Below are 230686 nucleotides of genomic sequence, written 5' to 3'. Positions count from 1 at the left end.
TCGATTGGAATATTTTGATGATCATCAAACCAAATTTGAGCTTTGTAATAATAATCTTTTAGGGGTTGCTTTATTTCATCGTAAGTAACTGCTTTTTCAGGTTGAAAATAAACCTTTCCCTTTTCTATATCCGCTTTTAAAATTCCGGTAATGCCCACTTTTTGGATTGCCAGCCAATTTGAATCAACAATTTTAACATCATCAAAAGGCATTAACGATAATTTGTAAGATAGTAATTCACCTTGAATTCTTTTTAAGTTTGATAAGCTGGTTTTGGTTTTGTAAAATGCGGCATACGCTGCGGTGGCACCAGCTGCCTGTCCGATTTCAAAATTATCAGGTTTGATGTATAAAATGTTTTCTTGGTTTGGAATCAGCAAATTATAAAGTGAAAGATAATTAGATGTTCCGTTTATGCCAGCAATTGTTGTACGATATAAGTTTTCAGCATAATTAATAGTATTTGCTTCTGCTGGTTTTAAAGCTTCTATTTTCAAAGCTGGAAGGATCTTTTCCACCTGGTCAGTTACAACCAATACCTTTGCTTTAATACTTTTTTCTTTGGTTAATTTCGCTTCCCAACCACTTCCAGAACGTTTAATATCATAGTATGGCGTGTTGTTAATGATATCAAGAAGTTTTGAGCTATCAGCCCAATTTTTGATTACTGCGTTTACAATTTGGGTGGTCATTTCGGGTAACGAAACACTATCGGCAAGTTTTAAGGATTTTCTGGCTCTCTTTTCGAAGGCCCTCACAACGCCATTTGGAGATAAATTTTTAAAACCGCTTAAGTTGAAACCATCACGCTGTGTTAAAACAATTGCATTTACACCCGACTCCGTAGCTTGAACGCCTGCGGCAAAAGCAGCATTCGAATTACCTAAAATAAGCACATCTGTTTTAATGGTTTGAGCACGAATAATTAAGGGAATTAAAAATGCAAAGGCAAAAAACAACTTCTTCATTGGTGGTGTCTAAAATTAATTGCAATATGCTTTAAATGAATGAATTTTTAATGAAATGAATTGATTTTAACTAAATTTAGCTAACTACTCAAGCGATGTCAGTCTGAGTTTATCGAAGACTTATGATGTCTTTCGACAAGCTCAAGATGACAATACAGAATATGGAAGAAAAAATAAAATCAGTTTTCGATTTACAACAGCGGCACAAATTCGACCTGCGTAAAGCCAACGCTAAAACAAGAATTGCTAAGTTGAAAATACTTAAGCAAGCTTTAGAAAATGCTGAGGAAGAAATCTATCTGGCATTGGAAAAGGATTTACGTAAAAGTAGATTTGAGACTGCCGTAACCGAACTGTTTTTTACTTATTCCGAAATAGACCACGCCGTTAAGAAACTTGCAAATTGGATGAAACCAAAATCGGTAAGTAAAACGTTGAGTAATCTCTTTGCAAGCAACAAAATTTACTATGAACCCAAAGGTGTTTGTTTAATAATTGCGCCATGGAATTATCCTTTGCAACTAATCATGAGTCCGCTGATTTCGGCAATCGCCGCCGGTAATTGTGTGATTTTAAAACCATCAGAGTTAAGCTCAAATACAGCAGCAGTTATTGGAAGAATAATTTCCTCAACTTTTGATGAAAGGGAAGTAGCCTGTTTTGAGGGAGACGCCGATGTATCTACGATTCTACTCAAACTCCCGTTCGACCATATATTTTTTACCGGAAGCACCGCTATTGGAAAGGCAGTAATGGAAGCCGCAGCTAAAAACTTAACATCGGTTACCTTAGAACTGGGTGGTAAATCTCCTGCTATAATTGATGATACTTGCAATTTAAAAAAGGCTGCAGAAAAAATTGCATGGGGCAAGCTGGTTAATACCGGGCAGACTTGTATTGCGCCTGATTACGTTTTAATTGATGAGAAACTAGAAACAGCGTTTGTTGAGCATTACAAAGCGGCGGCTCAAGCTATGTTTTTTGTAGATGGAGAAATCAATAAAACGGTTTTTGGAAAAATCATTAATGAAAAGCAATTTAATAGATTAGGCGAACTGATCGAAACCGCCCAGAAAGACGGCGCTAAACTGGCTTGGGGAGGGGAGACTGATGAAAGTACTCAAACGATAAACCCGACAGTTTTAACTGCTGTAAATTTGGAAAACACCATTATGAAGGAAGAAATTTTCGGTCCAATTTTACCCATTGTTACCTACAAAAATTTGCAGCAAGCCATTGATGTTGTTAATGCCAAAGATAAACCACTGGCACTTTACATCTTTTCTGATAACGCAGGCAACCAACACAAAATTATCAATGAAACAACATCAGGGGGAACTTGTGTAAATGATGTATTGATTCATATTAGCAACCCGAATTTGCCTTTTGGAGGTGTAAACAGTAGCGGAGTCGGAAGTTGTCATGGCATTTTTGGCTTCAAAAACTTTTCACACGAAAGGGCAGTGGTTTTTCAATCGAAATTTGGAATGACTAACATGATTTATCCGCCGTATAAAATGGGATTGTTGAAATGGTTAAAAAGACTGATGTAGACTAGGACTTTACATGCGGATGCTTTCCATTTCAACATCACAGGGGTTTATCCCACTAAAACAGAGGTCATGGTTAATGAACCACCAACCGCTTTATCGTTAAAGAAAGACACCTCTTCTTTATCATGTTTCAATCCTAAATTATAGATCAATGGTAGATAATGCTCTGGCGTAGGAATAGCCAACATGGCATCGGTGCCTAAGTTTCTGTAATTGATGAGTGGTTGGTGATCGCCATTTGCGATAAGATTTTTGAATTTGTCATTCATCTCATTTGCCCAATCGTATCCGCCGCCATTAATCATTTCCCAACTTATCATGCGGAGATTATGCACCATGTTTCCGCTGCCGATCACCAAAACGCCCTTCTTGCGTAGCGCATAAATTTCTTTAGCGATTTCATAATGTTGCTCTGGAGATTTTGTATAATCGATACTCAACTGAAGAACAGGAATGTTGGCTTCGGGATACATGTGTTTTACAACGGTCCAGGTGCCATGGTCCAAACCCCAATCGTGGTCTAAGCCAATAGGTGTAGAATGAACTAAAGTTGGAATTTCAGTAGCCAGTTTAGCATCGCCAGGTGCAGGATATTGAACATCGAAAAGTGCTTGCGGAAATCCCCCAAAATCATGAATGGTTGAAGGAAAATCCATCGCGGTAACAAAAGTTCCATGGGTATACCAATGTGCAGAAACCACCAATACCGCTTTTGGTACCGGAATATTTTTTGCCAAATCTGCCCAACTTTGGCTAAACTCATTGTTTTCAATGCCGTTCATCGGCGAGCCATGTCCAATAAAAATCGTTGGCATTAAATCGGTTTGTGGCAAACGTTGGGTAAAGCTTCTAAATTGTGATAATGTTGACATGATGTTTAAATTATCTTTAAAGTTACTTTATTCCATCTTCCTACAGCTTGATGTATGTTAGGAAAAAAAGTTAGCTAACGATTTTCATTTGATACAGCAACCGAGGTCGCAGACAATGAAAACAAAGGCGCCTGACAAGCTACTGTGGTTTATGGTGGCCGAACGGTCTAAGCGAGAGATAAAAATTCCTATTTAAAAAGTAAAAGCCGGGCTTTTTGAGCTCGGCTTTTACTGCGTATTGCAAACGGTGCACATCATGTTTACGATATGCAGTTTCACTAGTTTGATTTTATCGTTTCAGAAACATCGCCACACTCAAACATCATGCTTCCATAATACGGGTTTTCGATGCTTTCTTTTTCATTTAACCAGCTTGCTTTCGCCATTGGGCAGTGTTGAACGTAAACCGTAGTATTGTTAAATTTGATGTTACGTACGGTTTTAATCATCGCTGAAGAAATTCCTTCAAAAGATTTTCTTTGTGCTTTGATATCTTTTCCTGCAGCCAATTCAGTTGCTTTTGCTTTAATTATTTTTGCCTGTTCCATCCACATTGTGTGTTGTGCGGCTGGCAAATCTTTGTGGGGTATAGCCTCTACTTTTGCTGATAATGCTTTCACTTTTTCGGCTGCTACATCTTTCTTATCAGTTGCTAAAGCATTCTTCACATCATAATAAGCTGTTAATACCTGGTTAAAAGCAGCATCAGTTTTACTTTGTGCGAAAGTTAATTTCGTTATTGCAATGGCAATAATAGCCATCATGATCATTATTTTTTTCATCTTGAGTATATTGTTTTGTTTTCGCTGAAGCTTGTATAATCAACATATTAATTTTAGTTGCATACTTCACGTTCAACTTTAATTTATTTTAAAGCATTAAAAAAGTTAAATTCTGCTCTCAGCAGATACATGTTTTTGGTATATCTATTGGCCATATTTCCTGTCGCCTGAAACCGGTAGCCCAAATCGATCCTGGTTGTGCTATTCAAAATAACCTGAAAGGCAGGGGCTAAATCCAAATACGATTCGCCTGAGTTTGGATCTGTTTTTCCCAATATTTCAAAATACAAATTAAAATTAGGTTGCTTATAGTCTTTGTATACGAAAGGCAAAACCAGATATCCGGAGGATAAACTGTAAGAAAGCATCTGATCAGGTTGTGGCGTATTCAATCTGAGCACCTTGTCGTTTTTTTCAAAAGCATTTGAATAACCTAATGTTGCTGAAATGGCCAGTTTATGCAACAGCTGAGTAAATATTAATCCCGCTTGCCAACCACTATTATCCCCTTCTAAATTAATATCCCTGCTAAATCCCGGCCTTTTGCTTGTACTTATTCTACCAAACGCAGCAGCCCTGAAATGACTTTGGCTTTCATCAATTGATAAAAAACGATATTTCGCATATAGACTTCCACCCTCCACACGAAAACGACCGTCGAAATCTGACAGAAAACCTTGCGCATGCATCATCAGGTTTTTGTTGAAACCAAACATGACTTCTGGAATAGTTCTGCTCACAAAACCAGGATTATTAAACATGCCCTCATTGGTAATACGAACACCAATAGATTTGGTGGGCATGTTGCTTGCTGGCTCAGTGAAAACGTACAACTCCTGACTAAAAGCCATACCAGCAGCGCCGATCAAGATCAGCGCCGTTAAAAACATCCTTCTCATTTAAGAAAGAACCAGGTGATAGACACGCATTTTTTTACCGTTTACAACAGCAGTTCCGTTTGCATACGCATCAGAATTTACGGTAGCCGATTGTTTTTTAAATGCAGAACCAGAAATGAAATTCTTATCAATAACCGAGGCTTTTACCGTTCCGTTTAAAGTTTTGTTTTTGGCGTTTACAAAACGATAAACGTTGCCATCAACAATTGCCTGACCTTTATCATCTACTTTTACCTGATTAAAAGTGAAATCGGCGGTTAAACCACCAACCGAAAAGCCAGCATCCTGTACTTTTTTGCGCACCATATCTAAGTTGATATCAGCGCCTTTCTTGAAATTTAAAACAAAGATGTTTTTGTTTAAATCTGGTTTAACAGAGTTGATGAAACCCAAAGTTTCTAAAGATTTTTGAGTAGCGTTCGAACACATTGAACAGGTTAAACCAGTTACCTGTAAATCGGCTGTTGATATTTGTTGTGCCGAAACCTGTGCGGCGAAGAATAGCATAATAATGCTGAATAATTTTATTGTTTTCATGATTTTTGGAATTAGAATATTTAATTACTCGTCATTTCGACTGAGTGATTCACGATGGAGAAATCTAATTAATACAGATCTCTCATTCCGTTACACTTCTTTCGAGGTAACAGACATGAAGAATAATCCTAATTCCTGAAAATGCAATTGAAAACATGCAAGGCAACCCCTAAAGAAAGTGGAGGTGCTTTATTGCTGATTTTGCTAAAATATGCGGGGGTAATATTTGAAAGAAATTCTAAAACTGGCGGGTGTAGAAACAGTTGAATAGAAAATAACTTTGGCATTTGTGTTTGTGCCTCAGTTTGGTGACTGTCCTTAACTTTAACGGTTACCTGCGTGTTTTTACAACAGCCATCATCCTTAATTTTTTCAGCAGGAATATCTGCACAAAACTTACAAGAAATTTCGTTGCTAAACAACTTAACATTCTCTAGTTTGCCGCCGCAAAAATGCAAACTTAAAGCCAAACCCATAACACTAACCGCATACAATACGGCCAAAGAAAGTGCTATTTTTTGTTTCAACTTCATTTGTACAAAGATATGGCAAAAAAAATTGAATAATGACACTCATTATTTATTGAAATTCATTTTTTAGTTTAATTTAGCCTCAAACACAAATAAATGAAGAAATTATTATTGTTCGTTTGCGCTTTTTCGATGTTTTCGGCCTTTGCTGCGAAGCCTAAAAATCAATATATCAGAATAAAAACGGAGTTTGGAGAATGCATTGTAAAACTTTATAATGAAACCCCTTTACATCGGGAAAATTTTTTGAAACTTGCAAAAGATGGTTATTACAACGGAACATTATTTCACAGAGTGATAAAGGATTTCATGATTCAGGGTGGTGATCCGGATTCTAAAACTGCTAAACCAGACTCTTTGCTTGGAGAAGGCGGCCCGAAATATACCATTCCAGCCGAATTTAGAGACAGTTTATTTCATAAGAAAGGCGTTCTGGCTGCTGCAAGAGAGGGCGATATGGTTAACCCCAAAAAAGAATCTAGCGGAAGTCAGTTTTATTTAGTGCAAGGCAAGGTTTTTACTGATGAGCAGTTGAATTCTATCGAAGAAAAACGATTGAAGTTTAAATTACCAGAATATCAGAGGCAGGTTTATAAAACCATCGGCGGTACACCGCATTTAGATAGAAACTACACCGTTTACGGCGAAATTGTGGTCGGCTTAGATATGGTGGATAAAATAGCTATGCTACAAACTGATAAAAATAATCGCCCTAAACAAGATGTTAAAATGGATATTAGCATTTTGAAAAAGAGGGAAGCGAAGAAATTGGAAAAACAGCTGTTGCAGGATTCTTTGAAAGATAGAATGATAATAAAACATTCATGAAAATCATCTCTTATAACGTCAACGGAATTCGAGCGGCAAGTACCAAAAACTTCTTCGGCTGGTTGCAAGCTACCAATGCTGATATGGTTTGCCTACAGGAAGTAAAAGCATTGCCTGTACAAATTCCAGAAATTATAGCTTTGATTGAGCAACTTGGTTACCATCACTATTGGTATCCGGCTGAGAAAAAAGGATATAGTGGTGTGGCGATTCTAACCAAAATAAAGCCTAGCCATGTAGAGTATGGATGTGGAGAGGAATGGATTGATAAAGAAGGTCGAATTATAAGAGCTGATTTTGATGATTTTTCCCTAATGAGTTTGTATATGCCATCGGGCTCGAGCGGCGACGAACGGCAAGTAAAAAAATATGATTTCATGCGCTTTTTTGATGGATACATTGGCGAATTGCGGAACCAAATCGCTAATTTAATTGTGAGTGGCGATTATAACATTTGCCATACTTCGATTGATATTCATAATCCAAAATCGAATGCCAATTCATCAGGCTTCTTGCCTGAGGAACGCGAATGGATGCAGTTATTTCTCGAAAATGGTTTCATAGATACTTTCCGTCATTTTAATAAAGATCCGCATCATTACACTTGGTGGAGTTACCGTGCGGGTTCGAGAGGGAAGAATCTGGGTTGGCGCATTGATTATCACCTGGCCACAAAGTCGCTGGAAAATAGGCTGAAAAATGTGAGAATCTTGCCTGATGCCATCCACTCTGATCACTGCCCTGTTTTATTGGAATTAGAATAAATCTGTCGGCCGCAAGTTAGGGCTTATCATCATAAACCTGTAACTTCCAACTTCTAACCAGTCAACCATATGCTCATTACAAACATTAAAGGCCTTGTGGGTTTACATCCGAAAGATAAGTTGGTTCTTCGTGGAAGCGAGATGAGCAATTTGCCTGTTTTGGAGAACGCGTGGCTTTTAATAGAAGATAATTTGATTAAAGATTTTGGTAAGATGAGCGAAATGCCATCTCCCGTCTCTCAATTATCTCCACAACTCTCCGCAAAAGACAAATATGTTTTTCCATCGTGGTGCGATAGTCATACACATATTGTTTTTGCCGCTTCGCGTGAGGAAGAATTCGCATTAAAAATTCAGGGTAGAAGTTATGAAGAAATTGCCGCAGCAGGAGGAGGAATTTTGAACTCTGCCGCTAAACTTCAAAATACTACTGAAGATGAACTATTCAAAAGTGCATCCATAAGGTTGAAACAAATGATTTTACAAGGAACTGGTGCTGTAGAAATTAAAAGTGGTTACGGCTTAACCGTAGAGAGCGAAATTAAAATGCTGCGGGTAATTCAAAGGTTGAAAAGTGTTTTTCCAATTCCTATTAAAGCGACATTTTTGGCTGCTCATGCCTATCCGAATGAATTTAAAGACAATCATCAAGGTTATATTGATTTAATCATCAACGAAATGCTGCCCCAAATTGCCGCAGAAAAACTAGCCGACTATATTGATGTTTTTTGCGAAAGAGGATTTTTCTCTGTCGATGAAACCGAACAAATTTTAGTGGCTGGAGCCAAATACGGATTAAAACCTAAAGTCCATGCTAACCAACTTTCCATTTCGGGTGCTGTCGAAATTGCGGTTAAAAACAATGCCATTTCTTTCGACCATCTCGAAGAAACTAATGAAGAAACAATAGAGAATTTAAAATCATCATCAACCATCGCAACGCTATTGCCATCGTGTTCATTTTACCTGGGGATTCCATTTGCCAATGCTAAAAGTTTAGTTGATGCCGATGTAGCAGTTGCACTGGCCAGTGATTTCAATCCAGGTTCGACACCATCAGGAAATATGAACTTTGTGGTTTCGTTGGGCTGCATAAAATTGAAAATGCAACCGGAGCAGGCTATTAACGCAGCAACTTTAAACGGAGCGGCAGCCATGGAAATAAGTAGCGATTATGGAAGTATTGCTATTGGTAAACGAGCCAATTTTTTCATCACTAAACCGATGCCTTCAATCGCCTACCTGCCTTATAGTTTCGGCGAAACGCAAATAAAAACCATCATTTTAAATGGAGAAATTTATAATGGATAGCCTGAAAATATATTCACAAAGTGATATAGATAAGCTGATTATTTATCGTGACGGTGAAACCAAAATTGGCGAAAAGGTTGAGGTATATCTTGACGGAGAGGAGGATTTTTTTCCGAACGTGGCAATTTCTATTGATGGGTTAGCGAAAAGCAAAGCCAAGTTTGTGCTCTTAGGTATCCCAGAAGATATTGGTGTTAGGGCGAATGCAGGAATTGCAGGTGCCTCCACAACATGGAAGTCAGCGTTGATGGCCTTCTTAAATATCCAAAGCAATCGCTTTTTATCTGGAGAAGATGTTTTGGTGCTCGGGCATTTTGAAATCGAAGAACCCAATGATTTATCAATCATCGGATTGAGGAATAAAGTTGCCGAGATTGATCATTTGGTTTATCCTATCATTGAAAAAATTGTATCTGCCGGAAAAATTCCTATTGTGATTGGTGGTGGACATAACAATGCTTATCCAATTATTAAAGGAACCTCTTTAGCAAAGAATCAAGCGATTGATGTTTTGAATATCGATGCTCATGCCGATCTGCGTAAGCAGGAGGGGAGGCATAGTGGCAACGGATTTACTTATGCTCTGGCAGAAGATTATTTAGCCAATTATTATATGTATGGCCTGCATCAAAACTATAATAATGAGGCGACAGTAAATGAAATTGAAACCAATTTTAAGCTTAACGCGGTTTTTTTTGATGATATTTTGAAAGGCACCGATGATCAAGATTTCATTGCGAAGATTGACTCTGTCGCAGGTTTAGAGATAGATTTAGATTGCATTCAAAACGTGCTTTCCAGTGCGGAAACACCCTCGGGATTTACAGTAAATGAGATTAGGAAATTGATTTTAACCACTAGAACTCATTTTTCCTATATGCATATCAGCGAGGGAGCTACCAGGTTGCTTGATGGCAGAGTTAGTAAATTAACATCGAAACTGATTGCTTATTTGATCAGTGATTTTGTTAAGGCACAAGCCTAACTTGTTCCCGCAGATTTTGAGGTTTCACGCTGATATTATGCAGGTAAAATTCTAAGAAAGGGTTAATCCGACCGTCATTTCGACCGAAGGGGAGAAATCTTTGAAGGGGTTAGGGTCTAAAAAAGTCGATATAATCTTTAGGAGAATATCTTACAAATGCTCTTCCTCGTATTTCTCACCAGCCTTCAACATCAGCTCAATTTGCTTTAAATCATCGGCGGTAAGCTCTTCTTTTTCCTGCAATTCAAATACCGCAATCATGTTCTCTTCATACTGTTTTTCGGTTTTGATAACGATTTCCTGTGCCATGATTAAAAGCTTAAAATTTGATAGTTTCTGTTGGTGTGATGCAAAAATCTAAAGCGATGTCGTGTTCATTCACATCATCAACTTTATCAATTGCAGGCGACAAAGATAGCCCTATTTTTTGAGCATTTATATTTTGAAGAAAACGGTCGTAAAAGCCTTTACCATAGCCTACACGATAACCCTGGCTATCAAAAGCAAGTAATGGGATTAAAACCATATCTACTTCACCATTATGGATCATGCCTTTTTGCGGTTCTAAAATGTTATACAAATTGTTCTTCAAATCATCCACACCCAGGTATTCGTGATTGGTCATTAAAGCGGTTTCAAAATCAGCCTTCGGAACAATGATTTTGATTTCAGGATGATGTTCTGCCAGCCATTCGATGAGCAGAAAAGTATTTGGTTCTCTTTTTTCGATGATGGGTAAAAATATATGCAGCGTTTTCACTGCACTAAAATCCAGCTTAACGAATTGATTTAGCAATCCAATATTTAGCGATTCATATTCCGTATCGCTAATCGCTAATCTATCTTTTAAAGCTTGTTTTCTGATTTCGGATTTTAACATGGCTTCACGTTTAGACAAATATAACAATTAGAAATTTCGGGTGTTTTCGATAAAAAGGAAAGATACACGAGTTGAATTAGCGAACGCTTTAAGATTCCCACCTGCGTGGGAATGACGGATTTGTAAGGAGATAGGATAAAATGTCATGTATGAGATCATATATAAAACACCAACTATGAACCGTCGTCATCCTCAGCTTGACTGGGGATCTTAAAGCAAAAGAAAAACACACATTCAAAATATTTAACTTCTTTTAATCGATGTCTTTTTAAAACAAAAAAGCCCTTGAAAATAAATCCAAGGGCTCGTTTTAAGATTTTATAATTTATTTTACACGCTCTACATACTCACCTGTACGCGTATCAACTTTAATTTTATCGCCTTGGTTTACGAACATAGGTACTTTAACCTCAACGCCATTTTCAAGTGTTGCCGCTTTTAATGCGTTGGTTGAAGTATCGCCTTTAACCGCAGGCTCAGAATAGGTAATTTCGAATTCTGCAAAGTTTGGCAATTGACCCATAATCGCTTCATCGCTTTCCATTGAAACGATAACACTCATGCCTTCTTTTAAAAATTTGATTGCAGAACCAAACAGCGTTTTCTCTACGTTGTATTGCTCGTAAGTGTTATTGTCCATTACTACCAAATAATCGCCATCTTCGTAAAGATATTGATAATCGCTAGTTTCAACACGGCAAATTTCAACAGCCTCGTCTGTACCCATACGAGCCTCAACAATTCTGCCCGATTTAATATTACGGAATTTACCGGTGTAAAAAGCGCCGCCTTTACCTGGTGTACGGTGATTCCATTCGTCAACAGTAACTAACTCGCCATTTACACGTAAGATGTTACCGTTTTTAATTTCTGATGCTTTAGCCATATGATGTGATCCTAATTGGATTTATATTTCAGTTTTTTGTGTCGGCAAAGGTAAAATTATTTTAGTAAAAACCTATAAACGATTAAGTGATAAGGCTTAAGGTTTAAGGAAATTTAGAGCTTAAATTTTCTACTTCACCCGCTCCATGTAGTCGCCTGTTTTGGTGTCTACTTTCACTTTGTCGCCTTGGTTTATAAACAATGGAACCCTTATTTCGGCACCGGTTTCTACTGTAGCATATTTCTGAGCACTCGTAGATGTGTCACCTTTAACGGCTGGCTCTGTGTAGGTGACTTCCAGCTCCACACTGTTCGGCAATTGCGCAACAATCGGCTCGTCACTTTCAAAAGCGATGGTGACATTCATACCTTCTTTCAAAAATTTAATTGAGCTTCCGAAAAGTAATTTTGGGATGTTATACTGCTCAAAAGTATTATTATCCATTACTACAAGATAATCGCCATCTTCATATAAATACTGATAATCATTGGTTTCAACACGGCAAATGGTCACTTCTTCATCGGTACGGAAACGGTATTCAACAATTTTTCCGGTTTTAACGTTGCGCATGCGAGCTTGATAAAACGCCCTTAAATTGCCTGGCGTACGATGAATATATTCTTCTACACTTGTTAACTCACCGTTAAAACGAAGCACGTTTCCGCTTTTTACTTCTGATGCCTTTGCCATTATATGTTATGATTTTTTCGAGCATCAAAGTTAAATAAACGATTATTGATTGGAAAGCAAAACCTGTAATAATCGGTTGCGGTAGTCCCGCTTTTACTTCAATCTTTTTTGTAAGAATAAACCTAGTAGGTTTATCAAAAAAGTATTGTCGTGCAATCGGGTTTAGAGAACTTCAATTTTTACAAGAAACAAAAGCTTACTCCTGTAATGCGCCATTTCCGTCATTGCGAAGTACGAAGCAATATGTTGACGGAGAGATTGCTTCGTGCCTCACAGTGACGATTTTTTCGATAAAAAAACTTCCGTATAAAAGAAATGCCTTTGGGAACCACTCCAAAGGCATAATCAACCTAAACCTCAAACTAAACTATGAAAAAATTTTTCGCTTTTTAAAGCCTTATATTTTGTTTCCGTTAAACGGACAATATGATCGTTTTCCTGAAAGAGATAAATAAAAAATTTCTTTCTCTTTTTGGTGGTGCAAAGGTAAGAACTATTTATCAATTAAAAAATATTTTTATTAAAATTAATTTATAATACAAAATGATGACAAAAGAAGTGTTTTCTTCTAAATGAGTTGCGGGTGTATACTATTTAAAATCAGTTATTTGAATCTGTTTTGTGCAGAAATCGTATTCTTGAATTTGGTTTGAACCAATTATTGTTAACCTGTCTTTTGTGAATTTTTCAATCAATTCTCGATACCAACTTATCCCCTGAACGTCTAAATTACTCGTGGGCTCATCCAAAAATAATATTGGCGAGTTAGAGCAGCAGGCCAAAGCCAGTTTAGTTCGTTGTTTCATTCCCGATGAAAAGTACTTAATTTCTTTGTTAGCTGATTTTTCTAAACCCAAGATGGAAATCAAAGATTTAGCATCAACGCCGGCCGCGAAATTCTTAAACTTGAAATGAAAATTAATTATTTCTTTCAAAGTAAAGGTTTCTACCAGTTCTAAATAAGGTGCAGCTAAACTAATGTGTTTGTAAATATCTTCTATGGCAATTTCTTTATCATCAGAAAATGAGAGTGTTCCCTCCGATGGTGTTAAACTTCCAGTTATAACACTCAATAAAGTAGATTTCCCTGAACCGTTGGGGCCTAAAATAGCATAACTGTTGCCAGTGCTGAATTCGGTGCTGAGATTTCTAAAAATCCATTCCTTATTAAACCTTCTGCCAACATTATTTAAAACGATTTTCATTAAGCGTTTGGCGATTAGTGATTAAACATTTAGCGATTTGGCCATGCAAACACTATTGTCTACACCAATATACTGACCATAGTTCGGTGTAATCTTGTAGCCGCTTTTCTGGTATAAAGCAATGGCTTCTGGTTGCTTTTTGCCAGTTTCTAAAACCGTTCGACTAAAGCCTAATTCTGCAGCCCAATTTTCCAGTTCAGATAAAACTTTGGCTGCAATACCTTGCTTTCTGTAATCAGGATGAACAAACATGCATTTGACTTCGGCTGCTGTTCCAGAGAAAAGTTTTATTGCGCCGCAAGCAACTGTGATTTCGTTTTCAAAAGCAATAACAACTTCCTTAATCGCATCTACTTTATTAAATTGAGCATAAAAAGCATGTTCATCACCATCTCTAACCGCTAAATCTTTATCTAACAAAATAACCAGTTGTCGAAAATCAGGATTGTCTGAATTGGTTCTGATTAGTGTTAAATTGCTCATGAATAATTGCTTTAAGCTTTGGTCTTTCTGCTCGAGGCTTAGCTGCCCATTCCGAAACCTTTCATTACACCACGGTTAGAATTGCGAATGAAATCTACAATTTCATCACGAATTTCTGTTGGTTTGAATTCGGCCTCGATCATATCTAAAGCCTTGGTTACGTTATTATGTTTTACAAAAAGAACACGGTAAATTTCCTGAATTTCATCTATCTGTTCGTTGGTAAAACCTCTTCTGCGCAAACCAACAGAGTTAATACCAGCATAAGAAAGTGGCTCCCGGGCAGCCTTAACATATGGAGGAACATCTTTACGAACCAACGATCCGCCAGTTACAAATGCGTAAGAACCCACTTTAACAAATTGGTGAATAGCCACCAAGCCAGCAAGAACAACATTGTTTCCAATGGTAATGTGCCCGGCCAGAGTCGTGCTGTTTGAGAAAATACAATTATTGCCTACCTCGCAATCATGTGCGATGTGCGAATAAGCCTGGATTAAACAGTTGCTGCCAATGGTTGTTTTCCATTTGTCTTTTGTGCCCCGGTTTATGGTTACGCACTCCCGAATGGTGGTATTATCACCAATTTCGGCGGTAGTAACCTCACCGGCGAATTTCAAATCCTGCGGTTCGCCAGAAATTACTGCTCCTGGAAAAATACGGCAGTTTTTGCCAATACGGGCACCGTCCATAATCGTTACGTTCGAGCCAATCCAGGTTCCTTCTCCAATAACAACGTCTTTATGTATCACTACAAAAGGTTCAATTACCACATTTTCGGCAATTTTGGCTTGAGGATGTATGTATGCTAAAGGTTGTATCATTATTGGGTTGGTTCTGCTTGTTTAACTTTTGAAATTTGAGCCATCATCTCGGCTTCTACAACGATTTTTTCGCCAACCATACCAACACCTTTCATCTGAGCAATACCTCTTCTGATCGGTTCAAGCAAGTCGCAGCGGAAAATTATCGTATCGCCTGGAAGAACCTGAGCTCTGAAGCGAACGTTATCGATTTTTAAAAAATAGGTAAGGTAATTACTCGGGTCTGGAACGGTACTTAAAACTAAAATACCACCCACTTGTGCCATCGCCTCAATTTGAATTACACCAGGAAATACAGGTGCGCCAGGGAAATGCCCTTTAAAAAACTCTTCATTCATGGTTACGTTTTTAACGCCCACAACATGGTTTTTAGAAAGCTCCAGAATTTTATCTACAAATAAAAATGGCTGCCGATGAGGCAAAATTTCCATAATCTGTACAACATCGTACAATGGCTTAGCACTTGGATCGTACACTTTCTGAATTTTTTTATTCTTTTCCTTTTTAATAGCGGCTTTTATTTTTTTGGCAAAAGCAACGTTAGCGGCATGGCCCGGACGAGCTGCCATAATATGGCCTTTTAGGTGCATACCAACTAAAGCTAAATCGCCAATCATATCTAATAATTTGTGACGGGCAGGCTCGTTTTGATAGCGCAACTCCATATTATTCAAAATACCTTGCGGAGCCACATCAATATCAGCACGGTTAAAAAGTTTAGCTAAATGGCTTAATTCGTCTTTAGTAACTTCTTTATCCACAATAACTATAGCGTTATTTAAATCTCCACCTTTAATTAAGTTGTGAGAAAGCTGATACTCTAATTCATGTAAGAAACAGAAGGTACGGCAAGAAGCAATTTCTTTTTTAAACTCGGCAATGGTGTTGATTCCAGCGTGTTGGCTGCCCAAAACCGGCGAGTTATAATCAATCATACAAGTAAAGCGGTAGTCATCTAGAGGCATAGCCACGATTTCTACTTTTCTATCTTCTTCTGTATAGGTGATGTTATGAGGAATGGTAAAATATTCACGATCGGCATTTTGTTCAACCAGCCCAACTTGTTCCAATAAATCAATAAACTGAATGGAGCTGCCATCCATAATCGGGGTTTCCGGACCATCAAGTTTAATTAAAACGTTATCTAAGTCCATTCCTACAAGCGAGGCCATTACATGTTCAACAGTACTCACGCTTGCACCATTTTGTGTAATAGTTGTTCCACGAGAAGTATCGGTTACATTATCTGCATCTGCATCAATAATCGGTTGTCCATCTAAATCAATACGTTGAAATTTGAAGCCATGATTTTCAGGCGCAGGGCAAAAAGTAAGGGTAACATTAGCGCCTGTGTGTAAACCAACACCTGCGGCTGATATTTCTTGTTTAATCGTCTTTTGTCTAACGTTCATTGTGTATTGTATTCTTTTCCAATTCGGCGGTAAGCCTTTCCAATTCTTTTTCTAGAGCGTTTATTCTTTTTTCCACATCGGGTAGATGCTTAAAAATTACCGAGGCACGCATCCAGTTGCGCAAGGGTTGCGCCGGACTACCATGCCATTGTTTATTTTCTTCGGTGATGTTGAAATTAATTCCGGCCTGTGCACCAATTTGGGTGCCCTTAGCTAAAGTTAAATGCCCTGCAATACCAACCTGACCGCCAACAACACTGTTGGGGCCGATTTTCGTGCTTCCGGATATACCAGATTGAGCGGCTAAAACCGTGTTTTCGCCAATTTCAACATTGTGGGCAATCTGAATTAGGTTGTCGATTTTCGCACCTTTTTTTACAATAGTCGAACCCATTGTAGCACGATCTACAGTTGTATTTGCACCGATTTCGACATCATCTTCTATAATAACATTTCCAATTTGAGGAATCTTATTGTACGTTCCGTCTTTCTGCGGAGCGAAGCCAAAACCATCACTTCCAATTACGGTATTGGAATGAATAATTACACGATCGCCAACAATTGAGTTGTGATAAATTTTTACACCGGGGAAAAAAGTGCTGTTTTCGCCAACTTTGGAATTTGCTCCAACAAATGTTTGTGCATTTAATCTGCTTCCATCGCCTATTACCACATTTTCGGCAACATAGGCAAAGGCATCAATAAAAACATTTTTGCCAATTTTAGCTGTTGGATGTACAAAAGCTAACTTATCAATACCAGATTGAGCAGCTTGTGCGTTTACCGCTTCGTTGTATTTATCCAATAAAACCGTAAATGAACTATATGGATTATCAACACGAATTAATGTGCTGGTATAGGGTTGTGTAGGGGCGAAATCCTTTGATACGATCACTACCGAAGCCTGCGTGGAATACAGGAAGTTTTCATACTTCGGGTTAGAAAGGAAAGACAAGGAGCCTTCTTTACCATCTTCTATTTTAGAAAGTTCGGTAACAGCTGCATCGGGGTTACCATCGATGGAACCGTTTAAAAACTCGCTTATCTGCTTTGCAGTAAATTGCATCGTACAAAGGTATATGTTAAATTGATATGAACAAAAAAACCTATCAAGGTTAAACCGTGTATATTTTACACAATAGTAAGACTTAAAACGGCAGTAAAAGTTAAATATTTTGTTAATTAATCTTAAATCCCTCTTGGGTAGCAGAGAATATATTTCTCTACTGTTTTCTGTAAGGATTCCAGGTTCGATAAATCCGAAGCTTTGGCAATATCAACAATATCGTTATTTTTCATTAAAATCTTGATGTTTCCAACCCCGGCATTGTAAGCCCGGTTTTGTATCGCATCGGTAAACACGAAATATCTCGCTTCTTCAGGCTTAATTCCAAGTAAAGCAACGGTAGCGTCTTTCAAGAAATTAACGCGATCTACAGGTGCCCTTTCATTGCTCATTTCTACTTTATATAAATTTCTTGAGGTAAGCATCTGGCAAAGCGTTGATAGTATTTTATCAGGATGTTTTACCCAAACCTTCACTGCCGCATATATATCCTGATCATCCAGATTAGTGAAATGCTCGAGATTTTCATGTTGCGAAAAAAAGTTAGTTTCGCTGATATCGTGATCGAAAAAATATTTTAATGAAGGCGCTGCAAATAAATCTTCGCCTGTGGCGGATAATTCCTTTGCCCGTTCCAGTAATTTCACCAGAATCATCTCCCCGGCGATAACCGTTTTGTGCAAATAAACCTGCCAATACATTAAACGGCGAGCAATCAGAAATTTTTCAATTGAATAAATTCCTTTTTCTTCGATCACCAAATCATCATCAAATACATTAAACATTTTGATAATCCGATCGAAACTGATTACCCCTTCACTCACACCGGTAAAAAAGCTATCGCGGTTCAGGTAATCCATCCTGTCTAAATCCAGCTGTCCGGAAATCAATTGATGAAGAAATCGTTTCGGGTAAGTGCCGTTGAATACCTCTATTGCATGTGTTAGTTTGCCGCCAAAATGATCATTCAAATCATGCATCAGCTTTGCTGAAATATCTTCGTGCTTAATGCCCGTAACCAGCGAGTGTTCCAGGGCATGCGAAAATGGTCCGTGCCCAATATCGTGTAGTAAAATAGCCAGTATAGCCGCTTCTTCTTCGCCCTCGGTTATTGTATGGCCTTTACTTCTTAAAACTTCGATAGCCAAACCCATGAGGTGCATGGCGCCCAAAGCATGATGAAAACGGGTATGTAAAGCACCTGGATATACCAAATGCGTCATTCCTAGTTGTTTTATGTAACGTAAACGCTGGAAATAGGGATGCGAAATGACATCGTAAACCAGTTCTGAGGGAATGTTGATGAAACCGTAAACCGGATCGTTTATTATTTTCTTCTTATTCAATCGTTAAAAATAGTTAAATAGATAGATACGGTACAAAAATTGCTATTTTTATTTATAGATTGATTTACCCGCCAAAATAAAAAGGCAATACGTACCTATTTTTACAAAAACATGCAAGAAACTAAAATATTGTGGGCCGATGACGAAATCGACCTGTTAAAACCTCATATACTTTTATTAAATGATAAAGGTTACGCAGTAACCACTTTTACCAATGGTAACGATGCGCTCGAAGCTTTCGGTAAAACCCATTTCGACCTTGTTTTTTTAGATGAAAATATGCCCGGAATGAGTGGCATTGAAACCCTTTCTGCCATCAAAAATCTAAATCCGGATGTGCCTGTTGTACTCATCACCAAAAGTGAAGAAGAAAACTTGATGGAGGATGCAATTGGAAGTAAAATTGATGATTATTTAATTAAACCGGTGAACCCAAAACAGGTTTTATTAACGATTAAAAAGCTGATTGATAACAAACGTTTAGTAAGCGAAAAAACATCAATGGCTTACCAGCAGGATTTTCGCCGTTTGGGGATGACGCTTGGCGATAGATTGAATTATGAAGAGTGGGTAGATGTTTACAAAAAGATAGTTTTTTGGGAACTGGAGCTGGAGAAGCTTGACGACCCGCAGATGCATGAGATTTTAACCATGCAGAAACAGGAAGCAAATACTCAGTTTACCAAATTTATTGAAGAAAACTATCTCGACTGGATTAAAAACAAAGATCAGGCGCCGTTACTTTCTAATGAATTGCTGAAGAAAAAAGCTTTCCCACATATTAATGATACCACGCCAGTATTTTTTATTCTGATCGATAATTTGCGTTATGATCAATGGAAAATTATTAACCCATTAATTTCTGAATATTTTAGAATTGATGAGGAAGATATGTACACCAGTATTTTGCCAACAGCAACCCAATATGCCCGTAATGCAATTTTTTCTGGTTTGATGCCTTTAGATATGGAAAAACGTTTCCCACAGCTTTGGCAAAATGATGATGATGAAGGTGGCAAAAATATGCATGAAGAGACTTTCCTGGCCGACAACATCAAGCGTAGCTTAAGAAAGGATTGCAAATTTAGTTACAATAAAATTTTAACATTTGAGCAAGGGAAAGATTTGGTTGAGCAAACCAATAACTTGCTTCAGAATGATTTCAATGCAATTGTTTTCAACTTTGTTGATATGTTAAGTCACGCCCGTACCGACATGCAGATGATCCGTGAATTGGCAAACGACGATGCCGCTTATCGTTCGCTAACCTTATCTTGGTTTGAGCATTCTCCACTTTGGGATTTGTTAAAGAAAATTTCACAGAAACAAGTGAAAGTAATCATCACCACCGATCATGGAACCATTCGCGTTAAAAAACCGGTTAAGGTTATTGGCGACAGGGCAACGAACACAAATTTAAGGTACAAACAAGGGAGAAACCTGAATTTTAATGCTAAAGAGGTTTTTCTAATTAAAAACCCTCATGATGCTTTGTTGCCAAAAATCAACATTAGCAGCAGTTATATTTTTGCCCGCGAGGACAGCTATTTTGTTTACCCGAATAACTATAACCAGTTTGTAAATTACTATAATGAAACTTTCCAGCATGGAGGAATTTCATTGGAAGAAATGATTATCCCGGTGGTAACGTATTCGCCGAGATAATATCCAAATCCTAAAGCGGAACAAGAAGGCAAAAGTAATGCATTTATGTATTACTTTTGCCTTTATTAATTTAAAATGGAGATAGCAATTAATGGTTTATCAGATTTGCCTCAGGTAGCGCAACAACTTTTAGAATTTTCTAAGGGGGAAAAAATTTTCATTTTCGATGGAGAAATGGGCGCAGGCAAAACCACTTTTATTAAAACTTTTTGCAAAACGTTAGGCATAGAGGATGTGGTCTCGAGCCCAACTTATTCTATCGTAAATGAATATGAAAGTCCTAACGGTTCGGTATTTCATTTTGATTTTTATCGCATCAAAGATATTCAGGAAGCATACGATTTAGGCTACGAAGAGTACTTTTATGGTGGAGGCATTTGTTTGATTGAATGGCCTGAAAGAGTAGCCGAGTTATTGCCAGATCATCTTGTAAAAGTTGAGATAGCTATTGTCGACGAGAATCGGAGAGTATTCAGTTTCAGTAAGGTATAATTCACTAATGTAATCTTACAACTTATTGCTATATTCATTTAAAAAAGCAATATGAAAAATCTCGCCTTAATCCTCGTGTGTATCAGTTTTGTCTATAACGGGTTTTCACAAAATTTACAGTGTGATTCTTTGAAAAAGAAAAATGATCAGCTCGCTGAAAGCATTAAAGCGCTGTCTAAAGAGAACGAATATTTTCGAAAGTCTTTAAATATTTTAACTCCTGTTAAAAGTGTTGAGCAAGGTGGCCTAACCTTTAACTTCACTAAATGTGAAGGCAACATAAAAGAGCAAACTATGACAGTCACTTGTTTTATAATCAACCACAAGGCTAACAGTGAATTCCAATTTGAAAAAGTTAGTTTAACAGATATTCAGGGTAATAATTTTTCAACCTTCGACGTTAAAATTGGCGATGCGAATTCGAGAAATATGCTATATACTGAAACTCCTTTAGAAACGAAAATTATTATCAAGAACGTATTGCCCTCCACGCAAATGATAAAATTGATTGGGCTAAGTTATTATAGAACGGGGCTATTTGAGAAAGGTACCTTTATCTTTAATGATGTTGCTGTAGTGTGGAAATAACAATTTGGAGTGTTCTTACTTTTAAGAGACTGATATTTATTACATTTTCCGTACCTTGAACAACCTAAAACTAACATATTTTTAAGCAGCATGGCTACAGGATTACGCGAAGGAATGGCCGATATCGCTCGTCAGGGTTTATTGCAAACACAAGAGGCGACACTAGAAACCAGAAACAGGAAAAATAGCCTGAACATCGGAATACCAAAAGAAATTTCTTTTCAGGAAAATCGAATTGCGCTAACACCACTTTCGGTTGCGTTGTTGGTTAACAATGGCCATAGGGTAATATTAGAAAGTGGCGCAGGAACAGCTGCAAATTTTTCTGATTCAGAATATGCTGAGCAAGGTGCAAAAATCGCTTATGATAAAAAAGAGGTTTTCGATTCGGATATCCTGGTGAAAATTGCACCACCCATGCTGGAAGAAATTGAGATGATGCACAAAGGGCAGACCTTGATTTCTTCGTTGCAAACCGGAACTTTAAAGCAAGATTATTTGAAAGCATTAATGCAGAAAAAGATTAATGCTTTGTGTTTTGAAAACTTGCGTGATGAGGGGAATGTGTTGAGTGTAGTGCGGGCAATGAGTGAAATTGTAGGCTCTACTTCAATTTTAATTGCTGCCGAATATTTAAGCAATGTTACCGGTGGAAAAGGGCTGATGTTAGGTGGTTTTACAGGGGTTCCGCCGACAGAGATTGTAATTTTAGGCGCTGGAACGGTAGGAGAATATGCCGCCAGAACAGCATTGGCACTTGGTGCTGAAGTAAAGGTTTTTGATAGCTCGATTTATCGGTTGCGCCGTTTACAAAACAATTTAGGGAGTCGCGTTTTTACATCAGTGATGCAGCCGATTGTTTTAAATAAAGCTATTGTAACTTGCGATGTAGTAATTGGTGCTATCCGTGCCAGTCATGGCAGAAGTCCTTGTGTGGTGATGGAAGAAACGGTGGCTAAAATGAAACCACATTCGGTGGTGATCGACATTAGCATTGATCAGGGCGGTTGTTTTGAAACTTCGGAAGTAACTAACCACACCAATCCAATTTTTAGAAAGTATGATGTGATTCATTATTGTGTTCCGAATATCGCATCTCGGGTTCCCAGAACAGCATCTTACGCATTGACGAATATTTTTGCGCCAATTTTACTGGATATTGGTGAGTTTGGAGGATTGATGAATATGGTTTGGAATAATCCAGGCATTCGCGAAGCTCTTTACATTTACCAGGGAAATTGTACAAATAAAGATCTTGCCGATATGTTTAATTTGCCATTTAAAGATTTGGAGTTGCTCGTGGTTTCGAATCAGTAATCATATTCGTGCCTCAGCAACGACGACCTAAGTGAAATACCCATTAACATGAAAATCAAACTCCTCTTTTTATTTCTGATCTTTTCATTCTCAACTTTCGCTCAAAACAGTTCGCCGGCAAAACTCGTGGTGGTGAGTTCGTACAACCAATATCTGGCATCTATAAAAACCAATCCGAATAATGAATTGGTAGAGATTAAAAAAGCAATTCCTAACATCAAATTAGATATTCGTTATGCTACGAAGAATAATTTTATGAAACAGGTGATGTACAAACAGGCGAGGGCCTTTGCCCGCAAACCAGTTGTAGAATCGCTAAAAAAAATCCAGAGGGAATTAAATAAAAAAGGTTACGGACTAAAGATTTTCGACGGCTACCGCCCTTACGCTATCACTGTTGAGTTTTATAAAAAGGCCAGCGATAAAAACTTTGTGGCTAACCCTGCGAAAGGTTCAAAACACAACAGAGGTTGTGCCGTAGATTTGACGTTAATTGATTTAAAAACGGGAAAAGAAGTGGCAATGGCGACGCCTTACGATAGTTTTTCAGCAGCAGCTGCAGCCAACTACGAGCCGGTGTCAGCAGAAGTTAAAAAGAACCGCGATTTATTAATCGCCACCATGAAGAAATATCAATTGAATGTGTTAGATAACGAATGGTGGCATTATGATTTTTCTGGCTGGCAACAATATGATTTGATGGATATTCCTTTTGAGAAACTATAGCAAATTCGCTAGTTCATTTGCTCATTAGTCATTTGTGCGATTGCCATTCGTTTTAAAAAGTTTGTAAACAAGCTCTCAACTCCAAGCCCTCAACTCCCAACTACAGATGATGAGGTCTTCCGTATTGATCTTTTTTCACCTTGGCTTTATCATCTTTCACGGTCAATCGAAAAATATAATCGTAATCATCGTCCGTTAGCATTTCCATTGGTCGTTTCCCACCAAAAGCTTCAATAATTTCTAAAACGGTATTCGAGTGAGCAGCAATAATTACGGTTTTACCGCTATAATTTTTTTTAACGGAGTCTACCAATGATTTCGGGTCAGTGTAATTAATAACCTTCGGGATAATTAACGAATCTAATGTTTGATGGGTTCTTTTATATGCTGTGCTGTATCCTACATCAAACTTCACATTCTTCAAAAACGTAGCTAAGTCACCCGCTCTAATTTTGCCTTCATCCGAAAGGTTTGGATCTTTATCTTCAGGGTTTGATTTGTCTTTTTCGGCATGGCGAACTACCCAAACTTCGGTATTTTGCGCTAAAACAGCAGTTGACAATAGCAGACATAGCGAGAAGAAAAAAATCAATCGTTTCATTTTATAAAGATTAGAAAATTTATTGGTTTGTGCCATACTTGTCTTACTTAGACTTAAACCAGGGCTCTTATTAAAGTTTCAATATCCTCCGGCTCATGCCAGCTACTTAGCACAATCCTGTTTATGGGGTCACTGTCTGCGTTTGGGTAAGGAAAAGATGAGATCAGGATTTTTTTTCTTAATAAATCATCGCTTAAAGCTGGGTAATTGAGAAAGTAAGCTGGAAAATCTTGCTCAAACTTCCAGGTTGGATTTAAGGAATTTCTAAACCTGGATATATTCTCCTGAAGCTTCTTCCAAGCACGACGATAAATTTCTTCAGCATGGATAAATGCATAAATTCCAGCTGCGGCAGGGGGAGAAGCGCCTACAAATATGTTGCTGCTTTTAAGTTGCCTGATTATTTTTTTATCGCCGAGCACTATTCCTGCGTCTACCCCAAGTGCTTTTGCCATAGATGCAACAACCACGCAAGTTAAGTTTTTAAATTTCGGTAAGTTAGCAAAGGCGCCTAATGCCTTGTTGTTTACCCCAATTCCATGAGAATCATCAACAATCAGTATTATATTTTTATCAGATGAGATTTCTTTCAGAAAGTCGAAATCATAAATTTCAGGGAAAAGGTTGTTCATCGAATTGCTAATCAGCACCCAGTTTTGCTGCTCAGCCTTATTAATTAATGCAACAACCTCAGTTTTCCATTCCAAAAAAGACGACGACAATACTTCAGGAGATTCGTTTAACCACAATGCAGGATGAGTGGAAGGAGCATAAACAACGTTTCCAAACGTGGCTAAAGTTCTAACGGTAAGTTGTGCCGCCAAATAACCGCTGGATGTAATTAAGGCATCCTCAGCAGAAAATCGCCGGGCAGCTTCACATTCGCCTTCATCATAAATGCCCAATTGAATGTTATTACTCCTGCTGGTGCCGTTATTCAAACCGAATTTCTTAATGCCCTCGATATATAAATCGATCAAATCCTGATCTTGTGGAATCCCGAGATAAGCCGTTCCGCCGAAATAAAGATAGGATTCTCCATCAATGGTAATTTTATTAGAGAATGGCCCCCTAACCGATCTGAAATTGGTATTCATTTATTAATTGTAATTTCTGCCCAATTCATCATTGGCTGCCCTAATGATTGATTTGTTGCCGTTATCATCGTGATAGAATTCCCAAAACATGATGCCATTGGCAGTTTCTTTTGCAAGTTTAGCTTTTTTCTTCGTTGTTAGTATGCCGTTATAATAATACTGAACACCATCAATTGTGGCGTAATCCAAATTAACATCAGCATTGGCGGCTACAAAATCGCGATATGCTTTAGAAGCATTCGAAGCATTTTTTCCATAAGCAGGAATTCCTAAAACCGCCTTTTCTTTTGGCATACCACGTGTGCCCATCCAATAATTCAAGCTGGCCACTGCCATATTGTAAGAAGCATGCTGGATGGGTTCATTCTTATCCCAGCCAATGCCGTCATAAACCATGATATTAAAGAAATCAACAGCAGGAAAAACCTCGCTTTTTAATCCATCGCGAATGCTACCGGCATAAACTCCGGGAGTTATGGCAGCACTTAAAAACTTGGGATATTTGTGCAGCGAATCAGAAAGTTCTTTCATCAGGAGCACATAATTATCTGCCGATCCATCTGCGGTACTTGGATATTCCCAATCCATATCTACGCCATCAAGGTTATTGGTCCGGGCAAAAGCTACAACGTTCTTTACAAAAAGCTTTCTTGCTGTTACTGAAGCAGCCATTTCAATGAAAATGCTGCGGGTGCCCGAAACCGAAATTCCTGTTTTAACACCATTTGCTTTCGCTTTCTGCATTACCGACGAAAACCGTGAGGGTTGTTCGAGGTTGGCTAAAGATCCATCCGTATTTGGATTTAGGAAAGCATAAAACAAATGCGTAATCATTTTATATTTTGCATCGGCAACTCCATTTGGATCGCGGTAACTTGGAAAATAAGCTACAACCTTAAAACTATTGTCAGCAATATAAGGTGTTGTGGGTATTGTTGGGTCTATCGGTGTAGGGGGTTCAACGCCACCCTCACTTTTTTTGCAGGAGCTGATTCCAAGCGACAATGCGACGCCCAGCAATAAGTAGATTTTTCTCATAGGGTTAGCGGTTTATTAAGGCTTATCTATTCTGCACCAATTGAATTTTCTGAGGCTTTGCACTAAAAATTTTCATGGATATAAGTCATTATTCTGACCATTTCTGCTCTTACTTCACTTGTAGGATTAATGAAATTATTATTCATAAAGGAATATATATACGTTTTACCTTTTTTAGTAAGTACATAACCGCTTTGATTGTGAACGCCACCTAACGATCCGGTTTTGCCATAAACAAATGGCTGATCAGTTTTAGGATAGGCGTTTCTGAGCGTTCCGCTTTTTCCTCCAGCCGGGAGCATATCAAAAAGTTTTTCTCTATTACTTACCAGGTGATAAATGGAATCGAGTAAATAAATATTATCTCGTGGGGTAAATAAATTCTGACGGGAAAGGCCAGATCCATCAGCCCATTTTACCTTATCAGGCAAAAAAGATAAATAGTTTTTAGTGATATGCTGAATGGCTTTTGTAGTGCTTAAAGTGTCGCTAATTTGATTGGAGCAAACCAATAATAAATGTTCGGCAATAAAATTATCGCTTGGCAACATCATGTGTTTTAAAACGGAATCGCGTTTGGCACCTGGAAGTGTTTTCGCATTGGCAGGGATTTTCATTTTTATAACGCCAACACTTTTATGTAGTGTATCCGAAAGTACCTCCAAAGTTGTTTGAATGCTGGTTTTGTAAGGGTTTTGCTGATTGTAATTGGGCTTCACTTCAACCAAAGGATAGCGAAAATGATTGGTTAAAAAATCTCTGGTTACCTGGAACCCGCCAGTTGTTTTGCTCGAATCTACCTCGAAGCAATGTGCAAAAACCTTTGGTGAAATATTAATTTTACCGGGAGATTGATAGGTGGAAGTAACCATATTATCCATTATCGGCATCTCGGTAATTTCGGGTTGATAATAATAATCGTAATCATCCCAACTCCAGCCATCGCCAAAAAACGCACCTAAATACCTTCCAGGTGCAAAAAATAGTTTTCTGTTTGATGCTTGAAGAAAATTATAGGCCGACTTATCTTTGACCGCAAATTGTAGAAACGATGGGTCGCCGGTGCCCCAGAAAATTAAAGAGTCGTTACGTTCAATGTATTTCAAAGCTGGCATTTGCTCTGGCAACATTTTTAAACTTGCAAAAAAGGTATAAAGCTTGGTATTAGATGCTGGCGAGAAGTACTTATCTGCATCTTTCTCATAAATCATCTTTTTATCGTCCATGTTATAAAGCGCAAAGCCCACTTGGTACTGCTTTATCACCGTCGAATTTTTGAATTCTTTAGCTACCTTTTTGGAAATCATTTTATTGGTAGAGCAACTGGAAATTACCAATACACACGCAAGAGAAAGTGTAAGGAGCTGAGAATGGATTTTATAAATAGGCATGCTGAAAGTTTAGAAATGATAATTACCAACTAATTTATTAAATTTAATTTAATGTTAACCAAATATGCTTCTGTTATCTATTTTGATATCTGCAAATTCGCCATTTGTGTAGCATTTATTTTGTTCGGTTTGCATTCAAAGGCGCAAGAATTTACCTTTCCAGGAAATAAACAAAAGCAATCTATTCAGTTTAAGTGTATCAAAAACTTAATGATCATTCCGGTTTTTGTAAATGAGAAAGGACCCTATAATTTCGTGCTTGATACTGGTGTAGGGCCGATGATTATCACAGATCCATCCATTATTGATACCTTAAATTTTGGCTTAATGCGAAAAATTAAATTATCGGGCTTGGGTTTGGAAACGGTTGACGCTTATGTATCGCAAAATATTACAGCTAAAATAGGAAGCGCCAAGGTTAATCATATCCCCACAGCTATACTTAAGGAAGATTTGTTCAATCTATCTGGCCATTTAGGGATTAAAATTTACGGTTTAATTGGCTATAGTTTCTTCAATAGTTTTATTGTTGATATTCGCTACAGCGAGAATCGAATCATATTTAGCGATGTAAGCAGGAGGATAAAATATCGAGGAACCAAGGTGCCGATAGTTATTGAAAACTTAAAGCCTTATGTGGATGTTCAGGTAGACATTCCTGATAAGGGGAAAGTAAGCACACGGTTACTGATGGATACCGGGGCCAGCCATCCTTTATCAATGGAAATGTTAAACGGAGGTGCTTTTCCACTTCCTGAGAAAACTATTAAGGCGAACTTAGGGATGAGCCTGAGCGGACAAATAAAGGGTTATATGGGCAGGATTAGCACTTTTTATTTGGGGGGACATATTTTTAATGACGTAGTATCGGGTTTCCCGGATTTTGAATCCATTTCAAAAAAGATTGACTTAACTTTTCGCAATGGAAACCTAGGCGCCGAAATGCTACGGAAATTTGATGTCCAGCTAAATTACCAGGATAAGTTTATGTACCTGAAACCAAATAGCCTGGCTAGAGTTCCTTTCCAGCATGATATGGTGGGCATGGTAATTTATCTGGATCAGGCAGAGTATAAACGGGTAATTGTTGGCGAAATTGATGAAGGATCGCCAGCCGAAAAAGCAGGATTATGCCCTTACGATGAAATTATTGGCGTAAATTTCAAATCTATCAGTGCCTATACTTTAAATGATCTGACGGAGATGTTCAAATCTAAAGCTGATAAAACAGTCATATTAGAGGTTTATCGCGACAGCAAAGTTTTCTTTAAAGTGGTCAGGCTTGAAAAAAGGATTTAACCTATTAGTAATTTTATAGTTACACAATGTTAATCAGGTAACAACGCTATAACTTCGGGCTCTTATTATCATAAAGATCTTATAAACATATAAATGAAGAAACAAGTGAAAGTACTGGCATTAGCTGGTATTATGGTGCTTGGTTTAGCTGGCATTGATACAGCACAAGCACAAAAAAAACCAAAAAAGGGCACAACTAGCCCTGCAACTCCAGCAGCAGCAGCTGCGGCGGCACCAAAAAAAGAAGGAATTAAGCCCTACTCAGAGGTGATTACATCAAAAGCCAGAACGACTAACGGATTATTCAAAACACACAAAGTGGATGATAAATGGTATTTCGAAATACCAGATTCCATTATCAACCGTGAAATGCTGGTAGTTACGCGATTGGCAAAAGCGCCTGTGGGTATTAAAGTAGGCAACCAGCAATATGGTGGTGAAGAATTAAACGAGCAGGTTTGGAAATGGGAACGTAGAGGCAAACAGGTTTACATCCGTGTACCAAGTTATGCTACAAAAGCAGATTCTACTAGTGATATGTACGAGTCGGTGCAAAACTCAAACTTGGCGCAAATTCTTGCAAGCTTCGAAATCAAAGCCTATAATAAAGATACTACGGGTATCGTAATCGATGTAACTGACTTTTATAACGGCGATATTATGGCGATCGGTGCTACCGATCAAATCCGTAAAGCCTATAAAGTGATTACTTATGATGCCACTCGTTCTTATATCGATACCATAAAAACTTTTCCGATAAATATCGAAGTTAAAACCGCAAAAACTTATCGTGCTGCAGAATCTCCAACTGATAACAGCAACGGAGCCGTAACTTTCGAATTTAATACTTCGATGTTATTGTTGCCGAAAATGCCTGTGAAAGCTAGAATCATGGATAATCGGGTGGGCTACTTTGGTCAATCTCAAATTGACTATGGTACCGATGCCCAAAAGGCAGAACGTACGGCTTACATACACCGTTGGAATTTGGTTCCGAAGGATACCGCAGCTTATAAAAGAGGCGAATTAGTGGAGCCTGTTAAACCTATTATCATTTATATCGATCCGGCTACGCCGAAAAAATGGGTTCCATTTTTAATCCAGGGAATTAACGATTGGCAAGTGGCTTTTGAAGCAGCAGGTTTCAAAAACGCCATTTTTGGTAAACAAGCACCAACACCTCAAGAAGATCCGCAGTTTAGTGTAGAAGACTCCCGTTATTCGGTAGTTCGTTACTTTGCTTCTGATATTGCAAATGCTTATGGGCCGCATGTAAGCGATCCGCGTACTGGCCAAATTTTAGAAACACACATTGGTTGGTATCACAACGTGATGAATTTATTGCGCAACTGGTACTTCGTTCAAACGGCAGCCATTAACCCTGAAGTGCGTAAAGCAAAATTTACGGATGCTCAAATGGGTGAGCTGATCCGCTTCGTTTCTTCACATGAAATTGGCCATACACTAGGTTTGCCACATAACTTCGGTTCTAGCTATGCCTATCCGGTAGATTCATTACGTTCCAAAGCGTTTACCGATAAACATGGAACAGCACCTTCTATTATGGATTATGCCCGTTTCAATTACATTGCACAACCTGGCGATGGTGTTACCAAAATGCACCCTCAAATTGGTGAATACGATAAATGGTCAATTAAATGGGGTTACTCTTGGATTCCTGGAAACAAAACTGCCGAGCAGGAAAAGGAAATCTTAAACCAATGGACTTTAAAAAATGCTGGTAACCCGCTTTATTTTTATGGTCGACAAGGTACATCGCTGGATCCTCGTTTGCAAAGTGAAGATTTGGGCGATAATGCGATGAAAGCAAGTACTTATGGTATTGCAAACTTAAAGCGCATTCTTCCAAACGTAGAAAAATGGACCTACCAAAAAGGTAAAGACTACAGCGATTTGAAAGAAATCTATACTGAAATTGTTGGTCAATATAACCGCTACATGGGCCACGTACTTACCAATGTAGGTGGGATGAGCGAAAACTTTAAAACCTATGATCAAACTGGTCCGGTTTATAGTTACTTATCAAAAGCAAAACAAAAAGAAGCCGTTTCATTTTTTAATCAGCAGTTGTTTACTACCCCGCTTTGGTTAATTAACAATGATCAATTGAGTAAATTCGATAACGGTACACTTTTAAATAGAATCAAAGCAGTGCAGGCCAACACTTTGGTTAATCTTTTAGCGGCACCACGAATTGCCCGTTTATTAGATAACGAAACTAAAAATGGCACTGTAAAAGCTTATACTTTGCCAGAATTATTTAAGGATATTAAAACTTCTGTTTTCGCCGCAGGCAGACCAGATGCGTTTAAACGTAATTTACAAAGAGCATATGTAGACCGTTTAGGCTATTTAATGACAACTGAATCGGAACTTCCGCCAGGTTTCCCAGTTGAATCTGCTGCAAGTTATGGGTTAACGCCAATCAATGTGAGTTTATCAGATATTCGCCCCTTAGTGAGAGCAGAATTGAAAGCCTTACAGGCTACAACAAAAGCCCGCTCAGTAGCTGGAGATGCTATTGCAAAAGCGCATTACGATGATCTTACGGTTAGAATTAAAGATATTTTAGATCCGAAGAAATAAAATAGAAGGGTTGGAGTTTAAAATGTTAAAAGTTGAAAGGTTTCAAGCCGATCATCTGAGCACTTAATGATTCAAACCATTCGCTAAATTTAAAAACGGAGTAAGCCTATTAAGGTTTACTCCGTTTTTTTTAATTTTATAGCAAATCCAAAACCCATGCTTAAAAAAATATTTTCTCTCATCCTGATCACATCAATTGCATCTTTTAGTTACGCACAAAATCTCGATTCGATAACAGTTGTAAAAACCAAATGGCAAAAAACACGTGTTACCAAACAGGTTCGACTGTTTCGCCATCATTTTGATCAAAAAAATCTGTTTGCAGCAAATGAAAATATTTCATTTCTAGAAATTAAAAATACAGGCAGAAAGGCCGTTTTTGCTTTAGGTGCTGAAGAAAAAGAATTAATTACCACCAGTAATTTTGGCATTCGTGATACCGCGATTGCAGCATTGAACGGAAATTTTTTCGATGTGAAAAACGGAGGTTCAGTAGATTTTGTTAAGGTAAACGGTAACATTATCAACACCAATCGTTTAGATAAAGATGGGAAGAGGGCAAGGCATCAGCAAGCAGCTGTTGTGATTGATAACGGGAAAATTTCAATAAAAAAATGGGATGGAACAGCAGATTGGGAAACAAAATTAATGGAACAAAACATCATGCTCAACGGGCCGTTATTAACTTACAATGATGTTGATGAGCTTTTAGATACGACTTCGTTTACCCGTTTGCGCCACCCACGGACCTGTTTGGGTGTTAAACCGAACGGAAGAATAATTTTGTTAACAGTAGATGGGCGTAACGAAAAATCGGCCGGCATGAGTTTGCACGAGTTAGGTAAATTAATGAAATGGTTGGGTTGCAAAAGTGCCATCAATTTTGATGGTGGAGGTTCTACAACTTTATGGGTAGCTGGAATGCCTGATGGCGGTGTGATCAATTATCCAACTGATAATAAGAAGTGGGACCATGAAGGCCAGCGTAAGGTAGCCAACGTGGTTTTAGTAAAAAAGAAATAGTTATTTTAGCCTTTACATGATTAAGAACACGATACAAGTCTTTTTTTTAATATTGTTACTCTCTGCTTGTAGCAATAAAAATAAAAAAAATGATGCCAGCTTGAGGGATTTTGAATTTGCACCCGTAAAGGGAATTCGTTATGAGGAAGTAAAACGCCGTTTTAGTAACGGGTTATCGTTTAATGAGCAGGGATTTATGCAAAAACCTTCCTGGATTATTGAAGTAGTTTCTGAAGATACGATGTCGGCCTGGAGCCCGCAAAAACAGCGGATGCAAAACTTTTACCTGCAATACGATCATGGCAATGTGTACAACTTCGCAGAAGAATTTTTCAAAGTAAAACACATCAGTAAAGATAGTTTGGTGTTTCAACGCGTACAGGTAGATGGAAAGGTAATCGCTGATGATATTCGATCGGATGTAAACATGACTTTTTATGCGCAGAATTACATCAAAAATAAGCTTAAAACCACCGCAGAAATTCTGCAACGGCCTATAAAGGCAGATACCATTTATATCGAAAAAAGAGCTGCAGAAGTAAATCGCACCGATACAACTGCATTCGCAGCGACAGAGCCAGTTCAGTTTCTGCCCAAAAGTAAAATTGTTACGGTAGAAAAGTTTAGCAGCGTAGATAAATTACAAAAGAGAACTTCTGCTTATGATTATATTTTTCCGAGATATCGGATAGAGATCAATCGGGCTTATAAGGATTTTGCTTATGAGTGTTTGGCACTGGTGGATTATACCGGAACCCTAAAAATTTTGTCGGTAAACGGCGTGCTACCCGAAGCGGCAGAACCTAAGAAAAGAATGATGCAAGGTGTGGCAGATATCTACATCAGAAATCTGTTTGATGTGGCTCCGGGAACAACGCTTGGAATTCCGCATAATAGCGAAATTACGGTGATGATTGTTGGGAAGGCAATTAAAAAGCCTTAGTAATCTGCTGTTTACAAAATTTTAACGTTAAAAAAATGTTAAAATTTATTTTGATTTTAAAAATTAAAACTTACCTTGCAGACTTAATTTTAATATTTAATACAATGCAAGAAGGCACAGTAAAATTCTTCAATGTAACTAAAGGTTTTGGCTTTATCGTACCTGCGAATGGCGATAGCGAAATTTTTGTTCATTCAACAGGTCTTATCGACGAAATCCGTGAAAACGACAAAGTACAGTACGAAGTTGCTAACGGTAAAAAAGGCTTAAATGCCGTTAATGTGAAAGTAATTTAATTAACTATCATATTTACAATGAAGCCCTGATTGCATAAATCGGGGCTTTTTTTATTTTGAAAATTTAGGATTTCTTTCTGACTAATATCCATAATGACGAATTACTTTATTATCCCCGGTTTGGGCAATTCTGGCCCTGATCACTGGCAAACACACTTCGAAAATTCGGGCAGTAACTTTTGTCGGATTAACCAGGAAGAATGGGATGCGCCGGCTTCGAAAGACTGGATTGAAAAAATTGAATCGACTCTATCAGAATACGATGTATCTACAGTGGTTTTAATTGGTCATAGTCTTGGTTGTACCGCCATTGCCAATTGGTCTAAGGAATATAAAAAAGTAATTAAAGGAGCTTTGCTGGTTGGGCCGAGCGATCTTGAGGCACCACGCTACAATTTTCCAACGGTGGGTTTTGATTATGTTCCTTTAGATAAAATAAATTTCAAAACCATTGTGGTGGCCAGTTCAAATGACGAATGGGTAAGCTTGGAAAGGGCTCAGTTTTTTGCGGCGCATTGGGGAAGCGAATTTATCAATATCGGAGAAGCTGGTCATATCAACGCGGTTTCTGGCTTTGGCGAATGGCCCGAAGGATTAAAGATTTTGAAAAGATTAGCGTAACGGAGCTCTCGCAGGTTTCTACAGATCCAGCCAGCATATTGCTGCTTAAAACATTCGATTTCTGCGAAGCAGAAATTATTTATGAGTCATCTTTTTCCTCAACAAATAATCCACAAACACCAACCCGATAACTAAATCAGCAAAGAGAAAACTATATAGTACTGTTTGACTAATGTACTTCTCCCAGTTAAAATCAGCATTTAATTGCAAGTCGAAGTCAGTAGTTTTAAAGTCTAGGTTAAAAAGGGCGTAGCCAAAAAGTGCTACCAATGAAAGGATAAAAAACCCACCGATGCCATAAATAATACGGGCGTTTACTTTCGTTTTTAAAGCAACTGGTGCCGGCGCTATGGATACACTTTCCATCACGTTTCTGGTAAACGACATGGAAGGTTCGTCCAACTCAATTTTACCGAAAGCTATATTCAAACTTAATAATTCCTCATACTGAAGTTTAATTTTGACATTTTTACTAATCTTTTCTTCGAGGGATTTGGCTTCGGTAGCATCCAAATTCCCATCAATGTAATCCCAAAGCTGTTGTTCTATTGTGTTCATAGTAACTCCTTTACTTCATCATGTAACAAATATTGTAATTTTTCTTTAAGCCTTTGCCTCGCCCGATGCAATTTCACTTTGATTGTATTGGCCTCCATATTTAAAGCTTCGCCAATTTCCTCCAAACTTTGTTCTCCCTGGTAAAACATCGTTATAATCGCAGCATCATCCGGCAGCAGCAACTGTATGGCCTGGTTCAAAAATTTATGACTGTCTTGCTTTTCATATCCATTTGCATTGAAGCTTGAGATATGGTTTTCCAATTGCAGAAAGGTTTCTTCATCGTTAATAGATGAAGTATCCAATCGCTTTTTGCGCAAGAAAGTCATGGCTGTGGTATAAGTAATAGTGTACAGCCAGGTGCTAAATTTTGCCGTTTGCTTAAAGGTTCCAAGTGCTTTATAGGCTTTAATAAAACAATCTTGGGCAATTTCTTCTGCATCTTCCCTGTTTTTTGCAAATCGTAAAGCAAGCGTAAACACAAATCGTTGGTGCCGTTTGACCAACAAAGCATATTGAGCGGAATCTCCGTTCAACACATTTTGAATCAGCACCAAATCTGTAAGTGTTTGCTCCATATTTGAATGTAAGACTACATACAAAGTAAGGAGGTTACAGGGTTGCAGAAAAAGTTATCAGTTACCGGTTATCAGTTGCCAGTTATAAGTTGTGGGTTGCAAGTTTGGGCGCAAAGGTTATTGCTTATAAAAGTCTTTGCATCCAGCCGTATAACTTTTAACATGCAACGCTCAACGCATAACCACCCAACTATGTACCCAGCCTTGTAACTTTTAACATTCAACTTTGAACTCATAACCACCCAGCCCGGTAACTCAGGTAACCCGTAACCCATTTAATGCGATGCAAAAAACTTTAAGCCTGCAATAGATCCGATTAGTGTGCAAATGAAAAATATGCGCCAAAAAGTAGCGGGCTCGTTAAAATACGCGATACCGATAATTACCGTTCCAACTGCTCCAATTCCGGTCCAAACCGCATACGCCGTACCCATAGGTAGCGTTTGAGTGGCTTTATTAAGTAAAACAAAACTTAAAGTAATACAAACGAAGAAAGCGATACTCCATTTAATATTCGAAAAATTATTAGAAAGCTTTAAGCAGGTAGTGAAGCCAACTTCGAAAAGGCCGGCAATAATTAAAATGATCCAGTTCATAACGTAATGATTGTTTCGGCAAAAGTACAATACCTTGCTTCGCCCACATTTTACAAATGTTAAAAAATAGATTTATTTGCAGGCTGCTCTAATTCTGCTTAAAGTAACTTGTGTTACGCCTAAATAAGAAGCAATATGTTTCAAGGCTACTCTTTTAATCAGATCGGGAGATTGAACAATAAAATCACGATATCTTTCTGTGGCATCCTTAAACGACCGATCGATTAATCTTTTCTCAGTAGCAATTAATTCCATTTCAGCAATTTTTCTACCCCAATTAGCAAGCGCTAAATGTTGGTTATAAAGCTCAAATAAATCGCGGAGATGAATTTGATATAAAACCGAATCCTCTAAAAGTTCGATATTTTCATAGCCAGGTTTATTGTTGATGTAACTATTGTAAGAAAGCAACACATCGCCAGCTTGCCCAAACCAGAAAGTAATTTGTTGGTTTTCCCCATCAGAATATGCTCTGGCAATTCCAGTTTCTAAAATGTAAAAATAAGGTTCAACTTTTTCTGCATGGATTAAAATAGTGCCTTTTTTATAATTGACTACCCTGAAATGATTAGCCAGCAAGGATAAAGCATCATCACCCAATGCACCAAATAACTCGATATTTTTTAATTTCTCTTGCAAATCGTGAAGTAATTAAATAAAGCTATAATTTTTTTTGAGCAAGCCTGTAACCTGACTAAAATTTATGTAGTCATAATACACAGAACACGGTTCAGAAAGAGATAAATAAATTATTAACATTTAAAATACAACACCATGCTAGGTATATTAGTTCCAATTTCACTTTTTTTAGGCGCATTCGCGATGATATTCGGAATCCGCTATTTATCAAACAAAGAAAAAATGGCCATGATCGAAAGAGGAATCGATCCAGGCGTACAACGAGCCACCCCAAAACCATTTTTGAGTTTAAAATTTGGTTTGCTTTTTATGGGTTTAGGTGTAGGATTATTAGTTGCTTTGTTCACCGTTAGAGGTGTTTTCGGCAGCGATATGACAAACGCTGAAATCAGCCAGTCGGTAGCCGTTTATTTTGGTTGCATCGGAATCTTCGGCGGCTTAGGTTTAATCATTTCATACGTTATTGAGAAGAAATGGTTAGATCAGGAAGCTACGAAGTAATTTATTGCTAAAAGTTTTTCTCCCGCAGATACGCTGACTTTTGCAGATTTTGTTCTGCGTGAATCTGTGAGATCAGCGGGAGCTTTTTTTTTGCAGCAATATCTTAAGCCATATTTTTTTCTCCCGCAGATTACACGGATTTTCGCTGATTTTTCTTGCAATAATTTCCGAGGAATTACTACAAATCTATTTATAGCAAACTGCATAAATCGAAGCTGCTGAAACCTGTTTCCAAGTGTTTATTTACAGAAAACTGATTAACTAAGTTGGTTTATTTATTACCGCAACAGTGAGTCTGCTGATACAGCTCATTTTACCGCGATCGTTAAAAAGTTTAATATCCCAGATGTGGGTTTTGGCACCGATGTGTATGGGTGTACAAATACCTTTAACCAAACCGCTTTTAACAGGGCGCAAGTGATTTGCGTTTACTTCCAACCCCACGGCAACGTACTTTTCAGGATCAATAAGCATGAAAGATGCAATGCTCCCTAATGTTTCGGCCAAAACAACCGATGCTCCACCATGTAAAATTCCTGCAGGCTGATGTGTGCGTTTATCAACAGGCATCGTGCCCTCAATAAAATCATCACCTATTTTGGTAAATTCGATACCCAACAATGCACCAATATGGTTTTTTGGTCGGCCATTCAGTTCCTCAACGGTAAAATCTTTAAACCACTTCATAACGTTCTGCTAAAACTCCAACATGATGAATAATATGACCGGCAGCTATAAATAAGATCGATTTTACACTAATTTCTCTGTTGGAGGCTATTCCCTTTCTGTTCAATTCGGTATCGTTTAAGCTTTTGAAAAAGTAAAGATTCGCTTTTCTTAAAGCAGAAAACTCTTCGATCATGTCTTCATAGTTGCGTTCATCGAAGCGGGCATTTGCTACGTATTCATCTTCGTCAAAACCCGGTAATTGCTGCGGTTCATTTCTGGCGAAAGCGGTCATCCGGTAAGCAAAAATCCTTTCGCAATCTATAATATGACCAAGCATTTCTTTTACCGTCCACTTGCCATCGGCGTAAGCGTAATTTTCCTTGTTTTTATTTCTTTCGAACAAAGCTGGTATGGTGAAAACCTGTTCTTCTAAAACGTCAATAATATCGCCATTCACTTTGCTGATATAGGTTTCGCCCCAGGCAGGGTATTCGTTAGGTTGTGGTCGGTTCATATCTTAAGCTGCTTTTTAAAATAATTCTGAAGGTTGTTCCTTTGCCTAGCTCAGATTCTTTTACGAAAATTTCGCCGCTATGGTAATTCTCAACAATCCTTTTAGTAAGTGATAAACCAAGTCCCCAGCCACGTTTACGAGTAGTATAACCCGGTTGGAAAACGGCATCAAATTTCGAACGTGGGATGCCTTTTCCACTATCTGTAACATCGATAAAAACTTGTTCTTTTGCCAGGTTCTCAATTATATTTACTGAAATCGATCCTTCATTTTCAATGGCATTAGCTGCATTTTTCAAGAGGTTTTCAATCACCCAATCAAACAGTGGCACATTCAATAAGGCTCTTACCTGTTCATCGCCGGTAATGCTAAATTTCACTTTATCTGATGTTCTGACTTTGAAATACCTAATAAAATCGCTGATTACAATGTAAACGGTATGGTCTTCTAGTATCGGTTTCGATCCAATTTTAGAGAAACGATCGGTAATAATTTCCAATCGTTTGATATCGTTTTCCATCTCGGCAATGAGCGGGTCGTCTTCCGCGTCAAATTTAGATTTCATCAGCTCGACCCAGGCCATGAGCGAAGATATGGGGGTACCGAGTTGATGCGCTGTTTCTTTGGCCAAACCCACCCAAACATGATCTTGTTCATCTTTTCGGGCAGAACTAAAGGCGGTGTAAGCGGTTAACAGAAAAAGAAAAATTACACCCATTTGGATGTACGGAAAATATCGAAGTTGGGTAAGGATAAACGAATCTTTGTAGTAGGCAAGTTTTTCCTGCCCCATAATATTCATCACCACAGGGCGATGTTGCTTTTTCATTGTAGAGAGTTCACGTACAAAATAAAGGCTATCGTAAACCAATTTTTCATTGTCGGGGTACCAGGTTTTGGTGCTATCTAACCCACTCGAAGAAAGGATTGTGCCATCATCATTCACTACAATAACAGGCATTTTAGTGTTTTCCCTAACATCTTCTACAACACTAGTGAAGTTGTCATTATCATACAAAAGCATCGATCTTTCTGTAATCTTCACCCAAAGCTGAAACTGTGCCGCTTCCTCACGTTCCATTTTTTTCACAAAAGAATCCGTATAAAACACTGAAGCAATGCCAATTAGAATGGCAAATATGAGGAGGAAAAACTTCCAGCGGCGTTTCTTTTGATAAGGGTTCATGCTTTAGATGGGCAAATTACAATAACAAAACGAAAAAATCATAAAAACTATATCTTTGTACCGTCTTGCGTTTTGCGCATAGCGATAGGCGTTTGAACCGCTAATCGCTTAACGCCAACCGCTCAACAAGCCAATTATGGATAAGAAAGTTAGAGTAAGATTTGCCCCAAGCCCAACCGGAGGACTGCATTTAGGCGGTGTACGTACGGCGTTGTTTAATTATTTGTTCGCAAAAAAGAATAATGGAACCTTCGTACTTCGGGTAGAAGATACCGATCAAAATCGTTTTGTAGAAGGTGCAGAACAGTATATTGTAGATTGTTTGAACTGGTGTGGCATTGCCCCAGATGAAAGTCCACAGAATCCTGGAGTTTACGGGCCTTACCGCCAGAGTGAGCGCAAACCAAGCTATAGGAAGTTTGCCGAACAATTGATTAGCGATGGCTATGCCTATTACGCCTTTGATACTCCTGAAGAACTGGATGCGAAAAGGAAAGAACTTCCAAACTTTCAATACGGCCAGGCTACCCGGATGCAAATGCGCAATTCATTAACCTTAACCATTAGTGAGGTTGAAGATCTATTGGCTTCAAAAACGCCTCACGTGATCAGACTAAAAGTGCCTGAAGATGAAATTGTTCATTTTAATGATTTAATTCGTGGCGATGTAAGTTTTGAAACTTCATTGGTTGATGATAAAGTATTATTAAAAGCAGATGGCATGCCGACGTATCATTTGGCAGTTGTTGTAGATGATAAGGCGATGGAAATTTCTCATGCTTTCCGAGGCGAAGAATGGTTGCCATCGGCACCAATTCATATTTTGCTGTGGAAATATTTAGGTTGGGAAGCTGATATGCCAGCATGGGCCCATTTACCTTTAATCCTTAAGCCAGATGGACATGGAAAATTAAGCAAACGCGACGGCGACCGTTTAGGTTTCCCGGTGTATGCGATGAACTGGACGGATCCTAAAACTGGCGATGTTACCAAAGGTTTTAAAGAGATGGGCTTCCTGCCTGAGGCTTTCGTTAATATGCTGGCTTTATTAGGCTGGAATGATGGCACAGATCAGGAACTTTTCTCGTTAAAAGAATTGGAGGAAAAGTTCTCGATAGAGAGAATAAGTAAAGCAGGAGCGAAGTTCGATTTCGAAAAGGCCAAATGGTACAATCATGAATGGATTAAGCAGTCGCCGGTTACCAGTTTACAGTTGCCCATTAAAGCAGAACTACAAAAAGCGGGTATTGAAGTTGCAGATGATTTTTTTCTAAATACGATTATCGATTTAATTAAAGATCGTTGTACACTTTTGCCTGATTTTGTGGCGCAAAGCGGATACTTTTTTGCCTCCCCTAGCCAATACGATGAGCAAGCAGTTAAACCAAAATGGACTCCAGAAAAGGCCGAATTCTTTAATGCTTTTGCAGAAAAATTGGCTTTAACTGATGCTGCTAGTGAAGAAGCAGCTTTTAAAGCATTGGCTGAAGAAAAAGGTTTTAAGCCTGGCGAACTGATGTTGCCATTCCGTGTGATGTTGGTTGGTGGTAAATTTGGGCCTGGTGTTTTTGATATTGCTGTATTGTTAGGTGTAGAAGAAACTAAGGCCAGAATTGCAAAAGCAATTGCTGTGTTTAGTAACTAGATTAAAAGATACGATGTGTAAGCCAGGAAGAAATTTCTGGCTTTTTTATTCCATCAAAACCTAAAAGAATAAATCAGGAAAATAATTTCTACTTTAGTATAACAATTAACTACGGTTTACGGTTATTCATTAAATCAAAAAATTTAAAAATATGCAGTGGTTCGGAAAAGGTAGCAGCAACATGGAAGATGGTAGAAGCGGAGGTGGTGGTAAAACCATTCTTGGCGGAGGTATCGGTATCGTTGTGGTTATACTCGGTTTAATTTTCGGGAAGGACTTAAGCGGTGTAGTGAGCCAGCTTCCAACTTCACAAGGTACAGAAGAAGTTAAGCAAGGCGTTCCGGCAAATGATCCACAGGCGGTTTTTGTTTCTGGTGTTTTAGAATCTACCGAGCAGGTATGGGATAAAGAATTTCAGGCCATGGGCAAACAATACGAATATCCAAAACTGAGGTTGTTTAGAGAGGGTGTGCAAACTGCATGTGGAAATGCAAGTTCGAACGTAGGTCCGTTTTACTGTCCTGGTGATCAGAAAGTGTATATCGATTTATCATTTTATGATGATTTAAAAAACCGTTTCGGTGCGGCAGGCGATTTCGCTCAAGCATATGTAATTGCACATGAGGTGGGCCATCACGTTCAAAATTTGTTGGGCATTTCTGCAAAGCTTGATGAAGCCCGCGGTCAGGTTAGTGAAAAAGAATATAACCGTTTATCAGTAAAATTAGAACTACAGGCCGATTTCTTTGCTGGATTGTGGGCACATCATGCTCAAAATCTTAAAGATTTTAAGCTGGAAGAAGGTGATATTGAAGAAGCGCTTACAGCAGCAAATGCTATCGGCGACGATAAGTTACAGAAGCAAGCCACTGGAGATGTTCAGCCAGATTCTTTTACTCATGGTACTTCACAACAACGTATGTTCTGGTTTAAAAAAGGTTTCGAAACAGGCGATTTTAAGCAAGGCGATACTTTTAGTCAGCTCTAAGGCTATTGGCAAAGGAAACTTTAATAGTTAAATTATTGGCCACCTAAACCTGATCGTAATAAAAAGCACCCGGTTTTTTCAACCAGGACTTGAAATGGAGAGCAGGACTAAGCGTTAATTATAGTACTTCAAAAAGTTTTCGAAAAAAAAATTTCAAAACCCAAAACCTTTTTAAAACTTTGCTGTTTGTACCTAGTTAAGGAGATGTTGTCTCCGAACCAAACATAATTATCCTAGCTTCCTATTTGTTTTAATAAAGATGATCCTTATAGTTGATGACAGACCAGAAAACCTCATTTCGTTACAGAAAGTACTACAAGCTCATAATTTTGAGGTAGACACGGCGTCATCTGGAGAAGAAGCATTAAAAAAGGTTTTAAAAAACAATTATGTGCTCATCATTCTGGATGTTCAAATGCCAGATATGGATGGTTTTGAAGTCGCCGAAGCCATTTCGGGGTTTAGCAAGGCAAAAGATACCGCAATCATTTTCTTATCGGCAGTAAACACCGAACTTAAATTCATAACTAAGGGATATTTAAGCGGAGGATTAGATTACATCATCAAGCCGGTTGATATCAATATTCTTTTACTTAAGATAAAAACTTTTTACCGCATTTATGAGCAAAGCAGAAAGCTAAACGAGGTTCAGGAAGAATTATTGAAAGAGATAGAATTTAGAAAGCAAGCTGAACAGAAAAAGGACGAATTTATCAGTATTGCCAGCCATGAGTTAAAAACCCCGCTCACCAGCGTTAAAGGTTATATACAACTTTTGCAACGGAGCTTGAATAAAGATAACAAAGAAATGGCTCAAAACCATTTGGAAAAAGCCAGTGTTCAGCTCGAAAAGCTAAACGAATTGATTGTTGATTTATTAGATATTTCGAAGATTGAAAGTGGCAAAATGAAGTTTAACATGCAAAGCTTCTGTGCCGATAATATGGTTAACAATGCCATTGAAATGTTGCAACAATCTAATCCTGATTTTAAAATTACCAAGCTTGGCCAAACCAGCGAGAATATTTTTGGCGATGAAATGCGGTTGGAACAGGTGGTTATCAATTTTATAACCAACGCCATTAAATATGCGCCAGGCACTAACCAGGTAAACGTAACCATTAATATTAGAGATGGGAAGCTTTACCTGGCAGTTAAAGATTTTGGAATAGGAATCTCCAGCGAGCAACAAGAAAAGATTTTTGATAAATTTTATCGAGTTGAAGAAAATAGCCATCGTTTTAACGGCTTAGGTATTGGCTTGTACATTTGTGCAGAAATCATTAAGCGCCATGGTGGTACTATTGGGGTAAATAGTGTGCCAGATGAGGGCTCTGAATTCTATTTCATTATTCCAATAACTGAAGAAGAAATTCTGCAAAATCAAATCTAATCATCTCCAAATTATAGAATGAAAACTACCCTTAAAAATAATTTACGTTTAGGTCTTGGCTTGTCGCTTATTATTCTTTTTATCAGTTCTTTGGCTTCATATGTAAGCATTAGCAACCTGATAAAAAGCACCGAGTTGGTGAAGCATAGTGATCAGGTGATATTGGATGCTGAAAATATTATTTCTTACTTAAAAGATGCTGAAACCGGGCAAAGAGGATATTTACTTACCGGGAACAAGGTTTTTTTAACACCTTATTATGGTGCCAGCGATTCTGCAGCGGCGATACTTAAAAAGGTAGAAAGCGCAACCGAAGATAACCCTGTACAGCAGAAAAATGTTGCCGGACTTCGCAATATTTTAACCAAAAGAATGGGGATTATTAAATCTACCATTGAAATTAAAGGACTTGGTGGAGCGGTAGATCCTACAGTTTTGTTTCAAGGAAAAGTTTACATGGATGAGGCACGGGAAACTGTGAACGCCATGGTTAAAGAAGAACGCAGATTACTAGAGGAACGCACTGTAGAGCTCAATAAACTCACTTCTTACACTCCTATTTTGATTTTGATAGCCGCCGCTTTGGCCATTTTAATCACCTTATTTTTCTATAGAAAAGTATCAGTTGATTTTGATGAGCGGGTGAAGTTGCAAGAGGAAATCGAAAGCAAAAAATACGAGATGGAGAAACGTATTGCAGCTATCAAAGAAATTGCTTCTCAAATATCAAATGGCAATTATGGCGTTAAGCTTGATAGCCAAAGTCAGGATGATATCGGAGAACTCTCCGAATCGCTCAATACGATGTCTTCATCGCTGAAAAAATCGTTCGATACATTGGCAGAAAACGAATGGCTGCAAACTGGCGTTGCTAACCTAAATGTCAAAATGGTTGGTGAAAAGGATGTTTTCCATTTGGCTGATGATATTATTGAGCTATTGGCTTCTTATACCAAAAGCCAAATCGGTGCAATTTATTTATTTAAAGATGATGGTTATCTTCATTTAAAGGGAAAATATGCGTTAGAAGGACAAAACCTCGTTGAAGTTTTAGAGCTTGGACAAGGGTTGATCGGACAAGCTGTAAAATCGGGCAAAAGCATTTTGTTGGAAGATGTACCACAAAGTGAATTAACCATTACACACGCCACAGGAAATATTAAACCCGCCCAATTGTTGGTTTTGCCTATTGTTAGAAACGGAATTTCAATAGGTGGGTTAGAGCTGGGTACCATTACAGCATTTAGCAATTTACAACTGCAATTTCTAAATTCAGTACTTTCTGATATTGGTACAGCATTGTTGGGTGCTCAAAACAGGCAAAAACTACAGCAATTATTAGAAGAAACTCAGGCTCAATCTGAAGAGTTACAAGTTCAGCATGGAGAGTTGGAAGGTATGAATGCTGAATTGGAAGCACAGGCACAGAAGCTTCAGGCATCAGAAGAAGAACTTAGGGTACAGCAAGAAGAATTGCTTCAAAGCAACCAGGAATTAGAAGAACGAAGCAGTTTGCTGGAAGAGAAGAATGAACTGATTGAAGAGAGGAATGCAGAAATCCAGCAAAAGGCCGAGGCTTTAGAACTGAGCACAAGATATAAATCGGAGTTTTTGGCAAATATGTCTCATGAGCTGCGGACGCCATTAAATTCCATTTTATTATTGTCAAGATTAATGGCAGAAAATGATGCGATGGACAAAGAACATCAGGAATATGCTTCTGTAATCCAAAGCTCAGGGCAAGGTTTATTGAGTTTGATAGATGAAATTTTAGATCTTTCAAAAATCGAGGCCGGAAAAATGGAGCTCGACCGTTCAAATGTGAAGATTGAGGAGATTGCACAGAACATGCAATCACTCTTTAATCCACTAGCGAAAGATAAAGCTTTAGAACTTGTTATTGAAAAGGCTAGCAATCTACCCGAATTTTTCAATACCGATAAAATGCGTTTGGAGCAGATTTTAAAGAATTTATTGTCAAACGCCATAAAGTTTACCTCAATAGGTTCGGTTAAATTTAATATCGAAAAAGACGAACATTTAAACGCACTTATTTTCAAAGTTAAAGATACCGGTGTGGGCATAGCGCCTGAAAAGCAGGGCATGGTGTTCGAAGCCTTTCAGCAAGCCGATGGTTCTACCCGACGTAAGTTTGGCGGCACGGGTTTGGGTTTATCGATTAGTCGCGAACTGGCTAAGCTTTTGGGTGGTTACATTGAATTGAAAAGTAAAGAAAATGAAGGAAGTGAGTTCATTTTGGTTTTACCTATTGATAAGAACAAGGGTTTTGAAGATTTAAAAGATCCGTGGAAAAAACCTGTTACTGTTTTGCCGGAAGCACCGAAAATTCAGCACTTAACGGTAAGTAATATTCCTCAGGAAATTGAGGATGATCGGGATAATATTACGCCTGACGATAAGGTGATTTTAATTGTAGAAGATGATACGCCATTTGCTAAAACCTTGCTTGATTTTACCCGCAAGCGAAACTATAAAGGATTGGTGGCCGTACGCGGCGATGTTGGAATTGAAATGGCAAAAGCGTATAAGCCACAAGCTATTTTATTGGATATTCAATTGCCAGTTAAAGATGGTTGGCAAGTGATGGAAGAGTTAAAATCCGACCCAACGACGAGACCTATTCCAGTGCATATTATGTCATCGCTGCAGGTTAAAAAGGAAAGCTTATTAAAAGGCGCTGTCGATTTTATTAACAAGCCTTTCGCTTTCGAGCATATGCAGGAGATATTTTCTAAATTGGAACATGCGTTAAGCAGACATCCAAAGAAAGTGTTAATCGTTGAGGAGAATGAACAACATGCCAAAGCATTGAGCTACTTTTTAAGCAATTTTAGTATTCAAACGGAAATTGTTAACCAGGTGAGCGAAGGTGTTTCTGCCTTGCACAAATCAGATGTAAATTGCGTAATTTTAGATATGGGTATCCCTGATAAACATGCCTATGATACACTGGAAGTGGTCAAGAAAACACCTGGATTAGAAAATTTACCTATTATCATTTTTACGGGCAAAAACTTGTCTAAAGGTGAAGAAAACAGGATCAAGCAATATGCCGATTCGATCGTGGTGAAAACGGCACATTCTTACCAAAGAATTTTAGATGAAGCGGGATTATTTTTGCATTTGGTGGAAGAAAAAAGCCGCGAAAAAACTAAAACACCAAAAGCATTTACCGAACTTCAGGATGTACTGAAAGACAAAACGGTGTTGGTTGCCGATGATGATGTAAGGAACATTTTCTCTTTAACAAAAGTATTGGAACAACATCAAATGAAAGTTTTAGCGGCGATAGATGGTAAGGAAGCCTTAAAGTTGCTTCAGGAAAACCCCAAAGTAGATGTTGTTTTAATGGATATGATGATGCCCGAGTTAGACGGTTACGAAACTACAACGGCCATTCGGCAAGATATAAAATACCGTAATCTGCCAATTTTAGCGGTTACAGCAAAAGCCATGATGGGCGATAGAGAAAAATGTATAGCTGCAGGCGCTTCAGATTATATAAGCAAACCTGTAGATATGGATCAGTTGGTATCTCTTTTACGAGTTTGGTTATACGAAAATCATCACAAAGCTTAAACCTTTTTAATAAATATGCCTCAGAAATTAATTCTCATTATTGATGATGATAATAGAAACATTTTCGCTTTAAAAGCTGTTTTAAAGGCCAAAGGTTTCGATTGTTTGTCTGCCACAAGTGCCCAGGAAGGTTTTTCCATTATGGAAGAAAATGAAAACGTAGCTGTGGTATTAATGGACATGATGATGCCAGAAATGGATGGTTATCAGGCCATATCTGTGATCAAAAAATCAGAGAAAATGCAAAACATACCCGTGTTAGCGGTTACTGCACAGGCAATGGTAGGCGACAAAGAACGGTGCCTCGCTGCCGGTGCAGCTGGCTATGTATCTAAACCTATAAACGTAGACGAATTATTAACTCAAATAGAAAAAGTAACACAATAAGTGATCACCGAGGCGATAGATAATGAACAAATTGATGCATTGTTAAGCGATGTATTGGAAGTTCATGGCTACGATTTTTTGGAGTATTCCCATGCATCAATCAAGCGGAGAATAACCAGGTTGTATACCCTTGATAATTTTGTAAGCTTCGCCGAGTTTAGGTATGCCGTTAAAAGTGATAAGCAATATTTCAAACGATTTTTAGAGGAAATTACGGTAAATGTTACTGAAATGTTCCGTGATCCCGGCTTTTACAGATCGCTGAGACATGATGTGTTACCTGTTTTAGGCACGTATCCGTTTATTAGAATCTGGGTAGCGGGCTGTTCTACAGGCGAAGAAGCCTATTCACTGGCAATTCTGCTGAAAGAATTAAATTTGTTGCAAAAATCGCTGATCTATGCTACCGATATCAATCCCTCAGTTTTGGAAAAGGCCAAAAAAGGAATGTTTCCTTTGAATTATTTGAAGGGTTATTCAGAGAATTATGTGGCCTCTGATGGCACCAAGGATTTTTCTTCGTACTATACCGCTAATTATTCTTTGGCAAAGTTTGATGAATCTTTAAGCAGTAAAATGATTTTTAGTACACATAATCTGGTTTCTGATCATTCGTTTAATGAGTTTCAGCTTATTTTATGTAGAAACGTACTCATTTATTTTGATAAAGAATTGCAGCATAAAGTGTTTCAACTTTTTGATAACAGTTTAGAAAAGCTGGGATATTTGGCTTTGGGCAGTAAAGAAAGTTTAGATTTTTGGCCCAAGGCAAAAGAGTATAAACGCGTTAAATTGGAAAAAATATGGCGCAAATTATAGCAGAGAGAAAGTGTGGTGCTTTGGTTATTGGTGGTTCTGCAGGCAGTTTGGATGTATTATTGGAAATTTTTCCTGATTTAAAAAGTAATTTGAGTTTTCCTATTATTTTGGTCACACACCGAAAATCGGGGAACGATTCACTGCTAACGGATTTATTGAAAAGCAGAACACATTTGATTGTAAATGAGGCGGAAGAAAAACAGCCAATTCTGAGAGGAAACGTATACATTACGCCTGGCGATTATCATCTGCTAATTGAAGAAGACATTACGATTTCTTTAGATTATTCAGAAAAAGTGAACTATTCACGACCATCGATTGACGTTACTTTTCAATCGGCAGCTGAAGTTTTCAAAGATGAATTGGTGTGCATTTTACTGTCAGGATCGAATGCAGATGGGGTAGAAGGATTAAAGATAGTAGAAAAATGGGGTGGAAGAGTGATTATCCAAAATCCGGATACCGCTATAATGCCGTATATGCCACAGCAAGCTTTAAACGAGATAAAAACAGCTCTTGTTTTGAATAGTTTTGAGATGGCTGCGTTTATAAACAAACTAAATAATTAAAATTAACTGCCTTTAGGAGATAACTTATGGCTGATGCAAAAAAAGTGTTCGTGTTTGATGATAACAGAGATATTTTAGATCTCTGTACCTTCATTTTGGAAGATGCGGGCTATGAAATTAAAACTTCCGAAACGGCAAATGATATTGAAAGCCAAGTGGCCTCTTACATGCCAGATATTATTTTTATGGATAATTGGCTGCCCGATTTAGGGGGCATACAGGCAACAAAGGCCATCAAGAATAATCCTGATTTGAAACACATTCCTGTAATTTATTTTTCGGCAAACAACGATATTTCAGCCTTGGCTGATGAAGCTGGTGCAGATAGCTATCTCTCCAAACCTTTTGATATCGAAGCTTTAGAAGGGATTGTAAAAAAACATTTGAGCTAATTTTTCCCCCAAATTCTCGTATTCAAATCCAGCTCTTTTACAATATCATACATGAATTTGATCGTAGAGATATCATCATTTAATAAATCCGGATTAAGCAGAGATTTAAAGATGGGCGCCTCAAAATAGTTTCGATCCAAAGGAAAACCGATGTACATTCTAGATTGAATAAACGACAGCGAAATGGAGTATTTGGAGTTACTATTTAGTTTTAAAATGCGTTCCATCATCGCTGGTGTTAACAAATAACGAGATTCAACCTGATCTGTGCCATACGTAATAAATGCCTTATCAAAGTCTACGTTTTCGAGTTTGATCACATCCTGATCACTAAAAGAAAATAAATTTGTAGAAAACCAGGCACCGATTGCACTACCAAAATCTTTAGGCCGAACGATGGTTGAGCCATTAAAATTTTTATTAAAATCGGCTACAAAGATGATTCCTTTAAAGATATCATGCCATTCTGTTTTTGTTCCGTTTTTGGTTTGGGTAACGGTTTTATATTCAGCATGAACTTCTGCAAAATAAAAGGCAGTTTTTTCCGCTCTTCCACTTACTAAATCTTCAGTTTTGTATCGATCGGGTTCAGTTGTAAAAAGCTGAGAATGGATAAACTCATGTGCTACAATTCCATTTTGTGGAGCAATAGTCAGGCTCGAATCTAGAAACCGAAGTGCTTCACCAATTACATCACGTTTATAGGCATGTTTATAAGCCTGTAATTCATCATTAATTTTAAAAAGCACAATTCCACCGTAAATAATGGGAGCCAAACCCGCTATTATTGAAGGCATAGGAAAGCCTAAAACCGAACCGATTATGCCTAATAAAATGCCGCCTCCAATAAAGTAATAGCCTTTTTTTTGGGTGGAAGCAATTTTCTTGCGCTCCACTTCCATGGTAGCCAAAATGTTTTGAAGGGCTACATTTCCTGCTAAACTAGAAAATTGCATTAATTGTTGAATAGATCTTTTGCGCTGATATTTTTTCGTTCTTCCACGGCAGTTTCAAGCACAGGAACGGGATGAAAGTTTAGCATCCCGGCAAATAAACTTCCTGGAAACATCATTATAGAATTGTTGTAATCGGTAACAGCAGAATTATAAGATCTTCTGGCAGCCGCAATTTGTTCTTCACTTTCCGTCCAGGTACTTTGAAGATTTATGAAGTTGGTATTGGCCTTCAGATCAGGATAATTTTCTACATTAACCATCAATCCCTTAACGCTTGTGCTCAGCTGACTGTCAATTTGTGCCTTTTCAGCATCGCTTATATTACCGGCAGCAGCCCGAGTTCTAAGTTCTACAATTTTCGAAAGGGTTTCTGACTCGTAATTGGTGTATTGCTTTACTACCTCTACTAAGTTGGGAATCAGGTCGAACCGTTTTTTGAGCATTACATCGATTGCAGAAAAAGCATTAGTAACCTGATTCTTTTTACCGATTAGTGAGTTGTAAAAGAAAATGCCTATAATGATTAAGATAACGAGAATAATTGCGATAATCATGATTTAGTTTTTTGGGTTTAGATATTTAAAGATATAAAAACGTTCGACATTTTTCTATTTAGCGCTTTTCCTTTTTAGCGGCTTCCTTTTCCCTTTGTTGCCTTCGTTGTAACCTTTTTTGTTTTCTAATGCGATGATTTTCTCGCATCTCGTTAAAATTCTTGATGTGTTTCTTAATTTCCTGTTGCTTTTCTTCGGTAATTCCAACGCTGTTTTTAATGCCTAAAAAAAGGCTTTTCCAAATCATGTTAAAAAATGAAGTGTTTTCTACCCTCTCATAATCTACTTTTGCCGCGGTAAATTTTCCATTCCTATCCGGGTTTTCTGAGTTGATAACCAACGCATTGGCTAAAATAGAAAGTAACCCACGGGTAACCAAATGATCTTTAGAAGGATCATTTTTCATTAGCGCTACTGACAAATCATAGTAGTAGAAATTAACATTGCCCTTTGCGCCATCATTATTCGCTTTAAAATTAAAGTTAAGCTTATCTACAATTCCTCTGTTGATGCGCACAAGTCCTAAAGGTTTTGTAATCTGGTTTAAAACTCTGGCATTAAAGGTCTGTAGTTCCCCTTTATATGTAAAAGCCCCATTTTTGGCAATCAGATCGAAGTTGAAATCCAAATCGAGTTCTCCCTGGCCGAGCAGATAAGTTTTGATCTTCACTTCCATGTTCGGGTTTATCGCTTTTATTCTATCGAGATTAGTTACATTTTTGAAAGTTCCCGCTGTTTTCTCGAAAGAAATTTTACCCCGCTGTTGGCTCTCTGCATTATAAATGGCATAACTTACATCAACATCTTTTAAGTTGATTTTTTGAACAAGTACAGGGACGCCCATTGATTGCAACAGTTGATGAGGAAACCTTCCTACTCGTTTTTGAACACTATCTGCCGGGTTTCGGTTGCTGCCCATGCTATTATCGTTAAAAACGGAAACAAAACCATTTGCTATATTCATTTCCTTGGCTCTGAATTCTTGTTTACTAATGTATACCGGTAAGTCGATTCCTTTGATTGAAATATTGCTCATTTCTACATGAAACCGATCTTTAGAATAACCTGCAACTTTCGCAAATTTCATTTCATCATGAAGCGGTTTAACCTCAAATTTATTTATCCTTAAACTTCCAGTAGATGCTTTGAAATCAAGTTGGTTCAGTTTGATATCATACATCCGATCAGGAGTGGGATAAGTATAATCTTTTAGGTTGATGATTACATCCTTTAGCAGGTAAAAGCGATCGGGATCTTCCGTGGAGGTTGAATCGACCAACAAATCCTTAAGCGTGATATTCAAATCATCAATAATAAAAGGTACTGAATTTGGTATATTCTTATTAACGTATTTAAAGCTTGCATCTCTGAAAAGAATGTTATCGATACGGAACTCCTTTAAGTTTTGCGAAATCATCGCATAAGGAGATTTTATAGGTCTGGGCGGCCGGTTCTCATTAAATTCAAATTGACGGTTCATCATACTAACCTCGGGTTTGTCGAAAATCACCTCTTCGAGTTGGAGTTTCTGATGCCTGTAAAGCGTAATAGGATGAAAATGTTTAACCTGAAGTTTTTTGAGCGTAACGGTGTAAAGATTGTTTGGCGCTCTTTTTAAAGTGATCAGTTGGTTGAAACGGTTGGTATCGGGCGTAATTTTTACATTGTAAAGGGTAGCACTACCAGTTAAAATATTGGTGGTAACTTTAGAAAAACTAATGGTATAAAGGCTATCCGTCGATTTATATAAAAGGGTTTTGATGCGGCTGGAAAGCATCGGTTGCGATTTGACATTTAAAAACCAGGCTAATCCTGCAAGTAGGATAAGGATAATCAGAAGTATTGCGGCAATCCATTTTAAAAGCTTATATCTGTTTGATTTTGTATCAGGCATTGAACGAAGGGACTTGTTTTCATAGCAATATACATTTATAATCGTATTGTAAAAAATGTTGCCTAATTTTTCTCCCTTCTGGCTTTCCGTGCTTCTTTTCTATCTGCTCTTTTCTGTTCTCTTATTTTCTTTGCGATTACTTTTTGCTGTTGAACAGGATTTTTTTCAGGCACAATACCTACACCAACAATATCTTTTATACCCACAAATAGGGTTTTCCACATCAAATTGAAAAACGATCCCGAATTGATTCTCGTTGTACTCATGTTAGCGGTTCGTGCAGGGTCGCCCTTACTTGGGTTCGCATCTTTAACTAAAATTGTGTTGGCGAGAAACGACAACAATCCTTTTTCTTTTGTGCCTTCGCCGTCAATATTATCAGAAAGTAACTTAACTTTTAAATTATTATACAACATGGTCATCGAGCCAGAGGCGGCTCGTAGGTTTCCATTTGCTTTAAATGTTATATTTTGGATATTTCCGCTTTCCACCTCAATTAAACCTAAGTTTTTTGATAATGAATTGAGATTTTTCAAATCGAATTTCCCCAGGCTACCGCTATAGCTGAATGCACCATTATCAGCGGTGAGATTGAAATCAATTTTTACATTCAATTTTCCTGTGCCCATTAACATGGTATTCAAATCGGCAATTGCATGATTTTTTTTAATCAAACGTAAACTATCATTGGTAATGTTGTATATATTTCCTTTCAACGATTTAAATTCAACTGAGCCGGTTTTTTTACTTGCAGGGTTATACTCTGAATACTTAACATTTACATCTCTTAGCTTTACAGTGTCGATAATAATTGGAATGTTTAGCCGCTTCAACGCCAGGTGCGGATAGTTTTTTCCTTTATCCAGGCCTGGTGGAGGTGGCGATTCTCTGCTCATAAATACAGCAACATTGGCGGGTCCGACTTTAATGGAATTTGCTTCGATTTTTTGATCGGTATTCAGTTTTATAAAGTCTATTCCGTTAAATTCTATGTTGCTAAAACTTAAATCATACCGATCCTTTTGGACCTTGTATTTTCTTGAAAACTCCAGTTCAGGATAAAGCGGCTTCAAAGTAAATCCTTTAATACTGAGTTTTTTTGATGAATAGGAGCCATTAATCGTATCAATTTTCATGGTGTACATCCTATCCTTTGTATTGGATTTATAGCCGGCAACCTGAAACGAAATATCTTTTGTATAATAAAATCTGGAAGTATCGTTTCCGGATAATGAATCTAAAAGAAAATCTTTTACCGTAACGTCGAGGTGTTTAACGCTGTTTTTCGTTTTGATAGAGGTGCTCTTGTTGATATAATCGAAATCGGCATCTATGATTTTAATAGATTTTATAGCTGCAGATTTAAAGAGTTTTGAAATTTGATCGTAAAGTGACTTTTGAACCTTACTGGTGTCTATTTTTTTCGGAACCTTATTAAAAGTTACATTGATGGATGGCCGATCGAGCAGGATTTCGTTAATGTTCAATCGTTTTTTGAAATATGCAGTCAAAATGCTTACCCTTGTGATTTGAAGTTTTTTAAGCTTTATTTCGAAAGTATGGGCTGGGGCTAATCTTTGTTGCTTTAAGGAATCGAAAACCGAAGAGTCTGCCTTAAGGGTTACATCGCGGAGTGCTAAACTCCCCGTAAACACGTTTAAATTAATACTTTTGAAATCTATTTTATAAAGATGGCTAGATCCATTATAAACCCCTTCTTTAATTTTTTCGGTTAAAATTGGCTTCCAGCGGGCACTAATAAACATTGCCCCAAAGGCTAAAATGAGGATTAATCCACCAGCAATACTACCTATCCAAATCCAAAGTTTGTTTCTGTTTTGAGCTGTCATTTTTTTGGTTTATCGCTATAGAACAGTTGATTCGTAGAAAGGTTTGTTTTGCTGCGTTTTGCGATTGCACCGACCCTAGGTAATAAACCCGTATTCTATGGTTTTTGCAAATAAATTTTAAAATATTTAGGCAGCATTATAAAGATCTTTCTTATAGGGTCTGTCTTTCAATACTGCTGCAAAAGCTCTGCTGACCAGTTTGTTTCTCAATACGTTTAGAACAGCTGAATGATGCTTTCCTTCTTGTATCTTTCTGTCATAATACCTTTTGAACTCATTATCCTTTTTGATTGTGTTGAGCGCACACATGGTAAGTAGTGTTTTTATTCTTTTATTTGCCAGGTGGCTAACCTTTGGTTTCCCCTTTAGTGTTGTTCCAGAGGTATTTCCGAAAGGGGCAATACCACAATAACAGGCAAACTTCCTGGGATCCTCGAACAGACTGAATCCTTGCGTAAGGACCACGATAAACATCGCTGTCTGAGGCCCTATACAGTATACGGAGTTGACCAGACGATATTGCTTTTCAAGTAGTTTGTCCGCTTTTACACATCTTATAAGTTCCGCTTCAATCATGTCAATTTTCTTGTCATATTCTTTGATCAGTGACTTCCTGATCTCCAATGTAAAATCCGCTGAATCTCCATCGAAAGCTTCCAGCTCTCCACTTGCGTTTTTTAATGCCGTCTGTTGCTTCACAAGCTGCTTTCTACAGCTCAATAAATGCTTTAGCTTGCTTATGGTTTTGCTCGGAAGTTTAAAAAGAACAGCTTTGCGCCTATGTAAAAAACCATAGTTGGCTATTTCGGCAGCATCTGCCTTATCAGATTTGCCACGTTTTAGACCAAGGGAGCGCTTAAGCCTCAGGGCGTTCTCAACCCAGAGATTTCCGCCCTGTCCGTCAAAATAGGTGCAGATAGGAAGTGTGTAGAGTCCGGTATCCTCTGCGCAAAAAAGCATCTCAGCAATCGAAAGGCCGGTAAGCTCCTGCATCCAGGCCACCATTTCCTTACAGCCTTCCTCATTGTTGCTAAAGGTGCCATGAAACTGCTCATCAGGATTTTCAGTAAGAAAAAACACTACATCTGTTTTCATTTTTGAAACATCGATGCCCGCAAATAATCTGTAATTCATAACTTTGGGTTGTTAAGTGGAAAAAACAAACCTTAATGTTGAATAAAACTAAATCCCTTAACGGTCCAGCGAAGACTAAAATTCTATATGGTTCTTGTTCAACAAACGGCAGTGCTCTGATACGGGTTTTAGGTCTTTAACCTAGATCGAGCCAAAGTGCAGCACTGCCGTTAAGGTTTTATTCAAATCTCAAATATTTCTAAGAATATTCAAACCTAAGGGATTGACGCGTAAATACTTTTTAATTGCAGTTATTTTGATGTTCCCATTGGTTTTGAACATTAAAAAGATTGTAGCACAAAGCGGGGCAGGTGTTACCGAAGATTCACACCCATTGCTTTACTAAATGATAACGAGCAACGTTTCGGCTAACATCATCACTTCTAATTGTTTAGAATAGGGCTTCAATAAGAAACAATTCCTTAATATAATTAGTGAATTAACATTAACTTAACATTGGGCTTGTAGCTTTGCAACATATTAGAAATTAACATGAACAATATTTTTAAGTTCTTTACGCCTCAAGACAGAAAATTTCATCCTCTTTTTGAGCAAGCTGGTAGCAACGCATTAAAAATTGCTGAAGCATTATTAGAGATGGTTAGCACTGCTGATGCTGAAAGCAGAAAAACAATTTTTAAGGAAATTGAACGCTTAGAGCATGTAGGAGACGATATTACGCATTCGATTTTTCTTGAATTGAGCAGGAACTTCATTACACCGTTTGATAGGGAAGATATTCACCAATTGGCCACAGCTGTTGATGACGTTGCCGATTATATTTACGGTACAGCCAACCGCATGCAAATGTATAACATGAATACGATTAGCGAGCCAATTGTTAAAATTGCAGAACTTTTAGTAGAAATGTGTACTGATATTGATAAAGCCATTAAAGAGTTACGCAGTTTCAAAAACATCCGTGTAATTGCTGATGCTTGTATCCGTATTAATAGCGGCGAAAACCAGGCAGATTATGTATTTACATTGGCGGTTGCCCGTTTATTTGAATACGAAACCAATGCAATTGAATTAATTAAACAAAAAGAGGTTTTACAAACGATAGAAAAAGCGACAGATAAGTGTGAGGATGTAGCAAATGTGCTTGAAACTATCTTAGTTAAAAACGCTTAATAATAAACAAACATGGTAACTACCTTATTGGTTGTTGTTGTAATTCTGGCTATTGCTTTCGATTACATTAACGGTTTTCACGATGCCGCTAATTCGATTGCAACAGTTGTTTCTACAAAAGTTCTTACGCCTTTTCAGGCGGTTTTATGGGCTGCACTTTTTAATTTCGCAGCTTACTTTTATTTTACCGATCATAAGGTTGCCAATACGGTTGCTAAAACGGTAATTGAAAATTATATTACATTAGAGGTAATTTTGGCCGGTTTAGTAGCTGCCATTATTTGGAATTTGCTAACCTGGTGGTACGGTATCCCTTCGAGTTCATCGCATACTTTAATCGGTGGTTTTGCTGGTGCTGGTATGACGCATGCTTTGCTTATCGGCGCTAGTCCGATGGATGCAGTGAACATGGGTTATGTAATTAAAATTGTATCCTTCATTGTACTTGCTCCAATAATTGGTTTGGTCATTTCAGTAGTATTAACCTTAATTATCATTAATATTTGTCGCTACGCTAAGCCTTCAACAGCAGAAAAGTGGTTTAAACGTTTGCAGTTATTATCATCCGCTGCTTTAAGTTTCTTTCATGGTGGTAACGATGCGCAAAAGGTAATGGGTATTATTGCTACTGCATTAATCGCTGCTAAAGTGATTCCTGATTTTGATTCTATGCCAGCTTGGGTTCCAATTGCTTGTTATTCGGCAATTTCATTGGGAACTATGAGTGGTGGTTGGAAAATTGTTAAAACAATGGGATCGAAAATCACCAAAGTTACAGCATTGGAAGGTGTTGCCGCTGAGGGTGCAGGTGCCATTACCTTGGGTATTACTGAGCACTTTGGTATCCCGGTTTCTACAACGCATACTATTACAGGTTCAATTGTAGGTGTAGGTGTTGTAAAAAGCGTTTCTGCAGTGCGTTGGGGTGTAACCATTAACCTGATTTGGGCTTGGGTGTTAACTATTCCGGTTTCAGCAACCTTAGCCGCTCTTATTTACGGAGCGATTTATTATTTCAAATAGTATTAAAAAGATATTTTGAAGAGACTAAAGCATTTGCTTTGGTCTTTTTTGTTTGATAGGCTTTTGTAGAGAGTTTGTGATCTAAGACGATAGGGGAGGCTTTTATATAAGTATCTACTTGTGAATTAGCTGTGAACCATATAGGGATATAGAACATATAGTATTTATGTCTTTCTATTTTTTTTCTATGTCTATCTGATTGAATACTCGGGAGTTGCTATGAACCATATAGGGATATAGAACATATAGTATTTATGGATTTCTATATTTTCTCTATGTCTATGTGGTTGAATAATCGGGAATCGCTATGAACCATATAGAGATATAGAGCATATAGTATTTATAGCTTTCTATATTTTCACTATTTCTATATTGTTAAAATAATTGCGATTCGTTATGAACCATATAGGTATATAAAACATATAGTATTTACAGCTTTCTATATTTTTTCTAAGTCTATATGATTGATAATTGGGAGTTGCTGAACCATATAGGGATATAGAACATATAGTATTTACGGTTTTCTATATTTTCTCTATGTCTATATGGTTGAATATTGCAATTTGCTATGAACCATATAGATTATAGGGCTTGTAAGATGATTTGTGATTTTCTATATTTTATTGGAATGAATAGACTCAATACCCGCATTAAAACCTTACACTCATTTCTACCATGTCGTTACCGTTCTTAGGTAAAACCCAGTCTGGTCCGGTTTGAATGAGGCGCTTTGCCTCGGTATCGGCTTTAGGGTTTAACGACTTAATAACTTTAACATTTGTCGGGCGACCGTTTTTCTTAACCTTAAAACTTACAATAACAAATTGTTCAGGACCTTTTGCGTTGTATAGTTTGTTATTGGTTTCTAAATATTGGCTATAATTAATTATCGATACAGGAACAGGTTTCGTGATTTCTGTTAATGTCTTGCCGTCGAGATTTTGCTCTGCTTTCAACATAATTTTTGGCGCAGGAATATTCTCCTTTCTACGACCATTTGAGCCCATTATGATAGCAATTTCATTAATTGATTTATCGCCCGTCATCGCATTTCTAATTGCATTAGGGTCGTTTACATTGGTAATTGGACGTTCTCTGAAACCAACAGCATTAATGATCAAATCTTTGTCTTTTGGAACACTGTCTGCCGGTAGTGCAAAATAACCTTTAGCATCTGTAGCTGTTACGTTCTTCGATCCTGCAAGCTTAACCACAGCACCTTCAACGGGTTTGCCATTACTTTGGTTGATTACGTTGCCACTAAAAACAACATGATTGGCACCCACATTTGGTGCCGCTGCAATGGCCACTTCGCTAGCAGCATAAGCCTGTTTGGCTTTGCTCAGTGCAGGTGCAACCTCTGTTTTTTCTCTAGCTGAAGCCATTACCGCTTTTTTCTGCTCGGCTATTAAAGCTGGCTCATCCTTAGCAAGATCTGGCGTTCTTTTAGTGTTTTTTGCTAAATCGCCTGTCTTAGCATCTACGGTTGCTTTATCAATTAAGGCTGATGTTGTATTGGTATTAATGGTATCGCTTTTGGCTGGTTTTGTAGTGGCAAGTGATGTTGTAGTATCTAAATTAACAATAATGCCGTTTTCTTTCCTGGCAGCAATTTCAGCATTTTTACGGCTGGTTTCACGCATAAAAAATAAAATGCTCACAGCAATAAAAGCTACAGTTGCTGTTGCTGCTATACTTAAACGATGTGTGGTTATGCCCCACATTTTACGTTTAGCCGGCTTCTCCGAAATCCGGTCGTAAAGTTGTTTCTGTAAAATAGATAGCGTTTGCTTGCGTTTTGGCGATTGTTTCAAGCCTTCCAAAGCTTCAGCTACGAATGGATCTTCCAATGCCTGGCGCTCTACAAAGTGCATCGCTTTAGCATCAAGTTTACCATCAAGGTAATTTTCCAAAACATCAATATCTAACCAATCGTTATTCACTACTATTTTTTTCTATACAAATCTTTAAATTCCGCTTACCATTTTGGATGTAGCTTTTCACCTTCAACATGTCGTAGCCTGTTAGATCAGAAACCTCCTTATAACATTTTTCCTGTAAGTAAAATAAATCTACGCTTTTCCGCTGTTCTTCGGGCAAGGTTTCCATGCACTTTTCCATTATGGTAAGCTGCGTTTCTTTTGTGTCGTCAATATCCAGATGCACAAATTCGCTGTTTTCCACAAAAGTATCATCAATAGATACATTATTTTGCTTCGAAGATTTCCTCAATGCCATTAAACAATGGTTTCGGGTGAGTACGTGAAGCCAGCTTTTAAAATTCTGTACTTCATGAATTTTAAGCTTCTTAACCAGCTCTTCGAAAATCTGCATCACGGCATCTTTGCTTAGCTCTTCATCTTTAAAATAGTTGAGGCAAACCCCGAAAACCAGGTGCATATATTTATTGTATAGCGTACCCAACGCATCTAAATCGCCAGTACTTTTATACTCAGCAATTAAATCTGCATCATCTTTCTGGTTAATACCAGCTATGTTTTTTATAAACTTCAAAAAATGGGTAGCTATTTAAATATCTTTCAAGTATAAAAAATATTTTTCAGTAAGGGCGCCAATAAGGTAAAATGCTTTTCAGTTTATAGTTCATCATCTTTTTTTGAAGCGCAAAGACAGAACTAATATTAAAGTTTGTTCCCGTTTTCCGCTTTTACGCCTGCTTGCAGTAGGCAGGCTTCCTTCGCTGCAGGGTAACCGCTTCAACCGGGGCTATTAATGAGAATTTGGTGCTTTTTTTAAAGTTTTCTGACCATGGTGTAACATTAGCGTTTCACCCTTAATGTAGTAACTAGTGTAATTAAACCAGACCGAAGCGACAGCCCCGAGCTTTTTGGCGAGGGCTACAGCAAAGGGCGGGACTGCTGTAGCCAAGAGCTTCAGAAACGTTCATTTTCAAATTAATTAAAGTATAAAAAAACAGACGACTTATTTTTTAAAAGTTCAAGCGGCATTGGCGTTTGCTATTCGTTTTAATTTGAGGTACTTTTGCTAAAATACATAAACACAACAGATTGAATTTTAACGACTTTAACTTTAACCCCGATTTACACGAAGGCCTAATGGCTATGGGGTATAAAAGCGCTACTCCAATACAACAACAAGCAATTCCGGTAATTTTAGCCGATCATGATCTGATTGCATGTGCGCAAACGGGTACCGGAAAAACGGCTAGTTATCTTTTACCGGTAATGGATAAAATTGCCCGTGCTAAAGACAGGCACAATAATACCCTCATTTTAGCGCCAACAAGAGAGCTTGCTCAACAAATAGATTTGCAGGTAGAAGCTTTGGCTTACTTTACCAACATCAGTTCGCTGGCGGTTTACGGTGGTGGCGATGGCATTGCCTATGAACAGCAAAAACGCTCCATGCGTGAAGGAGTAGATATTATTATTGCCACACCGGGCAGGTTAATGGCACACTTGTCATCAGGTTTGTTGAAATTGGAACATTTGCAGCATTTAATTTTAGATGAGGCAGATAGAATGCTTGATATGGGCTTTTATGATGATATTATGCGCATTGTAAGTTACTTGCCGAAGAAAAGACAAACACTTCTTTTTTCAGCCACCATGGCGCCGAAAATTAGAAAAATGGCAGGCAGCATCTTAAATGATCCTCAACAAATTACCATTTCTATTGCTAAACCAGCAGAAGGCATCGATCAGCAAGCTTATAACATTCACGATCAACAGAAGCAGGCTTTGTTAACCGATCTTTTTAAAGACGGCACTTACAAAAGCAGCATTATTTTCGCTTCAACCAAAGAGAAGGTTAAGGCTTTATACAAAGCATTTAAAGGTTTGGGCATTAAGGCAGCCGCTTTTCACTCTGATTTAACTCAAACGGAGCGGGAGGATATTTTGCTTGCTTTCAAAAACAGAAGGCTTCCAATTTTAATTGGTACCGATGTTTTATCTCGTGGTATCGATGTAGAAGGAATTGATTTGGTAATCAATTACGATGTTCCGGGCGATCCGGCCGATTACGTTCACCGAATTGGAAGAACTGCTCGTGCAGCTACAAAAGGTACTGCAATAACTTTAGTGAACGGTAGAGATAAGCGCAAATTTGATAATATCGAAAAACTAATTGAAAAAGAAGTTCCACGTATGCCTTTACCGGAACACATTTCAACAATGGATATTACGCATGTGGAAGAAAAGCGCCCACAACACCCAAGAAATAATGGGAAGAAAAAGGTTTGGCATAAGAAAAAGCCGAAGCCCAGTAATCCTGCAACATAAATATCAAGAACGCCATTTAGACAAAACTTTTTGGCGTTTTCTTTTATCTTATATTTGCGCTAATCATGGCAAATTTCATTCTAATCGGCTTGTGTATTATTGCAGGTATTCTTTTTAGAAAAAGTAAATCACTCCCTAAAGATGCACATAAAGGCATTAATGCATGGATTATCTATATTGCATTGCCGGCAGTTTCTTTCAAGTACCTTCCGCACATCGTGTGGACAAAAGATTTGCTATTTCCTGCACTGGCACCAATTTGTGTCTGGCTTATTGGATGGGTGTTTATCACCTTTTACGCAAAAATTACCCATGCAAGCCGGGCAACTTCTGGTGGCTTAAAACTGGTGAGTTCGTTAAGTAATACTTCATTTATTGGCTTTCCGTTAATTATTGCCTACTTCAGCGAAAAGGAATTGGCAATTGCTATTATTTGCGATCAGATTACTTTTACTTTATTATCCACCATTGGGATTATTGTTGCCATTCGTTCTTCTCAGCAACAAAAACTAAGTGCAAAACTTGTGCTCAAGAATGTGCTCACGTTTCCGCCATTGATCGGTTGTATTCTGGCATTAATTTTACCCCATTATTTAGATTTATCATCATTGGATATTCTATTCAATAAACTAGCCGGAACTGTTGGTCCGCTAGCGTTATTTTCCATTGGCCTTCAGCTGAAATTTGGTGGTTGGTTTAGCGAAATAAAACACATCAGCTTCGCGTTGCTATATAAGTTAATATTGGCGCCGCTTGTTGTTTTAGTTATTGCTTTGCTATTGGGAATGAGCGGGATGATAGCAAAAATAACGATCTTCGAAATGGCCATGCCAACCTTACTAACCGCCGGCGTGGTGGCAGATCAATATAATCTGAATCCCAAAGTTTCTAATTTGGTGGTGGGTATAGGGATATTGCTGTCGTTTATTACCACGGGTATTTGGTGGCTGGCGCTTCACTATTCAGGCTTGGTTTAGGTAATTGCAAACAAGTAAGGTTTTTTTTGCCATATAAGGTATGTAAGAAAATATAAGTGGATGCAGAGGTTTTAACCCCAAGACTTAAATCACAAGTTTATTTTGCGGTACTTTATATCCCTTTCTTAAAGGAGAGAGAAAGCACAAAAATAACCCAAACCTCTAACTTTGACAAGGTGAGGTTTTAACACTCGGGCAAACTAATTGGAATATTGGTAGCCAGGCCACCATCTGATGTTTCTTTGTATTTGGCGTTCATATCAAGAGCAGTTTCCCACATGGTATTTACAACGGCATCTAAACTTACTTTTGCCTTATCAGGATTACTTTGTAGGGCCAGCTGACTTGCTGTAATGGCCTTAATTGCACCCATTGTGTTTCTTTCAATGCAAGGAATTTGAACCAATCCACCGATTGGGTCGCAGGTTAAGCCCAAATGATGTTCCATCGCAATTTCTGCGGCCATCAAAACCTGCCTTTGCGAACCACCTAAACATTCTGTAAGTGCTGCTGCTGCCATTGCCGATGAAACCCCAATTTCTGCCTGACAACCACCCATCGCTGCGGAAATGGTAGCGCCTTTCTTGAAAATGCTTCCTATTTCAGATGCGCAGGCAATGAATTGCATAATTTTCTCTTCCGAGTAACCGTCGCAAAAGGTGATGAAATATTGTAAAACTGCCGGAATAACGCCAGCTGCACCATTTGTTGGTGCAGTTACTACTCGTCCGAATGATGCGTTCTCCTCGTTTACCGCCAAAGCAAAGCAACTTACCCAATCTAATATATAATTGAAACCGTTACCTCCCTTTTTAATGGCTTCTAGCCAGGAGTTATAGTCGGTATATTCGGCTTTGCCAATTAATCGTTTGTTCAATGGGAATGCTCTTCGGGCAACATCCAATCCGCCAGGTAAAAAACCCGTAGTGTGGCAGCCACGATAAATACAATCTCTCATTACCGCAAAATGCTGAAGAATGCCCGCTTTGGTAGCCGCTTCTGGTCGCCAGGCCAGTTCATTTTCCATTACAATTTCACTTACTTTTAGTCCGGTTGATAAACACCAGTGTAAAAGTTCTTTCGCTTTTTCTACAGGAAAGGGTAAATCGACTTGTGGTTTTTTACTATTGTCTTCACCCTCTTTTACTACAAACCCCCCACCAATGGAATAGTAGGTCTCGGAAAAAGCTTTGCCATTTTTTAAAAAAGCCTGGAAGGTAACCGCGTTGGGGTGAAAGGGGAGGCTTTCTGCAATGAGAAACAATAGATCATTGTTGTAATCAAAATCAATTATGGCTTGGCCAGCAAGATTAAGTTTTTTTTCTTTCTGGATAGTTTCAAAGGTTGGCGTAACGGCATCGACATCAAAAGTTACTGGATCTGCACCTGTTAAGCCTAGCAAAATGGCAACATCAGTTCCATGACCTTTGCCAGTTTTGGCAAGAGAGCCATAAAGCAATATTTTTACCATTTCTACATCAGCAAGTAAACCGTGTTGTGTTAGCGATGCCGTAAACTGTTGGGCAGCTCTCCACGGGCCAAGTGTATGCGAACTCGATGGGCCAATGCCTATTTTAAAAATATCGAAAACTGAAATCTGTTCCTTAATCATGAAGATAGTTAGTTATACAAAGCTATGATTTGTTTTTAGAACTTTTGATGCTAATTTTTTGATGCAGAGTCAAAATTACTTATCTTGTAATATAAAATTAATGCCCTCCAATGAACTTTACTCCTCAAAATCCGTATGACCAGGTAGATTACCGCTATTGTCGAGCTTCATCTGGCTTAAGGTTGGCCAATTATCTTATTGATACCATTGTGATTTATTTACTATTGATTATTCTCGGGATAATTATCGCATTCATCGATCCTAAAATTATCGACCATTTGGATAACGGAATTATTAGCCGCATAGTTGGTATGGTATTTTATGGTGTAATGATGGCATTTACTGAAGCCATGTTAAATGGTAAATCAATTGGTAAGTACATCACAAAGACAAGGGCAGTAAATTTGGATGGAACAGATATTACTTTTGAAAAAGCATTTACCAGAAACCTGATAAGGGTAATTCCATTTGATGCGTTAAGTGCACTAGGAACTCCATCAACGCCTTGGCATGATGCATGGTCTGATACGATGGTTGTCGAGGAAAGAAAAGTAGCGTTACAACAGGAAAGCGTAAGCCTATTCAACTCAGTTAAAGCGTTGGAATAAACCCTAAAAATCGAACTCAATAATATCTTTATCCTTTAACATTTGCTCTACAAATTTCCGGTGGTTTTTTGGCGTGCCAGTGGCTGTCCAGTTCCCGGTGATGATATTATTTGCTAACTGATGTTTTCCACGTTGTGGCTTGAGTTTGTTTTCTCTAAAAACTTCCTCATAACTCTCCAAATCACCTTGGGTATGTTGCTTTTTAACGATGCGATAAATTCTTTTCGTAAACCTGCGGTCGCCAATTTCTTCTAAAAAGGGAAAAATAATTAAAGCCAACAGTACAACACCTGTTACGCCGATGGCCTGTTCATAATACCCGCCACCAATAGCCATCCCAATGGCGGCTACGATCCAGATAATACAAGCGGTAGTTAATCCTTTAACTCTGTTTTCTTCCTTAAAAATTACGCCAGCACCTAGAAAACCAATACCGGTAACAATATTAGAGGCAATTCTGTCCTGACTTGTTGGTCCGATTTTAACGGATAATATGGTGAATAGCGTGGCACCTAAGCCGATCATCATCATGGTTTTTAAACCTGCAGATTTACTTCTGTATTCGCGTTCTGCACCAATTAAGCCACATAACAAAGTGGCCAATAAAAATTTATTAACCTCACTTTGCGTAATGAAATGGCTATTATCTAAAATCTCGTTCATCGCTTTGAATTAACAAAGCCAAATTAATAAAAATCGTAACATCTTAAGCCATTCGCCCGCCCACCATTTGAACTATTTTGAAAATACTTTTCGTAACCTAAACCAATTTCTGATGTTCCACTGGTGTTGGAATAATTAATTTTCGAAGAAGTAGCATCGTGACTAATACCAACCCTAAATTTTTCACCATTGGTTCTTCGATTAAAAATGTCAAAGATTACTGATAATACAATCGCATCGTTTCCTCCGGCATTGCTTCCACCACGGTACCAAATTCCAGCATTTATGCCAGCATATTTGTATTGCATCCCTGCGCTATACGAAGTGATATTTTGCTGCTTGTAAACCACGATGGAAGGAATAAGATAACTTCCATCACGATCGTATTGATCGGGAATTAGCGTGAGTTTATAACTCATATTTCCTGAAATGCGCATGGGCAATTTAGCCTGAAAGCCAGATAGAGATTCATCGGGGCGATTGATGTGGTGAGCTGCTACACCAAGCATAAATTTACCGTAAACCAGATTAGTTCCTGCGTTGGCATCAAGATAAAAGCGGCTATCAATACTTGGCCTTTCAGCACCAGAAATACTACCCGGTATGTAGCCCGTTCCAATACCAATCTGATCGCCAAAAACCAATTTGTCCCAATTTAATTTTTGGTTGGTTATTCCGGCTTGCAAGCCAAAAGAAAGTGCAAAATCATCGCCATTTATGATATATGAATAACTGGCTGCGATATTGTTTTTAACCAAATAGGCAGTTCCTTCTGTACTTCTGTTAAAAATTATGCCCACACCACTATTTATCCTTTCCAGGTTTAAATCGCCCGAAGCGCTCATGTAAGAATAATCGCTGGCCAATCCCGACCATTGATTTCTGTACAACGCATTAAACCGAATATCGCCTTCAAACTGCCCAGTGAGTGCAGGGTTGAGGTAAATTGGCGAATTATAAAACTGTGAATAAATATGATCTTGAGCCATCATCAAGATCGGCAACAACAAAGCAAGCATCAATAATAGTATCTTTCTCTCCATCATCTTATTAAATATATTACGCCTGTTTTCCGTGGCGGTGCTGAATCATAAGTCATCCCTTTCCAGTCACTTCCATTTATAAATTTCACCTCTATTTTCCAATAATAAACGCCCTGTGGTTGGTCTTGCCCTTTAAAGGTACCGTCCCATCCTTCTGCTGGCGCACCATCATCCAATTTTGTGGTTTCCCAGATCAGTTGCCCCCATTTATTAAACACGCTCATTTTCCAGTCTTGAATCCCCTGGCCCTTTGCCCTGAAAGTTTTAATTTCGTTTTTGGCGCTTGCAGGCATAAATGAATTGGGTAAATTTAAGTTTCCTGGTACGCCGATAATTCTAACCGATTGAGTGATCGTAGCCGGACAACCTTCTTTATTTAAAACTTTTAGCGTAACGGGATACACCCCTTCATTTGCATAAGTGTGAGTTGGATTTTGTAGTGTTGATCTTGATCCATCTCCAAAAAGCCATTCCCAACTAACCGCGTCGTTGCTAACATCTTTAAAGCCGAAAGTGTAGTTTGGAATGGATAATTCATTGCCAGGGCTAACAGTAAATGCGGCCACAGGTGGATTTGCTGTTGTGATATATCCCGGAATGCTGACTGTATTGTTACATCCCAAAATATTTGTTGCGGTAAGGGTTATGGTAAAGCTTTTGCCCGAACCGGTAAAAGTATGTGTTGGTTCAACATTGGTTGAAGTAGTGCCATCGCCAAAATCCCAAACATAACCAATGGCATCCTGACTATTGTTTTTAAACTTTACCACTACACCATCGCATCCAGTAGTTTTGTCTGCCGTGAAACTTACTGTAGGTTGTTCTAAAACTTCAATCTCCTCTGTGGTTGAGGCATCGGAACATCCATTGGAAGCGTAAAGTGTTATCTTGTATTTGCCTGGTTTGGTAAAAGTATGCGAAACTACCTCTGGAGCAGAATGGGTAATGGCTGTGCTTCCATCGGCAAAGTCGTAAACAAATGTACTTGCCCCTTTTGTATTGTTGTAAAAATCTACCTTAAATGGTGCACAACCCCTAAGTTGGTTGCTGTTGACAACCAATTCCGGAACAATAGAATTTGGCGAAACCCGGATAGTGTATTGAGATTCAGTTGAACCACATTCATTTGTAGCAAGCATTTTTACTACGTAATCTTTAACTACAAGAGTGTTGTAAGTGTGAGAAACACTGGCTTTGTCGGTAGTAGTAACCGTTTCTCCATCACCAAAATCATAAGTATAACTGGTAGAATTGCCGGGTGATGTATTGCTAAAAGTTACTTTGAATGGCGAGCAGCCGGCTGTTTTATCTGGTGAAAATATAGAAACTGGTTTGGCTTTTACTAAAACTTCAGCAGTTTTGGTGGTTGTGCCGCAAGGTGTAGTAGCAGTGAGTGTAATAATGTAAGTAAGGTCTTTTCCTGTTGGGTCAGCCTGATAGGTTACCGCTGCGGGTTGTGGCAAATCTGAAGTTGTTCCATTCCCGAAATCCCATTTGAAAGTAGCTGCAGTTAGTGACGTAGAGGTATTGGTAAACGTGACGTTCAACGGCCCACAGCCGCTTGTTGTATTCTGTGTAAACGCTGCAGTAACATCTTGCCGGGTGGTAAACGTATGTGTAATCTCATCGTTATTACAACCATTACTACTGGTTACCGCAAGTTTAATAATTACGCTTTCATTTTGATTGAGGATGGTATAATCAGGAAAAGTTGCGCCTGTGCCAATTTCTACTCCGTTTGCAAACCAGGTGTAAGTAGCATTTCGATCGGGATACAAAACAGCTGACACATTTGTACTTGTAAGTTTAAACGGAGCGCAACCTTTGTCTTCATTAAAAGTAATTTCTGCTTTCGCAGGAAGATTTACAGTGAGTTTTATTGAGTTACTCATGTTAATCGAGCACGAACCGCTGGTCACTTTACGGCGGTAGTAAATGGTTACCGTTGGCGATGGTGGTGTAAAATTTGACGTATTTGCCCCAATTACATCGCTCCAAACTGTTCCATTTAAACTTGACTGCCACTGATAACTAAAATTACCATCTCCGCCCGTTGGCGTAGATCCAGTTAATGGAGCTGCTGCTGAACCTATACACAGTTGTTGATCTGCAGAAATGGTGTTGTTTGCCAGATCTGGCAATACATTTATTTCTACTACATTACTTACCGAAGTGCAGATGGTACTGTTAACCAATCTTCTGTAAAATAATGAAGCGGCCGGACTAACCGTCAAATCCTTATCAATTGACGAAGGAATATTTACCCAGGTGCTTCCATCAGTACTGCTTTGCCATTGATAATTGAAACTTCCTGAACCACCTGTTGGAACATTGCCTAGAATAGTAACCTGCTGACCAGAACAAATTGATGTCGCGGCGCTATTAATGTTATTCGAAATAGGGGAGAAGTAAGTTATTGTTACCTCCGATGAGGATGGCGGACAGCCAGTAAATCCGGTAATTGTCCATTTAAACTTGTAAACTTCTCCGGGAATTAAGCCAGTTACATTTGTGTTAAATAAAGTAGGATCAGCTATTGTTACTCCTGTTTGATTGGAACTGAGTGTCCACAAGCCATTATTCGGGGCTGGATTATTTCCATTTAAAGTTACTCCATTTCCACTACATAAATTTTGATCGATACCTGCATTGGCGGTAACTGTTAAAGGATTAACGGTAATGGTAGAAACCGATGAAATGGCTTCGGCACAACTTCCACTTTTAACAATCGCCCGGTATCGTGTTGTTATGCCCAAATTAGAATAAACCAACGGATTTGCAGTGGAATTTATCACCGACCAGTTTTGGCCATTATCAATAGAGCGTTCCCATCTGATGATGCTGCCAACCTGCCCAGATAGCGTAATATCTCCTCCATTAGTACCCGCACACAAAGTATTGCTGCCAGAAGTGGTCCCGCCAATACTTTCCGGGCTTACAGTAATTTGCACCTCATCACTTGTTGTCGAACAAGCACTATCACTTATTGTCCACTTTAAAGCATAAGTATTGCCAGCCTGCAAGCCAGAGAGTTCGGTGTTGTGTTTGGTGTCATCAGCAAAAGAAACTGTAGTAGGGGCAGATACAATTGTCCATTTACCTGAACCAACCAAAGCTTCATTAGCTTGAAGCGTATAGGTGTTTACATTACAAAGGGCTGCATCTGCACCGGCATTTGGCAATGTTGCACTCGGGTTAACGGTAATGGTAATTGTGGTTGGTGCACCGGCACAATTACCTGCCGAAACTGGGGTTATGGTATAAGTTACTGTTGCAGGCGTTGAGCCTGAATTAGTTAAAATATCATTAATTGCGGTGCTCGATGATGCAACACTTTGATTGGTATTCCCTGTAATTTCTCCACTAATCACGCTGTTGTAAATGTATTTTACGTTGGTCATTACCGATGATAAACTTATAGCTGCACTGGTTTTATTGCAGATATTAAGGTTTGAAGCGGTTGCGGTTACCAAAGGACTTGGATTTACCGTTACTTTAAATGTAAAGGGAGTACCAAAACAGCCGTCCAAAGTTGGAGTAATTACATAGGTAACAATCGCATCAGTGGTCAAATCGGTATTGGTTAAAACATCATCTATCTTTCCACTTCCGCTTGCTGCAAAGCCTGTTGCATTTGCGCTACCAGTTGCCGTCCAGTTAAAAACGGTTCCAGCAGCAGCCGAAGTCGGGGTATAATCCACATTTTTGCCTGTACAAATTACTTTGGTTGCTGCACTTGTGATATCAATATTCGGTTTAATCGTGAGCACTACATCATCATCAATTTGATTACATGGAGCGGCCAAAGCGGTTGTTACTCTCAGGCGCAAGGTCACGCTGCCGCTATTTTTTTCGGCAGCCGTTGGCGTATATACTGCGTTCAAAGCATTTCTGTTTGGCGTGAAAAAACCATTTCCACCAATCCAGGATTGAGAAGTTGTGGATCCGGTGATCGTTCCTGCCAAGGGAAAAGAAGGTTCGTTGTAACAAATACTTTGATCGGTACCTGCATTGATTACCGGAGCAGTAGAAAAAGTAATTTTTTGAGTTTTGGTGATGGTACCACAATTATTTTTCTGAGTTACGCTAATGGTATATTCATCGTAATTATCAAATTTAATAGATGGATACTTGGTATTTGCCGTAGTTCCGTTTGCAAAACTATATGTTCCGGCACCGGTAGCGGTTACCGTCCAGGTATACGTATCAGCTTCATCGATCAGTGTTCCATCAATCAAGGTTTTTGTGGGCCCAACGGTTGTCGGGTTAAAATCGTAAGTGGCGAGGTTACAAAGGGTAATGTTTGGAGATAAAGTAACAATTGGCGATTTATTAACCACAACGGTTTGCGGTGTAGATGAAACCAAACCACAAGATGGTGTTGTAATGTTTAGGGTAATGGTATAAACGCCGGCAGTATTGAACAAAAATTCTGGCTCTTTACTTTGTGCATTTGTGCCACTAATAAAGTTTGCCGCTGGCGATATTACCCAGGAGTAAGAATTGGCTGCATTACAGATCTGATCGATGACCGATTTATCAGTAACTTTTATCGATCCACCTGCACATATTGTTTTATTAGCTAGAATAAAATCTGGTTTCGGAGGATCCTGAATACAGATAATTTTTTCTACAACCTCAGCCTGGCAAGCACCCGAACTGTTCGACTCCAGTCTGATCTTGTGTTCACCATGTGTTAAGAATTTATATACAAGATCATACGAACGAGGTTTGTTTGCCTCCACCGGAACTCCATCAACATACCAGTTATAAGTGACTACATTTTCTGTACAGCCGGAGGAGTTGGTATTCGGATTTTCTCCCGCGGTTGAGGTATTGATAAAAGTGATATTGGTGTTGGTACAGCCAGGATTGGTGAAAGTGAAATTATTTACAGGCTGAGCTACAACCTTTGCCGATGAAGAAACTGGTGTTCCCAAATCGCCACAAAATACGTTCGAGACTTTTATGGTTACATCAAAAGCATTGAAAATAGTACCAGCGCTTGATACAGAAGTGCTTCCACAAGATGAGCGGAGATAATTATGTTTTACCTTACCCTGCAATGCGGCAATATCGCAGAAAGTGTAAACAGATGTCGAGTTATCACCCCAGGTGATGGTGTATTTGTCGCCCGGAAAATTGTTTTGAATTCCACCAGGCGAGGTGTAATCTACGCTAAACTCTAAAGCGCCCAAAGGCAAACAAACGATGTTATTGCCAGAATTACCAAAGGCCGTAACCGTTTTGTTATTGATTAGGAAATATGCTTTGGTGGCCACGGTTCCATCTGGATTTACCGCCTTAGTTAATATGGTGTAGTGCGCCTGGTCGGCAGTAAACTGTTGCAGCTTTGTGGTGAAATTTAATGGCGATACATTGCCGGTTAGCTCATTGGTAATAGTTGCTGTAACTACAGAAGCGGCAGTAGATTCATTTGAAATAATAAATGGATTATTAGGTCGGCTGGTGCAGGTGCCAAACGTTTCGGTATTGTTTGGGTTGAGATAGTTTGAGATTAACTTCGCTTCAGTGGCTGCTCCGGCTTTTATTTCGAAAACTGTTGATTCGGCACTAGTAATAGCAGGATTGGTAGACTTAACCCTCAATTTATAATTTGTTCCCGGAAGGATTCCTGTTGTGGGGATTATACCATTTACATAGGTGCTGTAAAAAGCAGTATAGCTGCCAATTAATTTTTCGGTTCCGAAATTTCCATTTTCATCAGATAGGTAAAGCTGAAAAACATTGTTTTGCCCAAAGCAATCTGCGGGCAATTTAAATGTTGCAGCAATAGTACTTCCAGGCGTATATGGTCCTGGATTTACTGGCCCAATAGTGATTTGAGCAAATGTTATTTTAGTAATAAATAATAACCCTAAAATAAGGGCATACAAAAGCCATTTCCTTTTCAAACAGGTCTACATTAAGAAATCTCTAACACGGGGGAATGATTTAGTTGCGGTAATCAGTGTCTGGCCTGATTGTCTTACTTACATTTGTGTAATAAGTAATGCTACGCTTTCATAAATATTCAAGTACAAATAAGGTAAATTCTAAGTTACACTCACAAATATTTACACCAAACAGCTTCGGAAGAGTGATTTATGGAAGTAAAAATGCCTTTTTTGATATCATGAGGGCATAAAAAAACCCTCAAGGTATGAAAACCTTGAGGGCATATTTTTACACGAAAACTTTTCGTGATATGGGTTTATGATTACATCATGCCACCCATGCCACCACCACCCATAGGAGGCATTGGAGCACCACCTTCTTCAGGTTCGTCTGCCAATACAACTTCGGTTGTTAATAGCATTGCTGCGATTGATGCTGCATTTTCTAATGCTACACGAGAAACTTTAGTTGGATCGATAACACCAGCACCAATTAAGTTTTCATAAACATCAGTACGGGCATTGTAACCAAAATCGCCTGTACCTTCTTTAACTTTTTGTACAACAATAGAACCTTCTATACCTGCATTTTCGCAAATCTGACGTAATGGCTCCTCGATAGCACGACGGATGATCTGGATTCCAGTGTTTTCATCTTCGTTAGCACCTTTTAAATCTGCCAAAGAAGCAACTGCACGAATGAAAGCAACACCACCACCTGCAACAATACCTTCTTCTACAGCCGCACGGGTTGCATGTAAAGCATCATCAACACGGTCTTTTTTCTCCTTCATTTCTACTTCACTTGCAGCACCAACGTAAAGAACAGCAACACCGCCAGCTAGTTTAGCTAAACGCTCTTGTAATTTTTCTTTATCGTAATCTGATGTAGTGGTCTCAATTTGAGCTTTAATCTGGCTTACGCGAGATTTAATATCTTCAGAGTTACCAGCACCGTTAATCACAGTAGTGTTGTCTTTATCCACTACCACTTTTTCAGCAGAACCTAAGTAAGTTAAATCAGCATTTTCTAATTTGTAACCTCTTTCTTCTGAAACAACAATACCGCCAGTTAAAATTGCGATGTCTTCTAACATTGCTTTTCTTCTATCGCCAAAACCTGGAGCTTTAACTGCTACAACTTTTAACGAACCACGGATTTTGTTTACTACCAAAGTAGCTAAAGCTTCACCATCTAAATCCTCAGAAATGATCACCAACGGTTTACCAGTTTGAACAGTTTTTTCTAAAACAGGCAACAATTCTTTCATGTTGCTGATTTTTTTGTCGTAGATTAAAATGTAAGGATTATCTAATTCAGCTTCCATTTTATCTGCATTGGTAACAAAGTATGGAGATAAATAACCTCTATCAAACTGCATACCTTCCACTGTTTTAACTTCAGTTTCAGTACCTTTTGCTTCTTCAACAGTAATTACACCATCTTTACCAACTTTGCCCATTGCCTCAGCAATTAGAGCGCCGATCACCTCATCATTATTAGCTGAGATAGATGCAACTTGTTTAATTTTGTTATTGTCTTCACCAACAGTTTGAGATTGCTCTCTTAAGTTAGCTACAACAGCAGCAACAGCTTTATCAATACCACGTTTCAAATCCATTGGATTTGCACCAGCAGCAACGTTTTTAATACCAGTAGTAATAATTGCCTGAGCTAAAACAGTAGCAGTAGTTGTTCCATCACCAGCAATATCAGCTGTTTTAGAGGCTACTTCTTTAACCATTTGAGCGCCCATGTTTTCAACCGCATCTTTCAATTCGATTTCTTTAGCAACTGTAACACCATCTTTAGTGATCGCTGGAGAACCGAATTTTTTATCGATAATTACGTTACGTCCTTTCGGGCCTAACGTCACTTTTACTGCATTCGCTAGAATATCAACGCCTCTTTTCAGGGCATCACGAGCTTCTACGTTATATTTTACTTGTTTTGACATTTTGATTTAAGATTTTAGAATTACGATTTACGATCTATTAAATCGCATTTACTTATGACTTTTAACTTTCTACTTTTAACTTAAATTACCCTACTACAGCGTAGATATCAGTTTCACGCATAATCAGATAGTCTTTACCTTCGTAAGGAAGTTCAGTACCGCCGTATTTACCATAAATAACAACATCTCCAACTTTTACGGTTGCTTTTTTACCTTCAGCATCTTCTTCAGAAACAGATACTACAGTTCCTTTAGATGGTTTTTCTTTAGCGGTATCAGGGATATACAAACCCGATGCAGTTTTCTCTTCTGCGGCAGCTGGTTCTACAATTACTCTGTTCGAACTGCCAGCAATTGGTTTAAGGTTTAACGCCATAACTTTTTATTATTTTTTATTTTGATTTGAGTTTTTTAACTAAGCATACAATTAACACTTTTTATGCCAAGTGGCTTTGAGGGACAAATTTTCACTCGTCCTGTCAAAATATAAACAAATTGAGAATATTTGGTGTCAGCTTGGCAGGGAGGAAGAATACCAGTCACGTTCAAAATGTTTTATAAGCTGCATCTAGCCGCGGTCTGCTATACGCTTAAATTAAGAAAATCTATTTCAAAGCTCCTGTCGGATTCGAACCCTTATCTACTATAGTTTTGATGTTTCCTTTCAAATCCGAAACGTAAATTTTGCTTTGGGTATAGGGCTTTTCGCTACCGCTATAAAAAATCCGGTCATCTGCAGTTACGAAAATATAGGGAACATTAAGTCCTTTTGGCGAAAGTCGCTCAATTTTTTTGCTGGCAATATCCAGGATGTAAGCCGCTTCGCTTGGTCCCGTTAGGCCATCGAGAGCGTCTGAGTTTCCTGCGTTGAAAATGAGTTTTGTGCCATCTTCAGAATAAAAGAAGTGATTGCTGCTGGCGATCATAAAATCCTTTCCAATCAAATCCGCAATCACTCTGGATTCGACTAATTTTCCAGCAATATTAAACGTATAAAGGTTTTTTAAATCATGTGCCACCATCTCCTTTTCATTTTTCCATGTTGGCGAATAAACGTTTATTGCTGAAGCGCTATCCAACATCACATAACCCGTATTATCTGCTTTAATTACGCCAACCTTCCAAAGGTTTTTACCATCAAAAATGTTAAAGGCAATTGCATTTCCATTCGGAGACCACATGGCTTGGTAATAATTGTTACTATTTACATGTAACTGCAGCTGACTTTTGTTTTCTAAATCGGCAACCCAAATCGTCCGGTTGCCTGTTGTGTCATTCACCGTGTAGGCTAGCTTGTTCCCATCTGGCGAAATAGCTGGGTCCATAGCGCCTCCGAAGGAGATTTGTTTCATCGTATCAATACTTGTGGCCACAATTTTTTCTCCATCCTGGTAAGCCAAAGCGAAATTTTTACTGCTTAAAGAAATGCTATCCAACATTGCTGTTGATTTTGACGCTTCATTTTTATTTGAGTTGCATGACGCAAAAATAGCTAGACAAAAGATAGTAACGGCTGCAAAACGCGATTTGAATGTTATCATGTACAATTTTACGAATTGTTTTAAATAAAGCAGGCCCGAGTTTTTTCAAAACCCGGGCCTGCTGCCTTTTATGATTTTATTTAGACTTAAATCTTCTTTTTATCAGCGTATCCAAATACCTTTTGTAGTAAAGTTGTGCTACGTGAGCTTAAATTACCTCTTATTTTAAGTTCTTCTTTTGCAACTTCAATGAATAAACCGTCAATCGCTTTTTGTGTAACGTATTCTGTGAGGTTTGTATTTACCGGTTTTACTAAAGGAAGTCGGTTATATTGCGAAGTTAAATCAGAATAGTATTTAGTCGCATTAACCTTGTTTAAGCTCGTGGTAACTATCGGACTAAATTTTTGCATCAATTGTGCCGTGGTTACCCGTTTGAAATAAGTGGTCGCCGCGTCGTTGTTTCCTAATAAAATATTAGTGGCATCTGCCAATGTCATTTGTTTTATAGCCGATATAAAAATTGGTTTTGCTTCAGTAGCCGCATCTTCAGCAGCACGATTTAAACTGGTGATTACGTTATCACAAAGTTTGTTCAGGCCAATCCCACGCAAGGTTTTCTCTACCTTTTGTGCTTCGGGAGGCATTAGAATTTTTACCGCTAAATTTCCTAAGAAACCATCTTTCACCGATAATCTATCGGCACCCGCAGAAACCCCAATTTGCAAAGCTTCTTTAATCCCCTGGCCAATCTCGAACGTACTCGGAGTACCCGTTGCGCTTGTTGTGTTTGCTTGTTTTTCGGTAATTTTTTTAAAAATGTCGCTTAACTTAACCTGTGCTTTGGCGTTAAAATTGGAAAATAATATTAATGCGAGGGATGCAGTTAAAATATTGATTCTGTTCATCGTGTGTGTTTGGCTTTTTAAAGCAAAATGGCTGCCACAAATTTTAGCAACTTAATTGTTGCGAAGATAAAGGTTTGATACAAGCAAAGTTGTTAAAATTATGGAGGCGAAAAATCCTTAAAAAAATAAACCCCAATTGTAAAAACAATCAGGGTTTTCGAAATTATAATAGACGAAACTTAGTTTACTGCGATATCTTTTGCAGGCACATTCGTTTCGGGATTTTTAGGCAGAATAATTGTCAAAATGCCATCGGCATATTTCGCTGTGATCTGATCGACAATGGCTTTGCCATTTAAAGCAAATGCTCTTTCAAAAGCACCATTTCTAAATTCTCTTCTGCTGAATTTTTTTTCGCTTTCTGCCGGTTCTTCTTTCGGGGTGTAAGAAATGGTTAAAACATCGTCTTTGGTTACTACTTTCAGGTATTCTTTTTCCAAGGCAGGAGCAAAAACGTGGATAGTGAACTTATCATCAGTTTCTTCAATGTTCGCCGGTACACGTCGGATACCGTTCCCAAACATTTCGTGTGCATGGTGGGCAAACCTTCCATGGTGGTGTCTGCCAAATCTTGCGTGTCTTGTTCCGCAGTTGTTATTCATTTTGCCGGTGTGGCATCTATTTTCGTTGTACATGTTATTAAAATTAATTGTGATTAGTTCGAGATCATTTGCTGGGTTCTCGAAATACCCAGTAATTGTGTAATGATGTTGGCATAAGGATAGGATGAAGAAAAAACGGCGTAATCGAATTTTAGTCCGCGTATCTGCACCACGATGTCATCAATAAATTTCATTGGCTCAAGCAATGCACTTATCAAACCCGATTTAGGTTTTTCATCTTCCGAATTTGGTCTGAATGTATTTAACTCCTCATTATAGGCTTTAAAATCTGCTCCAATATTTTCAATTGGCGACTTAAATTCCTGATTACCGAAAAAAGTAACTTTTTCTCCCTTGGTAATCAACTCGCTTGCAAAACCAAGAATAGGATTGACATCATTTTGCGAAGGACTGCTTAAAACTAAAACCTGCGACATCTGCTTACTTATTTAAACTATCAATTGGAGTGACCACGCTATCAACTGCTTTCCAGTTGTGGTGGCTAAAATCGTGGTTTTTGCGGTGTGATTCGCAATCGTTTTCCCGATAATTCTTGTTCTTGAAATCTAACCGATCCGGATATCCGTTTTGAATGGCCAACACATTCAAGCTGTAAAAGGTTGCGCCTGCTACAGCTATGGCTAATAATATTCTAAATGCTTTCATGGCTTAGTAATTAATGTTGATGTGATTTGTTGGGCCGTTTCCCTGAATGTTTGGTTTGTACCATTGATTATCGATGGGCACAATTGGCGAATAATTTGAATTAAACTCTTCGAATCGATTTGCAAAGTGACGACGACGGCGACCGAAAATCATTTTGAAGAACAGACCGATAACCATCAATCCTAATATAAACTTGAATATGAAGGGCACGAAAAATACGGCTGCGCCAAGTAAAATTCCGAATGCTATAGCTTTAAATATTTGTTTCATTTTTTGATTATTTAATAGGGTAGACGGCGGTAATTTGTTTTTACTTTAAATAATTTGAAAAATTTATTTCATGCCAGGATTAGTGCTGGCTTTTCTGAACGATGTCTAAGACGGTCGTTAATGAACAATTGGAAATCTCTTCGCTGCATAGCAATCCCTTTGAGAAAAAGACGGGCAAGATTTTAAAACAAAAAAAGCCAGCTTTTCAGCTGGCTTAAAATTATTCTTTGTTTCGATGTCCCCATCCTCCACAACGGCGGCGGTATTCTTCTTTAAACTTGGCCCTTTCTTCCTCATTCATACCATCCCATTTCGAGCGCATTTCCCTGGCTTTTTCGCGAAAGCGGTTGTTGCCCCCACCTTTGTTGAAATTGCCAAACAACAAGCGGCAAAGTACCAGCAACCCCAATGCTTGCCAGAAATTTAATTTACCGGCGTGGACTACTTCCGGTAAAATCCAGTTCCATAAAAACATGACAACGAAGCCTAGAGCAGCTGCAATTAGCGCTACAACAGGGATAAAGAAAATGAATTTCTTGCCTTTACTAAACTTTCTATTTCTCATTTCCTATTCAATTAATAGTTAATAAATTCTTGATATAAATTTTGCAAACGGCTACGCAAATGTTTTACTGCATAACCCTTTCTTGATATTAAAGTCTTAATGTTTTCGCCACTTTCATCAGCCAATTCTTGAAAAGTACGTTCTTCCAATTCATTCTGAACAAAAACATAACGCTGGTTTTCCGGTAATTCTTCGAGTGCCAAAAATAGCTGATCCCAGAAAAGCTTTTTCAAGCCTTCCTGCTCAGGAGAATAGGCGTCAGCCAATAAAATCTCCTTAAAGTTGATTTCCCCATCGTCCCCTTCGAAAGTAAAATCCTCCAAATGATCTTCCTTCTGCTTTCGGTATTTATCAGTGATCTTGTTTCGGGCAACGCGATAAAGCCAGCCACTAATTTGCTCTATGGCACCAGCTTCAGGCTGATTGCTTAACTGGTACCAAACATCCTGCAAAATATCTTCCGCGTCCTCATCGGTATTCACCCGCCCGCGGATGAAACTGAATAAGCGTTTCCCATAGTTGGAAACCGTAGAAATAATATTTTGAGATTCGTTTGTGGGCAAAATTATGGGGGTTATAAACCTGTAAACGGATGAGATTCCATATTACTTTAAATTACGCTCATTTTTTTTAAAAAAAATCAGGCAAAAAAACCTTCCGAAAAGGAAGGTTTAAAAGAGCTTATACTTTTGAATTTGGTTTATTCAAAATCTGTTACAGTCAATTGTTGCTTACATAATTAACCTATTATTATGCTGCATTAATAAAGTTTTAGTCTAAAAATTGCCATTCCTTGATGCCACTAGTCCAAAGTTTGTATGGTTTAGTCCCAGTCTGAATATAAAAAGCGTAACCATTATTTTTTTTATCGTTGAAATAAATATAATTCTTATAAATTATTCCGAACCAGACTTTTGGTAGAGATTTGAGATGCTTTGGGATCAAAGTATGTAAGGAATCTGGATAATGCCCATTATCTTTATTGAAATTTTCAAGGGCATGTATCACTACAGTAGCATTGTTTTCATTTAGTTTAGTTTGAAAATTTCGCACAGTTATGGTTAAAATCATGCCTAACACATAGAATATCAATCCTAGAATTAAATCTTTTTTTTTCTGCAGGACGCCGATAACAAAAATGATTAAATAAGCAAAAAAAGATACAATAAATAGCATTATTAATAAAGGAAACTTATCGTCATCACTAGTCCAGCATTGTACTAAAATAAAAGGGAAAATGAGACTTAGAAAACAAATATTTATTTTTTTCATAGTTTCAATGACTTGAATGATTAACTTTTTAATGAGCCTCTTTTATCAACTTCGTAAATAATTATCTTATTAATATCTTCTTTAATAATAACTATTTTCCATATTGGCTGGAGATCATTAAAAGGAATGCTTTTAATAGGAATATTTTGTTTATACCATCCCTCAAGTGCTTTCTGGTTTGTCAATATTGGTTCGCTGCCCTTTTTGCACGGAATAATAATAAAAAAGGGCAAAATAAAAGCAAAGAGATCCATTGGGTTGTTTTTCCTCATTTGTTTAATTTATATTTAAGATTTTTTTGAGAAATGAGAAGATTAACGTAGTAATAAATTCAAGCTACCAATTAAATTATTATATATCGTATAAAGGAATTATCGATAAACATTTATTCCAATATCCAAGGGTGTTACGATCCATCTATTATTTGAAAATGTTATTTTAAATTCGCCATAAATCTTGCTGCTTGGCGGCTCAAAATTGCCACATATTAATTTAAGAATTCTTTCTCTGGATACAACAGAATCTAAATGGGCCAAAATAACTTTTTCACTGCTCAAGCGGTTTTTGTTGAAATTTATAAAAACAACAATCTTTTTAATATGTATCAATCCTTAATTGTGCTATTAACTCTTAGATTGAAACTATCGATAGTCGTTGACTGTAGTAGAGAATAAAATTTTTTATTTGATAAAGCTGACCTGATAATCAATTTTACCTCACTATCCTTCAAAACTTTATTTTCCTTGTTACATGAACAAAAAAGGAAAATATATGCTATAAACCAATAAAATGATTTCATATTGTTTACCTAGTATTTACTTAAACTTAGTCTTTTTGTTAGCTTTCAGTTCACAATATGTTTGAACTAATAGCCGTCCATTAGCTTGCCTTTTATAAAGTTTGACTTTCATTTCCACATCTATCGCCGCAATAATAAGCTGAATAAATAAATACGTAATTGTTATCGGCACTAAAAATTGGTCTTGACAGTATGAAAAAGTCTTTTCCGATTTGTTATTTAAAGTTAGGCCATTTTACTTTCTTATTGATTGGGCTCACATCTTCTGAAATGATAATAGAATTTGGAATTATCGTTTTCGACCATATTATTGTAGTATCATTCAATAGATTTTCCATCGAAAATTTAGCTTTTGTTTCGTTTTTTACATGTTCAATCAGGCAACTTGATTAAGCGCTGATTTTAATCTCCTTGTCCATCAAAATAATTGTATCCTTTTTTAATACATCCTTTATGAAAAAGTTGATAAACTCCTTAGTTTGTGAATTTTTAGTGGTGTCAGTTTCTTTGTTCCTCAGGCAAGATACTATTTTGATAAGCAAAACACAGTAGATTAATCTATTCATATAAATAGCTTTTAAAAAATATTTATTAATCAGGATCACTTAATCTTTTAAACCATATGAAATTGGAATTGATTATCGAATTGAACCTTTCCGCCATAATACTTAACTCAAATTGAAACCCAGCATCATTTCCATTATGAATCATTAGGGTATTTACTTGTTAAACCATTACCAAAATGGACGAATTCGTGAAGTATTATTGCGGTTAGATAGAATTTAAACGCAGAAGCTTGCCCTAGTCTAAGTAAATTTGGGTCATTTGCAAGGTCTGAATCTAGTGTAATAACATTTAAATTTTTGTCGTACTGCCCACTTGCCGCTAAAAGGTCTTTAACAACAATACCTGGTCCATTTCCAGCTTTCAAATTATTCAAAATTTCTTGTTCGGATAAGTTTGAGTATTTTTTAAAGTCGCCATTAGTTTAGGGTGATTCTTTACCTTTTCATATAATCCGTCAATTATCTTCGCAATAGTAGGGTATTTGGCGCATACGTTGCGCTAGCAGCAAGGGTGGCAAATCCAATGTCGTGCCTAATAGCAGCATCAGCCAATCTTTCTTCTCTCACACCGTGAAAATTTACCATCGGGATAGTTTTAGGGCAGGAATTATAACTGGGAGGTGGGCATGGGGGTAGTTCCTCCATCACCACCATTACAAACTGTTGTGGTACTGGTAAATAAATACATTTAATTACCACTCATTTGAGAAATAGGTTTTAAATAATTTTTCAATCTCAATTATAGTCTTACGCCCTTTTCTACCTGGACAAACCTCTTCTTCATAAAATCGAGGTGCGTAAAAACACAAGCATTTTATAGTACTTTTTGTTATTAAATATAAACTAATACCTCCTCCATCGTAAACATTTCTATCATGTCCATCTTTAGCGTTCGGACAACCTTCACCATCAATTGAATCATCATTAATCTGCCAAGGTTGTTGCTTTAACAAAGACTGCCAAAAAGTTTTACTACTATCCCTATTTAAATAAAGGGGATTAAAATAAATATTAACATCTGCTGGTGCGTTCAAGTAATCTAATCTATTTCTTTTATAAAGTCTATATCCAATTGCCTTAGGTAACAAAATTCTTTTATCTATTTCTTTAAGCTGCTGATATTGATAAATAGATATTGTATCTCCTACCTTACTTATTATAAAATATTCGGGTCTATTAATGCGGTAGTTCATCCTTTCAAAAAGAATGGTGCTATCTGCATTTTTTTGTAAATATTTATGCATTGGCGTAATGTCCACCTGAGGCACAGCATTAATTTTTTGAGCAAAAACAGCTATTGCAACATGATTAAAAATCAACAATAAAAAATATTTAAAATCTATTTTCATATTAATTACAGATTGGTATACCCTTTTTGAACTCTGGTTTATCTCCACTATCCTTATATGGCAATGCCAAATTATCAATTTCATCTTTCGTTATGAAATTTCCATTATTCATTTTTTATAATGTAGTGCCAATAGCAGATTTATATGCTATAGAATCAGGAACGCCACTCCATGCTAAGGCATATGCCTCCTTTAGTTCCAATCCAAATATAAATACAAGACAAAAAAAAGCTTTCCCTTTTGAGGAAAGCTTTTTGAAATTTTTATAGTCTAAACTATTTTTTAGTCGTATCAGTAGTAGCTGGTTTTGCCGGAGCAGTGTTGTTTAATGATCCACCAAGTGGAGATGGAGCAGGAGTTTTATCCAAACGCTCTTGAATAGCAGAGTTTCCTACAGCTGTAGCGCCACCGCCATTTTTAGTAATCGTAGTAATTCCTAAGGTTAAAATCACAATGGCAGCTAACAAAACCCACGATCCTTTTTCTAGAACATCGCCCGTACGTTGAACGCCAAACATGTTGCTTGTGCCACCGCCTGTTGCTAAACCACCACCTTTAGGGTTTTGTATCAATACAAATAAGCCTAAAGCTATACACACAACAATTAATAAAATGATTAAAAAGGTTACCATGGTAATATTATATTTTAAAATTTCTTTTCTATAGATTGGATAAGGTCGGCAAAGTAACGGCTTTTTTCTGGATATTTCAAACTTAATTTTTTATAAGTATCTATGGCTTTGTGATAAAGCATTTGCTCGATGTAAATTTTCGCCAAAGTTTCCGAAACGAGGTCGTAGTGATCTTCTGCGCTCTTTTTTGCCTTGTTTTCGTTATCGATTTGTTCTGGCTTCGGTGGTTTAATTGTAGGATCTTCCTTCAAGAATTTCTCGATAATTTCAGCGCCCTTTGCATCTTTAACTTCTGGAGTAGGGTATTCAGCTAAATGATCTGCTACTTCGAAAGGAGTTTGAATGTGAAAGATGTGCTCCACATATTGCTGCTGAAATTCTGCTCTTTCTTGCTGCTGGCTAGTTTGTTGCTGTTTTTGAGCTAAACCTGGCCGAGGTTGCGCATAAGGCTGAAATATCTGTTCGTGCTCTTTTCTTGTTTTGGCCAACCACCACAGAAACGTATAAGGAAGTTGGTCGTCATCGTACTTAGAAACACGGTGAATTTCCGGTTCATCAGGAGTAACGGTTTCGATTTGTGGCGGCTCAGGAACAACATCAGTACTTAGTTTTTGTTCAAAAGCAAAGAAATCAGTTGCAGCTACGCTTTCAATAAAGTTGTTTTCATCTGCAGGCAAGTCTAATAAATGGCTATCTATTCCTGGCAAATTTTTCGGCGTTTCTATTTCCGAAGGTGGAACAATCTCAGTTGCTGCTGTATTTTCATCTTTAATCTCTTCAGAAACTAATTCTTCTTCAACAATTTCTTTCCCAATGATCTCTTCTTCCGCCTCGATACTTGGTACTATGTTTAATATATGAAATAAGGTGTGCCCTTTAGTATACAGAGCCGCTTTAGGAACAAACGATGCCTCTGCCTTCGCCAGTAACAAGTGGATGGGCTGTGCATAGGGAAACTGTGCTGCCATTTCTTTCAACATTGGCACATGCGCTAACCCAACCTTTCCGGGTTGAGCAAGTAAATCTGCCAGTAGTTGTTTGTTATCCATTGTTGAGGTTTGTCGCTAAGTTAAAAAATGTAAGCGGTTTTTAAGAAAAGATTGTATTGTGTAATTGGATATTTACCACTGCGCAAAAGCCCTGTTAAAAATATCTTCGGTTAATTGTTTGTTAATCTGATCAAGCGCATTTGGCAATGCCGCCTGAATGGAAGCCCCATTTAAAGGAAAATCGAAAAATTTGGTAAAGCTTTCTTCAAAACTTTCTTTTTCTTTTCCAGCTACGTTATTTACATATTTGACAGATACCGTTACGGTTAATCGGTTAGCGCCTGCAGTAGGTGTAGAACTCGATTGCAATGCAACCGGCTTAATATCGTAACCGGTAATTCGTCCTTCAAAAACAGCATCAGCTTCAGTAGTGGAAACACTCAGGTTTGTTTGGTTCCGAATTCTGGTTTTTAGCGCTTCAGTTAGCTGATTATTTAGATTTGGAACAACAAGTGGCGCATTATTTTCGAAAGTACGCACAATAACCGTTTTTAAACCTTCGGTTGATGCTCCACTGAACTTGTAGGTGCATGAGCTTAAAGCAGCAATGAGAAGGATGGCAAATATTTTGATTTTCATTAAAATGAAGATTTAAGTTGGTTTAAGCTTTTATAAGTTCAACTCTTTAATTTTTCTGTATAAAGTTCTTTCTGATATGCCTAACTCTTGGGCGGCGAACTTGCGCTTTCCTTTGTGTTTTTTCAACGCTTTCTTGATCAAATCAGATTCTTTATCTACTAGTGATAACGATTCTTCAACTTCTTCCGCTTCGTGGGCAAAATAATCGCCATTATTATTATTGCTTCCGTTGTTATTATTACTTTGTGTAGGTTGTTGGATGGTAAAGCCATGTTCCTGCCCCGATGGGAGCTCCACATCCCGGTAAAGTTGGTTGATGTACTGAGGATTATCAGCTAAAACGGTTGCCGTATTGCCACCATGCTGAATAATTTCAGCCACTAACTTTTTGAGTTCAACCATATCTTTTTTCATATCGAAAAGCACTTTGTACAGAATATCTCTTTCTGTAAAATCTTCTTTCGATTGAGAATTGATCGCCATTGGTAAATTGCTTCCGGCCTCATTTGGAATATAGTTTAAAATGGCTTGTCCGGTTACATTTCTATCCTTCTCTAAAACGCAAATTTGCTCGGCAATATTTTTCAGCTGGCGAACATTTCCTGGCCAACTGTAATTGGTCAAAATCTGTACAGCATCAGGCTCTAAGTGTAAAGCCGGACTGCGGTATTTATCACTAAAATCGGCAGCGAACTTTCTAAATAAAAGATAAATATCTTCTTTACGCTCTTGAAGCGCAGGAATACGCAAAGGCACTGTGTTTAAACGGTAGTACAAATCCTCACGGAATTTGCCGTTTTTTACACGATTGTAAACATCAACGTTGGTGGCGGCAATAATCCGAACATCTGTTTTTTGAACTTTCGATGAACCTACACGCAGGTATTCGCCACTTTCTAAAATTCTTAATAAGCGGGCTTGAGTACCCAGTGGCAATTCAGCAACTTCATCCAGAAAAATGGTTCCGCCATTGGCTACTTCGAAATAACCTTTTCGGGCCTCGTGTGCTCCTGTAAACGATCCCTTCTCATGGCCAAAAAGTTCTGAATCAATAGTGCCTTCGGGAATGGCACCGCAGTTTACCGCAATGAATGCACCATGTTTGCGGGCGCTCATTTGATGGATAATCTGTGAAAAAACCTCTTTACCGCTTCCACTTTCGCCAGTAATTAATACCGACATATCTGTTGGCGCCACCTGGCTTGCAATATCTATAGCACGATTAAGCAAAGGTGAATTACCTATAATGCCAAATCGTTGTTTAATATTTTGTGTATCCATTTAGTACTTAGTAGTTAGTATAAAGTAGTTAGACATCGTCTTTGTTCCTTTATCCTTATTCTATTAAACAATTCTTCCAATCAGCGTAGCTGAAGTACATCTTTCGATATAAACGTTTGCATATTGCCCAGGTTTTACACCTTCAATAGCTGGAAAAATAGCCATTGCACCGCTATCTCCGCGTCCGCAGTAATCCAGGTCAGATTTTTTAGAAGTTCCTTCGATCAAAACCCGGATCGTTTTTCCCACCCATGCCTGTAAACGCATTAATGAATGCGCCTGCTGTTTGGCTAAAATTTCTGCTAACCTGCGTTTTTTTACTTCTTCCGGAATATCGTCTGCTAGCTTACGGGCAGCTAAAGTTCCTGGGCGTTCCGAGTACGTAAAGTTGTATGCAAAGTCATACTCTACATAATCCATCATGCTTAATGTTTCCTGATGCTCTTCCTCTGTTTCTGTACAGAAACCCGCAATGATATCAGTAGAAATTGCACAACCTGGAATAATTTTTTTAATCGCATCAATACGATTAATGTACCATTCGCGGGTGTAGGTTCTATTCATCAATTCTAACACACGTGTATTGCCCGATTGAACAGGCAAGTGGATGTAATTGCAAATGTTGTCGTATTTAGCAATAGTGTATAGTACTTCGTCGGTAATATCTTTTGGGTGAGAAGTAGAAAACCGAACCCTTAAGTCAGGATTTACCAGAGCGGTTTGTTCTAAAAGTTGAGCAAAGTTTACCGTTTCAGTCCCATCCTCTGAAGTCCAGGTATAAGAATCTACGTTTTGACCTAAAAGTGTTACCTCGCGATAGCCAGCCTCAAATAATGATTTTGCTTCTTCGATAATGGAGTGTGCATCGCGGCTACGTTCTCGGCCACGGGTAAAAGGCACAACGCAAAACGAACACATATTGTTACAGCCCCGGGTAATGGAAATAAAGGCAGTTATTCCGTTGCTATTCAAGCGCACCGGACTAATGTCTGCATAGGTTTCCTCACGAGATAAAAGTACATTAACAGCTTTGTGGCCACTTTCTACCTGCTCAATTAAATTTGGCAAATCACGGTAAGCATCTGGCCCAACCACTACATCTACCAAACGCTCTTCTTCTAAAAATTTAGATTTTAAACGCTCGGCCATGCAGCCCAAAACACCAACAATTAATTTTGGATTGCGGCGTTTTTCTACCCCAAACTGCGAAAGACGATTTCTAACTCTGGTTTCTGCGTTTTCACGAATGGAACATGTATTTATAAAAATAACGTCAGCTTGATGATAATCGCCAGTGGTTTCAAATCCGGTTTCTGAAAGAATGGAAGCAACAATTTCGCTATCGGCGAAGTTCATGGCACAACCATAGCTTTCAATGTATAATTTGCGTGCGTCGGCTTTTACAGGAACATCTAAAATTAGTGCTTCTCCTTGTCGTGCTTCGTCATGCGTTTTATTTGGTATTTGTAAATCGATCATTCTTTAAAAAGATTTTGGGGATTGCAAAAATACACAAATATATTTAAAAGTGACAAATTGGCACGTTTAGTTTAAATGATTACAAAAGAATTGGAAATGGTGATTCGAGCTTAGCGTATAATAATTTGGACCTCAATTCTTACCCAATTTTTTGGAGGGTGAAAGCGAAAGTAGTTCCTATTCCTGGCGTGCTTCTTACCGAAATGGTTTGCTGATGGGCTTCAAGAATGTGTTTTACAATGGCCAGGCCTAAACCTGTTCCACCAACTTCTCTAGCCCTGTGGGTGTCGATTCTATAAAAACGCTCAAATAAACGGAGTAAGTGTTTTTCCTCTATTCCGATGCCATTATCGGTTACTTCGATCAAGAACTGATCATGCAGTTCAAATATTTTAATGACTGTTTCCCCGTTTTCTACGCCATATTTAATGCTGTTTACAATGAGATTAATCAGCACTTGCCTGATTTTCTCTCTATCAGCATTTACAAGGGTAACGGCTGTATATTTATCTTTGAAAAAAAGTTTGATGTGTTTTGCCTTTGCCCGATCATCCAGATTCTCCATCACCTCCTTCGCCAGGGTAACAAAATCAAATTTTTGATAATTTATTGGTGACTCACCAGTTTCGAGCTTGGAAATGGCATCTAAATCGTTAATGAGGTAACTCAAACGTTCCACATTATTTTCAGCTTTTTTCAGGAATTTAACGGCCATGTCAGGATCGTCTACGATGCAATCTTGCAGCGTTTCGATATATCCCTGGATGGCAAAAAGTGGCGTCTTAAATTCGTGAGAAACGTTTGATAAAAATTCCCGGCGAAATTGTTCCTGCTTTTTGAGTAAATCAATTTCCCTTTTTTTAGCCCCTGCCCATTCCTTAACTTCCTGTTCTACATCGTTAATCGGATCGGAGCTTACATATTCGCCAAGCGCATCTTTTAAATCTTTACCCAGTTTTAAGTTATGAATGAGTTTATAGATGAGTTTGATTTTGTTGTAAATGTATTTCTCCAGTAAGTAGTAAAAAACCAGAAAGCTGGATAGAAATGAAACGCCGAAAGATATTCCGAAATAATACCAGCTGCGCTCAAAATAGAAGTTAACCATTCCGATGGAAAGCGCAACGGCAAGCGCAGTAATTAAAACCAGCACACTTAATTTCATGGTGCAATTTAAAGCTTTTTATGTTAAAGGAATGTTAACAAGCCATTTTTGAACCATCTATTTTGTGCTTTCAAATAATAGTGTGGTTCCGTTTGAGTCGGATAGGACTAGTGTGTTTGAGTCTAACTTTAAAACCTTGTATACATCTGTTTTTTTCGGCGTTATCAGTGTTTTTTGCGGCTTGAAATCAACAAATATTTCGTTCGCTTTATTTTTAAGCCGATCAAATGGAATGGTAACGGAATTAAATCCAATGAAATCAAACGTAATGTAGTGTATGTCTAACAGTTTTCGGATCGTTAGCGATGCAGTTCCATTTACTAATGTCGTAACAGAAAATAATATTTCGAAGTTTTCATCTCTCATGGCCATCAAAGCACCATTAACAGGTGTTTTGTTATCAAACATTTGAACGTAGAGCCGTGTTAAATTAGAGGGGTCATTTTGGGCAGAAATTTTATAAGCTGATGAATCCTTATCATTCAAGGCATGATAATTTAGGTATAATTCGTTGTTTTTTAACGAGAAGCTTCCTTGACCATATTTGTCGCTCACATGCCCTGTAGATTGGTCGGAAAAATTTGAACCCTTGAATGTAAGTGTTCTGCTTCCGGCATCTACTCCAGCCGAATAAAGATATTTGCCTGTGATTTGAGCAATAGAACTACTTACGGGAAGTGAGAGTAAAAGAATTAGGACGTACCTTAAAGACATTTCAGCTTTTCTTACCAAATTAATGAAATATTTTTAACCCAATTGCTTTTCAGTTAAATATTTCCAATATCTTTTCGGTACATGTTTAACATGAAGTTTTGTGTTTTTGCGGGCTACAATATTGGCGCTTTTAAAGTAATCTTTCCAAAGAAGGGAGTAAAGCTCCTCCTTTTCATCCATCAATATGGCCGGTGGGTTTTTCTTATTTGCTTCTGTTGTAAAATCGATGGTAATTTCTTCAACAGTGTTTAGATCATAATGAAGGCCATATTTTCTTTTTAAATCGTAAATAATCCATTGCTGATTGGCATATCTATTTTTAAAATGATTATTAATTAGTGGAAGCACATTAAAGTCTGGATCAATGGAGGCATAAAACATGCCATCGCCAGTTTTTTGAAAGCGAATAAAAGCTTCCATTCTGTGCTTCTCCCGTTCTACACTTTTGGCATATTTAGAGAGTGCGATTACATGCTCGTTACCATAGTTCGTTTCGGCGCCAGCCGGATTTTGAAATATATAAATAGTGAATTGGAACAGGTGTTGAAAGGCCTCAGGAATTTCTGATAAATAGCTGCAATAGAAATTACGCAACCAGGTTTTTTTAATTTTTTTCTGAAGTCCAGCCCAAACGCGATCTGCTTTCTCGGCATTGGTATCTATAACCATTACTTCTGTAAACGCCTCCGGCTGGAAAATTTCCATAGATTTTAACGAAACGAAGCCTGGTTTTCGTTCAAACCATTCAAAAACAGCAGTTAAAAGTCCGGGCAAGGATCCATCGAAAACGTAAATCATTAAAATAAAATCAATTGATTGCTATCGGTTTTTAAATATTTGCTCTGACTTTCGGCTAAGATAAAGGCTTTAATTTGAGTACCCTGATAATCTTTTATCTGATAAGGCGTATCCACACAGGTGATAAAATGCTTCGCTCGGTTATAGGCAACGCCCATCTTTTTAAGCTGGTCAATCCTCAATTTTCCAAACTTCCTTGCTTGTACTATTTTCTGAGCCGACATAACACCGATGCCTGGAATGCGCAAAATCATTTTATAGTCAGCCTTGTTGATATCAACGGGAAAATGCTGCATATTTCTGATCGCCCAGCTGAGTTTAGGGTCAATATCAATATCCAGATTTGGATTGGCATCATTTAAAATTTCCTGTACTTTGAAACCATAAAATCGCATCAGCCAATCAGTCTGATACAACCTGTTTTCTCTTAAAAGTGGAGGTTGAGTGCCAAGTACAGGCATTCGGGTATCATCACTAATGGGTACATAGCCAGAATAATAAACCCTTTTTAGCGAAAAATTTTTATAAAATGTATTGGCAGTATACATAATATCTTTGTCGCTTTCTGGCGTTGCTCCAATTACCATTTGAGTACTTTGTCCTGCCGGAACAAATTTTGGAACATGCTTGATTAACTTTTTATCGGCGGAAAATTGAGCAATGTTTTTCTGTACAAAATCCAAAGGCTTAATCACATCGGCATGGCTTTTCTCTGGCGCTAAAAGTTTTAAACCTGCTTCAGTCGGCATTTCAAGGTTTATACTCATCCGATCTGCATATAAACCTGCTTCTTTAATGAGTTCATCGCTCGCACCGGGAATAGTTTTCAAATGAATATAACCATTGTAATTTTGTTCTAGCCGGAGTTTCTTGCAAACCAAAAGCAATCGTTCCATGGTAAAATCTGCATTTTTGAAAATCCCTGAACTTAAAAACAGGCCTTCTATATAATTGCGGCGGTAAAAATTCATGGTTAGTTCGACTACTTCATCTACAGTAAATGCAGCACGTTTTACATCGTTACTTTTCCGCGATACACAAAAAAGACAATCGTAAATGCAATGATTGGTTAACAAAATTTTAAGTAACGAAACGCACCGGCCGTCTTCCGTATAGGTATGGCATATGCCTGACGAATGACTATCACCTAGTCCTTTATTATTGTTTTTTCTGGTGCCACCACTAGATGAACAAGACACATCATATTTAGCAGCATCAGCAAGAATATTTAATTTTTCACGAATACGATCGAATGACATAGGAAATGTTTTACTAACAAATATAGCTTTAAAAACTAAAAATATTAGTAAAAACTTACTCTTCTAGAGAATATTAATTGCTAGCCAAGCGATCGTGAAAATTTTTGGTAATTTGCTTTTGCTGATGAATGTTGGAGATTTTTTTATTCTCCTGATAAGAACGCAATAGGCTGAAAAAGTTCTCCGCCTCATCTTCATAATTCTCTTTCATACTAAAATTTGCTTTAAAGTAGGGGGCAGTAAAAATTACAGTATAAGAGTAATTTCCATGCTGAATACTAAACTTTTCTTCGATGGATAAAATGTTTTCCCATGGCGCTGAAAAATTTCTTTTGTTATAGAATAAGTTGTTTTCAGTAATCTCCAGCTTCATCTGCTCTTGCTCTATACTTACGGTACATGGAACAAAAATCTGTGTTTTTATTACCCATCGTAGAACAAAAATCATGATTAATAAGAAAGTGGTGATCAGCATAGAAATAAGCCAAAAAGAGGTGTTAATTGGCAAATGGTAGAGCATGATAAACATTAATAGGGCACCGATTGTGGGTACGCCAGCAAGTGTAGTGACGAGCACGCTGCTCTTATGATATTGAAGCTGAAAGACATTCATTACATATACTTTTACTAAGTTATCGCAGAATGTCTTTCTATCCAATACCGAAATATGAGTAATTTGACGGTATTTAAATCAAAAGGCTAGTTGCCTTCCCACTCGCTGTAAAAATGCTTTAAGTAAAGTAGCATAAACTGGTGGCGTTCCTCTGCAATAGTTTTTCCTGCTGCGGTATTCATCAAATCTTTTAACATCAGTAGTTTCTCGTAAAAATGATTAATGGTAGGAGCAGTTGTATTTTTATAGGTTTCTTTTGATAAATGTTGTTCAGGTTTGATAGAAGGATCATAAAGCACGCGATTTTTAAAACCTCCATAAGTAAATGCTCTTGCAATTCCAATGGCTCCAATTGCATCTAATCTATCAGCATCTTGAACTATTTGCATTTCTTTAGATGTAAATGCATTTTGGTCAAAGCTATTTTTGAAAGACATATTTTCAATAATCAATTTTACATGATCAATAATAGCCTGTTCGACATGAATGGATTGCAGAAATGCTGCAGCCATTTTTGGTCCCAGCGTTTCATCACCATTGTTAAATTTTGGATCTGCAATATCGTGAAGGAGTGCTGCAAAAGCTACAACTAACTCATCGCCATTTTCTTTTTTGTTGATGTTTTGAGCAGTTTTATAAACCCGCTCTATATGAAACCAATCGTGCCCAGCTTCGGCATTAGCTAATGTTTTCTTTACAAAATCGATTGTTTTTTGAATGGATGAATGCATAAAAAGAATTTTTCTCAAAGATATTGGAAATTTATGCAGGCGGGCAGAAATGATTTCAACAGCGGAAGTTTTTAACTTACCGCTGCTGTTCTGCTTTCATCTTCAGCAATAATTTTTATTAAATCATTGTGATTTAAAGTAAGTAAGTGAGTTACCTCAACTTCTAGAATTGTAGAGATCTGAAATAAACGATCAACAGTCAATTTACTATAACCTAACTCAATTTTACTGTAGGCGTTTTGAGAAATTTTTAATTTTGCTGCCAAATAATCCTGAGTATAATCTCTGTATTCTCTAATTTTTCTGATATTCCCGGCAACATTCTTTGTCTTTAAAGCTAATACATCTTCCATAAAAAAGGGATAATTTTTTAATGTTTGAATTATTTACGAAATTCTGAACGGCTTAGATTTTATAGGAATTATTCTTCTTCAAATCATGCAAGCACCGAGAAACATAACTATGTACTAACAAGCCAGTAACCTAAAAGTTTAAGGAATTCCGGTTTGCCGTTGATGGTTGGCTTGATGAGGAAGAATGTTATTATTAGGCTGTGATTGTCTATTGATATCGCCCAAGGCTAATAAAACCGTCGGCGAAAATCTCAAGTAACGGAAGGCATGAGGGAATTATACCATTGCAAAATCAAACGTTAAATTTAAGGGAGGAGATGTAGGATTAATGAAACGCTGCAGAATTTACACCAGTCTTTGGGATAAATCTTTTGTTTATTAATGTAAATAGAAGGGATGGCAGAGGAACCTGGCAATTAACCAACAGCTTACCAGGCTCCAATAAATATTGAATTAATTTGCTTCTTCAGTCTGAATTAAGGGTGCTCTGCGAGATCCATCATACAACTCATATTCAAGCATTCTACAGTCTAATTTTCCATTATAGAATTCGATTTTCCGAGAAGCTTTTAATCCGATTTTTTTAGCTAAATCTGGATTTCCAGTGAAAATATATCCTGAATAACCTTTGCATTTGGTTTTCATAAAATCGCCCATGCGTTTATAGGTTAATTCCAATTTGCTGTGAACGCCCAAACGTTCGCCATATTCAGGGTTGAAAACCACCACGCCTTGTCCGCCTTCTGGCACTGGAGTAAGCTCGAAATCGCAAACTTCAAATTCGATTAAAGTATCAACACCGGCTGTCTGGGCGTTTCTACGGGTAACCTCAACGGCATCTTCCGAAATATCAGAAGCAACAATTTTTAAATCTATATTTTTAATGACCTGATCTTTCAAAATTCTTCTTTCGGCGAAAAATTCCTGTTCATCATAGCCTAAAATGTGCATAAAGCCATAATTCATCCGGTATAAGCCGGGAGCACGGTTTGTTGCAATTAATGCAGCTTCGATAGCCAGTGTTCCTGAACCACACATCGGGTTAATGAAAGGTGATTTTCGATCCCATTTAGTGGCGTAAATTGCTCCAGCAGCCAGGGCTTCAAGCATTGGCGCTTTCCCCGGAATTTTACGGTAACCATGTTTGGCTAAAGTTTCTCCGGAGGTATCCATAAAAACGTCGGCATCAGCATCTTTCCAGTACAAATGCACAACTGCTTTATTGGCATCAGAGCCAGAGTTAGGACGGATGCCTTTTTTCTCTTTCATGCGATCGACAATCGCATCTTTAACTTTTAAATTCGCAAATAATGGTGTAGTGATATTTGGATTATCTACATTGGAGGTTACGGAAAAATATCCTGCAAAATCGATTAATTCTTCCCATTCAATATTCTTAATTTCGTTGTAAAGGTCATCAGGAGTAATGGCCTTAAAACTTTTAATTGCATATAAAATCTGACTGGCGCAACGCAAGTTTAAATTTAGCTTGATACACTCTGTAAGGGTGATATTTAGCTCAACACCAGTTGGAAAGGCTCTTTCTATTTTATAACCAAGCGCCGTAACTTCATCTTGTAAATACGGAGAAAGGCGCTTATTGCAGGTAATAATTACCTTGCTTTTATTGTGGAAAACTTGCATCATAATATATGCGAAGTTATCAATAAAATTATAGAGATTTGATTCTTTAAGGTACAATATTAGTATTAGTTATGGAAATTAAAGGAAAAGTACACGAAGTAGGTGCAACGCAGCAGGTAAGTGAAACGTTTAAAAAACGTGATTTAATAGTAGAATACGCAGAAAATCCAACATACCCAGAATATATCCGTTTTGAGGCTTTACAAGATAAAACTGCATTATTAGATACATTTAAAGCGGGTGATGAGGTTGAGGTTTTCTTTAATTTACGTGGCCGCCCTTGGACAGATAAAACAGGAAAAACATCATATTTTAATAGTTTGGTGATTTGGAGAATCAATGCGATTGCAGCAGGCGCTCCGGCAGCAGCTACTCCAGCTTATGCAGCTCCGGTTGATGTGAGCAATACACCAGGTGAAGATGATGATTTGCCTTTCTAAATAAAGAATCTTTTTAAGCAAACAATTTTGAACCATGCCGAGGCTTTTGTCTCGGCATTTTTTTTGTCCCCACCTCTGCTTAAATCTTCATTTACAATCAGATAAGCCATGTTAAATTATGTTAAAAACATGCTGTTAACTTAGCTATTCAGTATTTTTGCTTCTGGTTTAGGTTATATTGGGGTGCCTGAAAATAACTCGGCACAAAATCACATCAATGAAAAAAAGGAGTTTTTGGTTTATTACGGTGCTGATGACGTTGGCTTTGCTCGGCGTTTTTGTGATGCAGTTGTATTACATCAAAGAAGCCTATAACTTAAAATCTCAACTGTTTGACGAACAGGTTAACCAAACTTTAGCTACTGTAGTTAAAAAGGTAGAACGACTAAATGTTGCCAACCACATTACTCGGAAAGATGCTGAAAACAAATTAAAGCGTATTCAGGACGCTCGCCAAAGAGCGCTGGATATTAAAGATTTAAGACAGCAATATGTTCAGGAATCGGAATTAAGATTTGCCGAACGTGAAAATTTAATCGAAAATTATCTAAATCAACAGGATAGCATTATTAGGGCATCTTTTCGGGCGCCAAATGTAATATCTGAACGCGACTTCGTTTCCTTATCATCTCTGAATGGAAAGAGCCTTGATTTACAGATGGACGCTTTTGTGGATATGCGAAGCTTAATTTTAAAGGGCTATAGCATGCGAACTAAGCCCTATGCTCCAGCACCCAAGACCTTCGAATTTAAAAGTTTGCAAAGTTTGCCAGATACTTTACGTTATTTGGTTTATGATCCTATAAATGCCAAGCCACTTACCGTAAGTGTACCAAAGGTTTCTGATGAACTGGAGAAAAAATTTAAACGTGAGGATGAAATTGCCAGGAAAAAACTGGAAGTAAAAATTGCTGCTTTGGGCAAAGATACTTTGCCTTATTCTAGAATGAGTTTGGTAGAAGATGTTTCCAAAGAGCTGGAAGAATCGAATATTCCGATTTATAAACGGATAAACTTCGAGGCGCTGGGCGATGTTTTAAAAGCTGAATTGTTAACACATAATATTACTCAAAAACCTTATTATAAAGTTTCGCTGGCAAAAAAAGATTCGGTTTTGTTTATAGAAGCCTCGAATACCAAAGGAGAGTTCTTGCCCGAAAACACCTATAAAACACCCCTTTTTGGAAACGATTTATTTCGCGATCCTGGTACTTTAATCGTCACTTTCCCCAATAAAAATTCGGCAATTTTAGCCAATTTGAGTTTTACCCTGGCTACATCTGTGGGTTTGTTACTGGTGTTGGTTTTTATTTTTTCTTACACGCTTTATGCCATTTTAAAGCAGAAGAAAATTTCTGAAATGAAAACGGACTTCATTAATAACATGACGCATGAATTTAAAACTCCGGTTGCAACCATTATGATCGCAAGCGAGGCATTAAAAGATCCAGAGGTTACTGAAGATAAAACCCGATTGAAACGCCTGGCTAATATTATTTATGATGAAAACGTTCGTTTGGGCAGCCATATTGAACGTGTTTTGAGTATCGCCCGGTTAGAAAAAGGGGAGCTGAAAATGGAGAATACCGAAGTGGATATGAACGACTTGATTGTAATTGTTCTGGACAGCATGAGTCTTCAATTGCAAAAAAGAAATGCGATTTTGAATATCCACACGGATGCCGAAAAATCTACCGTTTTTGGCGATGAACTGCATTTATCCAATGTGCTTTATAACCTAATCGATAACGCCAATAAGTATAGCTCCGAAACACCGGAAATTACAATCACAACCAGAAATGCCAATAATAAATTGATCATAGAAATTGCTGATAGAGGCATCGGGATGACCAAAGAACAATCTAAACGAATCTTTGATCAGTTTTACCGGGTGCCAACTGGTAACTTGCATGATGTTAAGGGATTTGGTCTTGGTTTAAATTATGTTCAGGATATTATAAAACAGGTGAATGGCAGCATCAAAGTGAATAGCGAAAAAGATAAAGGAACAAAGTTTGAAATATCGTTACCTTTATATCAAAGCTAAACATCGGCAGAAAAATATCAGGGCTCGACACTTTGTATAAATGCGTTAAACTAGAGTTATTATAGCGGATAACTTAACAATTAAACCGTTGTCCAAGTACAGAATCAAACATTTACGGTAGTGTGCTACCTATGTCAATAAAATAACGAAAATGAAAAAAATACTTCTGGTAGAGGACGATCCAAATTTAGGTTTATTACTACAAGATTATTTGCAGCTAAAAGGCAAATTTGATGTGGTGCTTTGTACAGACGGAGAAGAAGGTTTGCGGGCTTTTAATAAACAAAACTTCGACCTGTGTATTTTGGATGTGATGATGCCTAAAAAAGATGGATTTACTTTGGGTAAAGACATTCGCAAAGTGAATGCACAAGTGCCTATCATTTTTGCAACGGCAAAAACAATGCTTGAAGATAAATCTGCCGCTTACGATTTAGGCGGCGATGATTATATTACCAAACCTTTCCGTATAGAAGAACTATTACTGCGTATTAATGCGATGTTTAAACGCATATCGAGCAAGAGCGATGGGGCAGAAGAGGCACCTGAAACACAGTTTAATATTGGAAGTTATATTTTCGATTATACTACTCAAATCATTACAAACGGCGATCAGCAGCAAAAACTTTCTACCAAAGAAGCAGAGTTACTCCGGTTGCTTTGCTTGAAAAAAAATACAGTTTTAACCAGAGAAGAGGCATTATTGAGCATTTGGCACGACGATAACTACTTCAATGGAAGAAGTATGGATGTATTTTTGAGCAAATTACGTAAATACCTTCGGGGAGATTCGAGCGTTGAAATTATTAACGTTCATGGCAAGGGCTATAAATTGTTGGTGAGCTAGGTAGCGCGTTCAAACGCTGGATTGTTGGAATATTCTTATGTGATCGGTGTGGACACCAGCCACTAGAATAAATGTTTGTTGCTGAAGTAGCTTTGACCTATCGGTTGGTGTCTCACCAACCGAAATCTATGTAGAAGATTATTTAGTTTTATTGCCCAATTTTCAATGGTCGGTGTGGACACCAAATACTAGCATAAAAAGTGATTGGAGTATTGCTTTGATCAGTTTACAAATACAAATTTTCTTGAATTGGCGGAATGATATTTCTTTCTTGCGCTAACTTAAACAAAGTATCAACCGCTTTTCTGCCTTCTTCACCCAAATTTATGCTGTATTTGTTTACGTAAAGCTCAATGTGTTTGTACATCACGGCTTCATCCATAGCTTGCGCATGTTCTCGGATAAAATCGATACCCGATTTAGGGTGCGCAAATGCAAATTCTACCGATTGACGAATCAAGCGGTTGACCTTAAGCTGAACCTCTCTATCCAGATTTCTGTTGATTACGATGCCGCCTAAAGGAATAGCGCAGCCTGTCAGTTTTTCCCAATAATCACCCAAATCAACAATTTTATTCAAGCCTTTATCTTGATAGGTAAATCTGTTTTCATGGATAATCAAACCCAAATCTATTTGGTCTTCCAGCAGAGCTGATTCAATTTCAGAGAATACCATTTCCTGCTTATTTTGCAATTGCGGATAGGCAATTCCAAGCAGGAAGTTCGCAGTGGTGTACTTTCCAGGAATGCCAATTCTTAACTCCGAATTTGGAATTTGAAGACGGGAATCTTTTTCATCGAAAGGATTTTTACTAATTAAAAGCGGTCCGACACCAAAGCCCAAAGCGCTTCCGGCATCCAATAAAGCATATTGGTTAGCTACATAAGCAAAAGCATGAAAACTTAATTTAGTGATGTCGAGCTGTCCTTTCAACGCCTTCTGGTTAAGCGTTTCCACATCATCATAGGTCACTTCAAATTCTAAACCTTCGGTATCAATTTTATGGTGAATTAGCGCATCAAAAATAAATGTATCGTTCGGGCAGGGCGAAAAACCAAGTGTAAGCTTCATGTTTTCAAAATTAACTACTGCAAAAAACTAATCCGTCATAATCAGTTCATTTCTGATATAAAAGAGATAAGCCAATCATTTAAGTTTTTAACGGCTAAACCCATTTTCCAGTTGTCTTTGTTTCGGGGCTCTACATAATTTGATACACTTCTCACTTGCAAACAATCAATACTTTCTTGTTTACAGGCATAGAAAACTGCTGCACCCTCCATGCTTTCGGTGGTTGGATTAAGCCTCTTTTTAAGGTTTTTAATGCTTTTTTCATTTCCAGTAACACAGTTTACAGTAATTCCGGTTACGGGTGGTAAGTCAATATTTTTTTTATACCTCGATTTAAAATGATTTTCGCCGAAACCGAGATCAGTAATCGTTAAAAATTCATCACCGTTTTCAGCTCCAAGTTCAGCGAAAATGTCTTCGGTTACATTTAAAATACTCCCCAGCTCCACACTCCGATCAAAACAGCCAGCAATGCCCACATTTAAAACTAAACGGTATTTGTTGGCATTTAGAAACTGTCCTAAAGAAAAAGCGGTAGCAACCATTCCAACTCCCGTTATCAATAAATCGAAGTTTTTACTTTCGATAAAATCCCCTTCGGGCAAATTGAAATGCTGATAAAAAAATGTAACCTCGGCTTTGGTAGCGGCCACTACAAGAGTTTTCATGAGGTAAATTTAAGGCATTCTTTTCATTAAAATGTCTTTCTTTAAGCTTTGGCCCTTTGGCTTAAAGCTTTATCAGTATATTTGACCTTTTATTTTATTGTAATGATTTATATAACGAGAAAAGCATCATTTAATGCGGCACACAAACTTGCCAGACCTGATTGGGATGATGATAAAAATGCCGAAGTTTATGGCAAATGTGCCAACCCAAATTGGCATGGTCATAACTATTGGTTATATGTAACGGTTAAGGGCGAAGTAAATCCAGAAACGGGTTTTCTTGTTGATTTGAAGTGGCTTAAGGATGTAATGAATATTTACGTAGTAGATAAAGTTGACCATAAAAACTTAAATCTTGATGTAGATTTTATGAAAGGAAAACTAGCTTCTACAGAAAATTTAGCTATCGAAATTTGGAAGCAATTGGAAGCGCCTATTGCAGAAAGCGGAGCCATTTTACATTGTGTAAAAATTTACGAAACCGAAAATAATTTTGTTGAATACTTTGGTTAAAACCACCTAAATTAATGAGCACTAAAAACGTATTAAAAGACGAATCGATTGATGGCTATGTAAAAATAGACCGTTATAACGACGAGAAAATCGAAGCTGTCGCTACACATTACAAAGATATTCTTGGTCAACTAGGTGAAAACCCGGAGCGTGAAGGTTTGATAAAAACGCCTGAGCGAGTGGCTAAAGCACTTCAGTATTTAACTCATGGTTATGATTTAAAGCCCGACGAAATTCTGAAATCGGCAATGTTTGAAGAAGATTATAGCCAAATGGTAGTGGTTAAAGACATTGAAGTATATTCAATGTGCGAACACCACATGTTGCCTTTCTTTGGAAAAGCTCACATTGCTTACATTCCAAACGGGCATATTGTTGGGTTAAGCAAAATCCCGAGAGTGGTTGATGCTTTTGCCCGCCGTTTACAAGTGCAGGAGCGTTTAACAAACGAAATTAGAGATTGCATTCAAAATACTTTAAACCCGAAAGGTGTTGCTGTTGTAATTGAATGTAAACATCTTTGCATGGCCATGCGTGGCGTACAGAAACAAAATTCTGTAACCACCACATCAGCTTTTACCGGTAGTTTTTTAAGCAATGATAAAACCAGGGCTGAATTTTTAAGATTAATTACGGCAAGTTTAGATTAGAAAGTATCAAGTAGAAAGTACCTGGTATCAAGATAAGCGGGCTATAAATGCGCTAATCGCCAGGCGCTTAATACCAAATGAATTATTATGAAAGCATATATTTTTCCTGGACAAGGAGCACAATTTGTAGGCATGGGTAAAGATCTTTATGAAAACCCACAGGCTGCAGCATTATTTGAAAAAGCAAACGAAATTATTGGTTTCCGCATCAGCGATATCATGTTCGGTGGAACAGATGAGGAATTGAAACAAACCAATGTAACTCAGCCAGCAATTTTCTTACACTCGGTTATTCTGGCAAAGGTTTTAGGTCATGATTTCAAACCTGATATGGTTGCTGGTCACTCTTTAGGCGAATTTTCATCATTGGTAGCTGCCAATGCTTTGAGCTTTGAAGACGGCCTGAAATTGGTTATTGCCCGTGCAAACGCGATGCAGAAAGCTTGTGAGGCGCAACCTTCTACTATGGCGGCTATTTTAGGCCTAGCTGATGATGTAGTAGAAAGAATTTGTGCTGAAGTTGATGCAGTAGTGGTTCCGGCAAATTATAACTGCCCGGGACAATTGGTTATTTCTGGCAGCATTGAAGGAATTGATTTAGCTTGTGCTAAATTAACAGAAGCGGGTGCAAAAAGAGCATTAAAGTTAAATGTAGGCGGTGCGTTTCACTCTCCTTTAATGGAGCCAGCAAAAATTGAATTGCAGGCAGCAATTGAGGCTACAGCTATCTCGGCGCCAATATGTCCCGTTTATCAAAACGTAGATGCCAAACCTTATACTGATCCAGCCCAAATAAAAGAAAATTTAATTAAACAATTAACGGGTGCGGTACGTTGGACTCAAACTGTTGAGAATATGCTGGCCGATGGTGCAACTGAATTTGTAGAAGTTGGACCAGGTAATGTTTTGCAAGGTTTAGTTAAAAAGGTTAGTCGTGAGGTACAAACCAGTAGTGCTGCTATTGCTTAAAACCTTTATACTATAAATTATTTTCAGCGCCATAAACAAACCGTTTATGGCGTTGTTTTTTGTCAATATTTAATATCTTTATCAAAATCGATGAAATTGAGCTTTGGTGTAAAAATTAGATTTCTACTGCTGGTTTTAGGTTGTTGCCTCATTGCAACATCTCTTTCGTTGAGCAGATTTACTACCAAAAGTGATTTGTTGGAACGCGATGCTCACGAGGTTCAACAGAACTTATTGGTAAAAGAAAGGGAAGTTGCTGCATTTTTAGCCAATAAAGCAGAGGTAGCAAAAGCTAAACAGCTCCATGTAAATCCAAATGATGCTATAGATTTTTTAAATACTTATCGAAAGATAAAAGGGATTAACCTCCTTACTTTTCAAAACAATCAATTAAAATTCTGGAGTACCTACCGCGTTACCGATATCAATCCACGGACGATAAGAGAAGGAAGCTCGGTGCTTTTTTTTTCCAATGGATGGTACGAGGTAATTAAGAGTACCAAAGGCAAATTCAGTTTGGTTTTCCTCATTGCGATACAATCTCAATATCCATTTAAAGAAACGCAGTATTTTAAAAATGATTTAGATCCGCTGTTATCTAATTCGAAATTACTTACACTAGCATCGTTTACTGATAAAGAAGTTTACAGTATCAAAAGTGTCGACAATAAGTTTTTGTTCGGCCTAAAAGTAAAACCAGGCTATATAGAAGATTATTATTCTGTTACTCAGTTATGGCTTTTCGTTGCAGGATTGATAAGCATTTGTATGTTTTTCAATTCATTAAGCTCATTAATTGCAAGAAGAGGCCATATTGTTTGGGGTACCTTGTTACTGATGGTATTCTTTTTAACGTTTAGGCTCTCGGATTTGTATTATGGATGGTTTAACCATCGGTTTCCACTCGATCTCTTCGATCCAAGGATTTATTCCGAAAGTTTCCTCATGCCATCATTGGGCGATTTTTTATTGAACGTAATTACGCTTACCTGGTTACTGCTCTTTATGTACAACCACAAAGAGCAATATAAATTTGCCGAATGGATCAGGAAAAGCAAAATTTTAGGCATTGTTATTCACATTCTGTTTTTGGCTTTTATTGCCACCATAGCTTATTTTAGCGATGAGGTTTTTTTCGGGCTGATTTACAACTCAAAAATCAATTTTGAAATTATAAATATTCTAAAACTGAGTGGCTCTAGCTGGGTAAGTATTGTAATTCTCTGCCTGGTTTGGTTTCAGATTTACTTAATCACCACCATTTCTGCAACCGTTAGCAAGCAATTAAACGTGAGTAATAAGGAAAGATTAATAATCTTTTTAACAGGTTTTGCAATTGTTTTCATTTATAAATTATCTACAGATTTTACTGCTTTTTTTATTGTTTTTGCACTTATCCTTTTAATTGTTTGTAGAAGTATTTATGTCGAAAAGGCAAAGTTTTCTATCGGCTTATTCGCCATAGTATTTTTTTGCCTTGCCTTTAATAGTTCTATTAAATACATTAAGTACAAAGATATTACGGAGCGCAGCCTTCGCGAGCCGCTTGCCCGGAAGGTACAATCATCAGAAGATCCAAATGCGATTGTAGCTTTGGGCAGTTTGGAAGGACAATTATTAAATGATCAATTCTTGGTTAGATATTTTGCTGAAAGCGGAAAGTCTAACTATGCTGTATTGAAAAACTACCTAAAAAATTATCTGGATGGTTATTTAAGCCGCTACGATTATCAGATTTATCCTTACGATAAAAGCGGAATAGATATCAGCAATCCGAATGGGCAGCCTTTTAGGAAGTATAAAGGACTGGTAGAATCTGGCTCAGTTAAAATTGATGGTTCGAATTATTTCTATCAGGTGAATAACACTTTCGGCTATCAAGATTACTTCGGCATCATATCGGTGGTAAACAAGGGGAGTTTATTGGGTACTTTGGTTATCGAACTCCGCTCAAAACCATACAATTATAACAATAGGTTACCCGATTTACTCGGCGATCAAAAACTGATCAGAGATGAAGATTTTAAAGGATATTCCATCGCGTTGTACAGTAATAACCGGTTATTAAATCAATCAGGAAATTATACTTACCCATTGGATGGCAAAATTTTCAGTGGCAAAAAGGATGATTTTATCACCAGCAATGATAATGATTTAAATTACAGCCATTTAATTTATAAGCCCACTGACAGCAAAATGGTGGTAATAAGTAAGCAAAAAGTGGGCTATGTAGAGCGATTAGCGGCGTTATCCTTTTTCTTTTTGGTGTTTATCATTTTCTCGTTGGTGTTATATGGCTTAATCTGGTTAATTAAAAATCTGGATGATGAACGTGTAGGTTGGTTCAGCATCAATAGATCGTTGATGATTAACGCCAATAAAATTCTTTACAAAACACGCATTCAGGTTTCTATTGTGCTATCGGTTGTGGCTACTCTATTAATTGTGGGCTGGGTAACCTATTATTACATGAATAATGAGTACCGTGGGCAACAAACCATTTCAATAAAAGATAAAATTAGAAAGGTACAGCAGAATTATGAGAAACAGGTTTTTAGCAAAGGGATTGTGGAAGATGAAGATGCAGTTGCTGATTTTGTAAATTTCGCTGATGTGAACAATGTGGATCTTAATTTATATAGTACGCAAGGAAACCTGCTGATGACAACCTACCCTAAACTTTATAACTCGAAAGTGATAGGCCGAAAAATGGGTCCCTTAGCTTACACTTACCTCGATAAATTAAAACGATCTGAATATATTAATCCCGATGAAAAAATTGGCGATTTAACTTATGCTGCAGCCTACGCACCGATTAGAAATGCACAGAACAAAACAATTGCCTACATCGGTTTGCCAAATTATTCAAATGAAGAGGAGTACTCAGACAAAATAGCGCTGTTTGTAAGTAATCTGATCAACATCTATGCTTTGGTTTTTGTGGCGGTTGGAGTTTTAGCAGTGTTTTTAGCTAACCAGATTACCAGTCCGCTAACTTTTATACAAGAGAGTATTAGTCGAACGCGGATTGGGCAGCGCAATGAACCCATTGTTTGGCGTAGGCACGATGAGATCGGCTCTCTAATTAAGGAATATAATGGAATGATTGCCGCACTTGAGGCCAGTGCAGCAAAACTGGCCCGATCGGAACGGGAAAGTGCCTGGCGGGAAATGGCCAAACAGGTAGCCCATGAAATTAAAAACCCACTTACGCCTTTAAAACTGGGAGTTCAATTGCTCGAAAAATCATGGAAGGAGAATGATCCGAATTTTGAGCATAAGTTTAATAAATTCAGCAAATCTTTCATTGAGCAAATAGATAGCCTATCTAAAATTGCATCAGAGTTTTCGAATTTTGCAAAAATGCCCGATACCAATTTAGAGAAATTGGATGTGATGCCGGTAATAGAGCAGGCTCGTCAGGTGTATAAAAACAGCGATAACGTAGAGATAAACGTACTTAACAAATCGGAAAATAGTATCCGGATTCTTGCAGATCATGATCAATTATTAAGAACGTTTAATAATCTTTTCAAAAATGCAATTGAGGCTATTGATGATGAATCTCACTGTTGCATTACTGCTGTGCTTTACCATGATGATGAATACGCCTATATTGAAATTAAGGATAACGGAAAAGGAATTCCGGCGGTGTTACATGACAAGATCTTTGTCCCTAACTTTACTACCAAAACCTCTGGAACCGGCTTGGGTTTGGCGTTTGTAAAGCAAGCGGTAGAAAACGCAGGTGGAACCATTAGTTTTACCTCTGTGATTAATGTAGGAACCACATTTTATTTAGCGTTTCCTCTAGCTTAGAACTGTAGGGTTATTAACGAAGATCTACCTGAGCTTTACCCATCGTATTGCCATCAGCATATAAAATAACGGTGTAAATTCCTTTGATAAAAGGTTTTGGATTTGCCCAATCTATCACATACGTGCTATCATCATTATTATAATTGATGTAGATAGAGTGGCTGAACTGCATTTCTTGTCCATCGGCTTCAAACCTATTGCCTTCGTCGGCAAGTAAATTTCCTGCTGGGTCGAAAACCCTTAAATAGATATTATGGTGACCTTTTTCTGCCAATTCGTTGGCAATAATATTAAAGCGAACGCTTAGTTTTTCGGCAGTTGATGATTTGGTAACCTCAACTTTTTTGCCGCTTGATTTTGTTCTGAAAGCTACAATATCAGCACTTTGGAGTTTTAATGCCGCTGCGGTTTTAACTTTTGCATTTAGGTTAGCATTTTCACTTTCTAAACCCGAAGCTTTGTTGCTCATGTTTTTGAGCGTATTCTCTAAACTATCACGGCTGTTTTTGAGAAAAATATTGTCTTTTTGAAGCTGGATAACCTGGTCGTTATAGTTTTTTACAAAAGTTTTTAGCTCGTTAATTTGGCTATTTGCTTTATCTAATTCGCCTTGAGTAATTTCTCCTTTCTCTAAGGCCACCTTTAGCTCTGCAATTTTTTCTCTAGCTAACTTTTGTTCTTCAACCAGTTTTTCATTTAAATCCAGATTTAGCGCCTCAACCTTATCAAGCTCAACCTCGATTTTTTCTACTTCTAATCTCAATTTATCCTTCTCGGTACTCACCGTAACAAATCGTTCGCTCTGCTGTCGATCTTTAAAAAACAGGTAAGCATTTGTTCCAATAAGTGCAGCTATAACTATAACGAGGAAGTAAATTTTGTTTCTATCGCCTTTATTAATCTTTTGTGGTTCCATTTTTAATAATGCTGTATCTTCTTAAATTAATATACTTTTGTTGTTCCATAGGTAAATGGAGTACACAATTAATTTTAGCAGGGCGCAAATTATAATTTTTAATAAAAATTATAAGAGATTTTAAAAAAAATCGTTTAATTGCTAATGTTCGTTTGTATTCAAATTAACACAAGTACGCATCCCGAATCAAAAACAAGACAAGAATAATGCTTAAAAACTTTCTATACGCACTTTTATCTTTAACCGTATTACCTTATATATTAAATGCTCAACCTTTAACAAAAATTGCACCAAAAAGAGAGTTTAGAGGTGTTTGGGTAGCTACTGTAACCAATATCGATTGGCCTTCCCGTCCCGGATTAACCATTGATCAGCAAAAGCAAGAGCTGATTGGTATTCTGGAAAGACATAAAACTCAAGGCATGAATGCCATCATTTTGCAGGTGAGGCCCGCTGGAGATGCATTTTATGCTAAATCTCGTGAGCCTTGGAGCCAATGGTTAATGGGTAAGCAAGGTTTAGCGCCTGCACCTGGTTACGATCCGTTGGCCTTCGCTATCAAAGAAGCGCATTTTCGGGGTATGGAATTACATGCGTGGTTTAATCCTTATCGTGCAAGCATGAGCAGCAGTACGGTTTTTCATGAAGATCACGCATTTAGGAAACATCCAGATTGGTTTTTTACCTATGGAGGCAAAAAACAATTTGACCCGGGCATTCCGGAGGTTAGAGAATATATTGTGCAGGTAATATTAGATGTTGTGAAAGGATACGATGTTGATGGAATCCATTTTGATGACTATTTCTATCCTTACAAAATTGAGGGGCAAACGATTAATGACGCTGCAACTTTTAGCAAGTATCCAAACAATTTTACTGATGTTAGAGATTGGCGTAGAAATAACGTAGATCAACTCATTAAACAATTAGATGATAGCATTCACCATTACAAAAAGTGGGTAAAATTTGGCGTCAGTCCTTTCGGTATTTGGCGTAATAAATATGAAGATCCTGAAGGCTCGGCAACCAGTGGTTTATCAAATTATGCAGAGCTTTTTGCTGATAGTAGAAAATGGGTTAAAGAAGGATGGGTAGATTATATCAATCCTCAAATCTATTTTACTTTTACCAGGCGAGTTGCTCCGTTCGGTACCTTGCTCGATTGGTGGAGCAATAATAGTTATGGCAGGCATGTTTACATTGGTCAGGGGGCGTATTTGGTAAATTCCAGAGCCGAAGCTGCGTGGAAAAATTTAACGGAAATACCCCGGCAGATACGATATATCAGGGAGCATAACCGCATCCAGGGAAGCGTGTTTTTCAGTTCAAAATCATTGAGTACAGTGGCACGATCGGTAGGTGATTCTTTAAAAAATGATTTTTATAAGTATCCGGCCTTGCCGCCGCAAATGCCTTGGTTAGATGAAACCCCACCAAATGAGCCACAATCATTAACGGCCGATGCCATGAAGGATGGCGTACATTTAAAATGGCAAAACCCATTAAAGGCAAAGGATGGGGAAACGGCCTCTGGATTTGTGATTTATCGCTTCGCTGAGGGAGAGAAAATAGGAGTGCTCGACCCAAAAAATATTCTCAAAGTTAGCTTTGAAGATTATCTTACATTTATTGATACTTCGGCCGAAGCTGGTAAAAGGTATAGTTATTTGGTTACGGCACTTGATCGATTGAAAAACGAGAGCGAGCCAAGTGGACCAATTGGTGTAGAAATTCCAATAGCTAAGGAATAAAATCGTTAGCAAGCTTCTGGAATTATTGCCTTCTGCATGAGTATAAATATTCTTCATAGCGTAAAGAACAGGCGTATATTTCCAGCCTTATTCAGCACTTTCTAGAAAAATGATATTCAGGAAACGATAAGCTTAGGAAATTAACGCATAAGTATTCGGCACGAGCCAGCTATGGAAAAGTTGGTCGTAGTAACTAAAAATTTGCAAAGTACACACGCTAAAAGAATTATCCAGGTTTCAAAGTTAAAGCTGTGCTCTTAATCGTTATCGAAACTCGGTCAGTTTTACTAGTTATCAGCGGCCGGCTAAACTTCATCAGTCAATTATTTCTCTATCCAAAAACAAAGCCTTAATTTAGTTTGCCTAAACCAAAGCTTAAATCATGACTGAACCGAAACAACGCTTGCTATCTCTTGATTTTTTTAGAGGATTAACCGTAGCAGCCATGATCTTGGTTAACAATCCAGGTAGCTGGGGGCATATTTATGCGCCTTTAGAGCATGCAGAATGGAATGGCTGTACACCTACAGATTTAATTTTTCCATTTTTCCTCTGGATTGTAGGTGTTTCAATAGCCTTTGCAATGAGCAGCAGTAAGGCCAATCCATCAACTCATGGGAAAACTATTGTCAAAGCCATAAAGCGTGGAGTGATTTTGTACTTTCTGGGTTTTTTTCTGGCTATTTTCGGAAAACTGATGGCGGTAGTTATCGATGGTAAAAGTTTAATCGAAGCCTTTCAAACCGTTAGATTATTAGGTGTTCTGCAGCGCATCGGAATTGTATTCATTATTAGTAGTATCATTTTCCTTAAATTCTCAAATAAAAGGATCTTCAAAATTTTTATAGTGATTTTGGCCGTTTATTGGGGCTTGATGACATTTGTTCCTGTGCCAGGTATTGGCTACCCAAATATGGAAAAGGAAACGAATTTGGCCGCCTGGATTGATAGAGGCATCCTCACTGAAGCACATACCTGGGCGTCTTCTAAAACATGGGATCCCGAAGGTGTGTTGAGTACCTTACCAGCTGTGGGAACTTGTTTATTTGGGGTGTTGGTTGGTATTTGGATGAGGAGAAAAGACATTGATAGCCCAACAAAAGTGGCTTGGCTGTTTACTGCAGGAGTTGGGGCGGTGATATTGGGCCTGTTATGGGATCTTCAGTTTCCGATAAACAAAGCATTGTGGACAAGTTCTTATGTTTTGTATGCAGGAGGCTTAGCTTCCATCGGACTTGCGCTATGTTATTGGCTCATCGATGTGCAAGGCTACAAGAGAATTACCACACCTTTTGTAATATACGGCGTAAACGCCATCACCGTTTTCTTCCTGGCGGGATTAATGCCGAGGGTGCTAAATTTGATTAAAATAACAAATGCTGATGGCTCAAAAACTGCCCTGCTTGAAAAATTTTATACTACTTTTTATACACCATACTTTTCACCCATTAACGCATCTTTAGTATGGGCGATAAGTTATGTACTTGGGTTTTACGTACTGCTTTACATCATGTATAAAAAGAATATAATCATTAAAGTTTAATGACTAAATTGGCAGAACAATCGATTGAACTGATTCCATCCAATTTGCGGTTGTTAAAGTTAGCTAACCAGAATTGAAGAAAAAGACGACCATATACGATATTGCGAAAGCGCTCAATATTACTGTTTCTACCGTTTCGAGAGCATTGAGTGGTTTCCCCGCAATAAGTGATGCCACTAAAAAAGCTGTTGTAGAAACCGCTAAAAAACTAAATTACAGTCCAAATAAATTAGCCTCTGCACTTAAGTCGGGAAAGACCTACATTATCGGCGTAATCGTTCCAAGTGTTCAGGCCCATTTTTTCGCTTCTATTATTCATTGTATCGAAGATGGGTTGAAAGATAGCGGCTATCGGGTCATCATTTATCAATCAAATGAATCGGTTGAGAATGAAATTAATGGTGTGAGGACTTTGTTGGAAGCACAGGTAGACGGCATTATGGCTTCCATGTCGCTTGAAACACAGGATGTTTCTCATTTTGCAGAAATTGTTAAACAAAACAAGCCGCTGATTCTGTTCGACAGGGTTCACGAAGATTTAGTAGTGCCAACCATTACCCTTGATGATTTTCGAGCGGGGTATATGGCCACGCAACATTTGATTGATCATGGCTATAAAAAGATAGCTTTTGTAACTACGGTGCATCAAATTAAAATTTTTGATGATAGGTTGAAAGGTTATAAAGCTGCTTTAAGAGATAATGGTTTGCCTGTTCTGGATGAACATATAATTTTTGGTGGTTTATCAATCAAAGATGGAAGGTTTGGCGCTGGCAAGTTGATGCGTAGCAAGAATAAGCCTGATGCGATTGTTGCCGGAGACGACTTTACGGCTCTTGGGGTTATTAAAAAACTTAAGGAAATTGATAAAACACCGCCTGAAATTGGAGTGATTGGATTTGCCAATGAAGCTTTTTCAGCTTACATCACCCCGAATTTATCCACCATCGATCAGCATCCAGCGAAAATAGGAAAAGAATGTGCCAAGATGTTCTTGAAAATGGTGAGTCAGCCCAATCCTTACAATAATATTGAACACATTGTACTTGATCCAACCGTTGTTGAACGGCAATCAACAGGTAAAGCCGTAGATTAGCCAGGAAACCTCTTCGAGAGTGGCTATGCTTCGGATCTTGATAATCAAGACGTTCGTAAACAAAAAATCCCCACTTTTTAAAGTGAGGATTTGTATTTAAAAAATTCTGCTAGTCAACAAACTTCCACCTTACAAAAGCTTCCATCGCTTCGTATTCTGCCAAACCTAATTCATCATAAGCTTTTGCAGTTTCACGGTTTCTGTCTTCAGCACGTTGCCAAAATTCTCTCGCATCATCGCCAGGAAAAACAGCTTTGTCTTTCTGACTTTGGTGTTTAAATATTGCGTTTCTTTTGCGCTCCAATTCTTGGGGAGAAATAGGCACAGCCATTTCAATTTCGTGGGTTTCAAATTCATGCCATGCACCCCGATACATCCATAACCAGCAATCTTGAGCCCAGGCTTCTGTTTTGCGAAGACGTGTTAATGCAGCTAAAATGATATTAAAACATACAATATGTGTTCCATGTGGATCTTCAAAATCGCCAGCTGCAAAAACCTGTTGTGGTTTTACTTGCTGCAAGAGATCAATTGTTAAGTCGATATCAGCATCGGTAACCGGATTTTTTTGGTTTTTCCCACTTTCGTAAAACGGTAGCGCCTGAAAATGGATATGGTCATCTTCCAAACCACAATAACGGGCACCGGCAATCGCTTCACCCTTTCTGATCAAACCTTTAACCGTTTGTATTTCTGGGGTATCAACCTGGTTGGGTTTCTTCTGATCAATAAAGGTTCTCATTTTATTGTACAATTCCTTCAAGTGCGAATTGTCCATCCCCATCTTTTCTGTAAAATCTACATTAAATTCTACAAAACGAAGGGCATCATCGTCCCAAACTGCAGTATTGCCAGAGGTTTGGTAAGCCACATGAACATCGTGCTTCTGATCCACCAAACGAATAAAGGTTCCACCCATTGAAATCACGTCATCATCCGGATGCGGTGAAAAGATAATTACCCGTTTTTTAGCTGGTTCTGCCCGTTCTGGCCGTTGAGAATCATCAGCATTTGGTTTTCCACCTGGCCAGCCAGTAATGGTATGTTGTAATTTGTTAAAAATATGGATGTTGATATTGTAAACCGGTCCTTTTTCAGTCGCCAGTTGTGCCATACCATTGTTGTTATAATCGTCTTCAGTTAATTTTAAAACTGGTTTCTTCAATGTATTGGCTAGCCAAATTACTGCTTTACGAATCAAGTCTTCTGTCCAAACGCAATCTTTAACTAACCATGGGGTGTCAAAACGGGTCAGTTCTGCTGCCGCCGGAGTGTCTAAAATAAATTCAACATGCTCTGAAAGTTGAAGATAAGTAGCCGGAACATCGCCAGAAATTTCACCTTCAACCGCTTTTTTAATAATCGAAGCTTTTTTGCGGCTCCAGGCCATCAAAATAATTTCTCTGGCTTTAAAAATAGTACCAATCCCCATGGTGATGGCTTTGGTTGGTACAAAGGTTTTTCCACCGAAATCCCTGGCTGCATCACGGCGGGTTAAATCATCAAGAGTAACCAAGCGTGTTCCGGAATTTGGTGCCGAACCAGGTTCATTAAAACCGATGTGACCCGTACGACCAATACCCAAGATCTGGATATCGAGGCCACCAAGATCTCCGATTTTTTTCTCGTAATCTAAACAGAATGCAGGAATATCTTCCAAGGGAAGCGTTCCATCAGGGATGTGAACATTGTTTTTATCAATGTCGATATGATCGAAAAGATTTTCGTTCATAAAAGTAACGTAACTCTGTGCGGCGTTAGGCTGCATTGGATAGTATTCATCCAAATTGAAAGTAATTACGTTTTTAAAACTTAAGCCCTCTTCCTTGTGCAGTCTAACCAGTTCGGCATAAACTGCAATTGGGGTAACACCTGTTGCTAAGCCCAGTACTGCAGGTGCGTTATTTGCTTGTTTTGATTTAATGAGGTTGGCAATTCTGTGCGCCACATTAACGGAAGCAATTTTTGGATTTTCGAACACGCTCACAGGGAGTTTCTCGAAACGTGTCTCCTCCAGTAGATTTAATCTAGCCATTTTATTTATGGTTTTTAATGTACGGAGCAGTAAATATAGAGAGTTATGCCCAATTTCTAACAAAGGTTATTTACTTTTATTGCAAGTATTTCCTTAAAATTCGATTGAGGCTATAAACAAACGTTTGATCAAAATTATCATGAACATCCAAATTCAAAATCTTTATCACAAGGCGCAAAAAGACGAACGCTTAATTATCGGGTTAATGAGCGGGACATCAATGGATGGTTTGGATATTGCTTTATGTGCGGTAAAGGGAAGTGGCGCCGAAACGGATATTAACATACTTGAATTTAAAACCGGGGAATATTCAGATGATTTCAGAGCAAAGATCAAAGCTATTTTTTCTAAAAAGCAAGTGGATTTAGAATTGGTTTGTTTGATGAATGAACACATTGCCAATACACATGCTGAGTTGATTAATCAGGCTTTGAAAGAATGGGGTTATACAAATGATCAGATTGATTTTATTGCCAGCCATGGGCAAACCATTTTTCATGCGCCAAAATCTCTTCATCAACTTGTAGATTATCCAAACGGAACGCTACAAATTGGAGATGGCGATCACATTGCTGTAAAAACAGGCATTATCACTTTATCCGATTTTCGGCAAAAACATTTAGCCGCTGGCGGCGAAGGTGCACCATTAGCTGTTTATGGCGACTATTTAATTTTCTCGAAGAGGGGAGAAGATCGGGTGATGCTTAATATTGGAGGCATCGCTAACTTTACTTATTTGCCTGGAAATCTAAATGCATCAGAAATTTTTTCGACTGATGTTGGTCCGGGAAATACCCTAATGGATCAATTTATGCAACACCACTACCATCAATTTTACGATCAAAATGGTGCTGTTGCAAAATCTGGTAAATTAAATGAAGCGCTGTTAAGCGAATTATTGAAATGCGATTTTTTTGAGTTGGATTTTCCTAAAACTACAGGGCCTGAATTGTTTAATCTGGATTACTTACAGGCTGCGCAGAATCGATCTTCAACATTGGATATCGCAACTGAAGATGTGATGGCCACATTATGCCATTTCTCGGCAGAAAACATTTCGAATGCGGTGAAACGATGCTTTGGCAAGGAACCCAATGCACAAATTTTTATGAGCGGCGGAGGGATGCATAATCCACTTTTAGTAGAATTATTAAAAGGAAAGCTTCTTCATTGTAATTTCTTCACGACCGATGACTTAAACATTAATCCTGATGCAAAGGAAGCTGTTTTATTTGCTGTCTTAGCCAATGAAACGGTATGTGGTTCGCCCCTAAATTTCGGCGATAGAAAAGGTGTTCCTTCTGTTTGCATGGGGAAAATAAGTTTGCCGGAATAAACTTTTTTGCCTCCAAGAAAAATTTGCATTTTCAACAATTTCGTTACATTTGCTCAAACCCTAATCTTCACTACAAAACCAATATTTATGGAAAAAAGTTACCTAAAATGGTCAACAAGATTTTTTGCAATTTTGATGATCCCATTGCTGCTGCTTTTATTTACAGAAATGGCACAGGCACAAACGAAACGCTATACCATCAGTGGTAAAGTTACCGATGCCGCCAACAATGACCCGATTCCGGGTGTTGTTGTTAAAATCTTAAACACAAATTTAGCAACAAGTACCAACGCCAACGGAGGCTATTCATTTTCTGTTGATTTAGCTGCAGGAACTGCCCAAATTCAATTTTCGTTCGTGGGCTACAAAAGTAAAATCCAACCGGTAAGCTTAGCCACGGGCGATCAGGTTCAGGTAAATGCCACCTTAAGTGCTGATGCAGTTGGGTTGGATGAGGTAATTGTAACAGGAACATCAGCTGGTACTACTCGGAAGGAACTTGGAAGTTATGTAAGTACGGTTAAGGGCGATGATTTAAATAAAGCACCAAGCGGAAATGTACTTTCTTCTCTTCAGGGAAAAACTGCAGGTGCCCAAATTAGCCAGAATTCTGGTGACCCAGCAGGTGGCATGTCAGTGCGCCTAAGAGGAATAAGTTCAGTAAATTCATCCTCTGAACCCTTATATATTATTGATGGAGTAATTGTAAATAATTCTACCACTCGGGTTACCAATACGTCAGCAAATTATGATGGTGGTAATTTTGTAGGAAGTATTGGCCAGAATAGAATGGTTGATATTAATCCGGCCGACATTGATCGCATTGAGGTTTTAAATGGTGCTGCAGCTGCGGCTATTTATGGATCTCGTGCAAACTCTGGTGTAATTCAAATTTTTACCAAAAAAGGGGCAAGCGGGAAAACTCAGGTAAGCTTTAATACCAGTTTGACCATTAGCGAGTTGAGAAAACAAGTAGAAGTAAATCAATCGCCAACTAAATTTGGTGGTTCGGTAAACTCGTTTACGCAAGATGTTATTCAAACGGTGATTACTCCTCCTGCTACCACAGCCGCATTGCTTACCAATACTACTGCAGTTAACAGGTATAATTATCAGGATTATATTTTCCAAACCGGTTACGGAACTGATAATACGGTTTCGATAAGTGGTGGTAATGACAACACAAAATTTTATACCTCTGCCAGCTATTTTACTAACCAGGGAATTATTAAAAATACCGATTTTACCCGTTACAATTTAAGGGCAAATGTAGATCAGAGAATAACAGATTGGGCTTCGTTGAGCGTGGGTATGAACTACATCCGCAGTGCAGCAAACGAAAAACCAGATGGAAACTCCTTCTTTTCTCCAATGAATTCGGTTACTATTATTGGTAATTTCCACGATATATTTGCCAGAGATGCAAACGGAAACTTATTGGCTGTTGGAGAACGGGGAAGGGTTAATCCCGTATCAGTGATAGAGGATATTAAACAACGGCAGCAAACGAATAGAATTATTGCTAGTGCAAATCTAAAATTGAATCCGGTTAAAAATTTAACATTAAACTTCTTAATTGGAGCTGATAATTCTGGTGCAAATGGGTCAACTTATATTCCCCCATTTGCTTATAATGTTAATCCAGATTTCTTTGGTGGTGGCGCCGGACTGGATGGTACTTTAAACGGATACGCCAGTTCTGCAAGTAACGCTGCTTTTCAGTTTAATAATGAAATCAATGCAAATTATCAGGCCAAAATATCTGATCTGATAACTTCTACAACACAATTAGGCTACTCATTTCAGTATGAACAAACCCGTTATCAATTACTTAATGGTCGCGGCTTAGCCCCTTTAATCGAAACCGTAAATGCCGCTGCTACCCAGTTGCCAAGTGTTGATGGCCGGACGCAACTTTCTGTAACTGGTGGTTACCTGCAACAAACATTTAAATATAAAGATCATTTCTTCTTAACGGGCGCAGTAAGGGTAGATCAATCTACTGTATTTGGAGCCGAAAATAGAACACAGACTTATTTTAAAGGAAATGCCAGTTATGTTTTGTCATCAGCTGACTATTGGAAAGATCTAGGCGTTTCATCGTGGTGGGATACTTTTAAAATCAGAGCTGCTTATGGCGAATCTGGAAACTTAACTGGAATTGGCGCTTACGATCGAATCAATGCTTATTCTACACAATCATTTTTAGGGCGAGCGTCGCTATTCTCAAGTGCGCAATTGGCAAATGAAAATGTGAAACCAGAACGTCAACGCGAACTCGAATTAGGTACCGACATGTCGTTTTTCAAAAACAGGTTAGGACTTCAGTTTAACTGGTATAATAAAAAAGTTAGCGATTTGCTAATAGCAAGTGTTACTGCTCCAACCATCGGTTTCTCGAGCTTTTTAGATAATATTGGCTCATTAAGAAATAAAGGTATTGAATTGGTTTTGAATGGAACTCCTCTAAAAGCGAAAGACTTTAGCTGGAACACATCAATCGTGTTCAACAGAAATAGAAATAAAGCCTTGGATGTTGGCGGTTTAAGATTGTTTAGCACTAACCCAGGCGCTCCCGTGGCCATCATTAATGGAGAGGCAATTGGTGTTTTTTACGGAACATTTTTTGCCCGCAAAGCGGATGGTAGTTTGCTAACAAATGCTGCTGGAATTCCATTATTGGAGCGGGGCATCCAAACATCGGCAACCACATTTACACCGCAACGTGATGCAAATGGTTTACCAACCGGAACAACGCTAAGGAAGGTTTTAGGAGATCCAAACCCAGATTATACTGCTTCTTTCGTGAACGATTTCTCTTACAAAAAATTTAATCTTCATGTTCAGTTAGATGCTGTTCAAGGAGGTGATGTTTGGAATGCAGATTGGAGAACCCGCCAAGGAGTTGGTAATGGAAAGGTAGCCGAAGCGGAACAATTAGGTCAACTGCCTAGGGGTTATGTTGCAGGGGTTTATGCTACAGAAGAATGGAGAATTGATGACGGATCTTTTGTTAAGCTTCGAGAAATTTCACTGAGCTACAACATTGGAAAAGTGAAGTATTTAAGAGATTTAACCGTTACGTTAAGCGGAAGAAATCTGATTTCATGGGACAATTATAAAGGATATGATCCAGAATTAAACTCAGGCGGCCAGTCGACAATATTAAGAAATATCGATTTTGGAGCTGTTCCAATTCCAAGAACCTTTAGTTTAGGTTTACAAGTTAAATTTTAATCGTTAAAGGAAGTTTTATGAAAAATTTAAGAAATAATACCTCAAAATATATTACCTGTTTCGCTTTCTCGTGCATGTTGTTTTCGGCATCATGTACAAAAGAATATTTAGACCCATCAAGAGCTAAAACCGATGTTGCATTAACAAGTCAACAAGGATTAACAGCCGTTTCTATAGGCTTACAGCGTGTTTATACTTTGGGCAGAACTGGCGTAATGTTCAATTCTATTGCAGCAAACGGCTTTGTAACCAATGAGTTTTCACTGCTCAATTCAGGAAATATTCCAGAGTTGCAGCTAAGCACTGGTGGTAATGCTGTAGATGGAACCAACACCATTTTATTTAATCTTTGGACAAGCGCCAACAAGATTATCTATGATGCAGACTTAGTTATTGCTAACGCCGGTAATCTTGGAGATAAAGGTTACGCTTCGGGATTAATTGCTTATTCAAGTATTTTTAAGGCACTTGCTATTGGAAATATGGCGCAGTATTGGGAAAAAATCCCGGATGGAACAGGTAAGAATGTTCAGTTTATCGCTAGAGCTGCAGGATTTACAAAGGCAATTGGCGTTTTAGATAATGCGCTAACTGTTATTGCAGCAAACCCAATTTCTGCAGGTTTTAATAGCAATGTACCTCCTGCTGTTAATATTGTGAATACTTTACATGCACTAAAAGCAAGATATGCGCTGTTCTCGGGTAATTATCCATTGGCGTTAACCGAAGCTAACGCAGTAGATTTGACAAAATCATCTGCTTTTGCTTTCGATCCAGCCTCACCAAACATTTTATTTTCTATTATTTCTTCAAACAATGTTTTTCAGCCGTTAAATGTTAACTTAGGTTTAACTGGCGCTAACGTACCAGATGCCGGAGATAAGAGAATTCCATTCTATACATTCTTTACAGGAACACCAACGGCAACAATTCGTATGGGTGGGTTTGCCACGGCAACTTCAACAGCGTTTCCAATTTATTTACCCGGGGAAATTACTTTGATCAAAGCTGAAGCTTTTGCAAGACAGCCAGATTTGCCGAACGCGTTAATTGAGTTAAACAAAGTGGTTACCAAAACATCAGATTTATTTGGTGTTACGGCTGCTCTGCCTCCTTTAACTGGTACTTATACCCAACAGCAGTTGCTTGATTTGATTTACAAACATCGGTCAATTGAGTTATTTGCGTCTGGCCTAAAGCTTGAAGACATGAGAAGATTTAATCAGCCACTGACAGATCGGAAAAGGAATTTTTTCCCTTATCCTTTCCAAGAGCGGGATAATAATCCAAATACTCCAGGAGATCCTACTTTCTAAAAACAAAAAATGGGTTCCAAATTTTGGAACCCATTTTTTGTTACAATATATTTAAGTCTTTTGTTCGATAGTCTGCCAAAGCTTCGTTTTCTTGATCTAATTCTGTTATTAAATAACTGATGCTTTCAATCGGGCAAACCCGTAGCCTCAAAGAGATATCCAGTTTTTCAGATATACACAAAACCGCAGTTTTTTTGGAGCAGGCAATCATCGCCTTTTTTAATTGATTAATTTCCCAGTAAGTATCTGTTAAACCATCTACCGGGTGGATAGCACTGGTACCCATCACACATAAATCCGCTTTGATTTCAGAAAGCTGTGTAATTACTTGTCCGCCGTAGGTGATCTGCGAATTTTTAGAAAACAACCCACCAATCAAAATCACTTCCAGGTTATCGTATTTTGCCAGCTCAACGGCTACCAAGGGACTGATGGTAAAAAATGTTCCGGCAATATTTTGCGGAAGTTGTTTGACCAGTTCTAGAATAGTAGTTCCGCCACCGGTTAAAACCACCATTCCATCTTTAAAAAGTGAGGTCGCTTTTTTCGCAATGACTATTTTGATGTCTCTGGCATAAACCGTACTGTCATCAAAAGAACTGTGGTATGATTTAGACAATGCACCCCCATGAACTTTGAAAAGAAGGTCTTCATCTACCAATTCCTGTAAATCTCTTCTTATGGTATCTTCAGATACATTAAGTAATTGAACCAAATCGGAAGTGAGTACACGGTTGTGTAAATTGATTTGGCGCATAATAAAATCATGGCGTTCTTTTTTGAGCATGTTGATGTTTGGTTTGCACTAAAGTAAAAATACTTTTTAATAATTTGCGTGTTTGTGCGTTTTTGTGCAATTATATATTGTAATAGTTGTAGGAAAATCTTTGTTATTTTGTTTCTTTATTAGAAAACAATCAGCATATTTACATAACTATTACTAAACATGCGTTAATCTGCATGTTTAGTTAAGCCAGAAAACAAACAACTACAACCTTTTAAAACTTCTTACTAACTAATTATGATGAAAAAACTACTTTTTAGTTTTATCGGTATGGTTATGCTGCTTGCTCAAGTATTTGCGCAGCAGGCCACCATTACTGGTAAAGTCACATCAAGTGACGGACCCATTCCTGGAGCATCAATTCGTGTAAAAGGAACCTCAATAGTATCGCAAAGCAATAGTGATGGAAACTTTACTATAAAAGCACTGAAAACAGATGTACTTACTTTTTCTTACATTGGTTATAAAACCGTTGAAAGAACGGTAGGTAATACAACAATCAATGTTTCCATGCAAGCTGATGCCAGTAACCTCAATGAAGTGGTAGTTACAGCCTATGGGATTGATAGGAACAAAGCGAGTTTAGGTTACTCTACCCCAACTGTAAAAGGCGATGAAGTAACGCAAACAGGTAGAGAAAACTTTATCAATGGCCTTGCAGGTAGGGTGCCTGGTCTTTTTGTCAATCAAACTTCGGGAGATCCGGGTGCATCTTCACAGATTATTTTGAGAGGAATAGTGTCCATGACTGGAGACAATTCGCCATTGATAGTGCTCGATGGTGTGCCTATTGATAATTCGGTGTTAAACCAAGGCAATACTGCAATGAATGGGAATAATCGAAGCCAAGATTATACCAACCGTGCGTCAGACATTAACCCTGCAGATATCGAAAGTTATACCATTTTAAAAGGACCAGAAGCCACAGCACTTTATGGAAATTTAGGTGCAAGTGGTGCAATTGTAATTACTACAAAAAAGGCAAAGGCAGGGAAATCAAGCGTTTCATATAATGGATCTTACAGAATAGAAACCGTTAATAATGCACCAGAGGTACAGCAGGTATATGGCCAAGGTGATGCCAATGGCATTTTTAACGGAGGATCATTTAATTTCTTCGGGCCTAAATATGCTGAAGGCCTACCCGTTTATGATAATGTAGGCTCTTTTTTCAGAACAGGATCAGCGCAAAAACATAATGTTGTTGTAGAAGGCGGAAAAGAAAGTTTAACATACAGGTGGTCTAACGAGTATACAGACAATAAAGGGACTATTCCAACAACTAGATATCAACGATTTGTTTCTTCTGTAGTTGGTGTGATACCGGTTTCTGATAAAATAAAAGTGACTACCAGATTTAGTTATACTAATGCTTACAATAAGAAAGCAAATAAAGGCGCTCAGGGTTACTTAATGGGCTTATTGCGGTTTCCCTCAAGATTTGATGTTAACAACTGGATTGATCCGGTAGGTAACAGAATAACTACTACAGGAACCATATTTTTGGAGAGTGACAATCCATTTTGGGACGTGAACAAAAACTTATCTGAAGATAAAACAAATGCAATTGTTGGAAATGCTAACCTATCTTATAAGCCTACAAAATGGTTATCCATTACGGGTATTTTAGGTACTAATTTGTCGAACACTAATGGCATCACCGTTTACCATACTCAGTCTTATTCTGGCTCGGGTAGTGCAGCAACCCCAACGGGTGGTACCGTCAATACTTACCAGCAGCAAAATAAACGATTAGACGGATCGATCACGGCTAGTGCTACTCATAAATTTGGTAAATTCAATAATACTTACATTGTTGGCGCCAACTTTTCTGATGTAAATAATACTACAAACTCGGCTAGAGGGCAGAACATGTTCGATCCTAACTTTTACAGTATCAATAATACCCTTCCATCAACTCAATCTGCAAGGCTTTTTATAGGCAGATATAGGAATGCAGGTGTTTTCGGGCAAGCCGTTTTAGGCTACCAGTCGTTACTTTTCCTTACAGTTTCTGGGCGGGTAGACGCCGCTTCGAGATTAATGCCTAACAATCCATACTTTGCATATCCGTCAGCCAGTTTGGCCTTTAATTTTACGGAACTTGAAGATGTAAAAAAATTAACTTGGTTGAGCAGTGGAAAATTAAGAGGTTCTTACGGTATAACAGGTAAAGAACCTTACAAACAATATGCCTTAGCTACTCGGCTGCTTACTGTTAACTCTACTGGTGGAGGTTTTAATTACGATGCTGCAAATGGAGGAAATCCGGATTTGGTTCCTGAGCAAACCAGAAATTTTGAAACTGGCATCGAATTAGGATTTTTAAAAGATAGAATTAGCGTAGATTTTACCTATTACAAACTAAATAGCCATAGACAAATTATTGCACCGCGAATTAGTTATGGTACTGGTTCAGTAATAAGATTAATGAATGGCGGTGATGTAGTGAACAAAGGTATTGAGGTTCAGCTAAAAGGTTCGCCATTCAGGTCTGCGGGATTTAGTTGGGATATGACATTAAATTACACCAAAAATAAGGGAACGGTGTTGTCTATTGCCGATGAGCTTCCGGAGCTTTATGATTCTGATACTTGGGTAGCGAATGGTTTACGTGGAGCTGTTTTTCCAGGCGCAAGCACCTTGGCAATTGCAGGTTGGGTTAACCAAAGAAATAATAGAGGAGATTTGTTAATCAACCCAGCTACAGGATTACCAATATTAGGAAGCGATCAGGATTTTCCAGTAATTGGAGATAGAACGCCTAAGTACAATCTAGGATTCGTTAACAACCTTACTTTTAAAAATTTCAATGTTTCCTTCTTACTTGACTTGAGAGTTGGGGGTGACGTTTACAACCAAACTCAATACGAATTGTACAGAAGAGGGTTGAGTGTTAAAACACTAGATAGAGATGTTCCACGAGTAGTAACTGGAGTTTTAAAGGATGGTTTAGAAAATACAAACAACCCAACGGTAAATACAATCTTAGTAACGCCATCTGCAAATACCAATTATTATAGTTCGACAACAAGTGGTATTGCACCAGAAATGTTTGTGGAAAAAAACATCAAATCTCTAAGGTTAAGAGATGTTACTGTTGCTTATGATTTCCCAACAAAAATGTTATCAAGAACCAATTTTATCCAGAATTTAAGTGCATTTGTAACACTAACAGATGTATTCCTAATCACAAATTATTCTGGAACGGACCCTGATGCAAACTCCAATAATCCATCGTTAGGTGGTGCAGGCGGTTATGGGATAGATTATGGAAACATGGGTAGGCCTCTGGGCGTGAACATTGGTCTTCGTTTAAAATTATAATGATAAGAAAATGAAATCTTTAAAAATAATAATATTCACAGTCATTGTAATCGGTTTTACAAGCTGTAAAAAATGGCTCGACATCAACGTTGACCCGGCAACACCTCAAACTACTAAAGCAGAATATCTGTTAGCGCCAATCATGTTTCAAATGGCGAACAATACCGCTACAGATAATCGATTAATATTTAAATACACCCAAGATATGTTTGGTCAAGATGTTACGAGTTTTACTATTGCTTGGGAGAAACATGGCTATCAATCAGCGAGTGATTTGGGCGGATCGATGTGGAGAATGGTTTACATCAATCTCGGGCTTAATTTAGAAGCGATGATTAAAGATGCCGAAGCAACTGATAAATGGACTTACGCTGGTATAGGGTACGCCATTAAAGCGTGGAGTTATCAACTTTTGACAGATGCGCACGGGCCTGTTATTTTAGATGAGGCTTTTGCCAATCAATTGAAGTTTAAATACCAGGATCAACCAGAGGTTTACGCCAAGGTAAGGCTGTGGAGCCAAAAGGCATTAGAGTGTTTTAATAAAACAGATGCTGCTGGTACAGCAGGTTTACTTGCAGGGGTTTCAGGAGATCAGATGTATAAAGGAGATCGCGTAAAATGGAAAAAATTTGTTTACGGTCTGCTTGCACAGCAATATAGCCATCTAATTAATAAACCTGAATTTAATACGCAGTATGCAGATAGTGTAACCAAATATGTCGATTTATCGTTCTCTTCAGCAGCCGATGATGCGACTATAAGTTTTGGAGGCACAAATGCTGCAGATTCGAATCCATTTAGTCAGAACTTTGGGATTTATACCGCAACATCAACTGCAGCGCCAACTTATGGTAGAATTGGCCAACCAATTGTCAGCTTATTAACTGGTGGCGTTAGAGGTACTGCTGCAGTAGATCCTGTTGTTCCTGGTGTTGATCCAAGACTAACCAGAATGATGAATCCAATTCCTGTGACGGGGGTTTATAGAGGTGCATTACCTTTTAATGGTACCGCAACTACTCCTCATATTTTGGGTGCTTTAACCGGAACATCAGTTTTGCCATTTCCAGGAAAATACATTTATTCTAATACCGCAAGATATCCGATCATGAGCTATGCTCAACTTCAATTCGCAAAAGCAGAAGCGCAATTTAGGAAGGGAACTCCAGCGTTAGCGTTTACTGCATATATCAATGGTATAAGGGGGCATATGGAATTTGTAAATCTTTACGGGCGAAACGGATCACCAGCTGCCGCAACCATATCCGCTACAGAAGTTAATGCCTATTTGGCAAGTACCGAAGTTGCGCAAAATGCCGCTGCGCTAACAATTGCTGATATTATGCAACAAAAGTATATTTCGCAATGGGGTTGGGCAGGTATGGAGCAGTGGAGCGATTTGCGTAAATACCATTATGATCCTTTAGTGTACAAAACCTACAGACAACTTGAAGTGGGCGATTTCTTTGAGAGAAACAATGGTAAATATGCTTATAGATTAAGACCAAGATATGCATCTGAATACATTTGGAATCAAGAGGAGTTAGCAAAATGGGGTGGCTTAGCTACCGATTATCACACGATAGAAACATGGTCTAACCTTCCATAATTAAAACTTAAAAAAATGAAGTCAATTATAAAATATTTAGCAGTTGTTAGTATTGCAGCCTTTGCAATTTCTTGCGGCAAAAATGAAATCAATTACGGTGAGTTTGAAATTTTAAGGGATGATCAGGCTATGTTAAAAGTTAACTACAACATTGCTTATGGTTCTGATCCTAATGTGCAAATCAATGTGAATGGTAAACGGGTTAGCACACTTATCAAAACGAGATATCCATACCCTGGAGGTGGCTACGGTACATTGGGCGATTCGAGGCCAGATTATTTGGTGATCGAGCCTGGCGCATCCGAAGTTTCGATCTCTATTCCTAAAAAAGGGACGAGTATTGATTCTGTCGTACTATATAAAACACCAATTTCTACTGAAGCAGGTAAATCATACACTCTCCATTTAACAGATACTGCTGCAAATACGAAAAGCTTATTGGCTGTAGATAATTTTGTATTGCAAGATTCTGGTTTTGTGAAATACAAATTTGTGAACCTGATGCCAAATGTCCCTTCAGTGGATTTGTATTATGGAACAACTTTGGTAGTTGCGAATATCGCTTATTTAAAAGAAAGCGATTTTTTTATTAGACCAGTTTTAACTGGTACTGCACTTGCGTGGACGATTAGAGCAAGTGGCGGTACTACGGCATTGGCAACTTATACAAGTGCTAGTACCTTTCTAAATAGAAGAATTTATACGGTATTTGCAACAGGTTATTCTGGCCGAGCTGATGCGGTTCGAAAGCCTTATGTTGGGTTTTTTCTTACCCGTTAGCTTTTGATTATTTAGTATACAGGCCAACCCATCCGGGTTGGCCTTTTTGTGTTCGTAAAATTACCATTCTACAACGAGTTGACATGGGTGCTTTTGCGCTTTTTTGCGTTTTTGTGCAGGGTACAGAAATATTGACAACTAATATTTGTGTATTTCAAAAAATATTTCATCATATTTACTTAAATATTGCCGTTTTGTGCAGTATTAAAAAAAGCTAATCATTCAAACAACATTCTAAACTTACGTTTATGAGAAAAAAGTTACTATTAATTTTTCTTGGTACGTTTTTGTTGCTGGCTCATGCCATAGCGCAGCAGATAACTGTTACCGGTAAGGTCACATCAGAAGATGGACCGATACCTGGAGTTTCTATTCGAGTTAAAGGAGGCTCTTCAGTTGCACAAACTAATGCCGATGGAAGCTATTCTATCAAAGCTGCAAGTGGTGATATTCTGGTTTTTTCTTACATTGGATATGTAACGGCCGAAAAACCAGTTGGTACAAGCGCCATAGTAAATGTAAGCTTAAAAACAGATGCGCAAGGCTTAGATGATGTGGTGGTAGTGGGTTACGGAACCCAACGTAAGGGTAACTTAACCGGCGCTATATCTACCATTGATGTTAAAAAGACATTAGAAGGAAGACCAATTGCTGATGTTGGAAGAGCATTACAAGGAGCGGCTTCTGGCCTAAGTGTGGTGGTTCCAAGCGGTGAGATTGGATCTGATCCGGTAATTAAAATTCGCGGTCAACTGGCGTCTTTTGCGGGTGGTAGTTCGCCATTAATCTTGGTCGACAACGTTGAAATTCCAAGTATTCAATTGGTTAATCCCAACGATATTGCATCGATTACGATTTTGAAAGATGCTGCGGCTGCATCCATTTATGGTGCTAAGGCGGCCTTTGGTGTGGTGTTAATTACCACTAAACAAGGTTCAGGTAGTGATAAACCTTCTATCAATTATTCAAACAACTTCTCTTTCCAAAATGTGTGGAAGGATTTAAAAATGGCTGATGTTAATGGTTTGAAATATACAGTCGATGCTTCTGAACGTGTTGGGGTTACTACACCAACCGGGGCATTCTATTATGTTGATAGAGCAAGTTATGAAAAAGCTGTAGCCTGGAAAGAAAAATATGGCAGCACTATAGGGCCTGACGATCCTACTGTGTTTGGCAGAGATTGGTATGTTCAGGGTGCAAATCAAAAAATGGGTGTAAGAACTTATGATCCATACGATTATATGATTAAGGAATGGGCGCCTACTCAGCAACATAATTTATCTGTTGGTGGAACCACCGGAAAAACCTCGTATAACTTAGGTTTAGCTTTACTGGATCAAAGCGGAATGTTGAAACCTGCAAAGGAAGATCGCTTTACTAGATATAATGCTTCATTGAAAATTTCAAGTGAAATTAATAAGTATTTAACCATTCGTGGAGGTGCATTATATTCACGGAGAAATAAACAATATGCCTACGCAACTAACTCTACAACTGCCGATCCATGGTTATATCTTTACCGTTGGAGCTCATTGTATCCATTAGGAAAAGATGAAAATGGCGATATGATTCGTAGTCCGGAAAGTGAAGTGGCGGCTGCGAACACGGCAAACATTTTACTCAATTATGCTAACGTAAATTTGGGAACAACAGTAAACATCATGAAAAACTGGAAGGTTGATTTTGATTACACCTTCACCAATCAAAATGAAGATTGGAAGCGTCCAGGAACCAGATTTACGGCAAGGAATTCATGGGTAGCACCTAAAGCTCGTTTAGATGCAAGTGGTGCACCAATTTATGTGAATGATATGGGGCAAGTAGTACCTAGCACCACAGCTGGCGCTATTGCAGCTTATGATTTATCGCTTGATATGTACACCACACCAGGTTCAAGTCCGGATCATTTTGCCAGAACAGCAACAAACTTTTTTATGCATACCATTAATGCATTTACTACTTATAACTGGAATATTAAACAAGATCACGACTTCAAATTTATTTTAGGTTTGAATCGCGTGGCTTCAACTACCGAATCGCAATTTGGTATGATCACTAATCTTGCTGATATCATCAATCCGCAGTTCAGATTCGGTACGGGTGTACAAACAGTTATTCCTTCCTCAACAATAATGGGTACTATTCCGGGTGGAGTAAGCATTCCAGGTTCTGACAAAAGATGGGAAGCACAGTTGGGGTATTTCGGTCGGGTAAATTATGCTTTCAAAAATAAGTATCTAATTGAAGGTAACCTACGTTACGATGGTTCTTCAAAGTTCCCGACAGATTTACAGTGGAGATGGTTTCCATCATTCTCTGCAGGTTGGGTAGCCAGCGAAGAAAGTTTCATGGAGTGGACTAAGCCAGTTTTGGACCAATTGAAATTCAGAGGTTCATGGGGATCGATTGGTGATCAAACTGTGCCTAATGGCTTGTATATTGCAACAATGCCTAGCGGCCAATCGACATGGATTGGAGCCAATGGTGCAAAAGTAAATTTTGTAGGTACACCTGCTGCGGTAGCAGCCGATATTCAATGGCAAGATATCGTGACTACAAACATCGGTGTCGACGCTACTTTATTGAAGAATAAAATGAATGTTTCATTTGATGTTTTCCAAAGAAATACAAATAATATGATTGTGCCTGCAGAGGGGATTCCATTAACATTTGGAGCAGGCGCACCACAAGGAAACTATGGTTCATTGCAAACTAGAGGTTGGGAGTTAACGGTTGACTTTAACCATAGATTCAAAAATGGTTTGGGCATTAATTTCAGAGGAAATATTTCTGATGCCAAAACAAGATTAACGGCTTATGGCTCGGGTACACAGGTAACCGGTAACTATAATGGTAAGGACATTGGTGAAATTTGGGGTTATCTCACAGATAGATTATATCAGTTAAATGATTTTGAACTAGATGGTGCTGGAAAACCAATTCTAATTACTTTAACCGCTGCCGAAAGCAAACTGAATGCAGGGAAACAAACTTATAAATTGAAAGCTGGGCCTAATGGCGAAAAACCTGTTTATCAACCTTTCTTGCAAAATTCTGCCAACTTCCGTTTTGGTCCCGGTGACGTAAAATTTCAGGATGTTAACGGCGATGGTGAAATCAGCAACGGCGATGGAACTTTAGCTAACCACGGCGATTTGGAAGTGATTGGAAACTCAAACCCTAGATACGAATACGGGTTTAGATTAGGTGCCGATTTTAAAGGTGTTGATATCAGTGCTTTTTTCCAGGGTGTGGGTAGCCGTAAAATTTGGGGAGCTGGCTTTTTGGCTATTCCAGGTTTCAACTCTGCCGATGGCGCCATGCCAGAAGCAATTGCAAGTAATTATTGGACACCACAAACGCCTGATGCTTTTTATCCGGCTGCGTATAACAATGCAGCAAGCGGTACCACAAATAACATGCAGGTTCAAGATCGATACTTGTTAAATATGGCTTACATCAGGCTTAAAAATTTAACGTTAGGTTATACGTTCCCACAATTGTTAACTAAAAAAGTGGGTATAAGTTCACTTAGAGTATACACTGCGTTAGAAAATTTCTTTACCTGGGATCATTTAGGCGATTTGCCGATCGATCCGGAAAGTATAAGCGGATATTCAGTTTGGGATCAGTCTAACTACAATGGCGGTCGTACCGGAACAGGAATCCCAGCTTTCAAGAGTGTTTCTTTTGGTTTACAGTTAACATTTTAAAAATGATGATGATGAAATATTTCAAATATATATACGGCCTGCCTCTTTTGGCAAGTCTATTAATTACTTCTTGTAGAAAAGATGTTTTGGATCGTCCACCATTAACAGATTATGTCGATGGCCAATTTTGGCGGGGTGAGGATGATATTCGGATGTATGCAAATGCTTACTATCCAAATTATTTTAATGGTTACAACTCTGGGTTTGGAGTAGATTATACTCCTGTTAGAGGTTATACTTTTTCTGATGATGTAACAGGGAAAAATGTTCAAACCAATTTTGAAAGCAGTGTACCAACCAGCCGAGGATCAACTCTTGAATCGGCAGATTGGTTAGGTACTTATGCTGGTCCCACCTGGGATTTTGCCTGGGTCCGTAAGTCAAATGTTATGATCAATAGATTAGACAATGTGGCTAAACCTAAAATTTCTACCGAGGCTTACAACCATTGGTCGGCTGTGGCAAGGTTTTTTAGAGGTTTTGAATACAGTAGATTAGTAAGTGTATTTGGCGATGTTCCTTATTTTGATAAAGAAGTTTCGGATACTGATTTAGCTACTTTATATAAAGATAGAGATGCTAGAGGAGTTGTGATGGATAAGGTTTATGATGATTTTAAATTTGTAATGGCCAACATGCGTGAGAACGATGGTGCACAATATTTGAACAAGTATATCGCTGCGGCATTTATCTCTAGATTTATGCTCTTTGAAGGAACTTATGAACACTATCACGGTTTAGATGCTGCAAGAGCAAAAAAATATCTTGAATTCGCAGTAGAAGCTGGAGACTATGTAATCAACAGCAATAAATACAATTTTACCCGCGATTTTAAATCTATTTTCTCAAGTGATAACCTGGCTGGTCATCCAGAGGTGCTATTATACAGAACTTATGATGCTGCGCTAGCGGTAACCCATAGTATTGGCTCGTACCAAAATGGAACAGAAGTAGTTGGTGTAGATGCGAACCTGGTTTTAGTTAAATCTTTCTTGTTAAACGATGGCAAGGTTTGGCAAAATTCTGCAGTAGCTGGAGCAAACTCATTTACGATAGCTGATTTGGTAAAAACCAGAGATCCAAGGTTTGAGGCGTCATTTTATGATAAAGCATTAATTCCATCGGCCACTTTGTTGTATGGCTTTAAATTCGCTTCAAGAGATGCGCTTACTTATATTGGTAAAACGTATCCGGCAGCTTGGGGAAGTAATACCAATACCAGTGATGCACCAGTAATCCGTTTGGCAGAAGTGGTGTTAAATTGGGTGGAAGCAAAAGCCGTTTTGGCTCAGTATTATGGTGCGGCGGCAGTTACACAGGCAGATTTAAATAAATCGGTAAATGCGATTAGAAGCCGTCCGTTAGATGCTGCTGCAATTGCTAAAGGCGTTTTGAAAACTGCTCCTTTAACTATCGGTGCATTGCCAGTAGATCCTGCCCGCGATACGGATGTTCCGGATTTAATATGGGAAATTCGTAGAGAAAGACGTATGGAATTCGTTTTTGAACACACCAGGCTGTTGGATTTAAAACGCTGGAAGAAATTGAACAACATGAATTTTAGTACCAACCCAGATTACTTCTTAGGACCATGGGTAAATGTACAAACAGAAGCGCCAGCCTATTTAACTTCAGCCAATGCAACAGCAGGCAACGTTAAAGTAAAGAAAGCTGATGGTTCAATTGTAACTTACAATGGAACCAACGCTGCGGCAATGGTGGGTTATTGGATGGTTACAAATGCAACAAATAGAAATGCATTTACCGACAGAGCTTATTTGGCGCCAGTTGGTCAGGCACAGATTATTCAATACCAAGAGAAGGGTTATAAACTTACCCAAACCACAGGTTGGTAATTAGGTAATAATACAATCAGCAACAAAAAAGGGAGCCTTTGCAAATTGGCTCCCTTTTTTGTTGATTAAAAATTTAAGTATTATTTCTTCGCATTTATCCAAACCACTTTTCCGTCCATAGTACTCACCACAAGATTTTTTCCGTCAACTACATTTACGGTATTAATCATCGAGTTATCTATTTTATGTGCCCATGTTGTCGATTGCTTTTTTGGATCAATAGCATAAACAACGCCGTTTTTGGTTCCAAAAAACACATTGCCATCTTTCTCAATTAGCATAGAAGGTACATGCTCATAACCGAAGCCTGCATTATATCGCCAAAGCACACCAGGGTCTTGAGGCTGAGCCTTATATGCCACAATTTCATCCTGCATCGTTTTGCCGTAAATGGTGGTGCTATCAGTTGATAAACCAATCGATTCACGAACGGTGGCTTCTTTATTTCTCCAAAGCGTAGTGCCATTACTCGCATCAATTGCTGTCAAATATCTATCTGGTGCAGAAATGTACACAATACCCTTTGCCGCTACAGGGGTAACCATTGCCGGAGAAAACATTCTGTTGCCCTGGCCATTGTTCCATTTCCAAACCAGACTTCCCGAATTGATGTTAAGCGCATATAAATGCCTGCCCCATGAACCGAAAATAATTTTACCTTGATAGATAAGTGGCTTACCTACTATTGTACCTTCAACTTCTGTAAATGCCCAAATTTCTTTACCAGTTTTAGCTTCTAATGCCCTGAAAGTATTATCACTACCTCCAATATAAATGTTTTTTCCACTAACAACAGGCGATCCTAAAACTGAGTTTGGAGTTTCTTTTTTCCAAACCTCTTTCCCTGTTTTTTCATTTAAGGCATAAATGTTTCCGTCGCCAGATCCGAAAATCACTAAATTTTCAATAATCACAGGCGAAGAATAAATGGCCCCCTTGCTATGAAAGGTCCATTCTTTTTTTCCTGTCTTTTTATTTAGTGCCTCAACCAAACCCAAACTATTCCCAAAAATAACCCGATTGGCAGAATAGGCTGGTGTGTTTACTACATTGGCATTCGAATGATAAGACCACAATTCTTTTGTATTCGCATACTTTGTGTTGATGGCGAAATCTGGTCTATCATATTTCTTTTGATCATCCTGAAACGTTTTCAATGCTATTTTCCTCCAGGCCGGAGTGATGAGCTGAGTCGGTTTTTTAGTTTGAAAGAAAACACTATCCTTGGTCATACTCACAATGTTATAACCACCAATGCTATCTTTCGCCCTTAAGTTCGAGCGACCCATGGTTGCCTCTATACCTTCAAAATTATACGGTTTATTGCTATGCCCATGGCCGCAAATGGCATACTGAATGTTGTATTTTTTCAAACGATCAGTTGCTTCGTACCAATTATCCAAGCTGTTATCTAGCGGATAATGATTGGCAAAAACAAGGGGCATGTTTTTAGGAGTTGCTTTTAACACACTATCCAGCCAAACAGTCGCATCTCTTGGAATATGTCCGTCACTCATTCTTACATAAGGACCAGAAGCACAAGCGATAAAACGATATCCATTATGATCAAAAGTAAATTTATCATTTCCAAATTCTTTGATAAATCTTACTCCACCAGATTCTGACCATCCTGTATCATGATTGCCAGGAATAATATGGTAGGGCTTTTTTAAGCCTGAAAGGATTTGTTTGGCTAAACTCAATTCATTATTGGTGCCCATTTCGGTAATGTCACCAGTAACAATAATAAAGTCGATGTCAGATAATTCATTGATATCGGCCACTGTTCGGCGAAGATCTTCTTCTCCTGTTGATGATCCGACATGTGTGTCAGTCACAAATGCGTATTTGAAGTCTTGGGCCTGAAGTCCGAAAGACACCAGCAAGGCAAATAATAAAAAAATGGGGGTTTTCATTGTTGTTAGTTTAAAATGCAGATATAAAAATCGTGTTTTTTTAATCTAACTACTTGCTGTAATGCCAATTTTACAGAGGTCCAGATAAAGGGAGGCTTACCGGAAGCTTAACCATTAAAATAGTTAAAGCGCCAGAAAAATATTCTGGCGCTTATGTCAATTACAATATCTTAAAGCCTAAACTCAACTGAAATAAGTTAGGTTTTTGAGTATACTTTTCGCTTTTACTAATGTTTGATAGTCCTGCTTCATAACGTAGATCTACAGAAATAGAGCCTACATCTACCCCCGCACCAGCTTGGATTCCAATAGCTTGATTTTTGTAATTGTCGAAATCTGTAGCTTGATCGTAGGCACTGCTAAAGCTAGAATTTTCATCCAGCACAAATGATACCACTGGTCCGGCCATTAATCTGAAATTTAGGTTCTTGGCACCAAATTTCGTTCCCAATAAAACAGGAATATCTAACGTGGTAAATTTTACTTTACCTTCTGCAGCAACTTCGGTATTGTTATTATTGGTAAAGCTGATGAACTTATTGCCTTTGCTGCCAATGTAGGCCTCTGGCTGTACATAAAAACTGGCACCACCAATACGTGCCCATGCACCAACTTGATAACCTAATCGGTTTTCTTCGCTGGCGAAATCTGCATTAAGTTTGGCCAGGTTTACGCCTGCTTTAACACCTAAATTGAAGGTTTGTGCCTGAGATGTTATCCAACCGGCGGTTAGGAAAACAATAGAAAGGATGATTTTTTTCATTTTTTTGAATGTTTAATGTTTGTGTGTTTAATCAATTGGATTTTATAATCCGCATTTCAGCACAATTATCGTGCAAAACATTCCTGTTAACTCTATTTTTTTTAAAGCCCTCACAAAAACATGGCGATGTGAGCAAATATTTTTTACTTTTGCATCAAATAAAATCTGCTATGGCTAATTTTCAACTTACTTCTGAAACTGCTTTTAAAGTAAAAACTAAATTTTTAAGGAAATACCGCGATCTAGCGAACGAGCCTTTGGAGTTTACGCCTGGCAAAGAAGATCAATTGGTTGAAGATTTAATGCGGTTGGTAAAACGCGACCGAACTTACATCGAATTCACTATTCAAAAAGCACTAGCCGATACTAAAGGCAACAGACTTTAAGTTAAAATCCATCTCTTTCTTTTCTGCATAAAGCACTTTCAAATATCTTATTTTTAATATTTGGGCCTTTTCGTACATTTACCTTTATAAAAAACAAATCATCCATCAGCTTGCTGTTTTGGATTCCAGAATTTAAGGTATGAAGAAACTAAAATATTATGTTTTAGCAGCAGGTTTGACTTTAGCTGTTTTCTCTTTTTCATTTAGGGAAGATCTATTTCTGGTATCGAAAAACTTAGACATTTTCGCATCGCTGTATAAAGAAATCAATATCAATTATGTTGATGAAACCAATGCGCCTCAGTTAATGAAAACAGGGATTGATGCCATGTTGGAAACACTCGATCCTTATACAGAATATGTTCCCGAATCGGAAATCGAAGATTACAAACTAAAATATATTAGCACCCAATACGGTGGAATTGGCGCAGCAACGGTACTTATTGACGGAAAACTTTTTGTAAATGATGTAAGTGAGGGCTATCCGGCTAACAAAGGTGATGTGAAAGCCGGCGACCAGATCTTAAAAATAAATGGAATCGAAATCAAAGGTAAAGATCGCACTCAAATTAGTCAGTTGTTGCGTGGCCCAAAAGGTACACCAGTCGATTTGACCTTGATGAGAGACGGTAAAGAGATTTCCAAAAAATTAAACCGTGATGAAATTAAGCAACCTAACGTATCTTACTCGGGTATGATTGGCGATGGCATTGGTTACATTAGGTTGGATAAATTCTTAGAAAATTCTGGTCAGGAAGTGAGGGATGCTTTAGTTAACCTTAACAAAGAAAACCCTAAAGGCATTGTTTTGGATTTAAGAAATAATGGTGGGGGTATTTTGCAGGAGGCTGTTAAAATTGTAAATCTATTTGTAGATAAAGATCAGTTAGTGGTAATTCAAAAAGGTAAAAATGCCGAAAAAACCATCACCTATAAAACGCAGATGATGCCAGTATCTCCCTCAGTTCCATTGGTGGTTTTAGTAAACGGCAATTCTGCATCGGCTTCCGAAATTGTGGCCGGTTCGTTACAGGATTTAGATCGGGCTATTGTAGTTGGCCAACGCAGTTATGGAAAGGGATTGGTGCAGCAAACATTTAATCTTCCGTATAACAGTTTGGTTAAAGTTACTGTAGCCAAGTATTACACACCATCAGGCCGATGCATTCAAAAACTCGATTATACCCATAAGGATGTCAATGGAATGGCTGAGCGATTTGCCGATTCTACTATTGCGATGTATCAAACGAAAGCGGGCAGAAATGTTTACAGTGGAAATGGCGTTTACCCCGATTTGGTAGTCAACGCAGATAAACTTAGTCCGGTTACCATTACCATGATTAACAAAAGTTTATTCTTTAACTATGCCAATATCTTTTCGAAAAAAACTACAAAATTAGAATCAGCGAAAACATTCCAGGTTTCAGATGCAGATTATGCTGCATTTGTAAGCACCTTGGCTGATAAAGACCTCACCTATCAAAGCAGAACAGAAAGATTATTATCTGATTTACGTGTTGAGGCAGAAAAAGAAAATAAATCAGCGGAGGTGAAAGCTGATTTAGAAAATTTGAAATACAAGCTTACTTCATCAAAAAAGAATGATTTGGCTACACATAAGGCAGAAATAAAAAGGGTTTTAGAAGCACAAATTATAAGCAGATATTTTTACGAGAAAGGTAGAATAGAGCAGAGTTTCCAATACGATAAAGAACTGGCGGCAGCAAAAACCCTGTTTGCCAATCAAACTCAAATGTTGGCTATTTTAAAAGGAGATGGCAATTATAAAGTAATTGGCAAGCCCGTTAAGGAACCGACAAGTATAGATTAGACCATCCTTTCTTCAACCAAATTTAAACATCAGTTATGAAAAAATTATGCCTGATCATTGCTTTTATTGTAAATGGTTTGTTTGCTGGTGCACAAAATTATGTGCCTGCCCCATCTAATATCGAAGCACGCAATTGGTTTGCCGATGCTCGCTTCGGGCTGTTTATTCACTGGGGTCCATTTAGCATTCCTGGAAGTGGCGAGTGGGTAATGAACGAGCGGAAAGTTACCGTGGAGAACTACACCCGTTTGGAAAAGTTCTTTAACCCCATCGATTTTGATGCGCAAAAATGGGTCGCAACGGCTAAAAATGCCGGGATGAAATACATTACCCTAATCACAAGGCATCATGATGGTTTTAGCATGTGGGATACCAAATATTCGGGTTTCAATATCATGAACACCCCTTACAAGAAGGATATTGTGAAGATGATGGCAGACGAGTGTAAAAAACAAGGCATTAAACTCTTTCTTTATTACTCCATACTCGATTGGCGCCGCGAAGATTATCCACATGAAACGGGCAGAACTGGCCAGTTTAGCGGGAGAAAAGGACATGGAAACTACGCAAGTTATCTTCAGTTTATGAAAAACCAACTCACCGAGTTGCTCACCAACTATGGTGAAATTGGTGGTATTTGGTTCGATGGTCATTGGGATCAAACCGCTCCCGAAGGAGAGAAAGACCGAACTTCTAGACTCGATTGGAAGTATGACGAAATTTATGGTTTAATACACAAGCTTCAGCCTCAATGCATGATCGGTAATAACCACCATCTTTCCCCATTGCCAGGAGAAGATTTCCAAATGTTTGAACAAGATTTACCTGGAGAGAATAAATCTGGTTTAAGCTTTCAGGAAGCAAGTGCCCAAATTCCTTTAGAAGCTTGTCAGACTATAAACGGTTCCTGGGGATTTAGCCTCACTGATACTTCCTATAAAAGTGAAACCAAACTTATTCAAACCCTGGTGAAGGCAGCAGCTTTAGGGGCTAACTTATTGTTAAATATAGGCCCTATGCCAAACGGAGAAATCCAGCCTGAGTTTACTGAGCGACTAAATAGTATGGGCGATTGGTTAAAAATATATGGAGAAAGTATTTATGGTTCCAACTCAGGTTACTTAAAACCGCAAGATTGGGGATGCATTACGCAAAAAAGCGACAAACTATTTATTCATATTTTTAAAGCACAGCCTGAAATTTTGTTGAAAGGCTTCCCATTTAAGAAAATACAAAAAGCTTATTATTTAAAAGATAAGAAAGCGGTAAGCGCAACTTTAAAAAACGGTTCGCTCCATATTCCTATTACTGGAAATATCAATAAAAATGATGAGGTAATTGTGCTTGAAATCAAGAAGTAAACATTGTTGAATTACTGCAAAATTTTTAGTGATGACAGGCTTCTTCAGTAAAAGAAGCACAATCAATTGAGTAGTCGTGATCAACTTTTCCCGAATAATTCTCTAAGTCCATTTATAATTTATTAATTTGTAAATCGATTTAGCTTATCCTATTTAGACTATGAAAATTTTTAGTGCAAAATTAATCGTTTTTGCTTCGGCCATATTATTCACCAATGGAATCAACGCTCAGCAAAATTCGAAACTAACTCAGTTTGTAGATCCCATTATTGGTTCTGCAAAACACGGGCATGTTTTTGTTGGCGCAAATGTTCCTTTCGGAGCGGTACAACTTGGTCCAAACAATATTATGGAAGGCTGGGATTGGTGCAGCGGTTACAACTACGTAAGCAAGACCATCACTGGTTTTTCGCATACCCACCTAAGTGGAACCGGCATTGGCGATTTGGGCGACATTTCAATTATGCCCGTAACAGGCGCAACTGTTTTAGAGAAAGGTAAAAAGGGAGAAGAGGATAAAGGCTACCTGTCGACATTTTCGCACCAAAATGAAAATGCCAAAGCTGGTTATTACAGTGTTTTACTCGATAAATACAAAATTAAGGCAGAACTAACGGCTACCGAACGTGTAGGTTTTCATCAATACACCTTTCCGAAAAATGCCCCAACGCCACATGTTATGATCGATTTGGTGGAAGGCATCGGTTGGGATGCACCAACAAATGCATCTTTTAAACAAATCGACGCCAATACTATTGTCGGGAATAGAAATTCTAAAGGCTGGGCAAATGATCAGCGCTTGTATTTCGTCATCAAGTTTTCTCAACCCCTAAGAAGCTTCGATATTTATGAAGATAATCAGCTGAAAGAAAGCAAAGATGTTAATGGCAAAAAGCTGAAAGCAGTAGCCAGTTTTGCAGCAATTAACAATAATAAACTTCAGATAAAAGTGGCCTTATCTCCGGTAAGCATTGAAAATGCCATCTTAAACCTTTCAACTGAACTGCCTGGGTGGGATTTTGCATCCACGACGAAGAAAGCTGATGCGAAATGGGAAAAAGAATTGTCGAAGGTTAAAATCAATGCTTCAGCCAATACAAAAAAAATATTCTATACCGCTTTGTTTCATACCATGACGGCACCATCACTTTTTAATGATGTGAACAACGATTATCTAGGCACCGACAAAAAAGTATATAAACAGGCTAATTTCACCAACTACACTACTTTTTCACTTTGGGATACTTACAGGGCGGCGCATCCTTTATACACTATCTTACATCAGGATCGGGTGAGTGATGTAGTGAACACCATGTTGGCCATTTACAAGGAGCAGGGCAAACTTCCGGTTTGGCATTTAATGGGCAACGAAACCAATACCATGGTGGGCTATCATGCTGTTCCGGTTATAGTAGATGCTTATTTGAAAGGCTACCGCGGTTTTGATGAAAATCTTGCTTATGAAGCAGTAAAACAATCTGCCATGCAAAAAACGGAAGGCATCGATTACATTCAGCAACTTAAGTACATTCCAGCCGATAAAGTTAACGAATCTGTTGCCAAAGCCCTGGAATATGCGATCGACGATTACTGTATAGCCATGTTTGCAAAGGCGCTTAATAAAACTGAAGATTATCGATATTTTAGCAAAAGGGCACAGCTTTACCGCCAATATTTTGATCAGGATGTTCAGTTTATGCGTGGTAAAATGGCCGATGGGAAATGGCGTACGCCGTTTAGTCCGGTTAAGGCCAAGCACCGTGAAGATGATTATACAGAGGGTAATGCCTGGCAATATACCTGGTTGGTTCCTCAGGATGTGGAGGGTTTGATCAATCTTTTCGGTGGCGATAAACCTTTTGTAAACAAACTCGATTCTTTATTTATCGTTCCTGCCGATTTAGGTGAAAACAGCTCACCTGATATCTCTGGTTTGATCGGCAATTACGCTCAGGGAAATGAGCCCGGTCACCACATTCCTTATTTATATGCTTATGCCGGTCAGCCCTGGAAAACAGCCGAATTGATTCGCAAAATTGACAACGATTTCTTTACTGCGAAGCCTGATGGTTTGTGTGGAAACGAAGATGTAGGCCAAATGAGCGCCTGGTACGTTTTTTCTGCGCTTGGTTTTTATCCTGTAAATCCCGCCAATGGTACCTATGTTTTTGGTACGCCTTTAATTAATTCGGCAACCATTAAATTGGAAGGAAACAAGAACTTCGACATTAAAGTGCTAGGAAATTCTGTGGCAAATAAGTACATACAACGCATTTTAATTAATGGCAAACCTTATAATAAGTCGTTTATTGAGCATAAAACCATAGTAAATGGCGGTTCCATGGAAATTTACATGGGCAATACGCCATCAAAATTATGGGGCATTAATGCTGCAGATCGACCAGTTTCAGGGAAATAGTGAGTTGGAAATTTACGGGAGATCGTTTTGGCTAGGGTAGCCCTGCTATCACTAAAATCTTTTTAATTTGTAGAGTTGACAACTTTCTTTCTCGGTTGCCATAAAGTTGTCAACTCTTGAAAACAAATAAAAAGTATTTCCGTTCTATCAGGTTTATTATTAACGGTTGGTAATTCTTCGGAAAGACCAAGCCAATAGTTTAAAAAATATTTAATTAAAAAACTCATTTATGAGGAAATTGCTCTTTTCGCTTTTGTTTTTAGCTGCTTTAAACACGCAAGCCCAACGCTACGAACTTAATTCTGGCTGGCTTTGTGCCAACATTAAAGACGCTAATGCTACCGGAAGCCAGATTTCCAGCTCGAACTTCGGGCTAAATAATTGGTTGCCTGCTACAGTTCCAGGGACGGTTTTAACCACTTTGCTTGATAACAAAAAAGTTCCTGATCCATTTTATGGAATGAACAACGAGAAAATTGCCGATATCTATAAAACGGGGAACGAGCATTATACTTATTGGTTTGTGAAGGACTTTGATGAAAAAGCTATCGGCAACGAACAGGTATGGATACAATTTCGTGGGATAAATTATAAAGCTGATTTTTTTCTCAACGGAAAGAAGATCAATGCGAAAACGCATGAAGGCATGCATATTCGTGCCAACTACAACATCACAAAATTTCTTTCTGCCACAGGCAAAAACCGCTTGGCCGTAATCGTTTATCCACCAGATTTTCCCGGCAATCCAAACGGCGGGCAAGGTGGCGACGGAACAATTGCCAAAGGATTAACCACGCAATATACGGCTGGCTGGGATTGGATTCAGCCCACTCGTGATCGAAACACAGGGATTTGGGATAAAGTGATTATCGAAAAAACAAGGTCTATCAATGTAAAAAACCCGCATGTAGTTACGCTGGTTCCTGGCAAAAGAGTACCGAATGCCAAACAACAACCAGCTACCATCAAAGTTTCGGTTGAGGTAGAAAATCCAACAGCTAAAGCCGTTGCAGGTATTTTGCAATACCAAATTGCTGGCAAAACAGTTAGCAAAACAGTTTCTATCGCTGCGAATAAAACTACAGAAATAATATTTGCGGATTTAGCTTTGGAAAACCCTAAACTTTGGTGGCCTAGTGGTTATGGAAAGCAGGATTTATATCCGGTTAACATCAAATTTTTAAATGGAAGCCAGGTTTTGGATCAGGAAAATTTGAAAGTTGGCATCCGCCAGATTGATAATATTTGGAATGACCGTACCCAAAGTATGGGCGCTTATGTAAATGGCCAAAAGATTTTCATCAAAGGCGGTAACTGGATCATTTCTGATGCGATGCTGCGTTTCTCCGATGCCCGTTACGATGCCGAAGTTCGTTACCACAAGGATATGAACCTAAACCTGATCAGGATTTGGGGCGGTGCCATTTTAGAAAGGCCTGAGTTTTATAATGCCTGCGATAAGTATGGCTTGCTCGTTTTTCAGGATTTTTGGTTCAGTGGCGATTGCAATGGCCGTTGGGTAGATCCCTTAAAAAAAGAAGATCAGTGGACGAGAAGGAATTATCCCGACAATCATCCACTGGTTTTAACAGCGATTGAAGATCAGGTAAAAATGATTCGTAACCATGCTTCACTTGCTTTCTGGTGCGGCGGAAATGAAATTACGCCGCCAGAGGATATTCTAAATCCGATTAAAAATGATATTCTGCCACGATTGGATGGCACGCGGAAGTTTTTCGATTTTTCTAATAGTGATGAGATGTCGTACAATTCAATCGGTGGTAATGGCGATGGGCCTTATGGTATTCAAGATCCAAAAAGCTTTTGGGCGGTAAAAACATTTCCTTACAACTCCGAAGTGGGTTCAGTTGGCGTAGGAGATTACGAATCATTGGAGCGTTTTATCCCAAAAGAAAATATGGTTGCACCACAATTTAAAAGCAAGCCAGATTCGGTTTGGGATTATCATAAATACATTGGTTACGATCAGTATATTAATCCTTATGGCAAAACTAAAGATGCAAAGGATTTTGCAATGAAGGCACAGCTCGTCAACTATGATCAATATCGTGCTTTGATGGAAGGCTTCTCTAATAAAATGTGGGATTGGTACACGGGTTCTATTATTTGGAAAACACAAAACCCATGGACGGCGCTTCGTGGTCAAATGTACGATTACTACCTCGACCCAAATGCTTGCCTTTATGGTTTGCGCAAAGGAAGTGAGCCCCTTCATATCATGATGAATCCACTGGATAGCATGGTAACGGTAGTGAATAACGGTTTTACAGATCGTAATAATTTAATGGTGCAAGCCAAGCTTCACGATATGGATGGAAAAGATTATTTCTATTCGCAGGTTTTCAATTCCATTGGTGCATCTTCCGTTCGTCGCTTTTTTCCATTGAATGATTTTCTGAAAAAACTTGACCAGAAAGATGGTGTGTTTGTCTCACTCAAACTGTTGAATGAAAAACAGGAGGTTTTAAGTGAAAATATTTACTGGCTGGCTGATAAGGATGGCAATTATAAAGGTTTGCAAAATTTAAAACCAGCGGCTTTAAAGGTGAATGCCGTTAAAAAATCTGACGACAAGGTGGAAGTAACATTAACTAATCCGGGTGGCAATCCTGTAGCTTTTTTCAACCGCGTGGCGTTGATCGATAGCCAAACAGGCAAGCGGATTTTACCAGCCTTTTATGATGATAACTACGTGAGCATACTGCCTGGAGAAAGCAGGTTGATAACAGTTGAATATAATGGAGTTCAAAAAACTGCTATTGAAGTTTACGGCTGGAATGTAGAGAGACAAAAAGTAACTGTTCAGTAATACTTGGTTCTATCCTTAGTTTATTAACTTCAATGGTCTGAATATGCAAAGATTTAATCTTTTGTCTTTGTATTCTATTATCAAACGTTCTTTTTACAAGGAATTTAATTCGAATTGTTAGACTATATATAAACTTTGCTCATTGTATATCGGTTTTAGCTAATTTTTCTATAACTAAATAATATTTTAGATGTTCTTTATAATATTGCTTCAATGAAATTATAACTAAAAAGTTAGTATTAATATTATTTTAACCTTAAGGTAATATTAATGTCATAACAACTTTAATTTGTCGAATTTCATGCAAATTTTGGGTTAAAGTTTGAATTACTTTTTCGTATCCCTTAAATTAGGCGGCTTAACTAATAAATCAAACAACTAATTTAAATTCATGAAAAAACTTCTACAAAGTTTGTTCGTGCTTTTGTTTTTTGCATTTAATGCAATGGCTCAAGAGCGAACAATTACTGGAACAGTAACGTCGACAGAGGATGGTTTCCCGCTTCCCGGCGTTAGTATTAAAGCGCTTGGTTCACCAGCGACTACAACGACAGGAAATGATGGTAAATTCAGCATTAGAGTTACCTCAGCAACTAAAAGTCTACAGTTTTCTTTCGTAGGTTTTGCATCTAAAACAATTACGCTTACTTCATCAAACTCAATCAATGTAGGTTTAGAAACTGATGCGAAGTCTTTACAGGAAGTAGTGATTACCACTGCGTATGGTACCACGACAAAGGGTAAAAACACAGGTTCAATATCAACAGTTGGTGCTGACGATATTGCGCAAAGACCTGTAACAAACTTAAATAGTGCGCTCGCCGGCGCTGCCCCAGGTGTGCAGGTAAATGCTGGTAATGGTCAACCAGGTTCTGGTCCAACAATTCGTGTTCGTGGGTTTGGCTCAATTTCTGCATCGAATGATCCTTTGTATATCGTTGATGGAATCCAGTATTCTGGAAATATCAGTAACATTAGTGTTGATGATATTGAAACCATTTCATTATTAAAAGATGCGGCATCTTCTGCACTTTATGGCTCAAGCGCTGGTAATGGTGTAGTTTTAATCACCACAAAAAAGGGTAGAAAAGGAAAAGAACAACTTGATTTCAGAATTATTCAAGGTTTAACTTCAAGAGGTATTCCTGAATACGAAACAGTAGATGCTTATCAGTACTATCCATTAGCATGGCAGGCCTACAGAAATAGTTTAGTTTATCCAGCTACAGGTACTGGTAGTACGTTGGCAGCAGCAAATACTGCTGCAACTAATGGAATTAGAGGATTATTATTAAATAACCCGTTCAATGTACCGAACAATGAAATTGTAGGGACTGATGGAAAGTTAAATCCTAATGCAACGTTATTATATCCAGATGATCTTAACTGGAGAGAACCTTTAGAAAGAACTGGTCAGAGAAGTGACTATTCAATGTCATATAGCGGTGCAACGGAGAAATCTGATTATTATGCATCATTAGGTTACTTGAATGAAAAAGGTTACATTATCAGATCTGATTTCAATAGAATTAACGGTCGTGTAAATATAAACACCAAACCTCTTTCGTGGTTTAGAACTGGCTTAAATGTTAATGCAAACATCACAAAATCAAATCAAGCCGACGCTGATGGCAGCGGAAGTATTGTGAATCCATTTAACTTTTCCCGTTACATTGGCCCAATTTACCCATTGTATGCTCATAACCAAACCACTGGCGAATATTTGTTAGATGCTAGTGGAGGTAAAATTTATGATACTGGTAATTTACAAGGTAGTCTTGGCATTGCAAATCGTCCGTCTGGAGCTTACGCCGGAAGACATATATTGCAGGAGACATTATTAAACTCGACATTAATAAAAAGGAATGCATTAAGTGCCAGAACTTACGGTGAAATAACTTTTCTTAAAGATTTTAAATTCACTCAGAATTTAGGAGTTGATATAAACAACTATATGCTTGGCGACTATCAAAATAAAATCGTAGGTGATGGTGCACCAGGCGGTAGAGCAAGAAATACATCTACGACAACCACTACTTACACTATTGAGCAGTTATTGAATTATAATAAGGTACTTGGTGATCATACTATTGGTGTGTTGGTTGGGCATAACAACTATGATTATGCCTATAAATATTTAACGGGTGCTCGCAATACCCAAATCTTGGATGGAAATAGCGAATTAATCAATTTTTCAACAACTTCAGATTTACAATCATACTTGCAAGATTATAGAAAGGAAGCTGTATTCACAAGGTTGAATTATGATTACAAAGCGAAATATTTTCTTACAGGATCTTACCGTCGTGACGGATCATCTAAATGGGGTCCTGGTAAGCAATGGGGTAACTTTTATTCAGCTAGTTTAGGCTGGTTGATAAGTGAGGAAAATTTCTTGAAAGATAAAACCTGGATTAATTATTTGAAATTTAGATCTTCTTACGGTTCACTAGGTAATGACGACTTATTAACCCCGGGTGGCGCTAGAATTTACAATCTGGATAGATCTCTATATAGCTTGGACAATAACAATGCTGCAGAGCCAGGGATATTATTTCAAAGTTTAGCAAACCCTAACATTACCTGGGAAACGCAAACTCAAATTGATGCAGCTGTAGAATTCGGTTTTTTCAAAAATAGATTACATGGTAGTGCTGAGGTTTTCAGCAAACAATCATCTGATTTGTTATTCAATGTTCCACTTCCATTATCCACAGGTTTAGGTATTGGTAGCGGAACTGGAACCTTTGCAAAAAACATTGGTAAAATGTGGAATAGAGGTGTCGAAATTAATTTAGCTGGTGATATTATTAAATCCCGTGATTTTAAATGGGATATGAATATCAACTGGTCATTAATTAGAAACAGAATTACGAAAATGCCAGATGAAACGCCAACAATTATTGATGGAACAAAACAATTAGCGGTAGGTCAATCCAGATATCAATATTGGTTACGCCAATGGGCTGGCGTTAACCCTGCTGACGGAGCGGGTTTATATGAAATTAATCCTCTTAATCCGGGTAGTGCCGCAGATACCAGAACAGTTAATGGGCAAAACTTTACTATTAACCCAAATAACGCATTATATGCCTATTCAGGATCTTCTATTCCTGACTTTTTTGGAAGTTTCACCAACACCTTTACTTATAAAGCATTCTCTTTATCAGTAATTATGAATTATCAAGTTGGTGGTAAAGCTTATGATGCAACATATCAATCATTAATGTCATATGCAGGTTACGGAGGCTCGTTGCATATTGATGCCCTAAATTCGTGGCAACAAATTGGCGATGCCGCTTCAATTCCAAGACTTGACGTTGGTAGATCAACTTTCAACAATGCTACATCGTCGAGATTCTTGATTGATGCATCGTATTTAAACATGAGATCAGCGATTTTAGCTTATAACCTTCCAACTACTTTTATCAAGAAGGTGGGTTTAAGTAGGGTTAATGTGTATGCTTCTGGCGAAAATCTTTTCATGCTTTCGAAGCGTAAAGGATTAGATCCATCAGAAAGTTTTACCGGTGTAAATACTAATAACTATACACCAACCCGTATAGTAAGTTTAGGACTTAATGCATCATTTTAAAAGGAAATTATGAAAACCATAAATAAATTTATTTTTCCATTAATGGCCGTTGTGCTATTGATGGGTGCTTGTAAAAAAGATTATTTATTAACTAATCCAACAGATTCAGTTGATAAAAATGCAGTATTTACTACAACAACAAATGCTTTAGCAGCATTAAACGGTATCAATAGATCATTGTATATTCAGTATTCTAGACAAGAAGAAGGTGGCCAAGGTGCTGTAAACCTTAATATTGATTATATGGGTGATGATATTGTAAATACAGTTAGTACAACAGCTTTTGGTGTGCATAAATGGGTAACACATAGAAGTGCATCAACGCTAAATAACTCTTTTATATATACGTTCTATTACAGGATCATCGCAAATGCAAATTTGATCATTGATAACATTGATAATGCTGAAGGAAGTGTAGCTGATAAGAAAATGATTAAAGCAGAGGCCTTAACATATAGAGCTTGGGCACATTTTGTATTGGTTCAGGTGTTTGGAAAACGATATGATGCGGCTGGAAATAATACCCAGGCTGGTGTTCCAATTATGAATACTTCCATTGTAGACGGAAATCCAGGAAAACCAAGAGCAAGCGTTGAAGCCGTGTATGGTCAGATTAACACCGATCTTGATTTAGCGATTACCACGTTTGCTGGGGCAACTGCTCGACCAAATAAATCGCATTTCAATATCAATGTTGCTAAAGGGATTAAAGCAAGAGTTGCATTAACCCAAGGTAAATGGGCTATTGCTGCTCAAAACGCACTTGAGGCAAGAACAGGGTTGAATTTGATGACTAACGCTGAATACCTAGCTGGGTTCAATAGTTATGAGAATCAGGAATGGATGTGGGGAAGCAAACAACAGGAAGATCAAACGACCTATTTTTATTCGTTTTTTGCTTATTTAGGTACATTTAATTCCACGGCAAACAGAACCATTCCTAAAAGAATGAATTCAATTCTTTACAACCAAATTCCTGCAACTGATGTACGTAAAGCACTTTGGGATCCAGCTGGTAACACACCTACATTTATAGCTTTCAATCAACCAGCAGGAGTAGTGTCTGGCTCAACAGCAAGTTATAAACAAGGAAAATTTAGAAATGCTGGATCTACCAGCGTTGGTGATGTGGTTAACATGAGAGTCGGCGAAATGTTCTTGATTGAAGCTGAAGCAAGAGCTCGTTTAGGAATAGCTGGTTCTGCTGCTGAAACAACTGCTGCGCAGAATGTATTATTTACATTTGCTAAAAACCGTAATCCAAGTTATGTGCTAACCACAAATACAGGTACGGCTTTATTAAATGAGATTCTTATTCAACGTAGAATTGATTTATGGGGTGAAGGATTTAGATTCTTCGACTTAAAACGCCAAGATCTTCCATTGGATAGAACAGGTAGCAACCATACTATCGCATTATCTGGTGTTTTATCGGTACCTGCGGGTGGGCCAGAATGGCAATGGGCAATTCCTCAGTCTGAAATTGATGCGAATCCAGCAATTGGGCCAGGTGGACAAAACCCTTAAAATAGCATTTTAAAAAGTTCTAAAGAGCTTCTTCATTTAAGGAAGAAGCTCTTTTTTATTGTTCTCAATCTGTATAAATGGATATTTTAAATGAATCCACTCATAACAACAAAGGGCGATGTTGAAAAACATCGCCCTTTACTTTTATCTATTTTATAAAATTAACTTACTCCGTGTAATTTCACTTTTAGGCCATCCATATTATTGTTTAACTGTAGCTGGCAAGCTAAACGAGAGTTGGGTAACAAATCAGGCAAGGTATCCAACATTGCATATTCATCATCACTCATTTCGTTTAATTTCTCTTCGCCTTCTAACACATCAACGCAACAAGTGGCACACAAAGCCATCCCGCCACAGGTAGCTAAAATATCGTATTCTGATGCTTTTAAAAATTCCATCAAACTCAAGCCCATATCGGTTGGTGCCTCGTGAGGGGTAACAGAACCATCCGGTTCTTGCATGTATATCGTAATGTTGTTTTCCATTTTTCTGCTCGCTTATTAGCGCAAACTTACTTAAAATAGTTTTTTATTGAAACAATATTAACGCAAAGCCTAAAATTCTGAAACGCCGTTTACGGTGGTATATTTCATCGTGTATTTTACCCCGGGGTTCATGTACGAATAAGCACTATGACTCATCAAAGCGGCCTCGTGGAAACCACAAAGTATCAACTTTAACTTATTAGCGTAAGTATTGATATCGCCAATGGCATAAATACCGGGAATGTTTGTAGAATAATCGTCGGTATTAACCTCAATAGCACTTTTGCTGATGTTTAAATTCCAGGCTTCAATTGGGCCTAATTTTGGACTTAAACCAAACAAAGGAATCAAATGATCTGCTTCTACAACCGTTTTTTCCATGGTACGATTCTGTACAATTTCTACTTGCTCCAACTTATCTGATCCATGAACAGCTTGTAAATTACTGTTTAAAATCAAGTTAATTTTCCCGCTTTCTGCCAATGCCATTACTTTAGCAACAGAATCCGGAGCACCACGGAAGCTCTCACTTCTATGCACCAACGTTAATTCAGAACAAACTTCAGCAAGGTAAATCGTCCAGTCCAAAGCAGAGTCGCCACCGCCAGCAATAACCATTTTCTGATCACGGTATTTTTCCGGATCAAGAATCATATAGTTAACACCTTTACCGTTTTCGAAATTTACAAGGTTTTCAACAGCAGGTTTACGTGGCTCAAAACAACCTAATCCGCCAGCAATAACCACCACTTTAGCTTCGATAACGGTTCCCATGTTCGTGGTTAAAACGAAATCAGCTTCGCCACGTTTTTCCAATCCTTCAATACGTTCACCCAAGGTGAAAGTTGGATGAAAAGGCTTTGCCTGCTCCATTAAATTATCAATAAGCTCTTGCGCCAATACCGAAGGATAACCTGGAATATCGTAAATTGGTTTCTTTGGGTAAATTTCAGAAAGCTGACCACCAACCTGAGGCAGGTAATCAATTAAATGGCAACGCATTTTTAATAAACCGGCTTCAAAAATGGCAAATAAACCAACCGGACCAGCGCCAATTACGGCTATATCAGTAGAGATCATTCAAAAAAAATTTGATGCAAAGTTACAAAATAAACTTTTATCAATTTCCCTATTTAGAAATATTCTAGATAATTCTGTAATCTTATCTTATTCAGTATTTTATATGCTTTGAAGTGATTAAATTAAAAAGATAAAAGTTTTAGCCCCTTCAAAGCGAATTATAATTGGTCTATAGATTTAATAGATTTTACTAATTTTTATATTTTGAGATTAATTTATATGTTAGCCAAAAATGGTATCTTCAATAGCGATGGACTTGGGAATTCTTCTGCCAATTTTAGGACTGCTGTTTGTGGTTTGGGCGATAACCTTTATCGTTTATAGTGAAACATGGCAACTTCCTACTGCGTTTATGCCTGTAGGTTTAGGTGCCTATATTTACCTGGAGCATCATCCGTGGAATTGGCTAATGCTTTTGCCTTTGCTTTCCGCTCTCGTTTTTAATGTTAGTGCTGTATTGAGTAAGCCGAAATTTAGAGGTTGGGTAAGTTATTTAAATTACATCCTGCTTTTGCCCGTAGTAATTTTATACCTTGTTAACTTCCGGTATCTCTTTAAAGATGATAGCCTTTTGAGAACTATTTTCGCCGGTATGGGGATCCTTGCCTTATTAATTTACGTCTCGAAATTTTGGCTATCGGATGTTATTCTACTTTTGATTAATCAACTCTACACAAAAGAAAGTAGGAATTTCGAAACAACTATTGTAAATCGGTTCATCAAGGGTGTGGGTAAAACGAGAACTTTCCATATAACAATAGGTGGTTTGGGCACTGTTGAAACCTCAGGATTTTTCTATTTATATGTCGGCCTTAAAAATATAAGCCCTTATGATAAGGTGAGGATAAAATTAAAAACAGGGTGTTTAGGCACTGAGTTTATTTCTGGTTTTCCCATGCTTATATCAAGAACTTAAATAACCTAAACAGCTTTAAGATGTGCTGATCAGCTTAAGAGATCCTCACCACTCCATTCCAAGGTTCTGAAATACAAAACTCCAAACATCAGCTGCCTCCTCAATAATTTTTGTAGTCGGTTTCCCTGCTCCGTGGCCAGCATTGGTATCTACCCTGATCAATATTGGATTCTCTCCTTGATATTTTTCCTGAAGCGTAGCTGCAAACTTAAATGAATGTGCAGGTACCACACGGTCATCATGATCGGCAGTTGTAATCAATGTTGCCGGATACTTTACGCCAGCCTTAATATTATGTAATGGCGAATATTTGATCAGATAATCAAAATCTTCTTTTTTATCGCTGCTGCCGTATTCAACTACCCAACCCCAACCGACAGTAAATTTATGATAGCGTAACATATCCAACACGCCAACTGCAGGTAATGCAACTTTAAAAAGTTCTGGTCTTTGGGTCATGCAAGCACCTACTAAGAGTCCGCCGTTCGATCCGCCCGAAATAGCGATTTTAGATGCATTGGTATAGTTTTGTTTGATCAAAAATTCGGCTGCCGCAATAAAATCGTCAAAAACATTTTGTTTCTTCTCCAGCATCCCGCCTTTGTGCCAGGCTTCGCCATATTCGCTTCCACCTCGTAAACTCGGCTGAACGTAAATACCGCCCTTTTCCAGGAATAGCATTCTTGATAAACTAAACCCTGGTGTTAAGCTTACCTGAAATCCGCCATAAGCATAAAGGAAAACTGGATTGTTGCCATCTAGTTCAATTCCTTTTTTATGAACGATGAACATCGGCACTTTAGTTCCATCTTTTGAAGAATAAAATACTTGTTTAGTTTCATAGTTGTCAGTGTTAAACTTTAGGTCAGGTTTTTTGTATAGTGAGGAAGTTGCTTTTGCGATATCATAGCGATAGATAGTGCCAGGCGTAGTGAAATTTGAGAAGGTATAAAAGAATTCTTTATCCTCCTTGTAAGCGCCGAAACCGGTGGCGGTACCAATGTCCGGCAAGTCTACTTCCCTGATTTTTTTTCCGGCTAAATTATATTGAACGAAATTTGTACTGGCATCTTTGAGGTACGAAGCCCACAAAAAGCCACCTCCCGTATCTACGCCTTCCAGCGCCAGGTTTGATTCCGGAATGATGGTTTCCCAATGGGCTGGAGCACTGTTTTCCGGATCTACGAGCACTACGCGTTTATTTTCTGCATCCAGATCAGTATTCAATAAAAGCTTGTCGCCAACATTGGCTACAATACTGTGGTTGTTTTCATAACCTTCAACCAAAAGAGAAATTCTGCCGTTAGGTATCGTCAAATCTTGATAATATAAAGCATTACCAGATGTTCCGGCACTTGCATAAATAATTAAGAAGCGCTCATCTTCTGTAACAACAGCTCCAAAATATAGGTTGGGATTGGTTGCATCTTCGAAAACAAGTTGATCATCCTCTTGTGAATCGCCTAATTTGTGATAGTAGATTTTTTGAAATTTATTGGCGGCAGATAAATCCGTACCCTTTTCAGGCTTATCGAATTTACTGTAATAGAAACCATCACCTTTCCAGGCCGCACCAGAAAATTTTGTCCATTTCAGCTCGTCTGCTAATTCCTTTTTTGAAGCAACTTCTCTGACGTAAATATTGCTCCAATCAGATCCAGCCTGAGCAACGGAATAAGCAACATATTGTTTGTTATGAGAAAAACCGATTAGAGAAACAGCTGCGGTACCATCAGCAGTTAACTTATTTGGGTCTAAAAAGACTTCCTCTTCTCCGTCGAAACCTTTTTTAATATACCAGATACTTTGGTTTTGAAGCCCGTTGTTTTTGGTGGAAAAGTAATACTCGCCAACTTTAAACAGAGCTCCTTCTTTAGGGTAATTCCATATTTCGGTTAGCTTCTTTTTAATCTCATCGCGGTAAAGAATTTGAGATAAATATTGTTGCGTCACTTTATTTTCAGCGCTTACCCATGCTGCAGTTTCAGCTGATGTATCATCCTCCAGCCAACGGTAGGGGTCGGCAACTTCGGTTCCGAAATAATGATCAACTATGCTGTCTTTTTTTGTTGCGGGATATTTCATTGAAATCATTTTTTTTTTTAGCCTTGCAAGCTAACAGGACCACTGCAAAGTAGCCAAATACAAATTGCTTTTTCATCTCGAAACGGATTTATTTACTGTTAAATGTTTTTCCCTCGGGATGATTGCACAGATGCTTGGATGACAAAGATTTTTTTCTCTTATGTGGTTTTTTGCATTCGGACTTTGGACTCCCGACTAAGGACTCCAAACTTTTTCCTTCGGACTTTTTCCACTACCTTTGAAGCCTTACATGAGCAAGAACATTTATTTCGCTTCTGACTTTCATTTAGGTACGCCGAGTTACAGCGAAAGCCGTGCCCGTGAGAATCGTATTGTAAATTGGCTAAATTTTATTGAGCCAACCTGCAGCGAATTGTTTTTAATGGGCGACATTTTCGATTTCTGGTTCGAATATGCAAAAGTTATCCCAAAGGGATTTATTCGTTTGCAAGGTAAGTTGGCCACAATGGCCGATGCTGGAATTAAAATCTACTTTTTTAAAGGCAACCATGATATGTGGGTTCGCGATTATTTTAGCCAGGAAATTGGCATGGAAATTATTGGCGATGAGAAAATTATTGAACGCAATGGTAAAAAGTTTTACCTCCATCATGGCGATGGGTTAGGGCCAGGCGATCATAAATATAAATTCTTGCGTAAAATATTTAGAAGTAAACTTTGCCAGTGGTTATTCGCTCGTTTACATCCTAACTTTGGAATTGGCATTGCAAACGCCTGGAGCCAGGGAAGTAGGGCGGCTCAGACCGAAAAGGAGGTTTTTTTAGGTGAAGATGAGGAATGGCTGGCCATTTACGCCAAAGAGCAATTACAAAAAGAGCACTTCGATTATTTTATTTTCGGGCATAGGCATTTGCCTTTAAATATTAGTTTGGGTAATGGAAGCCGCTATATAAATCTTGGTGAGTGGCTCACTTACAATTCTTACGCAGTTTTCGACGGGGCAGAATTAAAACTAGAATACTACAGATAAAATTTACAGTCTCGTTTATATTGCTGATCAGAAAGATTTTTTAAGTTTTGGAAAGCAAAATCTGTAGAATCTACAGCGTCCGTCGGGCTTTTCATTATAGTCCCGATTAGAAGGAAATCGGGAGCTGCCATTTCAATCCCGTTTAATTAATCAGGTCCCTGCTGCTATTTTAGAAACGTAAAGTTTAAAAAGGTGATTACCTTCGTTTCTAAACCTGATATAAGTGTAAAGCCACCGATTTTCTCGGTGCTTGAAACGTTAGCGGGACTGCTGACCGCCATATTTTCAGAACCATTCATTTCCAAATCCTTTAAAAACTGTATCAGCCTGTTCCAAACAAATTCAGCTTTTTTGCTTATTTTTGCATTTCCTAAATTTTTGGCTAACACCAAATCAGGAGCATTTCAATTCGAATAATACTATGTTAGATAAGTTAGAGGCCATAAAACTACGTTGGGAAGATGTAGAAGAATCGTTGAGTAATCCAGATGTGATTCAGGATATGAAACGTTTTGCGGCTTTAAATAAAGAATATAAAGACTTGGGCAAAATTGTAGATGAGTATAAAATCTACAAAAACGTGATGAGTAATATTGATGCCAATAAGGAAATTTTAGCGGTTGAAAAAGACCCTGAAATGCGGGAAATGGCCAAAGAGGAGCTCGATTTGTTGTTGAAACAACAGGAAGAAATGGAAAGTAATATCCGTTTGATGTTGATTCCTAAAGATCCGGAAGATGCTAAAAATGCAGTTTTTGAAATTCGTGGCGGAACTGGTGGCGATGAGGCAGCTTTATTTGCTGGTGATTTATACCGCATGTATACCCGCTTTTTTGAAACTAAAGGATGGAAAGTAGAAACGGTTGATGTAACTGAAGGAACCGCTGGCGGTTATAAAGAGGTGATTTTGAAAGTGAGCGGTGATGATGTGTATGGTCAGCTAAAGTATGAGAGTGGTGTACACCGCGTTCAACGTGTGCCAGATACTGAAACGCAGGGACGTGTGCATACTTCAGCCGCTTCGGTAGCTGTTTTGCCAGAGGCTGAAGAAATTGATCTTTACATTAATCCAGCTGATATTGAGTTGCAGACTTCTCGTTCGGGTGGTGCTGGTGGACAAAATGTAAACAAAGTAGAAACCAAAGTGCAGTTAACGCACAAGCCTTCGGGCATTGTGGTGGTTTGCCAGCAAGAGCGTTCTCAGTTGGGTAACCGGGTGATTGCGATGGAGATGTTGCGTAGTAAGTTGTACGACATTGAATTGCAGAAAAAGAACGGTGATATTGCTGCTAAACGTAAAACGATGGTGTCTACAGGAGACCGTTCTGCCAAGATCAGAACTTATAACTACCCTCAGGGACGTGTAACCGAACACCGTATTGGCTTAACCATGTATAATCTACCGACCATTATGGATGGAGATATTCAAGAAATTATCGATGCGTTACAGTTTGCTGAAAATGCTGAGAAAATGCAGGAAGGTGCTGGAAACTAGGCGATTAAAATTATTTTGAAATAAAATTTGCAAATAAAGATATAGTCTCTATATTTGCAACCTCGAAAGAGGAAAGAGGTTCTAGCTTTAAAGAAGAACAAAAGGAGTGGTAGTTCAGCTGGTTAGAATGCCTGCCTGTCACGCAGGAGGTCGCGGGTTCGAGTCCCGTCCATTCCGCAGCAAAAGCCTTAACTTGAAAAAGTTGAGGCTTTTTTGTTTTACACCACTATGCTCTATGGCTTTCTATATTCACACTATCCAAAGCTTGAAAGATAATTCTTTTTATAAAGGATTTACTGAAAACCCTAATTCCAGAATCATAGCGCACAATAATAGAGAATCAAAATACACCAGCTTAAAAACTCCTTGGCGTTTTGTCTATCTGGAGGAAATGCCCTCAAAACGAGCGGCATTGATTCGAGAAACAAGTCTGAAAAAATATAGTCACATTCAAATCAATCAACTTATTAACTCTCCGAAAAATGAATTGTTGGAGATTTTGGGTAGTTCAGCTGGTTAGAATGCCTGCCTGTCATCCCCATAAGATTGGGGACGGGTTCGAGTCCCGTCCATTCCGCAAAAAAGCCTTAACTTAAAAAGTTAAGGCTTTTTTGTTTCCACACCAATATGCTCCTATGGCTTTCTATATTTACATTATCCAAAGCTTGAAAGATAAATCTTTTTATAGAGGATTCACTGAAAATCCCAAGTCTAGAATCATAGCGCACAATAATAGAGAATCAAAATACACCAGCTCAAAAACTCCTTGGCATTTTGTCTATCTGGAGGAAATGCCCTCAAAACGAGAGGCATTGATTCGAGAAAGAGGTCTGAAAAAATATAGTCACCTTCAAATCAATCAACTTATTAACTCTCCGAAAAATGAACTGTTGAAGATTTTGGGTAGTTCAGCTGGTTAGAATGCCTGCCTGTCATCCCCAAAAAGATTGGGGACGGGTTCGAGTCCCGTCCATTCCGCGACAAAAGCCTTAACTTGAAAAAGTTGAGGCTTTTTTGTTTCTGGAAACACCAAATTATTATTTCGCAAGACAATGCGAGTAATTGTATTAATTTGCCAATGGCTGATTTCATAAGAAATTCGTAAGTTGTATAACTTATTAATATGAAAAAGTTGAAAGAAGTATTGTTTTTAGCAATTATCCTGACCAATATTCGCTTTGTTTATGCACAAGAGAAAAATACGGGTGATAGATTACTCAATAAAGCTCATGACAGAAATTCTGTAACAGTAGATTCCGTTGTTACTCGGGTTAGGGAGCTGTCATACAGTAAAGAATATATTAATTCGTATAAGGCCATCGCGTTTGATGAAGCTAATTTGAAGCCTCATTTTATTCCTGACATTAATAGCCCCTTAGATAGAAATAGCGATAAGTTAAAATCCTTGTTCGAAAATAAAGATGAAACAATAAAAGAGATTAAAAAGAGTCTTCTTCAGGCAAATAAAAATCCTTTGGCACAAAAACGAATGTCCGTTGTTTTTCGTAATAGCTTAGAGTTACAAAAATTAAGATTCGAGCAAATACCAGTATATTATTTAACAGCCAACATTTACAATTTTAAGCAAGGAGAAAACATTGCTAAGTATTTTAATTTACAAACAAACAGAAAGACATTTTTGGCATTTAATTATAAAAATTTGATCGGTATCGTAGATTACTATAATAAAGTTGCTAGGTTGATTATACCAAATAGACATTTGAAAGAGAATTTTATAGAAATTTCATCTATTTCAGATCAACCTATTGGTATTGATCTTTTTATATACGATAATCCGGAAAGAACTGCAGCGAACATATTTATGTGGGGCGCTGTGGTTAATGATAAGCTTGTATTCGCATTTTTAAATGAAATGAATAAGACTATTCCAGTTTCAGCTGGAAAGACTGAAAATAAATACGAAAAAGAATTTACGCTAACGATAGCGGATGCTTTTTTTGCCAGAGAAAATGGCTACAATATTATTCAGCAGTTTTTAGACAGGCAAATAGAATATTATAAAAGGATTAAGTCACTGAATTAGCATTAAACTAATTATTAAGAATTCCTCTTGCAGAGGAATAATGTGGTTCTGAATGAAGAAAATGAAAATATATCAAATGAAATTCAGTAGGTTACAGATTTGACTTGCAAAATTTCGTTTAAAATAACGATTAAGTAAATATAGTGCCTATATTTGCATTCCCGCAAGGGAAAGAGGTTCTAACTTTAAAGAGGGACAAAAGGAGTGGTAGTTCAGCTGGTTAGAATGCCTGCCTGTCACGCAGGAGGTCGCGGGTTCGAGTCCCGTCCATTCCGCAGCAAAAGCCTTAACTTGAAAAAGTTGAGGCTTTTTTGTTTTACACCACTATGCTCTATGGCTTTCTATATTCACACTATCCAAAGCTTGAAAGATAATTCTTTTTATAAAGGATTTACTGAAAACCCTAATTCCAGAATCATAGCGCATAATAATGGAGAATCAAAATACACCAGCTTAAAAACTCCTTGGCGTTTTGTCTATCTGGAGGAAATGCCCTCAAAACGAGCGGCATTGATTCGAGAAACAAGTCTGAAAAAATATAGTCACATTCAAATCAGTCAACTTATTAACTCTCCGAAAAATGAACTGTTGGAGATTTTGGGTAGTTCAGCTGGTTAGAATGCCTGCCTGTCATCCCCATAAGATTGGGGACGGGTTCGAGTCCCGTCCATTCCGCAAAAAAAGCCTTAACTTAAAAAGTTAAGGCTTTTTTGTTTCCACACCAATATGCTCCTATGGCTTTCTATATTTACATTATCCAAAGCTTGAAAGATAAATCTTTTTATAGAGGATTCACTGAAAATCCCAAGTCTAGAATCATAGCGCACAATAATAGAGAATCAAAATACACCAGCTCAAAAACTCCTTGGCATTTTGTCTATCTGGAGGAAATGCCGTCAAAACGAGAGGCATTGATTCGAGAAAGAGGTCTGAAAAAATATAGTCACCTTCAAATCAATCAGCTTATTAACTCTCCGAAAAATGAACTGTTGAAGATTTTGGGTAGTTAAGCTGGTTAGAATGCCTGCCTGTCATCCCCAATAAGATTGGGGACGGGTTCGAGTCCCGTCCATTCCGCAAAAAAAGCCTTAACTTAAAAAGTTAAGGCTTTTTTGTTTCCACACCAATATGCTCCTATGGCTTTCTATATTTACATTATCCAAAGCTTGAAAGATAAATCTTTTTATAGAGGATTCACTGAAAATCCCAAGTCTAGAATCATAGCGCACAATAATAGAGAATCAAAATACACCAGCTCAAAAACTCCTTGGCATTTTGTCTATCTGGAGGAAATGCCGTCAAAACGAGAGGCATTGATTCGAGAAAGAGGTCTGAAAAAATATAGTCACCTTCAAATCAATCAACTTATTAACTCTCCAAAAAATGAACTGTTGAAGATTTTGGGTAGTTCAGCTGGTTAGAATGCCTGCCTGTCATCCCCATAAGATTGGGGACGGGTTCGAGTCCCGTCCATTCCGCAAAAAAAGCCTTAACTTAAAAAGTTAAGGCTTTTTTGTTTCCACACCAATATGCTCCTATGGCTTTCTATATTTACATTATCCAAAGCTTGAAAGATAAATCTTTTTATAGAGGATTCACTGAAAATCCCAAGTCTAGAATCATAGCGCACAATAATAGAGAATCAAAATACACCAGCTCAAAAACTCCTTGGCATTTTGTCTATCTGGAGGAAATGCCCTCAAAACGAGAGGCATTGATTCGAGAAAGAGGTCTGAAAAAATATAGTCACCTTCAAATCAATCAGCTTATTAACTCTCCGAAAAATGAACTGTTGAAGATTTTGGGTAGTTCAGCTGGTTAGAATGCCTGCCTGTCATCCCCAATAAGATTGGGGACGGGTTCGAGTCCCGTCCATTCCGCAAAAAAAGCCTTAACTTAAAAAGTTAAGGCTTTTTTGTTTCCACACCAATATGCTCCTATGGCTTTCTATATTTACATTATCCAAAGCTTGAAAGATAAATCTTTTTATAGAGGATTCACTGAAAATCCCAAGTCTAGAATCATAGCGCACAATAATAGAGAATCAAAATACACCAGCTCAAAAACTCCTTGGCATTTTGTCTATCTGGAGGAAATGCCGTCAAAACGAGAGGCATTGATTCGAGAAAGAGGTCTGAAAAAATATAGTCACCTTCAAATCAATCAACTTATTAACTCTCCAAAAAATGAACTGTTGAAGATTTTGGGTAGTTCAGCTGGTTAGAATGCCTGCCTGTCATCCCCAAAAAGATTGGGGACGGGTTCGAGTCCCGTCCATTCCGCAAAAAAAGCCTTAATTTGAAAAAGTTAAGGCTTTTTTGTTTCCACACCCATATGCTCCTATGGCTTTCTATATTTACATTATCCGAAGCTTGAAAGATAATTCTTTTTATAAAGGATCTACTGAAAATCCCAATTCCAGAATCATAGCGCATAATAATGGAGAATCAAAATACACCAGCTCAAAAACTCCTTGGCATTTTGTCTATCTGGAGGAAATGCCCTCAAAACGAGAGGCATTGATTCGAGAAAGAGGTCTGAAAAAATATAGTCACCTTCAAATCAATCAGCTTATTAACTCTCCGAAAAATGAACTGTTGAAGATTTTGGGTAGTTCAGCTGGTTAGAATGCCTGCCTGTCATCCCCAAAAAGATTGGGGACGGGTTCGAGTCCCGTCCATTCCGCAACAGAAGCCTTAACTTGAAAACGTTGAGGCTTTTTTGTTTCACACCAATATGCTCTATGGCTTTCTATATTTACATTATCCAAAGCTTGAAAGATAATTCTTTTTATAAAGGATTTACTGAAAATCCCAATTCCAGAATCATAGCGCATAATAATGGAGAATCAAAATACACTAGCTTAAAAACTCCTTGGCGTTTTGTCTATCTGGAGGAAATGCCCTCAAAACGAGAGGCATTGATTCGAGAAAGAGGTCTGAAAAAATATAGTCACCTTCAAATCAATCAGCTTATTAACTCTCCGAAAAATGAACTGTTGAAGATTTTGGGTAGTTCAGCTGGTTAGAATGCCTGCCTGTCATCCCCAAAAAGATTGGGGACGGGTTCGAGTCCCGTCCATTCCGCAAAAAAAGCCTTAACTTGAAAAAGTTAAGGCTTTCTCGTTTCCAAGCTATTGTAAAGAAGAGCGAACGCTCTATTTCTTGCCGGCTTTTGGAGCCAGTGTTAAAAACATTCTTTTGCCCTCCAGTTTCGGTAGCAATTCTACCTTTCCAACATCTTCAAGACCCTGTGCAAATTTTAGTAATAATATTTCACCTTGATCTTTATAAACAATAGATCGACCTTTAAAATGAACAAAGGCCCTAACCTTTTCGCCGCTTTCTAGAAATGAAATGGCATGCTTCAGTTTAAACTGAAAATCATGGTCATCTGTATTAGGACCGAATCTGATATCTTTTATAATGGTTTGTTTTGCTTTGGCCTTGATTTCTTTTTGCTTTTTCTTTTGTTCGTAAAGAAACTTGCTGTAATCAATAATGCGGCAAACTGGCGGACTGGCGTTAGGTGATATTTCAACCAGATCTAGATCCTGCTCTTTAGCTAATGCTAAAGCTGTTTCCAATGGATAAATGTTTGTTTCAACATTATCTCCTGTTAACCTTACTTCAGGCGAAGTAATGTATTGGTTAATTTTATGTTCTGCTTCTTTTTTTCTGAAGGGCAAGCGTGGCCCCCTGTAAAATCCTGCTTTTTTTAATGCCAAATTTGAAAATTTTTAGTTTAAAATTAGTTATTTGAGTTCCCATTTTTAGGATCTTCTTTAAGATACGATAATTTGAGAGCAAAAACGACTTCAAGCTTAATGATGACGTTGATGCGACTTTAATTATGAGAGATTTATAGCCGTGTCGGTTTGATTCGAAGGCGAGCTTTCCATTCTTAAAGCTTCGTAAGTAATAATAATAAAGCCAGATAGTAGTAAAACCAAAGCGATATATCGAATCGCTTTTTCCATTTTTTTAGTATTAACCATTCTATCCGAACAGGTAAATTCTGCCAGGCCTGCAACTTGTTTTCTTTGATACTTACGTTTAATCGCAATGATAAATAATGCGGTTCCGAAAATGAATAATACGATACCCATAATCAGAGGCATCGTAATAAAATGATATGCTTCTTGTGTATTAACCATACATAATAGACACACCCTGATAGAAAAAGTTTAAATTTTATAGCAAATCTTATATTTACAAGAGTAAACTTAGGCTACTTAGCATACGCAAATCACTCCACATTTATCGACTTTGTTAAGTGTATGAATGTTAATTTGCATTACGCTCGTAGGGTAATTTATATTTCCGCCGTTTTTTTTGCGGTAAGTGAAGACCCTGCTGAAGCGATAACAACGCAGGCAACTGCTGCACATTCTACCACCGTTAGGTATTCTTGTAGAAAGACAAAAGCTGCAAGCGAAGCCATTGCTGGCTCCAAACTCATAAGAATACTAAAAGTTCTTGGAGGTAAGTGCTTTAGTGCAGTAATTTCGAGTGTAAAAGGTATAGCGCTTGAAAGTAAAGCAAGCGCAGCGCCCAGCGCCAATAATTTAGGGTTGACGTGATTTAGGCCTCCTCCCGCAAACCCAAATGGCAGGATAAGAATAGTTGCGAATAACATGCCTACGGCTACGGCTTCACCACCTTTCATTATCTTTGAAATTCTACCGCCTAATAAAATATAGGCCGCCCAGAAAGCGCCTGCAAGTAGCGCAAGTAATACACCGATTAAATCTAATCCTTTATCAGTCCAAGGTGCAATCAGGGCAATCCCCACTGCCGCTAAAATGACCCAGATAAAATCGACAGCTTTTTTGGAGCTAAATATTGCTAAAACTAGTGGGCCAACAAACTCTAGTGTTACGCCAAGGCCAATTGGAATGCGCTCTATAGCAAAGTAAAATACCATATTCATTGCACCAAGAGAAAGGCCATATAAAATTACATATTTCCATTGCTTAGCATTCAGCTCACTCAGTTTTGGACGAAAAGCAACAAGTAAAATAATGGCAGATAGACCTATTCTCAGTGAAGCAGTTGCAGCAGCTCCGATTTCCGGAAAAAGTCCTTTTGCTATCGCCGCACCACATTGTACACTAATTATGGCCAATAAAACTGCAGGAATCGGCGGAATGATAAATTTGCTTTTCATCAGAAATGATAAATAAGCGGCAAAAATACATATTATAGAAAGAGAAATTACATCATGCTTAAAGCATATTAATAAAAAGGCACGAATGATATCATTCGTGCCTAGTCAAGTAATTTAAAATAGCTTTTTAGCTTAACAACTCTTGCTCATCCCTGTTTTCAGTGGGAATTTTCTTAAGAAAATCATCAAAACCTGGGCCTGAATTATCGGAATAGGTACCATAAGCATCTAAAATGTATCCTATATTTTTATCCTTATCTTCTAATAAATAAAGTACTGAATTGTCTCCTGGATCGGAGTCTCCCTCAAATCTATAAGTTTTTACTATTGTCAGATCTTCTGGTTTATAAATCCTGCCAAGCGATTTGCTTTGCATTTTACCATGATCAGACATCTTTAACTCGTTATCTTTTCCTTTCAGCCTCAACTTTTCTAAAATTTGACTCAAAGTATTCATTGCAATTGGCCGTTCCATAATTATATGATTTTATACTTCTTAAACATGTGGCTTCTTAAATGGTTTTAATGTGTTCAGTTTTTTAATCAAACCAAATGATTGCCAATCTGTTTCATATAAAACTAAATTTAAAAGGATGAAAAAATATTTCTTAGGATTAGCGATTGCTAGTATCGCATTATTGAGTGCTTGTGGTCAGAAAGAAAGCAAACTTGCTACAGCAAACCTAGCCGAAACTGCAGATCCGTCAAAAAGCATTGGCACCGCTACCTTTTACGGGTTAAGTGATGGGAAAATTAAAATGGATTTAGAGTTGAAATTTGCTTCAAGAGCAGATAGTAACGTTGCGGTGCATTTTCATGAGCATGGAGATTGTGGAGATATGGGAGAGAATACTCACGGGCACTGGAATCCAACCAAGGAAAACCACGGCAAGTGGGATTCAGGTGCATTCCATAGTGGTGATATAGGCAATATAAAATTGGATTCGAAAGGAGAAGCAAAGATTTCGATCACTACAGATCGTTGGAGTGTGCAAGATGGCGATGTTAAAAATATTATAGGAAGAGGTATTATTGTTCACGGAGGAACAGACGATTATAAAACACAGCCTACAGGTAATTCCGGACCGAGAGTGGGTTGTGGTGTAATTGAAGCAGTTAAGTAATACGCTTCACCAGTTCTTTAAAGCGATTAATTTTTAATCGCTTTTTTTATGTAATCTTTATCCGGTTGTCATCATCATTAAAAACCTAAACTTATGGCAACTTTAAACGAAACAACAAATGGCAAGCCTGCTAAAGGAAGAGCCAAAAAAGCAGCACCGAGAGTCGATTTAACTGCAATGGTCGATCTCATGTTTTTGCTAACCACATTTTTTATGTTAACCACGTCGTTGGGTACATTGAATGCTGCAGATGTAGCCAAACCGGATGAGTGTGCTGGCTGTACAATGGATTATCCTGCTTCACGAACGATGACGGTTTTACTTGGGAAAAACAATCAGGCAGTAAGTTATCTGGGCACAGCTGAAGCATCAATCATGACAATTTCTTCTATTGATGATCTTCAGAAAGAAATAGTGGCGAATAAATTTAAAGTGGCCAAAGTGCATGGAGATGATGCATCAAAATACATGATTGTGATTATCAAGCCAACTAAAACTGCTAAATTTCAAGATTTTGTTGATGCAATTGACGAAATGAAGATTGCTGATATTAAGTCTTACAGTATCGACGATAAAAATATATTAAAACAAGAAGCAGATTTTTTAAAATCGAAAGGTTTATAGTAAGCCTCAAAGCAAAAAAGCTTCCCGTTGATGATTACGGGAAGCTTTTTTTATATTTCTGTCGAATTAGATTCCAAATGCAGTTTTAACCTGATCTACATAATCCAATTTCTCCCAGGTAAACAGTTCAACACTAACGGTTTTTTCTTCACCGTAAGGGTTTTTAAAAGTTTTACTTACAGTTTCTGGAGTTCTGCCCATGTGCCCATAAGCAGCTGTTTCGCTATAAATCGGGTTTCTTAATTTCAAACGTTGCTCAATGAAATAAGGACGCATATCAAAAATTTCTTCTACTTTCTTGCTTATTTCGCCATCAGTTAGGCCAACTTTTGCAGTTCCGTAAGTTACTACGTTAATTGAAGTCGGTTTTGCAACACCGATAGCGTAAGAAACCTGAACCAACACTTCATCGCATAAACCAGCAGCAACAAGATTTTTTGCAATATGACGTGTAGCATAAGCAGCACTTCTATCTACCTTACTTGGGTCTTTGCCAGAAAAAGCGCCACCACCGTGAGCACCTTTACCACCATAAGTATCTACAATAATTTTTCGGCCAGTTAACCCTGTATCACCGTGTGGACCGCCAATTACAAACACTCCAGTCGGATTGATGTGGTAAGTGATATCATCATTAAATAAATGAGCGTATTGAGGATATTTAGCTTTGATTCGCGGAATTAAAATGGAAACCAAATCACTTTTAATTTTGGTCAACATTTCTTCGTTGGCAGCGTCTTTATCAGCTTTGGATTCAGAGTTAGGCTTAACAAAATCGTCATGCTGTGTAGAAATCACAATGGCGTCGATGCGCTGAGGTTGGTTATCGTCAGAATATTCTAAAGTTACCTGCGATTTTGCATCTGGGCGTAAGTAGCTGATTTCTGAATTCTCTCTTCTTAAATTGGCTAATTCTCTCAATAAAGCGTGAGACAAATCAAGCGCCAATGGCATATAATTTTCAGTTTCGTTTGTAGCATAACCAAACATCATTCCCTGGTCGCCAGCGCCCTGCTCTTCTTTACTACTTCTGTCTACCCCTTGGTTAATATCTTGCGATTGTTCGTGAATGGCAGATAGAATACCGCATGAATTCGCTTCGAACATGTATTCGCTTTTTGTATAACCAATTTTTTTGATCACATCACGGGCAATCTGTTGAACATCTAAATAGGTTTTTGATTTTACCTCTCCAGCTAAAATTACTTGCCCGGTAGTTACTAAAGTTTCACAAGCTACTTTAGATTCTGCGTCGAATGCTAAGAAATTATCAATTAGTGCATCCGAAATTTGATCGGCAATTTTATCTGGATGACCTTCAGATACAGATTCTGATGTAAATAAATACGACATTTATTAAATATTATTAGTGAAAAATAAACAAAATTAATAATTGCCAAAACCCCTTGAAAACAGGTTTGTTATGATTGGAAGGAGGCATTAGCAATTTTTTTAAGTGGTTGCAATCCGGTCCCGACGATCGGGATAGCAAATCAATCCACTTTTAATGCCTGCAAAATTAGCATATTTTCTTTATTTCAAAAATTATAGATTATTTTGTACGCTCATTCTTACACTTTGCACACAAAGAACAATATACTTTTCATCATTAACCCTATTTCTGGTGGAAAGGGAAAGCTGCGTATTCCTGATTTTATCGATAAGTATCTTGATAAAGAAAAGTTTAATGCAAATTTCGTATTCACAGAATATGTAGGTCATGCTTCGGAACTGGCAGATGAGGCCGCATCCAAAAATTTCGACGTGATTGTTGCTGCTGGGGGCGATGGTACCATTAATGAAGTGGCCACCAAAGTTCTAAAACATAACATCACATTGGGCGTTCTGCCGCTTGGTTCTGGAAATGGATTGGCTCGCTTTTTAAATATTCCTAAAAACCTGCGCCACGCAATACTGGCAATTAATGCATTTAAAGTAGATAAAATCGATACTGCTGAATTCAATAACAAATGTTTCTTTAATTTAGCAGGGATGGGTTTTGATGCACATTTGAGCTCGGCTTTCTCACGAGATAAAAAACGTGGCCTTGCCGGATATGTTAAACTGGGGTTTCAAGAGGTTTTCAACTACAAGCCAGAACAATATTTAATTGATATTGATGGCAAGAAATATAGCAGAAAAGCATTTGCAGTTAGTATCGCAAATTCTTCGCAATATGGTAACGATGTTTACATATCGCCCAATGCATCAGTAAAAGATGGTTTGCTCGATGTTTGCATTATTAAGCCTTTTTCTATATTAAAACTACCCATGTTAAGCTACATCATGCTAAAAGGTACGGCAGAAACTTCTGATATGATCGAGATTATACGCGGAAAGAACATCAAAATTACAAGAGAACACGCCGGGCCAGTTCATGTTGATGGCGAACCCCTACAAATGAACGCCGATATTGAAGTGAGTATAAACCCACTTTCTTTAAAAGTTATAGTTCCTTAGTTTTACAAAATTTCCATTACTTTCTACCTTTGTATAATGAAACCAAAAAAAAATAGCCTGAGTGATCTTGGTGGAATCATGTATTCTACAAATCCGGAATTCGAATATGAAGAGGAAGTAGATGATACAGTAACCTCACCAAATAACCAGCAAGATTTACGCGTAATGCTCGATAAGAAAAATAGGGGAGGAAAGGCAGTAACGCTTGTCACCGGTTTTAAAGGCAAAACAGAAGATCTGGAGGTTTTAGGTAAAATGCTAAAAACTAAATGCGGTGTCGGTGGATCTGTAAAAGATGGTGAAATTATGATCCAGGGCGACGTGCGAGATAAGATAATGGCTATTCTTCAAAAGGACGGTTACAAGGTAAAAAAAGCTGGTGGTTAATTTAGTAGAAAACCCTAACTACTAAAACTGGAACATAAATATCATTTAAATGGTTCGGTTAATCCGTCGTCTTGAATTTCTCCCAGCGAAGCAATCTGAATCATCCATTCCTGTGTGCAAACTTACATCTTAGTGTATTTTTTCATTTTTTTTGATGCTTAAAAATTGAATTTAAAACATTGTAGATAAGACAGTTAACTAATAGTGTAATTGCTACAATATGTAAATAATTACTTAAAAATACTAGTTTATTTCATCAATTAGTCTTTACCTTTGCCTCACTAACTAACTTATTGTTATGAGCAAAAAGAAACTGCATGCGCCAGATTTAAGCTATTTAAATCTAGGCGAAAACAATGCTGTAAAGTACCAATTATCTCCAATGGAATTAATTGATGAAGCCTTATTAAATAAAGAGGGCGAATTGGCATCATCTGGCGCATTAGCTGTTGATACTGGCAAGTTTACCGGGCGTTCTCCTAAAGACAGATTTATCGTGAACGACGATATCACTGAAAGCACGGTTTGGTGGGGTGACGTAAATATCAAAATTAGTCCCGCGAATTTTGATCAATTGTTTGCCAAAATCACAAGCTATCTGAAAGATAAAAAAATCTACGTTCGTGATGCTTCCGCATGTGCCGACCCTGATTACTCCATTTCTATTAGGGTAGTGACAGAAACAGCTTATCAAAATCTTTTTGCGAACAACCTTTTTTTAAGACCAGAAATTGATGATTTAGGATCTACCCCTGAATGGACAATTATTGCAGCGCCTGGCTTCTTAGCAGATCCAATGGTAGATGGCACGCGGCAAGAAAATTTCTCCATTATCAATTTCACTAAAAAGATGATTTTAGTTGGCGGAAGTGGATATACTGGAGAGATTAAAAAAGGAATTTTCTCTGTTTTAAACTTCATCCTCCCAATCTATAGAAATACACTTCCAATGCACTGCTCGGCAAATGTGGGTAAGGATGGCGATACCGCAATATTTTTTGGCCTTTCGGGAACGGGTAAAACTACGTTATCGGCTGATCCTGAGAGAGGACTGATAGGCGATGATGAGCATGGCTGGGGAAATGATTCTGTCTTCAACTTTGAAGGAGGTTGTTATGCTAAATGTGTAGATTTAACAGAAGAGAAAGAACCACAAATATATAAAGCGATAAAATTCGGAGCACTTTTAGAAAATATAAACTTCTTTAGTAATACCAAAGAGGTAGATTTTTCAAATATTCAGAAAACAGAAAATACGAGAGTGGCTTATCCGATTGATTTTATTGACAATGCAATTTTGCCATCAATCGCATCTGTTCCAAAAAACATATTTTTCTTAACAGCTGATGCTTTTGGTGTGCTGCCACCAATCTCGAAGTTAAATGTTGAGCAGGCCATGTTTCATTTTATGAGCGGCTACACGGCTAAGGTGGCAGGAACGGAGGCGGGTATTACCGAGCCCCAACTCACATTTTCAGCTTGTTTTGGTAAGGCTTTTCTTCCATTGCACCCTTCAAAATATGCGGCGTTATTGGGCGAAAAAATGAAAGCCCATAAAGTGAACGTTTGGCTAGTGAACACGGGTTGGAGCGGCGGACCGTATGGCGTTGGAAAGCGAATGAAATTAAGTTATACCAGAGCAATGATTTCTGCTGCTTTGAACGGAGGTTTAGATCATAACCACTACAAAACGCACCATGTTTTTAAATTAATGATTCCTTTACATTGCCCTAACGTTCCCGATGAAATATTAGATCCATCAAAAACATGGAGCAACCAGGAAGAATACTTTTTAAAAGCTTATGAACTCGCAAATGCTTTTGCAGATAATTTCAAGCAGTTTGAACAACCCAAAGTGTCAAAACTACACCAAGAAGAGTTAAAAGTGTGCTAATTTGTGTTTAAAATACATTTTTTGGGCAAAAAATTTGCAATTAGGTTTTTTTTTAGTTTTTATTGTGAAAGAATTGCCTCTAGCTGGGGCAATTCTTTTGTTATACGCCTATGGTGGTTACCGTAAACTAAATCTTAAGTAACGATTTAATTGTTTATTGATTTATTAATTTGTAATTTAAAATCAATTTATAAATTTGTTTTTCGCAACAAAATCAGATAACAATCGTTGTGTGTAGTACAAAAGTAAAAACAGCAAAAAATTAAAAACAAGAACTAAAACTAAAAATTAAAAAAAAATGGCAAACGCACCAAAACCAACAACTGTTAAAAAAGAGAGCTCTTCAAGTGCTTCAAATGTTTTTGCAACATTAGTAATTCCAATTTGTATTGTAATCGGCTTTATCATTTGGAGATTTGTATTAGGAGATCCATCAAACTTTATCGACAATAACAACGAAAATTTACCATTACCAAACAACTATCCAGGTACAGCTTATAAAGGTGGTCCAATCGTAGCGATCTTAATCGGTTTATTATTAACTACGATCGTTTTCTCTATCGAGCGTTTAATCGTTATTGGTAAAGCAAGCGGTAAATCAAGCTTAGATACTTTTATCATTAAAGTTAAAGGTTTATTAAACGCTGGTAACATCGAAGCTGCAAAAGCAGAATGTGATAAACAACAAGGATCTGTTGCTAACGTAATCAAATCTGGTTTGAAAAAATATAGCGAAGTTGAAGCTGACACTAACTTAGATGTTGAGCAATCAATTGTTGCCATCCAAAAAGAAGTTGAAGAAGCTACAGCTTTAGAAATGCCAATGTTAGAGCAAAACTTAACCATCATTGCTACTTTGGTATCAATCGGTACTTTGATCGGTTTATTAGGTACAGTAACAGGTATGATCCGTGCATTCGCCGGTTTAGCAAACTCTGGTGCTCCAGATCAATCAGCATTAGCGGTAGGTATCTCTGAGGCACTAATCAACACAATGACTGGTATCGGTGTATCTACATTAGCGATTATCATGTACAACGTGTTAACTTCAAAAATTGATAAGTTAACGTATGCTATTGATGAGGCTGGTTTCAGCATCGTTCAAACTTACGCTAGCTCGCATAAATAATATTTTGAAAATATTTTTACCGGCTTTATGGAAAACCGGAAAAAAGATCATCATTATTAAAAAGTAAAAATATTATGCCTAGAATTAAAGTTAAAAGAACCAGTACAGTAACAGATATGACCGCCATGTGCGACGTAGCTGCACTGTTACTTACGTTCTTCATATTAACTGCTACGGCGAAACAACCTGAACCATTAGCGGTATCCACTCCTTCATCAACGTATGAATTTAAGGTACCCGCTGAGAACAATGCAATTTTAACCATTGGTCAGGGTAAGGTTTTTTTCGAGGTTGCAGGTCAGAAAGTTAAGGCTAGAACCTTAGAGTTGATTGGTCAACAGTATAACATTACATTTTCTCCTGAAGAAATTAAAAAGTTTTCTTTAGTTGCATCATTCGGTGTTCCTGTATCAAGTCTAAAATCGTTTCTTGCACTTGATGGAGGTGAGCGTATGAAGCCGGGAGTACAAAATGGAATTCCGACAGATTCAACTGATAATCAGTTAAACTCATGGGTACTACAAGCCCGTACTGCAACTGCAGAGGTTAATTCTCAACCAATGCGTGTAAGTATCAAAGGAGATTCAAAAGAAGAATATCCGGTAGTTAAAAAAATTGTGGATGTATTGCAGAAGCAAAAGGTAAACAAATTCTTATTGGTTACAAACGCTGAAGCTAGAAGAAAATAAGAAATGGCAGAATTAAACACAGGCGGGAAGAAAGCCACGCCAAGAGTCGATATGACGCCGATGGTAGATTTGATGTTCCTTTTGGTGACATTCTTTATCTTGACAACTTCAATTTCTACGCCACAGGCAATGGATATTGTGAAGCCAGATAAAGATGATAACAATAAGGACAATAGATTGGAACTGAAAGCTTCTAAAACCATGACTATTTTATTAGGTAAAAACGATAAGGTAGCTTGGTATATGGGAGAAGCTGGTGCAACAGCTCCAACTTTTGAAAATTTATCACAAGTTGAAAAATCGATTATCGACAACAGAAAAACAGCAGATGCATCTGGTGTAAAAGGAGAATTTGTGGTATTGGTTAAACCAACCAGCGGTTCTAACTTCAAAAACTTTGTTGATATCATGGATGAATTAGAAATATTGAAGGTAAAAGTTCGTCAGATTGATGATGACAATATCTTAGATAACGAAAAAGAAGCTATGAAAGCTCAAGGTATTTTATAATTGTTAAATCAGTAACCATGTCAAAGTTAGATATTTTAAGAAGTCAGTGGATTGAAGTGGTTTTTGAAGGTAAAAACAAAAACTACGGCGCTTACCAGTTGCGTAAAACCAACGGGTCCAATACCACTCGGGCATTGATTATTGGTTCAATAGTATTTCTTGCATTATTCTTCGCTCCTAAAATCTACGGCCTTATCAAAGGTTCAATGGATACGGAAGAGAAAGTTGAAAAAGCAAAAGAGGTAATTATTGCTCCACCGCCCCCAGTAAATCCAGAAACACCACCGCCGCCACCGGTAGAGCCACCGCCACCAAAAGTGGATCAGGTAAAAATGCCACCTCCAATCGTAAAGCCAGATGAGCAAGTACGTGATGAGGAACCACCAACGGTTGAGAAATTAAAAGAAGCTGATCCAGGTCAGCGTGATATCAAAGGTGATCCAACTGCTGATATCGTAATTGCTGAGCCAGTAGGTGAGGGCCCGAAAAGAGAAGCTGCTGTTGCGGTTGATGATAACAAAGTTTATGACTTCGTTAGTATAGAGAAACAACCAGAATTCCCGGGAGGTATTTCTAAGTTTTACGGTTATTTAAGTAAAGCAATTAAATACCCGCCAATGGCACAAGAAAACAACGTTCAGGGTAAAGTATTTTTATCTTTCGTTGTAGAGAAGGACGGTAAGTTAACTGATATTACAGTTACCCGCGGTTTGGGTAGTGGTACTGATGAAGAAGCTATCCGTGTACTAAAGGCAAGTCCGCGTTGGAACCCAGGTATTCAAAATGGTAAGCCTGTAAGGGTAAAATACAACATCAACGTTAACTTTACATTGAACTAATTAGTAAATGTTAAATTTTGATATTTTTAAGCAAAAATCGCCTAAACAGCGGTTTTTGCTCATTTTAGGCCTAGTCACCTTCGTGCTTTATGTAGTGATGGGTCTAGCATTTATCTTCTGGGAGCCACTGGCAATCAGGTTTAATTTTATTCCAGCCTGGGGAAGAATAGCCATTGGTATCTTTTTAATCTTTTATGCTTTCATCAGGCTTTTAAGTTTGGGGAGACGAGACTAAGACACATGAAAAACATTCTTTATCTATTTATTGTACTGGGTTTACTTTCTTGCAAGAGAAAAGATAAACCAGCCGACGTGAAGGAAACACGTACAAGCGGTACATTAAGAATTCTTGTAGACGAAAGTGTTAGCCCAATTATAAAGGAGCAGATTAATATTTTTAGTTTGGATTATCCAGATGCAAAATTTGAGCTAACCGTAAAACCCGAGGAGAAAATCATCCCTGCATTTCTAAACGATAGTGTTCGGGTAATTGTGATGCCTAGGTTACTCACTAAAGCGGAAGAAAAATACTATACACAAAGAGGAATAAGAATTAATTCTACAAGATTTGCAGTTGATGGAATAGCATTAATTACAAATAAAGACAATATTGATAGCACAATTACCGTTAAAGAAGTTGTTGATATTTTACAAGGTAAGGGTTCTGGAAAAAAATTGGTCTTTGATAACGCTTATTCAAGTACCTTTCAATACCTTAAGCAGTTGGCTAATATAAGTCAGTTCCCAGCTCAAGGTGTTTACTCAAAAAGTTCTAGCGCAGACGTGATTAAACTTATTGCAGAAGATAAAACTTTTATTGGTATTTTAGGCGTTGATTGGGTTTCTGATAAGAATACGCAATTAGTACAATATCTATCTAAGGTAAAAATGCTAGGTGTTAAAAACCTTAAAGGTAAGCCAGGTGATGATAAGTTTTATCAACCCACTCAGGATAATCTTATTAATGGTGTTTATCCATTCTTGAGAAATGTGAACATAATAGATTGTGAGGGAAGAGATGGTTTAGGCACAGGATTTGCAACGTGGTTAAGAAGTCAGAGAGGTCAATTGATTGTACTTAAATCAGGACTCGGTCCGCACAAGTTAATGCCAAGACAAATTAATCTGACAAACGGAAAATAAACTAATAAATTGAACCACGAAGTTGTAAAAACACTTCATTTAACTAAAATGGAATATCCGATATATAAGACATTTAACAAGCTTATATATCACTATTAAAAAACAATAAAGAACTATGAAAATTTCAAAGAAAGCAATAACCTTAAATCTAGGTTTGGTGTTGATGGGTTCTGCAGTTTTTGCTCAAAATTTAAATGACGCGAAAAAAGCCATTGACGCTGAACAGTACCAGAAAGCATCATCAATGTTAAAATCATTGGTGAGCTCACAAGCATCAAACGGTGAAAATTATTATAATCTCGGTTTGGTTTATTTAAAAACTGGTTACATAGATTCGGCTCGTGCGGTATTTACCAAGGGTGTTACAGCAGATCCAAAAAATAATTTAAACTTAATTGGTTTAGGCGAGGCAGATATGTTATCAAACAATCCGTCTTCTGCAAAAAGTAATTTTGATAAAGCGGTTGTTTTAGCCCCAAAAGATTACAAAACTTATTTGTATATCGGTAAAGCTTATTTAGCTCAAGATAAACCGAGTGATGATATATCTAAACCAGATTATACTAATGCATTGGCCAATATCAACAAAGCTGATGAATTGGATTCGAAAGATAAAGATGCTGAAATCTTTTTAGCGCAAGGTGATGCTTATGCATTGCAGAAAAAGAATTCTGAAGCATTAGGTCCATACTTCCGTGTAAATGACATCGATCCGACCAATCGTAGAGCAAAAACTCAGATTGGTAAAATGTATAAAGAATCGAGAGCATTTCCAGAAGGTGAAAAAGAATTACAGGATGTAATTGCTGCTGATCCAAATTATGGTCCTGCTTACCGTGAATTAGGCGAGCTTTACCTACAATGGAGTAGCTTTGGTACCGATCAGGAAAAAGCAAAAAAAGGAATTGAGAACTATAAAAAATACATGGATTTAACTGATAAATCTTTAGAATCTCAGTTGCGTTATGCTCAGTTCTTATTTTATGCTAAAGATTATCCTACTTTAGAGCAAGTTGCCTCATCTATTCAGGCGCCTGCAGGAAGTGCAAAAGCAGCTGTTGTTGATAGAATGAAAGGTTGGGCGGCTTATGAGAATAAGAACTACCCTGCAGCTTTAACTAGCATGACATCTTTCTTTGCCAAGGAAAAAGACACAACCAAAATTTTAGGTAACGATTATCTTTATTTAGGTAAAGCACAGTTACAAGCTGGCCAAGATAGTTTAGCTTTAAACAATATCATCAAAGCGACAAGAGTAGATTCAGCTAACGCTGATGCGCTATCAGAAGCTGCTGCTGCATTATATAAAGCAAAGAAATATGCTAAATCGGCAGATGTTTACGAATTAGCCGCTAAATATAATCCAAATGGTAAAGGGTCTCTTTATAACTATTTATATATCGGTATAAACAGATTCTTAGAATCTTATTATTTGAAAAAAGATAAAAAGCCATTGAATATCGAAGGTTTAGTTAGAGCTGATACGGCGTTGGGTCAATTATCAAAAGCTTCACCTGATTTTGCTTTAGCATATTTTTACCGAGCTAGAATCAACGACTATATCGATCAGACTAAAAATGGCGAATCAACAAAAGGCTTGATGATTCCTTATTATGAAAAATATGTTACGTTAGTTAAGCCAGAAGAACAAGCTTCTGCGAAAACTAACTTAATTGAATCATACAGATTATTAGGTGCATGGTATGCTGATAAAGACAAGCCAAAAGCAATTGATTATCTTAACAAGTGTTTAGCATTGGATCCTGCAGATACATATGCAAGTGCGAAACTAAAGGAATTAAGTGGAGTAGCAGCACCAAAAGGAAAAGGTAAGTAATTAACAAGTTAAATAATTTAGAAAAGGCAGAGTTTGGTTACTCTGCCTTTTTCTTTTACTTTTGCATCAGAAAATAAAGATTATGCAAGCGCAAAGTACCTCGATAGATTTTTTACCGATAATATTTCAAGTAATCGTAGCCCTGGGTTTTGTGGTTACCACCTTGGTGGCAACACACTTTTTAGGTCCAAAACGTAAAACGCTTGATAAATTGGAAACATTCGAAGCAGGTGTTAAATCTGTGGGTAATGCTCGTCAACCGTTTTCGATTAAATATTTTGTTGTGGCAATCTTATTTGTGCTTTTTGATATTGAAGTTATCTTTATGTATCCTTGGGCAGTGAATTTTAGAGCGCTAAGAATGGACGGAATGATTGAGATGTTCATCTTTATGGGCACCTTGTTATTGGGTTTCATCTACGTGATCAAAAAGAAAGTATTAGACTGGAACTAGTCGGTTCGCAGTTACCAGCAGAAAATTGCAGTTAATAGTCCTCGATTTAAAAACTATAAATTGAAAGTTGCTAATTGCAAAACTGAATGTGTATCACTCACACTAACCAATAGGAATTTTAATTATTTAGAAAGGTTCTAAATCAAGTTAAGCTAGTTTGATTGCCTTTAAAATATTGTAAATTTGTTGCTCATTCTGCAAAGGGATGAGCATTTTTTGTTTATAAACATGAGTGAAATTAATATAGTTGATGCGCCTCCAGGAACCGAAGGACCTGGGTACTTTGCCACTTCGTTAGATAAAGTGATAGGTTTGGCTCGTTCAAATTCATTATGGCCTTTACCGTTCGCCACTTCGTGTTGCGGAATTGAGTTTATGGCAACCATGGGTTCTCACTACGATTTAGGTCGTTTCGGTGCAGAACGTTTGAGTTTTTCTCCTCGTCAAGCCGATGTTTTAATGGTTATGGGTACCATCGCTAAAAAGATGGCGCCGGTGTTAAAGCAAGTTTATATCCAAATGGCTGAGCCACGTTGGGTAATGGCAGTTGGAGCTTGTGCAAGTAGTGGGGGTATTTTCGATACTTATTCTGTTTTGCAAGGTATTGATGAAGTAATCCCTGTGGATGTTTACGTTCCGGGTTGCCCACCAAGACCAGAAGCTATTTTAGACGGTTTCCAACGCATCCAGGATTTAGTAAAAAATGAATCTGGAAGAAGAAGAAATTCTGATTATTACAAAGAACTTTTAGGTCAATACGGCATTAAATAATGGAAGAAACGACGCTGAATAACGACATCCACGTTAAGCTAACCGAAAAGTTTGGTGAGAAAATTACCGCCGTTTCTGAGCCTTATGGTTTATTAACCTTCGTAACCTACAAAGATGTTATCGTAAATGTACTTTCACATCTTAAAGAAGAGTTAAAATTCAATTTCCTTACTGATATTACAGCTGTTCATTATCCTGGTAAAGACCATGGTATTGCTGTTGTCTATCATCTGCATAACATGGTAGAAAAAGTGCGGATTAGAATTAAAGTTTTCATTTCTGAGCAAAATCCTACCATACCAACGGCGACAAAAATTTGGAAAGGTGCGAACTGGATGGAACGAGAAACCTACGATTTATTCGGGGTTAAGTTTGAAGGTCATCCCGATTTACGCCGTATTTTGAATATGGATGATTTGGGCGTGCACCCAATGTTGAAGCAATATCCATTGGAAGACCCGAACCGAGTTGATAAAAAAGATGAATTTTTTGGAAGGTAATTTATATGAATCATAACCATCCGGTATATACAGATAACGACCCGCAAAGTGAGCTGGTGACCTTAAACTTAGGTCCAACACACCCTGCAACACATGGTGTTTTTCAAAACGTTTTGCAGTTAGATGGCGAGCGTATTGTAAGCGGAGTTTCTACAATTGGGTATATCCACCGTGCTTTCGAAAAGATTGCCGAGCATCGCCCTTTCTATCAAATTACACCATTAACCGACCGTTTAAATTATTGCTCATCGCCAATTAACAATATGGGATGGCACATGACGGTTGAAAAGTTGTTAAATATCCAGATGCCTAAACGCGTAGATTATCTTCGCGTGATTGTGATGGAGCTTTCGCGTATTGCCGATCACATTATCTGTAATACGATTATCGGTCAGGATACCGGAGCAACAACTACTTTCCTTTACCTTTTCCAATTCCGTGAGCATATTTACGAAATTTTCGAAGAGGTATGCGGTGCCCGCTTAACAACTAACATTGGCCGTATTGGTGGTTTCGAAAGAGATTTCAATGAAGTGGCCTTTGCGAAGATTAATAAATTTTTAAAAGAGTTTCCAGTTGCTTTGAAAGAGTTCGAAAATCTTTTAACCCGTAACCGGATTTTCATTGATAGAACAGCTGGTGTTGCGGAAGTAACTCAAGAGGCTGCTTTGGAGTATAGCTGGACTGGCCCACTTTTACGTGCGACGGGTATAGATTATGATGTTCGTGTAAGCGACCCGTATTCTTCGTATCAAGACTTCGATTTTGAGGTTCCGGTTGGAACAAGTGGTGATATTTATGACAGATATTTGGTTCGTAACGAAGAAATGTGGCAAAGTTTGCGCATCATCGAACAAGCCATTGTGAAGCTGAAAACAGAGCCAAAAGGTATTTTTCATGCCGACGTTCCTGAATTTTATCTTCCTCCGAAACAAGAAGTTTATAACAATATGGAGGCATTAATTTACCATTTCAAAATTGTGATGGGAGAAATTGATGCACCAAAAGCAGAAGTTTATCATGCTGTAGAAGGTGGAAATGGTGAATTAGGTTTCTATTTAATTAATGATGGAGGCCGTACACCATATCGTTTACACTTCCGCAGGCCAAGTTTTATAAATTACCAAATGTTTGCACCAATGAGCGAAGGCATGTTATTGTCTGATGCCATTATCAACATGAGTAGTATGAATATTATTGCAGGAGAATTAGATGCTTAAAGTAGAAGAACAAACACCTGTAGTGTTCTCATCAGAATTGCTTGCCAAATTTGATGATGTTAAAAGTCGTTATCCTGTGGGTAAGGAAAAATCAGCTTTGCTGCCATTATTGCATTTAGTACAAGCAGAATTTCTTTGGGTTCCTACATCTGCGATGGATCAAGTTGCTGAATATTTAAACATTCAACCGATTGAAGTTTACGAGGTAGCAACTTTTTACACCATGTATTTCTTAAAACCTCAAGGCAAATATGCTTTGGATGTTTGCCGTACTGGTCCTTGTTGTTTAGTTGGCGCCGAAAAAATATTAGACCACTTAGAAAATAAGTTGGGCGTTAAAGAAGGTGAAGTTACCGCAGATGGTTTATTCAGCTTTAGAGGAGTTGAGTGTTTAGCTGCCTGTGGTTTTGGTCCGGTACTGCAAATTAGCCCGGAATATACTTTCTACGAAAACTTAACTATTGAAAGTGTAGATAAACTGATTGAAGATTTGAAAAATAAATAAGATTTGAGAAACTAGATATGAGATATGAGAATTGGCAATTAGTCTAAAATCTCAAGTCTCACATCTCACATCTAAAAAACAATGAGTCGCAAATTATTACTTGAGCATATAAACGTACCAGGCATCAATACACTTGAGGTCTATCGCCAAAAAGGCGGGTACCGTGCTGTGGAAAAAGCCCTTAAAACTTTAACACCTGAAGAGATTGTTGAAGAAGTAAAGAAATCAGGCTTACGTGGTCGTGGTGGTGCGGGTTTCCCAACGGGAATGAAATGGAGCTTTTTGGCTAAACCAGAAGGTGTTGCCCGTTATTTGGTTTGCAACGCCGATGAGTCTGAGCCAGGAACTTTCAAAGACCGTTATCTAATGACTTATATTCCTCATGCTTTAATTGAGGGAATGATTGTATCTAGTTTTGCCTTGGGGGCAAAAGTTTCATACATCTACGTTCGTGGAGAAATGATGCCTCAGATCCGTATTTTGGAAAAGGCAATTGCGGAGGCAAAAGCTGCTGGATTGTTAGGTAAAAACATTTTAGGAACAGGTTACGATTTAGAATTATATGTTCAGCCGGGTGGTGGCGCTTACATTTGTGGTGAAGAAACTGCATTGTTAGAATCACTTGAAGGAAAAAGAGGTAATCCAAGAATTAAACCACCATTCCCTGCAATTGCAGGTTTATATGGTTGTCCAACGGTAGTAAATAACGTAGAGTCGATTGCTGCAGTGGTACCAATTATCAATGATGGTGGTGATGAGTATGCAAAAATAGGTATCGGTAGAAGTACAGGTACAAAATTAATATCAGCGTCTGGTAACTTAGTTAAACCAGGTGTTTATGAAATCGAATTAGGCTTACCAGTTGAAGAATTTATTTATTCTGATGAATACTGCGGTGGTATTGCAAATGGCAAGAAGTTAAAAGCAACGGTTGCAGGTGGTTCATCTGTTCCGGTTTTGCCTGCTAATTTAACTTTGAAGTTAGCCAATGGCGAACCTCGTTTAATGAGTTACGAATCTTTATCAGAGGGCGGATTTGCTACCGGAACCATGATGGGTTCGGGCGGTTTTATCGCTTTTGATGAAGATCAATGTATCGTTCGCAATACCTGGAATTTCACTCGTTTCTATCATCACGAAAGTTGCGGACAATGTTCGCCTTGCCGTGAAGGTACTGGATGGATGGAGAAGGTATTGCACAAAATCGAGCATGGCCATGGTTCAATGGATGATGTAGATTTACTTTGGGATATTCAACGTAAAATTGAAGGAAATACGATTTGTCCATTAGGAGATGCGGCAGCCTGGCCAGTGGCGAGTGCCATCCGTCATTTCAGAGATGAGTTTGAATGGCACATTAAAGAGCCGGTTAAGAGTCAGCAGCAAAATTATGGTTTAGCAAACTACGCTACCCCGATAGAAAAAGCTCCGGTAACGGAAGAAAAGTAGACAGACAAGTGAGGAGATTGATTCTTGGAGACGAGAATTAATGCGATATTTTAAGCACCGCGTTGTTGCGAGAAACGAAGCAATCCTAATGCAATGCGTACAAAATAGGAAAGATTGCTTCGTGCCTCGCAATGACGGCATAAAGCAAAAAAAATAAAGATTATCATTAACCATGAGTGAAAAAGTTAAGGTTACGATAGACGGGATAACAGTAGAGGTTGATAACGGAACCACTATCCTAAATGCTGCAAGGCAAATTGGAGGTGATATTGTTCCGCCAGCAATGTGCTATTATTCTAAGTTAGAAGGCAGTGGTGGTAAATGCCGTACCTGTATTGTTAAGGTAACAAAAGGTTCGGAAAAAGACCCACGCCCAATGCCTAAATTGGTTGCATCTTGCCGTACAACAGTAATGGATGGTATGGAAGTGCTTAATATTACTTCACCAGAAGTTCTAGAAGCACGTGCAGGTGTGGTGGAAATTTTATTGATAAACCACCCTTTAGATTGCCCGGTTTGCGATCAGGCTGGAGAATGTGATTTACAAAATTTAGGTTACGAGCACGGATTGCAGAAAACACGTTACGAGTTTGAGCGTCGCACTTTCGAACGTATCGATATTGGTGATAAAATCCAGTTGCATATGAATCGTTGTATTCTGTGTTATCGTTGTGTTTTTACTGCTGATCAAATTACAAATAAACGCGTTCATGGAATTTTAAACCGTGGCGACCATTCAGAAATTTCTACCTATATTCAGCATGCGGTTGATAACGATTTCTCGGGGAATGTCATCGATGTTTGCCCTGTGGGCGCTTTAACTGATAAAACCTTCCGTTTCAAAAACCGTGTTTGGTTTACTAAACCAGTTGATGCGCATCGCGATTGCGACCATGAAAAGTGCAATGGTAAAGTAACGCTTTGGTACAAAGGAGAAGATGTTTTACGTGTTACTGCCCGTAAAGACAAATTTGGCGAAGTGGAAGAGTTTATCTGCAACACATGTCGTTTCGATAAAAAAGCAACATCAGATTGGGTTATCGAACAACCTACTCACATTGATGATACTTCGGTAATTGCATCAAACCATTACGAAACATTGAAACCTTTGCATGTTATTCAGCCAAATCAGGCGTTACAAGCTGCAAATGAAATTGAATTACATAAAACAGTTAAATACTAATGGATACAGGTTTTATCATTGAAAAATTTATTCTGGTTGCCGTAATTTTCGGTATCAGTTTGGTAATTGCCATGTATTCTACCTATGCAGAGCGTAAGGTGGCTGCATATCTTCAAGATCGTTTAGGTCCGGATAGAGCTGGTCCTTTTGGTATTCTGCAACCTTTAGCCGATGGTGTGAAGATGTTTATGAAGGAAGAAATTATTCCAACAACATCAAACAAATGGCTATTTATTGTTGGGCCAGGTTTGGCCTTACTTTGTGCTTGTATTGGTACAGCGGTTATTCCATGGGGTAGCCCAATGGAAATTGGCGGTAAAGTTGTGCCGCTTCAAGTTGCCGATATCAACGTTGGTGTTTTATACATTTTCGGCGTGGTTTCTTTGGGCGTTTATGGCGTAATGATTGGCGGCTGGGCATCAAACAACAAATATTCCTTGTTAAGTGCTATTCGTGCCGCATCGCAAAATATCAGTTATGAAATTGCAATGGGGTTATCTATCATCGCTTTGCTTTTGATGACAAACACTTTAAGTCTTAAAGAAATTGTTGATCAGCAGCATGGCTGGCGTTGGAATGTTTTATATCAGCCACTTGGATTTTTGATCTTTATGGTATGTTCTTTTGCTGAAACCAATCGTGCGCCTTTCGATTTGCCAGAGTGTGAAACTGAGCTAATTGGTGGTTATCATACCGAATACTCGTCAATGAAGTTAGGTTTTTACCTTTTTGCCGAATACATTAATATGTTTGTTTCGTCGGCAGTAATGGCAACTTTATATTTCGGTGGCTACAACTATCCTGGAATGGATTACATGGCAACTTTGCTTGGTCCGACTTGGGCGCCATTATTTGGTGTTGGAGTATTCTTTGTGAAAATCGTTTTCTTCATCTTTTTCTTTATGTGGGTACGGTGGACAATCCCTCGCTTCCGTTACGATCAATTGATGAATTTAGGTTGGAAAGGTTTAATACCTTTGGCCATTGCCAACATTATAATAACTGGGGTTGTGATTGCGATTATAGAGAAGTTTTAATTATGGAATCATTAAGTAACAAGAAAAAAGTACTGGAACAGAAGCCTTTAAGCTTCATGGAACGTATGTACCTACCTGCAATTGCAAAGGGTATGGGCATCACCATCAGCCACTTATTCAAAAAAGAGGCTACAGTAAGATATCCGGAAGTAGAACGCGAATTTTCTGCAAACTTCCGAGGAATGCATTCCCTGAAGCGTGATGAGAATGGAAAAGAACGTTGTACAGCTTGTGGTTTATGTGCACTGTCTTGCCCTGCGGAAGCAATTACCATGATTGCGGCCGAACGCAAGCCAGAAGAAAAACATTTGTACCGTGAGGAAAAATATGCAGCGACTTATGAAATCAACATGTTGCGTTGCATTTTTTGTGGATTATGTGAAGAGGCTTGTCCGAAAGAGGCAATTTATTTAGACGGACCAATTGTACCAGCTGATTATTTACGTAAGGATTTTATTTACGGAAAAGACAAATTGGTTGAGGCTCCGTTAGAGATGAAAAAATAATAGTTGTCATCCTGAGCTCGTCGAAGGACCAAACAAATAACCTAATCCGTCATTGCGAGGAACGAAGCAATCCTAAAGCAATGGCAATAAAAATGAGATTGCTTCGTGCCTCGCAATGACGAGGAGTACAAACAAATAACAAATTAATGAGTACACAAGTATTCTATTTCGTAGCCACATTAAGTATCATCTTTTCGCTGATGGTGATTTTTGCAAAAAATCCAATTCATAGCGTTTTATACTTAATCCTTACCTTTTTTACCTTCACGGTACATTATGTACTATTGAACGCACAATTTTTGGCCGTTGTAAACTTCATCGTTTACATGGGGGCCATCATGGTATTATTCTTATTTGTACTGATGCTCCTCAACCTGAATAACGAAACCGAGCCCGTGAAATCACCATTGATTAAAATTGTAGGTGTAATTGCAGGGTGTTGCCTTGTGGTAACCTTAGTTGGGTCTTTTAAAGCGGCAACGATCAATAGCCCTTTAATTTTGAAAAATCAAGGATTAGGTTTGGTAGAGAATTTAGGAAAAGAGCTTTTTGGACCATTCTTATTGCCATTCGAATTATCATCTCTATTACTATTGGCAGCAATGGTTGGAGCAGTTTTATTATCTAAAAGAGATGAGGTAGAGGCATAATGGAAAATTTAACTACACAAATGGCAGGCGTTCCGCTAAATCATTACATCTATTTATGTGCAATTATTTTCACAATTGGTGTAATTGGCGTATTAACCCGTAGAAACGCAATCGTAATTTTTATGTCTGTTGAGTTGATGTTAAACGCAGTTAACCTGCTTTTAACAGCTTTCTCTGTACATAGCAATGACCCATCAGGGCAGGTTTTCGTATTTTTTATTATGGCGCTTGCCGCTGCAGAAGTTGCAGTTGGTTTGGCGATTATCGTAATGGTTTACAGAAATACAAAATCGATAGATATTAATGTTTTAAATCGCCTTAAGTGGTAAATATATATTAAGAATGACAATAGAACAATTGATTTGGTTAGTTCCGTTACTTCCTTTTTTAGGATTTGTAATCAACGGACTGGGCAGAAAATCTTTATCTAAAGGACTTGTTGGTATTATTGGAAGTGGAGTAATTTTGGCCTCTTTCATTATCAGCGTAGTTATTTTCTTTAGTTTACAAGGCGATACACAAAAATCTCACGAAGTATTTTTATTCGATTGGATTACCGCAGGAACATTACATATTCCATTATCATTTCTGGTTGACCCATTAAGTTCAATCATGCTTTTGATTATCACTGGAATTGGTTTCTTGATCCATTTATATTCTACCAGCTACATGCATGATGATGAAGGATTCGGAAAATTTTTCTCTTATCTGAACCTGTTTGTGTTCTTCATGCTTTTATTGGTATTGGGTTCAAACTATATCGTGATGTTTATCGGTTGGGAGGGTGTAGGTTTATGCTCTTACCTATTAATCGGTTTCTGGTATACAAACAGCGCTTATGCATCAGCAGCTAAAAAAGCTTTCGTAATGAACCGTATTGGTGATTTGGGCTTTTTGTTAGGGGTATTCTTAATTTTTACCACTTTCGGAAGTGTAGAATTTGCAAAAGTTTTTCCTCAGGCGGCGAACATGTTACCTGGACAAAATACTTTGTTCTTAATCACAATTCTATTGTTTATTGGAGCTTGCGGTAAATCAGCTCAGTTGCCATTATTTACCTGGTTGCCAGATGCAATGGCAGGCCCAACGCCAGTTTCAGCCTTAATCCACGCAGCAACGATGGTAACTGCAGGTATTTACATGATTGCCCGTTCTAGCGTATTGTTCGATTTAGCACCGCTTACACAAAACATCATTGCCATCGTAGGTATTACAACTGCTTTAGTTGCCGCAATTATTGCGTTAACACAAACAGATATTAAAAAAGTATTGGCTTATTCAACGGTATCTCAATTGGGCTACATGTTTTTAGGCTTAGGCGTTGGCGCTTATACGGGTTCATTTTTCCATGTATTAACACACGCATTCTTCAAAGCATTACTATTCTTAGGCGCTGGGTCAGTAATTCATGCCATGCACCACGAGCAAGATATGCGCCACATGGGTGGATTAAGGAAAAAACTTCCTGTTACTTTCTTAACGATGATGATTGGTACGATTGCGATTGCAGGTTTACCACCATTTTCAGGATTTTTCTCTAAAGATGAAATCTTGGCAAATGCGTACCAGGCAAGCCCAATCCTTTGGGGAGTTGGTGTGTTAACCGCATTCTTAACTTCTTTTTACATGTTCAGAATGATGTTCCTTACTTTCTCTGGAAAATACAGAGGTACACATCACGAAGAAAGTCATGTACATGAGTCGCCAAAAGCGATGACTATTCCATTAATCATCCTGGCAATATTAGCTGCAATTGGTGGAGCGATCAACATTCCTCACGTTTTCGGCGGAAACGAATGGTTGGCACATTGGTTAAGCGGTGCCGGCGTTGCACAACATGAATTAGAATTAAGTCATTCAACGGAATTTACCTTAATGGGTGTTTCAGTGGTAGCCGCGATCATCGCTTTGCTTTACGCTTACACCAGATATGTTAAAGGTGCTCGTGTTCCTGTGGCTGATGCAGCACCGCGTTCTGCTTTGGCAAAATTATCTTACAATAAATTTTATTTAGATGAGATTTACGATTTCATCATCACCAAACCTTTAGATGCTTTCTCGAGATTTTTCTACAGAATTATCGACACGAAATTTATTGATGGGATTGTGAATGGACTAGGCTGGAGTACAAACGAGGCAAGTAAAGGAGTTCGTTTATTACAAAGTGGAAACGTTGGTTTCTATATATTTATGATGGTAGCTGGTATCATCGCATTGCTTGCTTATACATTTTATTACATATAAAAAGGGTTCAAAAATAAATAATGGAACAACTTTTACTACTTATATTTCTTCCGCTTGCGGGTGCTATCATTACGGCATTTGCGGGTCAATCTGCCAAAATAGTATCGACGGTAATTTCGGTCGCTTCTTTAGGCTTGGCCTTGTTCATCGCCTGTAACTTTATTCCAAATGCCAGTACGCAGTTTGAAGCGAACCTGCCGTGGATTTCAGATTTAGGCATTCGTTTTCATGCCGGTATCGATGGGATCAGCATATTGGTGGTATTGCTTACCAATTTGTTAATTCCAATTATCATTTTATCTAGCTACAGACATGATTATAAAAACCCAGCCGCTTTTTATGCATTGATTTTATTCATGCAGTCAGGATTGTTATTGGTTTTTACTGCTATGGATGCTTTCTTATTTTACATTGGATGGGAAGCTGCATTAATTCCAATTTACTTCATCTGTGCATTCTGGGGAGGTAAAGATAGGGTACGCATCAACATGAAATTCTTCGTTTATACGATTGCAGGATCATTGTTTATGTTAATGGGGATTATTTATTTGTATTTGCAGAATCCTGCACAGAACTTCGATATTCAGGCATTTTATGCTTTAAACTTAGATAGCGCACAACAAGGCTGGATCTTCTGGGCGTTCTTTATTGCTTTCGCGATTAAGATGCCGATTTTCCCTTTTCACACCTGGCAACCGGATACTTACACAGTAGCTCCAACTCAGGGAACCATGTTATTATCTGGTATCATGTTAAAAATGGGTATTTATGGTGTAATCAGATGGTTATTACCAATTGTACCTGCAGGCGTTCAGGATTGGTCTGGCCTGGTGATGGTTTTATCTATCATTGGTATTGTTTATGCTTCACTAATTGCTTTTACGCAGAAAGATGCTAAACGTCTAGTTGCTTACTCATCTATTGCTCACGTTGGACTTATTTCTGCCGGTATTTTCGCCTTAAACCAGCAGGGTCTGCAAGGAGCGATGGTGCAAATGTTAAGTCACGGAATTAACGTGGTAGGTTTATTTTTCGTTTTGGATATTATCTTTTCTCGAACCAAAACCAATAAACTTGAAGAATTGGGTGGTATTGCCAAATCAGCACCACAACTGGCAATTGTTTTCTTAATCATCGTTTTAGGTACAGTCGCTTTGCCAGGAACAAATGGTTTTATTGGAGAATTCTTATTGTTGATGGGCGTTTATAACTACGGCATTTGGGCAGCTGCAGTTGCAGGCTTAACCATCATTTTCGGAGCAGTTTATATGTTGCGCATGTACCAAAATGTAATGCTTGGAAAAACAAACGAATTAACCATCACGTTTACCGACATTCAAGGGACTGAGAAATTGGTTCTTTATATTATCTGTGCTTTAATTATCTTTTTCGGTGTATACCCAAAACCACTATTGCACTTAACAGAGGCATCTGTACAACATTTATTAGAACAGGTAAATCAAAAATTAACATCAGTAAAATAAGCAATGAATATTATTATAACCATTAGTATAACCGCTTTTATTGTACTTTACGCAGGTTTGTTTAAAGCAAAGAAAGCATTATTGCCGCTTACCGTTGTTGGCTTACTTACTGCATTAGGCTTCACTGCTGCTGCATGGGATGGCAATGCTGTTCATTTCGGAATGATGCAAACTGATAATTTCGCTTTGGCATTTTCGGCTGTTTGTATCGTTGGCACACTTTTAATTTTCTTGTTGACTCAAAATTATTTTCATTCAAAAAGCGATAACATAGCAGAATATTATACCTTAATTCTTTTCGCCCTTGCGGGGATGATTATGATGGTGTCGTACAAGAATATGGCGATGTTATTTGTCGGGCTGGAAATCATGTCGGTAAGTTTGTATATCCTTGCAGGTATTCGTAAGAGGGATTTTGCATCAAACGAAGCCTCATTGAAATATTTCCTGATGGGTGCTTTTTCAACAGGTTTCTTGTTATTTGGGATTACATTAATTTACGGTGCCACCGGTTCGTTCGATTTAGATAAAATTCAAGCTTACTTAGTTGACAATAGCAAAGCAGTTTCTCCAATCTTCTATCCAGGGGTAATTTTGATGATGATTGGCTTGTGCTTTAAAGTAGGAGCGGCACCTTTCCACTTCTGGACTCCAGACGTTTACGAAGGTTCGCCAACTTTGATCACTACGTTTATGAGTACAGTGGTTAAAACGGCAGGCTTTGCTGCTTTTTTAAGATTATTTGCCGATGCTTTTGCACCGCTTCACGATTTCTGGGTTGCACCACTCATCGTAATTGTTTGTATAACCTTATTTATTGGTAATGTTACTGCGTTATTCCAAAAGAATTTTAAACGGATGTTGGCCTATTCAAGTATTTCTCATGCAGGATACCTGTTATTCTCTTTGGTTGTAATTGGTCCACACTCTCAAAACAATGTTTTGGTTTATGCAGCTGCTTATACCTTTGCATCAATTATCGCTTTTGCGGTATTAATATTAGTGAAACAAAAAACCGGTAGCGATAGCTTTGAAAGTTTCAATGGCTTAGGTAAGAAAAATCCTTTGGTTGCCTTATCGCTAACGGTTGCCATGTTATCATTAGCAGGTATTCCTTTAACCGCAGGTTTTATCGGCAAATATTTAATGTTTCTTAATGTAATGGGTGAATATAAAATGCTTTTGGTTGGCTTCGCAATCCTAAATGCACTAGTTGGTTTCTACTATTATTTCAAGGTAATTGTTGCCGTTTGGTTTAAAGATGGCGCTGAAACAGAGCTTTCTACACCTGCACAGTACAAGATTGTTTTAGCTGTATCAGTGGCGATTACGCTAATTTTGGGTATTTATCCTGCAATTGTTTTAAACCTGATATAGGTATGCACTTGTTAGATAATTATTTGTAGTTTTACGAATAATTGAAATATGCAGGATTTCTGGAACCACCTACAACATTTAATTGACCCCGAAAAATTATTGAGGGAGGGCGGTTTCTATCTTGTAGTATTTGTCATCTTTGCAGAAACTGGCCTATTCTTTGGTTTCTTCCTTCCTGGCGATTATTTACTGTTTCTTGCAGGAATGTTCGTAGCTACCGGAAAACTTGATGTTAACATTGCAGTGCTTTTAGCAGGATTATGTGTCGCCGCAATTTCTGGAAATTTTACGGGTTATTGGTTTGGGCGCAGAACTGGCCCACTACTGTATACCAGAAAAGACAGTTTCTTTTTCAAAAAGAAATATTTAAAAGCAGCAGAGGAATATTATAACAAGCAAGGTGCCTTCGCATTGATCATGGGTAGATTTGTTCCAATTGTAAGAACTTTTGCACCGATTTTTGCTGGAGTAGTAAAATTAGACTTTAAAAAGTTTGCCTTCTATAATGTTGTTGGTGGAATTTTATGGATCTGTTCGCTCACGTTGTTAGGCTACTTTTTAGGAAAAAGATTTGAAAAAGAGATTAACGATTACTTATTATATATTATTATTGGCTTTATCGTTATCACAACTATACCTTTATTGATTACCTTTGTAAAAAGTAAAGTTAAAATCCCCGATGGGGAAAAGAAAGATTAAATTAAAAAATGGCAAAAGACGATCATCACGCATGGCATAGCGTATCTCCTGGTAAAAACGTTCCAGAAATTGTAAACGCAATCATTGAAATTCCTAAAGGCTCAAAAGCCAAGTATGAAATAGATAAAGAATCCGGACTAATCAAGTTAGACAGGGTTCTTTTTTCATCAGTAATGTATCCGGCTAACTACGGCTTTATCCCACAAACTTATTGTGATGATAAGGATCCATTAGATATTCTTGTACTTTGTTCTGTTGATGTTTACCCTATGACATTAATTGAAGCTAAAGTTGTTGGCGTAATGCACATGGTTGATAATGGAGAGCAAGACGATAAAATTATTGCGGTTGCAGCACATGATATGTCTGTAAACTACATTAACGATTTGGATGAATTGCCACCACATCAAATGAAGGAAATTGTTCGTTTCTTTCAAGATTATAAAGCACTGGAAGAGAAAAATGTTACTATCGAACATTTGTTAGGTGTTCGCTATGCTCATAAAGTTATTAAAGAAAGTATAGAACTTTACAACACAACATTTAGAGAATTAGCATAATGGATTTACCCACGGCCTGCTTGTTTTTAAATTTAGAGTTAAGTGCAATATTGCCCACCAATACCATTTTGGTTGCTTTAGAAGAGCCTGATACTACATCTGTAGGTTGGAGGTTATTTCTAGCATTATTTTTAGTTTTACTAAACGGATTCTTTGTTGCAGCAGAATTTGCAATTGTAAAGGTCCGGGCCTCTCAAATTGAAATAAAAGCAAAAACAGGTAGCCGGGTTGGTAAAATGGCTAAAACCATCATCCATAATTTAGATGGTTATTTAGCAGCCACACAGCTAGGTATAACGCTTGCATCACTTGGCTTAGGTTGGGTTGGTGAAGGCGTTATGCATACTATTTTCAAAAATCTTTTTGATAGCCTCGAATGGGGTTTTAGTGATGCCACCATACATACCGCATCAACAATAGTAGCTTTTTCTTTAATCACCGTAATGCACATCGTATTTGGTGAGTTGGCACCTAAATCTTTTGCAATACAAAGACCAGTGGCCACTACTCTATTTGTGTCTGTTCCACTGCAAATTTTTTATGTAGTTTTCAAACCATTCATCTGGACTTTGAATAGCTTAGCTGCAGTAATTCTGAAGCCATTTGGTATCGATACTTCTGCAGGTCACGAATCGTTGCACAGTACAGAAGAACTTCAATACTTGTTAGATCAGGGTAAGGAAAGTGGTGCATTGGATAACAATGAGCATGAACTTATTAAAAACGTATTTGATTTTAATGAGCGTGTAGTAAAGAACATTATGGTTCCGCGTACCAAGATTTCAGGTATTGAATTGTCCTCCTCGAAAGAAGAAGTAATTGATAAAATCATTGCTGAAGGCTATTCACGCCTACCGGTTTATGATGAGATAATGGATAAAATTGTCGGAATTATTCACGCCAAGGATATTCTGCCATTAGTCGCTTCCGGGAATCAGCATTGGACACTGAATGATATCATTCGAAAACCTTACTTCGTTACAGAAACAAAGAAAATTAACGATTTAATGAGTGAACTGCAAAGCAACCGCATCCAAATCTCGATCGTTTTAGATGAGTTTGGCGGTACAGCCGGGATGGTTACCTTAGAGGATATTGTGGAGGAACTGGTAGGTGAAATTCAGGATGAATATGATGAAGAAAAACCTTTAGTAGAAAAAGTATCGGATAACGAATTTATTGTAAATGCCTTTGCAACGGTTTATGATGTGAATGAGCATTTGCCACATGATTTGCCAGAGGATGAAGATTTTGATACCGTCGGTGGTTTGGTTTCGCATGTTTTTGAACGGATTCCAGAGGTTGGCGAAAGCAATGAATCTTATGGTTATCTGTTTACCATCTTAAAGAAAACAGAACAAAACATTGAAACTATTAAACTGGAATTGGTAATAAATGAAGAAGATCAGGTTGATAATCATTAAATTCAACAATGCATATTTTTTATACGCCAGATATTACTCACGATACCTATACGCTTAATGAAGAGGAAAGCAAACATTGCGTTAGGGTATTGCGACTATCAGTTGGAACTGTAGTAAACTTAGTAGATGGAAGAGGTGGTTTTTACACTGCCGAAATCATTTCTGATAATCCCAAAAAAGTAAGTTTATCCATTCTTAAAGTAGAAACCGAATTTCATAAAAGAAATCACTATTTACATATCGCGGTCGCACCTACAAAAAATATCGATCGTATGGAATGGTTTTTAGAGAAGGCCACTGAACTTGGCATAGATGAAGTAACCCCAATTATTACCGATCGATCTGAAAGACGTATTGTTAAAGAAGATCGATTAAACAAGGTTATTACTTCTGCTGTCAAACAATCCATCAAAGCCTATCATCCAAAACTAAATGAAGCGATTTCCTATAATGCTTTTCTTAACCTTCCTTTTGAAGGAAATAAGCTAATAGCGCATTGCATTGATGAAAACGACAAGAAATACATTTCAGAGCTCGTTACACCGCACCAAAAATATTTAATTCTTATTGGCCCGGAAGGAGATTTCAGCCCCGAAGAAGTTAATTTAGCTTTGAATAAAGGCTTTAAAGCATTAACTTTAGGAGATAACAGGTTGCGCACCGAAACGGCTGCACTTTCTGTTTGTTTTGAAATCAATTACCTTAACCGATGAAAAGAGTTGAAAGTTATCAGTTGAAAGTTAAAGGTTTATTATCGTTGAAGCGTTTGCTCTTTTGCTCGTTTATCCTTATTCCTTGCTTTTTACTCTTTATTCTTACTTCTTTCATGGTTCCTTCCTACCGAATGGGGAAACTGAAGTACAGTGGTGGTGGCGATTGGTATGCCGACCGTACCGCACTTCCAAATTTAATTTCATTCTGTAATATCAATCTAAAAACTAATTTTTACCCTGAAGAAAGTATTGTAGAAGTAGGCTCGAAAGAACTTTTCAATTACCCATTCGTGTATATGACGGGCCATGGAAACGTGGTGTTCAGTGATCAGGATGTTAAAAATCTAAGACAGTATTTAACAGGAGGAGGGTTTCTGCATATTGATGATAATTATGGATTGGATAAATTCATTAGACCTCAAATGAAAAAAGTTTTCCCAGAACTGAATTTCGTTGAGTTACCGTCCAACCATGCCATTTACAACCAAAAGTTCAAGTTCCCGGGTGGTTTGCCCAAAATTCATGAGCATGATAACAAGCGGCCGCAAGGTTTTGCTTTGATCTATAAAGGGAGAGTGGTTTGTTATTATACGTTTGAATGCGATTTGGGGAATGGCTGGGAAGATTTTGGCACATACCCTGAGGATAGTCAGGAAACCCGCAATAAGGCGCTTAAAATGGGCGCTAATTTAGTTCAGTATGCTTTAACACAATAATGCTATGTATAAAGTAAAAGTTAACGATCAGTTTCAGTATGATATTGAAATTAATCATAACGTGTTTAAATTAAACGGAGAAGAAGTTTCTTTGGATTCCATTGAATTGAGCAATAATTCTTCGCATCTGCTTTATCAAAATAAATCGTACAATGCGGAAGTCATATCCGTTGACAGCGCTAATAAGACCTGTGCCATTAAAGTAAATGGTGCAACCTATCAAATTAAGGTGGAAGATCAGTTTGATCAATTGCTGAAACAAATGGGTATGGATAATTTAGCTGGAACTAAAATATCGGAGATAAAGGCACCAATGCCAGGGTTGGTATTAAATGTAATGGTGGAGGAAAATGTAGAAGTTAAAAAGGGCGACAACCTATTGGTTTTAGAGGCTATGAAGATGGAAAATATCTTAAAATCTTCAGCTGATGGAGTGGTTAAAAAAGTGCTGATTAATAAGGGTGATAAGGTGGAAAAAAATCAGGTACTCATCCAATTTAATTAAACCAAGAATTATAAGCGATAAAAAAGTCCCAACTCATTACGAATTGGGACTTTTCTATTATTTACCTCTACTCACCCGGTATGGTCGTGGAGGAGGGGTTTTAAAGCTTCTTTTTCCTGAGGTGCTAATTTCTGGAGCACCTAACATAGTCATGGCGCAACGGAAACCTATCTCTGCTGATGATTCATCTTGTGATAAGAAACGTCTGGTTGCTGGATTTAACCAGTAAGCCATATCGTTCCATGAACCGCCTTTGTATACTCTGGATTTATCATTGATCAAGGTTACACCTTCTTCATTTAAAAGCAGATTCTGTTTATCTCTATAACCCCTTTGATCGGCCTGGTAACTTGTAGCTGCAGTTGCGCTTTGCGGATCAGTCGATTTCGAAATTGAATCTACACGTTTTGCCTGTGCTTGTTTTTCTGCCCAGGTTTGTTTTCTACCTGAATAAGCGTTTTCTTTTATCGGATTGCCATATTTATCCAGGGCAATTTTGCCTGTTTGCGCATTATCCAGCTTCTTGTTTTCGAAGTAGTTACCGCGATAAGGATTAAAGGCGTCTGCATCAGTGAAGGTACCTGTTCTGTAAACATCATTTACCCACTCATTCACATTTCCAGCCATGTTATATAAACCGAAATCGTTAGGTGTATATTGGATTACCGGCACTGTTAAATCTCCCTTATCATTCAATGATCCGCCAACACCCATATAATCGCCAGGTGCTCTTTTAAAGTTGGCTTGGATTAAACCCCTTGTTTTTTTACTTGCCGAACTTACGCCTAAGCCATTCCAAGGATAAATTTTATTTTGATTGATATTTTCGTACTCAGTATTACCAATTAAGCCCAACGCAGCATATTCCCACTCCGCCTCTGTAGGCAAGCGATAAGGCTGCATAATTACGCCGTCTTCTAGCGTTGCCGTTCTTCTTGGTTGATTATTTCCTTTGCCACCTGCTGTAGCCCCAGCTGTACCCGTAGCGGCACCGGCTTTTGTGTTGTAATCTATTGGTGCATTTTTACCTTTATCATCGTACTGGCCATTAATATAAGCATCGGTGTTAAAAGGTTTATCTGGTCTTGGCGTTGCGGCTGCTGTTGCTGCACCATTTTTTCCTGTGTTTCCGCCAGCTAAAGTTTTATAATCTGTTAAAATACCTTTTTCGCGTAAAATAAACTCATTGGCTCGTGAGGTTCTCCACTGGCAGTAACGAGAAGCTTGCTCCCATGAAACTCCAACAACTGGATAATCACGGTAAGCCGGGTGACGCAAATAATTGTCTACATAAGGCTCGTTATAGGATAATGCACTACGCCAAACCAAAGTATCAGGCAGCTCATTGTAATAAAATTCTTGATCTTCTGGAAAGTTATATCTAATCCAGTGCAGATATTCCAACCAGTCGGTATTTGATACTTCAGTTTCATCCATGTAAAACGAAGGCACAGTTACCTGTCTTTTGTAGTTGTAAATGTTTGGTTCGACACCAGGAACTTCGATAGCACTTCCGCCTACCACTAGAACACCGCCTTCAATAGGAATTAATCCAGGTCCTGGTGCTCTTTTGTATTGAGTAGCCACAGCAAAAGCACCCGATTGGTTCGTTTTGCTTTTCCGATCTGCGTAAGGAACACCTGTTTTGCTAGAACTGTTTCCTCCCTTGGAGCTACAAGCACTTAGCAATGCCGCTAATGACAAACAAGTAAAAGAATAAAGTATAAGTTTTTTCATATAGTACAGGGGACGATCGCCAAATGACGATTCAACTGATAAAATTAAGCAATTTTAGTGAATATATAAATATTGTGACAATAAAATACCGATTATATTTTTATCCCATAACGTATTATTTTATGACGTATTGTGTCTTTTAAATTTTTGGTCGATTTATTTGAGATTTGGTCGCAGATAAGCGTTATTAATTTGGTTCGTTTATTGACAAGCTATATGCCCAAACATTATATTTTTAAAGGATTAACCCATGTTTAAGAAAATTTCCATAGTAATTGTTGCCCTCATTGTAATTCTACTTGCCGCTGCTGCTGCCATTCCAACATTTTTTAGAAAAGAGATTGATGCTAAACTGAAATCAACCATTAATAAAAGTATAAATGCCAAGGTAGATTTTAAAGACCTGGATTTAAGTTTGATTACTTCTTTCCCCAACTTGGGGATAAAAATCAACGATTTGACTATCATCGGTGTCGACAGCTTTGCTAAAGATACACTTGCAAATGTTAAACAATTGCAATTAAATGTTAACTTATTGAGCGTAATTAAAGGCGAAACCTATCAAATCAAATCCGTAGATTTTAATGAACCTACTATTTATGCCAGGGTTTTAAAAAGTGGAAAGACGAATTGGGATATCATGAAAAAAGATTCGGCTGAAAATAACAACGATACCGCTAAAACAGCATTTAAGGTTGCTTTGCAAAAATATGCTATCGAGAATGGCAATATTACTTACGATGATGCTTCTCTTGGTTTTTTGATGGAACTAAAAAACCTTAATCATAACGGTAAAGGAGATTTCACACAAGATTTGTTTACCCTAAAAACACAATCTGATATTGAAAAACTGACAGTAAAATATGGTGGAATTCCTTATTTAAATAAAGTGAAGCTGGATGCAGAGTTGCCGATTGACATTGATATGAAAAATATGAAGTTCACTTTTGCTGAAAATAAAATCAAATTAAATGAGCTTGTTTTATCTGCTGTTGGTTATCTGGCTATGCCAAATGAGAATGATATTACCATGGATTTGAAATTTGATGCCAAACAATCGGAACTTAAAAATTTCCTTTCATTAATTCCGGCTATTTATGCTTCGAACTTTAAGGATATGGAAGCGACTGGAAAATTTGCTATGAATGGAACTGCAAAAGGGACTTACAACGAGAAGTCGCTGCCCGCATTTGATGTTAATCTATCCATTGAAAATGGAAAAATAAAATACCCAACGCTACCTTCAGCAATCAATAATATTCAAGTTAAATCCAACATTAGTAACCCAGATGGCGTAATGGATCATACTGTAGTAAATGTGCCGGCCTTCCATTTGGAATTTGGCAATGTGCCTGTTGATGGAAGATTGCTTTTGAAAAATCCAACAACAGACCCATTTGTAGATATGGCCTTGAAGGGTAAATTGGATCTGAAACAATTGACTGCAATATTCCCGATGAAGGATATGACTTTAACTGGGATTTTGGATGCTGATGTTCAGGCAGCAGGCCGCAAATCTTCCATCGATAAAGGGCAATATGAAGCTTTCAAGGCATCCGGACAAATGTTGGCAAGCAACTTTACTTATTCAGGTAAAAATGTACCGATGCCCTTTAGTGTGCCGACAGCAAAAATGACTTTTAGCCCTAAAAACATAACGTTGAGTAATTTAACTGCGAAAGTGGGCAAAAGTGATTTCGCCGCTAACGGATCTGTAAATAATTACCTGAGTTATTTTTTCAAAAAGAACCAAGCGCTACAGGGTAACTTCAATTTGTCATCAAACTTAATTGATGTAAATGAGTTGATGGGACCGAAATCGGCAACAACAGAAAGTGATGCTAAAAAAAGCTCTTCTAAGTTATCAGTATTTGAAGTTCCAGGAAATATAGATTTTAAAGTTGCCGCGAAGGCTGGAAGAGTGCTGTACGATACCTACGATATTACAAATGCTCAGGGAGCACTCTTAGTAAAAAATAAAACAATTACCTTTCAAAACATGGGCATGAATATGCTTGATGGTACTGTGAAAATGAACGGATATTATGCTACTTTGGATCCGAAAAAACCAAAAGTTGATGTTGATTTTGGGATTGAGAAAATGAGTATTCAAAAGGCATTTGGTGCTTTCAATACAATAAAGTTGCTAGCGCCGGTAGCCAAATTTGCACAAGGAGTATTTTCTACCAATCTAAAGTTCAATTCAGATTTGGATCAAAATATGATGCCTGTATATTCCAGTATCAATGCCGATGGTTTGGCAGATATTATTCAAGCTACAGTTGCGGGTTTCGAACCGTTAAATAAATTGGCTTCGGCATTGAGTTCTGATAAATTAAAGAAGCTGGAGCTGAACAATGTGATAACCAAATTTAAAATTAAAGATGGCCGGTTAAATGTTGCTCCTTTCGATATTAAAAAGGATGGCATTGTTATGAATGTTCAAGGTTCAAACGGATTGGACCAAACGATGGCTTACGATTTAGCCTTAAACGTACCTCGGGCAATGCTTGGCGCTAAGGCAAATGAAACTGCAAATGCGATGATTGCAAAATTAAACAGTAAAGTGGGCTCAAATGTATCTATGAGTGAAACAATAAAAGTAAACGCAGTTTTAGGCGGAACAATTTTGAAACCAACTATTGGCTTAAAATATGGTGCTGGAGATGCAAAGTTAGCTGCAAAAGATGCTGTAAACTCTGTTATCGCAGGGAAAAAGGCCGAATTACAAACAAAGGCACAGGCTAAAATTGATACCGTTAAAGCTAAAGCTACAGAAAAGGTTAAAGATGCTATTGCTGATAAATTGAATAATTTATTTAAAAAGAAGAACAAATAATTAAATACGTAAGCGCTTAGTTAGTTAATAGTTACGATTTTTATGGTTTCACGAAACTGTAAAAATCGCAGCTTAAGTGATTAAATAATCACATATTTCGTAATTTGGTAAAATATAATTTTTGGTTTTGCGTTATCAAACTAATCTGCAGAATAACAATGTCCCGAAGATCTAAAATTACGTACCTTTAAAGGATGAATTTCAAGTACATCATTAAACTTGCTTTTTCTGCACTCTCTTTGGCCTTGGTATTTGGTAAAACAAATGCACAAGTGGTTATAGGTACAACTCAAACCAACGGTAGCGAATCGAACAACATTGTAACAGCGGTTCCTTTTTTATTGATTACCCCGGATGCTCGTTCCGGTGCAATGGGTGATGCAGGTGTTGCCGTTTCAGGCGATGTAAATTCGGCGAGTATAAATGCTTCTAAATTGGCATTTATCGATAGACCCTACGGTTTTTCAGTTTCTTATAGTCCGTGGTTGAAAAGTTTGGTGCCTGATATTAATCTTGCATATTTAAGTGGCTTTTACAAACTTGATGATCGAAATACTATTGGTGCTTCACTACGCTATTTTTCGTTAGGTACTATTCAATTAACAGATCTTAATCAGCAAGATTTAGGTATTGCAAACCCTAACGAACTGGCATTTGATGTTTCATTCGCCAGAAGCTTTGGCGAGGAATTTTCATTAGGTTCGTCCGTTAGATATATTTATTCAAATTTAGCCTCTGGTCAGTTATCTTCTTCAGGCCAGGTACGCGGAGGTAAATCAGTAGCAGTAGATGTTTCTGGATTATATAAAACAGCAACAACCATGTTCGGAAAGCAGGCTGTGTTATCTGCAGGTGCCAATATCTCAAACATTGGTACAAAAATGAGCTATTCTGACGGCGGTGAGAATTTTTTCTTACCTACCAATTTTAAACTTGGCGGGGCCTCGACTATTGTTGTTGATGATTATAGCACCTTTACCTTAGCGCTCGATTTTAATAAATTGTTGGTTCCAACCCAGCCTATTTACGATTCGAACAACAATATTATTAGTGGTAGAGATCCAAATCGTTCTGTTCCTGCTGGTATTTTTGGCTCGTTCTCTGATGCGCCAGGTGGTTTTAGCGAAGAACTCAGAGAGGTTGGAATTTCGACGGGTTTAGAATATTGGTACAACCAGCAGTTTGCTTTGCGGGCAGGATATAATTATCAAAGTCCATTAAAAGGTGATAGTAGATATTTTACCCTGGGTTTAGGTTTGAAATACAACGTTTTCAATATTGATTTCTCGTATTTGTTAGCAAACGCACAAACAAGTCCACTGGCCAACACGCTCCGTTTCGGTCTTTTGTTTAACTTTGGCGATAAGAAAATCATTAGATAAGATTTTCATAAAGTTTTCCAATATTCAGTTAAACATTTAATCTTTTTCCAATGAAAATTAGAGTAGGCTTTGGTTTCGATGTGCATCAACTAAAAGATCAACATCCGTTTGTAGTTGGTGGTGTAACGTTAGATCATCATAAGGGCGCTTTTGGCCATTCGGATGCTGATGTTTTGCTTCACGCCATTTGCGATGCTTTACTAGGCGCTGCTAACCTTCGCGATATTGGTTTTCATTTTAAAAATACCGATGATCGCTGGAAAGGAATAAGCAGCATTATCCTGCTAAAAGAAACAGTTAAATTATTGGCTGATAAAGGCTGGCAAGTGGGAAACATCGATGCTATGCTTTGTTTGGAAGCTCCAAAAATCAATCCTCACATTCCGGCCATGCAAGAAAATATCGCTGAAGCAATCGGAATTAGCACAGAAGATATTTCGATTAAAGCTACCACAAATGAAACGATGGGTTTTGTAGGTAGGGAAGAGGGCGTTGTCGCCTACGCCGTTTGTTTAATCGAAAAAGTATAAATTCCAATAAATATTTTGAAGCGCAAAACCAGTTTAAAACATTAAATTTATGCTCGTTTTGCGCTTTTATACCTGCCTACGGTTGGCAGGCTTCGCTCGTCATGCTTCTTCACTGCAGGGTAACGATTCAACCGGGACTACAAAGCAGCAACAGTATTCATTTTCATAGTTTGCAAGGTGCTGACTCTTATTGCAAAGGTTCTGTCTAACAGAATTGCTGAGCGATGGTTTCCATAATTGATCTCACAAAGATGACGAATTGCAGGCTTCTATTAATTCAACTGAAGGTCATGAAACGTTCCTACGGAACGAAATTGAAATTTTATCTTTCGTCTACCCAGGATTCGTCCCTACGGGACGGGAAACCGTTCTTCTAGCATTAATAGCATGAAAGGTGCTGAAATAAGTTTGTAATGAACGAAATTGTTAGCTTATATGTAGCATAAATATGGAAAGTACTAAGCGTTCATTTTATAACCGATCGTCGCTATGATTTTATTTGAGGACCTGATTACATGCGTAACATTCTTTTCAAATACCAAACCGCCAATTGCTACCCGTATAAATTTCGTTCCGTAGGAACGATTCATCGGTAGCACATTATAACGTTATGCCCTCGTTCCGTAGGAACGTTTTATGATAACAATAAAGTCAATTGGAAATCTATCAAATTGATTGTTCATTGCATCAAACAACAGCTTCCTTCACATTTCCTGTTCTTTTTAGCGTTCCCCAAGATTCCAGTTCTCCTTTGATGGCTTTTCTCATCGATCTAAAAAGAACCAGGTACATCAGCTGCCGCCAAAAAAACCGCTGAGGAAAAAGGTAAATCAGGTTTTTTAGCTTCTCTTTCTCCATTTTAAATGCAATGGCTGCAAAAATGATATCAACAAAAATGAAGATCAAATAATAAAACAGCACTTGACCGAAGCCATTGTGTAAGCTTAAAATTCCGGAGATACCAGTTAACGTTAAATTGTTAATGGTACTCAAAGAAAACAGACCACTTACCAATGAAATCAGCATAAACAAATCTGCCAAAGGGGAAAACAGGGGCAAAATAATTTGATAGATTAGAATATTAGGCATGCCTATCATTCCAAAATAGCCGTATTTTTTATTTAGTAGTGTTTTGCGGTTTTTCCAAAAACTCTGCATCACACCAAAGCTCCAGCGAAAACGTTGCTTTAAAAGCATATTTACAGTTTCTGGCGCTTCGGTATAGGCTATAGCTGAATCACAGTTTTTTACTTTATAGCCTGCTTTTAAAATCCGCATGGTTAAATCGCAATCTTCAGCTAGCGTATCGATGGTGAAACCCCCAACTTCTAACACTACCGCTTTTCTAAATGCTCCAATAGCACCAGGTACAACTGTTATCGTGTTTAATAAATCGAACGCTCTGCGATCCATGTTTTGCGAGGTGATATACTCTATCGATTGCCATCTGGTGATGAGGTTTCGCGTATTTCCAACCTTAACCGTACCGGCAACAGCAGCAATGTCTTCCTTATAGAAATAACGCATCATTTCTGTTACTGCATTTGCTTTCAGTTGCGTGTCAGCATCAATACAAATGATAAAGTCAGCATTGGCTCTGGCAATTCCATAATTCAGCGCAGAAGCCTTACCGCCATTTTCTTTTTTATAAACTTTAACCTGTGCATGATTGCCGAAGTGGGTATCGATAACCTGGAAGGTGTTGTCTTTCGACCCATCATCAACAAAAATCAATTCGAAATTCGGATAATCAATTTTCAGCAGACTTTGGATAGTTTGTACAGCGGTGATTTCTTCATTGTAAGCCGGAATGATAATACTTACCATTTGGTTAGGATTTTGAACAAGTTCAGCCGCATTCAGTTTTGCCAGTTTACGCTGTTTAATTGCCAGGTAGGCAATAAAAATCGTCCTTAGAATAGCTAAAACAATAGCCACGGAAAATACCGCGTTCAAGATGATATTACCGTAATAAAAGAAGTTTATGAAAAAATAATCTCCCGATCCGGTAAATCCGCTATTCGCTTCGGAATTTACAGCGGGCATCAGCTCTGCTCTTTTTTTGCCCATTAAATCGCCAACGGTGGTGAAAGTATAACCCTGAGATTTGAAAAATTTAATAATTCGCGGCAAGGCTGCAACGGTTGCTTCGCGATTCCCGCCAGCATCGTGTAAAAGCAGAATGTTTCCGTTATCTTTTTGTTTTACCACCTCGTTGAAAATCTGATCTGCTGTTTTGCCAGGCTCCCAATCTTCAGGATCGATATACTCACCAATGTTAATGTAGTTTTCTTTACGACTTTGTGCCACAGGCAAAATTTCTGATATATTTTGCGGCTCGGCATCTGCATTGAAAGGCGCACGAAATAAAATAGTACTATGGCCAGTAACCGCCTCAATCAATCTTCTGGTGGCATTAAGCTCAAATTTTACCCTTCGAGGGCCAATGGCTGACATATCAGGATGAAAAAAGGTGTGATTTCCAATTTCATAACCTTCATCATATTCTCTTCTCAACAATTCCATGTTTTTTTCGGCCATGATGCCTACAACAAAGAAACAACCCGGCACTTTTTCCTGTTTTAAAATTTGAAGAACCTGTGGCGTGTAAACAGGATCAGGACCATCATCAAATGTAAGCGCAATTTTTTTGTCGGCTTCCCCAAACCGTTTAATCACATATTTTTCTGGCAAAAGAATGTACTTTTGGTTTGCGATGCTGAAATCAGTTTTATTAAGCGTAAACTGAACGGCACCAGGTTTGGGCGTAGAAACCAAATCCAATATCTCTCCGTCGCCAATGTAAGAGATGCCAGTCATGTTCAAAGTAGAAATCTTGCGTAGATCGAATGGCTTTTTCTCTAAAGCATTCAAGCTCAAATCTTCAGAAATGAAAGACCATAACCTTTTATCTTCTGATCCTAAACGCCACAGGGCAATACCTGCGATTCCCCAATCATCAGCTTTGCGTATGATGTTGAAATAGGTTGCCGCATCTGTAAAATATACATCATGTTGAATGCCGCTTCCATCTTTATAACTATAATTCAAATTTGCGGAGGAAGGATTGTAGGTTACTGCACTTTTGTAATTGACAGCAGAAGTGATCGCTTCTTCATAGGTTACAGATTTGCCAACACTATTTTTTGGCCAATCATAACCATAACAAGCCAATGCTAATATTACTTTATCCGCATCAACTTTAGTGCAAATATGATCAAGCTTCTCTTCTACCCATTCTTGGTTTGATACATCGCCAGAATTGCTTAAATCTGTATGCTGATCATAAGCCATAATCACAATGTAATCATTGTATTTCTGCAAAATATCGGGTTGATAATCATCATTTTCAGGAGAAATATCTTGAGATACAATTAGATTTTTTGCATGAAACTGATTGTACAGATTTTTCATAAAGGAATTGAAACTATTGCTGTTTTCAAGATTCAACTCTTCAAAATCAACATTTATTCCTTTGTATCCATATTTTTGAACGATTGATATCAAGTTAGAAATTAACTTTTGTTGAGCGGGTAGATCATTCAGTAATCGTTTCACAGCATTGCCATCCCAATGGTCTTTATTAAAATTAGAAACTACTGCAATGGCTGATTTTTTACTGTCGTGAATAACTTTCAATGCGGCAGTGTCGGCCTTATCAACAATAGAATCGCCATTTAGGAAAAAGGATTCTGTAGCAACCATATCAAGGTGGCCAATATTTCGCTTAAGGTCTGATAAGGATTCGTTTTTTGTACCTGCCCAACTTACATAAAAAGCCATATTAATGCGTTTGTGATTGCCACGTCTATGAAGCACTCTATTCTCACGGTCCTTTTTTATTTTTTGCAGCTTCGATTTCGCTATAGAGAAAGCTTTGTATTGTTGCGATTTTTTTAATTTATCTAGCTGCTTAGCCGTAAGCGGCGTATTGGTATTAATAAAAGGCAATTTTGGCGCCTGAACCGACGATAAAGTAAACGCAACGCAAACAATCGCGATGATGAAAACTAAAAAAAACGATCGGCTAACCCAGGTAAAAGTATTCCAGCGTCTTTTGTTCTCAGTTTGAAATATTTGTTTTCCGGACATTTTTCTTCTGATTTAATAATCAAATGTCACTAACGAATATGAAGATTGTATGAAAATGATTTGGAGCGCAATGCCTGCAATATTTCTTAACGTTCCTCCTGCTTTACGCTATATTCCCGATGAAAAAAGAATCGGGAGATACCGCTGCAATCAGGGCTAAGTACTTACATAGGCACAAAAAAGCCGGCAATCTTTAATAAAAAAGCCGGCTCAAAATATAAATTATAAACCTGTATTATTCTTCTAAATAACCAAATCTGCCTTGATTGTAGTCTGAAATTGCCTGAGTAATCTCAGCCTCCGTGTTCATCAAGAATGGACCGTATTGAACAATTGGCTCATCAATTGGTTCACCGCTTAAGATTAATACAACGGAATTTTCAAGCGCTTCAATTTTAATTTCTTCTCCTTCATTTTTGAAGTAGATGAAATTATCGGCAGAAACGATTTCATTGTTATTTACCTGAATTGAACCTTCAATCACCATAAATCCGGTGTTAAAGTTTGCGGGAAAACTAAATTCGGTTTTTCCGCCTTTGTTTAACCTTGCATTGTACAATTCTATAGGTGTGAAAGTACTGGCGTTGCCCTTAATTCCATGATAGCTTCCTGCAATGATTTCAATTTTTCCGCCATCATCGCTTAAATTATAATGGGCCATTTCACTTTGCTGAATAGCCTGATATTTTGGCTTATTCATTTTGAATTTTGCCGGAAGATTAACCCAAAGTTGGACCATTTGAAAAGGGCCACCCGCCAAGCTGTAGTTCTCTTCGTGATATTCTTTATGTAAAATACCGCTTGCTGCTGTCATCCATTGCACATCGCCTGGATAAATAACGCCGCTATTGCCCGAACTATCATGATGCGCCACTGCTCCATGGTAAGCAATAGTAACGGTTTCGAAACCGCGATGGGGGTGTACGCCAACGCCCCGAGGCTCTTTCCTGGCAGAAAATTCAATCTTTGAGCCATAATCCATTAAGAAAAAAGGGCTCATATTAATTTCATAACCGCTCGGAAAGAACTTATGCACTCTAAAGCCATCTCCAACCATGTGTGGTGCAGGTGCTTTTAGAATATTGGCTATTTGTTTAGTTTCCATACTTGGAGATTTGGTTCAGCGTTTGGATGTAGGCGATTTGAACAACGCTTAACGCCTATACACTTAAGCTTGTTTTACAAACTGCAATTCTCCAAGAAGGCGTACTTCTTCACTCACCATAACACCACCTGTTTCCAATGCAGCATTCCAGGTTAAACCAAAATCAGAACGGTTAATTTTTCCACTTAAGGTAAAACCAGCCTTAGTATTTCCCCATGGGTCAGTTGCAATACCACCGAATTCAGCAGTTAATTTTACAGGTTTAGTTTCTCCTTTAATGGTTAAGTCACCTTTAACAATGTAATCGTCGCCATCTTTCTCTACTGAAGTAGATTTAAATTCGATGTGTGCAAATTTTTCAGCGTCAAAGAAATCTCCGCTTTTTAAGTGGTTATCACGATCTGTATTTCCTGTATCTAACGAATTAATATCGCCTTTGAAAGAGATCTCACTGTTTTCAAACTCGTCGCCTTCTGAAGTTAGTTCGGCTGAAAAAGATTTTAAGCTACCTGTAACGGTAGTAATCATTAAGTGTTTTACTTTAAATTGTAATTCGCTGTGTGTTGGATCTAATGTCCATTTAGTAGTTGCCATATCTTTTTGTTTTTGAGGTGTTTAATATTTACACTACAAAATTACAGCATGGGCCTGAAATAGAAATTGATGTATGTTAATTAAATGAGTGAATTAGAGAATGATAGATTGATTCGAACGAATTACGAAAAGGATTGATTAGAAAATGTTTACAATTTGGAAATTCAACACTCAAAATTTCTACGATGGTCTAAAGTGTTTATTGGCCAGTTCTTTTCTCACACGACTTAAAGATTCTGGCGTTATTCCCAGGTAAGATGCAATCATCCACTGCGGAACGCGGAGCGTGAGGTTTGGGTAAAGTTTTATAAAATCGAGGTAACGTTCTTCAGCTGTTGCACTTAAAAGCATATTAATCCTTTTTTGCATAAACCGGATAGAATTATTAAGTAATCTTGTGTGCATGGGCTGCAAACATGGAACTTGTATAGCGGCTTGTTCCATGAAGTCGTTTGGCATAATCACTACTTCTGTCGCTTCAATAGCATCTATAAAAAAAACAGATGCTTCATTGTTCATGCTATTGCGATCAGATATTAACCAGTTCTCGGGAGCAAACTGAAGGATATGTTCTTTGCCTTTTGCATCAATAGAGTAAGCACGAAGCAGACCTTTACAAACAAAAAAGCCGTGTTTCGTGATGTCGCCAGTGTATTGAACGATTTCGGTTTTATCGAATTTCTTTATTTTTAAACCAGTGGAAATACTGTCGAATTGCTCATCAGTTATTTGAATTTTTTCTTTAAGGTAATTTTTAAACTGATCAATCATAAGTGCTGAAATTACTTTTTCGCAGGCTTAATATCAGAAAAATCTACGCCACACTTGCAATTACCACCACATCCATCTTTTTTAACCTGTAAAGATTTATAAACCAAACGGCCAACGTATACCAATGCAACCGCAAAAAGTAGAAAGACTAAAATCGTTTGAGTATTCATAAAACAAATATAAGCTGATTTAGCGGTTTTGAGTTCAGAAGAGTGTAAAAAAGGTTATTCTTCCATAAAACCGACTGTTCCGCCAACCCAATCGAAATCTGCATTGTAACGAACACCGATCATTTTACCTTTACTTAGCCGACCTAAATTTGTGCAAAGTTGCGGCTCACCTCCATCAGGCCATAAATACATCATTCTAATTTCTGCCTTTACGCCACCATCGGGAGATTGAACAGCAGGTTCGTAAGTAACTTTCCGTTGTAAAATCCAATTTTCCGGATCAGCGATTTTAGTAATATCAGCTTCGGTAACATCTATAATCACCCCCATTCCCGCAAAAGAGAAAAGTGGTTTTAGAACATAATTTTCCAGGTCAGTCGGTGTTGTAGACAACTCATTTAAAAAACGGGTTTCAGGAACAAATTCACTTTTTAAAAATGGCATGGTATACTTACTTATTCTGTAAAACCAGTTTGGGTGCGTCACCCATTCAATGTCCAGTTCTTCCCGTGGGTCGAAACTGTTTTTAAATATTTCGGTATTGTTGGCTACTTCATCGAATATTAACCGATTATAAATTCGTTTCAATTGGATTTGCTGACCATTTTCTTCGTAAAATAACTGTTTACCATTTTTCTTGATATCCTCTAAAGCCAGGATTTTAATGCCGAGCATCTTTTGGGTTACGAAAAAATCAATAGCAGTTTTTTGGTTTGGGGCATCTACATCCATCAAAGCAACTTCATGCGGTTGATGTTTGCCTATAATTACTTCTTTAAAAAGTTTGATGTATTTTTCTTCGTCAAAACCGTTTAAGAAATGATTCACGGAGTTATCGATGTCAAAACACTTCCTAAAGGTGTTTGCCAAATGAATTTGAAAGCCATACAGTGAGGGGAAACCTTGCATTTCGATCAGCATTGGGGTTAATTCGCCAGCTTCGTTTTTGCAAATTCCGAAATCAAAAGTTAAAAAATGGGGCTGTTCATTCTCATTCGGAACATTCCAATCTGCAGGAATCGATTTTTGCGTTAATTCCTTAAAGTTCGGCTGCTTTATTAGATTAACAATTTCTTCACCTGCTGCAATCAGCTTTTCTTTTAACGCTTTGGGTACAAAAATTGGCGTTTCAGCAACTCGAAAGGGAATTTCGAAATAGTCGCTTTCCAAATCAGTAATGAAGTTTTTGTATTTTTCTTCCGTAAACTGTTCGTTATATTTTTGGCGTTGAGCTGGTATCATAATGTTATTCTTTTAATAATATCGTCATTGCGAGGCACGAAGCAATCTATTTAGAAGAGATTGCTTCGTGCGCCTCAATGACGACAGATTACCTGTTTTTAGCCCCTTTAGGGGTTCGGAGCTACGCCTCCTGAAGATTCCCGATCGCTTTTTTTAAGAAATTAGGAAGAATGACGCTTTGTGTTAACACGATTCTGGTAGGATCATCCAAGCTGTTAAGCATGTCCAAATATTTTTGCTCCCCATGCATATCAACAATAGCTTTTTTCTTTTCATCTTGTAGCAAGTACATTTTCATCCCAATGGGATCCGCCTCAGGGTGAAATTGAGTGCCAATAATTTCATCAGAAAAGCGGATGGACATCATACATCTTTCCAAATCTACGTGTTTACGTTCTTTTTCTATGGCCAGCAGTTTAGCTCCTTTGGCCTCAAAAGCAGCGAAATCTGGCTCGATTACCTGCCAGTCTCTACTGTCAACTGAGAAAAAAGGATTTGTGATGCCACTGAAAATTTCATCCTGCTCGCCATCCTCAGTTAAAGTGATGGGAAAAATTCCGAATGCATTCGATCGTCTTTCCGTTACATTTCCCAAGCAGAACTTTCTACAAGCCAGTTGGAAAGAATGACAAATCAAAAAAGCATATTTTTTTTGTTCGTCATTCGCTGCATTAAAAGCTTCAATCTGATCTAATAGGTTAAAAAAATCGTTTTCCCATTTTTCACCCTTACTTTCAATCGGGCTACCTGGGCCACCGCTCGAGATGTAGGCATCGTATTCAATACCTGGTATTTCACCTTTCTGTCTTAAATCGAAAATATCAAAAGAAAGGTTGATGTTGTTGTCGTTTTTGAATCGAGATAAAATTTCCTGAATACCCCGCATACCTTGATTAGGTGCACCGTTATTCATGTCAATAACGGCGACCTTTAACTCTCTTTTATCCATTTTAAATTACTTTGCGCCTATAAGTGTTTGAGTAGTAATATAGTCTACCACCGATTCAAAGTTACCGGTTTGTTGGTAAACTGCCAACTGTCTGTCTGCACCTGTGCCATGCTCAAGTATTTTATGAACGTATTCTAAATCGTTTCTGCAACCTAACTCGTCCACCACATCATCAACAAAATCGAGTAACTCAAGCACCAAGTTGCGACAATTTACTTCCATTTCTTTACCAAAATCGATTAAATTTCCGTCGATTCCGTAACGGGCCGCACGCCATTTGTTTTCGTTAATTAAGGCTCTGGAATAACTGATAAATTCCATATTCTGCAAACGAAGTTTATACAATTTAGCGCACAAAGCCTGAAATAAAGCCGTAAAAGCCATCGTTTCATCAATCAACATCGGGCAATCGCAGATGCGAAACTCAACGGTATCGAAGAAAGGATGTACACGGATATCCCACCAAATCTTCTTGGCGTTATCCATGCAATTGGTTTTAATCAGGAGCTTTACATAGTTATCGTAATCTTCAATGCTATTGAAAATATCCGGAATGCCTGTTCGTGGAAACTTATCAAAAATCTTAGTTCTGAATGACTTATAGCCCGTATTTCTCGATTCCCAAAAAGGAGAGTTAGTTGACAAAGCAAATACGTGGGGGAGAAAATACCTCACCTGATTTGCAATATGAATAGCCAACTCACGAGATTGAAAACCGACGTGAACGTGTAAGCCAAAAATTAAATTTGAACGAGCTGCTTCCTGCAGCTCGTTTACAATTTCATTGTAACGGGGATGTTCTGTAATTAGTTGTTTTTCCCAGTGGGAGAATGGGTGAGTTCCGGCTGCGCCGATTCTTAAACCCTGCTCACCGGCAAGCTGAGAAACCGTGTATCTCAATTGAGAAATTTCTTTACGGGCTTCTTCAGTTGTTTTGCAAATGCCCGTTCCAACCTCTACTACAGCCTGGTGCATCTCTGCCTTAACCTGGTCTTTATGTATTTTTTGGGCGGCTTCAACAATTTTTTGGTCATGCGAGGTAAGTTCCCTGGTAACGGGATCAACTACCATGTATTCTTCCTCTATGCCCAGCGTAAATTCGTTCATCCTAGTAATATTTGGTTATCTAATCCCGTTATTTTATTGGCTTTTTCTTAGCCACAGGTTTTGCTTCTGTTTTAGGCTCAGCTTTTGGTTTGGCAGGCGCTTTTTCAGCTTTTACTTTCTCTACTTTTGCTGCCGGTGCCTCTGCTTTTGGCATTGCAGGTTTAGCAGTAGCTTTTGCCATTAATGGTTTGCCTGCAACAGAAGTTTTAATGTATTCGCCCCAGGTTAAATTATCCTGACCAGGTTTTTGTGCTTTTGCTCTTTCGATCGCATAATTAGCAGTGGTTTCTACTACCCAATCAAAGTTTTCCTGTCCAACACTTTTAATATCAGCATCGGGTGCTGGATTACAAAAATCGATAGCGATAGGCACCCCATCACGAACGGCAAATTCTACTGTATTAAAGTCGTACCCTAAATATTGACACAATTTCAGCGTATATTCTTCTACGGTTTTTAACAATTTTGGATCTGGTTTTTTTCCATCAACAGCATAACGCAAATGATGCGGGTTGCGAGGTTCGTACTGCATAATGCGAACATGTTTTCCGCCGATGCAATAACATCTGAAATACTCATCGAAAATGATTTCTTCTTGTAAAAGCATCACCAATTGCTCAGTTCCGCTATGTTTATCAAAAAAATCTTCTTTATCATGTAATTTATAAACGTCTCGCCAGCCGCCACCATCATAGGGTTTCATGTAAGCGGGGAAACCCACATAATCGAAAATCGCATCCCAGTTTAAAGGCATAGTTAAGTTTGAGAAAGATTCGCCTGTTGTCCCAGTAGGGTGTTGACGTGATGGAATCAAAGCTGTTTTCGGAACCGGAACTCCAATTTGTTCGGCCAATGCATTATTGAAAAATTTCTCGTCGGCACTCCACCAGAATGGATTATTAATTACTGCGGTACCAGTAATGGCTGCATTTTTTAACGAAGCCCTGTAAAAAGGAACATCCTGCGAAATGCGGTCGATAATTACTGCATAATCCAAAGGAGTGTTTTGCAGTATTTTCTCTATTTTAACAGGCTCGGCACTGATGCCTTTTTCTGCTTTTTGGTTAATTCTCTCTACAACGGCTTCAGGAAATGAGCGTTCCTGGCCAAATAAAATCCCTATTTTTTTCATTGGTACTATTATATTTAATTGTGTAATTGCTTAACTGGCTATTTAATAAAAGCCAAAGCGGTTAAATTTGTTTAAAGTTGTGCAATGTAATTTGGAAACATTTCTCTCCATATCGGCCAATCGTGATCGGCATTCTGGCGGATATCAAGCCAATGATTGATGCCTTTCTGTGCAAGTATGCCCGACAACCGTTCGTTGTCTGGTCGACACATATCTCTATCGGTAGTACCCAAAACAATTTTCATGTAATGAAGTTCAGGATTGCTGTTGTTCATCAAATTATCAACCGGATTGTTGAAATAAACATCATCATTATAAAATCCATCTAACTGACCACTAATATCAAATGCGCCACTCATGCTAAACATATGGCTCACCAGCCAGGGATGCCTGAAAGCAAAATTGGCCGCATGGTACCCACCAAAACTACAGCCAGCAGTAATAATTTTGCTGTGCCCGGTTTCATGTCTGGCTAAAGGTGCAACTTCCTCCAGTAGATACTTGTCGTACCAAATGTGATTTTTTACTCTATCTGCGGGATGTATGCTTTTGTTGTACCAGCTTAATTTATCAATGCCATCAGGGCAATAAATCTTAATCTTTCCTTCATTGATAAAACCCTCAACAGAATCTATCAATTTGAAGTCTTTGTTTTCGAAATATCGCCCCATGCTCGTTGGGAACAGTAGAATAGGGATACCACTGTGACCAAAGATGAGCATGTCGATTTCAGCACTTAAATTTGGGCTGTACCACTTTTTATGTTCTTCTTTAACCATATATAAAATTGAATGTTTTAAGATAGAAATTTAATTCAACAAAAAGAATCTAATCCTTTTAAAATAAAGGATTTTGTAAAAAATGGCTGCCTTTAATTGATAGTTTATCAAGAATTGTACCTTTGTACTTTTTACCAAACTGTGCCGAGCGATTGGGGGTTAGAATATTATGTACACAACAATTTTATCAGTAAAAGTTAATACCAGTAATTTTAAGATACCATCTGCTTATTTGAAGCGGGAGGTTGAAATAGATATATATGCACCTGAAGGCATTTTAGGCAATGAGAAAATAGAACTCCTTTTGCTAAACGATGGCCAGGATGTAGCCAAGATGGATTTCAGTAGGATTTTGCAAGAAGCGCATCACAATAAAAGAAACCATAGGTTAATTGTTGTTGCCATTAGGGCATCTATTGAACGATTAATGGAATATGGAATTGCAGGCGTTCCTGATTTTAAAGGCCGCGGAGCTAAAGCAAATTTGTATACCGACTTTGTGATTAAGGAGCTTTTGCCTTTTGTAAAGAAGAAAATTGCCATGCCGATTACTGGAAGAGTTGGTTTTGCCGGTTTTTCTTTAGGTGGTTTATCAGCTTTTGATATTGCCTGGAATAACCCATCGGTTTTCGATGTGATAGGTGTGTTTTCGGGGGCTTTTTGGTGGAGAAAGAAAGATTTAACCGAAGGCTATACAGATGCAGATCGGATCATGCATTCACTTATTGATTCCACTTCTACAAAATCTGATATGAAGTTCTGGTTAATGACTGGAACTGAAGATGAAAAAGCAGATCGCAACAAAAACTTAATAATCGATTCTATTGATGATACCATCGATGTAGTGAAATCTCTTTTAAGGAAGGGCTATAAGCGCCCTGAAAATATATTTTACTATGAAAAAGTTGGCGGTAAACATGATGTGCCTACCTGGGAAAGCGTGATGCCTGCCTTTTTAGATTGGGCATTTGAAGTTTAGTAGTCTACTGATATTTATTAAGAATTGGCGTATCGAAAATTGTCCAAAGGCAGGCCTTTTGGTCGCAGCTTTTTAATGCGCTATTTGCCCAGGTGTTGCAGGTTTTAAAAATGCTGTAACTTCCTTTCGCTTTATAAAAGGCGTCGGTATCATCGTAATGGATTTCCGAACCAATGTTTATCAAGTTTCCATTTTCATCAGCAAGGAAGCTAGCCGTAATGTAGTTGATTAACTGCTGATACTGTTTGTTGCTAATGATAATCTTTTTACAATGCTGATCCTCAACGGGAGTATGATAGTAGCTGGTATGCATTGCTGAAGTACTTAAGCCAGTAATTGCCCGAAGGCCGGTGCTCAGTTTAAGGTCTGAAAATTCAGGGGTTTCAAGGTAAAACTTCTCATCGCCCCAGCCAAAAGCCAGGTAAATGTAGGTGCTGTCTGCATGTACAGTATGGCTGTATTTAATTTCTTTCGTCCAATCTTTTAGCATATGTATTGCTGGTACCGCAATATCTGTGTGAATGCCATTGCTTATGATATAGATGGAAACGTCATTGCTCGGTACTGGTTTCCCGTTCACCGTAATCCGCGATAATATAAAAGCAGCAAGAAAATAAAAGGCTATAAACGATAGAAATACCACCGTTACCCTTGCTGCATATCTTAAAAATCTTTTATTCATTACTGTTAATGCCAGAAATCACTATTCGGTAACCCATAAATTTTATATCGATATTTCTTATAGGCACATCAACAAAGGTGATTTTCAATGGCTTTAATAAAGCCATACCTTCACCACATGATTAAAGGACTATTTGAAACGCATATTTATGTAGAAAATTTAGAAACATCTATCGATTTCTATAGTAATGTTTTAGGACTCACTCAATGCCATTACGAGGCGGAGCGCAAAATTGCTTTTTTCTGGGTAGGTAAACCGAATGAAGCGATGTTGGGCATTTGGGAAAAGCCAAAAGAAGAAATTGATATCCGTCATTTTGCATTCACATGTGATATTGAAGATATATTGGAAAAATCAGTAGATTTTTTAAAAACGAGAGGATTGCAGCCTTATAATTTCCTTAAGTCTAATGATAGCCAACCCATGGTTTTTGCATGGATGCCCGCTATCGCGGTTTATTTTAACGATCCTGATGGCCATGCTTTGGAATTTATTGCGATTTTAGAAGGAGAAGCTAAACCGGAATTAGGGGTGATTTCTTATTCCGAATGGTTGAACGCTAGATAAGCTGTTGGCACTTGATTTTAAAACATTAATAGTTGGAACAGCGTAGCGATTTAAACCCGATGGCAACGGCAGCTCCGAATTTTTATGAGGACTATAGTGTACAGCGGGACCGGAGCAAACCTAAGTGCTACTTCAATTTGCTTTTCTGATTAAAGATGAGATAATTACAACATTATCATAGGATTAAATAGTGGCTCTTATAGTAGAATTCCCATTTTTAAACACTATCTTTGCGCCAAATTTATAGGCGCATTTTATGCAAAAGATTAGAAATATAGCTATTATAGCACACGTTGACCACGGTAAAACCACTTTGGTTGATAAAATTTTACACTCTTGTTCTGTTTTTCGTGATAACGAACAAAAGGGAGAATTGATATTAGATAACAACGATTTAGAGCGTGAACGTGGGATCACTATCGTATCTAAAAACGTATCAGTACAATATAAAGATGTAAAAATCAACATTATCGATACACCTGGTCACGCGGATTTCGGCGGTGAGGTAGAGCGTGTATTAAAAATGGCTGATGGTGTACTTTTACTTTGCGACGCTTTTGAAGGTGCAATGCCTCAAACACGTTTCGTAACGCAAAAAGCTTTGGCATTGGGTTTAAAACCAATTGTGGTGGTAAACAAAGTGGATAAAGAAAACTGTCGCCCTGAAGAGGTTTATGAGCAAATTTTCGAATTGTTCTTTAACCTTGAGGCAACTGAAGATCAATTGGATTTCCCGGTAATTTATGGTTCATCTAAACAAGGATGGATGAGTACTGACTGGCAAAAACCAACTACAGATATTTTCGCATTGTTAGATGCTGTTGTGGCGAACATTCCACCTGCACCAATTAACGATGGAACTTTGCAAATGCAAATTACTTCGTTAGATTATTCATCTTTCGTAGGTCGTATTGCAATCGGTCGTGTTCACCGTGGTACGATTAAAGAAAACCAACCGGTTACTTTAATTAAACGTGATGGCAAAATTGTTAAAACAAGAGTTAAAGAACTTTATACTTTCGAAGGTTTAGGAAAAATACGTACTCAGGAAGTTAGTTCTGGTGATATTTGCGCAGTTGTAGGTATTGATGGTTTTGATATTGGTGATACAATCGCTGATTTCGAAGCGCCAGAGCAATTACCCGTAATTAGCATTGATGAACCAACAATGAACATGTTGTTCACCATCAATAACTCTCCTTTCTTCGGTAAAGAAGGTAAATTGGTTACTTCTCAACGTATCAAAGATCGTTTGATGAAAGAAATGGAGAAAAACCTGGCATTAAAAGTTGTTGAAACTGAAGGTGCTGATTCATGGTTAGTGTATGGTCGTGGTATTCTTCACTTATCTGTATTAATCGAAACGATGCGTCGTGAAGGTTATGAGTTACAGGTTGGTCAGCCACAGGTTATTGTTAAAGAAATTGATGGTAAAAAACATGAGCCGGTTGAGACTTTAATTGTTGATGTTCCGGGTGATGTTGCTGGTAAAGTAATTGAATTGGTAACTCAGCGTAAAGGTGAGTTGTTAATTATGGAGCCAAAAGGCGATTTACAACACTTAGAATTCGAAATTCCTTCTCGTGGTATTATCGGTTTACGTAATAACGTATTAACAGCTACTGCTGGTGAAGCGATTATGGCACACCGTTTCAAAGCTTATGAGCCTTGGAAAGGTGCAATTCCAGGTCGTTTAAATGGTGTATTAATTTCTATGGATAAAGGTACAACTACTGCTTATTCTATTGATAAATTACAAGATAGAGGTCGTTTCTTTGTAGATCCAGGAACTGATATTTACGAAGGACAGATTTTGGGTGAGCACATCCGCGATAACGATTTAGTAATCAACATTGTTAAAGGAAAAGCGTTAACCAACATGCGTGCTTCTGGTACAGATGATAATGCTCGTATTGCACCTGCTATTAAATTCTCTTTAGAAGAATCTATGGAGTATATCCAGGCTGATGAGTATATCGAAGTTACGCCACAAAGCATGCGTTTACGTAAAATCCTCTTAACAGAGCAACAACGTAAAAACAACGGTAGATAGTTCGCTAAAACCATTATAATATCAAAAAAGCCTCGATGTCAATCGGGGCTTTTTTGTATTGATGGGTTTTTCTTCTTCAAGATGGAAATCAGGGTTTAAACCATTACTCTTGGTTTCCCTCTCCTCAAGGAGAGGGATGGCTACGATTTTGCCATAGCACAAACTTAGTTAGGGTGAGGTTTTAGGAAAAGCTGAGTTTGTCACTCTTTTGAATGTACGTCTTTCAACCAATTTAAATGGATGCCGCTTTAATAGAATTTCTGAAATTAATAGTGCGGCTCTGTTTTCGTTTGAAATCATTGAAGCGAAAAGTTTATTGGAAGAATAACTATACTGGATATTTTTCGTTTTGAACCTAATTCGTACGCTGGAATCCATTTAGGCATTAGCCTAATGACTCTTAAAGCCTCTTCATTGGTTCCGGTCATTCCCTTCAGAATTTTTTGTCCTGATATTTTTCCTGTTTTTTCTATAATAAATTGAACATATACCTTTCCTTGCCCGCACAAATTAGGACCAGGCCATTTCAAATTATGTTTTATAAAGTTTTTCAGTGCCGGATAACCACCGGGGAATTGTGCAGGAACTTCTAAAAAACGGTCATCATTATAAGGATAAATGATGTTTTCACTTTTTTTTATCTGTTGGGAAAATAAACTGAAAGTTATCAAGCAAAAAATATTCAACGCTAGAACCTTAATCATATCATCTTATAATTTATATAAAGATTCTTTTGATAATTAAATTCCATAATTTTCAATCGCTCGATTGATTTTCTGTCATCCCATTTTCAAACAACTTCACGGAATAAAAAACTAACATTTCCATGGCAGATGGGTTTAATTGTCCTTTTAATTTTGCTGGCATTACCAAACTAATCAATCCCATTTATGATTAATAAGAGCCTATCCTTTCTGGGAATATTTTTATTAAACGCACTTTCTCTTTTACCACTATTTCTACTTTATAGATTAGCTGATGCTTTTTATTTATTGATTTTCTACGTTGTTAAGTATCGTAGAAAAGTGGTGAGGGAGAATTTATACAATGCTTTCCCAGATAAAAGCGCATTGGAACTTAAAGCCGTAGAAAAAGCATATTACAAGTTTTTATCCTCGCTGTTTATCGAGATCATCAAAATGAAAAGCATCTCGAAAAAGGAGCTTAGTAAACGTGTAAAATTTAAAAATGCCGATTTAGTTGAAGCTTACCTTCAGAATAATGAAAGCGTACTTTTTTGCTCGTCGCACTATGGTAATTACGAATGGGTGTGTATGGCAATTGGTTTAAATTTTTCGGGGCAACACTATCCCATTTACAAGCCTTTAAGCAGCGAAAGTTTCGATCATTGGTTTTTAAACATGAGAAGTAAATTTGGCAATCACATGGTTGCCATGCGTCAAACTTTGAGGGCCATTCAGGCGAGTAAAAATTCAGCCAGTATGTTCACTTTCGGAAGCGACCAAGCACCATCAAAAGACGAGTCTATTTATTGGACTAACTTTTTACATCAGGAAACTTCTGTTCAGTTGGGCATAGAAAAGATTGCTAAAAAAACAAATAGACCAGTGTTTTATTTAAAAATCAACTATTTGAAAAGAGGCTACTATGAAGTGGATTGTGTTCCAATCTGCTTGCATCCCAATCAAACTCAAGAATTTGAAATCACAGAAATGCATACTCGTTTCCTTGAAGAAATGATTGAGGAAAAGCCGTCTTATTGGTTGTGGAGCCACCGTAGATGGAAATATAAACCACAGCCTAAACCAATTAGTTTATTAGAGAATGAGGGAGGCATTTCTGCTAGTTTGGCTTAAGTTTTTGATAAGAATGGCAAACACATAAATCTTTTTGAGTTTTTATCGTGTTTTCAGTTTTTGAATTAATTAATCTGATATGATTAAAAAGGGGATTTCCCATCTGGGGATATTTTTTTTAGGCGTATTATCGTTGCTGCCATTACCCATCTTGTATGCATTAGCTGATATGAGCTATGTGCTCATTTACCGGGTTTTCGGTTACCGTAAAAAAGTAGTTAGAACTAACTTAACCCGTGCCCTTCCAGATAAAACGTTAATCGAAATCCAACATATTGAGAAACGTTTTTTCAAATACCTTTCTACACTTATTTTCGAAATTGTTAAGATGAGCAATATTTCGAAAAAGGAGATCGAAAAACGTTTCGTTTTCAGGAATAAAGAGATCGTAAAAGCCTATCTCGATCGGGGCGAAAGCATTTTGGTATGTTCAGCACATTATGGTAATTGGGAGTGGGGCACTTTGGGAATAGGCTTAAATTTCAATGCAGATCATTATCCTATTTACAAGCCTTTAAGCAATAAAACTTTTGATAAGTGGTTTAAGAAAGTGCGTAGCCGATTTGGAAATAGGTTAGTGCCAATGCGCCAAACCATGCGGGCGCTTGCAGCCAGCAAAGGTGCCGCCAGTATCTTCAGTTTTGGCAACGACCAAGCGCCATCAAAAGATGAATCACATTATTGGACAAGCTTTTTGCATCAGCAGGCTTCTATTCAGCTTGGCATCGAAAAAATTTCGAGGAAAACCAATCAACCCATTTTTTATTTCAAGGTTAAGGTTTTAAAGCGGGGATATTATGAGGTGGATTGTGTGCCGCTTTGCTTAAATCCAGCAGCTACAGAAGAATTCGAAATTACAGAATTACATACTCGTTTTTTGGAAGAAATTATCATGGAGGAGCCTGCTTATTGGCTATGGAGCCACCGCCGGTGGAAATATAAACCGAAAGAGAAAGCGGCGAGTTTTTCGCATAAAGAAGTTCAGCAACAGGCATAATCTTTTATATTTGTCGCTGGAATCTATATTGATGAAAATCTTCAAAAAGGCATTATTTTACTTTTTCCTTGCTGTACTTCTTATTTTCGCAGGTCTATTTATCTGGCATCCGTATTTGATGCGGGTTTTATGGTATCGTACGCCTGATGCCAATACTTATAAGGCTTTTCCACAAGAAATTGTACATAAAAGCGATTCTGTGTTTCGTTTCTTTTCTGCTTCGAAAATGAGAATTGATCTTGATACTTTGAAAGTTCGGGATGGCAATAAACAGTTTGTTTCTTTTTCTGATTATTTCCAAAAGGGGAAATTAAAAGCCTTTATCGTCATTCGGAATGATAGCATTCTCTATCAGAAATATGCTGCGGGTTATAGCGACAGCACTTTAACTTCTATATTTTCTGGCGCCAAAAGTATGGTTTCTATTTTGCTTGGTGTGGCTTTGGCCAATGGCGATATCAAAAGTTTAAACGATAAGGTTAGCGATTATCTTCCGGAGTTGAAATCCAATCAGGCATTTGATCATATCACCATTAAAAACCTATTGGATATGAAATCGGGATTAGAGTTTAAGGATGCATTTGGTGGTGTTCTGAAAGCATTTTTTTCTGATGAAGCCAAATATTATTATACCCACGATATGAAAGCTGAACTGATGAAAGTGAGGCTGGTAAATAAACCTGGTACCGTTTGGAAATATAAAAGTATTGACCCAATACTATTAGGCTGGATTTTAGAAAGGGCAACGGGTAAATCTGTGGCTCAATCTTTTGAAGAAAATATCTGGCGAAAAATAGGAGCTGAATACAATGCCTCTTTCGGATTAGACCACATTAAGGGATTAGCCAACACTGCAAGCAGATTTCAGGTTACCGCTATCGATTTAGCTAAAATTGGTCGACTGTATCTCAATGATGGAAAGTATAATAATCATCAGATCATTCCAGAAGAATGGGTGAAACAATCCATTAGTATAGGCGCTGAGCAACCGGCATCGGCAAAAGGCTGGCAAAAATCTGCTCATAATTATTTGTGGTGGGTTCCGCAAACGGGCGGAAATGGAGATTATGCTGCTGAAGGGATGTTGGGGCAGCGACTTTATATCGATCCTAAAACGAATACCATTATTGTTCAGTTTGCTGCGGGTGGTGCTGGCGATTATCCATATCGGAAAATAAGCAGGTATTTGGCGGAAATGCCTTTTAGTTATCCTTAAAATTATTTAGCCGCAAAGTCGCAAAGTTTTTCGCAAAGAAACAAGGTTTGGATTTAACATTCATTCTATTAATATTGCAATGCTTTAGCAATTGCAATACCAAGCTAATATCTTTCTATCGCAGCTAAGAACCCCAAAAAATTTTACTATTTTTTGCATTAAGATCCCCAGTCAAGCTGAGGATGACGACCGTTCATGTTATCGGCCTATATAATCAGAAATTGAGAAATTTGTTAATCAAGCTTGATTATAAGCTTTACTTTCTCTGCGCTTGCTTTAAATTCTTTGCGTTTAATTTTTAAAACCCTACATTGCTTTCAATGGAAAATGACGACGTAAAAATCCTGAAAAAGAAACCGATTTTTCCGGTTACACAAGCATTGCAAAAGTACCTTCGTACTTATCAGCGTGAAGCTAAATTGCCTATCGGTTATAACGATTTGATGCAGTTTAATGAGGCATTTCCATTGATGGATAAATTTGGAAAAGATTCACTTTGGGAGGGACCGATTTATGCACAAGACCTCATCGAAACCCTGCATAACGGTTTAAAAGAAATATACGCCAACCTCAAAGCTTCTGGAAATCTTCGTATCGTTGAACATAAATACATTGATAAGATTGAGTATTGCACTTTCGGAAACACACATCCTTTCCGCATCAGGATCGTTAATCGCTTAAATGACGTTTACGATTATTTTTATATTAAAAAAGCTGATGCTTCGCGTATTTATGGTCTCGAAATGGAGGAAATTCTTTCCCCAAACCAGGTGAATTATTTAGTTGATGGCGATACTTTGGTAGAAGAACACATTGCAGGCATTCCAGGTGATGTTTTTACCAAAGGACAATTGTATACTCCAGAATTCAATCCGACGCGAATTGCAAAAGAATTCGTAAAATTTAATGAGCGCTGTTTAATTATGCTGTTGGGCGATATGAGGGCGTATAATTTTGTAGTTCAAATTACACCCGACTTTGATGATATTCAATTTCGCATTCGGGCAATCGACTTTGACCAGCAATTTTACGAAGGAAATTTGAAGGTTTACCTGCCTCAGTTTTTTAAGGAAAATTTGCCCTATGTTAAAATGAGTATGGAACAGCTAACCGAAAAAACCGTACTTCAATATCAGCAGGAAGAACGTTCTTCTATTGTGCATCGCGTACGCAGTGAGCGCCACCGTTTAACCGATTTGCGTGATGTTTCGAACAAGGAAGAATTAACTACGCCAGAAAATATTGCCGTTTTGAAACAAAGCATGAGCGATTATTTTAAGGACAAGAACTATTTAAGGTGCAAAAACATGACTGATATTATTGAATTGAATATTAAAAATATCATCCGCCAGGTTAAGTTATAAATAAAACGGTTGACAAATTGCCAACCGTTTTTTGAGTGAATCTAGAAAGAGCGTCGAAAACATTTAGGCGTGCTGTCCTTCATGTACGCCTTCGGCAAATTCCTCTACAATTTTATCGTTAAATGCTGGCAAATCTTTTGGAGTTCGGCTGGTTACCAAGCCCTGGTCAACTACCACTTCTTCGTCGCTCCAAATTGCTCCAGCGTTTATTAAATCCTGCGAAATATTTTTAACTGATGTTAATTTTCTGCCTTCCACAACATCAGCATTAATTAATGTTTGCGGGCCGTGGCAAATGGCTGCAACAGGTTTTCCAGCTGCAAAAAATGATTTCACGAAGGCAATTGCATCTTCATTTACACGCAATTCATCTGGGTTGATTACACCACCTGGTAAAAGCAAACCGTTATAATCATCAGCATTTGCTTCCGAGATGGTTTTATCTACATCAACTTCTATCGACCAGTGATCCTGATCCCATGCTTTAATTTTTCCATTTTTAGAGGAGATGATGTGAACGGTTGCCCCCTCTTCTTTTAACCTTTTTACTGGCTCGGTTAATTCAACTTCTTCAAATCCGCTTTCTGAAAGTACAGCTATTGTGCGGTTACTTAATTGTCCCATAATCTTTCTGTTTTTAATAGGTGATGTATTAAATACAGCTTTATAGGAATTTTTGTTTTTTGAAATTGCGATTGGGTTTGGAGTTTTTTCATTCTGAGGCACGAAGAATCTCTAGGCGATGAAAGCTAAACTTCAATTTAGTACAGTATAAATATTTGGGACATCGGTTAGTAGGTTGGGGATTCTTCACTGCGTTCAGAATGACAATCAAGCCGATAAAACGGATCTGCTGAGCCATAGAGAAAGAGCGATCTGACTTTTGATCTTTTAGGAGAATGATAAACAATTACTACTGAACTAGCTAATCATTCGTTCTTCTATGCTTAACAAAATAAAAAGCCAGATTACCTGCAATAACCAAGTGATTAAAAATATTCGGAATCAAACCATAATATTTAGTAAAGATATTAAACCGCTCTTTCAAGCTTTCGCGGTGTTTCTTCTTACTCATTCCGCCAACCAAATATTTGGCCACATAGCGATGTACATTCACAATGCTTGAAGCTTTTTTGGCAGCCTTAATAATCCAATCGATATCTGAGCTGTATTTGTATGCTAAATCATAGGGGGCTATAATGTTCCGGCGGATATAAATAGCCTGATGGCTGATGTTCATTCCATATTTAAAGCTCGTCCAGTCAAATTTTTCCGGCGCCTCATGTCTTCTTCGCCCCAGGCTTTCCCAATTATCATTGTACATTTCCGTTTCGCCATAATAAATATCAGCACCAGGGGCCGAAGCAAAAACATCCTCTACGGTTTGCTCATCATATATTTCATCGCCCGAATTCATAAACAAAACATAATCGCCGGTAGCCAAAGCGAGGCCTTTATTCATCGCATCATAAATCCCTTTATCAGGTTCTGAAACGATTTTGGAAATATTGCTTTTGTATTTTTCGATAATTGCTAATGTGCCGTCTGTAGATTTACCATCGATAATAATGTATTCTATTTGTGTATAGGTTTGATTGAGTACAGAGTGGATTGTTCGCTCAATATCCCGAACATTATTGTATACGATGGTGATGACAGTTAGTTTTGGCATTGTTAGTCCATTAATTTTTTAAGGGTTTCAACATCTGGCAAAACGCCTTTATATGCTGCCGGTAAAACATGACTGGTTTTATAAGTAGAAACACCCATTGCCTTATTAAAATCTCTAAAAGAAAACTCTACGATCTTATTTTTCTTTTCTTTACATAGAATAATTCCAATTGATGGTTGTTCGTGAGGTTGCTTTACATATTCATCTAAAGCTGATAAATAAAAATTCATTTTGCCCATATATTCAGGCTTAAATTTGCCGGTTTTCAGCTCAAAAACCACCAAACATTGTAAACGCCGATTAAAAAATAGAAGGTCTAAAAAGTATTCCTCATCTTCTACAATTAATCGATATTGATTGCCAATAAAAGCAAAATCTGATCCCAATGACATTAAGAATTTCTTGATATTTTGAACGATTTCACTTTCTAAAACCCGTTCATCTTTCTCATCACTATCTTCGATATTAATGAAATCTAATAGGTACTCATCTTTAAATGATTGCAGTGCTTTTTGCCTAGCTTCATCATTTGTAATTGTTTTGGAAAAATTATTGGGTAAGCTGCCAGTTTTTTGAAAAGTTTGATTTTTTAAATGGTTTTTCAGAGTGCTTAGACTCCAAAATTCTGTAGCAGTTTTTTGAATATAAAAGATTCTTTCTTCTAACGATTTTGTACTTTGTAATAGCTCAACGTGATGTGTGAAACTTACATTTGAAAAACTGTTTTCTAATTTGGCCGTCACTGACGGACTAAATGTAATCTCTTGTAAATCAATAGTTTTTAATTTGGCCGTCACTGACGGACTAATTAATAAATGTTCTTCCCACGACTCAAAAAAGAGTCTCATCCGTTTCATATTGGTTGCCGAAAATCCTCTTAAACCTGGTAGCTCAAGTTGTAAATCGGCTGATAGATTTTCGATAACTTTTGCACCCCATTTTTCTTCTTCAATTTTTTGGGAAATAAATTTACCTACTGCAAAATAAAGGGATAAAAGTTCTTTATTAACAAGAGCGGCAGCCCTGTAACGGCTCTGCAGAATTGCCGATTTTAAGGCCTTAATATTATCAAGATGGCTTTTAGCGAGTTCCATATTATTTCGGCTGTAAATTGATCAGGGTTTCATACAAGTGAATGTGTTCAGCTGCAATTACCTCTTCAGAGAAATCGGATAATATGCTTAACCTTGCAGCCTTTTGTATCTCTTCTTTATTTGGGCGATGATACAACCACTCGATCCCATTGGCTAAATCTTCCGCATTTTCATATTCGGCCAGGTAACCGTTTTGCATATGCTTTACCATATCTGGAATGCCGCCTGTAGTAAAAGCGATTACTGGTGTGGCACAAGCCAAACTTTCCATCACCGTATTGGGTAAATTATCTTCCAAAGATGGTGTGATGAAAGCATCAGCGGCTGAATAACATTTGGCCAAATGATCATCTTTATTAATGGTACCGAGGAAGGTCGTTTTGAAGGGGAACTCAGGCATTTCTACGTTCTCCTTATTTCCAAAAATAACCAGTTCGATATTTGATTTTTGAATGCCTGTGCGACGGGATAAAATTTCGAGCGCCTCGATTAAATAAGGCGTTCCTTTGTGTTTGTCGTTCTTTGAGGGCATAAAACCACTCATTAACACAAATTTATCAGGGTTAATTTTTAATATTTTTTTTGCTTCCGATTTTACATAAGGCTTGAACACATTCGTTTCGATGGTGTTCGGTATCACCGAAGTTTTCCGGGTGCCCAACAAACTGCTAAACTTTACAGATTTTGCCATCCAATTGCTGGGCGCTATAATATGGAAGTTTAATTCGCCGTAAGCTTTTTGTTTGCGCAACCAGGTTTTATGAGAGATATCATTATCACCGCTTATTTTCAAGATAGGGCAGTTTCCGCATTGATGATGAAAATTTTCACAGCCATACCTTACATGGCAACCGCCTGTAAAAGCGTTGCTGTCGTGAAAAGTCCAAACGATTGGTTTTTCCAATTCATCAAGCTCTGATAAAAATTTAGGCGTAAGAAAACCGTGGTTTATCCAATGCAAATGAATAATATCCGCATTTTTAACATCGGGATGATTTTTAATCGACCGGCCAAACCACTGCAAACTAAACGGCGTTTTAACCGATTTACTTAACCATTTCGCATAATATCTTTCTGACAAGATATTATAAACGGCCATCGCTTTCTGAATCGGTGTTTTGCTGAAGGTATCAATTTTTGGATTCTGCCCAAACTTATAGTAAACCAAAACCTTTGAATCAATTCCGCTGGCTTTTAGCGCATCGCTTAAGCGTAAACAGGCTCTGCCAGCTCCGCCATTCCCATCATAAGTATTTAGGTGTACAACTTTCAAATCAATCAAAAATACATTTTATTGTTTACGAATATAAAATCTGTTGTGTAATTTCATCCAACCAAAGCCAAACTAACAAAATCATGATCAAATCCCTATTAAAATCGCTCACAGCAATGGCGTTTTTGTTGCCTTGTCATTCATTTGCCCAAAATCAAACGTATTTTGCATCTTATCCAGCTTTAACGCCCGATGCGCAAACCATAGTATTCAGTTATGATGGCGACATTTGGAAAGTGCCAGTAAAAGGTGGGGTTGCCGATCGGGTTACGGCCATGCAAGGGGAAGAGATTAATCCAAAAGTATCTCCTGATGGGAAATGGCTGGCATTTTCTTCCAACCAATTTGGAAATAATGATGTTTATGTTATGCCAATAAATGGGGGTGAGATTAAACAAATTACCTTTAATGATGCATCTGATGAAGTGGATAACTGGAGTTGGGATTCGAAAACAATCTACTTCACTTCAGGTAGATACAATTCTTTTTCCAGCTATAAGGTGGGTATTAATGGCGGTACGGCAACACGTTTATTCAACAACTATTTCAATACTACGCACCATATTGCAGAGTCGCCTACAGGAGAATTGTTTTTTAACGATACCTGGGAAAGTATGCGGTTTCCTAACCGCAAGCATTATAAAGGCGCTTACAATCCTGATATTCAATCTTACAATCCTAAAACCAAAACTTATAAGCGCTATACCGATTACATCGGAAAAGATTTTTGGACCAGCGTTGATCGCAAAGGCAATGTGTTTTTTGTATCTGATGAAGGTAATGAAGAATATAATCTTTACACTTTTATTGGCGGACAGAAAACTGGCTTAACCAAATTCGAAACTTCTATCAAGCGTCCATTTGTTGCTGCAAACGGAACGATTGTAGTCTTTGAGAAAGATTATCAGCTCTACACCTATGATGTTGCTGCTAAGAAAACAGAAAAAGTAAGCATCAGTACATCAAGAAATCAGGTATTGAGTAAAGAGCAAGAGTATGATGTGAGGGCAAATATCTCAGCTTTTGATGCCTCAACAGATGGAAAAAAAATCGCTTTTATTTCTCGTGGTGAAGTTTTTGTAAGTGATGCTGATGGCAAGTTCGTTAGGAAAATTACGAATAGTGGTGAGCGAGCCTTAGAATGTAAGTGGCTTGCTGATAATAAAACTATTCTTTTTAGTCAAACAGCAAATGGTTTTCAAAACTGGTTTACCATTACCGGCGATGGAAAAGGGACGATTAAACAACTTACAAAAGATAAAGCGAACAATAGAGATATCACCCTAAATAAAGCCAAAACGATGGCGGTTTACTTAAGTGGGAGAAACGAGTTGAGGTTAATGGACTTGAAAACTTTTGATAGCAAGACCCTTGTAACCGATGAGTTTTGGGCTTTTCAAAATTCAGCGCCAAGTTTTTCTCCAAATGATGAATATGTTTTATTTACCGTCTATCGAAATTTTGAGCAAGATATCCTCGTTCATCATTTAAAAAACAATAAGACAATCAACCTCACCAATACGGGCGTAACAGAAACCGGCCCTTCATGGTCGCCAGATGGCAAATACATTTTCTTCACCAGTGCCCGCACGAAACCATCTTATCCAACAGGAATGTCGAATGCGCACATTTACCGCATGGCTTTGAACAATTACGATGAGCCTTACCGCTCGGATAAATTTGATGATCTATTTAAGGAAACCAAACCTGCCGAGGTTAAGCCAGCAATTGTTGAAACGAAAACCAAAAAAGGAAAGGCAGATACCACTAAAAAGAAAACCGAAGTAAAGCCAACGCCTAAACCCGCCGCCGTAATTACCATCAATACGCAAGATATTCTCGACAGAATTGAACTGGTTGGTCCTGCTTTTGGTGGGCAATTTGGTACAGATGCTTTCGCCAAGGGTGATAAAACCTACGTTTTCTATTCATCGAATCATGAGGGTGGCGCACCTGGTATTTACAGAACAACTATTGAACCTTTTGAAGCCAATAAAACGGAAAAAGTTGCAGATGGGGGTGATTATTCAATGGTTCAAGCTGGAGATAAGTTTTTTGTGCTTTCCAGAGGTGTGATCAACAAATATACTTTAGAAGGGAATAAGCTTGATAAGATCGATCATGGCTATAAATTTACAAGGAATCTAAATGCTGAATTTAACCAAATGTTTTATGAAACCTGGGTGGGTTTGGATGAAAATTTCTACGATGAAAAATTTCATGGTGTAGATTGGGAGAAGATGAAAACCCGTTATGCGGCCTATCTTCCCTATGTAAATAACCGCAGCGATTTAAGAATTTTACTGAACGATATGCTCGGCGAATTGAATTCATCGCACATGGGTTTTAATAGTGCAGGTGCTGAGGAAAGGAAGAACTTAACTTATACCACTAACGAAACCGGGATTATTTTCGACAATGAAAACCCTTTGAAAGTAGAGCGAGTTGCAGCAAAAAGCAATGCTGCACGTACCGGAACCAATATTTTACCAGGAGATATTTTAACCGAGGTAAATGGCGTTAAGGTGGATGAAAATATTGATCGCGATTATTACTTCAGCAAGCCATCATTAGATAAAGAGATGACGCTGACCTTTGATAGAAAAGGCAAACAGATTTATGTAAACATCCATCCTGAAAGTGCAGGAACTTTACGTGGGAATCTTTACGATGAGTGGATCTCGAACAACCGTAAGAATGTAGATAAATGGGGGAATAATCGCATTGCCTATTCTTATATGAAAAATATGGGTGGTGGTGAATTGGAAACTTTCCTTTTGGATATGGTCGCTCAGGAAGAAAATAAAGATGCCATCATTTTAGATTTACGCTATAATACAGGGGGCAATGTACATGATGAAGTGTTGAAGTTTCTTTCTCAACGTCCGTATTTGCAGTGGAAGTACCGTGGTGGTAAATTGGCACCGCAAAGTAACTTCGGTCCGGCAGCAAAACCTATTGTATTGCTTATCAATGAACAATCGCTCAGTGATGCAGAAATGACTGCTGCTGGCTTCAAGCAATTGAAATTGGGTAAAATTATAGGAACTGAAACTTATCGTTGGATTATTTTTACTTCAGCTAAAAGTTTGGTGGATGGATCATCTTATCGTTTGCCTTCATGGGGATGTTATACGATGGATGGTAAGAACCTCGAAAGCGAAGGTGTTAAGCCAGATATTTTTGTAAAAAATACCTTCGAAGATCGATTGGCCGATAAAGATCCGCAGTTGGAAAAAGCTGTTGCGGAAATTTTAAAAGATTTGAAATAAGGTTAATGAGCAGTAATGCTGCTACCAAATCCGACAAGAAATCTTAATTTTAATCTTTATATTTGTACCATAATGGTACACTAAAAGTTGGTTATGTTAGTAGTAAGTAGTAGAGAATTTCGAGAAAGACAAGCGGAGTATATGGATAAGCTTGATAATGGGGAGCAAATTATCATTCAGAGAGGAAAGAACAAGGCCTATGCGATTTCTCCAATAACTAATGAAGATATTTATTTCTCCCCGCAGGTGGTTCAGAAAATCAAGAACGCTATTCTTCAAGTAGAAGAAGGAAAAATATTGAAGGGCGGGAGTGGTGAAGAACTGGAAAATTTTTTTAAAAATTTGTAATGTATACCGTAGTGTTTACTTTGCAGGCTATTGAAGATTTAAAAGGACTTAAAAAATCAGAGCCCTTAGCGTTTAAAAAAGCACAAAAACTTATAACTGAATTATCTAATCATCCTAAAGATGGAACAGGCAAGCCAGAGCTGAAGAAATATGGTTTAGCTGGTTGCTACTCAAGGAGAATCTCCCAAAAGCATCGTTTAGTATATCGTATAGATGATGATAAGTTGATTGTATTAGTGCTTACATCTGCAGGTCACTACAACGATAAGTAATCAATGAGAAGGAAATTTTAGTTGAAGAGATATTTTCAAATTTTTCCGTTTCTTTGGCCTTTGGAATTATTTTAAGATATGGCGAATTTATTAACTGACAGGGATTTTTGGGTAAATTATTGGGAAAGTAAAAAAGGACTTGCAGTCCAAATTCCAGCAACTTATGTATTCCATCGCCAGCTCGGAGAAATTGTGGCTCAAAATAATGTTAAAACAGCTATAGAACTTGGCGGATTTCCAGGTTATTATGCCGTTTTTTTGAAGAAATATCTCAAGCTAGAGGTAACGCTGTTGGATTATTTTATTCATCCTCCTGTAGTGGTGGATTTGTTGGAAAAGAATGGCTTGAAAGAAAAAGATATTCATATTATCGAAACCGACTTATTCAATTATCACCCAGATCAGCAATATGATTTAGTGTTGAGTTGCGGTTTAATTGAGCATTTTAATGATACTGCCGATATTATAAACCGCCATATTGCCTTTGTAAAGCCTGGCGGAACACTTTTCATCACCCTTCCAAACTTTAAAGCGGTAAATGGCTGGTTCCAAAAAAACTTCGATAAAGAAAATTACGATAAACATAACATCGATAGCATGAACCCCGAATTGCTTAAATCCATTTGCGAAACAGCAGGAATGGACGAAGTTAAATCAGGCTACTTTGGCAGGTTTAGTGTTTGGCTCGAAAACGAAAGCCAAAAATCTGCCGGTGTTAAGCTTTTTAAAAAAGCCGTATGGTTAACGGGTAAAGTTTTTACTAAAATTATTCCCTTTGAAAGCCAGGCCTTATCCCCTTACATTATTTTGCAGGCAAAAAAGCCTTTATAAGCTTTTTTTATACAATCCGATTTCGCTCAAAGTGATACAAACCGGCGATTGAGTAATGT

The 230686-nt window shown here is 37.9% G+C and carries 213 protein-coding genes and 2 tRNA genes (2 of these 215 cut by a window edge); 115 read left to right on the top strand and 100 right to left on the bottom strand.

The annotated features are described in order from the left end of the window. Positions 1–968: the 5' portion of a hypothetical protein gene (locus ACZZZK_RS13200; protein ID WP_463484541.1), read on the bottom strand. It extends 220 nt beyond the left edge of the window; the window shows 968 of its 1188 coding nt (coding positions 1–968); its start codon is at positions 966–968; its stop codon lies beyond the left edge, outside the window. 146 nt (positions 969–1114) lie between these two features. Here ACZZZK_RS13200 and ACZZZK_RS13195 point away from each other — a divergent pair, with 146 nt between their 5' ends. Beyond that, positions 1115–2521 (top strand): aldehyde dehydrogenase family protein, encoded by a 1407-nt coding sequence (locus tag ACZZZK_RS13195; RefSeq protein ID WP_463484540.1) that lies wholly within the window; start codon positions 1115–1117, stop codon positions 2519–2521. Between the two features lie 47 nt (positions 2522–2568). Here the strand turns inward: ACZZZK_RS13195 and ygiD are convergent, their stop codons facing one another. The 5 genes from ygiD to ACZZZK_RS13170 all read right to left on the bottom strand — a co-directional run bounded on the left by ygiD (position 2569) and on the right by ACZZZK_RS13170 (position 6144). Beyond that, positions 2569–3393, bottom strand: a complete 825-nt coding sequence (gene ygiD / locus ACZZZK_RS13190) for a 4,5-DOPA-extradiol-dioxygenase (protein WP_463484539.1) — start codon at positions 3391–3393, stop codon at positions 2569–2571. Positions 3394–3671: 278 nt separating this feature from the next. After that, a complete protein-coding gene (locus ACZZZK_RS13185) occupies positions 3672–4175 on the bottom strand; it encodes a DUF3347 domain-containing protein (protein WP_463484538.1) in 504 nt (167 codons plus the stop codon). An 83-nt stretch (positions 4176–4258) separates the two neighbouring features. Beyond that, entirely contained in the window at positions 4259–5074 is an 816-nt protein-coding gene (locus ACZZZK_RS13180) for a hypothetical protein (RefSeq protein ID WP_463484537.1), read from the bottom strand. Beyond that, a complete protein-coding gene (locus ACZZZK_RS13175; protein ID WP_463484536.1) occupies positions 5075–5611 on the bottom strand; it encodes a heavy-metal-associated domain-containing protein in 537 nt (178 codons plus the stop codon). 128 nt (positions 5612–5739) lie between these two features. After that, complete coding sequence (locus ACZZZK_RS13170) at positions 5740–6144, bottom strand: HYC_CC_PP family protein (RefSeq protein WP_463484535.1); 405 nt, start codon at positions 6142–6144, stop codon at positions 5740–5742. A 93-nt stretch (positions 6145–6237) separates the two neighbouring features. On the opposite strand from ACZZZK_RS13170, the gene ACZZZK_RS13165 reads away from it, so the two are divergent. From ACZZZK_RS13165 to ACZZZK_RS13150, 4 genes are all read left to right on the top strand, one after another. Continuing rightward, positions 6238–6969 carry a peptidylprolyl isomerase gene (locus ACZZZK_RS13165; RefSeq protein WP_463484534.1) on the top strand — a complete coding sequence of 244 codons (732 nt, stop codon included), beginning with the start codon at positions 6238–6240 and terminating at the stop codon, positions 6967–6969. Further along, a complete protein-coding gene (locus ACZZZK_RS13160; RefSeq protein ID WP_463484533.1) occupies positions 6966–7733 on the top strand; it encodes an exodeoxyribonuclease III in 768 nt (255 codons plus the stop codon). Before ACZZZK_RS13165 ends, ACZZZK_RS13160 begins: the two co-directional genes overlap by 4 nt. Positions 7734–7802: 69 nt before the next feature. After that, the gene (gene hutI, locus ACZZZK_RS13155) at positions 7803–9044 is read left to right on the top strand and encodes an imidazolonepropionase (RefSeq protein WP_463484532.1); all 1242 of its coding nucleotides are present in this window, start codon (positions 7803–7805) and stop codon (positions 9042–9044) included. Then, positions 9022–10029 (top strand): formimidoylglutamase, encoded by a 1008-nt coding sequence (locus ACZZZK_RS13150; RefSeq protein WP_463484531.1) that lies wholly within the window; start codon positions 9022–9024, stop codon positions 10027–10029. The genes hutI and ACZZZK_RS13150 overlap by 23 nt, the downstream gene beginning before the upstream one ends. A gap of 150 nt (positions 10030–10179) precedes the next feature. Here ACZZZK_RS13150 and ACZZZK_RS13145 read toward each other — a convergent pair whose 3' ends face one another. The 10 genes from ACZZZK_RS13145 to ACZZZK_RS13100 form a co-directional block, all read right to left on the bottom strand. Then, complete coding sequence (locus ACZZZK_RS13145; protein WP_463484530.1) at positions 10180–10338, bottom strand: hypothetical protein; 159 nt, start codon at positions 10336–10338, stop codon at positions 10180–10182. A gap of 10 nt (positions 10339–10348) precedes the next feature. After that, positions 10349–10909 (bottom strand): 5-formyltetrahydrofolate cyclo-ligase, encoded by a 561-nt coding sequence (locus ACZZZK_RS13140; RefSeq protein WP_463484529.1) that lies wholly within the window; start codon positions 10907–10909, stop codon positions 10349–10351. A 325-nt stretch (positions 10910–11234) separates the two neighbouring features. Then, entirely contained in the window at positions 11235–11795 is a 561-nt protein-coding gene (gene efp, locus ACZZZK_RS13135; protein WP_056850640.1) for an elongation factor P, read from the bottom strand. A 129-nt stretch (positions 11796–11924) separates the two neighbouring features. Next, positions 11925–12485 carry an elongation factor P gene (gene efp, locus ACZZZK_RS13130; protein WP_463484528.1) on the bottom strand — a complete coding sequence of 187 codons (561 nt, stop codon included), beginning with the start codon at positions 12483–12485 and terminating at the stop codon, positions 11925–11927. A gap of 590 nt (positions 12486–13075) precedes the next feature. Next, positions 13076–13690: an ABC transporter ATP-binding protein gene (locus tag ACZZZK_RS13125; RefSeq protein WP_463484527.1), complete on the bottom strand. Its 615-nt coding sequence runs from the start codon at positions 13688–13690 to the stop codon at positions 13076–13078. 21 nt (positions 13691–13711) lie between these two features. After that, the gene (locus tag ACZZZK_RS13120; protein WP_463484526.1) at positions 13712–14173 is read right to left on the bottom strand and encodes a GNAT family N-acetyltransferase; all 462 of its coding nucleotides are present in this window, start codon (positions 14171–14173) and stop codon (positions 13712–13714) included. Positions 14174–14211: 38 nt separating this feature from the next. Further along, positions 14212–14997, bottom strand: a complete 786-nt coding sequence (lpxA, locus tag ACZZZK_RS13115; RefSeq protein WP_029274294.1) for an acyl-ACP--UDP-N-acetylglucosamine O-acyltransferase — start codon at positions 14995–14997, stop codon at positions 14212–14214. After that, complete coding sequence (locus tag ACZZZK_RS13110; RefSeq protein WP_463484525.1) at positions 14997–16409, bottom strand: bifunctional UDP-3-O-[3-hydroxymyristoyl] N-acetylglucosamine deacetylase/3-hydroxyacyl-ACP dehydratase; 1413 nt, start codon at positions 16407–16409, stop codon at positions 14997–14999. Before ACZZZK_RS13110 ends, lpxA begins: the two co-directional genes overlap by 1 nt. Then, positions 16399–17475: a UDP-3-O-(3-hydroxymyristoyl)glucosamine N-acyltransferase gene (gene lpxD, locus ACZZZK_RS13105; RefSeq protein ID WP_463484524.1), complete on the bottom strand. Its 1077-nt coding sequence runs from the start codon at positions 17473–17475 to the stop codon at positions 16399–16401. Before lpxD ends, ACZZZK_RS13110 begins: the two co-directional genes overlap by 11 nt. Positions 17476–17597: 122 nt before the next feature. Next, a complete protein-coding gene (locus tag ACZZZK_RS13100; protein WP_463484523.1) occupies positions 17598–18821 on the bottom strand; it encodes an HD domain-containing protein in 1224 nt (407 codons plus the stop codon). Positions 18822–18932: 111 nt separating this feature from the next. Between ACZZZK_RS13100 and porX the strand changes: the two genes are divergently transcribed. The 5 genes from porX (at position 18933) to ACZZZK_RS13075 (ending at position 23609) form a co-directional block, all read left to right on the top strand. Next, positions 18933–20486 carry a T9SS response regulator signal transducer PorX gene (gene porX / locus ACZZZK_RS13095; protein ID WP_463484522.1) on the top strand — a complete coding sequence of 518 codons (1554 nt, stop codon included), beginning with the start codon at positions 18933–18935 and terminating at the stop codon, positions 20484–20486. A 75-nt stretch (positions 20487–20561) separates the two neighbouring features. Then, on the top strand, positions 20562–20978 hold the full coding sequence (tsaE, locus tag ACZZZK_RS13090; RefSeq protein WP_463484521.1) for a tRNA (adenosine(37)-N6)-threonylcarbamoyltransferase complex ATPase subunit type 1 TsaE: 417 nt from the start codon (positions 20562–20564) through the stop codon (positions 20976–20978). A 51-nt stretch (positions 20979–21029) separates the two neighbouring features. Beyond that, on the top strand, positions 21030–21566 hold the full coding sequence (locus ACZZZK_RS13085) for a hypothetical protein (RefSeq protein WP_463484520.1): 537 nt from the start codon (positions 21030–21032) through the stop codon (positions 21564–21566). A gap of 90 nt (positions 21567–21656) precedes the next feature. Beyond that, positions 21657–22883 carry an alanine dehydrogenase gene (locus ACZZZK_RS13080; RefSeq protein ID WP_056850650.1) on the top strand — a complete coding sequence of 409 codons (1227 nt, stop codon included), beginning with the start codon at positions 21657–21659 and terminating at the stop codon, positions 22881–22883. Between the two features lie 48 nt (positions 22884–22931). Then, positions 22932–23609 (top strand): M15 family metallopeptidase, encoded by a 678-nt coding sequence (locus ACZZZK_RS13075; protein ID WP_463484519.1) that lies wholly within the window; start codon positions 22932–22934, stop codon positions 23607–23609. 100 nt (positions 23610–23709) lie between these two features. On the opposite strand, the gene ACZZZK_RS13070 is transcribed toward ACZZZK_RS13075, so the two are convergent. The 4 genes from ACZZZK_RS13070 to ACZZZK_RS13055 form a co-directional block, all read right to left on the bottom strand. Further along, positions 23710–24210: a SixA phosphatase family protein gene (locus ACZZZK_RS13070; RefSeq protein ID WP_463484518.1), complete on the bottom strand. Its 501-nt coding sequence runs from the start codon at positions 24208–24210 to the stop codon at positions 23710–23712. A gap of 53 nt (positions 24211–24263) precedes the next feature. After that, the gene (locus tag ACZZZK_RS13065) at positions 24264–25307 is read right to left on the bottom strand and encodes an aminotransferase class I/II-fold pyridoxal phosphate-dependent enzyme (protein WP_463484517.1); all 1044 of its coding nucleotides are present in this window, start codon (positions 25305–25307) and stop codon (positions 24264–24266) included. Positions 25308–25310: 3 nt separating this feature from the next. After that, on the bottom strand, positions 25311–26345 hold the full coding sequence (locus ACZZZK_RS13060) for a glycosyl hydrolase family 18 protein (RefSeq protein WP_463484516.1): 1035 nt from the start codon (positions 26343–26345) through the stop codon (positions 25311–25313). A gap of 62 nt (positions 26346–26407) precedes the next feature. After that, positions 26408–27736, bottom strand: a complete 1329-nt coding sequence (locus tag ACZZZK_RS13055) for a D-alanyl-D-alanine carboxypeptidase (RefSeq protein WP_463484515.1) — start codon at positions 27734–27736, stop codon at positions 26408–26410. 51 nt (positions 27737–27787) lie between these two features. On the opposite strand from ACZZZK_RS13055, the gene ACZZZK_RS13050 reads away from it, so the two are divergent. From ACZZZK_RS13050 to ACZZZK_RS13025, 6 genes are all read left to right on the top strand, one after another. Then, on the top strand, positions 27788–29035 hold the full coding sequence (locus ACZZZK_RS13050; protein ID WP_463484514.1) for a pepsin/retropepsin-like aspartic protease family protein: 1248 nt from the start codon (positions 27788–27790) through the stop codon (positions 29033–29035). 93 nt (positions 29036–29128) lie between these two features. Further along, positions 29129–31642, top strand: coding sequence for a zinc-dependent metalloprotease (locus tag ACZZZK_RS13045; RefSeq protein ID WP_463484513.1), 2514 nt, complete (start codon positions 29129–29131; stop codon positions 31640–31642). Positions 31643–31798: 156 nt separating this feature from the next. Beyond that, on the top strand, positions 31799–32665 hold the full coding sequence (locus ACZZZK_RS13040; RefSeq protein WP_463484512.1) for a phosphodiester glycosidase family protein: 867 nt from the start codon (positions 31799–31801) through the stop codon (positions 32663–32665). Between the two features lie 100 nt (positions 32666–32765). Next, positions 32766–33608 (top strand): hypothetical protein, encoded by an 843-nt coding sequence (locus tag ACZZZK_RS13035; protein ID WP_463484511.1) that lies wholly within the window; start codon positions 32766–32768, stop codon positions 33606–33608. A 104-nt stretch (positions 33609–33712) separates the two neighbouring features. Then, positions 33713–33904, top strand: a complete 192-nt coding sequence (locus ACZZZK_RS13030) for a cold-shock protein (RefSeq protein ID WP_025141747.1) — start codon at positions 33713–33715, stop codon at positions 33902–33904. Between the two features lie 93 nt (positions 33905–33997). After that, positions 33998–34525: an RBBP9/YdeN family alpha/beta hydrolase gene (locus ACZZZK_RS13025; protein ID WP_463484510.1), complete on the top strand. Its 528-nt coding sequence runs from the start codon at positions 33998–34000 to the stop codon at positions 34523–34525. Positions 34526–34600: 75 nt separating this feature from the next. Here the strand turns inward: ACZZZK_RS13025 and ACZZZK_RS13020 are convergent, their stop codons facing one another. The 4 genes from ACZZZK_RS13020 to ACZZZK_RS13005 form a co-directional block, all read right to left on the bottom strand. Then, complete coding sequence (locus ACZZZK_RS13020) at positions 34601–35083, bottom strand: hypothetical protein (protein ID WP_463484509.1); 483 nt, start codon at positions 35081–35083, stop codon at positions 34601–34603. Next, positions 35080–35661, bottom strand: coding sequence for an RNA polymerase sigma factor (locus tag ACZZZK_RS13015; RefSeq protein ID WP_463484508.1), 582 nt, complete (start codon positions 35659–35661; stop codon positions 35080–35082). The genes ACZZZK_RS13020 and ACZZZK_RS13015 overlap by 4 nt, the downstream gene beginning before the upstream one ends. Before the next feature lie 275 nt (positions 35662–35936). Then, the gene (locus ACZZZK_RS13010) at positions 35937–36257 is read right to left on the bottom strand and encodes a DMT family transporter (protein WP_463484507.1); all 321 of its coding nucleotides are present in this window, start codon (positions 36255–36257) and stop codon (positions 35937–35939) included. A 72-nt stretch (positions 36258–36329) separates the two neighbouring features. Beyond that, positions 36330–36896: a Crp/Fnr family transcriptional regulator gene (locus ACZZZK_RS13005; protein ID WP_463484506.1), complete on the bottom strand. Its 567-nt coding sequence runs from the start codon at positions 36894–36896 to the stop codon at positions 36330–36332. Between the two features lie 135 nt (positions 36897–37031). On the opposite strand from ACZZZK_RS13005, the gene ACZZZK_RS13000 reads away from it, so the two are divergent. Next, the gene (locus tag ACZZZK_RS13000; RefSeq protein ID WP_463484505.1) at positions 37032–37397 is read left to right on the top strand and encodes a DUF6249 domain-containing protein; all 366 of its coding nucleotides are present in this window, start codon (positions 37032–37034) and stop codon (positions 37395–37397) included. 261 nt (positions 37398–37658) lie between these two features. Here ACZZZK_RS13000 and ACZZZK_RS12995 read toward each other — a convergent pair whose 3' ends face one another. From ACZZZK_RS12995 to ACZZZK_RS12985, 3 genes are read right to left on the bottom strand one after another with little or no spacing between them, the layout of a single operon-like run. Then, the gene (locus ACZZZK_RS12995; protein WP_463484504.1) at positions 37659–38084 is read right to left on the bottom strand and encodes a hotdog fold thioesterase; all 426 of its coding nucleotides are present in this window, start codon (positions 38082–38084) and stop codon (positions 37659–37661) included. Next, positions 38071–38580, bottom strand: a complete 510-nt coding sequence (locus tag ACZZZK_RS12990) for a DinB family protein (protein WP_463484503.1) — start codon at positions 38578–38580, stop codon at positions 38071–38073. The genes ACZZZK_RS12995 and ACZZZK_RS12990 overlap by 14 nt, the downstream gene beginning before the upstream one ends. After that, complete coding sequence (locus tag ACZZZK_RS12985) at positions 38561–39766, bottom strand: sensor histidine kinase (RefSeq protein WP_056850668.1); 1206 nt, start codon at positions 39764–39766, stop codon at positions 38561–38563. Before ACZZZK_RS12985 ends, ACZZZK_RS12990 begins: the two co-directional genes overlap by 20 nt. 136 nt (positions 39767–39902) lie before the next feature. On the opposite strand from ACZZZK_RS12985, the gene gltX reads away from it, so the two are divergent. The 8 genes from gltX to ACZZZK_RS12945 all read left to right on the top strand — a co-directional run bounded on the left by gltX (position 39903) and on the right by ACZZZK_RS12945 (position 49559). Beyond that, positions 39903–41411 carry a glutamate--tRNA ligase gene (gene gltX, locus ACZZZK_RS12980; RefSeq protein ID WP_463484502.1) on the top strand — a complete coding sequence of 503 codons (1509 nt, stop codon included), beginning with the start codon at positions 39903–39905 and terminating at the stop codon, positions 41409–41411. A 151-nt stretch (positions 41412–41562) separates the two neighbouring features. Then, entirely contained in the window at positions 41563–42399 is an 837-nt protein-coding gene (gene ypfJ, locus ACZZZK_RS12975) for a KPN_02809 family neutral zinc metallopeptidase (protein WP_056850670.1), read from the top strand. A 259-nt stretch (positions 42400–42658) separates the two neighbouring features. Beyond that, positions 42659–43792, top strand: coding sequence for an ATP-binding response regulator (locus tag ACZZZK_RS12970; RefSeq protein WP_463484501.1), 1134 nt, complete (start codon positions 42659–42661; stop codon positions 43790–43792). An 18-nt stretch (positions 43793–43810) separates the two neighbouring features. Continuing rightward, complete coding sequence (locus ACZZZK_RS12965; protein WP_463484500.1) at positions 43811–47392, top strand: response regulator; 3582 nt, start codon at positions 43811–43813, stop codon at positions 47390–47392. 15 nt (positions 47393–47407) lie between these two features. After that, entirely contained in the window at positions 47408–47779 is a 372-nt protein-coding gene (locus ACZZZK_RS12960) for a response regulator (protein ID WP_463484499.1), read from the top strand. Beyond that, on the top strand, positions 47780–48598 hold the full coding sequence (locus tag ACZZZK_RS12955) for a CheR family methyltransferase (protein ID WP_463484498.1): 819 nt from the start codon (positions 47780–47782) through the stop codon (positions 48596–48598). Continuing rightward, positions 48583–49167 carry a chemotaxis protein CheB gene (locus ACZZZK_RS12950; RefSeq protein ID WP_463484497.1) on the top strand — a complete coding sequence of 195 codons (585 nt, stop codon included), beginning with the start codon at positions 48583–48585 and terminating at the stop codon, positions 49165–49167. The genes ACZZZK_RS12955 and ACZZZK_RS12950 overlap by 16 nt, the downstream gene beginning before the upstream one ends. A 26-nt stretch (positions 49168–49193) precedes the next feature. Beyond that, a complete protein-coding gene (locus ACZZZK_RS12945; protein ID WP_056850676.1) occupies positions 49194–49559 on the top strand; it encodes a response regulator in 366 nt (121 codons plus the stop codon). Here ACZZZK_RS12945 and ACZZZK_RS12940 read toward each other — a convergent pair. The 5 genes from ACZZZK_RS12940 to ACZZZK_RS12920 form a co-directional block, all read right to left on the bottom strand. Next, a complete protein-coding gene (locus tag ACZZZK_RS12940) occupies positions 49556–50515 on the bottom strand; it encodes a DUF3137 domain-containing protein (protein WP_463484496.1) in 960 nt (319 codons plus the stop codon). The two genes, ACZZZK_RS12945 and ACZZZK_RS12940, sit on opposite strands and share 4 nt — an antisense overlap. Next, positions 50515–51069 (bottom strand): LemA family protein, encoded by a 555-nt coding sequence (locus ACZZZK_RS12935; RefSeq protein ID WP_463484495.1) that lies wholly within the window; start codon positions 51067–51069, stop codon positions 50515–50517. The genes ACZZZK_RS12940 and ACZZZK_RS12935 overlap by 1 nt, the downstream gene beginning before the upstream one ends. 58 nt (positions 51070–51127) lie before the next feature. Further along, complete coding sequence (locus ACZZZK_RS12930; RefSeq protein ID WP_463484494.1) at positions 51128–52963, bottom strand: hypothetical protein; 1836 nt, start codon at positions 52961–52963, stop codon at positions 51128–51130. A 62-nt stretch (positions 52964–53025) separates the two neighbouring features. Next, entirely contained in the window at positions 53026–54813 is a 1788-nt protein-coding gene (locus tag ACZZZK_RS12925) for an AsmA family protein (RefSeq protein ID WP_463484493.1), read from the bottom strand. A gap of 126 nt (positions 54814–54939) precedes the next feature. Beyond that, the gene (locus tag ACZZZK_RS12920; protein ID WP_463483753.1) at positions 54940–55947 is read right to left on the bottom strand and encodes an IS110 family RNA-guided transposase; all 1008 of its coding nucleotides are present in this window, start codon (positions 55945–55947) and stop codon (positions 54940–54942) included. Between the two features lie 492 nt (positions 55948–56439). Here ACZZZK_RS12920 and ACZZZK_RS12915 point away from each other — a divergent pair, with 492 nt between their 5' ends. Both ACZZZK_RS12915 and ACZZZK_RS12910 read left to right on the top strand, forming a co-directional pair. Next, positions 56440–57081: a DUF47 domain-containing protein gene (locus ACZZZK_RS12915; protein ID WP_010599217.1), complete on the top strand. Its 642-nt coding sequence runs from the start codon at positions 56440–56442 to the stop codon at positions 57079–57081. A 12-nt stretch (positions 57082–57093) separates the two neighbouring features. After that, on the top strand, positions 57094–58104 hold the full coding sequence (locus tag ACZZZK_RS12910) for an inorganic phosphate transporter (protein ID WP_056850681.1): 1011 nt from the start codon (positions 57094–57096) through the stop codon (positions 58102–58104). 650 nt (positions 58105–58754) lie between these two features. Here ACZZZK_RS12910 and ACZZZK_RS12905 read toward each other — a convergent pair. Both ACZZZK_RS12905 and ACZZZK_RS12900 read right to left on the bottom strand, forming a co-directional pair. Further along, the gene (locus ACZZZK_RS12905) at positions 58755–60047 is read right to left on the bottom strand and encodes a carboxypeptidase-like regulatory domain-containing protein (protein ID WP_463484492.1); all 1293 of its coding nucleotides are present in this window, start codon (positions 60045–60047) and stop codon (positions 58755–58757) included. Then, positions 60040–60618, bottom strand: coding sequence for an RNA polymerase sigma factor (locus tag ACZZZK_RS12900; protein WP_463484491.1), 579 nt, complete (start codon positions 60616–60618; stop codon positions 60040–60042). The genes ACZZZK_RS12905 and ACZZZK_RS12900 overlap by 8 nt, the downstream gene beginning before the upstream one ends. A 515-nt stretch (positions 60619–61133) precedes the next feature. On the opposite strand from ACZZZK_RS12900, the gene ACZZZK_RS12895 reads away from it, so the two are divergent. Continuing rightward, the gene (locus ACZZZK_RS12895) at positions 61134–62369 is read left to right on the top strand and encodes a DEAD/DEAH box helicase (RefSeq protein ID WP_463484490.1); all 1236 of its coding nucleotides are present in this window, start codon (positions 61134–61136) and stop codon (positions 62367–62369) included. Between the two features lie 65 nt (positions 62370–62434). Then, the gene (locus ACZZZK_RS12890; protein WP_463484489.1) at positions 62435–63346 is read left to right on the top strand and encodes an AEC family transporter; all 912 of its coding nucleotides are present in this window, start codon (positions 62435–62437) and stop codon (positions 63344–63346) included. A gap of 184 nt (positions 63347–63530) precedes the next feature. Here ACZZZK_RS12890 and ACZZZK_RS12885 read toward each other — a convergent pair whose 3' ends face one another. Beyond that, positions 63531–64958: an L-serine ammonia-lyase gene (locus ACZZZK_RS12885; protein ID WP_463484488.1), complete on the bottom strand. Its 1428-nt coding sequence runs from the start codon at positions 64956–64958 to the stop codon at positions 63531–63533. Positions 64959–65068: 110 nt separating this feature from the next. Between ACZZZK_RS12885 and ACZZZK_RS12880 the strand changes: the two genes are divergently transcribed. Beyond that, positions 65069–65566 carry an RDD family protein gene (locus ACZZZK_RS12880; protein ID WP_463484487.1) on the top strand — a complete coding sequence of 166 codons (498 nt, stop codon included), beginning with the start codon at positions 65069–65071 and terminating at the stop codon, positions 65564–65566. A 3-nt stretch (positions 65567–65569) separates the two neighbouring features. Here the strand turns inward: ACZZZK_RS12880 and ACZZZK_RS12875 are convergent, their stop codons facing one another. The 32 genes from ACZZZK_RS12875 to ACZZZK_RS12720 all read right to left on the bottom strand — a co-directional run bounded on the left by ACZZZK_RS12875 (position 65570) and on the right by ACZZZK_RS12720 (position 95902). Then, the gene (locus ACZZZK_RS12875; protein WP_463484486.1) at positions 65570–66229 is read right to left on the bottom strand and encodes an MgtC/SapB family protein; all 660 of its coding nucleotides are present in this window, start codon (positions 66227–66229) and stop codon (positions 65570–65572) included. Positions 66230–66252: 23 nt separating this feature from the next. After that, positions 66253–67275, bottom strand: a complete 1023-nt coding sequence (locus tag ACZZZK_RS12870; protein WP_463484485.1) for a PorP/SprF family type IX secretion system membrane protein — start codon at positions 67273–67275, stop codon at positions 66253–66255. After that, entirely contained in the window at positions 67272–73187 is a 5916-nt protein-coding gene (locus tag ACZZZK_RS12865; RefSeq protein WP_463484484.1) for a PKD domain-containing protein, read from the bottom strand. The genes ACZZZK_RS12870 and ACZZZK_RS12865 overlap by 4 nt, the downstream gene beginning before the upstream one ends. Positions 73188–73492: 305 nt before the next feature. Beyond that, positions 73493–75127, bottom strand: a complete 1635-nt coding sequence (gene groL, locus ACZZZK_RS12860; RefSeq protein WP_463484483.1) for a chaperonin GroEL — start codon at positions 75125–75127, stop codon at positions 73493–73495. Between the two features lie 85 nt (positions 75128–75212). Continuing rightward, on the bottom strand, positions 75213–75503 hold the full coding sequence (locus tag ACZZZK_RS12855; protein ID WP_056850692.1) for a co-chaperone GroES: 291 nt from the start codon (positions 75501–75503) through the stop codon (positions 75213–75215). A 229-nt stretch (positions 75504–75732) separates the two neighbouring features. Continuing rightward, a complete protein-coding gene (locus ACZZZK_RS12850) occupies positions 75733–76566 on the bottom strand; it encodes a hypothetical protein (protein ID WP_463484482.1) in 834 nt (277 codons plus the stop codon). Between the two features lie 188 nt (positions 76567–76754). Then, positions 76755–77516 (bottom strand): DUF4197 domain-containing protein, encoded by a 762-nt coding sequence (locus tag ACZZZK_RS12845; protein WP_463484481.1) that lies wholly within the window; start codon positions 77514–77516, stop codon positions 76755–76757. Between the two features lie 179 nt (positions 77517–77695). Continuing rightward, positions 77696–78151 carry an Hsp20/alpha crystallin family protein gene (locus ACZZZK_RS12840; protein WP_463484480.1) on the bottom strand — a complete coding sequence of 152 codons (456 nt, stop codon included), beginning with the start codon at positions 78149–78151 and terminating at the stop codon, positions 77696–77698. A 20-nt stretch (positions 78152–78171) separates the two neighbouring features. After that, complete coding sequence (locus ACZZZK_RS12835) at positions 78172–78555, bottom strand: hypothetical protein (protein ID WP_463484479.1); 384 nt, start codon at positions 78553–78555, stop codon at positions 78172–78174. A 4-nt stretch (positions 78556–78559) separates the two neighbouring features. Next, complete coding sequence (locus ACZZZK_RS12830; protein WP_463484478.1) at positions 78560–78784, bottom strand: hypothetical protein; 225 nt, start codon at positions 78782–78784, stop codon at positions 78560–78562. 3 nt (positions 78785–78787) lie between these two features. Further along, on the bottom strand, positions 78788–79054 hold the full coding sequence (locus ACZZZK_RS12825) for a hypothetical protein (protein ID WP_463484477.1): 267 nt from the start codon (positions 79052–79054) through the stop codon (positions 78788–78790). Positions 79055–79274: 220 nt separating this feature from the next. Beyond that, the gene (locus tag ACZZZK_RS12820) at positions 79275–79619 is read right to left on the bottom strand and encodes a hypothetical protein (protein WP_463484476.1); all 345 of its coding nucleotides are present in this window, start codon (positions 79617–79619) and stop codon (positions 79275–79277) included. An 11-nt stretch (positions 79620–79630) separates the two neighbouring features. Beyond that, positions 79631–80182 (bottom strand): RNA polymerase sigma factor, encoded by a 552-nt coding sequence (locus tag ACZZZK_RS12815; RefSeq protein ID WP_463484475.1) that lies wholly within the window; start codon positions 80180–80182, stop codon positions 79631–79633. Positions 80183–80390: 208 nt separating this feature from the next. Next, entirely contained in the window at positions 80391–80891 is a 501-nt protein-coding gene (locus tag ACZZZK_RS12810; RefSeq protein WP_463484474.1) for a hypothetical protein, read from the bottom strand. A gap of 20 nt (positions 80892–80911) precedes the next feature. Further along, a complete protein-coding gene (locus ACZZZK_RS12805; RefSeq protein WP_463484473.1) occupies positions 80912–81163 on the bottom strand; it encodes a hypothetical protein in 252 nt (83 codons plus the stop codon). 916 nt (positions 81164–82079) lie between these two features. Continuing rightward, positions 82080–82256 (bottom strand): hypothetical protein, encoded by a 177-nt coding sequence (locus tag ACZZZK_RS12800; RefSeq protein WP_463484472.1) that lies wholly within the window; start codon positions 82254–82256, stop codon positions 82080–82082. A gap of 134 nt (positions 82257–82390) precedes the next feature. Further along, positions 82391–82630, bottom strand: coding sequence for a hypothetical protein (locus ACZZZK_RS12795; protein ID WP_463484471.1), 240 nt, complete (start codon positions 82628–82630; stop codon positions 82391–82393). A gap of 85 nt (positions 82631–82715) precedes the next feature. Beyond that, positions 82716–82841 (bottom strand): hypothetical protein, encoded by a 126-nt coding sequence (locus ACZZZK_RS12790; RefSeq protein ID WP_463484470.1) that lies wholly within the window; start codon positions 82839–82841, stop codon positions 82716–82718. A gap of 107 nt (positions 82842–82948) precedes the next feature. Then, entirely contained in the window at positions 82949–83605 is a 657-nt protein-coding gene (locus ACZZZK_RS12785) for a hypothetical protein (RefSeq protein ID WP_463484469.1), read from the bottom strand. Positions 83606–83880: 275 nt separating this feature from the next. Next, complete coding sequence (gene secG, locus ACZZZK_RS12780) at positions 83881–84237, bottom strand: preprotein translocase subunit SecG (RefSeq protein ID WP_265797288.1); 357 nt, start codon at positions 84235–84237, stop codon at positions 83881–83883. A gap of 14 nt (positions 84238–84251) precedes the next feature. Continuing rightward, complete coding sequence (locus tag ACZZZK_RS12775) at positions 84252–85286, bottom strand: hypothetical protein (RefSeq protein ID WP_463484468.1); 1035 nt, start codon at positions 85284–85286, stop codon at positions 84252–84254. Between the two features lie 72 nt (positions 85287–85358). Beyond that, on the bottom strand, positions 85359–85865 hold the full coding sequence (locus ACZZZK_RS12770; RefSeq protein WP_463484467.1) for an LptE family protein: 507 nt from the start codon (positions 85863–85865) through the stop codon (positions 85359–85361). 30 nt (positions 85866–85895) lie between these two features. Further along, a complete protein-coding gene (locus ACZZZK_RS12765; RefSeq protein ID WP_056850706.1) occupies positions 85896–87146 on the bottom strand; it encodes a sigma-54 interaction domain-containing protein in 1251 nt (416 codons plus the stop codon). A 63-nt stretch (positions 87147–87209) separates the two neighbouring features. Then, positions 87210–88625: a tRNA (N6-isopentenyl adenosine(37)-C2)-methylthiotransferase MiaB gene (gene miaB / locus ACZZZK_RS12760; protein ID WP_463484466.1), complete on the bottom strand. Its 1416-nt coding sequence runs from the start codon at positions 88623–88625 to the stop codon at positions 87210–87212. Positions 88626–88764: 139 nt separating this feature from the next. Further along, positions 88765–89790, bottom strand: a complete 1026-nt coding sequence (locus tag ACZZZK_RS12755) for a sensor histidine kinase (protein WP_463484465.1) — start codon at positions 89788–89790, stop codon at positions 88765–88767. Positions 89791–89847: 57 nt separating this feature from the next. Then, positions 89848–90504, bottom strand: a complete 657-nt coding sequence (locus ACZZZK_RS12750; protein ID WP_463484464.1) for a hypothetical protein — start codon at positions 90502–90504, stop codon at positions 89848–89850. 33 nt (positions 90505–90537) lie between these two features. Then, the gene (locus ACZZZK_RS12745; RefSeq protein WP_463484463.1) at positions 90538–91302 is read right to left on the bottom strand and encodes a TIGR03915 family putative DNA repair protein; all 765 of its coding nucleotides are present in this window, start codon (positions 91300–91302) and stop codon (positions 90538–90540) included. Then, the gene (locus ACZZZK_RS12740; RefSeq protein WP_056850711.1) at positions 91302–92561 is read right to left on the bottom strand and encodes a putative DNA modification/repair radical SAM protein; all 1260 of its coding nucleotides are present in this window, start codon (positions 92559–92561) and stop codon (positions 91302–91304) included. Before ACZZZK_RS12740 ends, ACZZZK_RS12745 begins: the two co-directional genes overlap by 1 nt. A 73-nt stretch (positions 92562–92634) precedes the next feature. Then, positions 92635–93174, bottom strand: a complete 540-nt coding sequence (locus tag ACZZZK_RS12735) for a hypothetical protein (protein ID WP_463484462.1) — start codon at positions 93172–93174, stop codon at positions 92635–92637. Between the two features lie 86 nt (positions 93175–93260). After that, entirely contained in the window at positions 93261–93905 is a 645-nt protein-coding gene (locus ACZZZK_RS12730) for an HD domain-containing protein (protein WP_463484461.1), read from the bottom strand. A gap of 71 nt (positions 93906–93976) precedes the next feature. Further along, the gene (locus ACZZZK_RS12725) at positions 93977–94258 is read right to left on the bottom strand and encodes a helix-turn-helix domain-containing protein (protein WP_056850714.1); all 282 of its coding nucleotides are present in this window, start codon (positions 94256–94258) and stop codon (positions 93977–93979) included. A 453-nt stretch (positions 94259–94711) separates the two neighbouring features. Then, positions 94712–95902 carry a THUMP domain-containing class I SAM-dependent RNA methyltransferase gene (locus tag ACZZZK_RS12720; RefSeq protein WP_463486289.1) on the bottom strand — a complete coding sequence of 397 codons (1191 nt, stop codon included), beginning with the start codon at positions 95900–95902 and terminating at the stop codon, positions 94712–94714. A 71-nt stretch (positions 95903–95973) separates the two neighbouring features. Here ACZZZK_RS12720 and ACZZZK_RS12715 point away from each other — a divergent pair, with 71 nt between their 5' ends. The 3 genes from ACZZZK_RS12715 to ACZZZK_RS12705 all read left to right on the top strand — a co-directional run bounded on the left by ACZZZK_RS12715 (position 95974) and on the right by ACZZZK_RS12705 (position 99236). Continuing rightward, the gene (locus tag ACZZZK_RS12715; RefSeq protein WP_116168680.1) at positions 95974–96342 is read left to right on the top strand and encodes a DUF3127 domain-containing protein; all 369 of its coding nucleotides are present in this window, start codon (positions 95974–95976) and stop codon (positions 96340–96342) included. A 217-nt stretch (positions 96343–96559) separates the two neighbouring features. Next, positions 96560–98389, top strand: coding sequence for a sensor histidine kinase (locus tag ACZZZK_RS12710; RefSeq protein ID WP_463484460.1), 1830 nt, complete (start codon positions 96560–96562; stop codon positions 98387–98389). 151 nt (positions 98390–98540) lie between these two features. Then, a complete protein-coding gene (locus ACZZZK_RS12705; protein WP_056850719.1) occupies positions 98541–99236 on the top strand; it encodes a response regulator transcription factor in 696 nt (231 codons plus the stop codon). A 226-nt stretch (positions 99237–99462) separates the two neighbouring features. On the opposite strand, the gene ACZZZK_RS12700 is transcribed toward ACZZZK_RS12705, so the two are convergent. Together ACZZZK_RS12700 and mqnB are read right to left on the bottom strand one after the other, a co-directional pair. Further along, positions 99463–100308 (bottom strand): menaquinone biosynthesis family protein, encoded by an 846-nt coding sequence (locus ACZZZK_RS12700; protein WP_463484459.1) that lies wholly within the window; start codon positions 100306–100308, stop codon positions 99463–99465. 41 nt (positions 100309–100349) lie between these two features. Next, positions 100350–100976, bottom strand: a complete 627-nt coding sequence (gene mqnB / locus ACZZZK_RS12695; protein ID WP_463484458.1) for a futalosine hydrolase — start codon at positions 100974–100976, stop codon at positions 100350–100352. 102 nt (positions 100977–101078) lie between these two features. Here mqnB and ACZZZK_RS12690 point away from each other — a divergent pair, with 102 nt between their 5' ends. From ACZZZK_RS12690 to ACZZZK_RS12675, 4 genes are all read left to right on the top strand, one after another. Beyond that, positions 101079–101489: a 6-pyruvoyl trahydropterin synthase family protein gene (locus ACZZZK_RS12690; protein ID WP_056850898.1), complete on the top strand. Its 411-nt coding sequence runs from the start codon at positions 101079–101081 to the stop codon at positions 101487–101489. 14 nt (positions 101490–101503) lie between these two features. Further along, positions 101504–102139 carry a GTP cyclohydrolase I FolE gene (folE, locus tag ACZZZK_RS12685; protein WP_463484457.1) on the top strand — a complete coding sequence of 212 codons (636 nt, stop codon included), beginning with the start codon at positions 101504–101506 and terminating at the stop codon, positions 102137–102139. Positions 102140–102226: 87 nt separating this feature from the next. Beyond that, positions 102227–103108 (top strand): ACP S-malonyltransferase, encoded by an 882-nt coding sequence (fabD, locus tag ACZZZK_RS12680; RefSeq protein WP_463484456.1) that lies wholly within the window; start codon positions 102227–102229, stop codon positions 103106–103108. Positions 103109–103198: 90 nt separating this feature from the next. Then, positions 103199–106927 carry a sensor histidine kinase gene (locus ACZZZK_RS12675; RefSeq protein WP_463484455.1) on the top strand — a complete coding sequence of 1243 codons (3729 nt, stop codon included), beginning with the start codon at positions 103199–103201 and terminating at the stop codon, positions 106925–106927. Positions 106928–106940: 13 nt separating this feature from the next. Here ACZZZK_RS12675 and ACZZZK_RS12670 read toward each other — a convergent pair whose 3' ends face one another. Then, the gene (locus ACZZZK_RS12670; protein WP_463484454.1) at positions 106941–107843 is read right to left on the bottom strand and encodes a hypothetical protein; all 903 of its coding nucleotides are present in this window, start codon (positions 107841–107843) and stop codon (positions 106941–106943) included. A 206-nt stretch (positions 107844–108049) separates the two neighbouring features. Here ACZZZK_RS12670 and ACZZZK_RS12665 point away from each other — a divergent pair, with 206 nt between their 5' ends. From ACZZZK_RS12665 to ACZZZK_RS12655, 3 genes are all read left to right on the top strand, one after another. Next, positions 108050–109594 (top strand): glycoside hydrolase family 10 protein, encoded by a 1545-nt coding sequence (locus tag ACZZZK_RS12665; RefSeq protein WP_463484453.1) that lies wholly within the window; start codon positions 108050–108052, stop codon positions 109592–109594. A gap of 382 nt (positions 109595–109976) precedes the next feature. Then, the gene (locus tag ACZZZK_RS12660; RefSeq protein ID WP_463484452.1) at positions 109977–111137 is read left to right on the top strand and encodes an acyltransferase family protein; all 1161 of its coding nucleotides are present in this window, start codon (positions 109977–109979) and stop codon (positions 111135–111137) included. Between the two features lie 73 nt (positions 111138–111210). Continuing rightward, entirely contained in the window at positions 111211–112233 is a 1023-nt protein-coding gene (locus ACZZZK_RS12655) for a LacI family DNA-binding transcriptional regulator (protein WP_463484451.1), read from the top strand. Positions 112234–112342: 109 nt separating this feature from the next. Here the strand turns inward: ACZZZK_RS12655 and nagB are convergent, their stop codons facing one another. Further along, the gene (gene nagB / locus ACZZZK_RS12650; protein ID WP_463484450.1) at positions 112343–114268 is read right to left on the bottom strand and encodes a glucosamine-6-phosphate deaminase; all 1926 of its coding nucleotides are present in this window, start codon (positions 114266–114268) and stop codon (positions 112343–112345) included. Positions 114269–114407: 139 nt separating this feature from the next. Here nagB and ACZZZK_RS12645 point away from each other — a divergent pair, with 139 nt between their 5' ends. The 3 genes from ACZZZK_RS12645 to ACZZZK_RS12635 all read left to right on the top strand — a co-directional run bounded on the left by ACZZZK_RS12645 (position 114408) and on the right by ACZZZK_RS12635 (position 120157). Beyond that, positions 114408–115604: an anhydro-N-acetylmuramic acid kinase gene (locus ACZZZK_RS12645; protein ID WP_463484449.1), complete on the top strand. Its 1197-nt coding sequence runs from the start codon at positions 114408–114410 to the stop codon at positions 115602–115604. Positions 115605–115691: 87 nt separating this feature from the next. Then, positions 115692–118841, top strand: coding sequence for a SusC/RagA family TonB-linked outer membrane protein (locus ACZZZK_RS12640; protein ID WP_463484448.1), 3150 nt, complete (start codon positions 115692–115694; stop codon positions 118839–118841). A 17-nt stretch (positions 118842–118858) separates the two neighbouring features. Continuing rightward, a complete protein-coding gene (locus ACZZZK_RS12635; RefSeq protein WP_463484447.1) occupies positions 118859–120157 on the top strand; it encodes a RagB/SusD family nutrient uptake outer membrane protein in 1299 nt (432 codons plus the stop codon). A 40-nt stretch (positions 120158–120197) separates the two neighbouring features. Here ACZZZK_RS12635 and ACZZZK_RS12630 read toward each other — a convergent pair whose 3' ends face one another. Further along, positions 120198–120944 carry a DeoR/GlpR family DNA-binding transcription regulator gene (locus ACZZZK_RS12630; RefSeq protein WP_463484446.1) on the bottom strand — a complete coding sequence of 249 codons (747 nt, stop codon included), beginning with the start codon at positions 120942–120944 and terminating at the stop codon, positions 120198–120200. Between the two features lie 234 nt (positions 120945–121178). On the opposite strand from ACZZZK_RS12630, the gene ACZZZK_RS12625 reads away from it, so the two are divergent. The 5 genes from ACZZZK_RS12625 to ACZZZK_RS12605 all read left to right on the top strand — a co-directional run bounded on the left by ACZZZK_RS12625 (position 121179) and on the right by ACZZZK_RS12605 (position 132232). Continuing rightward, a complete protein-coding gene (locus ACZZZK_RS12625) occupies positions 121179–124268 on the top strand; it encodes a SusC/RagA family TonB-linked outer membrane protein (protein ID WP_463484445.1) in 3090 nt (1029 codons plus the stop codon). Positions 124269–124278: 10 nt separating this feature from the next. Further along, positions 124279–125880, top strand: coding sequence for a SusD/RagB family nutrient-binding outer membrane lipoprotein (locus tag ACZZZK_RS12620; RefSeq protein WP_463484444.1), 1602 nt, complete (start codon positions 124279–124281; stop codon positions 125878–125880). Positions 125881–125895: 15 nt separating this feature from the next. Further along, positions 125896–126660: a DUF4397 domain-containing protein gene (locus ACZZZK_RS12615; protein ID WP_463484443.1), complete on the top strand. Its 765-nt coding sequence runs from the start codon at positions 125896–125898 to the stop codon at positions 126658–126660. A 248-nt stretch (positions 126661–126908) separates the two neighbouring features. Further along, positions 126909–130376, top strand: a complete 3468-nt coding sequence (locus tag ACZZZK_RS12610) for a SusC/RagA family TonB-linked outer membrane protein (RefSeq protein WP_463484442.1) — start codon at positions 126909–126911, stop codon at positions 130374–130376. Between the two features lie 2 nt (positions 130377–130378). Continuing rightward, positions 130379–132232: a RagB/SusD family nutrient uptake outer membrane protein gene (locus ACZZZK_RS12605; RefSeq protein WP_463484441.1), complete on the top strand. Its 1854-nt coding sequence runs from the start codon at positions 130379–130381 to the stop codon at positions 132230–132232. 80 nt (positions 132233–132312) lie between these two features. Here the strand turns inward: ACZZZK_RS12605 and ACZZZK_RS12600 are convergent, their stop codons facing one another. Then, a complete protein-coding gene (locus ACZZZK_RS12600; protein ID WP_463484440.1) occupies positions 132313–134148 on the bottom strand; it encodes an outer membrane protein assembly factor BamB family protein in 1836 nt (611 codons plus the stop codon). Between the two features lie 160 nt (positions 134149–134308). Further along, positions 134309–134911 carry a porin family protein gene (locus ACZZZK_RS12595; RefSeq protein ID WP_463484439.1) on the bottom strand — a complete coding sequence of 201 codons (603 nt, stop codon included), beginning with the start codon at positions 134909–134911 and terminating at the stop codon, positions 134309–134311. 170 nt (positions 134912–135081) lie between these two features. On the opposite strand from ACZZZK_RS12595, the gene ACZZZK_RS12590 reads away from it, so the two are divergent. The 7 genes from ACZZZK_RS12590 (at position 135082) to ACZZZK_RS12560 (ending at position 148860) form a co-directional block, all read left to right on the top strand. Continuing rightward, positions 135082–135297, top strand: a complete 216-nt coding sequence (locus tag ACZZZK_RS12590) for a hypothetical protein (RefSeq protein WP_010599278.1) — start codon at positions 135082–135084, stop codon at positions 135295–135297. Positions 135298–135436: 139 nt separating this feature from the next. After that, positions 135437–137128, top strand: coding sequence for a S41 family peptidase (locus ACZZZK_RS12585; protein WP_463484438.1), 1692 nt, complete (start codon positions 135437–135439; stop codon positions 137126–137128). Between the two features lie 35 nt (positions 137129–137163). After that, the gene (locus ACZZZK_RS12580) at positions 137164–138489 is read left to right on the top strand and encodes an alpha-L-fucosidase (protein WP_463484437.1); all 1326 of its coding nucleotides are present in this window, start codon (positions 137164–137166) and stop codon (positions 138487–138489) included. Between the two features lie 160 nt (positions 138490–138649). Further along, entirely contained in the window at positions 138650–140908 is a 2259-nt protein-coding gene (locus tag ACZZZK_RS12575) for a GH92 family glycosyl hydrolase (protein WP_463484436.1), read from the top strand. A 229-nt stretch (positions 140909–141137) separates the two neighbouring features. Continuing rightward, on the top strand, positions 141138–143738 hold the full coding sequence (locus ACZZZK_RS12570) for a glycoside hydrolase family 2 protein (protein ID WP_463484435.1): 2601 nt from the start codon (positions 141138–141140) through the stop codon (positions 143736–143738). Positions 143739–144129: 391 nt separating this feature from the next. Next, positions 144130–147333 carry a SusC/RagA family TonB-linked outer membrane protein gene (locus tag ACZZZK_RS12565; protein WP_463484434.1) on the top strand — a complete coding sequence of 1068 codons (3204 nt, stop codon included), beginning with the start codon at positions 144130–144132 and terminating at the stop codon, positions 147331–147333. A gap of 9 nt (positions 147334–147342) precedes the next feature. Beyond that, complete coding sequence (locus ACZZZK_RS12560) at positions 147343–148860, top strand: RagB/SusD family nutrient uptake outer membrane protein (protein WP_463484433.1); 1518 nt, start codon at positions 147343–147345, stop codon at positions 148858–148860. A gap of 161 nt (positions 148861–149021) precedes the next feature. Here ACZZZK_RS12560 and ACZZZK_RS12555 read toward each other — a convergent pair whose 3' ends face one another. Both ACZZZK_RS12555 and ACZZZK_RS12550 read right to left on the bottom strand, forming a co-directional pair. Next, positions 149022–149348, bottom strand: a complete 327-nt coding sequence (locus tag ACZZZK_RS12555; RefSeq protein WP_056850742.1) for a 2Fe-2S iron-sulfur cluster-binding protein — start codon at positions 149346–149348, stop codon at positions 149022–149024. 69 nt (positions 149349–149417) lie between these two features. Beyond that, a complete protein-coding gene (locus tag ACZZZK_RS12550) occupies positions 149418–150428 on the bottom strand; it encodes an NAD(P)/FAD-dependent oxidoreductase (RefSeq protein WP_463484432.1) in 1011 nt (336 codons plus the stop codon). Positions 150429–150660: 232 nt separating this feature from the next. Between ACZZZK_RS12550 and ACZZZK_RS12545 the strand changes: the two genes are divergently transcribed. Beyond that, entirely contained in the window at positions 150661–151344 is a 684-nt protein-coding gene (locus ACZZZK_RS12545) for a hypothetical protein (protein ID WP_463484431.1), read from the top strand. A 45-nt stretch (positions 151345–151389) separates the two neighbouring features. Here ACZZZK_RS12545 and ACZZZK_RS12540 read toward each other — a convergent pair whose 3' ends face one another. Further along, on the bottom strand, positions 151390–153429 hold the full coding sequence (locus ACZZZK_RS12540; protein WP_463484430.1) for a prolyl oligopeptidase family serine peptidase: 2040 nt from the start codon (positions 153427–153429) through the stop codon (positions 151390–151392). A gap of 250 nt (positions 153430–153679) precedes the next feature. On the opposite strand from ACZZZK_RS12540, the gene ACZZZK_RS12535 reads away from it, so the two are divergent. From ACZZZK_RS12535 to ACZZZK_RS12470, 14 genes are all read left to right on the top strand, one after another. After that, on the top strand, positions 153680–154420 hold the full coding sequence (locus ACZZZK_RS12535) for a UDP-2,3-diacylglucosamine diphosphatase (RefSeq protein ID WP_463484429.1): 741 nt from the start codon (positions 153680–153682) through the stop codon (positions 154418–154420). Positions 154421–154841: 421 nt separating this feature from the next. Beyond that, on the top strand, positions 154842–155915 hold the full coding sequence (gene prfA, locus ACZZZK_RS12530) for a peptide chain release factor 1 (RefSeq protein ID WP_056850900.1): 1074 nt from the start codon (positions 154842–154844) through the stop codon (positions 155913–155915). 103 nt (positions 155916–156018) lie between these two features. Next, a tRNA-Asp gene (locus tag ACZZZK_RS12525) sits at positions 156019–156092 on the top strand. A gap of 58 nt (positions 156093–156150) precedes the next feature. Beyond that, complete coding sequence (locus ACZZZK_RS12520; protein ID WP_463484428.1) at positions 156151–156435, top strand: GIY-YIG nuclease family protein; 285 nt, start codon at positions 156151–156153, stop codon at positions 156433–156435. Between the two features lie 115 nt (positions 156436–156550). Then, on the top strand, positions 156551–156835 hold the full coding sequence (locus ACZZZK_RS12515; RefSeq protein ID WP_463484424.1) for a GIY-YIG nuclease family protein: 285 nt from the start codon (positions 156551–156553) through the stop codon (positions 156833–156835). Between the two features lie 203 nt (positions 156836–157038). Further along, positions 157039–157959, top strand: coding sequence for a hypothetical protein (locus ACZZZK_RS12510; RefSeq protein WP_463484427.1), 921 nt, complete (start codon positions 157039–157041; stop codon positions 157957–157959). A 201-nt stretch (positions 157960–158160) separates the two neighbouring features. Continuing rightward, positions 158161–158234 (top strand) — tRNA-Asp (locus ACZZZK_RS12505). A 58-nt stretch (positions 158235–158292) separates the two neighbouring features. Next, on the top strand, positions 158293–158577 hold the full coding sequence (locus ACZZZK_RS12500; protein ID WP_463484426.1) for a GIY-YIG nuclease family protein: 285 nt from the start codon (positions 158293–158295) through the stop codon (positions 158575–158577). Between the two features lie 116 nt (positions 158578–158693). Then, a complete protein-coding gene (locus ACZZZK_RS12495) occupies positions 158694–158969 on the top strand; it encodes a GIY-YIG nuclease family protein (protein ID WP_463484425.1) in 276 nt (91 codons plus the stop codon). A 126-nt stretch (positions 158970–159095) separates the two neighbouring features. Next, positions 159096–159380, top strand: coding sequence for a GIY-YIG nuclease family protein (locus tag ACZZZK_RS12490; RefSeq protein ID WP_463484424.1), 285 nt, complete (start codon positions 159096–159098; stop codon positions 159378–159380). Positions 159381–159496: 116 nt separating this feature from the next. After that, positions 159497–159781 carry a GIY-YIG nuclease family protein gene (locus ACZZZK_RS12485; RefSeq protein WP_463484424.1) on the top strand — a complete coding sequence of 95 codons (285 nt, stop codon included), beginning with the start codon at positions 159497–159499 and terminating at the stop codon, positions 159779–159781. 117 nt (positions 159782–159898) lie between these two features. Beyond that, positions 159899–160183, top strand: coding sequence for a GIY-YIG nuclease family protein (locus tag ACZZZK_RS12480; protein WP_463484424.1), 285 nt, complete (start codon positions 159899–159901; stop codon positions 160181–160183). Between the two features lie 118 nt (positions 160184–160301). Beyond that, positions 160302–160586 carry a GIY-YIG nuclease family protein gene (locus tag ACZZZK_RS12475; protein WP_463484423.1) on the top strand — a complete coding sequence of 95 codons (285 nt, stop codon included), beginning with the start codon at positions 160302–160304 and terminating at the stop codon, positions 160584–160586. A gap of 116 nt (positions 160587–160702) precedes the next feature. Further along, positions 160703–160987, top strand: coding sequence for a GIY-YIG nuclease family protein (locus tag ACZZZK_RS12470; protein WP_463484422.1), 285 nt, complete (start codon positions 160703–160705; stop codon positions 160985–160987). 129 nt (positions 160988–161116) lie between these two features. Here ACZZZK_RS12470 and infC read toward each other — a convergent pair whose 3' ends face one another. From infC to ACZZZK_RS12450, 4 genes are all read right to left on the bottom strand, one after another. Further along, positions 161117–161686, bottom strand: coding sequence for a translation initiation factor IF-3 (infC, locus tag ACZZZK_RS12465; protein WP_463484421.1), 570 nt, complete (start codon positions 161684–161686; stop codon positions 161117–161119). 123 nt (positions 161687–161809) lie between these two features. After that, a complete protein-coding gene (locus ACZZZK_RS12460; RefSeq protein ID WP_463484420.1) occupies positions 161810–162115 on the bottom strand; it encodes a hypothetical protein in 306 nt (101 codons plus the stop codon). Positions 162116–162273: 158 nt separating this feature from the next. Then, positions 162274–163128: an EamA family transporter gene (locus tag ACZZZK_RS12455; protein ID WP_463484419.1), complete on the bottom strand. Its 855-nt coding sequence runs from the start codon at positions 163126–163128 to the stop codon at positions 162274–162276. Positions 163129–163255: 127 nt separating this feature from the next. Further along, positions 163256–163603: a hypothetical protein gene (locus ACZZZK_RS12450; RefSeq protein WP_463484418.1), complete on the bottom strand. Its 348-nt coding sequence runs from the start codon at positions 163601–163603 to the stop codon at positions 163256–163258. 118 nt (positions 163604–163721) lie between these two features. Between ACZZZK_RS12450 and ACZZZK_RS12445 the strand changes: the two genes are divergently transcribed. Next, positions 163722–164252 carry a superoxide dismutase family protein gene (locus ACZZZK_RS12445; protein ID WP_463484417.1) on the top strand — a complete coding sequence of 177 codons (531 nt, stop codon included), beginning with the start codon at positions 163722–163724 and terminating at the stop codon, positions 164250–164252. Between the two features lie 93 nt (positions 164253–164345). Further along, positions 164346–164876 carry an ExbD/TolR family protein gene (locus ACZZZK_RS12440; protein ID WP_463484416.1) on the top strand — a complete coding sequence of 177 codons (531 nt, stop codon included), beginning with the start codon at positions 164346–164348 and terminating at the stop codon, positions 164874–164876. Between the two features lie 66 nt (positions 164877–164942). Here ACZZZK_RS12440 and metK read toward each other — a convergent pair whose 3' ends face one another. Continuing rightward, positions 164943–166229, bottom strand: coding sequence for a methionine adenosyltransferase (metK, locus tag ACZZZK_RS12435; protein ID WP_463484415.1), 1287 nt, complete (start codon positions 166227–166229; stop codon positions 164943–164945). A 204-nt stretch (positions 166230–166433) separates the two neighbouring features. Here metK and ACZZZK_RS12430 point away from each other — a divergent pair, with 204 nt between their 5' ends. The 29 genes from ACZZZK_RS12430 to ACZZZK_RS12290 all read left to right on the top strand — a co-directional run bounded on the left by ACZZZK_RS12430 (position 166434) and on the right by ACZZZK_RS12290 (position 193761). Further along, the gene (locus ACZZZK_RS12430; RefSeq protein ID WP_463484414.1) at positions 166434–167336 is read left to right on the top strand and encodes a diacylglycerol/lipid kinase family protein; all 903 of its coding nucleotides are present in this window, start codon (positions 166434–166436) and stop codon (positions 167334–167336) included. Between the two features lie 36 nt (positions 167337–167372). Next, a complete protein-coding gene (locus ACZZZK_RS12425; protein ID WP_463484413.1) occupies positions 167373–167723 on the top strand; it encodes a translation initiation factor in 351 nt (116 codons plus the stop codon). A 298-nt stretch (positions 167724–168021) separates the two neighbouring features. Beyond that, positions 168022–169617, top strand: a complete 1596-nt coding sequence (pckA, locus tag ACZZZK_RS12420) for a phosphoenolpyruvate carboxykinase (ATP) (RefSeq protein WP_463484412.1) — start codon at positions 168022–168024, stop codon at positions 169615–169617. A gap of 298 nt (positions 169618–169915) precedes the next feature. Beyond that, complete coding sequence (locus ACZZZK_RS12415) at positions 169916–170746, top strand: MotA/TolQ/ExbB proton channel family protein (protein ID WP_056850763.1); 831 nt, start codon at positions 169916–169918, stop codon at positions 170744–170746. Positions 170747–170820: 74 nt separating this feature from the next. Next, positions 170821–171435: a biopolymer transporter ExbD gene (locus tag ACZZZK_RS12410; protein WP_056850764.1), complete on the top strand. Its 615-nt coding sequence runs from the start codon at positions 170821–170823 to the stop codon at positions 171433–171435. Between the two features lie 3 nt (positions 171436–171438). Beyond that, positions 171439–171945: an ExbD/TolR family protein gene (locus ACZZZK_RS12405; RefSeq protein ID WP_056850765.1), complete on the top strand. Its 507-nt coding sequence runs from the start codon at positions 171439–171441 to the stop codon at positions 171943–171945. Positions 171946–171962: 17 nt separating this feature from the next. After that, positions 171963–172784, top strand: a complete 822-nt coding sequence (locus tag ACZZZK_RS12400; protein ID WP_056850766.1) for an energy transducer TonB — start codon at positions 171963–171965, stop codon at positions 172782–172784. A gap of 240 nt (positions 172785–173024) precedes the next feature. Continuing rightward, positions 173025–173927 (top strand): PstS family phosphate ABC transporter substrate-binding protein, encoded by a 903-nt coding sequence (locus tag ACZZZK_RS12395; RefSeq protein WP_463484411.1) that lies wholly within the window; start codon positions 173025–173027, stop codon positions 173925–173927. Between the two features lie 115 nt (positions 173928–174042). After that, complete coding sequence (locus ACZZZK_RS12390) at positions 174043–175764, top strand: tetratricopeptide repeat protein (protein ID WP_463484410.1); 1722 nt, start codon at positions 174043–174045, stop codon at positions 175762–175764. 82 nt (positions 175765–175846) lie between these two features. Further along, the gene (locus ACZZZK_RS12385) at positions 175847–176218 is read left to right on the top strand and encodes an NADH-quinone oxidoreductase subunit A (RefSeq protein WP_056850770.1); all 372 of its coding nucleotides are present in this window, start codon (positions 175847–175849) and stop codon (positions 176216–176218) included. Between the two features lie 228 nt (positions 176219–176446). Continuing rightward, on the top strand, positions 176447–176989 hold the full coding sequence (locus ACZZZK_RS12380; RefSeq protein ID WP_039472971.1) for an NADH-quinone oxidoreductase subunit B: 543 nt from the start codon (positions 176447–176449) through the stop codon (positions 176987–176989). Next, positions 176989–177489, top strand: a complete 501-nt coding sequence (locus ACZZZK_RS12375) for an NADH-quinone oxidoreductase subunit C (RefSeq protein ID WP_463484409.1) — start codon at positions 176989–176991, stop codon at positions 177487–177489. The genes ACZZZK_RS12380 and ACZZZK_RS12375 overlap by 1 nt, the downstream gene beginning before the upstream one ends. 5 nt (positions 177490–177494) lie before the next feature. Beyond that, positions 177495–178709, top strand: a complete 1215-nt coding sequence (locus tag ACZZZK_RS12370) for an NADH-quinone oxidoreductase subunit D (protein WP_265797363.1) — start codon at positions 177495–177497, stop codon at positions 178707–178709. Beyond that, on the top strand, positions 178702–179214 hold the full coding sequence (locus ACZZZK_RS12365) for an NADH-quinone oxidoreductase subunit NuoE family protein (protein WP_463484408.1): 513 nt from the start codon (positions 178702–178704) through the stop codon (positions 179212–179214). The genes ACZZZK_RS12370 and ACZZZK_RS12365 overlap by 8 nt, the downstream gene beginning before the upstream one ends. 81 nt (positions 179215–179295) lie before the next feature. After that, positions 179296–180663 carry an NADH-quinone oxidoreductase subunit NuoF gene (nuoF, locus tag ACZZZK_RS12360; protein ID WP_056850774.1) on the top strand — a complete coding sequence of 456 codons (1368 nt, stop codon included), beginning with the start codon at positions 179296–179298 and terminating at the stop codon, positions 180661–180663. 172 nt (positions 180664–180835) lie between these two features. Further along, positions 180836–181846, top strand: coding sequence for an NADH-quinone oxidoreductase subunit G (locus tag ACZZZK_RS12355; protein ID WP_463484407.1), 1011 nt, complete (start codon positions 180836–180838; stop codon positions 181844–181846). Further along, complete coding sequence (gene nuoH / locus ACZZZK_RS12350; RefSeq protein ID WP_463484406.1) at positions 181846–182883, top strand: NADH-quinone oxidoreductase subunit NuoH; 1038 nt, start codon at positions 181846–181848, stop codon at positions 182881–182883. Before ACZZZK_RS12355 ends, nuoH begins: the two co-directional genes overlap by 1 nt. A gap of 2 nt (positions 182884–182885) precedes the next feature. Beyond that, positions 182886–183389 (top strand): NuoI/complex I 23 kDa subunit family protein, encoded by a 504-nt coding sequence (locus ACZZZK_RS12345; RefSeq protein ID WP_010601899.1) that lies wholly within the window; start codon positions 182886–182888, stop codon positions 183387–183389. Between the two features lie 146 nt (positions 183390–183535). Continuing rightward, a complete protein-coding gene (locus tag ACZZZK_RS12340) occupies positions 183536–184039 on the top strand; it encodes an NADH-quinone oxidoreductase subunit J family protein (protein WP_463484405.1) in 504 nt (167 codons plus the stop codon). Then, on the top strand, positions 184039–184368 hold the full coding sequence (gene nuoK, locus ACZZZK_RS12335) for an NADH-quinone oxidoreductase subunit NuoK (RefSeq protein WP_010601897.1): 330 nt from the start codon (positions 184039–184041) through the stop codon (positions 184366–184368). Before ACZZZK_RS12340 ends, nuoK begins: the two co-directional genes overlap by 1 nt. A gap of 13 nt (positions 184369–184381) precedes the next feature. Then, complete coding sequence (nuoL, locus tag ACZZZK_RS12330; RefSeq protein WP_463484404.1) at positions 184382–186283, top strand: NADH-quinone oxidoreductase subunit L; 1902 nt, start codon at positions 184382–184384, stop codon at positions 186281–186283. 20 nt (positions 186284–186303) lie between these two features. Then, on the top strand, positions 186304–187767 hold the full coding sequence (locus ACZZZK_RS12325) for a complex I subunit 4 family protein (RefSeq protein ID WP_463484403.1): 1464 nt from the start codon (positions 186304–186306) through the stop codon (positions 187765–187767). A gap of 3 nt (positions 187768–187770) precedes the next feature. Further along, positions 187771–189144, top strand: coding sequence for an NADH-quinone oxidoreductase subunit N (locus tag ACZZZK_RS12320; RefSeq protein WP_463484402.1), 1374 nt, complete (start codon positions 187771–187773; stop codon positions 189142–189144). Positions 189145–189192: 48 nt separating this feature from the next. Next, entirely contained in the window at positions 189193–189843 is a 651-nt protein-coding gene (locus tag ACZZZK_RS12315) for a DedA family protein (RefSeq protein WP_056850781.1), read from the top strand. Positions 189844–189851: 8 nt separating this feature from the next. Then, positions 189852–190403 carry an inorganic diphosphatase gene (locus ACZZZK_RS12310; RefSeq protein WP_056850782.1) on the top strand — a complete coding sequence of 184 codons (552 nt, stop codon included), beginning with the start codon at positions 189852–189854 and terminating at the stop codon, positions 190401–190403. Next, positions 190403–191827 (top strand): hemolysin family protein, encoded by a 1425-nt coding sequence (locus ACZZZK_RS12305; RefSeq protein ID WP_463484401.1) that lies wholly within the window; start codon positions 190403–190405, stop codon positions 191825–191827. Before ACZZZK_RS12310 ends, ACZZZK_RS12305 begins: the two co-directional genes overlap by 1 nt. Before the next feature lie 8 nt (positions 191828–191835). Further along, entirely contained in the window at positions 191836–192540 is a 705-nt protein-coding gene (locus ACZZZK_RS12300; RefSeq protein WP_463484400.1) for a 16S rRNA (uracil(1498)-N(3))-methyltransferase, read from the top strand. Next, positions 192537–193256 (top strand): DUF4159 domain-containing protein, encoded by a 720-nt coding sequence (locus ACZZZK_RS12295; RefSeq protein WP_463484399.1) that lies wholly within the window; start codon positions 192537–192539, stop codon positions 193254–193256. The genes ACZZZK_RS12300 and ACZZZK_RS12295 overlap by 4 nt, the downstream gene beginning before the upstream one ends. 4 nt (positions 193257–193260) lie before the next feature. After that, entirely contained in the window at positions 193261–193761 is a 501-nt protein-coding gene (locus ACZZZK_RS12290; protein ID WP_463484398.1) for an acyl-CoA carboxylase biotin carboxyl carrier protein subunit, read from the top strand. 57 nt (positions 193762–193818) lie between these two features. Here ACZZZK_RS12290 and ACZZZK_RS12285 read toward each other — a convergent pair whose 3' ends face one another. Then, positions 193819–195498, bottom strand: coding sequence for an SUMF1/EgtB/PvdO family nonheme iron enzyme (locus ACZZZK_RS12285; protein ID WP_463484397.1), 1680 nt, complete (start codon positions 195496–195498; stop codon positions 193819–193821). 250 nt (positions 195499–195748) lie between these two features. Between ACZZZK_RS12285 and ACZZZK_RS12280 the strand changes: the two genes are divergently transcribed. The 3 genes from ACZZZK_RS12280 (at position 195749) to ispF (ending at position 200249) form a co-directional block, all read left to right on the top strand. Then, positions 195749–198337 carry an AsmA-like C-terminal region-containing protein gene (locus ACZZZK_RS12280; protein ID WP_463484396.1) on the top strand — a complete coding sequence of 863 codons (2589 nt, stop codon included), beginning with the start codon at positions 195749–195751 and terminating at the stop codon, positions 198335–198337. 194 nt (positions 198338–198531) lie between these two features. After that, positions 198532–199719: a type IX secretion system outer membrane channel protein PorV gene (gene porV, locus ACZZZK_RS12275; RefSeq protein WP_463484395.1), complete on the top strand. Its 1188-nt coding sequence runs from the start codon at positions 198532–198534 to the stop codon at positions 199717–199719. Between the two features lie 50 nt (positions 199720–199769). Next, a complete protein-coding gene (gene ispF / locus ACZZZK_RS12270; RefSeq protein WP_463484394.1) occupies positions 199770–200249 on the top strand; it encodes a 2-C-methyl-D-erythritol 2,4-cyclodiphosphate synthase in 480 nt (159 codons plus the stop codon). A 687-nt stretch (positions 200250–200936) separates the two neighbouring features. Here ispF and ACZZZK_RS12265 read toward each other — a convergent pair. The 10 genes from ACZZZK_RS12265 to ACZZZK_RS12220 form a co-directional block, all read right to left on the bottom strand. After that, positions 200937–204341: a glycosyltransferase gene (locus tag ACZZZK_RS12265; RefSeq protein ID WP_463484393.1), complete on the bottom strand. Its 3405-nt coding sequence runs from the start codon at positions 204339–204341 to the stop codon at positions 200937–200939. Between the two features lie 235 nt (positions 204342–204576). Beyond that, positions 204577–205446 carry a pirin family protein gene (locus tag ACZZZK_RS12260; RefSeq protein ID WP_463484392.1) on the bottom strand — a complete coding sequence of 290 codons (870 nt, stop codon included), beginning with the start codon at positions 205444–205446 and terminating at the stop codon, positions 204577–204579. Between the two features lie 63 nt (positions 205447–205509). Next, a complete protein-coding gene (locus ACZZZK_RS12255; protein WP_463484391.1) occupies positions 205510–206040 on the bottom strand; it encodes a YceI family protein in 531 nt (176 codons plus the stop codon). Positions 206041–206220: 180 nt separating this feature from the next. Further along, positions 206221–206811, bottom strand: a complete 591-nt coding sequence (locus ACZZZK_RS12250; RefSeq protein ID WP_056850792.1) for a Crp/Fnr family transcriptional regulator — start codon at positions 206809–206811, stop codon at positions 206221–206223. Positions 206812–206822: 11 nt separating this feature from the next. Beyond that, the gene (locus tag ACZZZK_RS12245) at positions 206823–206981 is read right to left on the bottom strand and encodes a FeoB-associated Cys-rich membrane protein (protein WP_082455068.1); all 159 of its coding nucleotides are present in this window, start codon (positions 206979–206981) and stop codon (positions 206823–206825) included. Positions 206982–207035: 54 nt separating this feature from the next. Next, positions 207036–208223, bottom strand: coding sequence for a hypothetical protein (locus ACZZZK_RS12240; protein ID WP_463484390.1), 1188 nt, complete (start codon positions 208221–208223; stop codon positions 207036–207038). 121 nt (positions 208224–208344) lie between these two features. After that, on the bottom strand, positions 208345–209172 hold the full coding sequence (locus ACZZZK_RS12235; RefSeq protein WP_463484389.1) for a type 1 glutamine amidotransferase: 828 nt from the start codon (positions 209170–209172) through the stop codon (positions 208345–208347). A 6-nt stretch (positions 209173–209178) separates the two neighbouring features. After that, on the bottom strand, positions 209179–210279 hold the full coding sequence (locus ACZZZK_RS12230; RefSeq protein ID WP_463484388.1) for a carboxylate-amine ligase: 1101 nt from the start codon (positions 210277–210279) through the stop codon (positions 209179–209181). Between the two features lie 28 nt (positions 210280–210307). Further along, positions 210308–211411 (bottom strand): ATP-grasp domain-containing protein, encoded by a 1104-nt coding sequence (locus tag ACZZZK_RS12225; RefSeq protein WP_463484387.1) that lies wholly within the window; start codon positions 211409–211411, stop codon positions 210308–210310. A gap of 71 nt (positions 211412–211482) precedes the next feature. Beyond that, positions 211483–212190, bottom strand: a complete 708-nt coding sequence (locus tag ACZZZK_RS12220) for an esterase family protein (protein ID WP_463484386.1) — start codon at positions 212188–212190, stop codon at positions 211483–211485. A 169-nt stretch (positions 212191–212359) separates the two neighbouring features. Between ACZZZK_RS12220 and ACZZZK_RS12215 the strand changes: the two genes are divergently transcribed. Next, complete coding sequence (locus ACZZZK_RS12215; RefSeq protein WP_463484385.1) at positions 212360–213169, top strand: alpha/beta hydrolase; 810 nt, start codon at positions 212360–212362, stop codon at positions 213167–213169. 4 nt (positions 213170–213173) lie between these two features. On the opposite strand, the gene ACZZZK_RS12210 is transcribed toward ACZZZK_RS12215, so the two are convergent. After that, positions 213174–213851, bottom strand: a complete 678-nt coding sequence (locus ACZZZK_RS12210; protein ID WP_463484384.1) for a TIGR02117 family protein — start codon at positions 213849–213851, stop codon at positions 213174–213176. A gap of 87 nt (positions 213852–213938) precedes the next feature. Between ACZZZK_RS12210 and ACZZZK_RS12205 the strand changes: the two genes are divergently transcribed. Further along, the gene (locus ACZZZK_RS12205; RefSeq protein ID WP_463484383.1) at positions 213939–214418 is read left to right on the top strand and encodes a VOC family protein; all 480 of its coding nucleotides are present in this window, start codon (positions 213939–213941) and stop codon (positions 214416–214418) included. A 256-nt stretch (positions 214419–214674) separates the two neighbouring features. Continuing rightward, entirely contained in the window at positions 214675–216471 is a 1797-nt protein-coding gene (typA, locus tag ACZZZK_RS12200) for a translational GTPase TypA (RefSeq protein WP_056850801.1), read from the top strand. Positions 216472–216767: 296 nt separating this feature from the next. Here the strand turns inward: typA and ACZZZK_RS12195 are convergent, their stop codons facing one another. Then, positions 216768–217175: an energy transducer TonB gene (locus ACZZZK_RS12195; RefSeq protein WP_463484382.1), complete on the bottom strand. Its 408-nt coding sequence runs from the start codon at positions 217173–217175 to the stop codon at positions 216768–216770. A gap of 186 nt (positions 217176–217361) precedes the next feature. Here ACZZZK_RS12195 and ACZZZK_RS12190 point away from each other — a divergent pair, with 186 nt between their 5' ends. From ACZZZK_RS12190 to ACZZZK_RS12175, 4 genes are all read left to right on the top strand, one after another. Next, complete coding sequence (locus ACZZZK_RS12190) at positions 217362–218288, top strand: lysophospholipid acyltransferase family protein (RefSeq protein ID WP_463484381.1); 927 nt, start codon at positions 217362–217364, stop codon at positions 218286–218288. A gap of 79 nt (positions 218289–218367) precedes the next feature. After that, positions 218368–219285 carry a lysophospholipid acyltransferase family protein gene (locus ACZZZK_RS12185; RefSeq protein ID WP_463484380.1) on the top strand — a complete coding sequence of 306 codons (918 nt, stop codon included), beginning with the start codon at positions 218368–218370 and terminating at the stop codon, positions 219283–219285. Between the two features lie 31 nt (positions 219286–219316). Further along, the gene (locus ACZZZK_RS12180) at positions 219317–220501 is read left to right on the top strand and encodes a serine hydrolase domain-containing protein (protein ID WP_463484379.1); all 1185 of its coding nucleotides are present in this window, start codon (positions 219317–219319) and stop codon (positions 220499–220501) included. A gap of 320 nt (positions 220502–220821) precedes the next feature. Further along, positions 220822–221865 carry a hypothetical protein gene (locus ACZZZK_RS12175; protein WP_463484378.1) on the top strand — a complete coding sequence of 348 codons (1044 nt, stop codon included), beginning with the start codon at positions 220822–220824 and terminating at the stop codon, positions 221863–221865. A 63-nt stretch (positions 221866–221928) separates the two neighbouring features. Here the strand turns inward: ACZZZK_RS12175 and ACZZZK_RS12170 are convergent, their stop codons facing one another. The 4 genes from ACZZZK_RS12170 to ACZZZK_RS12155 form a co-directional block, all read right to left on the bottom strand. Continuing rightward, the gene (locus ACZZZK_RS12170; RefSeq protein WP_463484377.1) at positions 221929–222489 is read right to left on the bottom strand and encodes a type 1 glutamine amidotransferase domain-containing protein; all 561 of its coding nucleotides are present in this window, start codon (positions 222487–222489) and stop codon (positions 221929–221931) included. Between the two features lie 301 nt (positions 222490–222790). Then, positions 222791–223537: a glycosyltransferase family 2 protein gene (locus tag ACZZZK_RS12165; RefSeq protein WP_463484376.1), complete on the bottom strand. Its 747-nt coding sequence runs from the start codon at positions 223535–223537 to the stop codon at positions 222791–222793. A gap of 2 nt (positions 223538–223539) precedes the next feature. Then, positions 223540–224631 carry a PDDEXK nuclease domain-containing protein gene (locus tag ACZZZK_RS12160; RefSeq protein ID WP_463484375.1) on the bottom strand — a complete coding sequence of 364 codons (1092 nt, stop codon included), beginning with the start codon at positions 224629–224631 and terminating at the stop codon, positions 223540–223542. Between the two features lies 1 nt (position 224632). Next, positions 224633–225913 (bottom strand): glycosyltransferase, encoded by a 1281-nt coding sequence (locus ACZZZK_RS12155; protein WP_463484374.1) that lies wholly within the window; start codon positions 225911–225913, stop codon positions 224633–224635. A 74-nt stretch (positions 225914–225987) separates the two neighbouring features. On the opposite strand from ACZZZK_RS12155, the gene ACZZZK_RS12150 reads away from it, so the two are divergent. From ACZZZK_RS12150 to ACZZZK_RS12135, 4 genes are all read left to right on the top strand, one after another. Then, positions 225988–229176, top strand: a complete 3189-nt coding sequence (locus ACZZZK_RS12150; protein WP_463484373.1) for a S41 family peptidase — start codon at positions 225988–225990, stop codon at positions 229174–229176. 93 nt (positions 229177–229269) lie between these two features. Continuing rightward, positions 229270–229524 (top strand): hypothetical protein, encoded by a 255-nt coding sequence (locus tag ACZZZK_RS12145; protein ID WP_463484372.1) that lies wholly within the window; start codon positions 229270–229272, stop codon positions 229522–229524. Next, a complete protein-coding gene (locus tag ACZZZK_RS12140) occupies positions 229524–229796 on the top strand; it encodes a Txe/YoeB family addiction module toxin (RefSeq protein ID WP_463484371.1) in 273 nt (90 codons plus the stop codon). Before ACZZZK_RS12145 ends, ACZZZK_RS12140 begins: the two co-directional genes overlap by 1 nt. A gap of 78 nt (positions 229797–229874) precedes the next feature. Continuing rightward, positions 229875–230627, top strand: coding sequence for a methyltransferase domain-containing protein (locus ACZZZK_RS12135; protein WP_463484370.1), 753 nt, complete (start codon positions 229875–229877; stop codon positions 230625–230627). Here ACZZZK_RS12135 and ACZZZK_RS12130 read toward each other — a convergent pair. After that, on the bottom strand, positions 230622–230686 hold the 3' portion of the coding sequence (locus ACZZZK_RS12130; protein ID WP_463484369.1) for an alpha-L-fucosidase. Its footprint extends 1384 nt past the window's final position; the window shows 65 of its 1449 coding nt (coding positions 1385–1449); the start codon falls outside the window, past its right edge — the gene reads right to left on this strand; the stop codon is at positions 230622–230624. The two genes, ACZZZK_RS12135 and ACZZZK_RS12130, sit on opposite strands and share 6 nt — an antisense overlap.

This window comes from Pedobacter sp. AC163 (assembly GCF_979258665.1).
Note: the sequence above shows the minus strand (reverse complement) of the source record. Positions and strands in the feature narration are given on the sequence as shown.

Excerpts from the sequence above, each read along its gene's own strand:
- ACZZZK_RS13015 (WP_463484508.1), bottom strand. The coding sequence starts at position 35,661 with ATGGAGCAAACACTTACAGATTTGGTGCTGATTCAAAATGTGTTGAAC.
- ACZZZK_RS12605 (WP_463484441.1), top strand. The coding sequence starts at position 130,379 with ATGATGATGATGAAATATTTCAAATATATATACGGCCTGCCTCTTTTG.
- ACZZZK_RS12370 (WP_265797363.1), top strand. The coding sequence starts at position 177,495 with ATGAATCATAACCATCCGGTATATACAGATAACGACCCGCAAAGTGAG.
- nuoL (WP_463484404.1), top strand. The coding sequence starts at position 184,382 with ATGACAATAGAACAATTGATTTGGTTAGTTCCGTTACTTCCTTTTTTA.
- ACZZZK_RS12240 (WP_463484390.1), bottom strand. The coding sequence starts at position 208,223 with ATGATACCAGCTCAACGCCAAAAATATAACGAACAGTTTACGGAAGAA.
- ACZZZK_RS12205 (WP_463484383.1), top strand. The coding sequence starts at position 213,939 with ATGGCTTTAATAAAGCCATACCTTCACCACATGATTAAAGGACTATTT.
- efp (WP_056850640.1), bottom strand. The coding sequence starts at position 11,795 with ATGGCTAAAGCATCAGAAATTAAAAACGGTAACATCTTACGTGTAAAT.
- prfA (WP_056850900.1), top strand. The coding sequence starts at position 154,842 with ATGTTAGATAAGTTAGAGGCCATAAAACTACGTTGGGAAGATGTAGAA.
- ACZZZK_RS12720 (WP_463486289.1), bottom strand. The coding sequence starts at position 95,902 with ATGCAAGTTTTCCACAATAAAAGCAAGGTAATTATTACCTGCAATAAG.
- ACZZZK_RS12840 (WP_463484480.1), bottom strand. The coding sequence starts at position 78,151 with ATGTACAACGAAAATAGATGCCACACCGGCAAAATGAATAACAACTGC.
- typA (WP_056850801.1), top strand. The coding sequence starts at position 214,675 with ATGCAAAAGATTAGAAATATAGCTATTATAGCACACGTTGACCACGGT.
- porV (WP_463484395.1), top strand. The coding sequence starts at position 198,532 with ATGAATTTCAAGTACATCATTAAACTTGCTTTTTCTGCACTCTCTTTG.
- ACZZZK_RS12210 (WP_463484384.1), bottom strand. The coding sequence starts at position 213,851 with ATGAATAAAAGATTTTTAAGATATGCAGCAAGGGTAACGGTGGTATTT.
- ACZZZK_RS12445 (WP_463484417.1), top strand. The coding sequence starts at position 163,722 with ATGAAAAAATATTTCTTAGGATTAGCGATTGCTAGTATCGCATTATTG.
- ACZZZK_RS12810 (WP_463484474.1), bottom strand. The coding sequence starts at position 80,891 with ATGAAAAAAATAAATATTTGTTTTCTAAGTCTCATTTTCCCTTTTATT.
- ACZZZK_RS12345 (WP_010601899.1), top strand. The coding sequence starts at position 182,886 with ATGGAATCATTAAGTAACAAGAAAAAAGTACTGGAACAGAAGCCTTTA.
- ACZZZK_RS12145 (WP_463484372.1), top strand. The coding sequence starts at position 229,270 with ATGTTAGTAGTAAGTAGTAGAGAATTTCGAGAAAGACAAGCGGAGTAT.
- ACZZZK_RS13175 (WP_463484536.1), bottom strand. The coding sequence starts at position 5,611 with ATGAAAACAATAAAATTATTCAGCATTATTATGCTATTCTTCGCCGCA.
- ACZZZK_RS12580 (WP_463484437.1), top strand. The coding sequence starts at position 137,164 with ATGAAAAAATTATGCCTGATCATTGCTTTTATTGTAAATGGTTTGTTT.
- ACZZZK_RS12140 (WP_463484371.1), top strand. The coding sequence starts at position 229,524 with ATGTATACCGTAGTGTTTACTTTGCAGGCTATTGAAGATTTAAAAGGA.
- ACZZZK_RS12725 (WP_056850714.1), bottom strand. The coding sequence starts at position 94,258 with ATGGAAGATGTATTAGCTTTAAAGACAAAGAATGTTGCCGGGAATATC.
- ACZZZK_RS12970 (WP_463484501.1), top strand. The coding sequence starts at position 42,659 with ATGATCCTTATAGTTGATGACAGACCAGAAAACCTCATTTCGTTACAG.
- ACZZZK_RS12745 (WP_463484463.1), bottom strand. The coding sequence starts at position 91,302 with ATGATTTACGTTTTCGATGGATCCTTGCCCGGACTTTTAACTGCTGTT.
- ACZZZK_RS12675 (WP_463484455.1), top strand. The coding sequence starts at position 103,199 with ATGAAATTGAGCTTTGGTGTAAAAATTAGATTTCTACTGCTGGTTTTA.
- ACZZZK_RS12940 (WP_463484496.1), bottom strand. The coding sequence starts at position 50,515 with ATGCAATTTTCTAGTTTAGCAGGAAATGTAGCCCTTCAAAACATTTTG.
- ACZZZK_RS12830 (WP_463484478.1), bottom strand. The coding sequence starts at position 78,784 with ATGAAAGCATTTAGAATATTATTAGCCATAGCTGTAGCAGGCGCAACC.
- ACZZZK_RS12595 (WP_463484439.1), bottom strand. The coding sequence starts at position 134,911 with ATGAAAAAAATCATCCTTTCTATTGTTTTCCTAACCGCCGGTTGGATA.
- ACZZZK_RS12455 (WP_463484419.1), bottom strand. The coding sequence starts at position 163,128 with ATGAAAAGCAAATTTATCATTCCGCCGATTCCTGCAGTTTTATTGGCC.
- ACZZZK_RS12410 (WP_056850764.1), top strand. The coding sequence starts at position 170,821 with ATGCCTAGAATTAAAGTTAAAAGAACCAGTACAGTAACAGATATGACC.
- ACZZZK_RS12440 (WP_463484416.1), top strand. The coding sequence starts at position 164,346 with ATGGCAACTTTAAACGAAACAACAAATGGCAAGCCTGCTAAAGGAAGA.
- ACZZZK_RS12570 (WP_463484435.1), top strand. The coding sequence starts at position 141,138 with ATGAGGAAATTGCTCTTTTCGCTTTTGTTTTTAGCTGCTTTAAACACG.
- ACZZZK_RS12670 (WP_463484454.1), bottom strand. The coding sequence starts at position 107,843 with ATGGAACCACAAAAGATTAATAAAGGCGATAGAAACAAAATTTACTTC.
- ACZZZK_RS12910 (WP_056850681.1), top strand. The coding sequence starts at position 57,094 with ATGGTAACTACCTTATTGGTTGTTGTTGTAATTCTGGCTATTGCTTTC.
- ACZZZK_RS12160 (WP_463484375.1), bottom strand. The coding sequence starts at position 224,631 with ATGGAACTCGCTAAAAGCCATCTTGATAATATTAAGGCCTTAAAATCG.
- ACZZZK_RS13055 (WP_463484515.1), bottom strand. The coding sequence starts at position 27,736 with ATGCCTATTTATAAAATCCATTCTCAGCTCCTTACACTTTCTCTTGCG.
- ACZZZK_RS13025 (WP_463484510.1), top strand. The coding sequence starts at position 33,998 with ATGACGAATTACTTTATTATCCCCGGTTTGGGCAATTCTGGCCCTGAT.
- ACZZZK_RS13085 (WP_463484520.1), top strand. The coding sequence starts at position 21,030 with ATGAAAAATCTCGCCTTAATCCTCGTGTGTATCAGTTTTGTCTATAAC.
- ACZZZK_RS12930 (WP_463484494.1), bottom strand. The coding sequence starts at position 52,963 with ATGCCTGATACAAAATCAAACAGATATAAGCTTTTAAAATGGATTGCC.
- ACZZZK_RS13075 (WP_463484519.1), top strand. The coding sequence starts at position 22,932 with ATGAAAATCAAACTCCTCTTTTTATTTCTGATCTTTTCATTCTCAACT.
- ACZZZK_RS12515 (WP_463484424.1), top strand. The coding sequence starts at position 156,551 with ATGGCTTTCTATATTTACATTATCCAAAGCTTGAAAGATAAATCTTTT.
- ACZZZK_RS12735 (WP_463484462.1), bottom strand. The coding sequence starts at position 93,174 with ATGAATGTCTTTCAGCTTCAATATCATAAGAGCAGCGTGCTCGTCACT.
- ACZZZK_RS13060 (WP_463484516.1), bottom strand. The coding sequence starts at position 26,345 with ATGAGAAAAATCTACTTATTGCTGGGCGTCGCATTGTCGCTTGGAATC.
- ACZZZK_RS12875 (WP_463484486.1), bottom strand. The coding sequence starts at position 66,229 with ATGAACGAGATTTTAGATAATAGCCATTTCATTACGCAAAGTGAGGTT.
- ACZZZK_RS13145 (WP_463484530.1), bottom strand. The coding sequence starts at position 10,338 with ATGGCACAGGAAATCGTTATCAAAACCGAAAAACAGTATGAAGAGAAC.
- ACZZZK_RS12190 (WP_463484381.1), top strand. The coding sequence starts at position 217,362 with ATGATTAATAAGAGCCTATCCTTTCTGGGAATATTTTTATTAAACGCA.
- ACZZZK_RS13070 (WP_463484518.1), bottom strand. The coding sequence starts at position 24,210 with ATGAAACGATTGATTTTTTTCTTCTCGCTATGTCTGCTATTGTCAACT.
- ACZZZK_RS12415 (WP_056850763.1), top strand. The coding sequence starts at position 169,916 with ATGGCAAACGCACCAAAACCAACAACTGTTAAAAAAGAGAGCTCTTCA.
- folE (WP_463484457.1), top strand. The coding sequence starts at position 101,504 with ATGAGCACTAAAAACGTATTAAAAGACGAATCGATTGATGGCTATGTA.
- ACZZZK_RS13150 (WP_463484531.1), top strand. The coding sequence starts at position 9,022 with ATGGAGAAATTTATAATGGATAGCCTGAAAATATATTCACAAAGTGAT.
- ACZZZK_RS12715 (WP_116168680.1), top strand. The coding sequence starts at position 95,974 with ATGGAAATTAAAGGAAAAGTACACGAAGTAGGTGCAACGCAGCAGGTA.
- nuoH (WP_463484406.1), top strand. The coding sequence starts at position 181,846 with ATGGATACAGGTTTTATCATTGAAAAATTTATTCTGGTTGCCGTAATT.
- ACZZZK_RS12450 (WP_463484418.1), bottom strand. The coding sequence starts at position 163,603 with ATGGAACGGCCAATTGCAATGAATACTTTGAGTCAAATTTTAGAAAAG.
- ACZZZK_RS12750 (WP_463484464.1), bottom strand. The coding sequence starts at position 90,504 with ATGTCTTTAAGGTACGTCCTAATTCTTTTACTCTCACTTCCCGTAAGT.
- ACZZZK_RS12550 (WP_463484432.1), bottom strand. The coding sequence starts at position 150,428 with ATGATCTCTACTGATATAGCCGTAATTGGCGCTGGTCCGGTTGGTTTA.
- ACZZZK_RS12310 (WP_056850782.1), top strand. The coding sequence starts at position 189,852 with ATGGCAAAAGACGATCATCACGCATGGCATAGCGTATCTCCTGGTAAA.
- ACZZZK_RS12490 (WP_463484424.1), top strand. The coding sequence starts at position 159,096 with ATGGCTTTCTATATTTACATTATCCAAAGCTTGAAAGATAAATCTTTT.
- ACZZZK_RS12385 (WP_056850770.1), top strand. The coding sequence starts at position 175,847 with ATGCAAGCGCAAAGTACCTCGATAGATTTTTTACCGATAATATTTCAA.
- ACZZZK_RS13195 (WP_463484540.1), top strand. The coding sequence starts at position 1,115 with ATGACAATACAGAATATGGAAGAAAAAATAAAATCAGTTTTCGATTTA.
- ACZZZK_RS12500 (WP_463484426.1), top strand. The coding sequence starts at position 158,293 with ATGGCTTTCTATATTCACACTATCCAAAGCTTGAAAGATAATTCTTTT.
- ACZZZK_RS12480 (WP_463484424.1), top strand. The coding sequence starts at position 159,899 with ATGGCTTTCTATATTTACATTATCCAAAGCTTGAAAGATAAATCTTTT.
- ACZZZK_RS12400 (WP_056850766.1), top strand. The coding sequence starts at position 171,963 with ATGTCAAAGTTAGATATTTTAAGAAGTCAGTGGATTGAAGTGGTTTTT.
- ACZZZK_RS12960 (WP_463484499.1), top strand. The coding sequence starts at position 47,408 with ATGCCTCAGAAATTAATTCTCATTATTGATGATGATAATAGAAACATT.
- ACZZZK_RS12560 (WP_463484433.1), top strand. The coding sequence starts at position 147,343 with ATGAAAACCATAAATAAATTTATTTTTCCATTAATGGCCGTTGTGCTA.
- mqnB (WP_463484458.1), bottom strand. The coding sequence starts at position 100,976 with ATGAAAACTCTTGTAGTGGCCGCTACCAAAGCCGAGGTTACATTTTTT.
- ACZZZK_RS12950 (WP_463484497.1), top strand. The coding sequence starts at position 48,583 with ATGGCGCAAATTATAGCAGAGAGAAAGTGTGGTGCTTTGGTTATTGGT.
- ACZZZK_RS12870 (WP_463484485.1), bottom strand. The coding sequence starts at position 67,275 with ATGATGGAGAGAAAGATACTATTATTGATGCTTGCTTTGTTGTTGCCG.
- ACZZZK_RS12640 (WP_463484448.1), top strand. The coding sequence starts at position 115,692 with ATGGAAAAAAGTTACCTAAAATGGTCAACAAGATTTTTTGCAATTTTG.
- ACZZZK_RS12325 (WP_463484403.1), top strand. The coding sequence starts at position 186,304 with ATGGAACAACTTTTACTACTTATATTTCTTCCGCTTGCGGGTGCTATC.
- ACZZZK_RS12255 (WP_463484391.1), bottom strand. The coding sequence starts at position 206,040 with ATGGCAACTACTAAATGGACATTAGATCCAACACACAGCGAATTACAA.
- ACZZZK_RS12295 (WP_463484399.1), top strand. The coding sequence starts at position 192,537 with ATGAAAAGAGTTGAAAGTTATCAGTTGAAAGTTAAAGGTTTATTATCG.
- ACZZZK_RS12645 (WP_463484449.1), top strand. The coding sequence starts at position 114,408 with ATGAACATCCAAATTCAAAATCTTTATCACAAGGCGCAAAAAGACGAA.
- ACZZZK_RS13080 (WP_056850650.1), top strand. The coding sequence starts at position 21,657 with ATGGCTACAGGATTACGCGAAGGAATGGCCGATATCGCTCGTCAGGGT.
- ACZZZK_RS12250 (WP_056850792.1), bottom strand. The coding sequence starts at position 206,811 with ATGATTGATCAGTTTAAAAATTACCTTAAAGAAAAAATTCAAATAACT.
- ACZZZK_RS12165 (WP_463484376.1), bottom strand. The coding sequence starts at position 223,537 with ATGCCAAAACTAACTGTCATCACCATCGTATACAATAATGTTCGGGAT.
- ACZZZK_RS12620 (WP_463484444.1), top strand. The coding sequence starts at position 124,279 with ATGAAATCTTTAAAAATAATAATATTCACAGTCATTGTAATCGGTTTT.
- ACZZZK_RS12790 (WP_463484470.1), bottom strand. The coding sequence starts at position 82,841 with ATGGTAAATTTTCACGGTGTGAGAGAAGAAAGATTGGCTGATGCTGCT.
- ACZZZK_RS13110 (WP_463484525.1), bottom strand. The coding sequence starts at position 16,409 with ATGAACGTTAGACAAAAGACGATTAAACAAGAAATATCAGCCGCAGGT.
- ACZZZK_RS12545 (WP_463484431.1), top strand. The coding sequence starts at position 150,661 with ATGGTATCTTCAATAGCGATGGACTTGGGAATTCTTCTGCCAATTTTA.
- ACZZZK_RS12585 (WP_463484438.1), top strand. The coding sequence starts at position 135,437 with ATGAAGAAACTAAAATATTATGTTTTAGCAGCAGGTTTGACTTTAGCT.
- ACZZZK_RS12320 (WP_463484402.1), top strand. The coding sequence starts at position 187,771 with ATGAATATTATTATAACCATTAGTATAACCGCTTTTATTGTACTTTAC.
- ACZZZK_RS12150 (WP_463484373.1), top strand. The coding sequence starts at position 225,988 with ATGATCAAATCCCTATTAAAATCGCTCACAGCAATGGCGTTTTTGTTG.
- ACZZZK_RS12220 (WP_463484386.1), bottom strand. The coding sequence starts at position 212,190 with ATGGTTAAAGAAGAACATAAAAAGTGGTACAGCCCAAATTTAAGTGCT.
- ACZZZK_RS12375 (WP_463484409.1), top strand. The coding sequence starts at position 176,989 with ATGGAAGAAACGACGCTGAATAACGACATCCACGTTAAGCTAACCGAA.
- ACZZZK_RS12265 (WP_463484393.1), bottom strand. The coding sequence starts at position 204,341 with ATGTCCGGAAAACAAATATTTCAAACTGAGAACAAAAGACGCTGGAAT.
- ACZZZK_RS12710 (WP_463484460.1), top strand. The coding sequence starts at position 96,560 with ATGAAAAAAAGGAGTTTTTGGTTTATTACGGTGCTGATGACGTTGGCT.
- ACZZZK_RS12965 (WP_463484500.1), top strand. The coding sequence starts at position 43,811 with ATGAAAACTACCCTTAAAAATAATTTACGTTTAGGTCTTGGCTTGTCG.
- ACZZZK_RS12690 (WP_056850898.1), top strand. The coding sequence starts at position 101,079 with ATGATTTATATAACGAGAAAAGCATCATTTAATGCGGCACACAAACTT.
- ACZZZK_RS12825 (WP_463484477.1), bottom strand. The coding sequence starts at position 79,054 with ATGAAACAAATATTTAAAGCTATAGCATTCGGAATTTTACTTGGCGCA.
- ACZZZK_RS12180 (WP_463484379.1), top strand. The coding sequence starts at position 219,317 with ATGAAAATCTTCAAAAAGGCATTATTTTACTTTTTCCTTGCTGTACTT.
- ACZZZK_RS13040 (WP_463484512.1), top strand. The coding sequence starts at position 31,799 with ATGCTTAAAAAAATATTTTCTCTCATCCTGATCACATCAATTGCATCT.
- ACZZZK_RS12600 (WP_463484440.1), bottom strand. The coding sequence starts at position 134,148 with ATGAAAACCCCCATTTTTTTATTATTTGCCTTGCTGGTGTCTTTCGGA.
- ACZZZK_RS12260 (WP_463484392.1), bottom strand. The coding sequence starts at position 205,446 with ATGGAAACTAAACAAATAGCCAATATTCTAAAAGCACCTGCACCACAC.
- ispF (WP_463484394.1), top strand. The coding sequence starts at position 199,770 with ATGAAAATTAGAGTAGGCTTTGGTTTCGATGTGCATCAACTAAAAGAT.
- ACZZZK_RS13010 (WP_463484507.1), bottom strand. The coding sequence starts at position 36,257 with ATGAACTGGATCATTTTAATTATTGCCGGCCTTTTCGAAGTTGGCTTC.
- ACZZZK_RS12195 (WP_463484382.1), bottom strand. The coding sequence starts at position 217,175 with ATGATTAAGGTTCTAGCGTTGAATATTTTTTGCTTGATAACTTTCAGT.
- secG (WP_265797288.1), bottom strand. The coding sequence starts at position 84,237 with ATGGTAACCTTTTTAATCATTTTATTAATTGTTGTGTGTATAGCTTTA.
- ACZZZK_RS12705 (WP_056850719.1), top strand. The coding sequence starts at position 98,541 with ATGAAAAAAATACTTCTGGTAGAGGACGATCCAAATTTAGGTTTATTA.
- nagB (WP_463484450.1), bottom strand. The coding sequence starts at position 114,268 with ATGGCTAGATTAAATCTACTGGAGGAGACACGTTTCGAGAAACTCCCT.
- miaB (WP_463484466.1), bottom strand. The coding sequence starts at position 88,625 with ATGATCGATTTACAAATACCAAATAAAACGCATGACGAAGCACGACAA.
- ACZZZK_RS12890 (WP_463484489.1), top strand. The coding sequence starts at position 62,435 with ATGGCAAATTTCATTCTAATCGGCTTGTGTATTATTGCAGGTATTCTT.
- ACZZZK_RS12625 (WP_463484445.1), top strand. The coding sequence starts at position 121,179 with ATGATGAAAAAACTACTTTTTAGTTTTATCGGTATGGTTATGCTGCTT.
- ACZZZK_RS12730 (WP_463484461.1), bottom strand. The coding sequence starts at position 93,905 with ATGCATTCATCCATTCAAAAAACAATCGATTTTGTAAAGAAAACATTA.
- lpxD (WP_463484524.1), bottom strand. The coding sequence starts at position 17,475 with ATGCAATTTACTGCAAAGCAGATAAGCGAGTTTTTAAACGGTTCCATC.
- ACZZZK_RS12340 (WP_463484405.1), top strand. The coding sequence starts at position 183,536 with ATGAGTACACAAGTATTCTATTTCGTAGCCACATTAAGTATCATCTTT.
- ACZZZK_RS12555 (WP_056850742.1), bottom strand. The coding sequence starts at position 149,348 with ATGGAAAACAACATTACGATATACATGCAAGAACCGGATGGTTCTGTT.
- ACZZZK_RS12315 (WP_056850781.1), top strand. The coding sequence starts at position 189,193 with ATGCAGGATTTCTGGAACCACCTACAACATTTAATTGACCCCGAAAAA.
- ACZZZK_RS12945 (WP_056850676.1), top strand. The coding sequence starts at position 49,194 with ATGGCTGATGCAAAAAAAGTGTTCGTGTTTGATGATAACAGAGATATT.
- ACZZZK_RS12285 (WP_463484397.1), bottom strand. The coding sequence starts at position 195,498 with ATGAAAAAACTTATACTTTATTCTTTTACTTGTTTGTCATTAGCGGCA.
- ACZZZK_RS12635 (WP_463484447.1), top strand. The coding sequence starts at position 118,859 with ATGAAAAATTTAAGAAATAATACCTCAAAATATATTACCTGTTTCGCT.
- nuoK (WP_010601897.1), top strand. The coding sequence starts at position 184,039 with ATGGAAAATTTAACTACACAAATGGCAGGCGTTCCGCTAAATCATTAC.
- pckA (WP_463484412.1), top strand. The coding sequence starts at position 168,022 with ATGAGCAAAAAGAAACTGCATGCGCCAGATTTAAGCTATTTAAATCTA.
- efp (WP_463484528.1), bottom strand. The coding sequence starts at position 12,485 with ATGGCAAAGGCATCAGAAGTAAAAAGCGGAAACGTGCTTCGTTTTAAC.
- ACZZZK_RS13030 (WP_025141747.1), top strand. The coding sequence starts at position 33,713 with ATGCAAGAAGGCACAGTAAAATTCTTCAATGTAACTAAAGGTTTTGGC.
- nuoF (WP_056850774.1), top strand. The coding sequence starts at position 179,296 with ATGAGTCGCAAATTATTACTTGAGCATATAAACGTACCAGGCATCAAT.
- ACZZZK_RS12280 (WP_463484396.1), top strand. The coding sequence starts at position 195,749 with ATGTTTAAGAAAATTTCCATAGTAATTGTTGCCCTCATTGTAATTCTA.
- groL (WP_463484483.1), bottom strand. The coding sequence starts at position 75,127 with ATGTCAAAACAAGTAAAATATAACGTAGAAGCTCGTGATGCCCTGAAA.
- ACZZZK_RS12665 (WP_463484453.1), top strand. The coding sequence starts at position 108,050 with ATGCTTAAAAACTTTCTATACGCACTTTTATCTTTAACCGTATTACCT.
- ACZZZK_RS12770 (WP_463484467.1), bottom strand. The coding sequence starts at position 85,865 with ATGAAAATCAAAATATTTGCCATCCTTCTCATTGCTGCTTTAAGCTCA.
- ACZZZK_RS12390 (WP_463484410.1), top strand. The coding sequence starts at position 174,043 with ATGAAAATTTCAAAGAAAGCAATAACCTTAAATCTAGGTTTGGTGTTG.
- ACZZZK_RS12925 (WP_463484493.1), bottom strand. The coding sequence starts at position 54,813 with ATGACAGCTCAAAACAGAAACAAACTTTGGATTTGGATAGGTAGTATT.
- ACZZZK_RS12920 (WP_463483753.1), bottom strand. The coding sequence starts at position 55,947 with ATGAATTACAGATTATTTGCGGGCATCGATGTTTCAAAAATGAAAACA.
- ACZZZK_RS12495 (WP_463484425.1), top strand. The coding sequence starts at position 158,694 with ATGGCTTTCTATATTTACATTATCCAAAGCTTGAAAGATAAATCTTTT.
- ACZZZK_RS12520 (WP_463484428.1), top strand. The coding sequence starts at position 156,151 with ATGGCTTTCTATATTCACACTATCCAAAGCTTGAAAGATAATTCTTTT.
- ACZZZK_RS13185 (WP_463484538.1), bottom strand. The coding sequence starts at position 4,175 with ATGAAAAAAATAATGATCATGATGGCTATTATTGCCATTGCAATAACG.
- lpxA (WP_029274294.1), bottom strand. The coding sequence starts at position 14,997 with ATGATACAACCTTTAGCATACATACATCCTCAAGCCAAAATTGCCGAA.
- ACZZZK_RS12170 (WP_463484377.1), bottom strand. The coding sequence starts at position 222,489 with ATGGGACAATTAAGTAACCGCACAATAGCTGTACTTTCAGAAAGCGGA.
- ACZZZK_RS13165 (WP_463484534.1), top strand. The coding sequence starts at position 6,238 with ATGAAGAAATTATTATTGTTCGTTTGCGCTTTTTCGATGTTTTCGGCC.
- ACZZZK_RS13180 (WP_463484537.1), bottom strand. The coding sequence starts at position 5,074 with ATGAGAAGGATGTTTTTAACGGCGCTGATCTTGATCGGCGCTGCTGGT.
- ACZZZK_RS12225 (WP_463484387.1), bottom strand. The coding sequence starts at position 211,411 with ATGAAAAAAATAGGGATTTTATTTGGCCAGGAACGCTCATTTCCTGAA.
- ACZZZK_RS12935 (WP_463484495.1), bottom strand. The coding sequence starts at position 51,069 with ATGATTATCGCAATTATTCTCGTTATCTTAATCATTATAGGCATTTTC.
- ACZZZK_RS13050 (WP_463484514.1), top strand. The coding sequence starts at position 27,788 with ATGTTAACCAAATATGCTTCTGTTATCTATTTTGATATCTGCAAATTC.
- ACZZZK_RS12785 (WP_463484469.1), bottom strand. The coding sequence starts at position 83,605 with ATGAAAATAGATTTTAAATATTTTTTATTGTTGATTTTTAATCATGTT.
- tsaE (WP_463484521.1), top strand. The coding sequence starts at position 20,562 with ATGGAGATAGCAATTAATGGTTTATCAGATTTGCCTCAGGTAGCGCAA.
- ACZZZK_RS12885 (WP_463484488.1), bottom strand. The coding sequence starts at position 64,958 with ATGATTAAGGAACAGATTTCAGTTTTCGATATTTTTAAAATAGGCATT.
- ACZZZK_RS12535 (WP_463484429.1), top strand. The coding sequence starts at position 153,680 with ATGAGCAAGAACATTTATTTCGCTTCTGACTTTCATTTAGGTACGCCG.
- ACZZZK_RS12485 (WP_463484424.1), top strand. The coding sequence starts at position 159,497 with ATGGCTTTCTATATTTACATTATCCAAAGCTTGAAAGATAAATCTTTT.
- ACZZZK_RS12135 (WP_463484370.1), top strand. The coding sequence starts at position 229,875 with ATGGCGAATTTATTAACTGACAGGGATTTTTGGGTAAATTATTGGGAA.
- ACZZZK_RS12765 (WP_056850706.1), bottom strand. The coding sequence starts at position 87,146 with ATGGATACACAAAATATTAAACAACGATTTGGCATTATAGGTAATTCA.
- ACZZZK_RS12700 (WP_463484459.1), bottom strand. The coding sequence starts at position 100,308 with ATGAAGCTTACACTTGGTTTTTCGCCCTGCCCGAACGATACATTTATT.
- ACZZZK_RS12740 (WP_056850711.1), bottom strand. The coding sequence starts at position 92,561 with ATGTCATTCGATCGTATTCGTGAAAAATTAAATATTCTTGCTGATGCT.
- ACZZZK_RS12630 (WP_463484446.1), bottom strand. The coding sequence starts at position 120,944 with ATGCTCAAAAAAGAACGCCATGATTTTATTATGCGCCAAATCAATTTA.
- ACZZZK_RS13140 (WP_463484529.1), bottom strand. The coding sequence starts at position 10,909 with ATGTTAAAATCCGAAATCAGAAAACAAGCTTTAAAAGATAGATTAGCG.
- ACZZZK_RS12305 (WP_463484401.1), top strand. The coding sequence starts at position 190,403 with ATGGATTTACCCACGGCCTGCTTGTTTTTAAATTTAGAGTTAAGTGCA.
- ACZZZK_RS12805 (WP_463484473.1), bottom strand. The coding sequence starts at position 81,163 with ATGAGGAAAAACAACCCAATGGATCTCTTTGCTTTTATTTTGCCCTTT.
- ACZZZK_RS12995 (WP_463484504.1), bottom strand. The coding sequence starts at position 38,084 with ATGAAGTGGTTTAAAGATTTTACCGTTGAGGAACTGAATGGCCGACCA.
- ACZZZK_RS12405 (WP_056850765.1), top strand. The coding sequence starts at position 171,439 with ATGGCAGAATTAAACACAGGCGGGAAGAAAGCCACGCCAAGAGTCGAT.
- ACZZZK_RS12755 (WP_463484465.1), bottom strand. The coding sequence starts at position 89,790 with ATGAAATTAAGTGTGCTGGTTTTAATTACTGCGCTTGCCGTTGCGCTT.
- ACZZZK_RS12470 (WP_463484422.1), top strand. The coding sequence starts at position 160,703 with ATGGCTTTCTATATTTACATTATCCAAAGCTTGAAAGATAATTCTTTT.
- ACZZZK_RS12575 (WP_463484436.1), top strand. The coding sequence starts at position 138,650 with ATGAAAATTTTTAGTGCAAAATTAATCGTTTTTGCTTCGGCCATATTA.
- ACZZZK_RS12845 (WP_463484481.1), bottom strand. The coding sequence starts at position 77,516 with ATGAACAGAATCAATATTTTAACTGCATCCCTCGCATTAATATTATTT.
- ACZZZK_RS12235 (WP_463484389.1), bottom strand. The coding sequence starts at position 209,172 with ATGGATAAAAGAGAGTTAAAGGTCGCCGTTATTGACATGAATAACGGT.
- porX (WP_463484522.1), top strand. The coding sequence starts at position 18,933 with ATGCAAGAAACTAAAATATTGTGGGCCGATGACGAAATCGACCTGTTA.
- ygiD (WP_463484539.1), bottom strand. The coding sequence starts at position 3,393 with ATGTCAACATTATCACAATTTAGAAGCTTTACCCAACGTTTGCCACAA.
- ACZZZK_RS12610 (WP_463484442.1), top strand. The coding sequence starts at position 126,909 with ATGAGAAAAAAGTTACTATTAATTTTTCTTGGTACGTTTTTGTTGCTG.
- ACZZZK_RS13125 (WP_463484527.1), bottom strand. The coding sequence starts at position 13,690 with ATGAAAATCGTTTTAAATAATGTTGGCAGAAGGTTTAATAAGGAATGG.
- ACZZZK_RS12475 (WP_463484423.1), top strand. The coding sequence starts at position 160,302 with ATGGCTTTCTATATTTACATTATCCGAAGCTTGAAAGATAATTCTTTT.
- ACZZZK_RS13160 (WP_463484533.1), top strand. The coding sequence starts at position 6,966 with ATGAAAATCATCTCTTATAACGTCAACGGAATTCGAGCGGCAAGTACC.
- ACZZZK_RS12540 (WP_463484430.1), bottom strand. The coding sequence starts at position 153,429 with ATGAAATATCCCGCAACAAAAAAAGACAGCATAGTTGATCATTATTTC.
- ACZZZK_RS13065 (WP_463484517.1), bottom strand. The coding sequence starts at position 25,307 with ATGAATACCAATTTCAGATCGGTTAGGGGGCCATTCTCTAATAAAATT.
- ACZZZK_RS12660 (WP_463484452.1), top strand. The coding sequence starts at position 109,977 with ATGACTGAACCGAAACAACGCTTGCTATCTCTTGATTTTTTTAGAGGA.
- ACZZZK_RS13020 (WP_463484509.1), bottom strand. The coding sequence starts at position 35,083 with ATGAACACAATAGAACAACAGCTTTGGGATTACATTGATGGGAATTTG.
- ACZZZK_RS12395 (WP_463484411.1), top strand. The coding sequence starts at position 173,025 with ATGAAAAACATTCTTTATCTATTTATTGTACTGGGTTTACTTTCTTGC.
- ACZZZK_RS12300 (WP_463484400.1), top strand. The coding sequence starts at position 191,836 with ATGCATATTTTTTATACGCCAGATATTACTCACGATACCTATACGCTT.
- ACZZZK_RS12565 (WP_463484434.1), top strand. The coding sequence starts at position 144,130 with ATGAAAAAACTTCTACAAAGTTTGTTCGTGCTTTTGTTTTTTGCATTT.
- ACZZZK_RS12800 (WP_463484472.1), bottom strand. The coding sequence starts at position 82,256 with ATGAATAGATTAATCTACTGTGTTTTGCTTATCAAAATAGTATCTTGC.
- ACZZZK_RS12355 (WP_463484407.1), top strand. The coding sequence starts at position 180,836 with ATGAGTGAAAAAGTTAAGGTTACGATAGACGGGATAACAGTAGAGGTT.
- ACZZZK_RS12380 (WP_039472971.1), top strand. The coding sequence starts at position 176,447 with ATGAGTGAAATTAATATAGTTGATGCGCCTCCAGGAACCGAAGGACCT.
- metK (WP_463484415.1), bottom strand. The coding sequence starts at position 166,229 with ATGTCGTATTTATTTACATCAGAATCTGTATCTGAAGGTCATCCAGAT.
- ACZZZK_RS12820 (WP_463484476.1), bottom strand. The coding sequence starts at position 79,619 with ATGAGAAATAGAAAGTTTAGTAAAGGCAAGAAATTCATTTTCTTTATC.
- ACZZZK_RS12185 (WP_463484380.1), top strand. The coding sequence starts at position 218,368 with ATGATTAAAAAGGGGATTTCCCATCTGGGGATATTTTTTTTAGGCGTA.
- hutI (WP_463484532.1), top strand. The coding sequence starts at position 7,803 with ATGCTCATTACAAACATTAAAGGCCTTGTGGGTTTACATCCGAAAGAT.
- ACZZZK_RS12850 (WP_463484482.1), bottom strand. The coding sequence starts at position 76,566 with ATGTTGGATAGCATTTCTTTAAGCAGTAAAAATTTCGCTTTGGCTTAC.
- ACZZZK_RS12615 (WP_463484443.1), top strand. The coding sequence starts at position 125,896 with ATGAAGTCAATTATAAAATATTTAGCAGTTGTTAGTATTGCAGCCTTT.
- ACZZZK_RS12460 (WP_463484420.1), bottom strand. The coding sequence starts at position 162,115 with ATGGTTAATACACAAGAAGCATATCATTTTATTACGATGCCTCTGATT.
- ACZZZK_RS12425 (WP_463484413.1), top strand. The coding sequence starts at position 167,373 with ATGAAACCAAAAAAAAATAGCCTGAGTGATCTTGGTGGAATCATGTAT.
- ACZZZK_RS12510 (WP_463484427.1), top strand. The coding sequence starts at position 157,039 with ATGAAAAAGTTGAAAGAAGTATTGTTTTTAGCAATTATCCTGACCAAT.
- ACZZZK_RS13120 (WP_463484526.1), bottom strand. The coding sequence starts at position 14,173 with ATGAGCAATTTAACACTAATCAGAACCAATTCAGACAATCCTGATTTT.
- ACZZZK_RS13170 (WP_463484535.1), bottom strand. The coding sequence starts at position 6,144 with ATGAAGTTGAAACAAAAAATAGCACTTTCTTTGGCCGTATTGTATGCG.
- ACZZZK_RS12915 (WP_010599217.1), top strand. The coding sequence starts at position 56,440 with ATGAACAATATTTTTAAGTTCTTTACGCCTCAAGACAGAAAATTTCAT.
- ACZZZK_RS12985 (WP_056850668.1), bottom strand. The coding sequence starts at position 39,766 with ATGAACCCTTATCAAAAGAAACGCCGCTGGAAGTTTTTCCTCCTCATA.
- ACZZZK_RS12245 (WP_082455068.1), bottom strand. The coding sequence starts at position 206,981 with ATGAATACTCAAACGATTTTAGTCTTTCTACTTTTTGCGGTTGCATTG.
- ACZZZK_RS12590 (WP_010599278.1), top strand. The coding sequence starts at position 135,082 with ATGGCTAATTTTCAACTTACTTCTGAAACTGCTTTTAAAGTAAAAACT.
- ACZZZK_RS12835 (WP_463484479.1), bottom strand. The coding sequence starts at position 78,555 with ATGTCGCAGGTTTTAGTTTTAAGCAGTCCTTCGCAAAATGATGTCAAT.
- ACZZZK_RS12880 (WP_463484487.1), top strand. The coding sequence starts at position 65,069 with ATGAACTTTACTCCTCAAAATCCGTATGACCAGGTAGATTACCGCTAT.
- ACZZZK_RS12230 (WP_463484388.1), bottom strand. The coding sequence starts at position 210,279 with ATGAACGAATTTACGCTGGGCATAGAGGAAGAATACATGGTAGTTGAT.
- ACZZZK_RS12175 (WP_463484378.1), top strand. The coding sequence starts at position 220,822 with ATGGAAAATGACGACGTAAAAATCCTGAAAAAGAAACCGATTTTTCCG.
- ACZZZK_RS12215 (WP_463484385.1), top strand. The coding sequence starts at position 212,360 with ATGTACACAACAATTTTATCAGTAAAAGTTAATACCAGTAATTTTAAG.
- ypfJ (WP_056850670.1), top strand. The coding sequence starts at position 41,563 with ATGCAGTGGTTCGGAAAAGGTAGCAGCAACATGGAAGATGGTAGAAGC.
- ACZZZK_RS12290 (WP_463484398.1), top strand. The coding sequence starts at position 193,261 with ATGTATAAAGTAAAAGTTAACGATCAGTTTCAGTATGATATTGAAATT.
- ACZZZK_RS13000 (WP_463484505.1), top strand. The coding sequence starts at position 37,032 with ATGCTAGGTATATTAGTTCCAATTTCACTTTTTTTAGGCGCATTCGCG.
- ACZZZK_RS12775 (WP_463484468.1), bottom strand. The coding sequence starts at position 85,286 with ATGGATAACAAACAACTACTGGCAGATTTACTTGCTCAACCCGGAAAG.
- ACZZZK_RS12990 (WP_463484503.1), bottom strand. The coding sequence starts at position 38,580 with ATGAACCGACCACAACCTAACGAATACCCTGCCTGGGGCGAAACCTAT.
- ACZZZK_RS12855 (WP_056850692.1), bottom strand. The coding sequence starts at position 75,503 with ATGGCGTTAAACCTTAAACCAATTGCTGGCAGTTCGAACAGAGTAATT.
- fabD (WP_463484456.1), top strand. The coding sequence starts at position 102,227 with ATGAAAGCATATATTTTTCCTGGACAAGGAGCACAATTTGTAGGCATG.
- ACZZZK_RS13045 (WP_463484513.1), top strand. The coding sequence starts at position 29,129 with ATGAAGAAACAAGTGAAAGTACTGGCATTAGCTGGTATTATGGTGCTT.
- gltX (WP_463484502.1), top strand. The coding sequence starts at position 39,903 with ATGGATAAGAAAGTTAGAGTAAGATTTGCCCCAAGCCCAACCGGAGGA.
- ACZZZK_RS12365 (WP_463484408.1), top strand. The coding sequence starts at position 178,702 with ATGCTTAAAGTAGAAGAACAAACACCTGTAGTGTTCTCATCAGAATTG.